Origin of the sequence: Kitasatospora gansuensis, assembly GCF_014203705.1 — a bacterium.
GTDB classification, from domain to species: Bacteria; Actinomycetota; Actinomycetes; order Streptomycetales; family Streptomycetaceae; genus Kitasatospora; species Kitasatospora gansuensis.
The window spans coordinates 6,731,396-6,957,609 of the sequence record NZ_JACHJR010000001.1; the positions used below are offsets into that span (position 1 = coordinate 6,731,396).

At 71.0% G+C, this 226,214-nt stretch carries 210 protein-coding genes, 1 tRNA gene, 3 rRNA genes, 2 pseudogenes and 1 riboswitch (1 of these 217 cut by a window edge); of the genes and pseudogenes, 125 read left to right on the forward strand and 91 right to left on the reverse strand.

Going from position 1 to position 226,214, the window contains the following annotated elements; genetic code table 11:
* Positions 1 to 31 carry the end of a phenylacetate--CoA ligase family protein gene (locus tag F4556_RS30280; RefSeq protein ID WP_184921697.1) on the forward strand. 1,079 nt of this gene lie to the left of the window's left edge, so 31 of the gene's 1,110 nt are visible here — the last part of the coding sequence; its start codon lies off the left edge, out of view; the stop codon is at positions 29 to 31.
* A gap of 43 nt (positions 32 to 74) precedes the next feature.
* Positions 75 to 302: a hypothetical protein gene (locus tag F4556_RS30285; RefSeq protein ID WP_184921699.1), complete on the forward strand. Its 228-nt coding sequence runs from the start codon at positions 75 to 77 to the stop codon at positions 300 to 302.
* A gap of 119 nt (positions 303 to 421) precedes the next feature.
* Here F4556_RS30285 and F4556_RS30290 read toward each other — a convergent pair whose 3' ends face one another.
* The 3 genes from F4556_RS30290 to F4556_RS30300 form a co-directional block, all read right to left on the reverse strand.
* The gene (locus tag F4556_RS30290; RefSeq protein ID WP_184921701.1) at positions 422 to 1,360 is read right to left on the reverse strand and encodes a MerR family transcriptional regulator; all 939 of its coding nucleotides are present in this window, start codon (positions 1,358 to 1,360) and stop codon (positions 422 to 424) included.
* A gap of 100 nt (positions 1,361 to 1,460) precedes the next feature.
* Positions 1,461 to 2,207: a GAF and ANTAR domain-containing protein gene (locus F4556_RS30295; protein ID WP_184921703.1), complete on the reverse strand. Its 747-nt coding sequence runs from the start codon at positions 2,205 to 2,207 to the stop codon at positions 1,461 to 1,463.
* 118 nt (positions 2,208 to 2,325) lie between these two features.
* Entirely contained in the window at positions 2,326 to 2,745 is a 420-nt protein-coding gene (locus tag F4556_RS30300) for an STAS domain-containing protein (RefSeq protein WP_184921705.1), read from the reverse strand.
* A 338-nt stretch (positions 2,746 to 3,083) separates the two neighbouring features.
* On the opposite strand from F4556_RS30300, the gene F4556_RS30305 reads away from it, so the two are divergent.
* Positions 3,084 to 3,440 (forward strand): PRC-barrel domain-containing protein, encoded by a 357-nt coding sequence (locus F4556_RS30305; RefSeq protein WP_184921707.1) that lies wholly within the window; start codon positions 3,084 to 3,086, stop codon positions 3,438 to 3,440.
* 41 nt (positions 3,441 to 3,481) lie between these two features.
* Here F4556_RS30305 and F4556_RS30310 read toward each other — a convergent pair whose 3' ends face one another.
* On the reverse strand, positions 3,482 to 4,378 hold the full coding sequence (locus F4556_RS30310) for a SigB/SigF/SigG family RNA polymerase sigma factor (RefSeq protein ID WP_184921709.1): 897 nt from the start codon (positions 4,376 to 4,378) through the stop codon (positions 3,482 to 3,484).
* 188 nt (positions 4,379 to 4,566) lie between these two features.
* Between F4556_RS30310 and F4556_RS30315 the strand changes: the two genes are divergently transcribed.
* Positions 4,567 to 5,013: an ATP-binding protein gene (locus F4556_RS30315; RefSeq protein ID WP_184921711.1), complete on the forward strand. Its 447-nt coding sequence runs from the start codon at positions 4,567 to 4,569 to the stop codon at positions 5,011 to 5,013.
* Between the two features lie 39 nt (positions 5,014 to 5,052).
* Here the strand turns inward: F4556_RS30315 and F4556_RS30320 are convergent, their stop codons facing one another.
* The 4 genes from F4556_RS30320 to F4556_RS30335 form a co-directional block, all read right to left on the reverse strand.
* Entirely contained in the window at positions 5,053 to 5,802 is a 750-nt protein-coding gene (locus F4556_RS30320; RefSeq protein WP_184921714.1) for a GAF and ANTAR domain-containing protein, read from the reverse strand.
* A 5-nt stretch (positions 5,803 to 5,807) separates the two neighbouring features.
* Positions 5,808 to 6,527 (reverse strand): ANTAR domain-containing protein, encoded by a 720-nt coding sequence (locus F4556_RS39570; protein ID WP_184921716.1) that lies wholly within the window; start codon positions 6,525 to 6,527, stop codon positions 5,808 to 5,810.
* A 97-nt stretch (positions 6,528 to 6,624) separates the two neighbouring features.
* Positions 6,625 to 7,071: an STAS domain-containing protein gene (locus tag F4556_RS30330; protein WP_184921718.1), complete on the reverse strand. Its 447-nt coding sequence runs from the start codon at positions 7,069 to 7,071 to the stop codon at positions 6,625 to 6,627.
* Positions 7,072 to 7,392: 321 nt separating this feature from the next.
* Positions 7,393 to 7,737 (reverse strand): hypothetical protein, encoded by a 345-nt coding sequence (locus tag F4556_RS30335; RefSeq protein ID WP_184921720.1) that lies wholly within the window; start codon positions 7,735 to 7,737, stop codon positions 7,393 to 7,395.
* Positions 7,738 to 8,115: 378 nt separating this feature from the next.
* On the opposite strand from F4556_RS30335, the gene F4556_RS30340 reads away from it, so the two are divergent.
* Together F4556_RS30340 and F4556_RS30345 are read left to right on the forward strand one after the other, a co-directional pair.
* A complete protein-coding gene (locus tag F4556_RS30340) occupies positions 8,116 to 8,466 on the forward strand; it encodes a PRC-barrel domain containing protein (protein WP_246511124.1) in 351 nt (116 codons plus the stop codon).
* A 142-nt stretch (positions 8,467 to 8,608) separates the two neighbouring features.
* Positions 8,609 to 8,953, forward strand: coding sequence for a hypothetical protein (locus tag F4556_RS30345; protein ID WP_184921724.1), 345 nt, complete (start codon positions 8,609 to 8,611; stop codon positions 8,951 to 8,953).
* Positions 8,954 to 8,970: 17 nt separating this feature from the next.
* On the opposite strand, the gene F4556_RS30350 is transcribed toward F4556_RS30345, so the two are convergent.
* Positions 8,971 to 10,191 carry an IS256 family transposase gene (locus F4556_RS30350; protein WP_184910583.1) on the reverse strand — a complete coding sequence of 407 codons (1,221 nt, stop codon included), beginning with the start codon at positions 10,189 to 10,191 and terminating at the stop codon, positions 8,971 to 8,973.
* Positions 10,192 to 10,697: 506 nt separating this feature from the next.
* On the opposite strand from F4556_RS30350, the gene F4556_RS30355 reads away from it, so the two are divergent.
* Positions 10,698 to 11,150, forward strand: coding sequence for a hypothetical protein (locus tag F4556_RS30355; RefSeq protein WP_184921726.1), 453 nt, complete (start codon positions 10,698 to 10,700; stop codon positions 11,148 to 11,150).
* 84 nt (positions 11,151 to 11,234) lie between these two features.
* Positions 11,235 to 11,408: a CsbD family protein gene (locus F4556_RS30360; protein WP_184921728.1), complete on the forward strand. Its 174-nt coding sequence runs from the start codon at positions 11,235 to 11,237 to the stop codon at positions 11,406 to 11,408.
* Between the two features lie 114 nt (positions 11,409 to 11,522).
* Here F4556_RS30360 and F4556_RS30365 read toward each other — a convergent pair whose 3' ends face one another.
* Positions 11,523 to 11,828, reverse strand: a complete 306-nt coding sequence (locus F4556_RS30365) for a hypothetical protein (RefSeq protein WP_184925816.1) — start codon at positions 11,826 to 11,828, stop codon at positions 11,523 to 11,525.
* 68 nt (positions 11,829 to 11,896) lie between these two features.
* Here F4556_RS30365 and F4556_RS30370 point away from each other — a divergent pair, with 68 nt between their 5' ends.
* Positions 11,897 to 12,667, forward strand: coding sequence for an Lrp/AsnC family transcriptional regulator (locus F4556_RS30370; RefSeq protein WP_313068854.1), 771 nt, complete (start codon positions 11,897 to 11,899; stop codon positions 12,665 to 12,667).
* A gap of 118 nt (positions 12,668 to 12,785) precedes the next feature.
* On the opposite strand, the gene F4556_RS30375 is transcribed toward F4556_RS30370, so the two are convergent.
* From F4556_RS30375 to F4556_RS30400, 6 genes are all read right to left on the reverse strand, one after another.
* Positions 12,786 to 13,646: a PaaX family transcriptional regulator gene (locus F4556_RS30375; RefSeq protein ID WP_246511126.1), complete on the reverse strand. Its 861-nt coding sequence runs from the start codon at positions 13,644 to 13,646 to the stop codon at positions 12,786 to 12,788.
* 79 nt (positions 13,647 to 13,725) lie between these two features.
* Positions 13,726 to 16,101 carry a bifunctional salicylyl-CoA 5-hydroxylase/oxidoreductase gene (locus tag F4556_RS30380; protein WP_184921730.1) on the reverse strand — a complete coding sequence of 792 codons (2,376 nt, stop codon included), beginning with the start codon at positions 16,099 to 16,101 and terminating at the stop codon, positions 13,726 to 13,728.
* Complete coding sequence (locus F4556_RS30385) at positions 16,098 to 17,747, reverse strand: AMP-binding protein (protein WP_184921732.1); 1,650 nt, start codon at positions 17,745 to 17,747, stop codon at positions 16,098 to 16,100. Before F4556_RS30385 ends, F4556_RS30380 begins: the two co-directional genes overlap by 4 nt.
* Complete coding sequence (locus tag F4556_RS30390; RefSeq protein ID WP_184921734.1) at positions 17,744 to 18,661, reverse strand: acyl-CoA thioesterase; 918 nt, start codon at positions 18,659 to 18,661, stop codon at positions 17,744 to 17,746. Before F4556_RS30390 ends, F4556_RS30385 begins: the two co-directional genes overlap by 4 nt.
* Positions 18,661 to 19,146, reverse strand: coding sequence for a cupin domain-containing protein (locus F4556_RS30395; protein ID WP_184921736.1), 486 nt, complete (start codon positions 19,144 to 19,146; stop codon positions 18,661 to 18,663). The genes F4556_RS30390 and F4556_RS30395 overlap by 1 nt, the downstream gene beginning before the upstream one ends.
* A gap of 55 nt (positions 19,147 to 19,201) precedes the next feature.
* Positions 19,202 to 20,032 carry a fumarylacetoacetate hydrolase family protein gene (locus F4556_RS30400; RefSeq protein ID WP_184921738.1) on the reverse strand — a complete coding sequence of 277 codons (831 nt, stop codon included), beginning with the start codon at positions 20,030 to 20,032 and terminating at the stop codon, positions 19,202 to 19,204.
* Positions 20,033 to 20,152: 120 nt separating this feature from the next.
* Between F4556_RS30400 and F4556_RS30405 the strand changes: the two genes are divergently transcribed.
* Both F4556_RS30405 and F4556_RS30410 read left to right on the forward strand, forming a co-directional pair.
* On the forward strand, positions 20,153 to 20,587 hold the full coding sequence (locus tag F4556_RS30405; RefSeq protein ID WP_184921740.1) for a RidA family protein: 435 nt from the start codon (positions 20,153 to 20,155) through the stop codon (positions 20,585 to 20,587).
* Between the two features lie 16 nt (positions 20,588 to 20,603).
* Entirely contained in the window at positions 20,604 to 22,298 is a 1,695-nt protein-coding gene (locus tag F4556_RS30410) for an amidohydrolase (protein ID WP_313068858.1), read from the forward strand.
* Between the two features lie 85 nt (positions 22,299 to 22,383).
* On the opposite strand, the gene F4556_RS30415 is transcribed toward F4556_RS30410, so the two are convergent.
* Together F4556_RS30415 and F4556_RS30420 are read right to left on the reverse strand one after the other, a co-directional pair.
* Entirely contained in the window at positions 22,384 to 22,998 is a 615-nt protein-coding gene (locus tag F4556_RS30415) for a hypothetical protein (RefSeq protein ID WP_184921742.1), read from the reverse strand.
* A gap of 332 nt (positions 22,999 to 23,330) precedes the next feature.
* Positions 23,331 to 23,418 (reverse strand) — tRNA-Leu (locus F4556_RS30420).
* 448 nt (positions 23,419 to 23,866) lie between these two features.
* On the opposite strand from F4556_RS30420, the gene F4556_RS30425 reads away from it, so the two are divergent.
* Positions 23,867 to 24,343 (forward strand): ATP-binding protein, encoded by a 477-nt coding sequence (locus F4556_RS30425; RefSeq protein WP_184921744.1) that lies wholly within the window; start codon positions 23,867 to 23,869, stop codon positions 24,341 to 24,343.
* Between the two features lie 14 nt (positions 24,344 to 24,357).
* Here the strand turns inward: F4556_RS30425 and idi are convergent, their stop codons facing one another.
* Positions 24,358 to 24,975, reverse strand: a complete 618-nt coding sequence (idi, locus tag F4556_RS30430; protein ID WP_184921746.1) for an isopentenyl-diphosphate Delta-isomerase — start codon at positions 24,973 to 24,975, stop codon at positions 24,358 to 24,360.
* 615 nt (positions 24,976 to 25,590) lie between these two features.
* Here idi and F4556_RS38620 point away from each other — a divergent pair.
* From F4556_RS38620 to F4556_RS30515, 17 genes are all read left to right on the forward strand, one after another.
* Positions 25,591 to 25,731: a DUF5941 domain-containing protein gene (locus tag F4556_RS38620; protein WP_246511127.1), complete on the forward strand. Its 141-nt coding sequence runs from the start codon at positions 25,591 to 25,593 to the stop codon at positions 25,729 to 25,731.
* Complete coding sequence (locus F4556_RS30440) at positions 25,728 to 26,483, forward strand: phosphocholine cytidylyltransferase family protein (RefSeq protein ID WP_184921748.1); 756 nt, start codon at positions 25,728 to 25,730, stop codon at positions 26,481 to 26,483. The genes F4556_RS38620 and F4556_RS30440 overlap by 4 nt, the downstream gene beginning before the upstream one ends.
* Positions 26,471 to 27,532 (forward strand): iron-containing alcohol dehydrogenase family protein, encoded by a 1,062-nt coding sequence (locus F4556_RS30445; protein ID WP_184921750.1) that lies wholly within the window; start codon positions 26,471 to 26,473, stop codon positions 27,530 to 27,532. The genes F4556_RS30440 and F4556_RS30445 overlap by 13 nt, the downstream gene beginning before the upstream one ends.
* Before the next feature lie 70 nt (positions 27,533 to 27,602).
* Entirely contained in the window at positions 27,603 to 28,340 is a 738-nt protein-coding gene (locus F4556_RS30450) for a CDP-alcohol phosphatidyltransferase family protein (protein ID WP_184925443.1), read from the forward strand.
* Positions 28,337 to 29,221: a glycosyltransferase family 2 protein gene (locus tag F4556_RS30455; protein ID WP_184921752.1), complete on the forward strand. Its 885-nt coding sequence runs from the start codon at positions 28,337 to 28,339 to the stop codon at positions 29,219 to 29,221. The genes F4556_RS30450 and F4556_RS30455 overlap by 4 nt, the downstream gene beginning before the upstream one ends.
* 132 nt (positions 29,222 to 29,353) lie before the next feature.
* A complete protein-coding gene (locus F4556_RS30460) occupies positions 29,354 to 30,271 on the forward strand; it encodes an ABC transporter permease (RefSeq protein ID WP_184921761.1) in 918 nt (305 codons plus the stop codon).
* A 31-nt stretch (positions 30,272 to 30,302) separates the two neighbouring features.
* Positions 30,303 to 31,076 (forward strand): ABC transporter ATP-binding protein, encoded by a 774-nt coding sequence (locus F4556_RS30465; RefSeq protein ID WP_184925446.1) that lies wholly within the window; start codon positions 30,303 to 30,305, stop codon positions 31,074 to 31,076.
* 113 nt (positions 31,077 to 31,189) lie between these two features.
* Complete coding sequence (hpnC, locus tag F4556_RS30470) at positions 31,190 to 32,113, forward strand: squalene synthase HpnC (RefSeq protein ID WP_376775754.1); 924 nt, start codon at positions 31,190 to 31,192, stop codon at positions 32,111 to 32,113.
* A gap of 41 nt (positions 32,114 to 32,154) precedes the next feature.
* The gene (gene hpnD, locus F4556_RS30475) at positions 32,155 to 33,012 is read left to right on the forward strand and encodes a presqualene diphosphate synthase HpnD (protein WP_184925448.1); all 858 of its coding nucleotides are present in this window, start codon (positions 32,155 to 32,157) and stop codon (positions 33,010 to 33,012) included.
* Between the two features lie 106 nt (positions 33,013 to 33,118).
* Positions 33,119 to 34,513 carry a hydroxysqualene dehydroxylase HpnE gene (gene hpnE / locus F4556_RS30480; RefSeq protein WP_184921772.1) on the forward strand — a complete coding sequence of 465 codons (1,395 nt, stop codon included), beginning with the start codon at positions 33,119 to 33,121 and terminating at the stop codon, positions 34,511 to 34,513.
* Positions 34,514 to 34,596: 83 nt separating this feature from the next.
* A complete protein-coding gene (locus F4556_RS30485) occupies positions 34,597 to 35,691 on the forward strand; it encodes a polyprenyl synthetase family protein (RefSeq protein WP_376775755.1) in 1,095 nt (364 codons plus the stop codon).
* Between the two features lie 7 nt (positions 35,692 to 35,698).
* On the forward strand, positions 35,699 to 37,789 hold the full coding sequence (gene shc, locus F4556_RS30490) for a squalene--hopene cyclase (RefSeq protein WP_313068860.1): 2,091 nt from the start codon (positions 35,699 to 35,701) through the stop codon (positions 37,787 to 37,789).
* A 65-nt stretch (positions 37,790 to 37,854) separates the two neighbouring features.
* Complete coding sequence (locus tag F4556_RS30495) at positions 37,855 to 38,577, forward strand: phosphorylase family protein (RefSeq protein WP_184921776.1); 723 nt, start codon at positions 37,855 to 37,857, stop codon at positions 38,575 to 38,577.
* A 2-nt stretch (positions 38,578 to 38,579) separates the two neighbouring features.
* Positions 38,580 to 39,602, forward strand: coding sequence for an adenosyl-hopene transferase HpnH (gene hpnH / locus F4556_RS30500; RefSeq protein ID WP_184921785.1), 1,023 nt, complete (start codon positions 38,580 to 38,582; stop codon positions 39,600 to 39,602).
* Positions 39,603 to 39,710: 108 nt separating this feature from the next.
* Positions 39,711 to 41,621, forward strand: a complete 1,911-nt coding sequence (gene dxs, locus F4556_RS30505; RefSeq protein ID WP_184921787.1) for a 1-deoxy-D-xylulose-5-phosphate synthase — start codon at positions 39,711 to 39,713, stop codon at positions 41,619 to 41,621.
* Positions 41,611 to 42,999 (forward strand): aspartate aminotransferase family protein, encoded by a 1,389-nt coding sequence (locus tag F4556_RS30510; protein WP_184921789.1) that lies wholly within the window; start codon positions 41,611 to 41,613, stop codon positions 42,997 to 42,999. The genes dxs and F4556_RS30510 overlap by 11 nt, the downstream gene beginning before the upstream one ends.
* A gap of 169 nt (positions 43,000 to 43,168) precedes the next feature.
* Complete coding sequence (locus F4556_RS30515) at positions 43,169 to 44,440, forward strand: hypothetical protein (RefSeq protein WP_184921790.1); 1,272 nt, start codon at positions 43,169 to 43,171, stop codon at positions 44,438 to 44,440.
* Here the strand turns inward: F4556_RS30515 and F4556_RS30520 are convergent.
* From F4556_RS30520 to F4556_RS30540, 5 genes are read right to left on the reverse strand one after another with little or no spacing between them, the layout of a single operon-like run.
* On the reverse strand, positions 44,427 to 45,176 hold the full coding sequence (locus F4556_RS30520) for an NAD-dependent epimerase/dehydratase family protein (RefSeq protein ID WP_184921792.1): 750 nt from the start codon (positions 45,174 to 45,176) through the stop codon (positions 44,427 to 44,429). The two genes, F4556_RS30515 and F4556_RS30520, sit on opposite strands and share 14 nt — an antisense overlap.
* Before the next feature lie 2 nt (positions 45,177 to 45,178).
* Positions 45,179 to 46,339, reverse strand: coding sequence for an enolase C-terminal domain-like protein (locus F4556_RS30525; RefSeq protein ID WP_184921794.1), 1,161 nt, complete (start codon positions 46,337 to 46,339; stop codon positions 45,179 to 45,181).
* Positions 46,336 to 47,637: an ABC transporter substrate-binding protein gene (locus F4556_RS30530; RefSeq protein WP_184921796.1), complete on the reverse strand. Its 1,302-nt coding sequence runs from the start codon at positions 47,635 to 47,637 to the stop codon at positions 46,336 to 46,338. The genes F4556_RS30525 and F4556_RS30530 overlap by 4 nt, the downstream gene beginning before the upstream one ends.
* A 38-nt stretch (positions 47,638 to 47,675) precedes the next feature.
* Positions 47,676 to 48,479 carry a carbohydrate ABC transporter permease gene (locus F4556_RS30535; RefSeq protein ID WP_313068873.1) on the reverse strand — a complete coding sequence of 268 codons (804 nt, stop codon included), beginning with the start codon at positions 48,477 to 48,479 and terminating at the stop codon, positions 47,676 to 47,678.
* Positions 48,476 to 49,384, reverse strand: a complete 909-nt coding sequence (locus tag F4556_RS30540; protein WP_184921797.1) for a carbohydrate ABC transporter permease — start codon at positions 49,382 to 49,384, stop codon at positions 48,476 to 48,478. The genes F4556_RS30535 and F4556_RS30540 overlap by 4 nt, the downstream gene beginning before the upstream one ends.
* Before the next feature lie 216 nt (positions 49,385 to 49,600).
* Here F4556_RS30540 and F4556_RS30545 point away from each other — a divergent pair, with 216 nt between their 5' ends.
* Positions 49,601 to 50,518, forward strand: coding sequence for a 5-dehydro-4-deoxyglucarate dehydratase (locus F4556_RS30545; RefSeq protein WP_184921799.1), 918 nt, complete (start codon positions 49,601 to 49,603; stop codon positions 50,516 to 50,518).
* A gap of 59 nt (positions 50,519 to 50,577) precedes the next feature.
* A complete protein-coding gene (locus F4556_RS30550; protein ID WP_313068878.1) occupies positions 50,578 to 51,726 on the forward strand; it encodes a hypothetical protein in 1,149 nt (382 codons plus the stop codon).
* 12 nt (positions 51,727 to 51,738) lie between these two features.
* Here F4556_RS30550 and F4556_RS30555 read toward each other — a convergent pair whose 3' ends face one another.
* The 3 genes from F4556_RS30555 to F4556_RS30565 all read right to left on the reverse strand — a co-directional run bounded on the left by F4556_RS30555 (position 51,739) and on the right by F4556_RS30565 (position 55,209).
* Complete coding sequence (locus F4556_RS30555; protein ID WP_184921801.1) at positions 51,739 to 52,842, reverse strand: pectinesterase family protein; 1,104 nt, start codon at positions 52,840 to 52,842, stop codon at positions 51,739 to 51,741.
* A 66-nt stretch (positions 52,843 to 52,908) separates the two neighbouring features.
* Positions 52,909 to 54,219, reverse strand: coding sequence for a pectate lyase family protein (locus tag F4556_RS30560; protein ID WP_184921803.1), 1,311 nt, complete (start codon positions 54,217 to 54,219; stop codon positions 52,909 to 52,911).
* 207 nt (positions 54,220 to 54,426) lie between these two features.
* Positions 54,427 to 55,209, reverse strand: a complete 783-nt coding sequence (locus F4556_RS30565) for an IclR family transcriptional regulator (protein WP_184921805.1) — start codon at positions 55,207 to 55,209, stop codon at positions 54,427 to 54,429.
* A 163-nt stretch (positions 55,210 to 55,372) separates the two neighbouring features.
* Between F4556_RS30565 and F4556_RS30570 the strand changes: the two genes are divergently transcribed.
* Positions 55,373 to 56,869 carry an aldehyde dehydrogenase (NADP(+)) gene (locus F4556_RS30570; RefSeq protein ID WP_184925455.1) on the forward strand — a complete coding sequence of 499 codons (1,497 nt, stop codon included), beginning with the start codon at positions 55,373 to 55,375 and terminating at the stop codon, positions 56,867 to 56,869.
* Here the strand turns inward: F4556_RS30570 and F4556_RS30575 are convergent.
* Entirely contained in the window at positions 56,866 to 57,141 is a 276-nt protein-coding gene (locus F4556_RS30575) for a DUF6343 family protein (protein WP_184921807.1), read from the reverse strand. The genes F4556_RS30570 and F4556_RS30575 overlap by 4 nt on opposite strands.
* A 63-nt stretch (positions 57,142 to 57,204) precedes the next feature.
* Between F4556_RS30575 and F4556_RS30580 the strand changes: the two genes are divergently transcribed.
* On the forward strand, positions 57,205 to 57,384 hold the full coding sequence (locus tag F4556_RS30580) for an I78 family peptidase inhibitor (protein ID WP_184921809.1): 180 nt from the start codon (positions 57,205 to 57,207) through the stop codon (positions 57,382 to 57,384).
* Here F4556_RS30580 and F4556_RS30585 read toward each other — a convergent pair.
* From F4556_RS30585 to fabG, 4 genes are all read right to left on the reverse strand, one after another.
* Entirely contained in the window at positions 57,347 to 58,057 is a 711-nt protein-coding gene (locus F4556_RS30585; RefSeq protein WP_376775756.1) for a phosphatase PAP2 family protein, read from the reverse strand. The genes F4556_RS30580 and F4556_RS30585 overlap by 38 nt on opposite strands.
* A 136-nt stretch (positions 58,058 to 58,193) precedes the next feature.
* Positions 58,194 to 60,920 carry an NPCBM/NEW2 domain-containing protein gene (locus F4556_RS30590; RefSeq protein WP_184921811.1) on the reverse strand — a complete coding sequence of 909 codons (2,727 nt, stop codon included), beginning with the start codon at positions 60,918 to 60,920 and terminating at the stop codon, positions 58,194 to 58,196.
* A gap of 150 nt (positions 60,921 to 61,070) precedes the next feature.
* Entirely contained in the window at positions 61,071 to 61,262 is a 192-nt protein-coding gene (locus F4556_RS30595; protein ID WP_184921814.1) for a hypothetical protein, read from the reverse strand.
* A gap of 91 nt (positions 61,263 to 61,353) precedes the next feature.
* The gene (fabG, locus tag F4556_RS30600) at positions 61,354 to 62,121 is read right to left on the reverse strand and encodes a 3-oxoacyl-ACP reductase FabG (RefSeq protein ID WP_184921816.1); all 768 of its coding nucleotides are present in this window, start codon (positions 62,119 to 62,121) and stop codon (positions 61,354 to 61,356) included.
* A 395-nt stretch (positions 62,122 to 62,516) separates the two neighbouring features.
* Between fabG and F4556_RS38625 the strand changes: the two genes are divergently transcribed.
* Positions 62,517 to 63,413: a MarR family winged helix-turn-helix transcriptional regulator gene (locus F4556_RS38625; RefSeq protein ID WP_246511128.1), complete on the forward strand. Its 897-nt coding sequence runs from the start codon at positions 62,517 to 62,519 to the stop codon at positions 63,411 to 63,413.
* A gap of 118 nt (positions 63,414 to 63,531) precedes the next feature.
* Here the strand turns inward: F4556_RS38625 and F4556_RS30615 are convergent, their stop codons facing one another.
* The gene (locus tag F4556_RS30615; RefSeq protein ID WP_184921818.1) at positions 63,532 to 64,386 is read right to left on the reverse strand and encodes an aldo/keto reductase; all 855 of its coding nucleotides are present in this window, start codon (positions 64,384 to 64,386) and stop codon (positions 63,532 to 63,534) included.
* A gap of 297 nt (positions 64,387 to 64,683) precedes the next feature.
* On the opposite strand from F4556_RS30615, the gene F4556_RS30620 reads away from it, so the two are divergent.
* Together F4556_RS30620 and F4556_RS30625 are read left to right on the forward strand one after the other, a co-directional pair.
* On the forward strand, positions 64,684 to 66,462 hold the full coding sequence (locus tag F4556_RS30620) for an ABC transporter transmembrane domain-containing protein (RefSeq protein WP_184921820.1): 1,779 nt from the start codon (positions 64,684 to 64,686) through the stop codon (positions 66,460 to 66,462).
* Positions 66,459 to 68,231: an ABC transporter ATP-binding protein gene (locus F4556_RS30625; protein WP_184921822.1), complete on the forward strand. Its 1,773-nt coding sequence runs from the start codon at positions 66,459 to 66,461 to the stop codon at positions 68,229 to 68,231. Before F4556_RS30620 ends, F4556_RS30625 begins: the two co-directional genes overlap by 4 nt.
* Positions 68,232 to 68,258: 27 nt before the next feature.
* On the opposite strand, the gene F4556_RS30630 is transcribed toward F4556_RS30625, so the two are convergent.
* Positions 68,259 to 70,499: a coiled-coil domain-containing protein gene (locus F4556_RS30630; protein ID WP_184921824.1), complete on the reverse strand. Its 2,241-nt coding sequence runs from the start codon at positions 70,497 to 70,499 to the stop codon at positions 68,259 to 68,261.
* 309 nt (positions 70,500 to 70,808) lie between these two features.
* Here F4556_RS30630 and F4556_RS30635 point away from each other — a divergent pair, with 309 nt between their 5' ends.
* From F4556_RS30635 to F4556_RS30685, 11 genes are all read left to right on the forward strand, one after another.
* Entirely contained in the window at positions 70,809 to 71,012 is a 204-nt protein-coding gene (locus tag F4556_RS30635; protein WP_184921826.1) for a hypothetical protein, read from the forward strand.
* 90 nt (positions 71,013 to 71,102) lie between these two features.
* The gene (locus tag F4556_RS30640; protein WP_184921828.1) at positions 71,103 to 71,360 is read left to right on the forward strand and encodes a LapA family protein; all 258 of its coding nucleotides are present in this window, start codon (positions 71,103 to 71,105) and stop codon (positions 71,358 to 71,360) included.
* 2 nt (positions 71,361 to 71,362) lie between these two features.
* Positions 71,363 to 72,112 (forward strand): amino acid ABC transporter ATP-binding protein, encoded by a 750-nt coding sequence (locus F4556_RS30645; RefSeq protein ID WP_313068887.1) that lies wholly within the window; start codon positions 71,363 to 71,365, stop codon positions 72,110 to 72,112.
* 9 nt (positions 72,113 to 72,121) lie between these two features.
* Positions 72,122 to 73,009: a glutamate ABC transporter substrate-binding protein gene (locus F4556_RS30650; protein ID WP_184921830.1), complete on the forward strand. Its 888-nt coding sequence runs from the start codon at positions 72,122 to 72,124 to the stop codon at positions 73,007 to 73,009.
* 13 nt (positions 73,010 to 73,022) lie between these two features.
* The gene (locus F4556_RS30655) at positions 73,023 to 73,667 is read left to right on the forward strand and encodes an amino acid ABC transporter permease (RefSeq protein ID WP_184921832.1); all 645 of its coding nucleotides are present in this window, start codon (positions 73,023 to 73,025) and stop codon (positions 73,665 to 73,667) included.
* A complete protein-coding gene (locus tag F4556_RS30660; RefSeq protein WP_184921834.1) occupies positions 73,664 to 74,524 on the forward strand; it encodes an amino acid ABC transporter permease in 861 nt (286 codons plus the stop codon). Before F4556_RS30655 ends, F4556_RS30660 begins: the two co-directional genes overlap by 4 nt.
* Positions 74,525 to 74,603: 79 nt before the next feature.
* Entirely contained in the window at positions 74,604 to 75,509 is a 906-nt protein-coding gene (locus tag F4556_RS30665) for a LysR family transcriptional regulator (protein WP_184921836.1), read from the forward strand.
* 86 nt (positions 75,510 to 75,595) lie between these two features.
* On the forward strand, positions 75,596 to 76,156 hold the full coding sequence (locus tag F4556_RS30670) for a cysteine dioxygenase family protein (RefSeq protein ID WP_184921838.1): 561 nt from the start codon (positions 75,596 to 75,598) through the stop codon (positions 76,154 to 76,156).
* A gap of 9 nt (positions 76,157 to 76,165) precedes the next feature.
* A complete protein-coding gene (locus F4556_RS30675; protein WP_313069278.1) occupies positions 76,166 to 77,194 on the forward strand; it encodes a YeiH family protein in 1,029 nt (342 codons plus the stop codon).
* Positions 77,195 to 77,287: 93 nt separating this feature from the next.
* Entirely contained in the window at positions 77,288 to 78,376 is a 1,089-nt protein-coding gene (locus F4556_RS30680) for a hypothetical protein (protein WP_184921842.1), read from the forward strand.
* Between the two features lie 45 nt (positions 78,377 to 78,421).
* Positions 78,422 to 79,108, forward strand: a complete 687-nt coding sequence (locus tag F4556_RS30685; RefSeq protein WP_184921844.1) for a spermidine synthase family protein — start codon at positions 78,422 to 78,424, stop codon at positions 79,106 to 79,108.
* 2 nt (positions 79,109 to 79,110) lie between these two features.
* Here the strand turns inward: F4556_RS30685 and F4556_RS30690 are convergent, their stop codons facing one another.
* From F4556_RS30690 to F4556_RS30705, 4 genes are all read right to left on the reverse strand, one after another.
* On the reverse strand, positions 79,111 to 81,360 hold the full coding sequence (locus F4556_RS30690; RefSeq protein ID WP_184921845.1) for a glycoside hydrolase family 18 chitinase: 2,250 nt from the start codon (positions 81,358 to 81,360) through the stop codon (positions 79,111 to 79,113).
* 290 nt (positions 81,361 to 81,650) lie between these two features.
* Positions 81,651 to 83,543, reverse strand: coding sequence for a hypothetical protein (locus F4556_RS30695; RefSeq protein WP_184921847.1), 1,893 nt, complete (start codon positions 83,541 to 83,543; stop codon positions 81,651 to 81,653).
* Between the two features lie 79 nt (positions 83,544 to 83,622).
* Positions 83,623 to 84,387 (reverse strand): TetR/AcrR family transcriptional regulator, encoded by a 765-nt coding sequence (locus F4556_RS30700; RefSeq protein WP_184921849.1) that lies wholly within the window; start codon positions 84,385 to 84,387, stop codon positions 83,623 to 83,625.
* 45 nt (positions 84,388 to 84,432) lie between these two features.
* Positions 84,433 to 84,954, reverse strand: coding sequence for an NUDIX hydrolase (locus F4556_RS30705; RefSeq protein ID WP_184921851.1), 522 nt, complete (start codon positions 84,952 to 84,954; stop codon positions 84,433 to 84,435).
* An 85-nt stretch (positions 84,955 to 85,039) separates the two neighbouring features.
* On the opposite strand from F4556_RS30705, the gene F4556_RS30710 reads away from it, so the two are divergent.
* Positions 85,040 to 86,263 carry a serine hydrolase domain-containing protein gene (locus F4556_RS30710; protein ID WP_313068892.1) on the forward strand — a complete coding sequence of 408 codons (1,224 nt, stop codon included), beginning with the start codon at positions 85,040 to 85,042 and terminating at the stop codon, positions 86,261 to 86,263.
* Positions 86,264 to 86,410: 147 nt separating this feature from the next.
* On the opposite strand, the gene F4556_RS30715 is transcribed toward F4556_RS30710, so the two are convergent.
* The 3 genes from F4556_RS30715 to F4556_RS30725 form a co-directional block, all read right to left on the reverse strand.
* Positions 86,411 to 86,656 (reverse strand): helix-turn-helix domain-containing protein, encoded by a 246-nt coding sequence (locus tag F4556_RS30715; protein WP_184921855.1) that lies wholly within the window; start codon positions 86,654 to 86,656, stop codon positions 86,411 to 86,413.
* Positions 86,657 to 86,747: 91 nt separating this feature from the next.
* Positions 86,748 to 87,767: a LacI family DNA-binding transcriptional regulator gene (locus F4556_RS30720; protein WP_184921857.1), complete on the reverse strand. Its 1,020-nt coding sequence runs from the start codon at positions 87,765 to 87,767 to the stop codon at positions 86,748 to 86,750.
* A 148-nt stretch (positions 87,768 to 87,915) separates the two neighbouring features.
* On the reverse strand, positions 87,916 to 88,239 hold the full coding sequence (locus F4556_RS30725) for a nuclear transport factor 2-like protein (RefSeq protein ID WP_184921859.1): 324 nt from the start codon (positions 88,237 to 88,239) through the stop codon (positions 87,916 to 87,918).
* 165 nt (positions 88,240 to 88,404) lie between these two features.
* On the opposite strand from F4556_RS30725, the gene F4556_RS30730 reads away from it, so the two are divergent.
* The gene (locus F4556_RS30730; protein ID WP_184921861.1) at positions 88,405 to 88,833 is read left to right on the forward strand and encodes a DUF6325 family protein; all 429 of its coding nucleotides are present in this window, start codon (positions 88,405 to 88,407) and stop codon (positions 88,831 to 88,833) included.
* A gap of 11 nt (positions 88,834 to 88,844) precedes the next feature.
* Positions 88,845 to 89,168, forward strand: coding sequence for an SHOCT domain-containing protein (locus tag F4556_RS30735; RefSeq protein ID WP_313068894.1), 324 nt, complete (start codon positions 88,845 to 88,847; stop codon positions 89,166 to 89,168).
* Between the two features lie 15 nt (positions 89,169 to 89,183).
* On the opposite strand, the gene F4556_RS30740 is transcribed toward F4556_RS30735, so the two are convergent.
* On the reverse strand, positions 89,184 to 91,949 hold the full coding sequence (locus F4556_RS30740) for an AfsR/SARP family transcriptional regulator (protein WP_184921863.1): 2,766 nt from the start codon (positions 91,947 to 91,949) through the stop codon (positions 89,184 to 89,186).
* Positions 91,950 to 92,133: 184 nt separating this feature from the next.
* On the opposite strand from F4556_RS30740, the gene F4556_RS30745 reads away from it, so the two are divergent.
* The 6 genes from F4556_RS30745 to F4556_RS30770 are packed head-to-tail and all read left to right on the forward strand — an operon-like array spanning position 92,134 to position 99,421.
* Entirely contained in the window at positions 92,134 to 93,123 is a 990-nt protein-coding gene (locus F4556_RS30745; protein ID WP_184921872.1) for a pyridoxal phosphate-dependent aminotransferase, read from the forward strand.
* Positions 93,120 to 94,121, forward strand: a complete 1,002-nt coding sequence (locus F4556_RS30750) for a class I SAM-dependent methyltransferase (RefSeq protein ID WP_184921874.1) — start codon at positions 93,120 to 93,122, stop codon at positions 94,119 to 94,121. Before F4556_RS30745 ends, F4556_RS30750 begins: the two co-directional genes overlap by 4 nt.
* Positions 94,118 to 95,422: an ATP-grasp domain-containing protein gene (locus F4556_RS30755; RefSeq protein ID WP_184921876.1), complete on the forward strand. Its 1,305-nt coding sequence runs from the start codon at positions 94,118 to 94,120 to the stop codon at positions 95,420 to 95,422. Before F4556_RS30750 ends, F4556_RS30755 begins: the two co-directional genes overlap by 4 nt.
* On the forward strand, positions 95,419 to 96,696 hold the full coding sequence (locus F4556_RS30760; protein WP_184921878.1) for an MFS transporter: 1,278 nt from the start codon (positions 95,419 to 95,421) through the stop codon (positions 96,694 to 96,696). Before F4556_RS30755 ends, F4556_RS30760 begins: the two co-directional genes overlap by 4 nt.
* Positions 96,693 to 98,045, forward strand: coding sequence for an amino acid permease (locus tag F4556_RS30765; protein WP_184921880.1), 1,353 nt, complete (start codon positions 96,693 to 96,695; stop codon positions 98,043 to 98,045). Before F4556_RS30760 ends, F4556_RS30765 begins: the two co-directional genes overlap by 4 nt.
* A 14-nt stretch (positions 98,046 to 98,059) precedes the next feature.
* Positions 98,060 to 99,421, forward strand: coding sequence for a hypothetical protein (locus F4556_RS30770; protein ID WP_184921882.1), 1,362 nt, complete (start codon positions 98,060 to 98,062; stop codon positions 99,419 to 99,421).
* 72 nt (positions 99,422 to 99,493) lie between these two features.
* Here the strand turns inward: F4556_RS30770 and exaC are convergent, their stop codons facing one another.
* A complete protein-coding gene (gene exaC / locus F4556_RS30775; protein ID WP_184921884.1) occupies positions 99,494 to 101,017 on the reverse strand; it encodes an acetaldehyde dehydrogenase ExaC in 1,524 nt (507 codons plus the stop codon).
* A 165-nt stretch (positions 101,018 to 101,182) separates the two neighbouring features.
* Entirely contained in the window at positions 101,183 to 102,133 is a 951-nt protein-coding gene (locus F4556_RS30780; protein ID WP_184921886.1) for a terpene synthase family protein, read from the reverse strand.
* A 282-nt stretch (positions 102,134 to 102,415) separates the two neighbouring features.
* On the opposite strand from F4556_RS30780, the gene F4556_RS30785 reads away from it, so the two are divergent.
* The 3 genes from F4556_RS30785 (at position 102,416) to F4556_RS30795 (ending at position 107,185) form a co-directional block, all read left to right on the forward strand.
* Positions 102,416 to 105,331, forward strand: coding sequence for an ATP-binding protein (locus tag F4556_RS30785; RefSeq protein ID WP_313068898.1), 2,916 nt, complete (start codon positions 102,416 to 102,418; stop codon positions 105,329 to 105,331).
* A 98-nt stretch (positions 105,332 to 105,429) separates the two neighbouring features.
* Complete coding sequence (locus F4556_RS30790) at positions 105,430 to 106,491, forward strand: aldose epimerase family protein (protein WP_184921890.1); 1,062 nt, start codon at positions 105,430 to 105,432, stop codon at positions 106,489 to 106,491.
* Between the two features lie 25 nt (positions 106,492 to 106,516).
* Positions 106,517 to 107,185 carry a helix-turn-helix transcriptional regulator gene (locus F4556_RS30795; protein ID WP_184921893.1) on the forward strand — a complete coding sequence of 223 codons (669 nt, stop codon included), beginning with the start codon at positions 106,517 to 106,519 and terminating at the stop codon, positions 107,183 to 107,185.
* On the opposite strand, the gene F4556_RS30800 is transcribed toward F4556_RS30795, so the two are convergent.
* Positions 107,143 to 108,294, reverse strand: a complete 1,152-nt coding sequence (locus tag F4556_RS30800; protein ID WP_184921895.1) for a globin domain-containing protein — start codon at positions 108,292 to 108,294, stop codon at positions 107,143 to 107,145. The two genes, F4556_RS30795 and F4556_RS30800, sit on opposite strands and share 43 nt — an antisense overlap.
* A gap of 307 nt (positions 108,295 to 108,601) precedes the next feature.
* On the opposite strand from F4556_RS30800, the gene F4556_RS30805 reads away from it, so the two are divergent.
* The 6 genes from F4556_RS30805 to F4556_RS30830 all read left to right on the forward strand — a co-directional run bounded on the left by F4556_RS30805 (position 108,602) and on the right by F4556_RS30830 (position 115,570).
* Positions 108,602 to 109,885: an extracellular solute-binding protein gene (locus tag F4556_RS30805; RefSeq protein ID WP_184921897.1), complete on the forward strand. Its 1,284-nt coding sequence runs from the start codon at positions 108,602 to 108,604 to the stop codon at positions 109,883 to 109,885.
* Positions 109,886 to 109,998: 113 nt separating this feature from the next.
* Positions 109,999 to 110,994 (forward strand): carbohydrate ABC transporter permease, encoded by a 996-nt coding sequence (locus F4556_RS30810; protein WP_184921899.1) that lies wholly within the window; start codon positions 109,999 to 110,001, stop codon positions 110,992 to 110,994.
* On the forward strand, positions 110,991 to 111,899 hold the full coding sequence (locus F4556_RS30815; protein ID WP_184921901.1) for a sugar ABC transporter permease: 909 nt from the start codon (positions 110,991 to 110,993) through the stop codon (positions 111,897 to 111,899). The genes F4556_RS30810 and F4556_RS30815 overlap by 4 nt, the downstream gene beginning before the upstream one ends.
* Before the next feature lie 102 nt (positions 111,900 to 112,001).
* The gene (locus tag F4556_RS30820) at positions 112,002 to 113,696 is read left to right on the forward strand and encodes a glycoside hydrolase family 13 protein (protein ID WP_184921903.1); all 1,695 of its coding nucleotides are present in this window, start codon (positions 112,002 to 112,004) and stop codon (positions 113,694 to 113,696) included.
* 25 nt (positions 113,697 to 113,721) lie between these two features.
* Positions 113,722 to 114,744: a LacI family DNA-binding transcriptional regulator gene (locus F4556_RS30825; protein ID WP_184921905.1), complete on the forward strand. Its 1,023-nt coding sequence runs from the start codon at positions 113,722 to 113,724 to the stop codon at positions 114,742 to 114,744.
* 184 nt (positions 114,745 to 114,928) lie between these two features.
* Complete coding sequence (locus F4556_RS30830) at positions 114,929 to 115,570, forward strand: hypothetical protein (protein WP_246511131.1); 642 nt, start codon at positions 114,929 to 114,931, stop codon at positions 115,568 to 115,570.
* On the opposite strand, the gene F4556_RS30835 is transcribed toward F4556_RS30830, so the two are convergent.
* Together F4556_RS30835 and F4556_RS30840 are read right to left on the reverse strand one after the other, a co-directional pair.
* Positions 115,462 to 115,809, reverse strand: a complete 348-nt coding sequence (locus tag F4556_RS30835) for a hypothetical protein (RefSeq protein WP_184921907.1) — start codon at positions 115,807 to 115,809, stop codon at positions 115,462 to 115,464. The two genes, F4556_RS30830 and F4556_RS30835, sit on opposite strands and share 109 nt — an antisense overlap.
* A gap of 157 nt (positions 115,810 to 115,966) precedes the next feature.
* On the reverse strand, positions 115,967 to 117,109 hold the full coding sequence (locus F4556_RS30840; protein WP_184921909.1) for a transglycosylase family protein: 1,143 nt from the start codon (positions 117,107 to 117,109) through the stop codon (positions 115,967 to 115,969).
* A 5-nt stretch (positions 117,110 to 117,114) separates the two neighbouring features.
* A riboswitch (cyclic di-AMP (ydaO/yuaA leader) is annotated at positions 117,115 to 117,280 on the reverse strand.
* Positions 117,281 to 117,552: 272 nt separating this feature from the next.
* On the opposite strand from F4556_RS30840, the gene F4556_RS30845 reads away from it, so the two are divergent.
* Entirely contained in the window at positions 117,553 to 119,655 is a 2,103-nt protein-coding gene (locus F4556_RS30845) for a hypothetical protein (RefSeq protein WP_184921911.1), read from the forward strand.
* Positions 119,656 to 119,768: 113 nt separating this feature from the next.
* On the opposite strand, the gene F4556_RS30850 is transcribed toward F4556_RS30845, so the two are convergent.
* Positions 119,769 to 120,614 (reverse strand): sirohydrochlorin chelatase, encoded by an 846-nt coding sequence (locus tag F4556_RS30850; protein ID WP_184921913.1) that lies wholly within the window; start codon positions 120,612 to 120,614, stop codon positions 119,769 to 119,771.
* Positions 120,615 to 120,953: 339 nt separating this feature from the next.
* Here F4556_RS30850 and F4556_RS30855 point away from each other — a divergent pair, with 339 nt between their 5' ends.
* Positions 120,954 to 121,190 (forward strand): DUF397 domain-containing protein, encoded by a 237-nt coding sequence (locus F4556_RS30855; RefSeq protein ID WP_184921915.1) that lies wholly within the window; start codon positions 120,954 to 120,956, stop codon positions 121,188 to 121,190.
* A gap of 77 nt (positions 121,191 to 121,267) precedes the next feature.
* On the opposite strand, the gene F4556_RS30860 is transcribed toward F4556_RS30855, so the two are convergent.
* Positions 121,268 to 121,816 (reverse strand): ATP-binding protein, encoded by a 549-nt coding sequence (locus F4556_RS30860; protein WP_246511132.1) that lies wholly within the window; start codon positions 121,814 to 121,816, stop codon positions 121,268 to 121,270.
* Positions 121,817 to 122,231: 415 nt separating this feature from the next.
* Between F4556_RS30860 and F4556_RS30865 the strand changes: the two genes are divergently transcribed.
* A complete protein-coding gene (locus tag F4556_RS30865) occupies positions 122,232 to 123,101 on the forward strand; it encodes a Sco1979 family transcriptional regulator (protein ID WP_246511133.1) in 870 nt (289 codons plus the stop codon).
* A 28-nt stretch (positions 123,102 to 123,129) separates the two neighbouring features.
* On the opposite strand, the gene F4556_RS30870 is transcribed toward F4556_RS30865, so the two are convergent.
* Complete coding sequence (locus F4556_RS30870; RefSeq protein ID WP_246511134.1) at positions 123,130 to 123,747, reverse strand: TetR/AcrR family transcriptional regulator; 618 nt, start codon at positions 123,745 to 123,747, stop codon at positions 123,130 to 123,132.
* Between the two features lie 191 nt (positions 123,748 to 123,938).
* A complete protein-coding gene (locus F4556_RS30875; RefSeq protein ID WP_184921919.1) occupies positions 123,939 to 125,477 on the reverse strand; it encodes an MFS transporter in 1,539 nt (512 codons plus the stop codon).
* A gap of 88 nt (positions 125,478 to 125,565) precedes the next feature.
* Here F4556_RS30875 and F4556_RS30880 point away from each other — a divergent pair, with 88 nt between their 5' ends.
* Positions 125,566 to 125,997 (forward strand): MarR family winged helix-turn-helix transcriptional regulator, encoded by a 432-nt coding sequence (locus F4556_RS30880; RefSeq protein ID WP_313068901.1) that lies wholly within the window; start codon positions 125,566 to 125,568, stop codon positions 125,995 to 125,997.
* Here F4556_RS30880 and F4556_RS30885 read toward each other — a convergent pair.
* The 5 genes from F4556_RS30885 to F4556_RS30905 form a co-directional block, all read right to left on the reverse strand.
* A complete protein-coding gene (locus tag F4556_RS30885) occupies positions 125,989 to 126,939 on the reverse strand; it encodes a M56 family metallopeptidase (protein WP_184921923.1) in 951 nt (316 codons plus the stop codon). The two genes, F4556_RS30880 and F4556_RS30885, sit on opposite strands and share 9 nt — an antisense overlap.
* Positions 126,940 to 127,118: 179 nt before the next feature.
* The gene (locus tag F4556_RS30890) at positions 127,119 to 127,643 is read right to left on the reverse strand and encodes a DUF5134 domain-containing protein (protein ID WP_184921924.1); all 525 of its coding nucleotides are present in this window, start codon (positions 127,641 to 127,643) and stop codon (positions 127,119 to 127,121) included.
* Between the two features lie 105 nt (positions 127,644 to 127,748).
* Positions 127,749 to 128,528, reverse strand: a complete 780-nt coding sequence (locus F4556_RS30895) for an amino acid ABC transporter ATP-binding protein (protein ID WP_221503735.1) — start codon at positions 128,526 to 128,528, stop codon at positions 127,749 to 127,751.
* Entirely contained in the window at positions 128,525 to 129,400 is an 876-nt protein-coding gene (locus F4556_RS30900) for an amino acid ABC transporter permease (RefSeq protein WP_313068902.1), read from the reverse strand. The genes F4556_RS30895 and F4556_RS30900 overlap by 4 nt, the downstream gene beginning before the upstream one ends.
* On the reverse strand, positions 129,397 to 130,275 hold the full coding sequence (locus tag F4556_RS30905) for an ABC transporter substrate-binding protein (RefSeq protein ID WP_376775757.1): 879 nt from the start codon (positions 130,273 to 130,275) through the stop codon (positions 129,397 to 129,399). The genes F4556_RS30900 and F4556_RS30905 overlap by 4 nt, the downstream gene beginning before the upstream one ends.
* A gap of 410 nt (positions 130,276 to 130,685) precedes the next feature.
* On the opposite strand from F4556_RS30905, the gene F4556_RS30910 reads away from it, so the two are divergent.
* From F4556_RS30910 to F4556_RS30925, 4 genes are all read left to right on the forward strand, one after another.
* Positions 130,686 to 132,101 carry a DUF6421 family protein gene (locus F4556_RS30910; protein ID WP_221503736.1) on the forward strand — a complete coding sequence of 472 codons (1,416 nt, stop codon included), beginning with the start codon at positions 130,686 to 130,688 and terminating at the stop codon, positions 132,099 to 132,101.
* Positions 132,098 to 132,847: an SDR family NAD(P)-dependent oxidoreductase gene (locus tag F4556_RS30915; RefSeq protein WP_184921930.1), complete on the forward strand. Its 750-nt coding sequence runs from the start codon at positions 132,098 to 132,100 to the stop codon at positions 132,845 to 132,847. Before F4556_RS30910 ends, F4556_RS30915 begins: the two co-directional genes overlap by 4 nt.
* On the forward strand, positions 132,844 to 133,914 hold the full coding sequence (locus tag F4556_RS30920; protein ID WP_184921932.1) for a threonine aldolase family protein: 1,071 nt from the start codon (positions 132,844 to 132,846) through the stop codon (positions 133,912 to 133,914). Before F4556_RS30915 ends, F4556_RS30920 begins: the two co-directional genes overlap by 4 nt.
* A 176-nt stretch (positions 133,915 to 134,090) precedes the next feature.
* A complete protein-coding gene (locus F4556_RS30925; protein ID WP_184921934.1) occupies positions 134,091 to 134,285 on the forward strand; it encodes a hypothetical protein in 195 nt (64 codons plus the stop codon).
* 41 nt (positions 134,286 to 134,326) lie between these two features.
* Here F4556_RS30925 and F4556_RS30930 read toward each other — a convergent pair whose 3' ends face one another.
* Entirely contained in the window at positions 134,327 to 134,920 is a 594-nt protein-coding gene (locus F4556_RS30930; protein WP_184921936.1) for a DUF4291 domain-containing protein, read from the reverse strand.
* A 616-nt stretch (positions 134,921 to 135,536) separates the two neighbouring features.
* Between F4556_RS30930 and F4556_RS30935 the strand changes: the two genes are divergently transcribed.
* From F4556_RS30935 to rrf, 3 genes are all read left to right on the forward strand, one after another.
* Positions 135,537 to 137,060 (forward strand): 16S ribosomal RNA (locus F4556_RS30935).
* Positions 137,061 to 137,344: 284 nt separating this feature from the next.
* A 23S ribosomal RNA gene (locus F4556_RS30940) occupies positions 137,345 to 140,466 on the forward strand.
* A gap of 88 nt (positions 140,467 to 140,554) precedes the next feature.
* A 5S ribosomal RNA gene (gene rrf / locus F4556_RS30945) occupies positions 140,555 to 140,671 on the forward strand.
* Together the 16S, 23S and 5S rRNA genes form the textbook arrangement of a ribosomal RNA operon.
* A gap of 75 nt (positions 140,672 to 140,746) precedes the next feature.
* Here rrf and F4556_RS30950 read toward each other — a convergent pair.
* The gene (locus tag F4556_RS30950) at positions 140,747 to 141,472 is read right to left on the reverse strand and encodes an SDR family NAD(P)-dependent oxidoreductase (protein ID WP_184921938.1); all 726 of its coding nucleotides are present in this window, start codon (positions 141,470 to 141,472) and stop codon (positions 140,747 to 140,749) included.
* 104 nt (positions 141,473 to 141,576) lie between these two features.
* Here F4556_RS30950 and F4556_RS30955 point away from each other — a divergent pair, with 104 nt between their 5' ends.
* From F4556_RS30955 to F4556_RS30965, 3 genes are all read left to right on the forward strand, one after another.
* Entirely contained in the window at positions 141,577 to 142,416 is an 840-nt protein-coding gene (locus F4556_RS30955; RefSeq protein ID WP_184921940.1) for a LysR family transcriptional regulator, read from the forward strand.
* Positions 142,417 to 142,549: 133 nt separating this feature from the next.
* Positions 142,550 to 143,416: an alpha/beta fold hydrolase gene (locus F4556_RS30960; RefSeq protein WP_184921942.1), complete on the forward strand. Its 867-nt coding sequence runs from the start codon at positions 142,550 to 142,552 to the stop codon at positions 143,414 to 143,416.
* A gap of 99 nt (positions 143,417 to 143,515) precedes the next feature.
* Positions 143,516 to 144,181, forward strand: coding sequence for a hypothetical protein (locus tag F4556_RS30965; protein ID WP_184921944.1), 666 nt, complete (start codon positions 143,516 to 143,518; stop codon positions 144,179 to 144,181).
* A 210-nt stretch (positions 144,182 to 144,391) separates the two neighbouring features.
* Here F4556_RS30965 and F4556_RS30970 read toward each other — a convergent pair whose 3' ends face one another.
* Entirely contained in the window at positions 144,392 to 145,354 is a 963-nt protein-coding gene (locus tag F4556_RS30970) for an alpha/beta fold hydrolase (protein ID WP_184921946.1), read from the reverse strand.
* A gap of 102 nt (positions 145,355 to 145,456) precedes the next feature.
* Positions 145,457 to 146,641 carry a PucR family transcriptional regulator gene (locus tag F4556_RS30975; RefSeq protein ID WP_246511135.1) on the reverse strand — a complete coding sequence of 395 codons (1,185 nt, stop codon included), beginning with the start codon at positions 146,639 to 146,641 and terminating at the stop codon, positions 145,457 to 145,459.
* Between the two features lie 399 nt (positions 146,642 to 147,040).
* Between F4556_RS30975 and F4556_RS30980 the strand changes: the two genes are divergently transcribed.
* From F4556_RS30980 to F4556_RS31050, 15 genes and pseudogenes are all read left to right on the forward strand, one after another.
* A complete protein-coding gene (locus F4556_RS30980; protein WP_184921948.1) occupies positions 147,041 to 147,670 on the forward strand; it encodes a hypothetical protein in 630 nt (209 codons plus the stop codon).
* A gap of 261 nt (positions 147,671 to 147,931) precedes the next feature.
* On the forward strand, positions 147,932 to 148,903 hold the full coding sequence (locus tag F4556_RS30985) for a hypothetical protein (protein ID WP_184921950.1): 972 nt from the start codon (positions 147,932 to 147,934) through the stop codon (positions 148,901 to 148,903).
* A 35-nt stretch (positions 148,904 to 148,938) separates the two neighbouring features.
* Positions 148,939 to 149,817: pseudogene (locus F4556_RS30990) on the forward strand (ABC transporter ATP-binding protein); the annotation flags it as partial.
* 8 nt (positions 149,818 to 149,825) lie between these two features.
* Positions 149,826 to 150,587, forward strand: a complete 762-nt coding sequence (locus F4556_RS30995) for an MlaE family ABC transporter permease (protein WP_184921962.1) — start codon at positions 149,826 to 149,828, stop codon at positions 150,585 to 150,587.
* Between the two features lie 3 nt (positions 150,588 to 150,590).
* Positions 150,591 to 151,448, forward strand: coding sequence for an MlaE family ABC transporter permease (locus tag F4556_RS31000; RefSeq protein ID WP_184921964.1), 858 nt, complete (start codon positions 150,591 to 150,593; stop codon positions 151,446 to 151,448).
* On the forward strand, positions 151,445 to 152,689 hold the full coding sequence (locus F4556_RS31005) for an MCE family protein (RefSeq protein WP_184921966.1): 1,245 nt from the start codon (positions 151,445 to 151,447) through the stop codon (positions 152,687 to 152,689). The genes F4556_RS31000 and F4556_RS31005 overlap by 4 nt, the downstream gene beginning before the upstream one ends.
* Entirely contained in the window at positions 152,686 to 153,720 is a 1,035-nt protein-coding gene (locus F4556_RS31010; protein ID WP_184921968.1) for an MCE family protein, read from the forward strand. Before F4556_RS31005 ends, F4556_RS31010 begins: the two co-directional genes overlap by 4 nt.
* Positions 153,717 to 154,748, forward strand: a complete 1,032-nt coding sequence (locus F4556_RS31015) for an MCE family protein (RefSeq protein WP_184921970.1) — start codon at positions 153,717 to 153,719, stop codon at positions 154,746 to 154,748. The genes F4556_RS31010 and F4556_RS31015 overlap by 4 nt, the downstream gene beginning before the upstream one ends.
* Positions 154,745 to 155,737, forward strand: a complete 993-nt coding sequence (locus tag F4556_RS31020; protein ID WP_184921972.1) for an MCE family protein — start codon at positions 154,745 to 154,747, stop codon at positions 155,735 to 155,737. The genes F4556_RS31015 and F4556_RS31020 overlap by 4 nt, the downstream gene beginning before the upstream one ends.
* Positions 155,734 to 156,834 carry an MCE family protein gene (locus F4556_RS31025; protein ID WP_184921974.1) on the forward strand — a complete coding sequence of 367 codons (1,101 nt, stop codon included), beginning with the start codon at positions 155,734 to 155,736 and terminating at the stop codon, positions 156,832 to 156,834. Before F4556_RS31020 ends, F4556_RS31025 begins: the two co-directional genes overlap by 4 nt.
* Positions 156,834 to 157,985 carry an MlaD family protein gene (locus F4556_RS31030; RefSeq protein ID WP_184921976.1) on the forward strand — a complete coding sequence of 384 codons (1,152 nt, stop codon included), beginning with the start codon at positions 156,834 to 156,836 and terminating at the stop codon, positions 157,983 to 157,985. Before F4556_RS31025 ends, F4556_RS31030 begins: the two co-directional genes overlap by 1 nt.
* 29 nt (positions 157,986 to 158,014) lie before the next feature.
* The gene (locus F4556_RS31035) at positions 158,015 to 158,449 is read left to right on the forward strand and encodes a hypothetical protein (protein WP_184921978.1); all 435 of its coding nucleotides are present in this window, start codon (positions 158,015 to 158,017) and stop codon (positions 158,447 to 158,449) included.
* A complete protein-coding gene (locus tag F4556_RS31040) occupies positions 158,446 to 158,937 on the forward strand; it encodes a hypothetical protein (RefSeq protein WP_184921980.1) in 492 nt (163 codons plus the stop codon). Before F4556_RS31035 ends, F4556_RS31040 begins: the two co-directional genes overlap by 4 nt.
* 11 nt (positions 158,938 to 158,948) lie before the next feature.
* The gene (locus F4556_RS31045) at positions 158,949 to 159,488 is read left to right on the forward strand and encodes an Rv1363c family protein (RefSeq protein WP_184921982.1); all 540 of its coding nucleotides are present in this window, start codon (positions 158,949 to 158,951) and stop codon (positions 159,486 to 159,488) included.
* A 14-nt stretch (positions 159,489 to 159,502) separates the two neighbouring features.
* Complete coding sequence (locus tag F4556_RS31050) at positions 159,503 to 160,117, forward strand: hypothetical protein (RefSeq protein ID WP_184921984.1); 615 nt, start codon at positions 159,503 to 159,505, stop codon at positions 160,115 to 160,117.
* Between the two features lie 7 nt (positions 160,118 to 160,124).
* On the opposite strand, the gene F4556_RS31055 is transcribed toward F4556_RS31050, so the two are convergent.
* Together F4556_RS31055 and F4556_RS31060 are read right to left on the reverse strand one after the other, a co-directional pair.
* Positions 160,125 to 160,892, reverse strand: coding sequence for a lysophospholipid acyltransferase family protein (locus F4556_RS31055; RefSeq protein ID WP_184921986.1), 768 nt, complete (start codon positions 160,890 to 160,892; stop codon positions 160,125 to 160,127).
* A 177-nt stretch (positions 160,893 to 161,069) separates the two neighbouring features.
* The gene (locus F4556_RS31060) at positions 161,070 to 161,498 is read right to left on the reverse strand and encodes a DUF4395 domain-containing protein (RefSeq protein WP_184921988.1); all 429 of its coding nucleotides are present in this window, start codon (positions 161,496 to 161,498) and stop codon (positions 161,070 to 161,072) included.
* A 170-nt stretch (positions 161,499 to 161,668) separates the two neighbouring features.
* Here F4556_RS31060 and F4556_RS31065 point away from each other — a divergent pair, with 170 nt between their 5' ends.
* From F4556_RS31065 to F4556_RS31095, 7 genes are all read left to right on the forward strand, one after another.
* Entirely contained in the window at positions 161,669 to 162,082 is a 414-nt protein-coding gene (locus tag F4556_RS31065; protein WP_184921990.1) for a thioredoxin family protein, read from the forward strand.
* A 411-nt stretch (positions 162,083 to 162,493) separates the two neighbouring features.
* Positions 162,494 to 163,279: an electron transfer flavoprotein subunit beta/FixA family protein gene (locus tag F4556_RS31070; RefSeq protein ID WP_184921992.1), complete on the forward strand. Its 786-nt coding sequence runs from the start codon at positions 162,494 to 162,496 to the stop codon at positions 163,277 to 163,279.
* Between the two features lie 47 nt (positions 163,280 to 163,326).
* Positions 163,327 to 164,292: an electron transfer flavoprotein subunit alpha/FixB family protein gene (locus F4556_RS31075; RefSeq protein ID WP_184921994.1), complete on the forward strand. Its 966-nt coding sequence runs from the start codon at positions 163,327 to 163,329 to the stop codon at positions 164,290 to 164,292.
* A 225-nt stretch (positions 164,293 to 164,517) separates the two neighbouring features.
* Entirely contained in the window at positions 164,518 to 165,717 is a 1,200-nt protein-coding gene (locus F4556_RS31080) for an MFS transporter (RefSeq protein ID WP_184921996.1), read from the forward strand.
* 33 nt (positions 165,718 to 165,750) lie between these two features.
* Positions 165,751 to 167,157, forward strand: coding sequence for an acyl-CoA synthetase (locus F4556_RS31085; RefSeq protein WP_184921998.1), 1,407 nt, complete (start codon positions 165,751 to 165,753; stop codon positions 167,155 to 167,157).
* Between the two features lie 180 nt (positions 167,158 to 167,337).
* On the forward strand, positions 167,338 to 168,396 hold the full coding sequence (locus F4556_RS31090; protein WP_184922000.1) for an NUDIX hydrolase: 1,059 nt from the start codon (positions 167,338 to 167,340) through the stop codon (positions 168,394 to 168,396).
* Positions 168,397 to 168,592: 196 nt separating this feature from the next.
* Positions 168,593 to 169,279, forward strand: coding sequence for a DUF4184 family protein (locus F4556_RS31095; protein WP_184922002.1), 687 nt, complete (start codon positions 168,593 to 168,595; stop codon positions 169,277 to 169,279).
* On the opposite strand, the gene F4556_RS31100 is transcribed toward F4556_RS31095, so the two are convergent.
* A complete protein-coding gene (locus F4556_RS31100; protein WP_184922004.1) occupies positions 169,246 to 170,619 on the reverse strand; it encodes a dipeptidase in 1,374 nt (457 codons plus the stop codon). The genes F4556_RS31095 and F4556_RS31100 overlap by 34 nt on opposite strands.
* A 118-nt stretch (positions 170,620 to 170,737) precedes the next feature.
* Between F4556_RS31100 and F4556_RS31105 the strand changes: the two genes are divergently transcribed.
* The gene (locus tag F4556_RS31105) at positions 170,738 to 172,006 is read left to right on the forward strand and encodes a geranylgeranyl reductase family protein (protein ID WP_184922006.1); all 1,269 of its coding nucleotides are present in this window, start codon (positions 170,738 to 170,740) and stop codon (positions 172,004 to 172,006) included.
* Between the two features lie 55 nt (positions 172,007 to 172,061).
* On the opposite strand, the gene F4556_RS31110 is transcribed toward F4556_RS31105, so the two are convergent.
* Both F4556_RS31110 and F4556_RS31115 read right to left on the reverse strand, forming a co-directional pair.
* The gene (locus tag F4556_RS31110; RefSeq protein WP_184922008.1) at positions 172,062 to 172,289 is read right to left on the reverse strand and encodes a hypothetical protein; all 228 of its coding nucleotides are present in this window, start codon (positions 172,287 to 172,289) and stop codon (positions 172,062 to 172,064) included.
* Positions 172,290 to 172,334: 45 nt separating this feature from the next.
* Positions 172,335 to 172,769 carry a GNAT family N-acetyltransferase gene (locus F4556_RS31115; RefSeq protein WP_184922010.1) on the reverse strand — a complete coding sequence of 145 codons (435 nt, stop codon included), beginning with the start codon at positions 172,767 to 172,769 and terminating at the stop codon, positions 172,335 to 172,337.
* Between the two features lie 63 nt (positions 172,770 to 172,832).
* Between F4556_RS31115 and F4556_RS31120 the strand changes: the two genes are divergently transcribed.
* Positions 172,833 to 173,315 (forward strand): hypothetical protein, encoded by a 483-nt coding sequence (locus F4556_RS31120; protein WP_184922012.1) that lies wholly within the window; start codon positions 172,833 to 172,835, stop codon positions 173,313 to 173,315.
* A gap of 52 nt (positions 173,316 to 173,367) precedes the next feature.
* Here the strand turns inward: F4556_RS31120 and F4556_RS31125 are convergent, their stop codons facing one another.
* Positions 173,368 to 174,357, reverse strand: coding sequence for an ArsR/SmtB family transcription factor (locus tag F4556_RS31125; protein ID WP_184922014.1), 990 nt, complete (start codon positions 174,355 to 174,357; stop codon positions 173,368 to 173,370).
* Positions 174,358 to 174,439: 82 nt separating this feature from the next.
* Here F4556_RS31125 and F4556_RS31130 point away from each other — a divergent pair, with 82 nt between their 5' ends.
* Complete coding sequence (locus tag F4556_RS31130) at positions 174,440 to 175,702, forward strand: MFS transporter (protein WP_184922016.1); 1,263 nt, start codon at positions 174,440 to 174,442, stop codon at positions 175,700 to 175,702.
* Here the strand turns inward: F4556_RS31130 and F4556_RS31135 are convergent.
* Positions 175,692 to 176,486 carry an ATP-grasp domain-containing protein gene (locus tag F4556_RS31135; RefSeq protein ID WP_184922018.1) on the reverse strand — a complete coding sequence of 265 codons (795 nt, stop codon included), beginning with the start codon at positions 176,484 to 176,486 and terminating at the stop codon, positions 175,692 to 175,694. The two genes, F4556_RS31130 and F4556_RS31135, sit on opposite strands and share 11 nt — an antisense overlap.
* A 163-nt stretch (positions 176,487 to 176,649) precedes the next feature.
* On the opposite strand from F4556_RS31135, the gene F4556_RS31140 reads away from it, so the two are divergent.
* The 3 genes from F4556_RS31140 (at position 176,650) to F4556_RS31150 (ending at position 179,034) form a co-directional block, all read left to right on the forward strand.
* Complete coding sequence (locus tag F4556_RS31140) at positions 176,650 to 177,414, forward strand: enoyl-CoA hydratase family protein (RefSeq protein ID WP_184922020.1); 765 nt, start codon at positions 176,650 to 176,652, stop codon at positions 177,412 to 177,414.
* A gap of 13 nt (positions 177,415 to 177,427) precedes the next feature.
* Entirely contained in the window at positions 177,428 to 178,216 is a 789-nt protein-coding gene (locus F4556_RS31145) for a nucleotidyltransferase domain-containing protein (protein WP_184922022.1), read from the forward strand.
* Between the two features lie 62 nt (positions 178,217 to 178,278).
* Positions 178,279 to 179,034, forward strand: a complete 756-nt coding sequence (locus F4556_RS31150) for an acyltransferase (protein WP_184922024.1) — start codon at positions 178,279 to 178,281, stop codon at positions 179,032 to 179,034.
* A gap of 5 nt (positions 179,035 to 179,039) precedes the next feature.
* On the opposite strand, the gene F4556_RS31155 is transcribed toward F4556_RS31150, so the two are convergent.
* From F4556_RS31155 to F4556_RS31170, 4 genes are all read right to left on the reverse strand, one after another.
* Positions 179,040 to 179,801 carry a class I SAM-dependent methyltransferase gene (locus F4556_RS31155; RefSeq protein ID WP_184922026.1) on the reverse strand — a complete coding sequence of 254 codons (762 nt, stop codon included), beginning with the start codon at positions 179,799 to 179,801 and terminating at the stop codon, positions 179,040 to 179,042.
* A gap of 78 nt (positions 179,802 to 179,879) precedes the next feature.
* Positions 179,880 to 180,746, reverse strand: a complete 867-nt coding sequence (locus F4556_RS31160) for a dioxygenase family protein (RefSeq protein WP_184922027.1) — start codon at positions 180,744 to 180,746, stop codon at positions 179,880 to 179,882.
* A 110-nt stretch (positions 180,747 to 180,856) separates the two neighbouring features.
* Entirely contained in the window at positions 180,857 to 181,771 is a 915-nt protein-coding gene (locus F4556_RS31165; RefSeq protein ID WP_184922029.1) for a helix-turn-helix transcriptional regulator, read from the reverse strand.
* A 55-nt stretch (positions 181,772 to 181,826) separates the two neighbouring features.
* Positions 181,827 to 182,396 (reverse strand): HutD/Ves family protein, encoded by a 570-nt coding sequence (locus F4556_RS31170; RefSeq protein WP_184922031.1) that lies wholly within the window; start codon positions 182,394 to 182,396, stop codon positions 181,827 to 181,829.
* 135 nt (positions 182,397 to 182,531) lie between these two features.
* Between F4556_RS31170 and F4556_RS31175 the strand changes: the two genes are divergently transcribed.
* The gene (locus F4556_RS31175; RefSeq protein WP_313068908.1) at positions 182,532 to 183,056 is read left to right on the forward strand and encodes a GNAT family N-acetyltransferase; all 525 of its coding nucleotides are present in this window, start codon (positions 182,532 to 182,534) and stop codon (positions 183,054 to 183,056) included.
* A gap of 12 nt (positions 183,057 to 183,068) precedes the next feature.
* Here the strand turns inward: F4556_RS31175 and F4556_RS31180 are convergent, their stop codons facing one another.
* Entirely contained in the window at positions 183,069 to 184,307 is a 1,239-nt protein-coding gene (locus tag F4556_RS31180) for an MFS transporter (protein WP_184922035.1), read from the reverse strand.
* Between the two features lie 170 nt (positions 184,308 to 184,477).
* Between F4556_RS31180 and F4556_RS31185 the strand changes: the two genes are divergently transcribed.
* The gene (locus F4556_RS31185) at positions 184,478 to 185,725 is read left to right on the forward strand and encodes an ROK family protein (protein WP_184925482.1); all 1,248 of its coding nucleotides are present in this window, start codon (positions 184,478 to 184,480) and stop codon (positions 185,723 to 185,725) included.
* On the opposite strand, the gene F4556_RS31190 is transcribed toward F4556_RS31185, so the two are convergent.
* Together F4556_RS31190 and F4556_RS31195 are read right to left on the reverse strand one after the other, a co-directional pair.
* Positions 185,726 to 186,112 carry a VOC family protein gene (locus tag F4556_RS31190; protein WP_184922044.1) on the reverse strand — a complete coding sequence of 129 codons (387 nt, stop codon included), beginning with the start codon at positions 186,110 to 186,112 and terminating at the stop codon, positions 185,726 to 185,728.
* Positions 186,113 to 186,157: 45 nt separating this feature from the next.
* A complete protein-coding gene (locus tag F4556_RS31195) occupies positions 186,158 to 187,288 on the reverse strand; it encodes an alkene reductase (RefSeq protein ID WP_184922046.1) in 1,131 nt (376 codons plus the stop codon).
* A 66-nt stretch (positions 187,289 to 187,354) separates the two neighbouring features.
* Here F4556_RS31195 and F4556_RS31200 point away from each other — a divergent pair, with 66 nt between their 5' ends.
* A complete protein-coding gene (locus tag F4556_RS31200; protein ID WP_184922048.1) occupies positions 187,355 to 187,726 on the forward strand; it encodes a MerR family transcriptional regulator in 372 nt (123 codons plus the stop codon).
* A gap of 36 nt (positions 187,727 to 187,762) precedes the next feature.
* Here F4556_RS31200 and F4556_RS31205 read toward each other — a convergent pair whose 3' ends face one another.
* Positions 187,763 to 187,966: a hypothetical protein gene (locus F4556_RS31205; RefSeq protein ID WP_184922049.1), complete on the reverse strand. Its 204-nt coding sequence runs from the start codon at positions 187,964 to 187,966 to the stop codon at positions 187,763 to 187,765.
* Positions 187,967 to 188,141: 175 nt separating this feature from the next.
* Between F4556_RS31205 and F4556_RS31210 the strand changes: the two genes are divergently transcribed.
* The gene (locus F4556_RS31210; protein ID WP_184922058.1) at positions 188,142 to 189,002 is read left to right on the forward strand and encodes a PhzF family protein; all 861 of its coding nucleotides are present in this window, start codon (positions 188,142 to 188,144) and stop codon (positions 189,000 to 189,002) included.
* A 142-nt stretch (positions 189,003 to 189,144) separates the two neighbouring features.
* Here F4556_RS31210 and F4556_RS31215 read toward each other — a convergent pair whose 3' ends face one another.
* The 5 genes and pseudogenes from F4556_RS31215 to F4556_RS31230 form a co-directional block, all read right to left on the reverse strand.
* Positions 189,145 to 189,462, reverse strand: coding sequence for a hypothetical protein (locus tag F4556_RS31215; protein WP_184922060.1), 318 nt, complete (start codon positions 189,460 to 189,462; stop codon positions 189,145 to 189,147).
* Positions 189,459 to 190,664 carry a Shedu anti-phage system protein SduA domain-containing protein gene (locus F4556_RS31220; RefSeq protein WP_246511136.1) on the reverse strand — a complete coding sequence of 402 codons (1,206 nt, stop codon included), beginning with the start codon at positions 190,662 to 190,664 and terminating at the stop codon, positions 189,459 to 189,461. The genes F4556_RS31215 and F4556_RS31220 overlap by 4 nt, the downstream gene beginning before the upstream one ends.
* Positions 190,665 to 190,797: 133 nt before the next feature.
* Positions 190,798 to 191,049: pseudogene (locus F4556_RS39800) on the reverse strand (DDE-type integrase/transposase/recombinase); the annotation flags it as partial.
* On the reverse strand, positions 190,971 to 191,255 hold the full coding sequence (locus F4556_RS39575) for an IS3 family transposase (protein WP_313069283.1): 285 nt from the start codon (positions 191,253 to 191,255) through the stop codon (positions 190,971 to 190,973). The pseudogene F4556_RS39800 and the gene F4556_RS39575, both read right to left, overlap by 79 nt.
* A 44-nt stretch (positions 191,256 to 191,299) precedes the next feature.
* Positions 191,300 to 191,569, reverse strand: a complete 270-nt coding sequence (locus tag F4556_RS31230; protein WP_184922072.1) for a transposase — start codon at positions 191,567 to 191,569, stop codon at positions 191,300 to 191,302.
* A gap of 797 nt (positions 191,570 to 192,366) precedes the next feature.
* Here F4556_RS31230 and F4556_RS31235 point away from each other — a divergent pair.
* Both F4556_RS31235 and F4556_RS31240 read left to right on the forward strand, forming a co-directional pair.
* Positions 192,367 to 194,211 (forward strand): Hsp70 family protein, encoded by a 1,845-nt coding sequence (locus F4556_RS31235; protein ID WP_184922073.1) that lies wholly within the window; start codon positions 192,367 to 192,369, stop codon positions 194,209 to 194,211.
* A gap of 11 nt (positions 194,212 to 194,222) precedes the next feature.
* A complete protein-coding gene (locus F4556_RS31240; RefSeq protein ID WP_184922075.1) occupies positions 194,223 to 195,107 on the forward strand; it encodes a hypothetical protein in 885 nt (294 codons plus the stop codon).
* Positions 195,108 to 195,469: 362 nt separating this feature from the next.
* On the opposite strand, the gene F4556_RS31245 is transcribed toward F4556_RS31240, so the two are convergent.
* On the reverse strand, positions 195,470 to 195,961 hold the full coding sequence (locus tag F4556_RS31245; protein WP_184922077.1) for a TrmO family methyltransferase domain-containing protein: 492 nt from the start codon (positions 195,959 to 195,961) through the stop codon (positions 195,470 to 195,472).
* A 13-nt stretch (positions 195,962 to 195,974) separates the two neighbouring features.
* Complete coding sequence (locus F4556_RS31250) at positions 195,975 to 197,357, reverse strand: NsdA family TPR-like regulatory protein (RefSeq protein WP_246511137.1); 1,383 nt, start codon at positions 197,355 to 197,357, stop codon at positions 195,975 to 195,977.
* Positions 197,358 to 197,575: 218 nt separating this feature from the next.
* Between F4556_RS31250 and F4556_RS31255 the strand changes: the two genes are divergently transcribed.
* The 3 genes from F4556_RS31255 to F4556_RS31265 all read left to right on the forward strand — a co-directional run bounded on the left by F4556_RS31255 (position 197,576) and on the right by F4556_RS31265 (position 199,026).
* The gene (locus F4556_RS31255; RefSeq protein ID WP_184922079.1) at positions 197,576 to 197,752 is read left to right on the forward strand and encodes a hypothetical protein; all 177 of its coding nucleotides are present in this window, start codon (positions 197,576 to 197,578) and stop codon (positions 197,750 to 197,752) included.
* Positions 197,749 to 197,952 carry a hypothetical protein gene (locus tag F4556_RS31260; RefSeq protein WP_184922081.1) on the forward strand — a complete coding sequence of 68 codons (204 nt, stop codon included), beginning with the start codon at positions 197,749 to 197,751 and terminating at the stop codon, positions 197,950 to 197,952. The genes F4556_RS31255 and F4556_RS31260 overlap by 4 nt, the downstream gene beginning before the upstream one ends.
* A gap of 66 nt (positions 197,953 to 198,018) precedes the next feature.
* A complete protein-coding gene (locus tag F4556_RS31265) occupies positions 198,019 to 199,026 on the forward strand; it encodes an NAD-dependent epimerase/dehydratase family protein (RefSeq protein ID WP_184922091.1) in 1,008 nt (335 codons plus the stop codon).
* On the opposite strand, the gene F4556_RS31270 is transcribed toward F4556_RS31265, so the two are convergent.
* Positions 199,023 to 199,853, reverse strand: coding sequence for a glycosyltransferase family 2 protein (locus F4556_RS31270; RefSeq protein ID WP_184925486.1), 831 nt, complete (start codon positions 199,851 to 199,853; stop codon positions 199,023 to 199,025). The two genes, F4556_RS31265 and F4556_RS31270, sit on opposite strands and share 4 nt — an antisense overlap.
* A gap of 61 nt (positions 199,854 to 199,914) precedes the next feature.
* Between F4556_RS31270 and F4556_RS31275 the strand changes: the two genes are divergently transcribed.
* Together F4556_RS31275 and F4556_RS31280 are read left to right on the forward strand one after the other, a co-directional pair.
* Positions 199,915 to 200,676 (forward strand): hypothetical protein, encoded by a 762-nt coding sequence (locus F4556_RS31275; protein WP_246511138.1) that lies wholly within the window; start codon positions 199,915 to 199,917, stop codon positions 200,674 to 200,676.
* A 10-nt stretch (positions 200,677 to 200,686) separates the two neighbouring features.
* Positions 200,687 to 202,015 (forward strand): hypothetical protein, encoded by a 1,329-nt coding sequence (locus tag F4556_RS31280; protein WP_184922093.1) that lies wholly within the window; start codon positions 200,687 to 200,689, stop codon positions 202,013 to 202,015.
* A gap of 57 nt (positions 202,016 to 202,072) precedes the next feature.
* Here the strand turns inward: F4556_RS31280 and F4556_RS31285 are convergent, their stop codons facing one another.
* The 3 genes from F4556_RS31285 to F4556_RS31295 form a co-directional block, all read right to left on the reverse strand.
* Positions 202,073 to 203,782: an anti-phage protein gene (locus tag F4556_RS31285; RefSeq protein WP_184922095.1), complete on the reverse strand. Its 1,710-nt coding sequence runs from the start codon at positions 203,780 to 203,782 to the stop codon at positions 202,073 to 202,075.
* Between the two features lie 101 nt (positions 203,783 to 203,883).
* Complete coding sequence (locus F4556_RS31290) at positions 203,884 to 204,528, reverse strand: Cap15 family cyclic dinucleotide receptor domain-containing protein (RefSeq protein ID WP_184922097.1); 645 nt, start codon at positions 204,526 to 204,528, stop codon at positions 203,884 to 203,886.
* A gap of 5 nt (positions 204,529 to 204,533) precedes the next feature.
* Complete coding sequence (locus tag F4556_RS31295) at positions 204,534 to 205,460, reverse strand: nucleotidyltransferase-like protein (RefSeq protein WP_184922099.1); 927 nt, start codon at positions 205,458 to 205,460, stop codon at positions 204,534 to 204,536.
* A gap of 606 nt (positions 205,461 to 206,066) precedes the next feature.
* Between F4556_RS31295 and F4556_RS31300 the strand changes: the two genes are divergently transcribed.
* Positions 206,067 to 206,471 (forward strand): hypothetical protein, encoded by a 405-nt coding sequence (locus F4556_RS31300; RefSeq protein ID WP_184922101.1) that lies wholly within the window; start codon positions 206,067 to 206,069, stop codon positions 206,469 to 206,471.
* Positions 206,472 to 206,559: 88 nt separating this feature from the next.
* Here the strand turns inward: F4556_RS31300 and F4556_RS31305 are convergent, their stop codons facing one another.
* Positions 206,560 to 207,528, reverse strand: coding sequence for an ArsR/SmtB family transcription factor (locus F4556_RS31305; RefSeq protein ID WP_184922103.1), 969 nt, complete (start codon positions 207,526 to 207,528; stop codon positions 206,560 to 206,562).
* Positions 207,529 to 207,767: 239 nt separating this feature from the next.
* On the reverse strand, positions 207,768 to 210,536 hold the full coding sequence (locus F4556_RS31310) for an ATP-binding protein (protein ID WP_184922105.1): 2,769 nt from the start codon (positions 210,534 to 210,536) through the stop codon (positions 207,768 to 207,770).
* A gap of 268 nt (positions 210,537 to 210,804) precedes the next feature.
* Here F4556_RS31310 and F4556_RS31315 point away from each other — a divergent pair, with 268 nt between their 5' ends.
* On the forward strand, positions 210,805 to 212,916 hold the full coding sequence (locus tag F4556_RS31315; protein ID WP_184922107.1) for an MMPL family transporter: 2,112 nt from the start codon (positions 210,805 to 210,807) through the stop codon (positions 212,914 to 212,916).
* Between the two features lie 61 nt (positions 212,917 to 212,977).
* Here F4556_RS31315 and F4556_RS31320 read toward each other — a convergent pair whose 3' ends face one another.
* Both F4556_RS31320 and F4556_RS31325 read right to left on the reverse strand, forming a co-directional pair.
* Positions 212,978 to 213,517 (reverse strand): flavoprotein, encoded by a 540-nt coding sequence (locus tag F4556_RS31320; protein ID WP_184922109.1) that lies wholly within the window; start codon positions 213,515 to 213,517, stop codon positions 212,978 to 212,980.
* 222 nt (positions 213,518 to 213,739) lie between these two features.
* Positions 213,740 to 214,843, reverse strand: a complete 1,104-nt coding sequence (locus F4556_RS31325; RefSeq protein WP_246511140.1) for an IS1380 family transposase — start codon at positions 214,841 to 214,843, stop codon at positions 213,740 to 213,742.
* Positions 214,844 to 214,874: 31 nt separating this feature from the next.
* Between F4556_RS31325 and F4556_RS38635 the strand changes: the two genes are divergently transcribed.
* The 5 genes from F4556_RS38635 (at position 214,875) to F4556_RS31345 (ending at position 224,238) form a co-directional block, all read left to right on the forward strand.
* Positions 214,875 to 215,201, forward strand: a complete 327-nt coding sequence (locus F4556_RS38635) for a hypothetical protein (protein ID WP_246511141.1) — start codon at positions 214,875 to 214,877, stop codon at positions 215,199 to 215,201.
* 357 nt (positions 215,202 to 215,558) lie between these two features.
* Positions 215,559 to 217,850, forward strand: a complete 2,292-nt coding sequence (locus F4556_RS31330; protein WP_184922111.1) for an RICIN domain-containing protein — start codon at positions 215,559 to 215,561, stop codon at positions 217,848 to 217,850.
* A 523-nt stretch (positions 217,851 to 218,373) separates the two neighbouring features.
* The gene (locus tag F4556_RS39235) at positions 218,374 to 222,849 is read left to right on the forward strand and encodes a polymorphic toxin-type HINT domain-containing protein (RefSeq protein ID WP_184922112.1); all 4,476 of its coding nucleotides are present in this window, start codon (positions 218,374 to 218,376) and stop codon (positions 222,847 to 222,849) included.
* Between the two features lie 15 nt (positions 222,850 to 222,864).
* Positions 222,865 to 223,272: a hypothetical protein gene (locus F4556_RS31340; RefSeq protein ID WP_184911059.1), complete on the forward strand. Its 408-nt coding sequence runs from the start codon at positions 222,865 to 222,867 to the stop codon at positions 223,270 to 223,272.
* Positions 223,273 to 223,596: 324 nt separating this feature from the next.
* Complete coding sequence (locus tag F4556_RS31345; protein ID WP_184922114.1) at positions 223,597 to 224,238, forward strand: hypothetical protein; 642 nt, start codon at positions 223,597 to 223,599, stop codon at positions 224,236 to 224,238.
* A 91-nt stretch (positions 224,239 to 224,329) separates the two neighbouring features.
* Here F4556_RS31345 and F4556_RS31350 read toward each other — a convergent pair whose 3' ends face one another.
* The gene (locus F4556_RS31350) at positions 224,330 to 226,084 is read right to left on the reverse strand and encodes an FG-GAP repeat domain-containing protein (protein ID WP_184922116.1); all 1,755 of its coding nucleotides are present in this window, start codon (positions 226,082 to 226,084) and stop codon (positions 224,330 to 224,332) included.
* Positions 226,085 to 226,214: the final 130 nt, after the last annotated feature.

Sequence of the window (226,214 nt, forward strand, 5' to 3'; positions counted from 1 at the left end):
CGGTCGGCTCGGAAAGGTCCGCAACATCTGATGCCGGCACAGTGCCGGCGACACGAGAAACGGAGCACCCAAAGATGAAGCACAACACGCCGATCACCGTCCGCCGGATCGCGGCAACCGGAGCAGCCCTTGGAGCCGCATCCCTGATCGGCCTGGCAACAGCCCCCACCGCCAACGCGGTTCCCGCACCGACCGGCACCGCTGTCCAGGCCGGCCACGGCTGCGGAACCGTCATCGGCGAGCAGGCGGCACCGTCCGCCGAAGCCTTCGCCGAACTGGTGACCTTCGCCGTCTGCCTGTAGGGCCGAACCTGAGGTCGCTGGAAAACAAAACTGCCGGTCGAGAGTGATCTCGACCGGCAGTTCCATGAGCCCCGTGGTGCCCGGGCCCGCTGACGGGGCGTCAACGGCGGGATGCGGGGCTACTGCCTGATGCCGGCTCGCAGGGCCGCCGTGAACCACGCGAACACCGGAGCCAGGCTTGCTGGAACGGGCCATCCGTTGATGGCGGCCAGGAGGTGCCAGTAGCGTTCCGCGCGGGGGTCGCCGGCGATCTCCAGGCGGGTCAGCAGCCAGTGGCGCAGGTCGGCGTCGTCGGCGCGGCCGAAGGTCTGGGCGTAGCGGATGGTCAGGGCGTCAAGGATGTGTGCGGCCTCGGCAGAGGTCGGGGCGATGCCGGCATCGAGCGCGCGGCCGATCTGGTCACGTACGGTCTCGGTGAGTTCGTGGTGCAGTCCGGTGGAGTCGCCCCGGGCGCGCTCGGCCGCCTGGTACTCCGCCATGCGGCGGACGGCGGCGCGGAAGTCCGGGTCCTGGACGAGCTCGGCCAGTTCCACCCAGGCGGCCACCTGATCGGGCTCGGGGTCGTCCGGCAGCTCGGGCATGGCCGAGCGCATCATGTCCACGAAGTCGGCGTTGGCGTCCAGGTCGCCGAAGGTGTCGTCGATGAAGTCGCTGATGAGGCGCCGACGTTCGACATCGGAGAGCTTTGCGAGCTTGTGCATGAGATCCATTTCCTCGGTGGTGGAGCCCCGCTTGGCCACCGCGCGCAAGACGGCCCGCCGAAGCCGGAGAGTGCGGATCTGCACCTCCAGAGCATCGGCGTGCGCGGCCGCGATCTCGGGAACCGAGACCTCGTGGTCCAGCACCTGCCGGATGACGGCAAGGTCGAGTCCCAGGTCGCGAAGGGTGCGTACCAGATCCAGCCGCGCGAGTGCGCTGACGTCGTAGAGCCGGTAGCCGGCCGGGCTGCGGTCCGTCGGCGGCACGATCCCCACGTCGGAATAGAACCGAATGGTCTTGACCGTCAGCCCGGTCCGCCGAGCCAGGTCACCGATCGAGAAGAGCGTGTCGCCGTCCATGTCCCCACCTTCGCGTCTCCCCTTGCTGGAGACTCAAGCCCCGTCGTTTGCAGTGTGACGAACCAGAGGAGGTACAACGCCGACCGGGTCGTGGAGCTGGTCAGTGGTGCGGTGGGGCGGCCGGGCGGGGGATCAAGTCGGTGTCGAAGTCGCCGTCGGCGATCTGGTGTGCCAGACGGCCGAGTTGGTGGTGGTGGGAGCGTGCGTAGATGCGGAAGGCGGCGAACGCCTCGTCGACGCTCAGGTGCCAGCGTTCCGCGAGGAGGCCCTTGACCTGTTCCAGCACGATGCGGCTGTTCAGGGCGAACTGGAGCTGGCCTCGTTCCAGTTGGCTGTGGGCCAGAGTGCGCTGTTGCAGGACGGCGATGGTTGCCAGGTCTGCCAGGGCCTGGGCGAGAGTGACGTTTTCGGCGCTGAGGGGGGTGGGGTCGGTCTGGAACAGGCCGAGTACTCCGATGACGCGCCCGCGCAGCCGCATCGGGATCGCGTTGGTGGACACGAAGCCGGTCTCCCTGGCCGCGTCGGCGAACCGCGGCCAGGCTGCGATGGTCCGCGGGTCGTGGAGGTTGATGTCGGTGCGGGGGATGCCGCTGCGGTAGGAGTCCACACAGGGGCCCTGGTCGTGCTGCAGGGCGAACAGTTCCAGGACCCGGGTGTGTTCGTCGGAGGCCGCCAGGACCTGTAGGTGATCGTGCTGGTCGGCCAGCAGGATGCCAACAGCGGCCACGTCCAGGAGGTCCATGCAGCGTTCGGAGAGCTGCTGGAGGAAGTCGATGAGGTCGAAGTCGTCGATCAGGGAGTCGGCGACCTTCACGAAGACTTCGGTGAGCTGCTGTTCGCGGGTCATGGCGATCAGTCCTTGTCTGTGACGGGCGTTGTCGGGCTCTCGCCGTTGCCGAGGCGGCCCAGGCGAAGGCGCCGGCCCAGCACGTCCTTGGAGGTGTCGATGACGGAGCGGCCGCTGGTCAGGCAGCGGGGAGGTGAGCGCGGGGCAGGCCGTGGATGCTCTTGTCGGTCACGATGCTCACCAGGTGGTGGGTTCCGGTCAGGGTGAGCAGACGTGTCAGCACCGGGGGCGGGCTCTCCAGGCGCAGGCGCCCTCCGGCGGCAACGGTGAGCCAGGTCGCGTCGATGAAGGCGTACAGGCCCCGGAGGTCGCAGAAGCCGAGCGGCGCCAGGTCCAGGTCGATGCTGCGCACGCTCGCGTGCAGGCAATCCCGGACCACCCGCTCCAGTCGCGGCGCGGTGGCGAAGTCGATCCCACCGCTCAGGGTGAGCGTTGTGCCGAGGCTGCGGTCGCGCCGGTGGATACTCAAGCCCTGATCGGCGGGCCAGGGGATCGGCGCCGTTACCAGGGCGGCTGCGGTCTGCTGCGTGGGGATCACGTGGACTCCTTGGCCGTCTCGTGCGTGACGCGGCCGGGGTCCGGGGCAGCTGGAGCAACACCCGCCGAAGCGGGCTCCGTCATCTGATGCGCTGGGAGCAGGAACGCCCTGGCACCTGGTCAAGTCCCAGGCACTGCATGGCGATTGAGCCCAGAGAACGAAAGGGGTCCTCTGTCCTACGTACAGTAGCGCGGTGGACGCCGCCGTGGTGACGATCGCCGGATGTCCCGCCGGGAGGGAACGTGCGGTCAGCACTGGTGCCGGGGTTCCGACGGGGGCAGGCTGGAAGTGCACAGGACGCAGGCCCTGTGGGGCCGTGTGGCGCGAAGGGAGTCCCGGTGATCCAGGTCGGGGACATCCGCGAGTGGCGCACCCACGACGTCGTCGACGCCGGCGGGCACAAGATCGGCATGCTGGAAGCGATCTATGTGGACACCAGCACGGACGAGCCGGCCATGGCCACCGTCCAGGTCGGCCTGCCCACCCGCCACCGCCTGGTCTTCGTCCCGCTGGACGGGGCCAGCGTCGGACCGGGTTACGTCAGAGTGGTCTACGACAAGGCGCTGGTGAAGGACTGCCCGCCGATCGGAACGGACGACGTCCTGCCGGCCGAAGACGAGGAAGCGATCTTCCGGCACTACGGCCTCAGCTACCAGCAAGGCGCAGGCGGTGAGCGGCAGCTCGCCCGCCGCTGAACGCCCTGCCCGAGGAGGCATCCGTTCATGGCTGGATCGGTTCAGTCCTGGGTGAGCAGCTGGGTGCGCAGCAGCGCGACGGTTCGCGAAAGCAGTCGGGAGACGTGCATCTGGGACAGGCCCAGCCGGGTGCCGATCTCGGATTGGGTGAGTTCGTCGCTGAAACGCATCGAGAGGATCTGCCGGTCGCGTCGGGGCAGTGCGGCGATCAACGGGTTGAGGGCGTGGAGGTTCTCGACACGATCGAAGCCTCGCTCGATGAATCCGGTGTGGGTGGCGAACGAGCCGTCGCCTGCGTCCAGTTCGGTCTGGGCGTCCATGGACGAGGTGCTGTAGCCGTTGGCGGCCAGCATGCCCTCGATGATCTCCTCGGCGGGCAGGTCGAGGTAGGCGGCGAGCTCGCCGGGGGTCGGAGCGCGGTCGAGCTTGATGGCGAGGACATCGCCGGCCCTGGCCAACTCCAGGCGCAGGTCCTTCAGTCGGCGCGGGACGTGGACCGCCCAGGTGGTGTCGCGGAAGAAGCGCTTGATCTCACCCCTGATGGTCGGCAACGCGAAGGTGCTGAACACCAGGCCACGCTCGAGGTCGAAACGGTCGATGGCTTTGATCAGGCCGATGGTGCCGACCTGGATGATGTCTTCCATCGGTTCGGAGTTGCCGCGGAACCGGGCGGCCGCGAACCTCACCAGGGTCATGTTCAGTTCGACGAGGGTGTTACGGACGTAGGCGCGCTCGTGGGTGCCCTCCTCGAGCTCCGCCAACCGCCGCAGGAGCACCGTGGACATTGCTCGGGCGTCGGCCGTGCTGACGCGGTCCGTGGTCCGGGCTTCCGGCAGGCCCGCGGGTCGCCGGAGGGGCGCGGTCCGCACCGCCGTGGTGGTGCCGACCGGGGCCGGAGAATCTGCGACGGTCTGCTCGACTGTGATGTGGGCAGCCATGGATGGTCCCTTCCACTGTTGTCGGTAGGCTCTCGACGACCCAGCCGTCAGGTGTTCGGCCGCGCCGTCGTGGGTAGACGCGCCCAGGAGCGGCAGGGGTGCCGGCACCAGGTGCTCGGCCGCGACGGCTCGCGTGCGGTTCGGCAGGCGCGCGGGTGTGGCCGTGCGGTTTCTCGGGATGAGGCCAGATGAGCACCAGTCAGTCGGGGCTGCCCCAGGGCGGTCAGTTCCGCCGTCTCGCCCTCTTCGGGGGCAGCGGTGTGGTCGGCCGATGTCGGGACTTCACCCGGATCGCCCTGCTGGACTGGGGCTGGCTCCCCGCCGCTGATGAAGAAGGACAGGCTGTCGCCGACGACGTACTGCTGCTGGTCTGCGAACTGGTGACGAACGCCTGCCTCCACACAGCCGGTCCTGAACGGCTCCTCCTGCACTGCACCGAGAGTGCCCTGCGCGTCGAGGTGGCCGACGCCGGCCCCGACCGTCCTCGGCCACGCCTCCCTCACCAGCCCGGGCGCCCCGGCGGGCACGGCCTGCACATCGTCGCGCGGCTGTCGACGCGCTGGGGCGTCACCGTACGGGAGGATCTGGCCGGCAAGTCCGTCTGGCTGGAGATCGCCGCACCGTCGGCCCCCTGACAGCTGCCTCGGAGCCCGAGGCTCGCTCACGTTCGGTGGTCAGGGCTGGGACGTGGTGTCGGTGGGGTGGGGGATCAGGTCGGTGTCGAAGGCGCCGTCGGCGATCTCGCGAGCCAGCTGGGCGAGTTGGCGGTGGTGGGTGCGGGCGTAGGCGCGGAAGGCGGTGAACGCGTCGTCGACGGAGGTCTGCCAGCGTTCCGCGAGGATGCCCTTGACCTGTTCCAGGACGATTCGGCTGGTGAGCGCGGACTGGAGCTGGCCGCGCTCGACCTCGCTGTGGTCCAGGGTGCGCTGCTGCTGGATGGCGATGGTCGCGATGTCGGCCAGCGCCTGGGCGAGTGTGATGTCCGCGGCGCCGAGCGGGGCAGAGTCGGTCTGGAACAGGCCGAGCGTGCCGATCACCCGGCGGCGCAGGCGCAGCGGGATGGCGTTGGTGACGACGAAGCCGGTCTGGCGTGCGCGGGTGGCGAACTGCGGCCACTCCTGGGTGATGTGAGGGTCTGTCAGATCGATGTTGAGGCGGGGGCTGCCGGTGCGGTAGCACTCGACGCAGGGGCCCTGGTCGTGCTGCAGTGCGAAGAGCTCCAGCAGGCGGGTGTGCTCGTCGGAGGCCGCGATGGTCTGCAGTTCGTCGTGCTGGTCGGCGAGCAGGATGCCGGCAGCCGCGACGTCGAGGAGTTCCACGCACCGTTCGGAGAGTCGCTGGAGGAAGTCGATGACGTCGAAGTCGTCGATGAGGGAGTCGGCGACCTCCACGAAGACCTCGGTGAGTCGTTGCTCGCGGGTCATGTCGATCAGTCCTTCTCTGCGTGGGGCGGGGACGTCCCGTTGTCGTCGGGCTCCAGGCGCAGCCGGCGCTCCACGACGTCCTGGCAGACGTCGGTGATGGAGCGCCCGCTGCTGTAGGCGTGGGCACGCAGCCGCAGGAGGGCCTGCGGCAGGGAAAGGGCGAGCTGGACGCTGAGCATGCCGGTCGCCTGGTGGACGACCGCACGCTGCAGGGTGTGGGGCGGGTCGAGGGGGACGGCGGCGGCCTGGGGTTCGCCGTTGCCCAGGAGGCGGGCGGTGAGGGCAGCGGCAAGTACCAGCGCGTCGCCCACCTGGGACGCGGTGAGCGCGCCGGGGGTGCGGCGCACGGCGGTCAGCACACCGACGTTGATGGCGCCGATCCCCATCGGGAAGCAGAACACCGCCCGCACCGGCGCGGCCTCCTCGGCCAAGGCGGCCCAGCGGCCGGACCGGACCTGGGCCAGGTCCGGCACCAGCACCATCGCACCGCTGCGCAGCGTGTCGGGTCCGGGGCCCTCGCCGAGGGTGAACTGCAGGTCCTCGAAGCGCCGGGAGGTTTCGTGGGAACACCAGAGCGGTTCGGTCACGTCCCCGGTCAGCAGGGAGACCGCCAGGGCGTCCACTCCCAGCGCGGCGGCGCCCGCCGCGGTGACGTCGGCGACTCGGGGGGTGCCGTCCCGGCTGTCGAGCCCACGCAGGACCTCGGCCATGCGATCGCTGATCACCAGGCACCCCCGGGTGAGGCTGGTAGCGAGAGTGAGCGGACCCGCACGGTGTCACGACCTCTTCGCGCGCGGTGGCCACGGATGACTACCGCCCACCCTAGTTCCATCGGGCAGCCTCGGCGGCCGCCAGGTGCCCCGGCTCCCCGGCACCACGCCAGAGGCGGAAGAAGGGCGCCCGGTACGGGGGAGGGGGAGGCGCGGCGACTGGAGGGCCCGGGAGGCCCGGGAGGTCTCGGAGGAGGAAGCCGGCGCCGCTGAGATCCAGCAGCCGGGCCAGGGCCCGCCGGGGGTGGTGCAGGCGCAGCGAACCGCCGGCCGCCGCAGCGGCCCTCGCGGCCGCGAGGAAGACGTTGAGGCCGCTTACGTCACAGAACGTGAGCGCGCTGACGTCGACGTCGATGGTGTGGATCCCCTCGCGTGCACAGCTCTCCAGTGCCGCGCGCACGAGTGGGACGGTAGCCAGGTCGAGCTCACCGGCGAGCATGACCGACGCCCGGATCCCTCGGTCGTGCCGGTAGACGTTCAGGCTCTGCAGAACGGGCATGATGCCTCGCTTCACGCGACCAACCGGCGCAGCGGCCCAGCGGCGGAGCCCGGTGTGAGGCTCCGGCCCGGAACGCTCTCCATGCGGTCAGGCCTTCGACAGGGCACGGAGCCCTCGGAAGACGCACACAGGCGGTCGGATGGTTCATCCGTCCCCCGCGGGCACCTGTGTTACGGCCAGCACTTGCCACGTCGGGGTCTGGGACGCTCCGCGCAGCATAGCCCGCAACCCGCACTCGGCGTAACCACGTCCACCCGCCGGTCGGCGAACGCGACGCCCTCCTCGGCCGCGCGCGGCATCCGCGCGGCGCTGCGTACCGGCCTACCGGCGAGGCCGCGCCGACGACCCGTCGTCGTCGACCGGGAGGTCGTCCGGACGGACCGAGGCCACCCCCCAGGGCTTCCCGATCCCGGCCAGGGAGGTTTCCGCCAGCGTGAGCGTCTCTCCGAGTACGCCCGCGATCCGGCCCGCCTCGCCGAGCTGGTCGCGGGTGTCCCGGGCTATCCGGACCAGATCCATCTCCGAGATGTCGGAGGAGACGGAAGTCAGCCGCCCGGACGCCTGCTCGCTGCTCAGGACGGTGCCGAGGCGATCGAGCAGCTCGGGGAGATGGGACGCCAGTGCCTGCAGCGCATGGACCGCCTCACTCACCTGGCCGGTGTCCAACAGTGCCGAGTATTCGGAAAGTTGAGCGACTTGCCTCGCCACCCGGATCAACTCGGCTGCCTCGGAGGCGAGTTCTCCGATCGGACGGTGCGCTGGCGTTGGACGGCTCACTGGGATACCTCTCGTCGCGTCAGTGGGATCCTGCCTCTCCCCGCGCGGTCCGCGCGGCAGAGACCCGGACGGGCGACGGACCGCCCTGTCCAGGAGCCTGCCCCCGGCATCGGGGTCGAACCTGAATCCGCTCACCCCCCGAGCACATGCATGGGAGGCCGAAAGGCGGGCAGCCGACCTTTCGACAGCCTCCCGCACTCATGGCCTGATGTGACGTCAGGTCTGCGGAACCCGGGAGGAAGCAGCTCGACAAGGAGGACCGCGTTGATGAAGAACCTGTGGACCCATGGCACCGAGAGCGGCTACCCGACCGGCACGGACCTGACGGGCTACCGGGTAGAGGCGATCGACGGCCACATCGGCAAGATCGACAAGCACACGGCCGAGGCGGGCACGTCGTTCGTCGTCGTCGACACGGGCGTGTGGATCTTCGGAAAGGAGATCCTGCTGCCGGCCGGGACGATCTCCAGCGTCGACATCCCGAACGAGACGGTCTTTCTGAACCGGACCAAGGACGACGTCAAGGGTGCCCCCGAGTTCCACCGGGAGACGCACCTCGACGACCCCGACTACCGGGAGGCCGTGGGCGCTTACTACACCGGCTTCGTGATCCGGTAACGGACGTCGACCAGCAACGCGGAGGGGAGGCCCGGTGAACCACAAGGGCTCGGTACAGAAAGCCGCGACGAAGGCCCGTGAAGCAGTGGTCAGAGAAATCGCCGTCGCGGAGCGGTCGGCCGCGCGGACCGGAGAGCAGGTCATGAGTCGGCTCCTGCCCCATATCCACTCGGTGGCCTCGGAGTTGGAGAGTGCCGCCGGTCGGACGCGCCGCGGCTACGACCGGTACCTGGTACCGCGGCCGGTAGCGCTGCCCCCGTACGGCGGGCCCACGGCGACGCAGATCTCCCGGGCCCACAGACGCCGTGCGGCAGGGATCGTCTCGCTCGGCCTGCTCGGGCTGGCCGGGGCGCTGGCACTGCGGCGGTGGCGCAGGCGCAGCGACGCGCTGGAGCGGTTCACCCTGCCGGACCACGACCTGCCGGACCACGACCTGCCGGAGCACGACGACGAGCGACCGCGGGTCGTGTCCCGTGGAGTGGTGTAGTGGTCGTGCGCCAACGGTCATGCGGTGGGCGGTAGTTCGTCGCGGGCGTGTTCGGCGGGGTAGATCTGGTCCATGCTGCCCTCGGGTAGGTAGCGGCGGGGGAAGGCGATCCATTCGTCGTGCATCTCGAACAGCACGGCGGTGACCAGCCGCAGGAGCGCGTCGTCGTTCGGGAAGACCTGGACGACGTCGGTGCGGCGTTTGATTTCGCGGTTGATCCGCTCCAGCGGGTTGGTGGACTGGATCTTCTTCCAATGTCGCTCCGGGAAGCCGGCGAAGGCGGTGAGGTCGTCCTTGGCCTCCAGCAGCATCGCTTTGACCTTGGGGAACTGCTTGCCGAGCATGTCGGCGACGGTGTCCAGCTGAGCTCGGACCGCGGCTTGGGTGGGTTGGGCGAAGATCGTGCGGATGGTCGCGGCGACCATCTCGGCCGCGTCCTTGGGGATGATCGCGAAGGTGTTGCGCAGGAAGTGGACGCGACATCTCTGGTAGGCGGCTCCGAGCATGACCTTGCGGATCGCCTTGACCAGGCCGCTGTGGTGGTCGCCGATGACGAGGCGGACCCCGGTCAGGCCGCGTTCGCGCAAGTGACGCAGGAACTCGGCCCAGAACACCTCGGTCTCGCTGTCGCCGACCATCACCCCGAGCACCTCGCGGCCGCCGTCCTCGGTGATGCCGGTGGCGACGACCACGGCCCGGGAGACGATCTGGTGGTTCACCCGCGCCTTGCAGTAGGTCGCGTCCAGGTAGATGTAGGGGAAACGGGTGTGGCCGAGCGGCCGGGTGCGGAAGGCGGTGAGCTGTTCGTCCAGGTCAGCGCAGATCCGGGAGACCTCGCTCTTGGAGATGCCGGTGTCCGCTCCGAGGGCTTTGACCAGGTCGTCGACCGAGCGGGTGGACACGCCCAGGACGTAGGCCTCCATGATGACCGCGTAAAGGGCCTGGTCGATGCGGCGCCGGCGCTCCAGCAGGCTGGGGAAGAAACTGCCCGTGCGGACCTTGGGGATGGCCAGCTCCAGATCGCCGGCCTGCGTGGTCAGGGTCTTGTCCCGGTGGCCGTTGCGCCAGGTCGTACGGGCCTCGGTTCGCTCGCCGGGCTCGGCGCCGATCCGGGCGGTGGCCTCGGCCTCGATCAGCTCCTGCAGGATCCGCTGGGCGAGGGTCCTGATCAACTCGATTCCGTCGGCCGAACGCAGTGACTCCATGAGGCGGAGTAGGTCAGACTGGGATAAGGCCATCGCGTACCTCCCTGGGTGAACTCGCCGTTCTACACAGAGAGTTGCGCGATGGCTGCCCCATGACCAGGGGTCACTCCAAGATCCCTGCTACACCACTCCACGGGACGCCATCCGACCGCGTCCGTCCGAAGCGGTGACCGCCGTGTCGGACCGTGGTGTCGCGGCAGCGGAAGCCGTCGATGACGGCACTCCGATGACGGGGTCGGGCCCTGAGCCAAGACCACACATCCTGCATCCACGCGGTGCCGTCCTCAAGAGCGGGAGGCCCGGGCTCCGGCCCTGACCGGCGCCGTCGCCCCTGCTGAGCGGGGTCGACCAAGGACGGGGCCGGCGGGTGGGGCGCGTGAACGAGGTGGTGCGTGCGTCATCCGTCGGCTCGGTCGCGGTCGATCATCCGGCACACCGACCGGCACCTTCCCGGGCGACCTTGCCGTACCTGTTCGTGCTCACCTCACTGGACCACACGGTTCCACCGCGGGTCCGCATCGCAAACTTCGGAGCACGCCATGATCATTATCGTCATCGGGCTCGTCATCCTGGTCGCCGCGGTAGTCGTGGGCGCGGCAGGTGTCCTCTCCGACACCGGCAGCACGGACGGGCTCACAGACTGGTTCGAGGTGTTCGGCTACCACGTCACCGGCTCCAGCGGCACCCTGTTCCTCCACGGCACCATCGTCGGGGCGGTGGCCCTGTTCGGGCTGAGTCTGCTCCTGGCCGGTGCGTGGCGTACCTCTCGCCGCAGCCACGTCGCGCGCCACGGACTCAAGCAGTCCCGCCGCGAGATGGCCGCCGCCGACAAGGAGCGCGACGGCCTGATCGACCAACGCGACACCGCTCGCGCGGAGACGGCGAGTGCGCGAGGGAACGACAGCCCATCTCACGACGACCTCGTCCCCGACCCGGACGAAGGTCACCGGAAGGGGCTGAACCTGTTCGGTCACCGAGCCGCCCGCCGATAGAGCGTCACCACACGCGAATCGCCGGCCGTCCCGAGGGCCTCGCCGACGCGCCATCAGCAGATGACTCACGAAGGGCAGCCACCCATGGGTATCGCCAAGAAGATCGCGCACAAGGCGGAAACGCTTAAAGGCGGCGTCAAGAAGGCCGTCGGCCGTGTCACCGGCAACCGGCGCCTACGGGCCGAAGGCCGGGGTGACCAGGCCAAGGGAAACACCAAGCAGGCGGGAGCGAAGATCAAGGACGCTTTCAGGCACTGACCACTCCGCCCCTGCCCCGACCCTGGACAACCTGCAGCACGTCGCCCCGGCGCGGTGCGCGACTGGTCAGGCCGATTCGGTCCGTGCCGCCGTCGCCTCCCGTCTCCCGCCACGTCAGTCGCGTCCCGCCCGCCGGGCCACCGCCGTCACAGCCGCCGCGCCGAAGGCGAGGACCGCGCACAGCAGCCAGACCGTCACGCCAGGGTCCGCGGCCAGGAACGTGGCGTCGGGCGACTGGCTGCCGAAGTACACCACGCCGAAGACGACGGCGCACAGGAAGAACGGGGCGACCCGGCGATCGGCCAGCGCCCGGACGTCCACCAGCGGTTCCGCCGTGCGCAGTTCGACCGTCAGCCATGCTCCACCGAGGAGCACCGCGAGGAGCAGTCGGCCGAGCACCGGCCGGGACCTGCTCGTCACCGCCGTCTTCACCCGACCAGGCCCAACTCGCCCGCTACGTCGGCTTCCGACTGGGCTCCCTCGACGGGGTGACCTCCTCCCGCACCCAGGTCTCCACCGCCGCCCACACCGAAGGCAGCCGATGGCGTCTCGACCGGCTCACCGAGGACCAGCGCCGGCGGCTCGCGCCCGCGGCGACCGCCGGGGGCCGGCCGCAGGACGGCCGACTGCTCCAGGGCAGCGACCTGGAACTCGTACAAGCGCTCAGCGAGGACCCCCGGCAGCCCGCTGCCCGGCTCGCCGCCCGCACCGGCCTCAGCCCCACCACGGTCCGCCGGCGCCTCGACCGGCTCGACGCCGAACACGCCCTCGTCTACCGCTGCGAGGTCGCCCGAGCCCTCTCCGGCCGGCCGGCCGGTCTCGGTGTCGCTGTGGGGGCCGTGCCGCAGAGCCGGGCCCCGCACCTCGCCGAACGGATCAGCGCCCTGCGCGAGATCCGCCTCTGCGCCTCCCTCTCCGGCCCGCACAACCTGCTGCTCGCCGCCTGGCTGCGCTCGGTCGACGACATCGCCCCCTTCGAGTCGCGGCTCACCGAACGCTTCCCCGAACTCGCCGTCGCGGACCGGACGCTGACGCTCTGGTCGATGAAACTGGGCGGCCACCTCCTCGACCCGCAGGGCCGCCACCTGCGCGCCGTCCCGCTCGGCCGCTGGCACGACCCGCGCTCCGAAGCAGCCGAAGCGGCGTTCCTCGACCGCCTGCGCACCCCGCCCGGGCCGGCCGGGCATCGGAGGCTGGACCGGCGGGCTCTCCACCGTCCGACCGGCGCCACCCCGGACGAGCGGTCACCGTCGCACTGAGCTGACCACCGTCGCACAGAACTGGCGGCTCCGGGTGATGGGCGGCGCCCCGGCCGATCCGTCCAACCAGACCACCTTCGGCCCCACACGATCCGGTGACGAAAGATGCGAGATCACGTCACAGACCCGCTCTCTGCGCGGTCCAGTAGTGGGCGGCGTGGGCGAGTGCCGGGCCGTCCAGCTCCGCGACCAACCGCTCGAAGAGGCGGACGGCGGCGGGGCCGCTCCAGTCCTCGGTCAGTACCTCGGGCGGGAGCCCGGGGTCGCGGAACGGCAGCTTGCGCCAGTGGTCGATCACCGAGAGGTAGGTGACGAAGGCGTGCTTGCCGTCGGTGAAGGAGTCGGCCGCGAGGCGGTCGCGCTCTCCCTGGTAGTCCTCGATGAACTCGCGGTAGCGCCGGTCGATCTCGGCGAGGTCCCAGCCGTTGCGGACCATGGTCGTGAGCTGTTGCCCCCCGAGGTAGTCGCCGACGAAGACGGCGCACTGCTCGGTGAGATCCAGTTCGGCTATGGCCCGTTGGGCGGCCGGGAGCATCCGCGCGGGGGCTATCCACACCGCCGAGCCGATGTTGCCGAAGCCGAGCGAGGTCAGATGTGCCGTCAGCTGGTGGCGCTTCGCGCGGGCGGACTCCGGTACGGAGAAGTTCACCAGGCACCAGCCGTCGCCGAGATCGGCCGGCTGTCGCGCGTGCCAGATCACCTCGTCACCGGCCGCGAGTGCCTCCAGTGCGGCGGGTGTCAGGGCGTAGCCGCGCAGGCCGGAGCGGGTCTGCGACTCCAGCCATCCGCGCTTCTTGAGCCGGAAGACCGCCGTCCGGACGCTGGAGGCGTCGAGGCCCGACTGGGCCAGGAGTTCCACCGTGCCCGCGATCGGCATCCAGTTGCCCATGGGACGGACGACCGCGCCGAGGAAGCTCACCAGCAGGGTCCGGGAACGGCGGGCGGCTGCCGGGGGCCGGGCGCTCTTCGTCTCGCTCATCCCGTCCAGTATCGCCGAGGCGGTCATTCATGATCGCACCGGCCCGCGCAGTGCGGCGGACCCTGGACGCCAGGGCCGGTCACCCGGACACCGGGTCCGGCCCCGGCGTCCACCGCAGGTGCACCTGGCCGGCCGCTCCCTCGCGCAGCAGCTCCAGTCGCGGCGGGATCCGGTCGGTGCGGGAGGTCGGCGGTCTGCGGCGGCCCGCCTCCCACTGGACCGGCCACCGGGCGCCCGCGCCGCGGTACTCCTGTTCGGCGGCGGCCTGCAGGGTCCACTGCGGGTTGTAGAGGTGGGTGCGGCCGAGGGCGCACAGGTCGGCCCGTCCGGCGAGCAGGATGGAGTTCACGTCGTCGTACGACGAGATGGCACCGACCGCGATCACCTTGACGCCTGCGGGCCCGGCCACCCGGTGGCGGATCTTGTCGGCGAACGGGGTCTGGTAGGAGCGGCCGTAGGCCGGTTTCTCGTCCTTGGTGACCTGCCCCGAGGAGACGTCGATCGCGGCGGCGCCGTGCTCGATGAACGCGCGGGCGATCTCCACGGCGTCGTCCTCGGTGTTGCCGTCCGGTACCCAGTCGGTCGCCGAGATGCGGACGGTCACCGGAACCCCGGACGGGACGGCCCGGCGCACGGCGTCGAAGACCTCCAGCGGGAACCGCAGCCGGTTCGCCAGGGACCCGCCGTACTCGTCGGTGCGCCGGTTCGCGACGGGGGAGAGGAAGGACGACAGGAGGTAGCCGTGGGCGGCGTGCACCTCGATGAGGTCGAAGCCCGCCCGCACGCCGCGCTCGGCGGCCGCGGCGAAGTCGGCGACCACCTTGTCCAGGTCCTCCCGGCCGGCCTCCCGAGGGACGTGGCAGTCGGTGCCGTAGGGGATCGCGGACGGGCCGATCACCTCCCAGTTGCCGTCGTCGAGCGGCTGGTCGATGCCCTCCCACATGAGTCTGGTCGAACCCTTGCGACCGGAGTGGCCGAGTTGCAGGCCGATCCGGCCGGTCGTGTTCTCGTGCACGAAGTCGGTGACCCGGCGCCAGGCGTCGCGCTGCTCGTCGGTCCACAGTCCGGGGCAGCCGGGGGTGATCCGGCCCTCGGGCGAGACGCAGACCATCTCGCTCATCACCAGGCCCGCTCCGCCGAGCGCCTTGGAGCCGAGGTGCACCAGGTGGAAGTCACCGGGGACCCCGTCCACCGAGGAGTACATGTCCATCGGGGAGACGATGACGCGGTTCTTCAGCTCGAGCGGACCGATCCGCACCGGCTGGAACATCGCCGGGGCCACCTCGGCGGCCTGCTCGTGCCGGGCGAACTCACTCTCCATCAGGGCGGCGAACTCGGCGTCCCGCTCCCTGAGGTTGTCGAAGGTGATGCGGCGGGACCGGGTCAGCAGGTTGAACGCGAACTGGGCCGGGGCCTGGCCCGCGTACATGCCGATGTTCTCGAACCACTCCAGCGAGGCCTGCGCGGCCCGCTGGGTCGACTCGACGACCGGCTTGCGCTCGGTCTGGTACGCCTCCAACGCCTGGGCCACCGCGGGGTGTTCGTGCAGACACGCCGCCAGCGCGAGCGCGTCCTCCATGGCGAGCTTGGTGCCCGAGCCGATCGAGAAGTGGGCGGTGTGCGCCGCGTCGCCGAGCAGCACCACGTTGCCGTCGTGCCACCGCTCGTTGCGGACCGTCGTGAAGTTGAGCCACTTCGAGTTGTTGGTGAGGACCTGATGGCCCTTCAACTCGTCGGCGAACAGCTCCCGGATCCTCGCGACGGCGTACTCGTCCGAGACGCCCGGCGGGAGATCCCGAGCCTCGGTCCGGTCGAAGCCGGCCCGCCGCCAGACGTCCTCGTGCATCTCGACGATGAAGGTCGAGCCGGTGCCGGAGAAGGGGTAGCCATGGATCTGCATGGTGCCCCACTCCGTCTGCTTGACGAAGAACTGGAACGCCTCGAAGACCAGGTCGGTGCCGAGCCAGATGTACTTGTTGCACCGCCGGTCCAGCGACGGCCCGAAGACGTCGGCGTACTTCGTCCGGATCGTGGAGTTGAGTCCGTCGGCGGCGAGCACCAGGTCGTGGGAGACCCGCAGCTCGTCCACGTCGGGCACCTGCGTCCGGTAGTGGACGGTGACGCCGAGATCGGCGGCCCGCTGCTGCAGGATCCGGAGCAGGTCCTGGCGGCTCATCGCCGCGAAGCCCTGACCGCCCACGGTGAACCGGTGGCCGTCGAACTCGATGTCGATGTCGGTCCAGCGGGCGAACCGGTTCTCCATCGCGGCGTGCACGACCTCGTCGGCGTTGTCGATTCCGCTCAGGGTCTCGTCGGAGAAGACGACGCCGAAACCGAAGGTGTCGTCCGGCGCGTTGCGCTCCCAGACGGTGACCTCGTGCGCCGGGTCCAGCTGCTTCATCAGGGCGGCGAAGTACAGGCCGCCCGGGCCACCGCCGGCGATGGCGATCCTCATGCCTGGTCCTCCGCTGACTGCTCCCGCACGATCCGGCGGAGCTTGAAGTGCTGGAGCTTGCCGCTCGGGTTGCGCGGCAGCGCGTCGATGAAGCGCACGTCGCGCGGGTACTTGTAGGGCGCGATCAGCTGCTTGACGTGGTCCTGGATCTCCCTGGCCTTCGCCGGGTCGCCGACCACCCCGTCCCGGAGCACCACGAACGCGCAGACCACCGAGCCCCGTTCGGGATCGGGAGCGGCGACCACCGCCGTCTCGGCCACGTCCGGGTGGGTGACCACCGCGGCCTCGACCTCGGGGCCGGCGATGTTGTAGCCGGAGGAAACGATCATGTCGTCGCTGCGTGCCTGGTACCAGAAGTAGCCGTCCTCGTCGCGCACGAAGGTGTCGCCGGTGACGTTCCACCCGTTCACGACGTAGTTCGCCTGCCGCTCGTCGTCGAGGTAGCGGCAGCCGACCGGGCCGATCACGCCGAGCCGTCCCGCGACACCGGGAGCGGCCTCCTCGCCGTCGGGGCCCAGGACGGTGGCGCGGTAGCCGGGCACCGGCCGGCCGGTCGCGCCCGGGCGGATGTCCTCCCCGGTGGCCGAGATGAAGATGTGCAGCAGCTCGGTGGCGCCGATCCCGTCGATGACCTTGATGCCGAGCTCGTCGCGGAGCGTCTCCCACAGACCCAGGGGGATGTGCTCACCCGCGCTGACCGCCGACCGGAGACCCGAAAGGCGTTGCACCTCACCGGACTTGACGATCTGCTGGTACGCGGTCGGTGCGGTGGCCAGCACCGTCACGCCGTGGTCGGCGACCAGCCGGGCGAGCTGGACCGGCGTGGCGGCCTCGGTGAGGAAGGCGCAGGCGCCCGCCCGGAGCGTGAAGACCACCAGCATGCCCAGGCCGAAGGTGAAGGCGAACGGCGCGGTGCACGCGACCAGGTCGTCCGGGCGAAGCCGCAACGTGCTCTGCCCGAAGGTGTTGTCGATCGACAGCAGGTCACGGTGGAAGTGCACGGTGATCTTCGGGACGCCGGTGGTGCCCGAGGTCGGTCCGAACAGCGCGACGTCGTCCGCGGCGGTGTCCACCGCGCGGAACGGGCCCGACTTCCGCTCGGCCCGGTGGCTCAGGTCCTCGTCCGCGTCACCGCCGTGGGCCACCACGGCCAGGTCCGGCGCGACCGTGTCCCGTACGGTGAACACCTCGTCGAGGTACCGGTGGTCGACCAGCGCCACGGACGGCCGGGTCTTCGCCACGATCGGCGCCAGCTCGCGCGCCCGCAGCGCGGCCATGCTGCCGACCACGATGCCGCCGGCCTTCAGCACGCCCAGCCAGGCGGCGACGGCCCAGGGGTTGTTGGGGGACCGCAGCAGCACCCGGTTGCCGGGCACCAGGCCCAGGTCCTCGGTGAGCACCCGGGCGATCTGGTCGGCCCGCCGCTGGAGTTCGCCGTAGGTCCAGACGTCACCGTCCGGGGTGCGCAGCGCGGGCCGGTCCGGGCCGAATGCCGCCACCGGACGGTCGATCAACTCGGCTGCGGCGTTGAGGCGTTCGGGGTACTGAAGCAGCTCGGTGGTGAACTCGAGCACCGGCCACTGCCCGGCGGGGGGCAGGTGGTCGCGGGCGAAGGTGTCGGTGTGTGCCGAGGTCGGCGCCGTCATGGCCGGCCTGCCCCGGGCACCCGGATCATCCCTTCCTGGACCACGGAGGCCAGGTGGGTGCCGTCGGGGGTGAAGAACCGGCCCGAGCCGAGACCGCGCCCCGAGCCGGCCGCGTCGGCCTGCTGGGCGTAGAGCAGCCAGCCGTCCAGCGCGCCCGGCGGCGGCGTCCGGTGGAACCACATCGCGTGGTCGAGACTGGCGGTGACCAGCCCCTCCTGCGCCCAGTGCAGACCCAGGACCCGCAGCACCGGCTCCAGGACCGTGTAGTCGCAGACGTAGGCGAGGGCTGCCGTGTCCCGCTGCGGATCGGTGAGCCCCTCGACCGGCCGCAGGGCGTCGAACGGCCTGACCCAGACCGCCTGGTGGGGCACCCGCGCACCCTCGACGCCCAGGTAGACCGGGCCCGGCACGTGGCGCATGTCGAAGCTCCGCCCGGTGGACCAGTACTCCTTCGAGGCCGGCGTCATCGTCCCGCCGGTCCGGTCCGCGAGGTAGTCGGCGGAGCCGGGCAGGTCCTCGGGGCCGGGCAGGTCCGGCCGCTCCGACTGGTGGCTCGGGCCGGGCTCGCCGGCCGCGAAGTTGGCCAGGCAGACGTACAGCGGCTTGCCGTGCTGGTAGCCGCGCACCTGCCGGGTCGCGTACCCGCGGCCGTCGCGCAGCAGCTCCACCTCGTAGCGCACCTCGCCGCCGATCTCGGCGGGGCGCATGAAGTAGGAGTGCATCGAGTGCAGCGTCTTGCCGTCGTCGACGGACCGCATGGCGGCCGCCGCGGCCTGCGCGACGAGGTCGCCGCCGTAGGCCTTCGGCCACGGACAGGGCTGGGTGAGGGCGGTGAACGCGAGGTCGTAGTGCTCCGCCTTCGCCGGGCTCAGGGTGACCGCGGCGGTGAAGGTCTCCGAGGTGGTGTCGGTCATCAGGGCCGCTCCAGCCAGTCGCGCAGGTCCGCGTCCGGGACCTGGGGGAGGTTGACCACGATGTTCTCGGGGGTGCGGGTCGTCATCCAGGTCAGCGGCTTGTCGCGGTCGAGGTTGCACTCGACGTGCGGCATGAACGGCGGGACGAAGACCCAGTCGCCCTCCGCCAGGTCGAGGTAGTCCTCGAACTTCCGGCCGAAGTAGATCCGGCCCCGGCCGGAGAGCACGTAGCCGCCGGTCTCGGCCTCACCGTGGTGGTGCGGCACCGAGCGGTAGCCGCCCTCGTTGTGGACCTTGCCGAACCAGATCCTGGTGGCCGGGGTGTGCTGGATGCTGACCCCCGAGATCCGGGTGGCGCCGTCGGACTGGCCGGTGTCCCCGGGTTCCGTACCGGCCCGGGTCACGACCGGCACCACCAGGCCGCTCGCCGTGGCGTACATCGAGTTGTCGCCCTCAAGGACGTGGTCACGTGGCTGGGGGTCCATCGAAGCTCCTTGCCAGTGGGGAAGTGGGTGAGGAGAGGCGCCAGTTGGTGCAGTGTCAGCTCGTGCAGTTCCCATCCATGAACCGCACGGTGTTGCGCAGCCGGCCGATGCCGGGGATCTCGGTCTCGACGACGTCGCCGTCGGCGAGGAAGCGCTGGGGCTCCCGGGCCACCCCGACGCCGCCGGGCGTGCCGGTCAGCACGAGGTCGCCGGGGCGCAGCACGGTGAAGGTCGAGATGTACGCGAGCAGGTCGGCCGGGTCGAACACCAGCGTCCGGGTGTTGTCGCGCTGGACCTGCTCGCCGTTGACCCGGCAGATCACCTCCAGGCCCTCGGCGGGGTCGATCTCGTCCGGTGTCACGACCACGGGACCGACCGGGGTGGAGGCGTCCCAGGCCTTCCCCTGGAACCACTCCAACGTGCGGTACTGCCAGTCGCGCACCGAGATGTCGTTCGCCACGGTGTAACCGGCGATCCCGGCGAGAGCGGTCGACCGGTCGGCGCGGCGCAGGGTCGTGCCCACCACGACCGCCAGCTCGGCCTCCCAGTCGACCTGCAGGCCCGGCGGCAGGACGAGGTCGGCGTCGGGACCGGTGAGGCTGTCGGCGTACTTGGTGAAGAGCGTGGGGTGGGACGGCAGTTCGCGTCCGGTCTCCCGGATGTGATCGGCGTAGTTCAGACCGCAGCAGATCACCTTGCGGGGCGCGGGCAGTGGCAGCACCGGCACGGCGCCTTCGATCCCCTCACCGGCCAGGGCGGTCAGCGACACCTGTGAGTTGGCCGCCAGGAGCTCCGACAGGTCGGTGGCCGGCAGCGCTCGCCAGGTGTCCCCGTCGAGCACCGCGGCGCTCGTACCGGCCGCATGGGCGACGGTCGCGAGGCGCATGACCGTTCCTCTCCTTCGTACTGCCCGGCATCTTGTATTTCATTATTTCTACGACCGTCACGAGACTGTCAATAGATGTTACGGTGACGCCACCCAGTTCCCGTCCCGCAGGAGCCCTCCATGGCGACCGACCTGACACCGGTTCCGGTCAATCCCGCGTCCCTGCCCAAGCCCAGCGGCTACTCGCACGGGACGCTCAGCGGCAACACGCTCCACCTGGGCGGTCAGACGGCCCTCGACCAGCACATGAAGATCGTTCCGGGCGGCATCGTCGAGCAGTTCCGGCAGGCATTCGGCAACGTCCTCGCGACCCTGGCCGAGGCGGGCGGCATCCCGCAGGACCTGGTGAGCGTGACGCTCTTCCTGACCGACATCGCCGACTACCAGGCGCACGGCAAGGAGATCGGGCAGGTGTGGCGCGAGCTGGCCGGCCCGGTCTACCCCGCGCTGGCCGGCATCGGCACCACCGGGCTGTGGCAGCCCGAGGCCATGATCGAGATCCTCGGCGTCGCGGTCATCCCGGACGAGCGCCTGGTCCGGCCCGCGAGCGCCTGAAAAACCATCTGCCACCGTGTCCGGGTCGAAGCCGCTGGAGGCCGCCGTGCCGTCGTCCACCCCGCCGTTCGCGGACCTGCTGCTGCGCGCGGGCCGCATCCACACCCTCGTCCCCGGCCAGGAGCCGCAGCAGGCGCTCGCGGTGCGCGGCGAGCGGGTGTTCGCGGTGTCGGAGGCGGCGGACGGGCTCGACGGCCTCGTCGGTCCGGCCACGACGCTGCTGGACCTGCCCGGCTCGACCGTGCTGCCGGCCTTCGACGACACGCACACGCATCTGATCGCGGCCGCCGACAGCGCCCATGACGTGGCCGTGGACGGTGCCCGTTCCATCCGGGAGTTCCTCGAGCTGATCCGCGCCCGGGCCGACCGGACGCCACCGGGTGAGTGGATCCGCACCGCCGGGCACTGGCAGGAGCTCAACCTCGCCGAACGCCGCTTCCCCACGGCGGCCGAGCTCGACCGGGCGACCGACCGGCATCCGGTGCTCGTGCTGCGCGGGGTGCACAACCAGGTCCTCAACGGCTACGCGCTGCGCCTGTGCGGGATCAACGCTGACACCCCCGACCCGGTGGGCGGCAGCATCAGCCACACGGCCGACGGCCGGCCCGACGGCCACCTGCGCGGCGGCCTGGCCCTGATCCGGCCGCAGCTGCCCGCGCCCGATCCGGCGGCCAAGCTGGACGGCCTGCGCCTGGCCTCGCACGCCTACGCGGCGACCGGCATCGGCACCGTCCGCGACACCAACTCCTCCCTGGCCGACCTGGCCGCGCTCCAGCAGCTCCGCGAGAGCGGTGAACTCGGCTGCCGGGTCCGGGTACTGCTCTCCACCATCGGCTTCACCACCGTGCGGCAGGTCGAGGAACTCCTCGACGGCATGGAGGCATGGCGGCACACCGCCGATCCCTGGTTGCGCGTATGGGGAGTGAAGTTCTGGCTGGACGGCGGGATCGAATCCGGCGCCCTGGAGGCCCCGTACTGCCCGGCGCACTGCCCCACTCCCGGATACACCGGTCAACTCGCCTGGGATCAAGAGGAGTTGGAGGCTGCTGTGGAGCGGGTGGTGCGGCGCGGCTGGCGGGTCGGCATCCACGCGTACGGGGACCGCGGCGTGCGTGCGCTCCTCGATCTGTTCGAGCGCGTGCAGAACCGCATCCCCGGCCTGCCCTACGGCACGCTGGTCATGGAGCACGGCGGACTCGCGGACCATGAACAGCGGCGCCGGGCGGTGCAGTTGGGCATTCCGGTGACCATTCAGCAGCCGCTGCTCCACGATGTCGCCGCCATCCAGGCCGAGTACTGGGGCAAGGAGCGGGTGGCCGCGCTGTTCCCCGCACGCGAGTGGCTGGACGCGGGCGCGGACGTCTCGGCCGGATCCGACTACCCCGTCGGCGCCTACGGCGCCGCACACTCGCTCCACGGGCTGACGACCCGGTCAACGGTCGACGGAGTCCTCGGCCCGGAGCACGCCATCTCCCGGCCGGAGGCGATCAAGCTGCACACCACCGCCGCCGCCCGTCTGACCGGCGAGACCCACCTGCGCGGGCAGCTCACCCCAGGCCGCCTCGCCGACCTCACGATCTGGCCCGACGACCCCACAACCGCCCCCGAGAACACCCTCGACAGCCTCCGGCCCAGCCACACCCTGCTCGGCGGCTCCCTCGTCCACGGCCTCGAAGCAGCCCGCCCCGCCGCCGGGCCCGACCGCCACTGAAATACCCAGAAAGGCAAAAACCCCAGATCAACTGGGGTCTTAAGTGAGATCGGGCCTGTGCCCGATGGCTCGTCCGCCAGGCTGGTCAGTTCCGGGGCAGCCGCTCGAACTGCATGCCGAAGTACACGGTGCCAGGGCAGTTCTTCTCCGCTTCGGAGATGCTCGCGACGCCGAAATTCCCGCCGTCGGCGTTGCTGCCCGAGTATTTGCCAGCGATCGGGCAGGTTCGGCGGTACTCGCCGGTGGGGTAGGCCAGCCAGAAATGGCGGGCCTTCGTAGTGGACTCGATGCCCGTGCGCACCGTACCCGGCGTCACAAAATTGAAGGCCGTGGTCTTCCACTTGAACGCGGGGCCCACGAGAGTGCAGAGATCGCCCCCCATCAGGCCCTCGTGGTTGGGCCTTCCGGCGCAGAGGGGGACGGACGGCCCGAGCAGTGGGTCGGACATGGTGCTCAGGTGCTGCGTTGCAGGGTCGTAGGTCCAGCGTTGCGCGATGTCGGCCGGGTCGCACGCGCCGACCGAGGTCTTGCCCTTCGCGGCCCGGGAGTTGGCCACGCACACGACGGCGCCGCTGCCCAGGCTGGGCTTGATCAAAAACTCCCCGGCGGGGAACGGCTCCGGGACCAGCTCCGCCTCCTCGGCAGTTCGGACCTGGGCGGGGGCGGCAGCAGGAGCGGCCTGAGCGGCCACCCCGGTCATGAGCAGGGCACCACCCGTGAGCCCGACAGCCAAGACAGAGGGCAAGCGCATGCGGAACCTCCAAGGTCACGGACGGGACCGCGCCCGTCCTGAGACCAGCTTGAAGTCTCTTTCCGCATACCTCAGCCGGATTGACCCGCTCGAGGCTTGGGGGTGGCGAATGGCCCAGCATGATCACGCTGACGGAGCATTGCACCGGCGAGCCCCCGGCGCCACAGCAAGGTGACCAACGATCTCGAAGCCGGGCGGACCTGTGGGTCACGCGGTGGGTCACACAACCGCTGCACGGAGCCCGCAAAACAAGAAAACCCCACGTGAAGTGGGGTCTTGCTTGGTGTCCGAGGGGGGACTTGAACCCCCACGCCCGATAAAGGGCACTAGCACCTCAAGCTAGCGCGTCTGCCATTCCGCCACCCGGACAGGGTGTGTGCCTTGGGGTGTTTCGTGCTGTTCCCCTTGGCGACAGAGAGAACACTACCAGGCCCCGGGAGTGCTTCTCACCTGCGTTTCTTCCGGGTCCGGGGTGGCTGTGGGGGTGCGGGGCAGGGGAGGGGGACGGATCGGTGCAGAACGGACGGGAGGCAGGGGGAGATGGAGGTGCTGGCTCGCGTGGGTGTGGAGAAGCCGTCGGGGGCGTGAATGTTCCGTCGGCGGGTGGCCTGAAAGTGCAGGGGATCGGTCAGGATCGGTCGTGGAACGGTCGGGACACGCCACGGCGCGTCAAGTTGCAGTCGCTGAGCCGCTGCTGACTTTCGCTCTCCTAGCCTCGGTGGTCCAGTGCGAAGGGCGGCTTGACGTGGAGCAGACCAGAGGACCGGCCGAGCCAGTGACGAGACGGCTGACGGCGGTGCCGACCAGGGGGCCGAGTATGGGGCCCGTGCAGGGGATCTGGCGGTTCTCGGCGGTGGCGCACGAGGCCTCCGTCCCGCAGACCCGGCACGCGGTGCGGGACCGGCTGCTGGCGCAGGGGATGGCGGGGCAGGACTACCAGGAGCTGATCGACGACCTGTTGCTGATCGTCTCCGAGCTGGTCAGCAACGCGGTCACGCACGCCGCGGTGCTGTCCCCGCAGCTGACCACCGAGCTGGTGATCGACGACGGGTGGGTCCGGGTCTCGGTGGAGGACGGGCACCCGTACCGGCCGAAGGCGCTGGAGAGCGATCTCGGGCAGCTCGGCGGGCGGGGGCTGCTGCTGGTGAAGAGCGTGACGCTGCAGGCCGGCGGGGTGTGCGACGTGGAGCGGACCGGCGAGGGCGGCAAGGTGATCTGGGCCTCGCTCCCGCTGCCGGTGCCCCGGCAGCGCCGGGAGGGGAGCGCCGGGGGCGACTGGCACCCCCGGCGTTAGCGAGCGGAAACGCGCTACCAGTCCCGTCCGGCGATCTCGCGGATGCCGGGGAGGGCGGCCTCGAAGACCGTCCGGAACCAGACCGAGGTGGGCTTCTCCGCCTCCAGGGCCTTGAGCTCCTCCGCGGTCACGAAGAGGGTGTCGTCGACCTCGTCCGGGTCGGGCGCCAGGTCGGCGGTGACCAGGCCGACGAAGAGGTGGTTCCACTCGCGCTCGATCAGGCCGCTCGCCTCGTCGGGCAGGTCGTAGCGGACCGTACCGGCTTCGCAGAGCAGCGCGGGCGCGACTCCCAGCTCTTCGGCGGTACGCCGGGCGGCGGCGACGAAGGGCTGCTCGTCGGGGTACGGGTGGCCGCAGCAGGTGTTCGACCAGACGCCGGGGGAGTGGTACTTGGTCAGGGCGCGGCGCTGGAGCAGCATCCGGCCCTGCCGGTCGAACAGGAACACCGAGAACGCCCGGTGCAGCCGGCCCGGCTGCTGATGGGCCGACAGCTTCTCGGCGGTGCCGATGGTCACGCCCTCGTCGTCGACGAGCTCCAGCAGGATCTCCCCGGGGGTCGAACCAGGAGTCGAGGCGACGACGCCGCCGTCCTCGGCGAGCAGGGTCTGACCGGTCGGTCGGGTCTCGGGCATGGGGCCTCTTTCGGAAACGGGGACCAGGGGAAGGCGAGGGCTGGGCCGGCCCAACCGGAGCGCCGCGCGGGCGCCCGGGAGCCAGTCTGCCGTATGGCTTGCTACCCGAATGGGCGCGACGCACACGAGGGCGTGGAAGGGCCGGATGACCAGACAGCCTGTTCGATACATGATCGATCGAGGTCCGGTCCCGCCGTTTTCTGAGCATCGCCGCACCGAGGCCGACGGGCCGGGGGCGGGAGTCGGGCACCGGAGTGATGATCAGCGCGGCCGCGCCGGGTGCCCCGTGTGAGCTGCGGCTGAGCGCGGGCCGGCACTGATTCGGTGGCACCCGGACGGTCCGGTAGCCTCGATCGGCGTGACTGGTTTGGACCGGTCCACGCTGTTCCGTGCAGTTTTCGCATCGCCAGGTACCAGTTGTCCCACCGCACTCCGTTGTGGGCGGACCGCGCCGCCGCAAGGGAGTGAGCTCCGCTGTCCACGCCGCGCACCGCGATCGTCACCGGCCCGGCCGTTGCCGAGGAGGACCGGATCGCGGCGCTCGTCCCCTGGCTGGACACCGGGGCGCTGCCCGCTGCTTTCGGCCTGGTCGCCGCGGTCGCCTACCATCAGCAATTGCCGGGGGCCGCTGCCGTCCAGGGAGTGCTGGTGGCCCTGGCGGTCGTGCTCGCGCTGGTGGTGGTCGCCGAGAGCGTCCACTGCCGGGTCTTCGGCGACGCCACAGCAGAACACGACGAGTCAGGAGACACCGCATGATCGGCCTCGTTCTGGCAGCCGGCGCCGGCCGCCGGCTGCGCCCGTACACCGACACCCTGCCGAAGGCTCTGGTGCCGGTGGACGGGGAGCGGACCGTCCTGGACCTCACCCTCGGCAACTTCGCCGAGGTCGGCCTGCGGGAGGCCGCCATCGTGGTGGGCTACCGCAAGGAAGCGGTGTACGACCGCAAGGACGCCCTGGAGCGCAAGTACGGCGTCAAGCTCACCCTGGTCGAGAACGACAAGGCCGAGGAGTGGAACAACGCCTACTCGCTCTGGTGCGCCCGGGACCTGTTCGGCGAGGGTCTGCTGCTCGCCAACGGCGACACCGTGCACCCGGCCTCGGTGCAGCGCACCATGCTGGACGGCAACGACCGGCTGATCGCCGAGGGCCGCGCGCCCGGCATCCTGCTCGCCCTCGACACGGTGAAGAAGCTCGCCGACGAGGAGATGAAGGTGATCGTCGACCCGGTGACCGGGATGCGCCGGATCACCAAGCTGATGGAGCCCGAGGAGGCCACCGGCGAGTACATCGGCGTCACGGTGATCAACCCCTCGGCCGCCGAGGACCTGAGCGACGCGCTGCGGGCCACCTTCGAGCGCGACCCGCAGCTGTACTACGAGGACGGCTACCAGGAGATGGTGAACCGGGGGCTGCGGATCGACGTGCAGCCGATCGGCGAGGTCACCTGGGTCGAGGTCGACAACCACGCCGACCTGGCCAGGGCGCGGGAGATCGCGTGCCAGTACTGACCCGGCTGGTGCCCTCGCCGGTCTTCGTCGAGATCCGCTCGGGCGCGCTGGACGCGCTGGCCGGCATCCTGGCCGACCAGCGGCTGTCGGCCGCCGGGCGGATCGCGGTGGCGATCAGCAACGGCTCCGGGGCCCGGCTGCGCGCGCGGCTGGAACCCGCGCTGCCCAGCGCGGACTGGTACGAGGTGACCGACGGCAGCCTGGACAGCGCGGTGCTGCTGGCCGAGCAGATGCGGGCCGGGCACTACGACGCGATGGTGGCGCTCGGTGGTGGCAAGATCATCGACGTCGGCAAGTACGCCGCCGCCCGGGTCGGGCTGCCGCTGGTCGCGGTGGCCACCAACCTGGCCCACGACGGCATCTGCTCGCCGGTCTCGATCCTCGACAACGACGCCGGGCGGGGCTCCTACGGGGTGCCCAGCCCGATCGGCATCGTGGTCGACCTGGACGTGATCAGACAGGCGCCGCCGCGCTTCGTGGCGGCCGGGATCGGCGACGTGGTCTCCAACCTCTCGGCCTGCGCGGACTGGGAACTCTCACACTCCGTCACCGGTGAGCCGGTGGACGGGCTGGCCGTGGCGATGGCCAGGTCGGCGGGGGAGAACCTGCTCCGGCACCCCGGTTCGCTGACGGACCGGGACCTCCTCACCACGCTCGCCGAGGCCCTGGTACTGTCCGGCATCGCGATGAACATCGCTGGCAGCACCCGTCCTTCCTCGGGCGCCTGTCACGAGATCTCGCACGCCCTGGACGTGCTCTTCCCCAAGCGATCGGCCCAGCATGGCGAACAGGTCGGCCTCGGCGCGGCCTTCGCCAGTTTCCTGCGGGGCGAGCGCGAGCTCACCGGCCTGATCGTGGACCGACTCCGGTTCCACGGACTGCCGGTGACCGCGGATCAGATCGGCTTCACCGAGGAGGAGTTCACCAAGGCGGTGCACTACGCTCCGAACACCCGTCCGGGACGGTTCACCATCCTGGAACACCTGGATCTCTCCCCCTCTGACATCAGGGACTCGTACGCCGACTATGTCCAAGCCGTCAACAGCTGACCGCCCCCAGGTCGATCTGACCCGCCGCCCCTCGATCGAGGAGCTGCGCGCCGTCATCCACCCCGAGGGCATGCTCCAGCGCCGTAGCGCGGAGCACTGGGCCGGGCGCCTCTACATGCGGAAGATCTCGCTGCGGATCACCCGGGTGCTCTCCACCGTCACGGCGATCACGCCCAACGGCCTGACCTACCTGATGATGTTCACCGGCATCCTGGCCGGTGCCGCGCTGGTGATCCCCGGCCTCGCCGGTGCGGTCCTCGGCGCGGTCCTGATCCAGGTCTACCTGCTGCTCGACTGTGTCGACGGCGAGGTGGCCCGCTGGCGCCGGCAGACCTCGCTGACCGGGGTCTACCTGGACCGGGTCGGCCACTACATGTCCGAGGCGGCGCTGCTCACCGGCCTCGGCCTGCGGGCCACCGATCTGTTCCACCGGCAGGGCACCGCCTCGCACTGGGAGTGGGCCTTCCTCGGCACGCTGGCCGCGCTCGGCGCGATCCTGATCAAGTCGGAGACCGACCTGGTGGACGTGGCCCGGGCCCGCAGCGGCCTGACCGCCGTGGAGGACGCCGCCGCCGTGCCGCGTTCCGCCGGGGTGGCCAAGGCCCGCAAGGCCGCCGCCTTCCTGAAGTTCCACCGGCTGGTGGGCGCGGTCGAGGCCTCGCTGCTGATCCTGGCCGCCGGGATCGCCGACGCGGTCGCCGGGGACCTGTTCTTCACCCGGCTCGCGGTGGTCGTGCTGGCCGCGATCGCGATGCTCCAGACCGTGCTGCACCTGCTCAGCATCGTGCTCTCCAGCAGGCTGCGATGACCGACGGCTTCCGGCTCGGCGCCGTCATCATCACGATGGGCAACCGCCCGGACGAGCTGAACGCCCTGATCGAGTCGGTCCGCAACCAGCGCGGCCCGGCCGTCGAACTGGCCGTGGTCGGCAACGGCGCCCCGCTGCCGGCCCTGCCGGCCGACGTCAGGTCGGTCGAGCTGCCGGAGAACCTCGGCATCCCGGGCGGGCGCAACGTCGGCATCGAGCTGTTCGGCAAGGACGGCCGCGACGTCGACGCGGTGCTCTTCCTGGACGACGACGGCCTGCTGCCGAACACCGACTCGGCCGAGCTGCTCCGCCGCGCGTTCGAGGAGGACCCGGCACTGGGCATCGTCTCGTTCCGGATCGCCGACCCGGAGACCGGCGTGACGGCCCGCCGGCACGTCCCCAGGCTGCGGGCCAGCGACCCGCTGCGCTCGTCCCGGGTGACCACCTTCCTGGGCGGCGCCAGCGCCGTCCGGAGCAAGGTCTTCGCCGAGGCCGGCCAGCTGCCGGGCGAGTTCTTCTACGCGCACGAGGAGACCGACCTCGCCTGGCGCGCGCTGGACGCCGGCTGGCTGATCGACTACCGCGCGGACGTGGTGCTGTTCCACCCGACCACCTCCCCGGCCCGGCACGCCACGTACTTCCACAACGTGGCCCGGAACCGGGTGTGGCTGGCGCGACGGAACCTTCCGGCCCCTCTCGTGCCTCTCTACCTGGGAGTCTGGTTCCTGCTCACCCTGGCCCGCCGCCCGTCCGGTGCGGCGCTCAAGGCCTGGCTGGGCGGTTTCCGGGCCGGCTGGCGCGAACAGTGTGGTCCGCGCAAGCCGATGCGGTGGCATACGGTATGGCGGTTGACCAGGATGGGCCGACCACCAATCATCTGATCGCAGAGAACTTCCGGCGGCCCCCCGTGCCGCCGGACCGGAACATCCACCCGTGATTTCGGTGGGTCTGCCCGGACCTCCGCCGTTCCCCCTCGGCGGAAGCCTGGTTATCCGAGCCCGTGAAGGACGAATGTGTCGACAGTGAGTGACTCGCTCAGCTTCTCCGCTCCCAGCGGTGCTGACGCGGGTCTGACCCCGAAGCAGCTCGCGGCCAAATACGGCCTTTCGGTGAGCGGCAAGCGGCCCGGTTTCTCCCAGTACGTACGGGAATTGTGGGCCCGGCGCCATTTCATCGTCGCGTTCGCCACCGCGCGCCTGGTCGCGCAGTACACCACGGCCAAGCTCGGCCAGGTGTGGCAGGTGCTGACTCCGCTGCTCAACTGTGCGGTGTTCTACCTGGTGTTCGGCGTGATGATGAACGGCAGCAACGGCATCCCGGACTACATCGCCTGGCTCTGCATCGGTGTCTTCGTCTTCCAGTTCAGCCAGAGCGCGGTGCTCTCCGGCACCCGGGCGATCTCCGACAACCTCGGGCTGATCCGGGCGCTGCACTTCCCCCGGGCCGCGCTGCCGATCGCCTTCACCATCATCCAGCTCCAGCAGCTGCTGATCTCGATGGTCGTGCTGGTCGGCATCGTGATGTTCTTCCAGCTGCCCACCATGAGCTGGGCCCTGGTCATCCCGGCCCTGCTGCTGCAGTGCGTCTTCAACACCGGCCTGGCGCTGGCGATGGCCCGGATCGGCGCCAAGACCAGTGACATGGCGCAGCTGATGCCGTTCCTGCTGCGCACCTGGATGTACACCTCCGGCGTGATGTACAGCGTCCAGAGCGCGGTGGACAAGTGGCCCACCGTCTTCCAGGTGCTGTTCCGGATGAACCCGGCCTCGGTCTACATGGACCTGATCCGCTACGCCTTCATGCCGAACGCGTACAACAAGCACGCGCTGCCCGACCACATCTGGCTGATCGCGTTCGGCTGGGCCCTGGTCGCCGGTGTGGCCGGCTTCATCTTCTTCTGGAAGGCAGAGGAGGAGTACGGCCGTGGCTGACACCGCTACCACCGAGACCCGAGAGGCCGCCATGACGGACGTTCAGGACACCCGCGTCCCCACCGTGGTCGTCGACGACGTGCACATCGTCTACAAGGTGCACGGCGCCGGCTCCGGGAAGGGCAGCGCCACCTCGGCGCTGAGCCGGATCATCTCCAAGAAGCGCTCGCCCGCGATCCGCGAGGTGCACGCCGTCCGGGGGATCAGCTTCACCTCGTACCGGGGTGAGGCGGTCGGCCTGATCGGCTCGAACGGCTCCGGCAAGTCGACCATGCTGGCGGCCATCGCCGGTCTGCTGCCGACCGAGCGCGGTGCCATCTACACCAACGGCCAGCCCTCGCTGCTGGGCGTGAACGCCGCGCTGATGAACGACCTGACCGGTGACCGCAACGTCATCCTGGGCTGCCTGGCGATGGGCATGTCCCCGGCCGAGGTGAAGACCCGCTACCAGGACATCGTGGACTTCTCGGGGATCAACGAGAAGGGCGACTTCATCTCGCTCCCGATGCGCACCTACTCCTCGGGCATGGCCGCCCGCCTGCGGTTCTCGATCGCGGCGGCCAAGACCCACGACGTGCTGCTGATCGACGAGGCGCTGGCCACCGGCGACCAGAAGTTCCAGCGCCGCTCCGAGGACCGGATCCGTGAGCTGCGCAAGGAGGCCGGCACGGTCTTCCTGGTCAGCCACAACAACAACTCGATCCGGGACACCTGCGAGCGGACCATCTGGATCGAGAAGGGCGAGCTGGTGATGGACGGCTCGACCGACGACGTCATGAAGGAGTACGAGAAGTTCAACCACTGAGTGGTGGGAGCGGCGGGGGCCGGTGCCGAGGCAGACTCGGAACCGGCCCCTTGGCCGTGTCCGGGTGGGCCGGGTGCCCGAGTGCGGTGTAGAACGGGGGAGTGACGGCAGTGGTGACTTCAAGGCAATCCGACAGTCCGACGGACGGTGGCACGCTCGGCAAGGCGGACCTGGAGAACTTCCCGGTCGCCCCCGGGTTCCTGCCCGCCGCCTGGCGGGCCGACCTGATGGCGATCTACGGGTTCGCCCGGCTGGTGGACGACGCCGGTGACGGCGACCTGGCCGAGCCCGAGCGGGTGGCCGCGCTGCTGGACGTCAAGGGCGCCCCGGCGGACGACGGCTTCCGGCTCGCCCTGCTGGACGGTCTCGAGCTGGACCTGGACCGGGCCTTCTGCGCCGCGCTCGACCCGAAGGCCGAGAGCCCCCGGCACCCGCTGATGCGGGCCCTGGTCCCGCTGATCGACCGTCACCCGGTCACCCCGGAGCCGTTCCGCCGTCTGATCGAGGCCAACCGGGTGGACCAGACCACCACCCGCTACCCGACCTACCAGGACCTGGTCGGCTACTGCACGCTCTCCGCCGACCCGGTCGGCCGCCTGGTGCTGGCCGTGGCCGGTTACGGCACCCCCGAACGGATCGCCTACTCGGACGCGGTCTGCACCGCCCTCCAGGTGGTCGAACACCTCCAGGACGTGGCCGAGGACCTGGGCAGGGGCCGGATCTACCTCCCCGCCGAGGACCTGGACCGGTTCGGCGTGACCGAGGCCGACCTGGCCGCGCCCAGCGCCGGCCACCAGGTCCGCGAGCTGATCGCCTTCGAGGCGGACCGGGCGCGCACCCTGCTCGACCACGGCGCCCCGCTGGTGGGTACGGTTCGGGGAAGGCTCCGTCTGCTGCTCGCGGGATTCACCGCGGGCGGGTACGCGGCCCTGTCGGCCATCGAGGCCGCCGGGTACGACGTGCTCGCCGTACAGGCGAAGCCGGACAAGCGCCGCCTCGCGGTGAAGGCGGCGGCAATCTTCGCGAAGGGAAGGTGAACGCCCGCGTGGCGGCATCACCACTGGCCTCGGCCCCGGTCATGGCGGCCTACCGGTACTGCGAGGCGGTCACCGCCCTGCAGGCCCGGAACTTCAGCTACGGCATCCGGCTGCTGCCCGAGCCCAAGCGGCTCGGCATGTCCGCGCTCTACGCCCTGGCCCGCCGGGTGGACGACATCGGCGACGGCGAGCTGTCGGCCGAGCGGAAGACCGAGCTGCTCCGGCAGACCCGCGAGCTGCTGGACGAGGTCCGGCTCGGCACGGTCAGTGAGGAGGACACCGACCCGATCAAGGTCGCACTGGGCGACACCGCCCGGCGTTTCCCGATCGATCTGGGCGGGTTCGACGAGCTGATCGACGGCGTCGAGATGGACCTCAAGGGCGTCGAGTACCAGACCTTCGAGGACCTCAAGGTCTACTGCCGCTGCGTGGCCGGATCGATCGGCCGGCTCTCGATCGGGGTGTACGGCTGCGAGGACCCGAAGCTCGGCGCCGAGTACGCGGACACCCTCGGTCTGGCCCTGCAGCTCACCAACATCCTGCGCGACCTGCGCGAGGACGCGCTGAACGGCCGGGTCTACCTCCCGACCGAGGACCTGGCTCGATTCGGCTGCGAACAGGGGTTCGCCCTGGACCGGCCGCCGGTCGGCGCGGACTTCACCGGGCTGATCGCCTTCCAGGCCGAGCGGGCCCAGGAGGCCTTCGCGGACGGCCTGCGGCTGCTGCCACTGCTGGACCGCCGCAGCCGGGCCTGCACGGCCGCGATGGCCGGGATCTACCACCGGCTGCTCGGCCGGATCGCGGCCGATCCGGAGTCCGTGCTGCAGCGCCGGGTCTCGCTGCCGGGCTGGGAGAAGGCATACGTGGCTCTCTCCGGGCTCGCCGGAGGGCGTTCTTGATTCTCTCGGCGATTATGTCACGCTGTGTCAGCACGCATTCACCCGGAACCGGTCCGGCGCCCGCCTCCGGTGACCGCCGGGACGATCACATCAGGGGGAGGGGCAGATGACGGCACGGCACGACTCCAAGCGCCCCACCGCCGTGGTGGTCGGCGGCGGCCTGGCCGGGATCACGGCCGCCCTGCGGCTGGCCGAGGCGGACCATCGAGTCACCCTGGTGGAGTCCCGGCCGCGGCTCGGCGGCCTGGCCTTCTCGTTCCGGCGCGGGGAGCTGACGGTCGACAACGGCCAGCACGTCTTCCTGCGCTGCTGCACCGCCTACCGGGGTCTGATCGACCGGCTGGGTGCGGGCCGTCTGGTGGATCTTCAGCCCCGGCTCGACGTCCCGGTGCTGGGCGTCTCGCCCGACGGCCGGCGCACCCTGGGCCGGCTGCGCCGGGCCGGGCTGCCCGTCCCGCTGCACCTGGCCGGCAGCCTGGCGACCTACCCGCACCTGTCCGCCGCCGACCGGCTGCGGGTGGTGCGGGCCGCGCTCGCGCTCAAGCTGCTCGACCTGGACGACCCGGCGCTGGACGAGATCTCGTTCGGCGACTGGCTGCGCCGCCAGGGCCAGAACGCGGCCACCCTGGCCGCGATGTGGGACCTGGTCGGGGTGGCCACCCTGAACGCCACCGCCGATCAGACCTCGCTGGCGCTGGCCGCGATGGTCTTCAAGACCGGCCTGCTCTCCGACCCGGGCGCCTCCGACATCGGGATGGCGAACGTCCCGCTCGGCGCGATCCACCACGACGCGGCCCGCGCCGAGCTGGAGCGGGCCGGGGTGCGGGTGCTGCTGCGGGCCCGCGCGGTGGAGCTGAAGAGCGCCGAGCAGCACGCCGTCCGCCTCGACGGCGACGAGCTGCTGACCGCCGACACCGTGGTGCTGGCGGGGGCTCAGGAGTCCGCCGCCGCGCTGCTCCCGGCCGGCGCGATCGACCGGCAGGAGCGGCTGGCCGAACTCGGCCACGCGCCGATCCTGAACGTGCACGTGGTCTACGACCGCAAGCTGCTGCGCCGACCGTTCTTCGCCGCGCTCGGCTCGCCGGTGCAGTGGGTCTTCGACCGTACGCCTCACTCGGGTCTGGCGGTGCAGGGCGCGCAGTACCTGGCGCTTTCGCAGTCCGCCGTGCAGGACGAGATCGAGCTGCCGGTGGCCGAGCTGAGGGCGCGTTACCTGCCCGAGCTGGAGCGGCTGCTGCCCGCCGCCAAGGGCGCCGAGGTGCTGGACTTCTTCGTCACCCGGGAGCGGACCGCGACCTTCGCGCCCGCGCCGGGCACCGCGCCGCTCCGCCCGGCCGCCCGGACCAACGTGCCAGGACTGCTGCTGGCCGGTTCGTGGACCGCCACCGGCTGGCCCGCGACCATGGAGAGCGCCGTGCGCAGCGGCCACGCGGCCGCCGACGCCGCCCTCGCCGTCGGCCGCCGCCCGGTGGACCGGGGCGACGGAAGGTGGCCCCGATGACCTCGGCCCCCGTCCGATCAGTGACCGCATCAGACGGGCCGCTCGCCGCGGCCTCATCACCCCAGCAGGGAGAGGGAACGTACGTGGAGCATCGCACCGGAACCGCCGCCTCCGTCCAGGAGGCACCTGTGCCGGACGCGCTCTCGGTGCCGGAGCTGCTGGCCCGCGGCCGGAAGCTCTGCACCCCGCCGCTGCGTTCGGCGGTGGCCCGGCTGGCCGCGCCGATGGACACGGTGGCCGCGTACCACTTCGGCTGGATCGACCGGGACGGCACGCCGATGGCGGGGGACGGCGGCAAGGCCGTGCGTCCGGCGCTGGCGCTGCTGTCGGCCGAGGCGGTCGGCGCGCCCGCCGTGGCGGGGGTGCCCGGCGGGGTCTCGGTTGAACTGGTGCACAACTTCTCGCTGTTGCACGATGACCTGATGGACGGTGACGAGACGCGGCGGCACCGGGCCACGGCCTGGACGGTCTTCGGCCCGGCCCAGGCGATCCTGGTCGGCGACGCGCTGGCCACCCTGGGCACCGAGGTGCTGCTGGACGCCGCCGTGACCGGGGGCGCCTCCGCCACCGACGCGGCCCGGGCCGTCCGGCTGATCACCACCGCGACCCGCAAGCTGATCGACGGTCAGGCCCAGGACCTCTCGTTCGAGCACCGCGACCTGGTGACGGTCGAGGAGTGCCTGGAGATGGAGGGCAACAAGACCGGTGCCCTGCTGGCCGCCGCCTCGGCGATCGGCGCGGTGCTGGCCGGGGCCGACGACCGGACCGCCGACGCGCTGGAGCGGTACGGCCACCATCTCGGCCTGGCCTTCCAGGCGGTGGACGACCTGCTCGGCATCTGGGGCGCCACCGAGGTGACCGGCAAGCCGCACTGGGGCGACCTGCGCCAGCGCAAGAAGTCGCTGCCGGTGGCCGCTGCGCTGGCCGAGGGTGGCGAAGCCTCCCGTCGGCTGGCCGCCGAGCTGGCCGACCCGGCCGGCCGGGGCGAGGAGAGCGAGCAGCAGCTCGCCGCCCGCGCCGCGCTGATCGAGCAGGCCGGCGGCCGGTCCTGGACCCAGGAAGAGGCCCGCCGCCAGCACAAGACCGCCCTCGCCGCTCTGGACGAGGTGCCGATGGCCGACGAGGTGCGCCAGCGCTTCGTCGCACTCGCCGAATTCGTGGTGGTACGAGAGAGGTGACGTTGAGGTGACAGCAACCGCGGACGGCCGGCTCGACCCTGAGTACGATCCCGAGCCGGCCGCGGTGGGCGAACGCCCGCCGGTCCCCGAACGGCTGAACGGCCGTCAGGTGACGGTGGCCCAGGCGGCAGCGGTGCCGCTCGGGTCGAGACGGTGGGAACCCGACGGACCGACGGCGGTAGTACCGTCCGACGATCCCACTCCGGCCGAGGCGCTGGCCCGCGCCACCGCCGAGCTGTTGTCACGCCAGAGCCCCGAGGGCTGGTGGAAGGGCGACCTGGAGACCAACGTCACCATGGACGCCGAGGACCTGTTACTGCGTCAGTTCCTCGGGATCAGGACGGCCGAGCACACCGAGGCCACCGCCGCCTGGATCCGCTCCCAGCAGCGCGAGGACGGCACCTGGTCGACCTTCTACGGCGGCCCCGCCGAGCTCTCCACCACGGTCGAGGCGTACGTCGCGCTCAAACTCGCGGGCGACGACCCGAACGCCCCGCACATGCTGGCGGCGGCCCGGCACGTCCGGGCGGCCGGCGGCATCGCGGCCAGCCGGGTGTTCACCCGGATCTGGCTGGCGCTGTTCGGCTGGTGGCCCTGGGAACGGCTGCCGGAGATGCCGCCGGAGATCATCTTCCTGCCGCGCTGGGTGCCGCTGAACATCTACGCGTTCGGCTGCTGGGCTCGGCAGACCATCGTCCCGCTGACCGTGGTCTCGGCCCACCGCCCGGTCTGCCCCGCGCCGTTCGACCTGGACGAGCTGCACACCGACCCGGCGAACCCGTACCCGCTCCGGCCGCTGCCCCCGCTGAACGGCTGGGACGGCGTCTTCGAGCGGCTCGACCTGGCCCTGCACGCCTACCACCGGCACGCCGTCAAACCACTCCGTCGGGTGGCGCTCGCCCAGGCCGGCCGGTGGATCGTCGAACGCCAGGAGGCGGACGGCTGCTGGGGCGGCATCCAGCCCCCCGCGGTCTACTCGCTGATCGCCCTGCACCTGCTCGGCTACGAGCTCGATCACCCGGTGATGAAGGCCGGGCTGGCCGCCTTCGAACGCTTCACCGTGCACACCGAGGACGGCGCGCGCTGGCTGGAGGCCTGTCAGTCCCCGGTCTGGGACACCTGCCTGGCCACCATCGCGCTGCGCGACGCGGGCCTGCCCGCCGACCACCCTGCGCTGGTCTCGGCGGTGGACTGGATGCTCGCCGAGGAGATCACCAGGCCGGGCGACTGGGCCGTTCAGCGGCCCCGGCTGGCGCCCGGCGGCTGGGCGTTCGAGTTCGAGAACGACAACTATCCCGACATCGACGACACCGCCGAGGTGGTGCTCGCGCTCCAGCGGGTCGACCACCCCGACCGGGAGAAGCTCACCGGCGCGGTCGAACGCGGCGTCGAGTGGAACCTCGGCATGCAGTCCAAGAACGGCGCCTGGGGCGCCTTCGACGTCGACAACACCAGCACCCTGCCGAACAAGCTGCCGTTCTGCGACTTCGGCGAGGTGGTCGACCCGCCCTCCGCCGACGTCACCGCGCACGTGGTGGAGATGCTCGCCGAGACCGGCCGGGCCGACGACCGGCGGACCAGGCGCGGCATCGACTGGCTGCTGAAGAACCAGGAGGCGGACGGCTCCTGGTTCGGCCGCTGGGGCACCAACTACATCTACGGCACCGGCTCGGTACTGCCCGCCCTGGTCGCGGCCGGGCTGCCGACCGGGCACCCGGCGATCCGACGCGCCGTCAGCTGGCTGGAGGACCGGCAGAACCCGGACGGCGGCTGGGGCGAGGACATGCGCTCGTACGAGGACCCGGAGCAGTGGTCCGGGCGCGGCGACTCCACCGCCTCGCAGACCGCCTGGGCCCTGATGGCCCTGCTGGCGGCCGGCGAGGGCCCGGACGGCGCGCGCGGCGAGTCGGTCGAGCGCGGCGTGCAGTGGCTCTGCCACACCCAGCTGCCCACCGGCAGCTGGGACGAGCCGCAGTTCACCGGGACGGGCTTCCCGTGGGACTTCTCGATCAACTACCACCTGTACCGGCTGGTCTTCCCGGTCACCGCCCTCGGCCGCTACCTGCACGGCAGCCCGCTGACGGGGGGTCGGAAGTGAACGCCGACCGCCCGGGGCGGGCCGCAGGCGAAGGAGCTGTCGGTTCGGCGCAGCCTGCCGCAGGCATGGCTGCCGTCGGCCTCCCGAAGCGCGCCGCAGGCGAAAAGCTCCTCGGCCCGCCGCAGCCCGCCGCAGGCGCCGCCGCTCCCCTGCTGGTGGTCTGCGCGCTAGGCCCCGAGGTCTGGGCGCTGCGCGGCGGCGACTGGGCCGTGCCGCCGGTGCTGGTCCGGACCGGGGTCGGGCGGGTCAGGGCGCGGCGCTGCGTCGGCAACCTGCTCGCGCTGGACGGCTACGGGGCGCTGGTGGTGGCCGGTTTCGGCGCGGCGGTGGGGCCTGGCGTCGAGCCCGGCGACATCATCGTGGCGGACGCCGTCCGCAACGGCGAGGGCGAGGAGTGGCCGTTGGAGTCCGCCAAGGCGATGGCCGCCGAACTCACCGCCCGCGGCCTGACCGCGCACATCGGCCCGCACCACACCGCCGACCGCGTGGTGCGGGGTGCGGAGCGCCGCGCCCTGTACGCCACCGGTGCCCGGGCGGTGGACATGGAGGCGGCCGCCGTGCTGGCGGCCCGGGCCGAGCTGCGGCCCGCCCTGCCCACCGCCGTCCTGCGGGTGGTGGTCGACACCCCCACCCGCGAACTGCTCCGCCCCGGCACCCTGCCGGCCGGGCTGCGCGCCTGGCGCACCCTGCGGGTCGCCGTCCCGGCGCTCACCGCCTGGTACCGACAGGCCGTCACCGACCCGATCCATGCACCACAGTCCTCGACGCTCCCTCAGGAGGCGAGCTAGTCATGGCAATGCCGCTGCGCCAGACCATGCGGGTCAGCACCTACCTCATGCAGCAGAAGTTGATCAAGCGGCGGGACAAGTTCCCGCTGATCGTGGAGCTGGAGCCGCTGTTCGCCTGCAACCTCGCCTGTGAGGGCTGCGGGAAGATCCAGCACCCGGCCGGGGTGCTCAAGCAGCGGATGCCGGTCGCCCAGGCGGTCGGCGCGGTCCTGGAGTCCGGCGCCCCGATGGTGTCGATCGCGGGCGGCGAACCGCTGATGCACCCGCAGATCGACGAGATCGTCCGCCAACTGGTGGCCCGCCGCAAGTACGTCTTCCTCTGCACCAACGCGCTGCTGCTGCGCAAGAAGCTGGAGAAGTTCACCCCCTCGCCGTACCTGACCTTCACCGTGCACATCGACGGGCTGCGCGAGCGGCACGACGCCTCGGTGGCCAAGGAGGGCACCTTCGACGAGGCGGTGGAGGCGATCAAGGAGGCCAAGCGGCAGGGCTTCCGGGTCACCACCAACTCGACCTTCTTCAACACCGACACCCCGCAGACCATCATCGAGGTGCTCGACTACCTGAACGACGAGCTGCACGTCGACGAGATGATGATCTCCCCGGCGTTCGCCTACGAGAAGGCCCCCGACCAGGAGCACTTCCTCGGCGTCGAGCAGACCAGGGAGCTGTTCCGGAAGACCTTCGCGGGCGGCAACCGGCGCCGCTGGCGCCTCAACCACAGCCCGCTCTTCCTGGACTTCCTGGAGGGCAAGGTGGACTTCGAGTGCACCGCCTGGGGCATCCCGAACTACTCGCTGTTCGGCTGGCAGCGCCCTTGCTACCTGATGTCGGACGGCTATGTGCCGACCTACCAGGAGCTGATCGAGAAGACCGACTGGGCCAAGTACGGCCGCGGCAAGGACCCGCGCTGCGAGAACTGCATGGCGCACTGCGGGTACGAACCAACCGCCGTACTGGCCACCATGGGCTCGCTCAAGGAGTCCATCCGGGCCGTCAAGGAGACCCTGACCAGCAAGGCCTGAGCCCCGTGGGGCCCGCTCCGGCGGGCCCCACAACAGGCGAGCCACCGGTGATGACCGCAGGCTGAGTACAGACCGTCATCAGCCAGACCCGAGCCGCGAGGTGAAGCCATGTCACTTCTGTCCACCGTCCAGGGGCCCGCCGATCTCCGCCGCCTCTCGCCGGCCGAACTCGGGCAGCTGGCCGACGAGATCCGCGACTTCCTGGTGGACGCGGTGACCAGGACCGGCGGCCACCTCGGCCCCAACCTGGGCGTGGTCGAGCTGACCATCGCGCTGCACCGGGTGTTCGACTCCCCGTACGACCGCATCCTCTGGGACACCGGGCACCAGGCGTACGTGCACAAGCTGCTCACGGGCCGTCAGGACTTCTCCCGGCTGCGGATGCAGGGCGGTCTCTCCGGCTACCCGTCCCGCGCCGAGTCCGAGCACGACCTGATCGAGAACTCGCACGCCTCCACCGCCCTCGGCTACGCCGACGGCCTGGCCAAGGCGCACCAGCTGCTCGGCACCCCGGGCCGGCACACCGTCGCGGTGATCGGCGACGGCGCGCTCACCGGCGGGATGGCCTGGGAGGCGCTGAACAACATCGCCGAGGCGACCGACCGCCCGCTGGTGATCGTGGTCAACGACAACGAGCGCTCGTACGCGAGGACCATCGGCGGGCTGGCCCACCACCTCGCCACGCTGCGCACCACGCAGGGCTACGAACGCTTCCTGGCGCTCGGCAAGGAGGCGCTGCAGCGCACCCCGCTGGTCGGCCAGCCGCTGTTCGGCGCGCTGCACGGGGCGAAGAAGGGCTTCAAGGACGCGTTCACCCCGCAGGGAATGTTCGAGGACCTCGGTCTCAAGTACCTCGGTCCGATCGACGGCCACGACCTCGGCGCGGTGGAGCAGGCGCTCCGGCAGGCCAGGGGCTTCGGCGGCCCGGTGATCGTGCACTGCCTGACCGTCAAGGGCCGCGGCTACCGGCCCGCCGAGCAGGACGAGGCGGACCGGTTCCACGCGGTCGGCGCGATGGACCCGTACACCTGCCTGCCGGTCTCGCCCTCCGCCGGGGTCTCCTGGACCTCGGTGTTCGGCAGCGAGCTGCTCGCGCTCGGCGCCGAGCGTCCCGACGTGGTGGCGATCACCGCCGCGATGCTGCAGCCGGTCGGGCTGGCCAAGTTCGCCGCCGAGTACCCGGAGCGGACCTTCGACGTCGGCATCGCCGAGCAGCACGCGGTGGCCAGTGCGGCGGGCCTGGCCACCGGCGGGCTGCACCCGGTGGTCGCGGTCTACGCGACCTTCCTGAACCGGGCCTTCGACCAGGTCCTGATGGACGTCGCGCTGCACAAGCTGGGCGTCACCTTCGTGCTCGACCGCGCGGGCGTCACCGGCAACGACGGCGCCTCGCACAACGGGATGTGGGACATGTCGCTCCTGCAGGTGGTCCCGGGCCTGCGGCTGGCCGCCCCGCGCGACGCCGACCAGCTGCGGGCCCAGCTCCGGGAGGCGGTGGACGTGCCGGACGCGCCCACCGTGGTCCGCTTCCCCAAGGGAGACCTCGGCCCCGCCGTCCCCGCGCTGGAGCGGATCGGCGGCGTGGACGTTCTGCAGCGCACCGGCCCCACCCCGGAGATCCTGCTGGTGGCCGTCGGCGCGATGGCCCCCGCCTGCCTGGACGCCGCCGCGCTGCTGCTCGCCGAGGGCTTCACCTGCACCGTGGTCGACCCGCGCTGGGTCAAGCCGGTCGACCCCGCGCTGACCGAACTGGCCGCCGCCCACCGCCTGGTGGTCACCGTCGAGGACAACGGCCGGGCCGGCGGCGTCGGTTCGGCGATCGCCCAGGCGATGCGGGACGCCGATGTGGACGTGCCGCTGCGCGATCTCGGCATCCCGCAGGAGTTCCTGGCGCACGCCGGGCGGGGAGAGCTGATGGAGGAGATCGGCCTCACCGGCACCGGCGTGGCCGCCCAGACCGCCGTCTTCGCCAAGTACCTACTGACCGACCGAGGAGCGAACCAGCGCCATGCCGGCTGACCGTCTCGACCTCTCCGCACTGCTCGCCGAACGCGGCGCCGAACGCTACGAGTTGCAGGCCAAGTACCTCAACCCGCAGCTGGCCCGGATGCTGCACACGATCGGCTTCGACAAGTTCTACGAGCGTGCGGAGGGGGCCTACTTCTACGACGCCGAAGGCAACGACTACCTGGACATGCTGGCCGGGTTCGGCATCTTCGCGCTCGGGCGGCACCACCCGGTGGTCCGGTCCGCCGTGCAGCAGGTGATGGACCTCGAGCTGCCCGACCTCACCCGCTTCGACTGCTCGCCGCTGCAGGGGCTGCTGGCCGAGCAACTGCTGTCGTACACCCCGGGATTGGACCGGGTGTTCTTCGGCAACAGCGGTACGGAGGCGGTCGAGACCGCGTTGAAGTTCGCCCGGTACGCCACCGGTCGGAAGCGGATCCTCTACTGCGACCACGCCTTCCACGGCCTGACGGCAGGCTCGCTCTCGGTCAACGGCGAGAACGGCTTCCGCAAGGGCTTCGACCCGCTGCTGCCGGACACCGCCGTCCCGCTCGGTGATCTCGGCGCGCTGGCCCGGGAGTTGCGCAAGGGCGACGTGGCGGCGCTGATCGTGGAGCCGATCCAGGGCAAGGGCGTGCTCGCCCCGCCGCCCGGCTGGCTGCTCGCGGCCCAGCAACTGCTGCACGAGCACAAGGCGTTGCTGATCTGCGACGAGGTGCAGACCGGCATCGGCCGGACCGGCTCGTTCTTCGCCTACCAGCAGGAGGAGGGCGTCCTCCCCGACCTGGTCTGCGCGGCCAAGGCACTGTCGGGCGGGTACGTCCCGGTCGGGGCCACGCTGGGGAAGGGCTGGATCTTCGAGAAGGTCTACTCCTCGATGGACCGGGTGCTGGTGCACTCCGCCAGCTTCGGCTCCAACGCCCAGGCGATGGCGGCCGGGCTGGCCACGCTCCATGTGATGCGCGAGGAGAAGGTGGTCGAGAACGCCCACCGGGTGGGCGAGCTCTTCCGCTCCCGGCTCGCCGAACTGGTGGACAAGTACGAGCTGCTGGCCGAGGTGCGCGGCCGGGGCCTGATGATCGGCATTGAGTTCGGCCGGCCCAAGTCGCTGAAGCTGCGCACCGGTTGGACAGCCCTCCAGGCGGCCCGGAAGGGCCTGTTCGCGCAGATGGTGGTGGTGCCGCTGCTCCAGCGCCACCGCATCCTCACCCAGGTCTCGGGTGACCACCTGGAGGTGATCAAGCTGATCCCGCCGCTGATCATCACCGAACGCGAGGTCGACCGCTTCGTCACCGCCTTCACCGAGGTGATGGACGACGCCCACCGCGGCAGCGGCCTGATGTGGGACTTCGGCCGCACCTTGGTCAAGCAGGCGGTCGGCGGCCGGTAGGGGGCGTCGGCTGGAGTGGATCACTCGAAGAGGTGAAGGGCGGCAGATGGGGGCGCACGCGGGCCGACGTGCGCTGTAGACCGGGTGGGTGACATACAGTCAGCTTGATCATCATGCGGCGTTTCGGCCCGCCTCCGCCACCGCTCTGTTACGCCACCGTGGCTTCGAGGTGTGCGCGGACGTCCTGCACTATCCGGGGTCGGCGACCGAGGCGCTCGCGGAGCTCGCATCGTGCCGCACCACCACCGAACTGCTGGAGTCGGCGCACCGGATGTGGTGCGGTCCGGCCTGCGGCCGCACGGTGGCGTGCACGTTCCTGCACTATCCGAGGGCCGCTCCGGCCCCAGTGATCCGCCGCGCCGGGCGCGAGCGCTACAACCGGGACACCGCGGGCCTGTTCCAGCTGATGGGCGGCGACGGATACGCCGAGGACACCCCGCAGACCCACGGGACGAACCTCTGGCCGCTGCTGCTCGGGATCACGGCGAGGGCGGACGCCGGGGAGGGGGAGCGGATCGATTACTCGGACTGGGCGCGGAAGGGTGACGCGACGGCCGCCGAGGTGGTGGCCTACGCCTGCCGGGACGTCCTGCAGTGGGTGGCCAGTTGGTCCGGCGAGCACTTCTCGCAGGACCCGACCTATCTGCGCTACGTCGCCGCGAGCACCATCGTCGACGACCTGTGCATCCCGCCGCTGGACCTGGTGGGCGGACGGTTCCGGCTCTACGGGCACGGGGTGGACGACCTGGTCGCGGCCATGGACGAGGAGGGCTGGGGGCATGACGCGGTGCACGCCCTGCTCTCGCTGGTCCGGCAGTGGGTGTACCAGTACGCCGAGAAGTTGGACCATGGGCAGGGCGGTCTGCACGCGCGGCTCAACGACTCCACCGGCATCTGGGACGCCTGCGTCTTCCGGATGCACTCCGCCAACAACTACGGGTGCGGCATCGCGGTGGCCCGCGCCGGTGACACCGGTCCGGTCTCCTTCGACTGGCTGATGGGCAGTGGGATGGCTGACGCCATCTCGATGGACCTGGCCAAGTCGGCGCTGGACGTGTACCGGCTGGACGCCCACCAGCCCACCGCCAACGGGGAGTTCGACGCGGTCCGGCAGCAGGCGTACCACTCGGTCTACCTCGACCTGATCGACGACCTGGTGGAGAGCGGGGCGCCCGAGGAGCTGGTGCACTACGGCCGGGCGGGCCTGCAGTACGTCCAGATGATGGAGCGTTACCACGAGCGCCGCCTCGGGCGCCGACTGCTGCTCCGGCCGGCCGTGAGCGCTCGGCTGCGCGGGCTGTTCGGGGCCGAGGCCGTGGAGCCGTGGGTCGAGGGGCGGTACCGGGCGCAGCGGGCCCGCAGCGCGGCCGGCCCGGCCGGGTGGGTGCCGGGCGGGCCGACGGGGCTGGGGACTTCGGGGGCGTACGTCAGAGGGTGGTGAAGAACCCGCCGAGCAGGGTGGCGTCGGGGCTGTCGGGGTCGAGCTCGCCGAGCTCGGCGGCGTAGATCTCGGCGTCGTCCTGCGGGTGGTAGCCGAGGGCGCGGGCGGTCGAGAGGTCCCACCAGGCGCGGGTGTTGGCGCTGATGCCGTTGACGACGGTGTGGCCGACGTCGGGGGCGGTGAGGGCGGCGTGGACCAGGCGGGCGCAGTCGGTGGGGCTGAGCCAGGTGGAGAGCATCCGGGGGGAGCGGGGCTTGGCGAAGCAGGAGCCGATCCGGATGGAGACCGTCTCGATGCCGTGCTTGTCGGCATAGAGGGAGGCCAGGCCCTCGCCGAAGACCTTGGAGAGGCCGTAGTAGGTGTCGGGGCGGGCGGGGGTGTCGCTGCCGATCAGTTCGCCGGTGAGGGGGGTGTAGCCGACGGCGTGGTTGCTGCTGGCGAAGACGATCCGTTTGACGCCCTCGAGGCGGGCGGCTTCGTAGAGTTCGTACGTGCCCTGGATGTTGGCGCCGAGGATGTTGGCGAAGCTGTCCTCCAGCGAGATGCCGCCGAGGTGGACCACGGCGTCCACGCCCCGGACGGCTTCGCGGACGGCATCGGTGTCGCGCAGGTCGAAGGTCAGGCCGCCCTCGACCGGGCGGAGGTCGGCGAGGCGGAGGGTGTGGCCGTGCGGCGGCAGCAGCTCGCGCAGCAGCGTGCCGACGCCGCCCGCCGCACCGGTGAGCAGGACGTGCATGGTCAACTCCTCTGTACGGTGTGTGCCTTGATGTAGTCCAGGTCGAAGTCGTCACCGAGGCCGGGGCGGTCGGGGAACCGGACCACGCCCTGATGGTCGATCGCGTCCACGATCGAGTGCAGGTGCGGTGGCACCTCGTCGAAGTCGAAGTGCGGGTGCAGCAGGCCGCGTTCGTACCAGCGGCCGTTGGTGGTGGCGCCGAGCAGGGCGAGGTTGCCGGAGCCGTTGCCGTGCACCTCGCAGTCCAGGTTGAACGCCTCGGCCAGGTGCAGGGTGCGGACGGCGGGGGTGATGCCGCCGACGTCGGTGGTGCCGGTGCGCAGGATGTCGCAGGCGCCGGAGGTGATCCACTCGGCCCGGGTGAAGTTCTTGCCCCAGGAGGTCTCGGGGCCGATGACGGGGATGTCGAGCTGGTCGGCGAGCCAGCGGTAGGAGGAGACCGACGCCTCCTCCATCGGCTCCTCGAACCAGTAGTAGCCCAACTCCTGGAGTGCGCGGCCGAGTCTGAGCGCCTCGGTGCGGGAGTACCAGTGGTTGGCGTCCAGCATCAGCTCGACGTCCGGGCCGACGGCCTCCCGGACGGCGGTGCAGGCGGCGATGTCCAGCTCCACCGAGGGGGCGCCCGCGACCGGGGGCATCCAGGTGTGCAACTTGACGGCCCGGTAGCCCTGTTCGACCAGGTGGACCGCGAAGGCGGCGAAGTCGGCCGGGGTGGCCAGGCCACCGGGGATCTGGTCGCCGCACATGGTGGAGGCGTACGCCGGGATCTCCCGGCGGGCGCCGCCGAGCAGCTTCCAGACCGGCAGCCCGAGCCGCTGCCCGGCCAGGTCCCAGAGCGCCAGGTCGACGAAGCCGAGCGCGCGATCGGTCAGGCCGCCGTGGGCGCCGCGCTGTTGCCGGGCGAGCGAGGTCCAGAGCCGTTCGCGCTCCAGCGGGTCCTGGCCGAGCAGCGAGGGGCGGACGTACTTGTCCAGTACGTGCGGCCGCAGGTGGTCCGGTTGGACCAGTACCCGGCCTGACACTCCGTCGGTGTCGGTGACGGTGAGCATCGCCTCCCGGACCTCGTGCGCTGCGGCGGGGTGGCGGTGGCCGTGCGAGTCGACGGCGGTCCTGGCGACGGTGGTGAAGACCGAGACCTCGACGCGCTCGATGACGGCGGTCACCGGTTCTTCGCCTGGTAGTCGGCCTGGGCCTTGGTGAAGGCGTCGGCGACGGACTTGGCGAACTCGGCGGCGGAGGTCTTGCCGAGCAGGACCTTCTGGAAGTTGGGCTCGGCGTCGGTCTTGGTGATCTTCGAGTACTGCGGCAGGTAGACCGGCGGCTGGACCAGCTTGGTGGCGGCCGAGTTGAGCGAGTCACCGGCCTGCTTGGTGATGCCGGAGCCGGTGTACCACTCGTCGGCGTACGCCTCGGTGTTGGCGGGGATCTGGCCGACGTTCTGGTTCCAGTAGCTGTTGGACTCGTGCGAGTCCAGGAACTCCATGAACTTCCAGGCGGCGTCCTTGTGCTTGCTGTTCTTGAAGAGGCCGAACCCGTCGACGGGGTTGGCGAGCACCGAGGTGCCGTCCGGCCCGGCCGGGAGCAGGAAGCCGGCCACCTTGTCGCCCAGCGCGGTCTTCACGTCCCGGGTCGAGCCCAGGTTGTGATGGACCATCATCACCTGGTTGGCCTGGAACTGGGCGAGCATCTGCGGGTAGGCGTTGGAGACGTCGGCCTCCGGGGTGGTGGCCTTGTACTGGGCGGCGATCTTCTCGATCAGCGCGATGTTCTTCGGGTCGTCGACGGTGGATCTGCCGCCGGCGTCGAACATCGTGGTCAGCCCGGAGTAGGCGTACGCCTCGGAGAGCACCTGGAAGCCGGAGCCGGCGCCGCCCCGGATGGTGAAGCCGTACTGGTTCTTCCCCTTGTCGGTCAACTTGGCTGCCGCTGCGAAGAGTTCGTCCCAGGTCCGGGGCGCGGTGAGGCCGGCCTCCTTGAACTTGTCGGCGCGGTACCAGATCACGTCCTGGTTGCCGGAGGACGGCAGCTGGTAGAGGCCCTTGCCGCCGCTCGCGCTCTTGGATATCTCGAGAAAGTTCGCCGAGACCTTCCCGTTCAGCGCGCTCTTGGCGTACCGCTCCTCCAGCGGGTCGAGCGCCTTCTGGGCGGTGAGCGAGGCGAGCAGCGCGGTGGTCACGCCGCCGACGTCCGGGGTGGAGTTGGAGGCGATCGCGGTGTTGTACTTCTCCGCCACCTCGGAGCTGGTGACACCGACGTACTTGACCGTGATGGTCGGGTTGACCTTCTCGAAGTCGGCGATCAGCTTCTGGTAGAGCGGGGTTCTCGCGGGTCCGGCGTTGTTGTCCCAGAACGTGACGGTGGTCTTTCCACCCGCGTCGGAGGAACTGCCGGAGGAGCCGCAGGCGGTGAGCAGGCCGAGCGCGGCGAGCGCAGCGGCGGTGGTGCGCAGGGGGCGGGACATGGCTGGGGTCCTGTTCTTCTCGGATGGGATGGGGGAGTTCAGCCCTTGACGGCGCCGGCGCTCATGCCCTGCACCAGGTACTTCTGGACGAAGGCGAAGACCAGCACCACGGGTACGGCGGCCACCACGCCACCGGCGGCGAGCGCGCCGAAGTCGACGGTGTTCTCGCCGATGGTGGTCTGCAGCCCGACCGGCACCGTCTGCAGTTCGGGGTCATTGAGGAACATCAGTGCGAAGAGGAAGTTGTTCCAGCTGCCGATGAAGGCGAACGAGCCGACGGCCACGATGCCGGGCCGCAGCAGCGGCAGTACGACGGCCAGGAAGGCGCGGACGCGGCCGCAGCCGTCCACCATCGCGGACTCCTCCAGTTCCACCGGGACGTTCTTCACGAAGCCGCTCATCAGGATCATGGCGAGCGGGAGTTGGAAGGTGGTCTCGGCGATGATCAGGCTCCAGCGGGAGTTGATCAGGTCGAAGGTCTGGAAGATGTTGAAGAGCGGGATCAGCATCATCGCGCCCGGCACGAACTGGGTGCAGAGCAGCGCGAGCAGGAAGGCCCGCTGCCCCCGGAACCTGAACCGGGCCAGCGCGTAACCGCCCATCAGGGCGAAGAAGGTGACGAACACCAGGGTGAGCAGGGCGATCCAGACGCTGTTCTGGAAGTAGACCCGGAAGCCCATGCCGTTCCAGACCGTGTCGAAGTGATCGAAGGTCAGCGGCCAGGGCAGCAGTGAGGTGGAGCCGGCCGGGCGGAGCGCGAACAGCAGCATCCAGTAGAACGGCACCACGGTGAAGACCAGGTACAGCGCGAGCGGCAGGAAGAGCCGGAGGATCCGGTTCACTTCTCACGTCCGAACTTGCTGAGCCGCAGGTAGAGGATCGAGCAGAACAGCAGGATCACGAAGGCCGCCGTGGTGAGCGCCGAGCCGTAGCCGAAGTCGTAGGACTTGCGCGCGAGTTGGGCCACGTAGAGCGGAAGGCTGGTGGTCGCACCGGCCGGGCCGCCGTTGGTCAGCGTGTACAGCAGGTCGACGTTGTTGAACTCCCAGACCGAGCGCAGCAGGGTGGCCAGCACGATCGCGTCCCGCAGGTGCGGCAGGGTGACGTGGCAGAAGGTGCGGACCCGGCCGGCGCCGTCCATCGAGGCCGCCTCGTACAGCTCCTTGGGCACCGACTGGAGGTCGGCCAGGATGAGGATGGCGAAGAACGGTACGCCGCGCCAGAGTTCGGCGACCACGGCGGCGCCGAAGACGGTGTCGGGGTTGCCGAGTACCGAGGTGCCCGCGCTGCCGGCGCCGAGTTCGGCGAGGTAGTGGAAGACGCCGGTGGCCGGGTTGTAGAGCAGCATCCAGATGCTGGTGGTCAGCACGCCCGAGACGGCCCAGGGGGAGAAGACCAGGGCCCGGGCCACGGCCCGGCCGACGAAGGTCTCGTTCACGATCAGCGCGAGGGCCAGGCCGAGCAGCAGTTGGAGCAGGACCTCGGCGAAGACCCACTTGGCGGAGAAGGCCAGGCTGCTCCAGAACTGCTCGTCGCCGAACATCTGCCGGAAGTTGGCCAGGCCGACGAAGGCGTCGTCATAGGGCTCGTTCACCACGTGGTGCTGGAGCGCGTAGTAGAGGACGCTGCCGACCGGGAAGAGCAGGAACACGGCCAGCAGGAGCAGCGTCGGGGAGATCAGCGCGTACGGCGCCAGCGCCCGGCGCAGCCGGTGGCCGCGGACAGGGGGTGGGGCGGCGAGAGCCATCGGTGAGCTCGCCTCCTCTCGGAAACGTGGGGGAGCGATGGCGACTCACGGCGACACGCACATGGACGCTGTTCACATTCGTGGACACCCTAGGGAGAGGGTGACGGGTCGTCAACCCTCCGCGTGGCCATACCGTGTTCATGGATGTGGACCACGGTCAGAATGATGTATAACCCTGGAACACCCAGCCCCGCGCCTCGCTAGGAGCGTTCCGCCATGCCTGCTCTCGTCGACCGCCTCGACGGTCTGCTGTTCTTCCCGGTCACCGCCTTCGCCCCCGACGGCGCGTTGGACCTGACCACCTTCCGGGCGCACGTCAGGGCCCGGATCGACGACGGCGCGGCCGCCGTCTTCGCCGCCTGCGGCACCGGCGAGTACCACGCGCTCGGCCTCGACGAGTACGAGGCCGTCATCGCCGCCGCCGTCGAGGAGACCGCCGGAGCCGTACCCGTGGTGGCCGGTATCGGCCACGGCACCGCGTTGGCCCTGGAGTTCGTCCGGCGGGCCGAGCGGGCCGGCGCCGACGGCCTGCTCGCGCTGCCGCCGTATCTGGTCAAGCCCTCGCAGGCCGGACTGCTCCGGCACTACACCGAACTGGCCGAGGCGACCCGGCTGGAGATCATCATCTATGCCCGGGACAACGCCGTCCTGGACCCGGAGACCGTGGTCCGGCTCGCCGAACTGCCCAACGTGGTCGGCTACAAGGACGGCCTCGGCGACGTGGACCGGATGCAACGGATCATCAGCGCCGTCCGCACCGCCCACCCGGACCGGCCGTTCCGCTACTTCAACGGCCTGCCCACCGCCGAACTCACCGGGCTCGCCTACCGGGGCATCGGCGTCACGCTGTACTCCTCCGCCGTGTTCTGCTTCGCGCCCGACCTCGCGCTCGCCTTCCACGCCGCCCTGAACGGCGGCGACGACGAGACCGCCAACCGCCTGCTGGACGGCTTCTTCCGCCCGCTGGTGGAGCTGCGCAACCTGGGCTCCGGCTACGCGGTCTCGCTGGTCAAGGCCGGGGTCCGGCTGGACGGCCTGGACGTCGGCGAGGTCCGGTCCCCGCTCACCGAGCCCGCCGCCGAGCACGTCTCCCAGCTGGCCGACCTGATCAAGCACGGCCGCACCCTGCTCTGACCGTCCCCCGCCGGCGCCCGGCCCACCCGCCGGGCGCCCTCTCACCCTGGAGCACTGCCGTGCGGACCTCCGCCTTCCTCTACCCCTGGGACGTCGTCGGCGACCCGGACGCCGCGCCCCGGCTCGCCGACCTGGGCCTGGACCGGATCACCCTGGCCTCCGCGTACCACTCCACCCGGGCGCTGACGCCGCGTCACCCGAGCCGGCGGATCGTCACCGCCCGGCACTCCGCCGTCTACTACCCGCCCGGCCGCCGGCGCGGGATCGGCCCGTACCCACAGACCTGGATCGACTCCCCGGACCCGTTCGGCGAGGCCGGCGCCGCGCTCCTCGCGGCCGGTCTGGACGTGCACTCCTGGGTGGTGCTCGCCCACAACTCCCGGCTGGGGGAAGAGAATCCGCGCTGTACCGTGCGCAACGCCTACGGCGAGCACTACCCCTGGGCACTCTGCATCGCGCAGCCCGAGGTGGTCGAGTACGGCGCGCTGCTGGCCGCCGAGGCGGCCGTCCGGCCCGGGGCGAGCGGCGTCGAGCTGGAGTCCTGCGGCTGGTACGGGCTGGCGCACCTGCACGCCCACGACAAGATCGGCGGCGTACCGCTGGGCCCGGTCGGGCAGTTGCTGATGTCGCTCTGCTTCTGCCCGTCCTGCTCGGCGGGGTACGCCGACGCCGCGGCGCTGCGGGCGGCCGTGCTGGCCGCCCTGGCCCCGCTCTGGCGCGGCGCGCCCGACCCGGCGGACCTCGCCGACGCGGTGGGCCGCTCGCTCGCGGCCGATGCCCTGGCCCATCGGGCGGCCGCCGCACGGCAGTTCCAGTCCGCGGCGGTCTCCGCGGTCCGTTCGGCGGCGCCCCCCGGATTCCGGATCCTGCTGCACGCCGACCCCACCCCGCACCACTACGGACCCAACCCCGGCGTGGAGTTGGACTGGCTGCTCGGGCAGGTCGACGGCCTGGTCATCCCGGCCGCCCTGTTGCCCACCGCCCTGCCGGAACGCCGCCCCGGCACCGTACTGGCAGCCAACCTCGGCATCATCGGCGGCCTCGGGCCGATCCCCGAGGCCGACGAACTGCGCTTCTACCACGCCGGGTTGGCCTCCGACGCCGACCTGGCCGCAGTCAGGCAGCTGCTCGACCGTCAGAGGTCGCGAGGGTCCGTGTCGGCACCGCACAGCACGACGGTCACCGCCTCGTCCGGGCCCGGCAGGTAGGCGGCGGCGGTATCACCGCCAGGGCTGCCAGTTGTCGGAGCCGGTCAGGTACGTCTCGCGGGTGTGCGCGGCGGCCTGGGCGGCGGTCAGCTGCGGGCGGTTGGCCGGGACGGTGACGACCGCGCCCGGGCCGGTGTTCGCGTACTCGGCGAAGCGCTGGTTCTGCCACGGGTGGGAGGCGGACATGTCGGCGTACGGGGCACCGGCGTTGATGCCCGCGCCGATCGTGCTCTGACGGACCGTCAGCATCGGCCTGGCGGTGGTGTCGCTGCTCGGCACCCACGGGCGGGCCAGGCAGTAGGCGGCGGCGGGGGCGGTGCTGGTGAAGGTGCACCCGGTGGCCAGGAAGCCGCGCGGGTTGGCCCCGGCGGTGCTGGGGGCGAACACGAAGCCCTGCGGGGTGAAGGCCACCGGCCGGGCCAGCGTGCGCAGTTCGCAGCCCTCCAGCACGGCGGTGGCCCGGCCGAAGACGAAGTCGACGTCGCCCTCGACGTAGCACTGCCGGTAGTACTGCCGGGCGAAGACACCGAGGCCGGCGGAGTCCGCGTACAGGGTGTCCTGGTGGCCGAGGAAGCGGCAGCGGTGGAAGGCGGTCCGGTCGCCGACCGCCTTGACCGCGACGGCCTGGGTGCCGGTGAACTCCGGGTGGTCGGCGCGCAGCCAGTCGTTGGCGAAGGTGACGTCCCGGGCGGTGAACCCGTCCGCGAGCAGGGTGACGGTGGCGCTGCCGGACGTGCCGTAGGTGCCGCCGCCGGGCTTGGCGGTGCCGGCGGCGTTGTTGTAGACGATCACCACGTCGGTGGCCCTGGCGGTGCCGCCGAGCAGGGTGAGGTACCGGCGGTCGGCGGTGAGGAGCACGGTCTCCCGGTACGTCCCGGCGGCCAGCACGATGGTCCAGCCGGTGGCGACGGTGGTGCCGGCGGGCGTGGCGGAGACGGCGGCCTGCACGGTGCGGTGGTCGCCGGTGCCGGCCGGATCGACGTACAGGGTACGGGAGTTGAGGCGAGCGGTGGGGCTGCCGTAGCTGCCCCACTTCCCGGCGGCGGAGGCCACGCCGGTGCCGGTGCCGAGCAGCAGGGCGGCCGAGGTGAGCAGGAAGGAACGACGGGTGGGCATGCGGCTCTCCTGGGGGAGGGCCCCGGCGCGGTGGGGGCGCGCGCCGGGGCTGTCGGTGCGGGGAGGTCAGATCCGGCCGACGCCGGCCGAGGCGGTGACGGCGCCCGGCACGGCGGAGGCGGGCTGCACGGTGAGCCGCAGCGAGGGCGTCCAGCCCGCCGAAGTGCCCAGCTTGCTGCTGGAGTTGGCGGCGTTGTAGGCGCCGATCAGGTCGGTCACGGTGCCGTTCACGGAGTTGTTGTCGGCGGTCAGCGCGGAGCCGCTGAGCTTGCGCAGCACCTCGCCCGTCGTGATGCCGGAGGGCAGCTTGAAGTAGTTCTGCTGGGCCACCACCGCCGAGTTCTTGCCCACCCCGATGCTGTACTCGTAGGCGCCCGCGGTCGGCACGAAGTAGTTGTTGTAGACGTCGACCTGGCCGAACCGGACCCGGGGCGCACGCTCCACGGTGTTCTGCCAGAGGTTGTGGTGGAAGGTGACCCGGAGCTTGCCGGTGTCCACGGTGGAGCTGTCGCTGTTGCCGACCAGGATGGTCTTGCCGTGGTCCTTGAAGATGTTCCAGGAGGCGGTGACGTAGTCGGCGCCCTTGACCACGTCGAGCTGGCCGTCGTGCACCTGGTACGGGCGGCCGAAGTACTTCGGCTGCTTGGCGTCGACGTTGGCGCCGTCGGTGAAGGTGTTGTGGTCGACCCAGACGTGGGTGGCGTTGTAGGCGACCAGGCTGTCGTACATCGAGTTCCAGTTGCCGTCGTCGCCGTCGGTCGGGTCCCACTGCGGGAAGCAGTCGGCGGCGTCCTCGAAGGTGAGGTTGCGGACGATCACGTTGTCCACGTTCTTCACCACCAGGCCGCCGCCGAGCAGCCGGCCGCCGTTGATGCCGACCACCGTGGTGTTGGCGCCCACGTTGATCTGGACCTTCTCGGCCTGCAGCTTCTGCGAGGCCACCCGCGCGGTCTCCTGGGTGCCGGACGGCACCTTGGAGGTGCCCCAGACCGCCGGGTCGTACGCGGCCAGGTACTTGGCCAGGGTGTAGCCGCCGGTCACGTAGGCCGAGCAGGCCAGGTGCCGGTTGGCGTCGTCGGTGTTCAGGTCGATGGTGCCGGAGACCTGGATGATCTTCGGGGTGGCGTTCGACCCGTTGCTGGAGTTCTTGCCGCCGAGCGCGGCGACCAGCTGGGCCCGGGTGGTGACCGTGACGGTGTGCGCGGCGTCGGCCTTGCTGCCGCCGGTGGTGCCGGTGGTGGCCGAGCCCCAGCCGTCCTTGGCGGCCAGGACGGTGTGCGCGACATCGGCCGCGGCGGCCGGGGTGACGGTGGCACAGGTGGCGCCGAGCAGGGCGGCGGTGCAGGCGAGCAGAGCGGTGCGGCGGGGTACGCGCATGGCGAAGCTCCTCGGACGTGACGTCGGGTGGGGGGAGGAGAATGCGAGGGCGATACGCTCCGACTGGGTTCAAGGACATGAACCACGGTCGCATCCATGGCCGGGACGATAGGCAGCCCGACCGCCTGCGGTCAAGAGGGCCGACCGGGCCGCAAACGGCAGGGCCCCGCACCGAAGTGCGGGGCCCTGCCGGAAGTTGACGAAGGGTCAGAGGTGCCGGGTGGCCAGCGTCAGCCGGTCCCTGGCGTCGAACAGGGCCTCCCGGATCTGCTCCTCCCGGCCCGGTGTCAGCCGGGCCACCGGCACCGACACGCTCACCGCGTCCCGGGCTGGGGTCCGGTACGGAACGGCGACACCGAAGCAGCGCAGTCCGAGGGTGTTCTCCTCGCGGTCCACCGCGTAGCCGCGCTCGCGGATCTCCCGCAGCTCGGCGATCAGCTGCTCCCGGTCGGTGTGGGTGTGCTCGGTCACCGGCTCCAGCTCGGCGGGCAGCAGCTGCCTGATCCGCTCGTCGGAGTGGGTGGCCAGCAGTGCCTTGCCGTGCGAGGTGCAGTACGCGGGCAGCCGCCGCCCGATCCGGGTGAACGGCCGCAGGCTGTGCTGGGACTGACGGGTCGCCAGGTAGACCACGCTGGCGCCGTCCAGCCGGGCCAGGTGGATGGTCTCGCCGGTGTCCTCGGCCAGCCGGTCCAGGGCCGGCCTGGCCAGCGCCACCACCTCGTCGCCGTCGATGTACGAGCTGCCCACCAGCAGCGCCCGCACCCCGATCCCGTACCGGGTGCCGGTGCCGTCGGTCTCCACCCAGCCGAGCTCGACCAGCGTCCGCAGCAGCATGTACAGGCTGCTCTTCGGGTAGCCGGTCTGCTCCTGCACCTCGGCCAGGCTGTGCATGCCGGGCCGGCCGGCGAAGTACTCCAGCAGTTCGACCGTGCGAACCGCCGACTTGACCTGCGCGCCGCCGCCGGGGCCGGAGTTGGCCGTCGAGTCCATGCGTGCTTGACCCCTTCTGTCGCGCGGCGTAGCGTTCCGCGAGGTTCAACCATTCGTACGGCGTTCAGCATACTGAACAGATCCGGGCTGTGGGAGGCCGGGCACCGCACTCTCCGGCGGCCGCCGCCCGACCGGTGGCCCGGCCGAGGAGGCCCGCGCAGTGCTGTCAGATCCCCGTCGCCCCGTCCACACCGCCGACCCCAGGACCGGCGAGCCCGGCGTGCAGGTGGCCGTCGAGTCCGGACCCGAGCAGGTCGACCAGATGGTACGCGCCGCCGCGGCCACCGCGCCCGCGCTGGCCGACCGCACCGTCCGGGCCGCGCTGCTGCGCGCGGCGGCCGACCGGCTGGCGGGTGCGGCCGCCGAGGTGATCGCGGCCGCCGACGCCGAGACCGCGCTCGGGGTGCCCCGGCTGACCGGTGAACTCGCCCGCACCACCTACCAGTTGCGCGCCTTCGCGGAGCAGGTCGAGCACGGCGGCTTCCTGGACGTGGCGATCGACCACGCCGATCCGGCGCTCGGCCGCCCCGACCTGCGCCGGATGAAGGTCCCGCTGGGCGTGGTCGCGGTGTTCGCCGCGAGCAACTTCCCGCTCGCCTTCAGTGTCCCCGGCGGGGACACCGCGAGCGCGCTCGCGGCGGGCTGCCCGGTGGTGGTCAAGGCCCACCCGGACCACCCGGCCACCAGCGAGCTCTGCGCCCGGCTGATCCGCGAGGCGGCGGTGGGCCTCGGCCTGCCCGCCGAACTCCTGGGCCTGCTGCACGGGTTCGAGGCCGGGCCCGAGCTGGTCCGGCACCCGCTGGTCGCGGCGGTCGGCTTCACCGGCTCGGTCCGCGGCGGCCGGGCGCTGCACGACGTGGCGGCCGCCCGGCCCCGGCCGATCCCGTTCCACGGTGAACTCGGCTCGCTCAACCCGGTGGTGGTGACCGAGCGGGCCGCCGCCACCCGGGCCGCCGAGATCGGCGGCGGCCTGGCGGCCTCGTTCACCCTGGGTACCGGGCAGTTCTGCGTGAAGCCCGGGCTGGTGCTGATCCCGGCCGGGGCGGCGGAGTTGGAACAGGAGCTGGTGGCGGCCGCCGCCAAGACGGACGGCGGGCCGCTGCTCGACCCCCGGATGCGGGAGGCGTTCCTGACGGGCGTTCAGCACCGGGCCGCCCAGCCGGGCGTACAGACCCTGCTGGCCGCGGGCCAGGCCGACGCGGCCCCGCTCGCGGTTGCACCCGGCGTGCTGGCGGTAGCGGCGGCGGACCTGACCGAGGAGCTGCTCGAGGAGTGCTTCGGCCCGGTCACCGTCCTGGTCCGCTACGCCGACGCGGCCGAACTCGAAGCCGTACTGGGCCGGTTGAGCGGAAACCTGACCGCGACCGTGCAGCTGGCCGCGGACGAACGCGGCCCCGAGGCGGCCGCCCTGCTGGACCGGCTGCGCCCGCTGGCCGGCCGCCTGGTGGTGGACAACTGGCCGACCGGCGTCGCGGTCGCCCCCGCCATGCACCACGGCGGCCCGTACCCGGCCAGCACCTCCACCTCGACCTCGGTCGGCGCCACGGCGGTCGAACGCTGGCTCCGTCCGGTCAGCTACCAGAACACCCCGCAGGAACTGCTGCCGCCCGAGCTGCGTGACGCCAACCCGCTCGGCGTCCCGCAGCGCGTCAACGCCTAGAGCTCGGTCCGGCGCCGGCGCAGCACCACCAGCAGGTCCACCAGCGCGAACAGCGTCAGCACGCCGCAGGCGACGGCGAAGGCGGTCAGGGTGGCCGGGCTCGGCGAAGCGCCGGGGTCGGCCACCGCGGCCCAGAGCGCGAAGCCGGCCGTGGTCAGCGCGAACAGCGGAGTGAAGAGCACGGAGAGCAGGAAGCGGAGCTTGAGGTCACTGCGCGCCGTCATCGGCTCGGTGCCGCTCTGCCAGGTACGAGGTGTCTTGGTGGGACGCATCGCCGGTTCACCTCCAACCTCTACCCTCCACGGTATGCCCGTACGACGAAGGGGGTAACAGGGATGGACGAGCAGGAGTACGTCGGCCTGGGGCAGGACCAGGCCGAGCGGCTGGCCGCCGAGCAGGGGTGGCGGGTGGTGCGGGTGCTGGCGCCGGAGGCGATGATCACCATGGAGTACCGCGAGGACCGGCTGAACCTCACGGTCAGGGACGGTCGGGTGGAGCGCTGCTGGCAGGGCTGACCGGCCGCCAGAGTGCGGTGATCCGCTGATCGGCGGCGGTCACCAGCGGCTCGGCCAGCGGGAGGGCGAGCAGCACCAGCGCACCGGCCGCCCAGCCCGCGAACACGTCCGAGATCCAGTGCGTGCCCAGGTAGACCGTGGTCAGCCCGATCGATATCGCGGTGAGCGCGGTGAGCAGCACACCGGTGCGCTGCCAGCGGACCGCCAGGTAGGCCAGCACGCCCCAGGTCACCACGGCGTTCGCGGTGTGCCCGGACGGGAAGATGGTGCCGCCGAGGAAGAGCTCGGGCGAGCCCAGGTAGTGGGCGTAGTGCGGTCCGAGCCGGCCGGTGACGATCTTCACGCCGCCCACCGTGATGTTCAGCAGCAGCAGCGCGGTGCCCATCACCAGCAGCGGCCGCGTCGTCCGCGTCCGGTAGCAGCGCCAGCCGAGCCAGGCGCAGGCGGCGATCGCCGACGGGCCGCGCTGACCCACCACGATCCAGACGTCGAGCAGGGGCTGCACGTCCGGCCAGCGCTTGTACGGGCGGAGCAGTCTGAGCGTCCAGTCCAGCTGCACCAGCGGGCTGTCGAGCAGCACCGCGAGGACCACCAGCAGGTACACCAGCCCGACCACGCCGACCAGCAGCGCATGCCCACGGGTCATCACCGGGGGTCGGATCTGTGCACACACGGACCCGATTTTACCCGCCCAAACGGAGCCAACCGGACATCCGGAACGGCAGGACGGCCGCTTCCGCAGGGTGGGGGTCCTGCGGAAACGGCCGTCTGACTGCGTCTGACCAGGTGTCAGCTAACCTGTACAGACATCAGCTGCAGAGGAACTTAGCAGCCCCCCAGTCCCCGTGGTCACCGGTTTTGGTGCCGATCGTGTTCACCTTCAGGTGCACCCGGGCGGCGGTGCCGAGCGGCACCGTGACCGGGAGCGGTGCCGAGCTGCTGGTCAGCGTGGGTGAGGTCCAGAGCGTGGTGCCGTCGGCGACCACCGAGAAGGTCACGTCCCCGTAGCCGCTGATCTCGTCGTCGATCCCGACCGTGGCGCTGAACGAGGAGCACTTCCCTCCGGTCACGAACTCCAGGTCCGAGTCGGCGTGCGCGCCGATGCCCTTGGCGAAGGTGGTCCCGTTCAGGGTCAGGGTGCGGCCGTCCGCCGCGCCCTGCTCGCCGTTGCTGCGGTCCCGCTCGGCGGGGCCCCAGCCGTTGGTCTGCGAGGCGAAGGGCAGGTCGCTGGCCCAGGCCCAGCTCGGTCCGGTGGCGGTGGCACCGAGGGCGGTGATGCCGTCCAGAGTGAGCTGGAAGGCGGCGGCGGTGCTCAACGAGGCGGTCTTGACCTGCGCCACCCCGCCCCGGTCGGCGGCGTCGAAGAACCAGCCCTCGGCCGCCGCGTCGAACGCGGCCTTGTCGGTGAAGCGGGGCAGCGCCCGCCCGCCGAGCGCGACCGCGGTCGGCGCGCTCACGCTGTGCACGCTGAACCGGTACGGCCGGGTGGTCTGCTTGCCGGTGAAGTCACCGACGCTCGCCGACACGTCCACGGTGGCCCGGCCGACCCCGGTCGCGGGGGCGGTGACCGTGGCGGTCTGGGTCGCCGACCGGCCCTGGCGGTGCTCCTTGGTCACCCCGTCGTCCTCGTACAGCGAGAAGGAGTTGACCCCCTGCGGGTAGACGTCCCAGGCCAGCGGGGAGGAGGCGGTGCGGTCCTGGTAGGAGCTGACACCGGGCCACATCGGCACCACCGCACCGGCCCTGACGAACAGTGGCAGGGTGTCCAGCGGCGCGCTGTAGCCGTTCACCGTGGTCGGGCCCTGGTAGGTCCGCCCGGTCCAGTAGTCCACCCAGGTGCCCTGCGGCAGGTAGATGCCGTCCCGCACCGAGGTGTCCGAGTAGACCGGCGCGACCAGGAAGTCCCGGCCGCTGAGGAACTCGTACTTGGCCGCGTCGGTCGCGGTCACCGGGTCCTGCGGGTACTCCAGCGCCAGCGGCCGCACCGCGCCGACCCCGGTCCGGGTCGCCTCGGCCGAGTAGCTGTACATGTAAGGGAGCAGCGACTCCTTGAGCTTGAGGTACTTCCGGTTGATCGAGGTGTACGGCTCGCCGTACCGGTAGGGCTGCTTGTCGCTCGGCGCCCAGCCGTCCATCGACATGATGGCGGGCAGGAAGGACTTCCACTGCAGGTCCCGGACGTAGGTCTGGGCGCTGCCGCCGAAGATCCCGTCCACGTCACCGGAGGTGTAGGCGAGACCGGACATGGTGGCGCCCGCGTAGGTCGGGATCTGCCACCTGATGTAGTCCCAGCTGCCGGACTGGTCGCCGCTCCACTGCACGCCGCAGCGCTGCGCGCCGGACCAGCTCTCCGGTGCCCAGGTGAAGCCGCGGGCGGTGCTGTTGTCCTCGATGCCCTGGTAGGCGGCCTTGCAGCCGTCGAGGGCGAACTTGTAGCCGGAGCCGACCCAGGCCACGTCCAGCTTGGCCACCCGCTGGCCGGCCTTCACCTGGTCGGCCAGCTTGGTCAGGCCGTCCTCGGTCCACAGGCCGAGCTGCATCTTGCGCTGCTGGAGGCCCTGGGCGGTCTGCGCCAGGTTCTCGTAGCCGCAGCCGTAACCGTCGTTGACCAGCATCCAGCCGTTCGGCATGTCGTTGGCGACGTAGTCGTCGGCGATCTTCAGAGCGTCCAGGGTGTGCCGCTCACCCCGGTTGGCGTTGTGCAGGTAGCAGTCCGAGTCGCCCATTTCGAGCCCGTAGACGGGCGGCAGGAACGGCTTGCCGGTCAACGCGGTGTACTGGCCGATGACGTCCTTGGCGGACGGCCCGGCGAAGTAGTAGGCGTCGAACCGGGTCTCCTGCTCGGTGGCGGTCACCGGGTCATTGAAGGTGTAGGTACCGGGGGCGTAGGTGTTGCGGTACACGCCGTACCCGGCCGAGGAGAGGTAGAAGGGGACCGAGTTCGGGTGGCCGCCCTCGTTCCAGTTGTAGTCGACGCCGACCTCGACGGTCTTCCCGCGGTGCGAGAACGAGCCGTTCTGCTCGCCCATGCCGAAGTACTGCTCGGTGGCGCCCCGGCCGAGCGTCTGGGTGGTGGCGGTGTTGGTCCAGGAGAGCGGCTTGGTCTCCTCCCAGAGCTTGCTGCCGTCGGCCCGGTAGAGGCCGAAGCGCAGCGCCGACTTGTACGCCCGCAGGGTGACGGCGGCGGTGGACAGTTCGTACCGGTCACCCGCGTCCCGCCAGCTGGTGGCCGGCGGGGTGCCCTGCGGCAGCACGATGTCGCTGCCGGTCGGGTCGGCGAAGGTGCCGGTCGGCGCCAGCTCGATCCGGAACACCTGGTCGCTGACGAAGCTGACCCGGGCCTTGGCGGCGCCCGCCGAGATGGCGTAGCTGCCGGCCGCGCCGGGGGTGAAGGCGGTGATCGCCCCGGCCGAGCCGTTGGCGGCGACCGCGGTCTGGGCCAGCCCCGGAGCGATCGTCACCCCGCCCAGCGAGAGCACCGCCGCGAGTCCGAGTGAGGCCGACCGGCCTCGCCAGTGTTGCAAAGTTCTGCGCATAAGAACCCCTCCGCATGCAGAAACGAGCACTGCTGAGCAGGTATAGCGCACTGGGGCCCGCTTGACCACACCCCCTGTCGTGACCAGGACAGCAGTCAGGCCCCGTACGGTGTCGTACGGGGCCTGACTCCTCGGTACTTCTCCGCAGGCTCAGGGGAGCAGTCGCTCCACCGCCGCCGCGCCCTCCAGTTCGAGCTGTCTACGCGCCTTGTCCAGCAACTTCGGGGTGGGGTCCTGGCCCGAGGCCATCACCAGGTCCTCGGGGTCCACCGGGTGCTCTCCGCCGGTGTGCAACAACTTGTCCGGCGTCGGATGCGAGTCCGGGTCGTCCGCTTGGGTCATCTCATTCCTCCCGTGTCCTCGGGTGCGCACCGGGCACCCGCACCCCGAGTCTGCGCCTGCCCGCCGGAGCACGCGAGCGGACCGCGGCCGGTCAGTCGAGCGGCCCGCCCGCGACGTAGATGACCTGGCCGGACACGAAACCGGCGCCCTCGCCCGCGAGGAAGGAGATGGTGTTGGCGATGTCCTCCGGGGTGCCCACCCGGTTGACCGGGATCTGGGTGGCGGCGGCGGCCTTGAAGGCCTCGAACTCCATCCCGATCCGGGCCGCGGTGGCGGCGGTCATCTCGGTGGCGATGAAGCCGGGGGCGACCGCGTTGGCGGTGATGCCGAACTTGCCGAGCTCGATCGCCAGGGTCTTGGTGAAGCCCTGCAGACCGGCCTTGGCGGCGGAGTAGTTGGCCTGGCCGCGGTTGCCCTGGGCGGAGGAGGAGGAGAGGTTGACGATCCGGCCGAACCCGGCGTCCACCATGTGCTTCTGGCACGCCTTGGACATCAGGAAAGCGCCCTTGAGGTGCACGTTCATCACGGTGTCCCAGTCCGACTCGGACATCTTGAACAGCAGGTTGTCGCGCAGCACCCCGGCGTTGTTGACCAGCACCACCGGGGCGCCGAGCTCGGCGGCGATCCGGTCCACCGCGGCCTGCACCTGGCCGGCGTCCGAGACGTCCGCGCCGACCGCCAGGGCCCGGCCGCCGGCGGCGGCGATCCGCTCGACGGTCTCCTTGCCGGCCTCCTCGGTCAGGTCCACCACCGCGACCGCGTAGCCGTCGGCGGCCAGCCGCAGCGCGGTGGCCGCGCCGATCCCGCGAGCCGCGCCGGTGACCACCGCGACGCGAGGGGAACTGCTCTGCTCGGTCATGTTCGTACTCGTCTCTCTCAGGGGGGTGACAGGAAATCGTGACCTTGGCCGCGAGGGGCCCAGGAGGACGCTGCGGCGGCCAGATTACCGACCGGTAGGAATGCTGACCAGAGGACAGAGCCGCAGGTGACGGAGGGTGAGGGCGACCGCGCGGACGAGTTGTGCCGATCAAGTGGACGTGAGCGCGACATCCGGCGGAAATATGCCAACTTCGCCGAACAAACATCTACTATTGGCCCCCGCCTGCCGGTACGGGCCGACCGTTTGTATAGTGTGCGCCAGCAGCCACCGGCTGCACGGCTGGCGCGCCTACCCTCACAGCGGGACGCTCACTCGCCGTTACTGCCCCGCCCGGGTGTCCCACACACACCGGGTGTGACATCGGGACGGATTTCATGGTGCTGGGGGAGATCCCGACGACCCGCGTGACCGGTCGGCTGCAGCAGTCGCCCGGACACCTCATCCGCGTGGCCCAGCAGGTGCACACCCGCCTCTGGTCCGAGCATGTCGGCAACGAGTTGACGGCGCCTCAGTTCGCCGTCCTGCTCGCGCTGGCGCTCGAACCAGGAGCGGATCAGCGCACCGTCGGCGAACGGGCCTCGCTCGACAAGGCCACGATGGCCGAAATGGTCGCCCGGCTGGTCCGGCGCGGCCTGGTGCTACGCCGCCGCGACCCCGCTGACGGTCGCCGCAAGCTGCTCGCCCTGTCGCAGAACGGCGCTCAGGCCGTCCGTGAGGCGACCGGCGGAGTGGTCAGGGTGCAGCGGACGCTCTTCGAGCCGCTCAGCCCGGACGAGCAGCTCGAACTGGTCCGGGTGATGGCCAAGATCGCCCGGCTGGAGCCCGCGGCCGTCGCCGCACTGACCGACGCCCGGCCGCTGCTGGACGCCCAGCGCGCGGTCGGCTATCTGATCCGGGTCAGCCAGCAGGTCCACACCAAGCTCTGGTCCGACCAGGTCGGTTCCGACCTGACGGCGCCGCAGTACGCGGTGCTGGACGCACTGGAGGCCGAGCCGGGCGCCGACCAGCGCACGGTCGGTGAGCTGGCCTCGCTGGACAAGGCCACGATGGCGGAGATGGTGAGCCGGCTGGTCCGGCGCGGCCTGGTGCTCCGCCGCCGGGACCCGCTGGACGGGCGGCGCAACCTGCTCTCGCTCTCGCCCGCCGGGCAGGAGCTGCTGCACCGGTCCTCCGCCGGGGTGCGCGCTGTACAGGAACTGCTGCTGGCTCCGCTGGAGCCGCACGAGCACGCCGCCGCGATGGCGCTGCTCGCGAAGGCGGCCCGGCTGTAACGATTCATCAGGTGCCATGGACCTGGCAGGAACGATTTGCCAGCGCCGGACGCATGCGCGCAGCCCGACGGCCGCCACCCCATCCGCAGGGGGTGGCGGCCGTCGGCACACCGGAAGATCAGTTCCAGTCGAAGCCCTGCGGGTCCGGGCCGAGGCGCTTGCCGGTCTCCAGGGCCGCGATCGCGGTCAGGTCGTCCGTGTCCAGCTCGAAGCCGGTCACGTCCAGGTTCTCCACGATCCGGGAGGGGGTGACCGACTTCGGGATCGCGATGATGCCGCTCTGCAGGTGCCAGCGCAGGACCACCTGGGCCACCGTGCGGCCGTGCTTCTCGGCGATCTTCACCAGCGCGGGCTCGGTGAGCAGGTCCTTGCCCTGGCCCAGCGGGCTCCAGGCCTCCGTCGCGATGCCGTGCTCGGCGTGGTACGCGCGCAGCTCGGTCTGCGGGAAGTGCGGGTGCAGCTCGACCTGGTTCAGCACCGGGACGAGACCGCTCTGCTCACGCAGCGCGTCCAGCTGGACCTGGCCGAAGTTGGAGACGCCGACCGACTTGGCGCGGCCGTCGGCGGCCAGCTCCTCGAAGGCCTTCCAGACGTTGCCGAAGGTGCCGTGCATCGGGCGCGGCCAGTGGATCAGGTAGAGGTCGACGTACTCCAGGCCGAGCTTGCCGAGCGAGTCGTCGAAGGCCCGCAGCACCGCGTCCCGGCCCTGCTGCCCGGACCAGTCGGCGGTGCCGGAGTTCCACAGCTTGGTGGTGACGTACAGCTCCTCGCGGGGCACCCCGGCCGCCGCGATCGCCTTGCCGGTGCCGGTCTCGTTCTCGTAGATCGCGGCGGTGTCGATGCTGCGGTAGCCGGCCTTGATCGCCGTCTCGACCGCCGTCGTCGCCTCGTCGTCCGCGACCTGCCAGACGCCGAAGCCGAGCTGCGGGATGGCCTGGCCGTTGTTCAGGGTGATGCTCGGGATGGTGCTCACGGGGAAGGGGTGCCCTCCGGTTGTCCAATGCTGCCGACAATGGACCAACTGGTGGCCTGGACCACTTGTTCCCGGATGACGGGAATTCACCGGAATTGACGATTCCGCGATCGGTCCGCCCACGGTGACCTGGCCGGTCCCGGAAAACCTGTTGCGATCGTGGTGTGACCCCCGGCACGCTCGATGCCCATGACGTCGTGACGGACAGTACCCCCTCAACTCCCCTCCGCCGCCCGCCCCCACGACCTGGGGTCGGGCCGTGCGCCCCTGCCCGAACCACCCCCGCATCGGAGCGTCATGCCGCTCACCACCCTGCCGATGGCCGACCCAGGCCGTCCCGATCTCGACTCCCCGCTCGCCTTCCTGCGCTGGCTCCAGCGCAGCCAGCGCCGAGGCCAGTGGCTGGCCACCCTCTGGGGGACGGTGGAGATGGGCGCGATGGCCGCCCTCCCGGTCGCCCTCGGCCTCGGCATCCAGGCCGCCGTCGACCACGACACCGGCGGCGTCTGGCGGGCCGGCGCGCTGGCCCTGCTGCTCACCGCCGTCCAGGCCACCGGCAGCGTCCTGTTGCACCGTCAGGCGGTGTGGAACTGGATCACCGCCGCCGCGCAGACCCGCCAGCTGGTGGCCCGGCAGGCCAGCGCCCTCGGGGCCGGTCTGTCCCGCCGGATCGCCACCGGCGAGATCGTCGCGGTCAGCAGCGGCGACGTGGAGAAGATCGGCTGGTACGTCGAGCTGGTGGCCCGGGTCCGGGCCGCCGTGCTGGTCTGGCTGGCCGTCAGCCTGGTCGTGCTGGTCCAGCAGCCGCTGCTGGGTGCCGCCGTCCTGCTCGGCGTGCCGGTGCTGGCGGTCTCCGTACTGCCGTTGCTCGGCCCGTTCGAGCGCCGTTACAGCGAGCAGCGCGCGCTCGGCGGCAAGGCCACCGAGCTGGCCGCCGACACCGTCGCCGGGCTGCGCGTGCTGCGCGGCATCGGCGGCGAGGAACTCTTCCTGGAGCGCTACCGGCAGGCCTCGCAGCAGGTGCGCGGCGCCGCCGTCCGCACCGCCAGGGTCTGGTCGCTGATGCAGGCCCAGCAGGTCCTGCTGCCCGGCCTGTTCGTGGTCGGGGTGACCTGGTACGGCGTCGAGCTGGCCGCCGACGGCCGGATCGGTGTCGGCGAGCTGGTCGCCGTGTACGGCGCGACCGCCTTCCTGGCCGCCCCGCTGCGGATCCTCGGCGAGGCCGCGCACGCCTGGAGCGTCGCCCGGGTCTCCGCCGGGCGGGCCACCCGGGTGCTCTCGCTGCGGCGCACCGCCGACGCGGGCGAGCTGACCGCCGAGCTGGCCGCCCCCGGGCGGTCCGACCTGCACGACCCGGTCACCGGGCTGACCGTCCGGGCCGGCCGGCTGACCGCCGTGGTGTGCGCCGACCCCGAGGTGGCCGACCGGCTGGCGGACCGGCTGGGCGGCCACGTGCCGCTGGCCGAGGGCGAACTCCCGGACCCGTCCGCCCGGTTGGGCGGCATCGAACTGGACGCCGTACCGCTGGCCGAGGCCAGGGCGGCCGTGCTGGTGCACGACAAGGAGCCGGTGCTGCTTTCCGGCACGCTCGCCGAGCTGTTCGAGATCCCGTCCTCCGGCCGGGTCGGCCCGGCCGAGGCGATCGCCGCCGCCCAGGCCGAGGACGTCCTGGACGCCCTGGTCGACGGCTCGCCCGAGGCCGGCGGCGACCCGATGCGGGCCCGGATCACCGAGCGCGGCCGCTCGCTCTCCGGCGGCCAGCGGCAGCGCCTGGCGCTGGCCCGGGTGCTGGCGGCCGACCCGCCGGTCCTGGTGCTGGACGAGCCCACCAGCGCGGTCGACGCGCACACCGAGTCCCGGATCGCGGCTTCGCTGCGCGCCATCCGGGCGGAGCGCACCACGGTGGTGCTCGCCACCAGCCCGCTGCTGCTCGACCAGGCCGACACCGTGGTGCTGATCGACGGCGGCCGGGTCACCGCCACCGGCACCCACCGCGAACTCCTGCACACCGCCCCGCACTACCGGGCCGTGGTCACCCGTGAGGACGACCAGCTGGTTCTTGAGGAGAAGGTATGAAGCCCCCGTTGATTCAGGAGCGCGGCCCGGCGACCATGCTGCCGGTCGGCTCGCCGGCCACTGTGCGGTCGTACGTCAGGTTGCTGGCGCGCCGTCACTTCCGGGGCTTCGGCGCGGTGGTGGGGCTGCACACGGTGGCCACGCTGGCCGGGCTGGTCGGTCCTTGGGTGCTCGGGTCGCTGGTCGAGGACCTGAGCGCGGGCACCGCCAAGGGCAGGGTGCTGTCGGCGGTTGGCTGGTACCTGGGCGCGCTGCTGGTGCAGTCGGCGTTCATGGGCTGGTCCCGGCTGCGCGGCGGGGTGCTCGGCGAGGAGGTGCTGGCCGACCTGCGGGAGGACTTCCTGGTCCGCTCGGTGGCGTTGCCGCCGGGCGTGCTGGAGCGGGCCGGTACCGGCGACCTGGTCTCGCGCGGCACCACCGACATCGACCGGCTGTCCAAGTCGATCCGCGAGGCGGTGCCCGAGCTGGCCGTCGCGCTGGTCTCGCTGGTGCTGGTGCTCGGCGCGCTGGTGGTGACCTCACCACTGCTGGCGATCACCGTGGTGGTCGCGCTGCCGCTGATCCTGTCCACCTCGCGCTGGTACTTCCGCCGGGCCCCGCAGTCCTACCGGGCCGAGTCGGCCGGGTACGCGGCGGTCAACACCGTGCTGGCCGAGACGGTGGACGCGGGCCGCACGGTCGAGTCGCTCCGGCTCGGCACCGACCGGGTGGAACTGACGGACCGGAAGATCGGCGAATGGCAGGCCTGGGAGCGGTACACGCTCTGGCTGCGCTCGGTCTGGTTCCCGACGGTGGAGGCGACGTACGCGATCGTCATCGTCGGCACGCTGGTGCTGGGCGGGCTGTTCACCGTGCGGGGCTGGCTGACGGTGGGTGAGCTGACCGCCGGCGTGCTGTACGCGCAGGCGCTCACCCACCCGGTCGACCTGATCCTGCGCTGGTACGACGAGCTCCAGGTCGGCCAGGCCTCGCTGGCCCGGCTGGTCGGCGTCCGGGAGGTCGAGGACCCGGAGACGGACGAGCTCGCCGTACCGGACGGCCGCCGGGTGGAGGCGACCGACGTCCGGTTCGGCTACCGCGAGGGCGCCGACGTGCTGCACGGCATCAGCCTGGACGTGGCGCCGGGCAGCCGGGTCGCGCTGGTCGGTCCGTCCGGCGCGGGCAAGTCCACCCTCGGGCGGCTGCTGGCCGGGATCTACGCCCCGGGTCGGGGCACCGTCACGCTGGGCGGCACGGCGCTCGCCAGGATGCCCGCCGAGCGGGTCAGGGCCCAGGTGGCGCTGGTCAACCAGGAGCACCACGTCTTCGTCGGCACCCTGCGGGACAACCTGCGGTTGGCCCGGCCCGAGGCGGACGACACCGAGCTGCGGGCCGCGCTCGACGCGGTGGACGCGGGGGAGTGGGCCGAGGCGCTGGCCGACGGGCTCGACACCGAGGTCGGCTCCGGCGGGGTCGCGCTGACGCCGCCTCAGGCCCAGCAGCTCGCGCTCGCCCGGCTGGTGCTGGCGGATCCGCACACGCTGGTGCTGGACGAGGCGACCTCACTGCTCGATCCGCGGGCGGCCCGGCACCTGGAGCGTTCGCTGTCGCGGGTGCTGGAGGGCCGGACGGTGATCGCGATCGCGCACCGGCTGCACACCGCGCACGACGCGGACGTGATCGCGGTGGTCGAACGCGGGCGGATCAGCGAGTACGGCGCCCACCACGAGCTGGTCGCGGCGGGCGGGCCGTACGCGGCGCTCTGGCGGTCGTGGCGGGACGAGCACTGACCACCCGTCACCTGCCCCGCCCGGCGCTCACCCGCCGAGCGGGGCCGGTGACGGGGTGAGGGCTCGCAACCGGGCCTCGGCCCGCTCGCGGAGTGCGGTCTCCTGATCCAGTTGGACGTGGGCCGCGGCGAGCAGTTCGCGGGTGGTCTCGAGGTCCTGGAGCAGGCGGGCGTTCTGGGCCTGCAGGTCGGGCCTGTCCGGTTCGGCGGTGCGCTTGGCGCGGGCGTGCCTGGCCGGTCCGCGAGTGACGGACCGTTGGCGGGCCGGTGCCGGGACGGTCACGGGGACGGGCTCCGGTGCGGGCCGGTGGGCGACGCCGATCCTGGCTTCCTCCGCCTCGACGGCCCGCCGGAGTTCGCTCACGGCCGCCGGTCCCTGGTCCTTCTCGGCAGCCAGCAACAGGGCGTCCGCCAGACGCACGTGCGCATGCTTCCGCAACTCGGCCACCAACCTGGCGACCGACGGCACGGACCGCTCGGCTGCGCCCGCGAGTACGGCCGGGGCGGCCTCGGAAAGATCGGGCAGGGCGGAGAGGATGCTGCAGACGTCCGCGGTCGAGCGCCGCTGGACCGCTTCGACCAGCAGCGCGGTGCACATACCGGGCAGCCCGCCCCAGCGCAGGTGACGGGTGATCAGGATGTACTCCAGCACCGGCCGGCTCCGGGCCGCCCGGGCGAGCAGGACCGGCAGGTACTCGTCCCCCGGGCCGATCAGGGCCGCGAAAGTCGGCAGCTCCGCCGGCTTACGGCCCAGCACGAACCGGACCGCCAGTTCGGCGGCGTGCGCCTTCAGGTTCCCGCTGTCGAACTCCCGTACCAGATCGGCCACCTCGGCCACCGGCCGAGCGGCGACGGCGTACTGCAGGGTCTCCTCGATCCGGGCCTCGGCACTGCCGCGGTCCAGTGCGGTGAGCACCCCGACCAGGCGGGCCGGTGCCTCCGAGCGGACCAGTTCGCCGAACATCTCGTTCGCCAGTCCGCCGTACCGGCCACGCTGCAACCCGGAGAGCAGGTCGGCGGTCCGTGCGGCCGATCGCACCCGGAGCACATGACCGGTCAACCGCCGGGCGTCGTCGGACCGGCCGAGCTCGGTGAGGTGTTCGGCCAGTACGAGCAGGTCCGCGACGGCGCGCTCCCGGGCCGCAGTCTCCATGCAGTGGTCCGCGGTGCGGTGGAGCCCGTGGGCCATAGTCAGTTCGACCAGCAGCGCGGCGACCTCCTGGGGCGGCCGGAACACCGCCGCCGCGGCGGCAACCGTGTCCCCGGTCACGGGCGCCGGGCCGCGCACGTGCAGATCCGCCACCAGCCGGGCGAGGTCGGGCAAGGCGTGGTGTTCCACGGCGGTGCGCACCACCGTGGCCGCGTACCCGTCCAGTCCGTGCTCGGTGAACGCGCGGATCAGGTCGGACACGTCGGGAACGGTCCGCCCGAGGACGGCGGCCGGCAGGGCGGCCTCGGCCTGTTGGGGCTTCCCGGCCTCGTGCAGGGCGACGAACAGGGCCACGGCGTCCGCGACCGGCCGGTTCCGTCCTGCCGAGCGGAGCAACTCCGTGACCACGGGCAGGTGCTGGTCGTCGACCTGGGCGGCGAACCCGACCAGCTCGCCGACGGGCGCGCGGTCCATGCTGGACATCAGGCTGCCGAACGAGCCCTCCCGGGGCCCCTGCTCAGCAGCCAGGCGCAGTTGCCAGAGCAGCAGCCGGCACTGCTCCTCGATGCGAAGCGCCCAGGCCCGCTCCCGCAGCAGGTCCTCGCGCAGCTCCTCGACCTGCTCCCGCAACAGGTCCCGGTCCCGCTCCACCTGTAGGTACTCGGCCATCCAGACGGCCAGTTGCTCGCCGTGGGTGTGCGCGTCCCGGTCGCGCGCGGACCGGAGGGCGCGCAGGTGGTCCTCGAGTTGTCCGAGGGCGTCCTCACGTTCCCTCAACCGTTCGGTCAGGCTCAGCTGGTCGAGGCGGCAGTCGGCCAGCTGGGACTGGGTCTCCTCCAGCTGGGCCTGGAGCTGCTGCACCGCGCCACCGCTGGGCAGCGCCTGCTCGCGCAGTCGGAGCAGCTCCGCCTGGTCGGCCTCGTCCACCGGGTGACCGGCATCGGCCAGGTCCTGGAACAGGTCGACCACCGTGCGCGCGTTCGGGATGCGTTCGCCGTTGAGGTAGCGCGTGATCACGGACGCGCTGAGGTGGCGCCGCTGCCCGTACGCTCGGTAGCTGACGCCCAGCTCCTGGAAGAGCGGCCGAAGGCGGGCGGCGAAGGTTTCCCCTTCACTCACCGGTGCCGTGGCACGCAAGGCCGGCAGGTTCTCGGGACGTTCTTCGTGGGACACCGCACCGTCCTTGCTGGGTACTGACGACTGATCACCCCGCCTACGACGACGGGCAGATGGCCCGTCCGCGCGGCGTCTCCCGATTCTCCTCCCGGTGACCGGGCCGGACGGGCTGTTGCCAGGGATCGTCAACACCGGCCTGTGTTGCACGGTGGATCGTCAACGCGTTCCCGCTGCCGCAACACCCGGCGGCCGGGCCAGGGTGGGCGGAGCGGGTCGGCACGGTGTTGGCCCCGGAAGTCGTGGAGGACCCCCGTGAACCGTACGGCTGTAGTTCTGCTCGCCACCGCTGTCGTGGTGCTGTTCGCCCTGCTGGTCGCCGCCGGGGCGGGGATGCTGGCCCGGCTGGACGGCGCGGGTTACCCGGCGGCGGTCGTGCTGGCCGGGGCGGCGTTCGCCGGGACGCTGACGCTCGCGGCGGTGCTGACGGCCTGTCTGGTCGCGCTGCTCCGCGGGTGAGTGCCGGGGCGGTGGGCCTGCTCGGCCGTACGGGTGGTGTCCGGCGTGGCCAGCGGGGGTGGGGCGGCGTTGGGAGCGCAGACTCACGGGGTGACCAAGACTTCTGGTGGTTCGTCGGCGCCCTCCGGGGGCGGCAAGCGGAGTGAGATCGCGGGGATCCCGACGCGGGTGATCGCGATCGGTGTGCTCGTGGTGCTCGCGGTCTGGTTCCTGCTGGCGAATCTGGACAAGGTGAAGATCCAGTTCTGGGTGTTCACCGTGACCGCGCCGCTGTGGATCGCGTTGCTGGCCACGCTGCTGGCGGGCGGGGCGCTGGGGTGGCTGCTGAAGGGCCGTCGGAGCAAGTGACCGTGGCGGCCGGTTTCACCCCGTTGATCGAACTCAGCGGGGTCAACAAGCACTTCGGTGAACTGCACGTGCTCCGGGACATCGATCTGACGGTCGGCCGGGGCGAGGTGGTGGTGGTGATCGGCCCGTCCGGGTCGGGAAAGTCCACGCTGTGCCGGGCGATCAACCGGCTGGAGCAGATCGAGACCGGCCGGATCACCATCGACGGTGTGCCGCTGCCCGAGGAGGGCAAGGGGCTGGCCCAGTTGCGGGCCGAGGTCGGGATGGTGTTCCAGTCGTTCAACCTGTTCGCGCACAAGACGGTGCTGCAGAACCTGATGCTGGCTCAGCTGAAGGTGCGTAAGCGGGGGAAGGCCGCGGCGGAGGCCAAGTCGCACCAGCTGCTCGAGCGGGTCGGCCTGGAGGCGCACGCGGCCAAGTACCCGGCCCAGCTCTCCGGCGGGCAGCAGCAGCGGGTGGCGATCGCCCGGGCGCTGGCGATGGACCCGAAGGCGCTGCTGTTCGACGAGCCGACCTCGGCGCTCGACCCGGAGATGATCAACGAGGTGCTGGACGTGATGCGCGGGCTCGCCCAGGAGGGGATGACCATGGTGGTGGTCACCCACGAGATGGGCTTCGCCCGCTCCGCCGCCAACCGGGTGGTGTTCATGGCGGACGGTCAGATCCTGGAGGACCGGGTGCCGGAGGACTTCTTCGGGCACCCGGAGACCGACCGGGCCAAGGACTTCCTGTCGAAGATCCTGAAGCACTGAGGTGGCGTCATGAAGCGTCCGGTCGTCACCGTCGTGCTGCTGCTCGCGCTGGCCGCCTGCGGCAAGCCGGGCACGCCGCCGCCGAAGGGCCCGCAGCCCGGCGCCCTGCCCAGCTACCAGGTCCGCAGCGGCGACGCCGTCCAGGGCTCGCCGACCCTGTCGGCGGCCCGCGGCCGGGGGCACCTGGTGGTCGGGGCCAAGGAGGATCAGCCGTACCTGGGGCAGAAGAACCCGGCGGACGGCACGTACTCGGGCTTCGACATCGAGATCGCCAAGATGGTCGGCGCCGACCTCGGCTTCGCGCCCGGGCAGATCCAGTTCCGCACCATCGCCTCGGCCAACCGCGAGACCGCCCTGCAGAACGGGCAGGTGGACTACTACGTCGGCACCTACACCATCAACGACAACCGCAAGAAGCTGGTCGGCTTCGCCGGTCCGTACTACATCGCGGGGCAGAGCCTGCTGATCCGGGTCCAGGAGAAGGACATCAACGGGCCGCAGGACCTGGCAGGAAAGACGGTCTGCTCGGCCGCCGGCTCCACCCCGTACCAGCGGATCCAGCGCGAGTACCCGAAGGCCGACCTGGTCGGCTACGACACCTACTCGGCCTGCGTGGACAACCTGATCACGGCCCAGGTGGACGCGGTGACCACCGACGACACGATCCTGATGGGCTACGCGGCCAAGGCGCCGGACGAGCTGAAGCTCACCGGGCAGCCGTTCTCCAAGGAGCCGTACGGGATCGGGACGCCGCGCAGCGACACGGTGCTGCGCAACGCGATCAACGACGCGCTGCTGCACCACGAGCAGAACGGTGACTGGAAGGCCGCCTACGACGCCACCCTCGGCCTGTCCGGGGTGCCCGCGCCGGCCCCGCCGCCGATCGACCGGTACTGAGAGAGGAGGCCGCGTGAAGGTCCTGACCGACAACTTCTCCACCTTCTGGGACGGATTCCTCGGCACGCTGGAGCTGACCGCGGTGAGCGCCGTGCTCGCGCTGCTGCTCGGGGTGCTGATGGCGGGCTTCCGGGTCTCCCCGGTGAAGCCGCTGCGCACGGTGGGCACGGCCTGGGTGACGGTGCTCCGGAACACCCCGCTGACCCTGCTGTTCTTCGCGGTGCTGCTCGGGCTGCCGAGGTTCGGCATCTCGCTGCCGTTCTTCACCTTCGCGGTGATCGCGCTCGGCTGCTACACCTCGGCCTTCGTCTGCGAGGTGCTCCGCTCGGGCATCAACACGGTGCCGGTGGGGCAGGGCGAGGCGGCCCGGAGCCTGGGCATGACGTTCGGTCAGACGCTGAACCTGGTGGTGCTGCCGCAGGCGTTCCGTTCGGTGGTGGCGCCGATGGGCAGTGTGATGATCGCGCTGGCGAAGAACACCGCGATCGCGGGTTCGTTCAGCGTGGTGGAACTGCTCGGCACCTACCGGACGCTGAACGAGCTGGGCTACAGCATCCTGTGGACCTTCGTCTGGATCGCGGTCGGCTACCTGGTGATCACGCTGGCCATCAGCGCGGTCTTCAACCTGATGGAACGACGACTGGCGGTGTCCCGGTGAGCAGCTCCGCGCTGTACGACGTCCCGGGGCCGAAGGCGGCCGCCCGGCACCTGCTGTACGGGATCCTCAGCACGGTGGCGCTGCTGGCGGTGGTCGGCTGGGTGGTCTGGAAGCTGTTCGACACCGACCAGTTCACCTACCAGAAGTGGATGCCGTTCGAGTACCAGGGCGTCCAGGAGCTGCTGCTGCGCGGCCTCGGCAACACGCTGAAGGCGTTCGCACTGACCGCGCTGCTCGCGCTGCCGTTCGGGGCGCTGTTCGCGGCCGGGCGGCTCTCCGACCACCGGGTGGTGCGCTGGTTCGCCACCCTGGTGGTGGAGTTCTTCCGGGCCATGCCGCTACTGGTGATGATCTTCTTCATCTTCGTCGCGATGCAGGTGCAGCCGTTCTGGGCACTGGTCGCCGGGCTGACGCTGTACAACGGCTCGGTGCTGGCCGAGGTGTTCCGGGCGGGCGTGCTGGCGGTGCCCAAGGGGCAGCGCGAGGCGGCCTTCGCGCTCGGCCTGCGGAAGACCCAGGTGATGGCGTACGTGCTGGTGCCGCAGGCCAACCGGGCGATGCTGCCGAGCATCATCAGCCAGCTGGTGGTGGCGCTCAAGGACACCTCGCTGGGCTTCCTGATCACCTACGAGGAGTTCCTGCACGCGGGCAAGCTGATCGCCACCAACCTCGACTACGACCTGCCGTTCATCCCGGTGGTGATGGTGATCGCGCCGGTCTACATCGGGATGTGTCTGCTGCTCTCCTGGCTGGCCCGCTGGGTCGAGCAGCGCGGCCGGCGCAGCCCGAAGGTCAAGGGCGGGGCGCCGATCGCCAAGGCCGGGGTGTCGATGGGGTTGCCGCCCGAGGCGCAGTAGCACTCCCGGGTCCGCTGGTGATCCATTCGGTTCGGCGAACTCCCGGACCCGGACCCCAAGTTCTGCTTATCATTCGGGGGTGTTTGACTCCCGGCACATCAGAACCTTCCACGAGGTGGTCAGCACCGGCTCGTACTCGGCGGCGGCCCGGGCGCTCGGCTACACCCAGCCCGCGATCACCCAGCAGATGAAGGCGCTCGAACGCGTCGTCGGCGTACCGCTGTTCACCCGGGCCGGCCGCGGGCTGCGGCTGACCGAGGCGGGCGAGGCGCTGGCCCGGCACGCCGAGGTGATCCTCGGCGACCTGCGGGCCGCTCAGCAGCAGCTCGGCGCGCTGGCCCGGCTGCGGGCCGGCCGGGTCCGGGTGTGCGCCTTCCCGAGCGCCAACGCGACGCTGATCCCGGCGGCGATGGCCCGGCTGCTGGCCGAGCACCCCGGCGTCCGGGTGGAGCTGCTGGAGGCCGAACCGCCCGAGTCCGTCCAGCGGTTGCTGCGGGGCGAGTGCGACATCGCGCTGGCCTTCCACTACCCGGGCGCACCGGCCGAGGTGCCGCCCGAGCTGGTCGAGACGCCGCTGATGGAGGATCAGCTGACCGTGCTGCTGCCGGTCGGCCACCCGATGGCCCGGCGGCACGCCGTCCGGCTGACCGACCTGACCGAGGAGCGCTGGATCGCCGGCTGCCCGCGCTGCCGGGCCAACCTGCTCCAGGTCTGCGCTGCCCAGGGCTTCGCCCCCGATGTGGTGTTCACCACCGACGACAACCTGGCCGTGCAGAGCCTGGTCGCCGCCGGGGTCGGGATCGCCCTGATGCCCGCCCTGGTGCTCTCCTTCATGTGCCACCGCAAGGTCACCGGGCGGCTGGCCGAACCGCACGTTCGCCGCAAGGTCTCCGCGTACGTGCTGCGCGAGCACCTGCGGATACCGGCCACCACGCTGGTGCTGAACGAGCTCAAGGCGGCGGCGGCCGCGCGGGTGGGCTGCTGACCCTGCATCACCTATAAGCGGGAGCCGACGGAGGGCCAAGGAACTGTCGTTGGACGGTGCTCCGTGGACGGCCGGACGATCCTGGCATGACAACCTCCGCCGCGTTACCCAGGGTTGACCGTACCGAGCGGGCGGACGCGCTGGTCGCCGAGCTGCGCCTGGCCGTCGGCCGGGGCCTGCCGCCCGACCTCACCGCCCACCTGGCCGCCGAGTGCCTGCTGCCGCACCTCGGGGCGCCGGACCTGCTCACCGGGGCGCAGCTGACCGGTGACGCCGCGCAGTACCGCCAGCACCTGCTGCACGCCGAGCCGGACGGCAGCTTCTCGCTGGTCGCGCTGGTCTGGCTGCCCGGCCAGCACACCAGCGTGCACGACCACCTGTCCTGGTGCGCCACCGGCGTCCACCTGGGCGAGGAGACCGAACGCCGCTACCGGCTGGTCCCGGACGGCCCGACCGCCCGGCTGGTGGCCACCGGCGACGTGGTCAACCCGAGCGGTACGGTCTGCGGCTTCGCCCCGCCCGGGGACATCCACCGGGTCCGGAACAGTGGCACCGGCACCGCCGTCTCGCTGCACGTCTACGGCGCCGACCTGGCCCGGCTCGGCAGCAGCATCCGCCGGGTCTACCAACTGCCCACCGAGGGCTGACCGGTGGCGATCCCGCTGCGGGCCGTGCCGCACCCGGTCCCGCCGGCCGGGCTGCGCCGGAACGGGCCCGGGCTGGCCCTCGCGGCGACCGGGGTGGCCACCGCCTGGTGCCTGCACCGGCTGCTGCCGGCCGTGCCGATGCTGACCCTGGCCGTGCTGCTCGGGGTGACGGCGGGTCAGCTGCCCGGACTGAGGGTCTTGGTGACCGGCCCGGCGAAGGCCGGACTGGCCCTGGCCGCACGGCGGTTGATGCGGGCCGGGATCGTGCTGCTCGGGCTCAGGCTCGGCCTGCGGGACGTGCTCGGGCTCGGCTGGGCGACCGTGCTGATGGTGCTGGCGGTGGTGGCCGCGACCTTCTTCGGCACCTGCTGGCTGGGCCGCCGGCTCGGACTGCCCGGCGACCAGCCGCTGCTGATCGCCACCGGGTACTCGATCTGCGGCGCCTCGGCGATCGGCGCGGTCGGCCAGGCCACCGGCAGCGACGAGGAGGACATCGCCACCTCGTGCGCGCTGGTCACCCTCTGCGGCACCCTCGCGATCGCCGTACTCCCGCTGCTGCAGGGCCCGTTGGGCCTGGACGCGGGCGAGTTCGGCCGCTGGGTGGGGGCCGGGGTGCACGACGTCGGGCAGGTGGTGGCCACCGCGCAGACCGCAGGGCCGGTGGCGCTGCGGGAAGCGGTGCTGGTCAAGCTGCTCCGGGTGGCCATGCTGGCACCGCTGGTGGCGGGTGTCGCGGTGGCGGTGGCCCGGCGCCCCGGGCGAGCGGCCGGGACGGCGCGGCCGCCGCTGCTGCCGCTGTTCGTGCTGGGCTTCCTGGCGATGGTGGTGCTGAACAGCACCGGGGCCGTGCCGTCCGTGGTCCTCGGCTGGGCCGGCCACGCGCAGGAACTGCTGCTGGCGGCCGCCCTGTTCGCGCTCGGCAGCGCGGTCAGGCTCGGCGCGCTGGCCCGGACCGGCGGCCGGGTGGCGCTGCTCGGGCTGGCGTCCTGGGTACTGATCGCCGGGGCGGCGTACGGGGGAGTGCTGCTGACCGGCTGACCCCGGCGCGTCAGGGTTGCGTAACACTCCGGTCAGCACTCGTAGTTGGGGACCTGCGGCGGGCATCCTCGGTGCTGACGGAGGGGGACGGGGATGGAGTTCAGCAAGCGGGGGCGGCTCTACCGAAGAGTGGCCAAACTGGTCGCGGTGCTGCTGGTGGGCGGCTCGGGGCTGGCGTACTGGCTGTACCGGAGCGGACCGACCGAGGGCGGGCAGATCGCCCTGGGCCTGCCCCTGCTCGGCGGCCTGGTCTGGGCGGTGGCCGAATTCCGGGAAGCCGGGCGGCCGTTCCGGCTGCGGATCGACGAACTGGGCATCACGTTGCACGACCGGGTACTGCCCTGGCAGCAGATCGCCGCGATCGGCCTGGAGTATCCGGAGGAGATCCGCGACAGCGACACCGGCGCGGAGACCTACCCCCACCCGCTGCTGATCTGCTGGCCGGTGAAGGCGGCCGGGGCGGGGCTCAAGGAGGCTCACGACCGCGACGGGATGCCCGGCTACGAGCTGCTGCGCTGCGCCGACATGACCGAGGGCATACCGGAGTTGAGCGCGGCCCTGGTCCGCTACGCGGGCGCCAGGTTCATCACCGCACCGGGCTCGGTCGGACCGGTCGTGCCGCAGGACCGCCCGGCCGGTCCGGAGCACTGGTACGAGTACCTGGCCACCGACGACTCGGCCGCCCGGCTGCTGGGCGCCCTGCTGCTCGCCGCCGGCTGCGGGGCGTTCGGCACCGCGGTGGTCCTAGGGATGCTCGACGTGGATCCGTTCCCCGACCTGGTGCGGACGGTCCCGGTCCCTCTCATGCTGCTGGTCTTCCCGACCCCGTACGTGGCACTGATCGCGCTCGGTCGGGCCCGCAGGCACCTGCGGAACTGGCGTCGCCCGCTCCGGGTCCGGGTCGGTACGCCGGGGCTGACCTACCGTCGGCGAGGTGCTCCCGAACACCGGCTGGACTGGGCCGAGATCTCGGTGGTCCGGCTCGGCCCCCGCCCCGACCTGCCGGACGGCGCCCCCTGGCTGATCGTCTGGGCGGTCCCCGGCACCCGGCTGGGCAGCTCCGGCGACTTCCGCGAGGACGGCCTCTGGGGCCGCGCCCTGACCCCGGCCGCCGCCCTCCCGGACGGCCCGGTCCCACTGGCGGAGGCGCTCCGGCAGTACAGCGGCGGGCGCTTCCGCTGAGCTAGAGTCAGGTCGCGTACGACCACCGACCAGAAGGACCCTGCGATGACCGTGCTCCCCGACCGGGACGGATTCGACGCCCCCGTCACACTCGACCGGCGCGAGGGCCCGTACGGTGAGGTGGCGTTGCGGCGGCGCGGCGAGCACTACGAGATCATCGCGAACGGCTGCTTCCTGATGGACACCGCCGACGGCCGGTCCGAACGGCTGCTGATCCAGGCGGCGTTGGACGAGCTGACGGTGCGGCGGCCCGCGGTGCTGATCGGCGGCCTCGGGGTCGGTTTCTCGCTCGCGTACGCGGCGGCGGAGCCGCGCTGGGGGCGGATCGCGGTGGCCGAGCGGGAGGACGCGATCATCGACTGGCACCGGACCGGACCGTTGGCCGCGTTCTCCGAACGGGCCCTGGACGACCCCCGGGTGACGGTGCTGCACGGTGACCTGGTGGCCTATCTGGCCGCCGAGGGCGAGCGGTTCGACGCGCTCTGCCTCGACATCGACAACGGCCCGGACTGGACGGTCACCGCGGAGAACTCCGGCCTGTACGGTCCGGCGGGGCTGGCCGCCGCGCAGCGTCGGCTCAACCCCGGTGGGGTGCTGGCGGTGTGGAGCGCGCAGCCGTCCGCAGGCTTCGAGGAAGCGCTGCGGACGGCCGGGTTCGTGGACGTGCGCACCGAGGAGATCCCGGTGCTGCGCGGCGTGCCCGATGTGGTGCACCTGGCACGCCGCGCCTGACGTTATCTCAGGCCGCTGTCCACGGCGGTCATCAGTTCGCCGTTGGCGGTGTCACCGTCGAAGGACCAGAGCATCGCGCCCGCCAGGCCCTGGGCCTTGATCCAGGCGGTCTTGCGGAGGATCTCGGTCGGGTCGTCGTAGGTGTAGAGGACCGAGCCGTTGTAGATGTAGGCGTGGCCCGCCACCGGGTCGCGGTAGATGGTGTAACCACCGCTCGCGGCCATGGTCTTGAGCTTGTGGTAGTCCTCGTACCCGTTCTCGTAGGTGCCCGGGGCCGGGCCGGTCGAGGTCTGGTAGAGACCGTTGGTGGTGCCGCGCGGCACCCCGGTCCAGCCGCGGCCGTAGAACGGGATGCCGAGGGTCAGCTTGCTCTTCGGCGCGCCCTTGGTCAGGTAGGCGTTGATCGCGATCTCGGAGCTGAACTGCCGGTCCGGGGTGCTCGGGTCGGCCGCCGCCAGCTTGATCGAGGACTGCTGGTTGGTCTGGGTCTCCCAGGCGCCGTGGTAGTCGTAGCCCTGGATGGTGGCGAAGTCGAAGGCGCCGAACAGGCCGGGCACGTCGATGCCGAGGTCGATCTTGGCCGGGTCGGCCGGCAGGAAGGCGCTCAGGGTGTACTTCTTGCCGGTGGTGGCGGTCAGCGCGTCCAGCTGGCGGCGGAACTCCTGGGCCAGCAGCGTGTAGTTGGCCTTGTCGGCGGGCCGGATGACGTTACCGAGGTGACCCTCGGAGTTCGGCCACTCCCAGTCGAGGTCGATGCCCTCGAAGATGCCCGCCGCCGAGCCCGCGCCACCGCGGCCGTCGATCACCGGCAGGTTGCCCTTGATGTACATGTCGATGCAGGAGCTGACCAGCGCCTTGCGCGAGGCGTCGGTGAGCGAGGCGTCCGAGAACCACTTGCTGTAGGACCAACCGCCCAGCGAGATCTGCATCTTGAGGTTCGGGTACTTGGCCTTGAGCTGCTTCAGCTGGTTGAAGTTGCCGGCCAGCTTCTGGTCCCAGGTGTCGGTGGTGCCGGCCACCGAGTTGCCCGCGTCCCAGCCCTTGCCGAAGTCCGCCCAGGCGTCACCGGCACCGTCGCCGGCGTTCGGGTCGGAGTCGTTCCCGGCCGCCTTGTTGGTGATGAAGCACTGCTTGCTGCTCGGGTTGATGTTGGCGAAGGCGTAGTTGAGGTGGGTCAGCTTCGCCGCCGTGCCCGAGGTGTCCAGCTGCTTCACGCTGTAGCCGCGTGCGTAGATGCTCCACTGGGTGAAGTAGCCGATCTTCAGCGTGTTCGGGTTGACCACCTCCTTGGTGGTCCTGGTGCTCACCGGGCTGGAGGCGACCGAGCTGTTGCCCGCCGCGTCGCGCGCCTTCACGGTGAAGGTGTAGTCGGTCTCCGGGGTCAGGCCCGAGACCACCGCGCTGGTGCCCGTGGTCACCGTGGTGGCCAGCGTCGCGCCGTTGTAGACGTCGTACGCGGTCACCTTGACGTTGTCGGTGCTGGCAGCCCAACTGAGCGCCACCGAACGGGAGTCGGGGGTGGCCACCGGGGTGCCCGGCTTGGTCGGCGGCTGGGTGTCCGGCTGCGGCGGGGGCACCACGACCTGGACCGGCCCGGCCGGCGCCGAGCGGTTGCCCGCGGCGTCGAACGCCACCACGGTGATGTTGTACGTGCCCGCCGCCAGACCGGAGATGGTGCTGCCAGTGCCGGACACGGTGGCCAGCTTGGTGCTGCCGTTGAACACGTCGTAGCCGGTGACCGCGACGTTGTCCGTGCTGGCGGTCCAGGAGGCGGTGATCGAGCCGTCGCCCGGCACGGCCTGCAGGTTGCCCGGGACGGTCGGGGCGACCTGGTCGCCGCCGCCCGCACACGGGTTGCCGTTCAACTTGCAGTTGAGCAGCGGCGCGTAGGCGCCCGAGTAGGCGATGTTGAAGCCGACGTTGTACGAGGCGCCCGGTGCCAGCGAGCCGGACCAGCTCGGGTTCTTCACCGTCACGTGCGCGGCGGCGGTGGTGTAGGTGGCGTTCCAGAGCGAGGCCACCGTGTTGTTCGCGGGCAGGTCGAACTCGAGTGTCCAGCCGTTCATCGCGGTGGTCTCGTTGTTCTTGATGGTGTAGCTGCCCTCGTAACCGGAGCCCCAGTCACTGCCCTTGGCGAAGGTGGCGGTGGAGGCGGCGGCCTGGGCGATGCCGCCCGGGAGGGCGACCGCGATCAGCGGGGCGATCAGCGCTCCCGCGGCGAGCAGGGGCAGGCTGAACCGACGTCTGCGCATGGATGAGCTCCTGTCCAGGGAGCGTCCGGCCGTCCGGCCGGCGTGCTCCCTACCTGTGGGGAGGTGGCGGTGCCAGGTGCAAAGGTGCTGCGCGCTCCGGCTGTTGACGTGCTGGGGGCAGCGCGGAGCGGGGCCGCCGGGCCGTCGGGTTGCCGCGGAGATCCTGTGACAGGAGCGTAGGGACGTCGGTGGGTACTGGCAATAGGTCTGGACCAGCAGGGCCGTGGACCTGACACTGATGCGTCAGATCCACGGCCCTTGGTACGCCGGTGCGTCGGGCTGACCCGCCGTCAGCCGAACGGGTTGTACGCCGGCGCCTCGGGCTCGGCCGGCGGTGCCGGAGCGGCGGCGACGGGAGCCGGGGCGAGCGAGGCGAACGGGTTGAAGTCCGGCGGCGGGATGTTGACCTTCACGCCCTTGCGGGGCGCCGGGGCGTCCTCCTCCTCGGCGGCGGCCGCCGGGGCGGGGGGAGCGAAGGGGTTGAAGTCCGGCGGCGGGATGTTCACCTTCACGCCCTTGCCGGGCGCCGGGGCGTCCGCTGCGGGCGGTGCGGCCGGCGGCGGGGTCGGTGCGACGACCCGGGCGGGGGCGGCGGGCTGAGCCGACGTCACGGTGCCGAACGGGTCGGCTGCCTGCTGGGTGGTCACGGTGCCGAACGGGTCGGCGGCGGCCGGGGCCTGGGCGACCGGCTGCGGGGCCGCGGTGGCCGGGCGGGCGGGCGGCGGGGCCGGTGCGGCGAAGGGGTTGAAGTCCGGCGGCGGCACGTTCACCTTGACGCCCTTGCGGGGGGTGCCCTCGGCAGCCGGCGCCTCGGCCTGGGCCGGGACCTCGGCGGGCCGCGGCGGGGCGAACGGGTTGAAGTCGGCCGGGGGCACCCGGACCGGCGTACCCTTCGGGCGCTCCTGCGCCGCCGGGGCGGCGACGGCCGGGGCAGGGGCAGCGACGGCCGGGGCCTGGGCGGGCACGGTCGGCGGCATGGCCGGGACCGGGGGAACGGCGACGGGCGGCACCGGCGCGGCCTGCTGGACCGCCTGCTGGACCGGCGGCTGCGGGGCCAACGGGGCCTGAGCGACCGGCTGTTGGGCGACCGGCTGCTGGGCCGGGAGCTGCGGCAGGGCCGCCCGGGTGCCGTCCCAGCCGAGCTGGATGCTCGCCAGGATCTCGGCGAAGGTGGCCGCGTACAGGTCCCAGTCGTCCGCCTGGGCGGTGCCGAGCTGGACGGTCAGCACCGAGACGCCGTCCGGCAGCGGCAGGAAAGCCTGCAGCACCGAGACCACGGTGTTGTCCGCGGCGTCGGGCTCGGTGACCGACTGGCCGACCGGCAGCAGCAGCGGCGGCACCGGGGCGATCCGGCTCTCCACCAGCACGGCGGTCGGTCCGGCCGGGACCAGCACCGTCCAGACCTCGGCCTGCGGGCGGGCGTCGGCGAGCTCGGCGGACAGTTCGGAGATCTGCCGCGGGTGCGGGGCCAGCGAGACCACCAGGGAGGCCCGGCTCGGCCGGCCGTCCACCCGGAGGGCGGCGATCCCGGCGAAGACCACGCCGGCGGCGGCCGCCGGCTGCGCCAGCAGACCGGTCAGCACCGACCAGTCCTGCCGCTGCGACCCGCGCGCACCGGAGTACAACTCCTCGGCCACCTCGGCGAGATGACCCGCCCGGGCCTGCCGGTCACCGCGGACGGTGAGCGGGTGGAAGAGCGACGGCACCACCAGGCGGACCTCGACGCCCGCCCCGGTGGCCAGCTCCTCCGGCACGGCGACCGGCCGTTCGGCGGCGAACCGGGCCACGGCGGCGGGGAACTCCGGCCGCATCCAGCCCTCCGCCGCCTCCGGCCGGACCGGCACGGCGACCTGCTCCGGGGAGACGGCCTCGGCCGGCAGGCCGTAGACGTCCCTGCCCCCGTAGCGGGCGAACAGCTCGGCCGTCGGCGCCTCGGCGTCGGCGGCGGTCCGCGCGGTGCTCGCCTCGACCACCGTGCCGAGCCCACGGACCGTCAGCAGGCCCGGCCCGGCAGGGCTGAGCCGGAGCCCGAACAGGGCGTCGGCGGAGGGGTGGGCGGCGCGGTCGAAGGCCGTCAGCGAGGCGGCCGGGTAGTGCGTGGCGTCGGCCCCCAACAGGGCGTCAGCCAGTACGTCGATCGTGGCGCCGATCCGTTCCGCGCCCGCGAAACCGTCCTGTGTCATGCCGCTGAGCCCCCCTCGTTCTCAGGTGGATAATTCCGTCCACTTTCTATCAGAACCCGGCGTCGGAGTGAGGGTCAGGTCACCCCTCGGCCAGCACCGCCACCGCGTCGGCCAGGCCGGGAACGCCGAGCAGGCCCGCGAGTTGCCGGATCAGCCGGCCGGTCGGTCCGTCGGCGCTCTCGGCGGTCAGGAAACCGGCCAACTCGAGGGCCAGCGCGGGCTCGCGGGCCGCGCACACGGCCAGCGCGGCGACGAACTCCTGGACCAGCTGGAGCTGGAGCTCCTCCAGCGGGACCTCCGGCGTGGCCAGCCAGTCCAGCGAGGTGATCTCGGCGTTGGCGATCCAGGCCCGGACCGTCCGGCGCAGCCCCGGGCTGGGCTCGGCCACCGCCAGGTGCCGGAGGATCTGCTCGGCGGCGGCCCGCCGCACCTCGTCGATCACCGCGTTGCCGGCCGGCCCGGCCGTCACCGAACCGCCGCGCAGCAGCGCCGCGAAGCCGGGGCCGTGACTGCGGACGAAGTCCAGGTAACGCCCCATCACCCGGAGCAGCCGCTCCGAGAGCGGACCCTCGTGCGGTTCCTCGAACCGCCCTGCCAGCTCCTGGCCGGCCCGGCGCAGCGCCTCCTCGTAGATGGCCTGCTTGCCGGGGAAGTAGTGGTAGACGAGCGGTCGGGAGGCCCCGGCGGCAGCGGCGATGTCGTCGATCGACACGTCCTCCGGCGCGGCCCGGCTGAACAGGTCGAGCGCCACGGCGATCAGCTGCTCCCGGCGCTCGTCCACGCTGAGCCTACGCCGGGGCGCACGCTCGGGGCGGTCCGCCACCGGCGGTGTACGGGAAACCATGAGCGCCACCCTAATTGCTCGGGCCGGGCCGTGGGGAAGGGACGGTCAGCCGACCGAGCCGCCGGCCCGGTGCGTCAGGTAGTGGCGGTACGCCTGGAGGCCGTCGGGGACGAACTGCCACTCCGTCAGCCGCCGGGTCAGCTCCTCCTCGGTGAGCCAGCCGTGCCAGTCGACCTCCTCGACCTGGGGACTGACCGGGCCGTCCCAGCGGGCCTCGTAGGTGTCGCACCACCAGGACAGCCCGTTCTCCTCGAAGAGGAACTTGAACAGCCGGACCGGCACGATCCCGCTGACCCCCATCTCCTCCTCGGCCTCGCGGACCGCCGCCTCGGCGTACGTCTCCCCGGCGCCGACCACGCCACCGACGAAGCAGTCGTAGGTGCCCGGCGCGTAGAGCTTCTCGGCCGACCGGCGGTGGGTGAAGATCCGGCCCTCGGCGTCCCGCACCAGGATGAAGACGCACCGGTGGGTCAGCCCCCGCCGGTAGACCTCGCCGCGCGGGGCGGTGCCGATCACCCGGTCCTGCGCGTCCACCACGTCCAGCACTTCGTCAGCAGGGTTCGTCATGGGCCCACGCTACCGAGTCGGCGTCCGCCGGATGATCGGACTATCTTTCAGAAGCGGGGAGCGGACGAGCAGAAGGCGGCACGCGGTGGTGGAGATCTGGGGCGAGGCGGCGGAGGGCTTCGAGCCGGTACGGGAAGCCTTCGCGCGCAACTTCCGCGACCACGGCGAGCTCGGCGCGGCGTTCGCGCTCTACCTGGACGGCCGCAAGGTGGTCGACATCTGGGCCGGCGACGCCCGGCCCGAGGTGGGCGGCCGCCCCGACCCGGCGGTCCCCTGGACGGCCGACACCGCACAGGTGCTCCGCTCGGTCACCAAGGGCCTGACCGCCGCCACCGCACTGCACCTGGCCGGGCAGGGACGGCTCGACCTGGACGCACCGGTGGCCTCGTACTGGCCCGAGTTCAAGGCCGCGGGCAAGGAGCGGATCCCGGTCCGCTGGCTGCTCTCGCACCAGGCCGGGCTGCCCGCGCTGGACGTGCCGCTGCGGGTCGAGGACGTGATCTCCTGGGAACCCGCGGTGGCGGCGGTGGCCGCGCAGACGCCGTTCTGGGAACCGGGCCGGGCGCACGGGTACCACCCGTACACCTTCGGCTGGCTGGTCGGCGAGGTGGTCCGGCGGGCCGCCGGGCGCAGCGTCGGCCACTACTTCGCCGAGGAGATCGCCCAGCCGCTCGGGCTCGACCTCTGGATCGGCCTGCCCACCGGAGCCGCCCCCAGGGTCGGCCGGCTGGTCGACCTGCCCGCCCCCGAGGCAGCCCTGAACGGCCCGAACGGCCTACGGCTGCGCCCCCGCCAGTCGGTGGTGGACGCCTACCAGAACCCCGCCTCGCTGACGGCCCGTTCGTTCGCCGCGGTGCGGCCGAAGGTCGACCTGAACGACCCGGCCGTGCAGGCCGCCGAGATCCCCGGCGCGGGCGGGATCGGCACCGCCCGTTCGGTGGCCCGCTTCTACGCGGCCCTGATCGGCGCGGCCGACCGGCACGGCGGGGCGCCCGGTGAACTGCTCCCGGCGGTGTTCGGCCCCGGCCTGCTCGCCGAGGCGATGGGCCCGGCGGTCAGCGGCCCCGACCGGGTGCTGATCATCAACACCGCCTTCGGCCTCGGCTTCTTCCGCCACGGCCCCAGCTCCCCGATGGCCTCCCCGGCCTCCTTCGGCCACCCCGGCCGAGGCGGCTCCCTCGGCTTCGCCGACCCCGAGCTGGGGATCGGCTTCGGCTACGTCACCAACGGGATGCAGCCCGGTGTGACCGGGGACATTCGGTCGCGTACGTTGATCGCCGCCGTCAAGCAGTGCCTCAGCAAGGGCTGACCCAGGGGCTCGGGGAACTGCGACGCCGACCTCGGAAAAGGTGATCCTGCGTAGATGGTCAGGCACTTTGTATTTTGACCCGCACGCCAGACCTCCTCGCAGTTCCCCGAGCCCCTGGACCGTAGCCCCTGAGCACCTGCCAAAGCCTCAGATCAGGCCGCGGCGGGCGGCCCAGACCGCGGCCTGGAGCGGCGTGCGGACCCCGATCCGGTCGCAGAGGGCGCGGATGCGGCGGCGCAGGGTCCGGCTGGAGGTGCCCAGGCGGCGGGCGATCGAGTCCAGGGGGAGGCCGTCCGCGAGGAGGAGCAGCAGCTCGTGCTCGGACGGGGCGAGCAGGCCGGCGGGGTGGCGGTGCGGTATCGGCTGCGGGGGAGTGGTGAGGGTGGGGTGCATGGCGGGTTTGCCTCCAGACGGCGGCCCCTGGGTGGGCACGGGCATGGCGAAGCAGGGCGGGGTGCTCGGCGATGCGCGCGAACGGTGGGGATCAGCGGGGACCGGGACCGCTGCTCTCCCGGATCGTCAGGGCCGGGGTGAGCAGGGTGAGTTCCTCGGCCGGGTGGCCGGCCGCGAGGGCCATCACCAGCTCGACCGCGCGTTGGCCCATCTCCTTGGCGGGGACCGAGACGGAGGTCAGCCGGGGGGCGGAGTGCAGGGCGACGTCGTCGGGGCAGATCGCCACCACCGAGACGTCCTCGGGCACCGCCCGGCCGGACTGCCGGAGCTGGCCGAGCAGATGGGGCAGGGCGGCCTCGTTCTGCACCACCAGGCCGGTGATCCCGGGGCGTTCCTCGAAGATCCGGGACAGCGTGCCGCTGGCCGCCTCGTGGCCGTCGCCGCACGGGCGGTGCAGGAAGCGCAGCCCGCGCTCCCCGGCCTGCTGCCGGAAGCCGGCCAGGGTGCGTTCGGCGAAGCCGGTGTGGCGCCGGTAGACCGACTCGGCCGGGCCGATCAGTGCCACCTCGCGGTGCCCGAGGTCGGCCAGGTGGTCGGCGGCGAGGCGTCCGGTGGCCTCGAAGTCCAGGTCCACGCAGGTGAGTCCGGCCGGGTCGGCGGGCAGGCCGATCAGCGCGGCGGCGGTGCCGGTCTGCCGGAGCAGCGGGATGCGCTCGTCCTCCAGCTCGACGTCCATCAGGATCATCGCGTCGGCCAGCCCGCTGTTGGCGATCCGCTTGATCGCCGAGGGCCCCTCCTCGCTGGTCAGCAGCAGCACGTCGTGCGCGTACCGGCGGGCGGTGGTGGTGACCGCGATGGCGATCTCCATCATCACCGGGACGAACATGTCGGTGCGCAGCGGCACCACCAGGGCGATCACGTGCGAACGGTTGCTGGCCAGCGCGCGGGCCCCGGCGTGCGGGTGGTAGCCGAGTTCGGCGATGCTGCGCTCGACCCGCAGCCGGGTGTCCTGCGAGATCGAGCGCTTGCCGCTGATCACGTAGCTGACCGTGCTCGGTGACACCCCGGCGTGCCGGGCGACCTGGGCGAGCGTGACCATGCGGTGCTCCATCTCGCGGCATTGGCGAGCACCGGGTGGTGAAGCGCTTCGACACTGCCGTCTGTCCGTCTCGATGCTGTCCTGCGGGGAGAGCTTAGAGAGGCACTTGGCGCGTGTCCAGACTTGTTGTCGAAGCGCTTCACCAAACCTTTCGATTCCGTCAGGCCTGGCCGGTCTCGATACGGCTGACCCGGCCGTCCTGGACGTCGAACCGCCAGGCGGTGCGCATCTCGCCCCAGGTGTCGTTGCGGTAGTTGGCGATCACCGTGCGGCCGTCGTCCTTCTCGGTCTGCACCTCGATGTGACCGCGCGAGGAGAAGATCTCCCGTTCGGTCCAGTCGGTGAGGTTCCGCTCCGACCCGTCGTCGGACAGGGTGGCGTCCGCGGTGAGTGCGGCCTGGAAGGCGGCGCGGTCATTGGCGTTGAGGGCGGCGAGCAGGGCGCGCACGGCCGGGTCGGAGAGCTTGTCGAGCGGGATGGTCATCGGTCCTTCTCCTGGGGAGGGGGTTGGTGGACTCAGCGAACACTCCGCCCGGGGCGCTCCCGCTGACCTTGGGCCGTCCGTGGCGTGCCGTTGCTTGCGGCATTTTTATCGGTTGGTGTGCTTTGATCCCGTTATGGGGGATTCGCTCACCGAAGGGAGCCCTGGATGGGGCCGGCCGAACTGCTCGTCCTGACGTTCCCGCAGGAGACCATCACCGTCGAGGCAGTCAAGGCCCTGGCCCGGCTGCGCGCCGCGGGCAACGTCCGGGTGATCGACTCACTGGTCGTCACCCGGCACGCCGACGGCGAGGCCACCTACGGCGAACTCGCGGACTTCGAGCACCTCCAGGGCGTGCTGCCGGACGACCTCGAGGAGCTGGCGCTGATCGGCCCCGAGGACGCCCAGGAGGCCGCGGAGCTGCTGGAGCCTGGCAACGTCGCCCTGCTGGTGCTGATCGAGCACCTGTGGGCCGAGGCCGCCGCCGAGGCGCTGCGCGAGATCGGCGGCCGGATCGCCACCGGCGTACGGATCCCGCCGGAGCACATCGAAGAGGCCGTGCGGGCCGCCGAGGCCCGCGTCGCGGCCGGACAGTAGAGGAGGACCTCGTGTTCCGACCCATGCGCCCGATCAGGCCGATGCGCGTCGTCCGTCCGGTGGGAGCCCCGCTGGTGCGGGGCCTGGTGGTCGGCGGCGCCGCGTACGCCGCCGGGCGGAGCGCCGCCCGCTCGGCCCAGAACGAGCAGGACCAGAACGCCGCCATCGCCGACCTGCAGGCCCAGCAAGCGCCACCGCCCGCCTACCAGCCGCCCCCGGCGGCCGCGCAGCCCGATCTGACCTCCAGGCTCACCGAGTTGGGGCAGATGGTCCAGCAGGGCCTGCTCACTCCCGAGGAGTTCGCCACCGCGAAGGCCCGGCTGCTGGCGGGATGACCATCGCTCAGAGGATCAGCCGAGACCGCCGAGCTTGAGGTCGAGCTGATCCACGGCGGCGGTGTCGCCGAGCTCGACGAAGATGTCGCGGGCGTTCTCCCAGGCCTCCCCGGCCGTGCCGGGTTCGCCCGCGGCGTGAGCGGTGTCGCCGAGGTGGGTGAGCAGGGAGGCCTCGTTGAACCGGTCGCCGAACTCGCGGTAGATGTCGCGGGCCTGTTCGTAGCAGCTGATGGCCTCTCGGTGCCGGCCCACGTTGTGGTGCACGAAGCCCAGGGTGTCCAGGGTGGCGCTCTCCCCGCTGCGGTCGCCGATCTCCCGCTGGCGGGCGAGGGCGCGCCCGCAGCAGCTCACCGCTTCGGCGTACCGGCCGAGTTGGGTGTGGCACCAGCCCATGTTGTTGAGTGCCCTGGCCTCACCGACCTGGTGGCCCGCGGCCTGATACTTCGTCAGCGCCAAGGTCGCCTGCTCCAGCGCCCGGTGGAAGTCGAGCTGCCGCTCGAACACCAGGGTCAGGTTGTTGTGGCAGTGCGCCTGGCCGAGCGGGTCGTCGAGTCCCTCGAAGAGCGCCACCGCCCGGTGCAGCAGGCGGTCGGCCTCCTCGTAGCGGCCCATCCTGGCGTTGGCGCGGCCGAGTTCGCGGTGCGCCGCCGCACTGCCCGGCCGGTCGCCGAGCCGGTCCGCGGCGTCCAGGGCGGCCCGCTGGGTGGTCGCCCAGTCGTGCCAGTGGCCGCGCTGCTCGAGGTAGGTGGACATGCTCCGGGCCAGCAGCCCCACGTAGGCGTCGTGGGCCGAGTCGACCGCCGCCAGCAGGGTCTGGTGCTCGGAGGCGAACCAAGCCAGCGCGCTGTCGCGGTCGGTGAAGGCCAGCGGCGGCACCCCGGGCGTCGGCGCGGGGAGTTCGAACGGGTCGCGGTGGTCGAGCATCGCGCCGGCGGCGTGCGCGGTGTGCAGGTAGTAGTCGACCAGCCGTTGCCGGGCGAAGACCTGCTCCACGGGCGTGACGTCGTCGTGGGCGAGCTCGGTGGCGTAGGCCCGGAGCAGGTCGTGCATGCCGTACCGGTCGGGCCCGATCGGGTGCACCAGGTGGGCGCGGGTGAGCATGGTCAGGGCCGCGCGGGTGTCAGCCGGGCTGCGGCCGGCCAGGGCGGCCGACGCGCTCAGCGAGATGTGCGGGCCGAGCTGGAGGCCGAGCAGCCGGAAGACCCGGGCGGCGGTGGCGGGCAGGTGCTGGTAGGACCAGGAGAAGACCGCGCTGATCGGGTTGCCGACCGAGTCCAGCATGCTCAACCGCCTGCGCCGGTCGGCGAGTTCGGAGACCAGGTACGGGAGCGGGGTGGTGCGCAGGGTGGCGGCGAGTTCGGCGGCCACCCGGAGGGCCAGGGGTAACCCCACGCACTGGGCGGCCAGTTCCGCGCTGACCGCCGGTTCGCTGTCGACGCGATCGCCGATCAGCCGGCGCAGCAGGTCCAGCGAGTCGCTCATCGGGAGCAGGTCGAGGCCGAGCCGCCGGGCCCCGTGCCGGGCGACCAGCTCGCCCAGGCTGTCGCGGCTGGTCACCAGGACGGCGCAGGAGCCGGTGCCGGGCAGCAGCGGCCGGACCTGGTCCACCGAGGACGCGTTGTCCAGCAGGATGAGGATCCGGCGCCCGCTGACCTCGGTCCGGTACCGGGTCACCCGGTCGGCCGGTTCGACCGGGATCTCCTGGGCGGGCAGCCCCAGCGCGGACAGCAGCCGGGACAGCGCGTCGTCGCCGGACAGCGGCTGCTGCGGGTCGTAGCCGCGTAAGTCGACGTAGAGCTGACCGTCCGGGAAGCGGGCCCGGGCCAGGTGCGACCAGTGCAGCGCCAGGGCCGTCTTGCCGACCCCGGCCGTCCCGGTGACCACCGCGATCGGCACCGCGTTGCCGCCGGTTTCCCCCAACACCAGGTCGAGGTCGGCGAGTTCGCGCTGCCGGCCGACGAAGGCGGTCACGTCGCCGGGCAGCGTCGCGGGGACCAGCCGGCGGGCCGCCGCCGGGGCGCGGCGGCCGGTGTCCTCCGCCAGCAGCGCCTGGTACGCGGCGACCAGCTCCGGTCCCGGGCTGATGCCCAGTTCGTCGCCGAGCCGGCGGCGGACCTCGTGGTAGGTGCTGACGGCCGCCGCCCGGCGGCCCGCGGCCCGGTAGCCGCGGATCAGCCGGGCCAGCACGGCTTCGTCCAACGGGCGGGCGTGCGCGGCCTGTTCGAAGAGGACGACCGCCTCGTCGGCCGCTCCGGCGGCGAGCAGGGTCTCGCCCTTGGCGGCCAGCGCCGCGTACCGCTCCTCGACCAGCGCGAGCGCCGCCGGATGGCCGGCCAGCGCCGGGACGTCGGACAGCGGGGTGGCCGCCCGCCACAGCGCCAGCGCGGTGTCGAACAGTGCGAGCGCCCGCGGGTGGTCCCCCGACTGCCGGGCCGCCGTGGCCTGGTCGACCCCCGCCCGGAAGGACTGGACGTCGATGTCGCAGTCCTGGGTGTGGAGACCGTAGCCGTCGCCGACCGAGGGCAGCAGCAGGCTCGGGGTGCGGGCGGGCCGGTCGGGTTCGAGCAGCTTCCGCAGGTGCTTGACGTGGGTCTGGATGACGTTGACCGCGCTGTGCGGTGGGTCGTGCTGCCAGAGGGCGTCGATCAGCTCCGCTCTGGACACCGGTCGGCCGGACGCCAGTCCGAGCAGGCCGAGTACGGCCCGCCGGCCCGCGGTCGGTATGTCGATCTGGGCCCCGCCCCGTAACACCCGCACCGGGCCGAGCAGCTGGATCTGCACGCGTGGCTCCTTTGCCGTTTCGCGCCGACTCGTCCGACTGGACGGCTGCTGACGTTCCGTCCAGTCGCCGTCCAGTGACGGTTCGTAGGTTATCGAAGGTCCAATCGAAGGGGGAACGTTATATGGGCGGCGTTGACGCCTGTCCGGAGCCGAGGGCCCGGACGCGGCCGGTGGGTGCCTCGTGATGCTGCGCCTGCACGCCAACGAACACCCGCAGGGTCCGTCCGCGGCCGTCGCCGACGCCCTGCACGCGCTGGTCCCGGAGCTGCACCGCTACCCGACACCCTCGAGCGCGGTGGAGACCGCGATCGCGGAGCTGCACGACGTCCCGCTGAACCGGGTCCTGGTCGGCGCGGGCAGCGCCGAGATCATCGGCCTGGCCTGGCGGGCCTTCACCGGCCCCGACCGGGCGGCCTGCTTCCACGAGCCCGAGTTCGAGCTCTACCCGCTGCTCGGCACCCAGTGCGGCACCCCGACGCTGGTCCGGCCGTGGCCGCCGGACCAGGACCTGGCGGGGCAGCTGGCGGACGCGGCGGTCGGGCTGGTGGCGCTGTCCAACCCGCACAATCCGACCGGCAGTTGCCGACCCCGGCAGGAGATCGCGGACCTGGCGGGCGGCCTGCCCGAGACGACCGTGCTGCTCAACGACGAGGCGTACCACGACTACGCCGACGTGGACGAGCTCTCGGTCGCCGCACTGTCCGAACTCCCCAACGTGCTGACCACCAGGACGTTCTCGAAGATCCACGGGCTGGCCGGCCTGCGGATCGGCTACGCGGTGGGCAACGCCCGGCTGATCGGCGCGCTCAGGGCGCTGCAGATGCCGTTCAGCGTGAGCGCCGCCGCCGCGGCCGCCGCGCTGGCCGCACTGGCCGACCCGGCGGTGCCGGGGCAGCGGCGCGAGCGCAACCGCCGGCACCGGGAGGCGCTGGCGGCCGCCCTGGTCCGCCGGGACTTCGAGGTGACGCCGAGTCAGGCCAACTTCCTGTACGTCCGGCCGCCGGCCGGCCGGTCCTGCTGGGCCACCGATCTGCTCGACCGCGGTGTCCGGGTCCAACCGGCCGGCTCCGGCCTACGGGTGACCGTGGGCACCGGTGCCGAGATCGCCGCTCTCATCACGGCAGTTGACGACGTTCTGGCCGAGGGCCAGGCGCGACCCATGGGGGAACAATGACCAGCCTCGTCATCGACGACATCTACAACAACACGCTCACGGCGTACGCGATCTCGGCCGCCTGGGAGCTCGGCCTGCTGGAGCGGCTGGAGAGCTCGGAGCAGCCGGTGGACCTGGCCGGCTTCGCCCTGGAGCAGGACCTGGACGCGCCCTCGGTGGAGGCGATCGCCCGTGGGCTGGCGATCGCCGGCATCGCGGTGCTCAGCCCGGGCCACCAATTCGCCACCCCTGGCCCGCTGTTCGCCGACACCTGGGCGAAGAAGGGCTTCTTCTACTGGCTCACCAGGGGCTGCGGCGACCTGTTCCGGAGCATGCCGGAGCTGGTCCGGAACCCGAACCGGACCGGGGACTACGTGGTCCGCGACTACAAGGCGATCGGCCTGGCCGCCCGGGACGCGGGCTTCTCCTACGTGGACCCGGCGTTCTACAAGATCATCGCGGATCGCGGCCTCCGCCACGGCGCCGACCTCGGCTGCGGCAGCGGCGAGCGGCTGATCAAACTCGCCGGGCGCGACCCGGAGTTCCGCGGCATCGGGGTGGACTTCGCGCCGGGCGCGGTGGCACTGGCCACCGACTCGGTCGCCAGCGCCGGGCTCGGCGACCGGATCTCGGTGGTCCGCGGCGACGCGACCCGGATGGCGTACCAGCCCGAGTTCGGCCAGGTCGACTTCGTCTGCTGCTTCATGATGGGTCACGACCTGTGGCCGCGCGAGGAGTGCCTGGCCAGCCTGAAGCTGATCGGCGAGGCGTTCCCGGCGGCGACCGACCTGATCATCTGCGACACCTACCGCTCGGACCTGCCGACCACCGAGCAGCACCCGGTCTTCACGCTGGGCTTCGAGACCGCCCACGCCGTGATGGGCCAGATGATCCCCTCGCTGGACGAGTGGAACGAGGTGCTGGCCGAGGCTGGTTGGCAGCGCGCGGACGTCATCGACTTCGACCTGCCGCCGTACACCGCGCTGATGCACCTCACCCGCGAGCGGCCGGGCGCATGAAGGACCGGACCACCCAGGGCAGGCACATCCTCGTACTGAACCGCTTCAACGAGGAAGTGGGCTGCCGCTACACCGACTACATCGACCACACCGTCGACCGGGTCGCCTACCTCACCTCGGCGGTGGGGCGCGGCGGCGTGGAGACCGACCTGGCCGAGACCGTGGCCGTGGTGGCCGACCTGGCCGACTGGGCCGCGGTCTCGGAGCTGGCCCTCGAGATCGTCCGGCGGTACGGCCCGCTGGACCACGTGGTCGCGCTGTTCGAGCGTGACCTCGAGGTCGCGGCCGCCCTGCGCGAGCTGCTGGGGGTGGCGGGCCCTGGACCGGCCGAGATCGAGAAGGTCCGGGACAAGGTGACGATGAAACAGCTGGTCGCCGCCGCCGGGCTGCGGGTGCCGCGGTTCGTCGACGCCGACTCGGCCGAGCAGGTCCGCCGGTTCGCCGGGCGGACCGGGTTCCCGGTCGTGCTCAAGCCCCGGGACGGTTCGGGCAGCCAGGGCATCTACCTGATCAACTCCCTTGCCTCGCTGGAGGAGACGCTCGCCTCGCCGCTGGAGAACTACGTCTGCGAGGAGTTCGTCAGCGGGACGATGTACCAGGTCGACGGCGTCGTGCAGGACGGCACCGTACGGGTGCTCCGGGCCTTCCGGCTGCTGAACACCTGTCTGGACTACGCCCTGGGCGACCCGTTCGGCTCGGTGGCCGGGGACGACCCGGTGCTGGAGCAGCGGCTGGTCGGGTACGCGGAGCTGCTGCTGGCCGCCCTCGGGGTGCGCAGCAGCGTGTTCCACCTGGAGGTGTTCGCCGTCGACCCGGCTGGTCCCGGCGAGTACGACGGGCTGGTGTTCCTGGAGGTGGCCGCCCGGGCGGGCGGGGCCGAACTGCCGCACCTCTGGCGGGAGGTCTACGGACTCGACCTGCTGGAGGTCGCCACCCGGCTGTCGCTGGGGGAGTCCCCGACCCTGCCCGAGCTCGACCCGGCGGGCCCGGCCGGTGGCTACCTCTTGATGCCGGAGCCGCCGGTCAGGCCGTGCCGGGTGCTGTCCACCACCCCGCTGATCGACCGGGTGCCGGCGATGTACGCGGAGGTGCTGCCCGAGCCCGGCACGGTGCTGAACGGCACCGGCGGGGCCAAGGAGACCGGCGGGCGCTACCGGTTCCGGGCGGGCAGCGGGGCCGAGATCGAGCGCGCGATCCGGCAGGTGCTGGACGAGTACGAGCTGACCTGGGAGCCCGTCGCCCAGCCCGCGGCGGGGGTCTTCCGGGTGAAGGGACGCGCCCAGTCCCTGGCCCGCCCGTGAGCGGGCCGGCCGCGGCGCCGCGGTTCGGCGAGGTCTTCGCCATCGGCGAGTTCCGGATGCTGTGGCTGGCGCAGCTGACCGCGGTCGGCGGCAACCAACTGGCCCGGGTGGCACTGGCGTTGCTGGTGTTCGCGCGGAGCGAGTCGGCGGGTCTGGCCGCGCTGACCTACGCCCTGACCCTGCTGCCCGAGCTGGTGGGCGGACCGCTGCTGTCCTGGCTGGCGGACCGCTACCCGCGGCGCGGGCTGATGGTGGTGTGCGACCTGGCCCGGGCCGGCCTGGTCGCCGCGATGGCGGTGCCGGGCACCTCGATCTGGCTGCTGTGCGGGCTGCTGATCCTCGTTCAGCTGGTGCAGTCGCCGCACCTGGCGGCCCGCTCGGCGCTGCTGCCGACCGTGGCGCCGGGCGACCGGTACCTGGCGGCCGCCGCGGTGGTCAACGTGACGGCCCAGCTCGGCCAGCTCGCCGGGTTCGCGGCGGGCGGCGTGGCGGTCGCGGCGCTCGGCACCTCGCAGGCCCTGCTGATCAACGCGGGCACCTTCGTGCTGTCGGCGGCGCTCACCCGGTTCGGGCTGGCCCGGCGGCCGAGGCCGACCGCGCCCGCGCCCGGCACCGCCAGGCGGAGCGCGATCACCGGCGGGGCCGCCCTGGTCCGGGCCGACCCGAGGCTGCGCCTGCTGGTGGCCTTCGGGTGCCTCTCCGGGTTCTACGCCTGCAAGGAGGGGCTGGCCGCGCCGTACGCCGAGGCCCTGGGGCACGGCCCGACCGGCGTCGGCCTGCTGCTCGCGGCCGGACCGGCCGGGGCGGTGCTCGGCGTGTTCGTGCTCACCCGCCTGGTGAGCCCGGACCGCGGCCTGCGGCTGCTCGGTCCGCTGGCGGTCGCCGCCAGCGGGGTGCTGGTGTTCACCGCGCTCTCCCCGGGCCTCGCCGTCACCTGCGTGCTGTGGGGCGTGTCCGGGGTGTTCTCGGCCTTCCAGGTCCCGGCGAACGCCGCGTACAGCAGCTCGGTCCCCGACGCCCTGCGCGGCCAGGCGTTCGGGCTGGCCTCCACCGCGGTCCGGGTGGCCCAGGGGGTCGGCATCTCGCTGGCCGGGTTCGCCGCGGACCTGGTCCCGGCGCCGGTCGTGATCGCGGCGTTCGGTGTGGCCGGCGCGGCGGTCTCCGCCGTGGTCGCGCTCCGCTGGTCCAGGCTCCCGCACCACCTCGACCGGGCACCGCAGGAGCCGTTGCCCGTCGGCAAGTCCCTCACCGTCTCGCCCAAGGAAGTCGAATGACCACCACACCCCTCCTGAGCCCCACCGAGCCGCCGAGACCGCAGCTGCACGGCACCCTGCGCCCGCGCCACCTCACCATGCTGGCCATGGGCGGGGTGATCGGGTCCGGTCTGTTCGTCGGCTCCGGCGCGGGCATCGCCATGGCCGGTCCCGGGATCGTCCTGTCGTTCGTGGCCGCCGGTGTGCTCACCATGCTGGTGATGCGGATGATGGCCGAGATGGCCGCCGCGTTCCCGGCCAGCGGCTCGTTCTCCGAACACGCCGAGCGGGCCTTCGGCCCGTGGGCCGGGTTCACCATCGGCTGGCTGTACTGGGTGACCATCGTCGTGGTGCTCGCGGTCGAGTCCACCGCGGCCGCGGTGATCGTGCACGGGTGGCTGCCCGCGGTGCCGCAGTGGTTGCTGATGCTGGTCTTCATGACGGTCTTCACCGCCGTGAACCTCAGCGCGGTCGGCAACTTCGGCGAGTTCGAGTTCTGGTTCGCCCTGATCAAGGTCGCGGCGATCGTCGGCTTCCTGGTGCTGGGCGTGCTGGCGATCCTGGGCGTGCTGCCCGGCAGGAATCCCGGGGCGCTGGGCGGCGATCTGCTGCCGCAGGGTTGGGGCGGCGTGGTCGCCGGTTTCGTGGCCGCCGTGCCCGCGTTCGGCGGTCTGGAGGTGGTCACCATCGCGGCCGCCGAGTCCGACGACCCGGTGCAGGCCGCCGGCCGGGCGGTCCGGAGCGCGGTGTGGCGGATCTCGGTCTTCTACATCGGCTCGATGATCGTCCTGGTGAGCCTGCTGCCCTGGAACGACTCCCGGCTGGGCACCAGCCCCTTCGTGGCGGTGCTGGACGAGATCGGCGTCCCCGGCGCAGCGCAGATCATGAACGTGGTGGTGGTGCTCGCGCTGCTCTCCGCCCTGAACGCCGGCACCTACGCCGCCGCCCGGATGGCCTTCTCGCTGGCCCGGCGCGGCCAGGCCCCGGCGGCCCTGACCAGGATCAGCCGGAGCGGCGTCCCGTACCTGGCCGTGCTCGCCTCCACCGCCTTCGGTTTCGGCGGCGTGGTGCTGAACCTGCTCTGGCCGGAGACCATCTTCCTGCACCTGCTGAACGCGGTCGGCACCGTGATGCTGCTGGTCTGGCTCTTGGTGGCCTGCTCCCAACTCCGCCTGCGCGGGCGGCTGCCCGAGGGGACGCCGGTCCGGATGTGGGGGCACCCGTACCTGGGCTGGCTCACCCTGGCCGTCATCGTCGCGCTGCTGGGGCACATGTTCTTCGACCACGACACCCGGATCCAGCTGGTCAGTTCGGCCGTGCTGGCCCTGGTCGTGCTGTCCGCCGCGCTGATCCGTCACCGCAGGGCCTGAGGAGGGAGCGTCAGATGGACCGTACGTCGTTGACCGCGGAGTACCTGGCCCGGGTGGTCGAAAGTGGCGCCAAGGCAGCCGAGTTGACGGGCAGTCAGCAGGACTCGGTCCTGCTGGACACCTTCTACGCGGGCCGGTACCTGTCCCGTCCGCTCTTCCTCGGCCGGGAGGAGCGGGACCGGCTGCACACCGACCTGGAGAACCTGCGGACGGCGCTGGCCGGTCTCCCCGACCTGCTGTTCGGTGGCGACTTCGCGGCGTTCGCCCGCGCGGTCGGGCTGACCGAGGTTCAGGTCTCCGCCGTGCTGCGGGGCCGGGGCCCGGCGGTCTCCCGGCAGACCAGGGCCGACCTGTACGTCGACGAGAGCGGGTTCAAGCTGCTCGAGCTCAACATCGGCAGCGCGGTCGGCGGCATGGACAACGCCGACATGTGCCGCGAGCTGCTCCGGCATCCCGTCCTCGCCGACTTCGCCGGGAGCCACGGGCTCGGCTTCGTGGACTCGCTGCGCGAGCAGGTGAACAACGTCCTCGCGGAGAGCGGCTTCGGGCCGGGCGACCGGCCGGTGGTGGCGCTGACCGACTCGCCGGACGGCTACCGGAAGATGCTGCCGTACATGGAGGAACTCTGCGACCGCTGGCGGGAGTTCGGCCTGGACGCGTACCCCTGCCACCTCGGGCAGCTGGCGCCGCGGGACGGCCGGGTCTGGCTCGGTGAGCGGCCGGTGGACGTGATCTTCCGGGTGTTCCTGATCGGGGACCTGGTGAAGTACCCCGAGGTGCCGGCCCTGATGGATCCGGTGCTCGATGCCGCCGAGCGCGGCGAGGTCAGGATCTTCACGCCGCTGGACTCCGCCGCGTACGCCAGCAAGGGCGCCCTGGCGCTGCTCTCGGACGAGCGCAACCGCGGCCTGTTCGACGCCGAGGTGCTGGCCAGCCTGGACCGGATCCTCCCGTGGACCCGGATGGTCCGCCCGGGATCGGTCACGCTGGAGAGCGGCGAGCGGGTCGACCTGGTCGAGTACGCCCTGCGCCACCAGCGGGAGCTGGTGCTCAAGCCGACCTCGCTGGCCGGCGGCGACGGCGTGCTGCTCGGCTGGGCGGACGGCCTCGGCCCGGAGCAGTGGCGCGAGCAGCTGCTCGCCGCGCTGGACGGCCCGTTCATCCTCCAGCGCAGGGTCACCCCGACCCCGGAGCTGTACCCCGACGAGAACGGCGAGCTGCAGCCGTGGACCGCCCTCTGGGGAGTGTTCACCGGCGCCGCCGGCCACGGCGGCGCCTACATCCGGGCCACCCCGGCCTCCGCCGCCGGCCAGGTGGTGAACGTGGCGACCGGGGCGCACGGGGGTGCCGTACTGCAGGAGACGGACGGTCGGTGAGGAGCCGGGGTGCCCGAAGGCACCCCGGCCCACCCACCGGGTTCACCCGGGATGAGTGCGGCTGCCCGGGGTCTAGAAGAAGCCGAGCGCCTGCGGGGAGTAGCTGACCAGCAGGTTCTTGGTCTGCTGGTAGTGCTCCAGCAGCATCTTGTGGGTCTCCCGCCCGATGCCCGAGTTCTTGTAGCCGCCGAAGGCGGCGTGGGCGGGGTAGAGGTGGAAGCAGTTGGTCCAGACCCGCCCCGCCTGGATCTCCCGGCCGGCCCGGTAGGCGGTGGAGCCGTCCCGGCTCCAGACGCCCGCGCCGAGCCCGTACGCGGTGTCGTTGGCGAGCGCGATCCCGTCGGCGAAGTCCTCGAAGCGGGTGACGGCGAGGACCGGGCCGAAGATCTCCTCCTGGAAGATCCGCATCCGGTTGTCGCCCTCGAAGACGGTCGGCGTGACGTAGTAACCGTCCGTCAGGTCGCCGCCCAGGTCGGCCCGTTCGCCGCCGGTGAGCAGCTTGGCGCCCTCGGCCTGGCCGATCTCGAGGTAGGAGAGGATCTTGGTGAGCTGGTCGGCGCTGGCCTGGGCGCCGATCTGGGTCTCGGTATCGAGCGGGTCGCCCTGCCGCATGGCGTGCACCCGGGCCAGGCCGTCGCCCAGGAAGCGGTCGTAGATGCTGCTCTGGATCAGCGCGCGGCTGGGGCAGGTGCAGACCTCGCCCTGGTTCAGCGCGAACAGCGCGAAACCCTCCAACGCCTTGTCGTAGAAGGCGTCCTGATCGGCCGCCACATCGGCGAAGAACAGGTTCGGGCTCTTGCCGCCGAGCTCCAGCGAGACCGGGATCAGGTTGGCGGAGGCGTACTGCATGATCAGGCGCCCGGTCGAGGTCTCGCCGGTGAAGGCGATCTTGCGGACCCGGGCGGAGGAGGCCAGCGGTTTGCCCGCCTCCTCGCCGAAGCCGGTGACCACGTTGACCACCCCGGCGGGCAGCAGGTCGGCGATCAGCTCCATCAGCAGCAGCACCGAGACCGGCGTCTGCTCGGCGGGCTTGAGCACCACCGCGTTGCCGGCGGCCAGCGCGGGCGCCAGCTTCCAGACCGCCATCAGCAGCGGGAAGTTCCACGGGATGATCTGCCCGACCACGCCGAGCGGCTCGTGGAAGTGGTAGGCGACGGTGTCCTCGTCGAGCTGGGAGAGCCCGCCCTCCTGGGCGCGCAACGCCCCGGCGAAGTACCGGAGATGGTCGATCGCGAGTGGCAGGTCGGCGGCCAGCGTCTCGCGGACGGGCTTGCCGTTGTCCCAGCTCTCGGCCACCGCGAGGGGTTCGAGGTTGGCCTCGATCCGGTCGGCGACCCGGAGCAGGACCAGCGCCCGGTCGGCGGGTGAGGTGCGGCCCCAGGCCGGGGCGGCGGCGTGCGCGGCGTCCAGTGCCGCCTCGATGTCCTCGGCGGTGCCCCGGGCGACCTCGCAGAAGCTCCGGCCGGTGACGGGGGTGGGGTTGTCGAAGTACTGGCCGCGGAGCGGGGGAGCCCACTGCCCGCCGATCCAGTGCTCGTAACGGGGGTGCAGATCGACGATGCTGCCGGGCTGGCCGGGAGGCTGGTAGACCGTCATGAACGGTGGTACTCCTCGCTGCTGGAAGGCGTACCCCGGGCCGAGGTGGCGGCCCGTGGGCGGGAACCGGCACGTACGGGGTCACCGCTCGAACACTCGGAGTAGTGACCCGTGCGGCACCCTAACCCGGTGGCGGCCCGGCCGCCACGGTGCCTGCCGACGGGCTCAACCGGCCACGTAGCGCCCGGTCCTGGCCTCCCAGCGGAGGTAGCCTGCGGTCCAGGCGGCCAATCCGTCGGCGTATCTGTGCGCGGAGTGGCGTTCTGCCGCCGTCAGACCCAGTAGGCTGTAGACCTCGGGGAGTTGGTCCATCAGCTCGGCGAATCGGTGCACCATGAGCTGGGCCTCGGCCATCACCACCGAGGCGGCTTCGTCGGCGGGGCAGCCGCGCTCACGCTGGACGATCATCACCAGGTTGGCGACGTCGCCCCGGGCGAGTTCCTGGGCGTAGGAGCGGACATCGTTGGAGAGCGAGGGTATGTCGGCGGCCAGTTGGCGCAGTTGACGGAGCACCGGGTGGTGCAGCACCGCCTGCGGGACCTCGAACCGGCCCAGCCGTTCGACCATGTCGAAGATGGTCTCCATGGCAGCCGTCCCCCGGCGGAGCATCAGATAGCCCTCGCGGTCCGGGAGACGGCTGGATATCCGGCCGGCCGCCTCGGCGGGATGGCAGGCGAAGTACCATTCCCAGTTGTACGCCGCCCGGGCCCGCCAGCGGGCCGACATGCCTTGCAGGCTGCGTCGCCAGAGGTCGGCGAAGGCGCGTTCGGTGGGGGTGCTGCCGAGCGGCCGGGTGCTGTGGATGATGGCGGTGAGACGTTCGCAGATCACCGCGACCCGTTCCGGCTCGCGACCGAGCGCGTCGTCGAACTGGTCGTCGAACAGGAAGTAGAAGCCCATCAGGTCGGCCGCCAGGTCGAGGTCCTCGGCGGAACTTTCCGGGTAGGTGAGCGCGGCCAGTTCGGGCACTTCCCAGCGGGCATATGCCAACTCGCCGGTGGAGGCGGCGAGTTCGCGGTGGCGGTGCAGCCACTCCTGATGGTGCTGGGTCGCGTGGGACTGGTGCGGGTTTCGTCGGTGGGGGAACGGAAGCTCGAGTGAGCTGTCGTCGGACATGGGACTCCCGGCGCTCGGTTCTGTGCGTGCTCTTGGCGCTCTCCACGGCTCTGGTTGAAGCCTTTGCGCCGTATACGTGCTGAAGATCATGCGACGCCCCGTTCGGGGCGAAGAGTATCTGATCTGATCATCAGACGTTAGGGGTACCAAGGGATTTGCCCCCGGCATCGGTACCGAACCCTGAACTGGTACTCCAGCCTGCGTGAACGCGCGCCACGGGGGCGGCCACGGTACTAGTCTCGCAACAGGTCCATGGGACGGGTGCGAAGCGGAGGCTGGGCAGTGGTCGATCATCAGGGTGGGGCCAGGGGCGGTCACCTGCGCGAGCGGGACGAGGAGCTGCGGACCGCGGAGCAGGCGCTGGACCGGCTCTGCCAGGACTTCGAGGCCGGTGGCACCGAGATCGGCGAACTCCTCGTCTACGCCTCGCCCGCCGGCCTCGGCAAGACGGCGGTGATGGACCACGTCCGACGCCTGGCCAAGCTCCGCAAGTGCTGCACGGTGCTCTCCGGCCGAGGCGGCGAGCGGCAGATCAAGGAGCCGTTCCACGTCCTCAAGCAGCTGCTGCTGCCGGTGCTCGGCGGCCTCACCGAGGCCGAGCGCAGCGAGGTCTTCGGCGGCTGGTACGGCATCGTCGGCCCGGCGATCGGCCTGGTCCCGCCGTCCGGCGAGGTCGAGCAGCTCGACCCGCAGGGCGTCCGGGACGGCCTGGACTACGTGCTCACCCAACTGGCGCCGCGCCGCGCGCCGTTGGTGATGATGGTGGACGACCTGCACTGGGCCGACCAGGAGTCGCTGACCTGGCTGGCCTCGTTCGCGGTCCGGGCCAGGCACCTGCCGGTGCTGCTGGTCTTCGCGCACCGCAACGAGTTCGAGGAGGAGGGCCGCAGCCTCCAGCAGCAGATCGAGAGCCAGGCCACCCGCCGGCACGTGCTCCGGCCGCTGAACCCCGCCTCGGTCACCGAGCTGGTCAGGACCGAACTCGGCGCGGAGGCCGAGGACCTGTTCTGCCGTCAGGTCTGGGCGGTCACCCGGGGCAACCCGTACGACGTGGCCGTGCTGCTGCGCGAGGTCCGGGAACAGCAGCTGGAGCCGTTCGAGGAGAACGTCCAGCAGCTGCACGACCTGGCGGCCGCCGCCAAGGGCATGACGATGGACTACTGGCTGGAGAAGCTGGGCGCCCGGGTGATCCGGTTCGCCTGGGCCTGCGCCCTGCTCGGTACCGACATCAAGCAGAACCTGGCGGCCGCGATCTGCGCGCAGAGCCCGGCCGAGGCGGAGGAGTCGGTCCGTCAGCTGCGCCGCCACCACGTGCTCACCACCGGGCCGAACGGACGGCTCGACTTCGTCCACCCGGTGATCGGCACCTCGATCTACCAGACCATGCCGCCCAGCACCCGGACGGGCATGCACGGCATCGCGGCCACCGCGATCGAGAACTCCGGCGGCTCGCTGCTGGACGCCTCCCGCCACCTGCTGGAGACCCACCCCGAGGGCGACGACCTGATGGTGGCCAAGCTCCGCCAGGCCGCCACCGAGCACCTGGCGATCGGCGCACCGGAGGCGGCGCTGCGCTGTCTGCAGCGCGCGCTGTACGAGCCGCCGGACGAGGACGTCCGGGCCGATGTTCTGTACGAGGCGGGCAGCGCCGCGCTGCTCACCGACCCGCTGGCCACCGTGCACCAGCTCAAGCAGGCCCTCGCGCTGGAGCCGGGCCTCAGCCCGGAGAAGCGGGTGGACGCCACCTTCCGGCTGTCCGAGGTGCTGGCGCACTCCGGCGAGCTGATCGAGGCGGCGGAGGTCTGCCGGATCGAGGCCGAGCGGACGGCGCCCGGCATCGACCGGCTGCGGCTGGAGGCGCTGCACTTCATGTGGATCGCCTGGCAGCGCGACGAGGCGGACGGCCCGGACCGGTCCCGCCGGCTGGCTGACCTGGGCGGCCGGATCAGCGGCCAGCAGACACCCGAGCGGGCCGTCTACACCCTGCGGGCCTGGGACCTGACGCTCCGTGGGGAGCCGGCGGGCCGGGCGCTCGGCTTCGTCGAGCAGGCCACCGACGCGGGCCGGCTGCCGGAGGGCCTGGGCTGGCGGAACACCACCTGGGGCTTCGAGCTGCCCGCCATCATCGGCCTGACGTACACCTACACCGACCAGCTGAACAGCGCGGAGAAGCTGTTCGCCGAGGCGATCACCGAGTTCGAGGTGGCCGGCTGGAGCGGCGCGCACCGGGGCTTCTCGTACTTCCTGATGGGCCTGGTCCGGTTCCGGCGCGGGCTGCTCGCCGAGGCCGAGGACTTCCTCCGCCGGGGCCTGCGGCTGTCCGAGCGGATCGCCCCCGACCTGCCACTGCAGTGGGACGTGGTCGGCGTGCTGGCCGACACCCTGCTGGCCCGGGGCAAGGTCGACGAGGCGTGGGAGCTGGCGCGGAAGTACCGCTTCGCGCCGCCCTACCACCCGACCGCGATGGTGCTGCCGGACGCGCCCACGCTCTACGGCAAGCTGCTGCTGGCCAAGGGCGACCGGGCCGGCGCGATCGAGGTGTTCCGTTCGGTCGGCGCCCAGCTGGACAAGCGCGGCTGGTTCAACCCGGTCTGGGCGCCGTGGGTCGGTCAGCTGGCCCTCGCGCTGGCATCGGACCGTCCCGAGGAGGCGCGCGAGACGGCGGCCCGGGCGGAGAAGTTCGGCACCGCCTCGGCGCGCGGTACGGCGCTGCGGATCCAGGCGGCCGTCTCGGACGGCCAGGTCGCGGTGGCCCTGCTGGAGGAGTCGGTCAACCTGCTCACCCAGTCCCCGGTCAGCCACGAACTCGCCTGCTCGCTGGTCGACTTGGGCAGCGCACTGGCCCGCACCGGGCGGCTGACCGAGGCGGCCGAGTACTTCTACCAGGGCATCGAGCTGGCCCAGAACTGCGGCGCCGACAGCCTGGTCGCCCAGGCCAGGCGTGAGCTGGCCAGGACGGGGCTGCGGCCGAACCGGCTGCGCACGCTCAGCAAGGAGTCGCTCAGTCAGCACGAGCGCAAGGTGGCCGAGTTGGCCGCCAAAGGGGTCCCGCCGCAGCGGATCGCCGATCAGCTCAACGTCCAGCTGAGCCTGGTGCACCGGCGGCTGGCCGCCGTCCACCGCAAGATCGGCACCGGCCCCGAGGGCCTGGCCGAGGCCCTCGGCCTGCCCCGGCCGGAGCCGGAGGCCACCGACTGACCGGACTTGGCCGAGTGCGGCGCCGGTCCGCCCCGGCGCCGCCCCCAACCCCTAGGCTGAGCGCAGTCGACAGGATCTCGCACCAGGAGGAACGGTTCATGGCGGCCCAGCAGACCGAGGTACGGCGGGAGCCCTTCGACGCGTCCGGCGCGGGCGCGGCGATCGAACGCTGGACGCTGCGCAGCGACCGGGTCGAGGCCACCGTGCTGACCCTGGGGGCCACCCTGCACGGTCTGACCGCGCCGGACCGGGACGGCCATCCGGCGCAGATCCTGCTCTGCACCGAGGAGCTGACGGGCGTTCTGGGCCCGGCCAGGCACTACGGCGCCACCGTCGGCCGGTACGCCAACCGGATCGCCGACGGCCGGATCACCATCGACGGCGAGGAGTACCCGCTCGCCCAGACCGGCAACGGCGTCACCCTGCACGGCGGCCCGGACGGCTTCGCGCACCGGATCTGGAGCGCCGCCGAGATCCCCGGCGGGGTCCGGCTCCAGCTGCACAGCCCGGACGGCGACCAGGGCTTCCCCGGCGCGCTCGACGTCACCGTCGACTACGTCCTGGACGGCGCCACCCTGACCATCGCCTACCGGGCCGTCACCAGCCGCCCCACGGTGGTCAACCTGACCAACCACGCCTACTTCAACCTCGCGGGCGAGGGCAGCGGCGACGTGCTCGGCCACCTGCTCACGCTGGACGCCGACGCGTACACGCCGGTGGACGCCCGGCAGATCCCGCTCGGCCCGTACGAGCCGGTGGCGGGCACCCCGTTCGACTTCAGCACCGCCCGGCCGGTCGGCAAGGCGATCGAGGACGACCACCCGCAGCTGGCCGCGGCCGGCGGCTACGACCACAACTGGGTGCTCCACGAGCGCCGCCCGGACGGCACGCCGACTCGGGCCGCCTTCCTGGAGGACCCGGTCAGCGGCCGCACCCTCGAAGTGCTCACCACCGAGCCCGGTCTGCAGGTCTACACGGCCAACGGCTTCCACGGCGCGGTGCGCGGCCCGAGCGGCGTCGCGTACGGCAAGTTCGCCGGGATCGCGCTGGAGACCCAGCACCACCCCGACTCGCCGCACCAGCCCGGATACCCCAGCACCGTGCTGCGGCCCGGCGAGGAGTTCCGGTCCGCCACCGTGCTGCGGCTCGGGATCGGTTGACCCGGTATCGCCGTATATTGACCGCATGAACGGCGTCGGGGCAGCAGCAGCGGGGGACGCCGGTGTGCACCGCGCGCTGGCCGCCCCGGCCCGGCGGGCGCTGCTGGCCGAGCTGACCTCGGCCGCCGAGCCGCTGGAGGCCCAGCAGCTGGCCGAGGCGCTGGGCCTGCACCCGACCACCATCCGGCACCACCTGACCGCCCTGGTGCAGGCCGGTCTGGTCGCGGTCTCCCGGCAGCCCGCCACCGGCCGGGGGCGGCCCAAGCTGCGCTACACCGCCGCCCCCGCGCACGAACAGCTGGACGCCTACCGGGAGTTGGTCGAGGTGCTGGCGCTCGGCTACGGCCGGCTCGGCGCCGTCCAGGCCGGCCGGGCCTGGGGCGCCGAGCTGCCGCCGGACCAGGACGACGCCCCGCTGGCCGAGCGGGTCCGGGCCGCCGCCGAGCGCTGGGGCTTCCGGCCCGAGCCGGGCCCGGACGGTGGCTGGCTGCTCCGGGAGTGCCCGTTCCTGCGGACCGCCGAGCGGCATCCCGAGGTGATCTGCGCCGTCCACCAGGGTCTGCTGGACGCGCTGGCGGGTGGTCAGGACATCGTCCGGCTGCACCCGTTCAGCGCGCCCGGGGTGTGCGCGATCACGATCGCGCCCGACGCTCAGCTGCCCGCGAGCCAGAGGTCGGGGCCGAACACCTCGTAGTGGATGGCGGTGGCCGGGACGCCCCGCTCGAGCAGCTGGGCCCGGGCGGCCCGCATGAAGGGGAGCGGGCCGCAGAGGTAGGCCCGGACGTCCGCGGGGAGCTCGACGGCCGTGAGGTCGACCAGGCCGTCGCGGTCCTCGTACCAGCGGTGCAGGGCGGCGCCCGGCAGTTCGCCGGTCAGCGTGGTCAGCTCCGCGGCGTGCGCGTGGTCGGCCGCCGAGCGGTCGCCGTGCACCGCGACCACTCGGCGCTCCGAGCCGGTGCGCACCAGGTGGTCGAGCATGCCGATCATCGGGGTGCAGCCGATCCCGGCGGAGGCGAGCAGCAGCGGCGCCTCGCTCTCGTCCAGCACCAGGTCGCCGAAGGGGTGCGAGACCTCGATCCGGTCGCCCTCGCCCACCGTGCCGTGCAGCTGGGCGGAGACCTCGCCGTCGCGCTTCACGGTGATCCGCCACTCGTCCCGGTCGGGGGCGGTGGAGAGGCTGTACTGACGGATCTGCCGGGCCCCGTCGGGGAGCAGGACCGCGACGCTGACGTACTGGCCGGGGCGGAAGGCACCGACCGGCTCGCCGTCGGTGCGGCGCAGGGTGAAGGAGACCGCGTCGGCGGTCTCCTGGCGACGGCCGGTGACGGTCATCGACTGCCAGACGTCGCCCGGCTCCAGACCGGCCTCCTGGTACAACTTGGCTTCCAGGGCGATGAGTTCATTGGCCATCAGCCAGTAGACCTCGTCCCAGGCGGCGGCCACCTCGGGCGTCACGGCGGCGCCGAGCACCTCCACGATCGCGGCGAACAGGTGGGTGTGCACCACCTGGTACTGGGCCTCGGTGACGCCGAGCGAGGCGTGCTTGTGGGCGATCCGGGCCAGCATCGCGCCGGGACGCACCTCGGGGTGCTCGACCAGCATGGTCGCGTAGGCGGCGATCGAGCCCGCCAGCGCCCGGGGCTGGTCGCCGGCCGCCTGGTTGCCCCGGTTGAAGAGGTCGCGCTCCAGCTCGGGGTGGGCGGCGAACAGCTTGGCGTAGAACAGCGGGGTGATCTCCCCGATGGCCCCGCCGACGGCGGGCAGGGTGGCGCGGACGGTCTCGGTCGACTGCGGGGAGAGCACAGGTTCCTCCTGGGACGCTGACGGCTGCGCTCTCAATATAAATGATGATCATCCTTTAAAAAGGGGGTCAAAGGTCACCCCTTCGAGGCTCCGCCCGCCGACTACCTTGCGGCAACGCCCAGGACACGTGGACGTAACGATCCCCGGTTCTTGCAGAAACTTGCTGCAAGGACTTTCGACAGCGGTTGCATCGCTGTTACGTTCCTCCCCAAGCCCGACGGCCGCTACGGCGCAGTCGGCGTGGGACAGCCATTATGCGCCGTCCACCTCCATCCCGGGCACCCCCACCTTTTCCCTAGGAGTTCTCATGCGGCGTGGCATCGCGGCCTCTGCCCTCGTTGCGGCCCTCGCGGTCACCATGGCAGCCTGTGGCAGCAGCGGCTCCGGATCCGATGACAAGGCTGCTGACGGCCCGGTCACCATCACCTACTGGGACACCTCCAACGCCACCAACGAGGCGCCGAACTACGAGGCCCTGGTCAAGAAGTTCGAGGCCGCCAACCCGAACATCAAGGTCAAGTTCGAGAACGTCCCGTTCGACCAGGCGCAGAACAAGCTGCAGACCGCGATGGGTGCCACCGGCGCCCCGGACGCCTTCCGCTCCGAGGTCGGCTGGACCTCCGCCTTCGCCAAGGCCGGCTACCTGGAGCCGCTGGACGGCACCCCGGCGATGACCGACAAGGCCGCCTTCCAGCCCAGCCTGATTCAGCAGGCGACGTACGAGGGCAAGGTCTACGGCGCCCCGATCGTCACCGACACCCTGGGCCTGCTCTACAACAAGGAGCTGTTCGCCAAGGCGGGCATCACCAAGGCCCCCGCGACCTGGGACGAGCTGAAGACCGCCGCCGCCCAGCTCAAGGAGAAGGCCGGCGTGGACGGCTTCTTCATGCGCGCCGGTGACGGCTACTTCGCGATGCCGTACCTCTACGGCGAGGGCACCAACATGGTGGACGCCAAGGGCAAGAAGATCACCGTCAACTCGCCCGAGGCCGTCAAGGCGATCGAGACCTACAAGTCGATGTTCACCGCGCCCGGCACCGTCAAGGCCGACGTGACCACCGACAGCTACGCGCACATGATGGACGCCTTCAACAGCGGCAAGGTCGCGGCCGTCATCAACGGCCCGTGGGAGATCACCAACATCTACAAGGGCTCCGCCTTCGCCGACAAGAAGAACCTCGGCATCGCGGCCGTCCCGGCCGGTTCCACCGGCAAGGCCGGTGCCCCGACCGGTGGCCACAACGTCTCGGTCTACGCCGGTGCGGACAAGGCCCACAAGGCCGCCGCCGAGAAGCTGGCCGGGTTCCTCACCTCCGCCGAGAGCCAGACCTTCCTGGCGACGAAGAACTCCACCCTGCCGACCCGCACCGACGCGTACACCGCCGACGTCAAGGCCGACCCGGGCATCGCCGGCTTCCAGGCGATCCTGGCCGCCGCCCAGCCGCGCCCCGAACTGCCCGAGTACAGCTCGCTGTTCGGCTCGATCGGGACCAACCTCGGCAAGATCGTGCAGGACCAGAGCAGCACCCAGGCCGGCCTGGACGCCACCGCCGTGGACTACCTGAAGCTGCTCCCCGGCTTCTCGAAGTAACCGACCGGACCGCCCGGGCCACCCACCTGACGGAGGTGGCCCGGGCGGCCTTCCCGTACCCACAGCAGTCACCGTTGCGAGCCGCGGCGGACCTCCCGAAAAGGTGTCAACTCATGGCAGTCGCCGTGCAAGGCGCTCCCACCAAGGGCAGCCAGGACCCGCGTCCCGGCCTGGTGGCGCGCGTCAAGCTCTCGTACAGCAAGCACTGGTACGCCTACGCGATGGTCGCCCCGGTCGTCATCGTGCTCGGTGTGCTGGTCGGCTACCCGCTGATCAACGGTTTCTACCTGACCCTGACGGACGCCAACAGCCTCAACTCGGCCCGCACCATCGGGGTCAAGGAGATCCCGGCCACCTACCAGTTCATCGGCCTGCACAACTACGCCGACATCCTGTGGGGACCGGGGTCCTACGACCGGTTCTGGTCGCACTTCGTCTGGACCATCGCATGGACGGTCATCTGTGTGACCCTCACCTACTCGACCGGTCTGGCGCTGGCCATGCTGATGAACCAGCGGCTCCGCGGCCGCAGCCTCTACCGGCTGATGCTGATCCTGCCGTGGGCGGTGCCGACCTTCGTCACGATCTTCTCCTGGCGGCTGATGCTGGCCGACGGCGGCGTGGTGAACGGGCTGCTCGGCTCGCTCGGCCTGCCCGAACCCGCCTGGCTCTCCGACCCGTTGGCGCAGAAGGCGGCGGCCATCCTGGTCAACACCTGGGTCGGCGTGCCGTTCATGATGGTCTCGCTGCTCGGCGGGCTGCAGTCGATCCCCGGTGAGCTGTACGAGGCCGCCGAGATGGACGGCGCCACCGCCTGGCAGCAGTTCCGCCACATCACCCTGCCCGGCCTGCGCACGGTCTCCTCAACGGTGGTGCTGCTCGGCGTGATCTGGACCTTCAACCAGTTCGCCGTCATCTTCCTGCTGTTCGGCAACGGCGCCCCGGACGCGCAGATCCTGGTCACCTGGGCCTACCGCCTGGGCTTCGGCCAACAGCCGCGCGACTACGCCCAGTCGGCCACCTACGGCGTCCTGCTGCTCTCCATCCTGATCGTCTTCACCAGCTTCTACCGTCGCTGGCTGGCCCGGAACGAAGAGGCTTCCCGATGACCGCCACCATCGAAGAGACCGTCAAGACCCCCGCCCCGGCCCCGCGTCCGGCCCGTCCGGCCAAGGCCCGCCGGCGCGGCGAGAGCACCCCGCTGGTCCGCGCGCTCTCGCACGGCGCCCTGGTGATCGCCAGCCTGGTGGCGCTCTTCCCGGTGCTGTACATCGGCTTCATCTCGCTCGGCCCGGACAAGATGGACTACCTGCACCCCGGGCAGATCTTCGACAAGATGACCTTCTCGAACTACTCCAAGGTGCTGTTCGAGACCGACTTCGCGAGCTGGTTCCTCAACTCGGTGATCGTGGCCGGCGGCACCACCGTGTTCGGTGTGATGGTCGCCGCCACCACCGGCTACGCGGTCTCCCGGATGCGCTTCCCCGGACACCGCCAGCTGATGTGGACCCTGCTGGTCACCCAGATGTTCCCGATCGCGGTGCTGATCGTGCCGATGTACACGATCCTCGCCTCGCTCAAGCTGCTGGACGGCTACACCGGCCTGATCATCGTCTACTCGGCCACCACCGTGCCGTACTGCGCCTGGCTGCTGAAGGGCTACTTCGACACCATCCCGGTGGAGATCGACGAGGCCGGCCGGGTGGACGGGCTCAGCCCGTTCGGCACCTTCTGGCGCCTGATCATCCCGCTGGCCCGCCCGGGCCTGGCCGTGGCGGCCTTCTACTCCTTCCTCACCGCCTGGGCCGAGGTGGCCTTCGCCTCCACCTTCCTGCTCAGCTCCGGCAAGTACACCCTGGCGGTCGGCCTGCAGACCTTCGTCAGCCAGTACGAGAGCCAGTGGAACCTGATGGCGGCCACCTCGGTGCTGATCGCGCTGCCCGCGGCCCTGGTCTTCTACCTGGTGCAGCGTCACCTCGTCACCGGACTGACCGCGGGTGCGGCCAAGTCCTGACGTACCGTCAATCCTGATTCCTCACCTGCCTGTTGCCGCGTACCGGCCCGCCCGCACCCCGGGCGGGCGGGACGACACCTAGTCCCCAAGGGATGACTGTCCATGACCCAGAACCTGGCCGACACCTCCCGGCCCGCCGCCGAGCCCATCGCTGCGAACGGTGCTGCCTCCAGAGGCTGGTGGCGGGACGCGGTCATCTACCAGGTGTACCCGCGCAGTTTCGCCGACTCGAACGGTGACGGCATGGGTGACCTGCCGGGTGTCCGGAGCCGGCTGCCGTACCTGAAGGCTTTGGGTGTGGACGCGGTCTGGCTGTCGCCGTTCTACGCCTCGCCGCAGGCCGACGCCGGGTACGACGTGGCCGACTACCGCGCGGTGGACCCGATGTTCGGCAACCTGCTGGACGCGGACGGGATGATCCGGGACGCGCACGAGCTGGGCCTGCGGGTCATCGTGGACCTGGTGCCGAACCACTCCTCGGACCAGCACGAGTGGTTCCAGCGCGCGCTGCGCGAGGGTCCGTCCTCCCCGCTGCGCGAGCGCTACCACTTCCTCCCCGGCAAGGGCGCGAACGGTGAACTGCCGCCCAACGACTGGGAGTCCATCTTCGGTGGCCCGGCCTGGACCAGGACCACCAACCCGGACGGCACCGACGGCGACTGGTACCTGCACCTGTTCGCTCCCGAGCAGCCCGACTTCAACTGGGAGAACCAGGCGGTCGCCGACGAGTTCCGCTCGATCCTCCGGTTCTGGCTGGACATGGGCGTGGACGGCTTCCGGATCGACGTCGCGCACGGCATGGTGAAGGCCCCCGGCCTGCCCGACCTCGGCGGCTCCGACCAGCTCAAGCTGCTCGGCAACGACGTGATGCCGTTCTTCGACCAGGACGGCGTGCACGACATCTACCGCGCCTGGCGCAAGATCCTGGACGAGTACCCGGGCGAGCGGATCGGCGTCGCCGAGGCGTGGACCCCGACCGTCCAGCGGACCGCCAACTACGTCCGCCCGGACGAGCTGCACCAGGCCTTCAACTTCCAGTACCTGGGCACCTCCTGGGACGCCACCGAGCTGCGCGAGGTGATCGACACCTCGCTGGACGCGATGCGCCCGGTGGACGCCCCCGCCACCTGGGTGCTGTCCAACCACGACGTCACCCGGCACGCCACCCGGTTCGCCAACCCGCCGGGCCTGGGCACCCAGATCCGCACCCCCGGCGACCGCGAACTCGGCCTGCGCCGGGCCCGGGCCGCCACCCTGCTGATGTTCGCGCTGCCCGGCTCCGCCTACGTCTACCAGGGCGAGGAGCTCGGCCTGCCGGACGTCACCGACCTGCCCGACGAGGTCCGCCAGGACCCGTCGTTCTTCCGGCAGGCCGGCCAGGACGGCTTCCGGGACGGCTGCCGGGTGCCGATCCCGTGGTCGGGCACCGAGGCGCCGTACGGCTTCGGCCCGGTCGCCGGCGGCCCGAGCTGGCTGCCGCAGCCCGCCGAGTGGGCCGGGCTGAGCGTCGAGGCGCAGACCGGGGACCCGACCTCGACGCTGGAGCTCTACCGCAGCGCCCTGACCATCCGTCGGGAGCACGCGGACCTCGGCGCGGGTACCTCGGTGGAGTGGCTGGAGACGCCGGCCGACGTGCTGGCCTTCCGCCGCGGCTCCTTCGTCTGCACCGTGAACGCCGGTGCCGAACCGGTCCGGATCGCGGCCCCCGGCCGTATCCTGCTCTCCTCCACCGAAGCTGTCGCGGTGGACGGTGACACTGTTCTGCCGGCGGACAGCACCATCTGGTGGGCGGTCTGACGTGGTTGCAATAGGCTCTGGGATCGTGACTACGGCGCGACTTTCGGACATCGCGGCGCAGGCGGGGGTCAGCGAAGCGACCGTCAGCCGCGTCCTCAACGGCAAAGCAGGGGTTTCGGCCACGACCAGGCAGACAGTGCTGGCCGCCCTGGACGTGCTCGGTTACGAGCGCCCGACCCGGCTGCGCCAGCGCAGCGCCGGTCTGATCGGCCTGATCACCCCCGAGCTCAGCAACCCGATCTTCCCGGCGCTGGCCCAGGTGATCGAGCAGGTGCTGAGCCGGCACGGCTACACCCCGGTGCTCTGCACCCAGACCCCGGGCGGCTCCACCGAGGACGAACTGGTGGAGATGCTGGTCGAGCGGGGCGTGGCCGGCATCGTCTTCGTCTCCGGCCTGCACGCCGACTCGACCGCCGACCACGACCGGTACGCCAAGCTGACCGGCCGTCAGGTGCCGTTCGTGCTGATCAACGGCTACAGCGAGAAGATCGCCGCGCCGTTCATCTCGCCGGACGACCGGGCCGCGATGTGGATGGCCGTCCAGCACCTGGTCGAGCTCGGCCACGAGCGGATCGGCCTCGCGGTCGGCCAGCGCCGGTACGTGCCGGTGCTGCGCAAGATCGAGGGCTTCACGGCGGCGATAAGGGAGCTGCTGGGCGTCAGCGAGGCCGACGCCGAAGGGCTGGTGCACCACACCCTGTTCAGCGTCGAGGGCGGCCACGCGGCGGCCAACGCGCTGCTCGACAAGGGCTGCACCGCGATCGTCTGCGGCAGCGACATGATGGCGCTCGGCGCGATCCGGGCGGTCCGCCAGCGCGGGCTCTCGGTCCCGCAGGACGTCTCGGTGGTCGGCTTCGACGACTCCCCGCTGATCGCCTTCACCGAGCCGCCGCTCACCACCATCCGCCAGCCGGTCGAGGCGATGGCCACCGCCGCCGTCGACGCCCTGCTGGAGGAGGTCGGCGGAAACCCGGGGCAGCGCGCCGAGTTCATGTTCCAGCCCGAGCTGGTGATGCGCGGCTCGACCGGGGCCAACCCGAAGAACTGACCGTCCGTCCGTGTGGGGCCCGGGGGTTGACCCCCGGGCCCCACACGGCTTTCTCGTCCGCCGGAGCGACGGTGATCCCCCGCCGGGGGGAGACGGTCCGCCCCGGAGGCCGAGGCGGCCGGGGCGGCTCCGGCGGCAGGATCGGTCCGTGCCCATCCGTGGGCCGGAACCGAGGAGCCGTCACATGATCAAGCCCGCACCCCGCTGGGCCGTCGTCGCCGCCCACGCCGTCCCGCTGGTCGCCCTGCCGTCCGGCCTGTGGCGGATCGGCCTGGTGACGGGATTCCCCGACTGGTACGGCGAGCACGTGTGGACCGCCTGGGAGCGGCCGTACGTGCTGCTGCTCAGCCTGGTCTCGGAGGGCCTCGCGCTGCTCACGCTCGGACTGGTCCGGCCCTGGGGCGAGGTGGTGCCCGGCTGGGTCCCGCTGCTCGGCGGCCGGCGGATCCCGGTGGCGGCCGCGGTCGTTCCGGCGGCGGTCGGCGCCTTCCTGGTCTTCACGCTGCTCGGCTATGCGGCCCTCAACCAGCTCCTGCACCTGGTCGAACCGCTGAACGACACCGGCGAGGCCCTGCCGAACAGCGGCCCGGGCTTCTGGCTGCTGCTGGCCTGCTACCTTCCTCTGTTCGCCTGGGGGCCGCTGCTGGCGGCGGTCACGGTCGCCTACTACCGCCGCAGGCGCGGGGCGGGCCCCAACTCGGCCGTGTCCCGCGGGTTTCAGTCGGTCGGCGGCTCGGCGGACGGCTCGCGCAGCCCGGCGAGTTCGGCCTCCAGCTCGGTGACCCGGGAGGTCAGCCGCTGGACGTCCTGGACCGCCTCGAGGTAGTTCGCCTTGTGGCGCTTGGCGACCTCGCTGAGGGTGTCCACCCGGTCGGCGAAGGCGTCGCGCTCGGTGGCGAGCGGCTGGACGGTGGTGTGGAAGACCGCCTCGGCGATCCAGTCCGCCCACGCGTTGATGTGCTGGGTGCCGGCGGCGCCGCCGAGGTCGGCGTTCTGCAGACCCTGGAGCATCGCGGGCCGGATGGTCTCGGCGATCCGCTGGGTCGCGGTGGGCTGCTCGGTCATGACTGGTCCTCGCGGTCGAACGTGCCGTTGGGTAACTCCGCGACATGACCAACGGAGCGAAGGCGCACATCACCCGTAAGGATAATCGCCGCGCGCAGGCCGCTGCCCCCGGAGCCGACCAGGTCTCCGGGGGCAGCGGCCTACCAGCCGGGGCCTGTCAGACGCGACCGGCGAAGTCCGGCGCCCAGTTGGCGACGGACTCGGTCTTCACGCCCGCGCGCGGGTTGGCGGCCTCGACGTACTTGCCGCCACCGATGTAGATGGCGACGTGGTAGACGCCGGAGTTGCTGCCGTTGTTCGACCAGAAGAGCAGGTCGCCGGCCTGGAGGTTGTCCAGCGAGACCCGGGTGCTGGCGTCCGCCTGGTCGTTGGCGATCCGCGGCAGGGAGATCCCGGCCTGGCGGAAGGCCGCCTGGGTCAGACCCGAGCAGTCCCAGCCGCCGTTGCTGCTGCCGCCGTAGACGTACGCCTGGCCGAGCTTGGACATCGCGAAGTTGATCGCGGCGGCCTTGCTGCCGGTCGCCGCCACCGCGGTGGTGGCGGTGGAGCCGGACGCGGCCTTGCTGCTCTTGGTGGTCTTGGTGCCGGCACCGGCCGAGGACGAAGTCGGCGCCGGGGCGGTCGACTTCGGCGCGCTGGTGACGACGGTGGTGGTGCCGCCGAGCGCCAGCTGCTGACCCGGGTAGATCATGTCCGGGCCCTCGGTCAGGACCGACTTGTTGAGCTCGTAGAGCTTCTCCCAGCCGCCCTCGACGTTCTGGCTCTGCGCGATGGTGGAGAGCCAGTCACCGGCGACCACGGTGTAGCTCTTGGCCGCGGTGGTCGTGGTGGTGGTCTGCTGCTGCTCGGCCGCCTTGGGCGCCGGGGTGGCGGCCTTGGGGGTGGTGGCCTTCGCAGCGGTGTCGTTCGAGGAGGTGTCGACCTGGGCGGCGCCGCCGCCCTTGGTCAGACCGGCCTTGACGGAGCAGACCGGCCAGGCGCCGGGGCCCTGGGAGGCGAGCACCTTCTCGGCGATCGCTATCTGCTGGCCCTTGCTGGCCTGGTTGGCCTGGGCGGCGTACTGCTTGCCACCGAACTCGGCCCAGGTGCTGGAGGTGAACTGGAGACCGCCGTAGAAGCCGTTGCCGGTGTTGATGCTCCAGTCGCCGGTGGACTCGCACTGGGCGACCTTGTCCCAGGTGGAGACGGTGGCGGCGGAGGCGGAGCCGGCCGTGAGGCACGGGACCGAGAGGCCGATGCCGACCACACCGGTCGCGGCGATCAGACGGCGGGTGCGCTTGGACGCGCTGCTGGACAGCATGAAGATGCGTTCCTCTCCCACGCCTGCGAGGTGAGCTGTCGGATTCGGGCTGGAGTTGCCCGGCCGTGCGTGAGCACGGCTTCACCCCAAGCCTGAAATCGGTCAAATCGGACCAATTGCAGGCGACTTACCTGTGGTTCCCCCGCCCCTGCCATGGTGCGTTGCTTCGCTGCCTGTTCATCCGATGGCAGGACTCGGCGTTCCGGATGAACTGGGTCCGTGTGGCCACGAACAGGGGAGCACGTTAGGCAGACTCAAGTTCAAACCGCAAACCTCTGTGATGTGGATCATGGTTATTTTATGGAACCTTCATGATGCGGAACTGTCCGTTCCGTTGATGGATTTCGATCGAATCTGATCAAATCCCTTGCCGTCCAAGGGACTTGCCTATGCTTCAGGCGAGGCGGCCGCGGGCGCGGCCCGGGGGAGAGGTGCGCGGCACCATGCGGCACGCGAAGGGGCCCGGATCGGCCCCGGAAGGTAACGACTCGGCAAAGGCCGGGCGCAGGAAGGTACTCGGCTGGATCGCGGCCGGCACCGTGGTCGCCGCGATCGGCGTCGAGGAGCTGGTCCGGCGCACCGGCGACGCCCCTGACGTCGCCTCGGCTCCGCCGCCGCCCACCCCCGGGGCGTCCCACTCGCACGGCGAGCCGCCGCCGTCCGCCTCCCCGGAGCCCTCGCCGTCGCCCTCCCCGGAGCCGGCCAAGCCGGCCAGGCCGTGGTCGGATCCGGCGGGCTGGGGCGGCACGCTGCCGAGCCCCGCCGCCGCCGTCCGGATCGCCGACCACGTGGTGCTGGACGCCGATGCGGCCGTTGGCTCGTTGGTGGTCGAAGCAACCGGCTCGCTGACCTTCGCGGCCGACCGCTCGGTGGTGCTCAGCTCGGCGGGCAACGTCGAGGTGAAGGGCAGCCTGACGCTGGCTCCGGCCGACACCGCCCTGCTGCACACCCTGCGGTTCCCCGCCGTCGACGAACGGCGCTTCCAGGGCGGCGGCATGACCCTGGTGCCCAGCGACACCGGCCTCTGGGTCACCGGCGCGGGCTACCTCCGACTGGACGGCGCCGCCAGGACGGCCTGGGTGCGCGCCGCGGCGGCGCTCAAGCCCGGCGACACCACCATCGCCCTGGCCGCCGCGCCGACCGGCTGGCGCCCCGGCGACGAGCTCGCGATCACCCCGACCGGGGCACCGGACACCGACGGCTTCTCCGAGCGGTACGACCTGCGGACCATCGCCGCGATCAGCGGCAGCACGGTCACCCTGGACGGCCCGCTCAAGTACCCGCACCCCCGGGTGACGACCGGAGGGGGCGTCACCGTCGGGGCAGAAGTACTGAATTTGACCCGTAATGTCCGAATCGAGGGCACCGAGAAGGGCCGCGCCCACGTCCACCTGACCAGCTCACGCAAGTCCGACGTCCGGCACGCCGCCCTGCGCTGGCTCGGGCCGCGCGCCCCCGGCAAGGACCAGTGGAACGGCAAAGCGGTCACCGAGCCGGTGCTCGGCCGGTACGGGCTGCACTTCCACATGCTCGGCGACACCACCCGGGGCACCGTGGTCGAAGGCGTGGTGGTCCGGGACACCGGCAGCCACGCGTTCGTCCCGCACGCCAGCCACGGCATCACCTTCCGCAGCTGCATCAGCCACCAGACCTGGGAGGACGCCTACTGGTGGGACGGGCCGCTGGACACCCGCACCCCGCAGGGCCCGTCCGACGACATCACCTACGACTCCTGCGTCGCCTCCCGGACGCTCTTCGACCCCAACCCGCGCGGCTACCGGCTGACCGGCTTCAGCCTCGGCGCGGGCACCGGCGGAGTGGCCAGGGACTGTGTGGCGGTCGGCGTGCAGGGCGCGAACGGCGCCTCCGGCTACCACTGGCCGGAGACCAGTGAGGGTGTCTGGACCTTCGAACGCTGCCTGGCGCACAACAACCTGGAGAACGGCATCTTCGTCTGGCTGAACGCCCAACACCACCACGTGGTCGGCCAGTTCGTCGCCTACCACAACGGCGGCTGGGGCATCGAGCACGGCGCCTACCTGAACGACTTCGACTACACCGGCAGTGTCCTCTACGGCAACGCCGCCGGGGGAGTGGCCCTGCACGCCCTCGGCCGGGAGAAGGGCACGGTGCTGGACGGCCTGCTGATCGACGGGGCCGGCCAGTCCGACTTCGCGATCTCCACCAAGCACCACCAACTGCCCGGGGAGACCGTCCTGGTGACCCGCAGTCGGCTGACGGGCTATCGGAAGGCGGGCGTCGCGTTCGCCGCCGTGGACGGCGGGGCACCGGAGGACATCGCGATCCTGGACTGCGAGTTCGGCGGCCCCGAGCTCTGGTTCGACCCCGCCCTCCCCGAGCCCAAACGCATCGTCCTCCGCAAGGCCGGCCAGCCCCAGGCCGTCGAGGTCCGCCGCGACAACACCCGCACCCCCACCACCGCCACCCCGGCCCCCCGCCCGGTCACCACCCCGCACATCACCTTGCACGACTCCTCAGCCGCCTACGGCGCAGGGGCTCGGGGAACTGCGACGCCGACCTCGTAGAAGGTCACTCCCGCGTGCATGGCCAGGCACTTTCGCCTGTGACCCGCACGCCAGATCTCGTCGCAGTTCCCCGAGCCCCTGGATAGTGCAACCGAGCGCCCTGCGAAAAAGGGCTACGCCTCGTCAGGAAGCGCGATCTGCAGCGCCGACAGGTAAGCCGAAGCGACCAGCTGCCCGAGCGCCGCGTAGGCGCCGAGCGGAGCCGCCCCGGGGCACCCCGTCTCCTCGGCCGCCGTCGCCAGCAGCTCCGGATCGGCCTCCGGCCCGATCACCAGCGGTGCGAGCGCCGGCCGCACCGACCCGGTCGCCCGGAGGTGCTCGACGGCGGCCAGCACCGAACCGGGCACGTCCAGCGCCGCCGCAACCACCGGCACCGCCAGCCGTGCGGCCAGCAGCACCCCGGTGATCCCGGCGGCCGCGGCCGCCTCCTCGCCGCCGGCGGTGGTGAGGACGACACCGTCCGCGGCCGTGGCGATCGCGAACAGCCGGGCCCGGTCGGCCCGGGCCAGCCCGGCCTCGGAGAGCCGGACGTGCACGGCCTCGGCAAGCAGCGGGTGCGGGCCGAGTACGTCGGTGACGGTGGCGCCGGTCTCGGCGGCCAGGCGGTGCAGCTCCGTCAGGAAGCCGTGCGGGCCGGGCAGCAGGGGCACCAGGACAGGTGCCGGGAGACCGGCCTCGGCGGCCTGCGCGAGCAGTCCGGCGATGGTGGGGTACTCCGGGTCGGTGCTCTCCAGGTACGCGGCGGCCGCCTCGATGCCGGGCTGCTCACCCCGGACGATCGAGAGGAGTTCCTCGACCACGGGGCGGGACTCCGGACCGGCGGCGGCCGGGACGGCCAGCACCAGACTCGGCGAGCCCGCCGGAATCTCCGGCCGCTCGGGACGGCGGTGGCGCCCCCGCGCACGGGAGCCTGGAGTGCGGACGGGCAGTGGCGCGCCCGGGATGGCTGCTGTGCTCATGGCGGAGATCGTAGGACATTCGGCGGACCGGACCACAGTCGGCCCGCCCTCCGGACGGTGATCGGCGTCACAATCCGGCCCGGGTGACGGACCGTGAGGCGCTCCGGAGTGCCCGGCAAGATCGACAACCCGCTGGAGTTCGAGTACGCGCAGTTATCGGTATGTTCACGAATTGCTCGGCTTTGTCCACATAAGTGGCGTCAACTTGCCTGCCTGGCAAGGTCCGTGGAGAGATGATGCCCATCCCGTGCACGCGCAAACACCCGTGCTGATGCACGTGCACTGGAGCTATCATCACGTCAAGTGAGGTAAACGCCAGGCTCGTCGGGGAGAATTCGAATGCAGAACACGTACAACGGCATGGCGGCTGCGGACCTCGAAGACGTGGTCTGGCAGAAGAGCCGACACAGCAACTCACAGGGGAACTGCGTGGAGTTCGCGGCGCTGCCCGGCGGCGACGTCGCGATGCGCAACTCCCGGTTCCCGGACGGACCGGCGCTCATCTACACCCGGGCGGAGATCACCGCCCTGCTGCTCGGCGCGAAGGATGGGGAGTTCGACCACCTGGCCGGCTGATCCGGCATCACCTGGTGGTGCGTCAAAGGCCGTCGTGGAAGTCACCGCGACGGCCTTCGTCATTTCTTGCGGCCCGCTCAGGCCGAGCGCCGGTGCCGGCCCGCCATCTCGACCTCGGCGTTCTCCGCCTCGAAGACCGCCCAGACCACCTTCCCCGCGCCGGCCAGCGGGTGCCAGCCCCAGGCCCGGCTGAACGAGTCCACCAGGTGCAGCCCCCGCCCGGACTCCGCGACGAAGTCGGGCTCCCGGGCCACCGGACCCCGGCTGCTCGGGTCGCTGACCGCGCAGACCACCTGCGGCGAGCGGTGCACCAGACTGATCCTGATCGGCAGCTGGGCGTCGGCCGCCTGCGCCGGACCGGGCTGCGCCGGCAGCCGGACCGACTCGGTGAGGATGCGGACCGACTCGGCCGACGGGGCGTCGGGCCGGTGCTCCAGCGCATGCCGAAGGGCGTTGGTCACCAACTCGGAGGCGACCAGCGCGACATCGTCGAAGAGAGCGCCCAGGCCCCAGCCGTGCAGCGTCGACCGGGCGAACTCCCGGGCGGTTCTGACGGCTTCGAAGCGGGGAGCGAGAGTGCAGGTGACCACGTGGGGGTCGACCGCGATGGCCGTACCGGTGCTCATGAAGAGCTCCTCCCATAAGGGGGCGGACACGGCTGGACCCGCCGGGGTCATGCCGGTCACCTCCGACTCGCTCGGCCTGACGGCCACCACCTCGACCGGCCACACGCGCACACGGACAACCGGCCACGCGGGGGCGCGGCCGGATGTGTGTGCGGAAACGCGTATGGGATCGACGCGGTACCCGCAGGGGTGCCAGGGGCGTGCAGGTGCACGTGCACCATGGTCCCGTGCGCACACTGCGGATGCAAGAGTCGATTCACGTGCAGTCGCACTATTGGCATATGCAAGCGCCGGATGCACGTGCATCATGGAGCCCGGAGCGCGGAACTGGAAGATCGTTCAGTCGGTACCGGCACCCAGAGCGCTCAACTGATGGCAGACTGTGCGCTGTTTGCCCACGGCGGAGGTTTACGGCATGACCACCACAGCTCAGCCCGGCGGCGGTTCGATGGTGCGCCGTATCCTGCTCGGTTCGCAGCTCCGTCGCCTCCGCGAGTCCCGCGGCATCACCCGGGAGGACGCCGGGTACCAGATCCGTGCCTCGGAGTCGAAGATCAGCCGGATGGAGCTCGGCCGGGTCTCCTTCAAGGAGCGGGACGTCGCCGACCTGCTCAGCCTGTACGGCGTGGACGACGGCGGTGAGCGGGAGGCCCTGCTCGGCCTGGTCCGGGAGGCCAACAAGTCCGGCTGGTGGCACAGCTTCAACGACGTGCTGCCCGGCTGGTTCCAGACCTACGTGGGTCTGGAGGAGGCCGCCGCCCAGATCCGCACCTACGAGGTGCAGTTCATCCCCGGCCTGCTGCAGTGCGAGGAGTACGCCCGCGCGGTCTTCGGGCAGACCCGCCCGGTGATCTCCGAGGAGGAGCTGGAGCGGCGGCTCAGCCTGCGGCTGCGGCGGCAGAAGCTGCTCACCGACGGGCAGAGCCCGCGGCTGTGGGCGGTCATCGACGAGGCGGCGCTGCGCCGCCCGGTCGGCGGGCCGAAGGTGATGCGGGCTCAGGTGCAGTACCTGCTCGACGTCTCGGAGCAGGCCAACGTGGTGATCCAGGTGATGCCGTTCCGGTTCGGGGCGCACGCCGGCGAGAGCGGCGCGTTCTCGATCCTGCGCTTCCCCGAGCAGGACCTCGCGGACGTGGTCTACCTCGAGCAGCTCACCAGCGCGCTCTACCTCGACAAGCGCGACGACGTCGACGCCTACGTCCAGGTGATGGAGCGGCTCTGCGTCGACAGCCTCACCCCGGACCAGACCAAGGACCTGCTCACCCGGATCCTGGCCGGCAACTGATCCCGCGTCAGTCGCCGCCGACCGGGCCTCAGTTGGGCCCGCAGGTCCGGACCGGCGGCTGCCAGCGCGGCGGCGCGACCGGCTGCGGCGGCACGCCCAGCTCCCAGGCCAGGCCGTAGCGGAAGAACAGGTCGGCCCGGATCGGCGGCAGCGAGAGCGCCGCGCCGGGCAGCAGCAGTCCGATGCAACCGCCCATCAGCGCACTGCGCAGCACCGCGTGCTCGGCGACCGGATCGGCCGCGCCCCAGGCCAGCAGCAGGTCCTGCAGGATCGCCCCGAGCTGCCGCTGCTCCGGGTCCTTGACGAACGCGCCGGCGTCCGGGTCGAGGATCAGCGCCAGGTGCGAGCGCATCACCCGGGGGTGGTCGAGCGCCAGCCCGAGCACTGCGTCGATCGCCCTGGCCAGCCGGGCGTCCGGGTCGCTCCCGGCCGGCAGTCCGGCCAGCGCCTCGGCCAGTGACAGGTGCATCATCCGGTGGGTGGCGGCCTGCATCAGGAGTCGTTTGCTGTCGAAGTAGTACGACAGCAGTCCGCGGGCGAGCCCGGCGTGCTCGGCTATGTCGCCCAGCGTGGTCCTGCCGTATCCGTGCCGGTCGACCAGTTCGACCGTGGCGCGCATGATGCGGAGCCGGGAACGTTGGCGCATTTCCTCGTTGACCGATTCCCCGCGAGGTGCCATCGTGTCTGCTCCGTACGTTGATTGGCTCCTGGCCAATATACTGGCAGGGCCGGTACGGGCTCCCTCAGGGGTACCCGGGTACGGAGACGAAGGCCGGCTCCACCAACACGGGGGTTTGGTGGAGCCGGCCTTCGTGCTGACCTCGTGCTGACCCAGGGTCAGCGCTGCGACAGTACCTCGGAGTTGGCGCCGACGGCGGCCGCCGGGTAGTCGTAGTCGGGCACCGCCACCGGCTGCTTCCGGTTGCGCTCCACGGCCACGCCCACGGCGGTGACCAGGAAGCCGACCAGCGAGATCCCGGTGATCACCAGCAGTGCCGGGCGGTAGCCGTCCAGCTGGGCCGCCGGGCTCTGCCCGCCGTTGCTGCCCGCGGTGATCACGGCCGTCGCGGCGGCCAGCACCAGGGCGCTGCCGACCTGGAAGGCGGTGTTCACCAGCCCGGAGGCCAGCCCCTGCTCGTCGTCCGCGACGCCGTTGGTGGCGGCGATGTTGACGGAGGGGAAGCCCAGCGCGAAGCCGATGCCGAGCAGGACCATGCTCGGCAGCACCAGGCCGAGGAAGCTGCTGTGCTCGTCCAGCCGGAGGAAGAGCGCGTAGCCGAGGGTCAGCGAGAGCACGCCGCCCAGCATCAGCCGGCCGGTGCCGAACCGGTCCACGATGGCGCCCATCTTGGTGGCCGACAGGGCGACCAGCGCACCGGCGGGCAGGAAGGCCAGCGCCATCTCCAGTGCGGACCAGCCGAGCAGTCGCTGCAGGTAGAGGGTGGCGACGAACTGGAATCCGGCGTAACTGCCGAACAGCGCGAGCGCGGTCAGGTTGGCCCGGGCCACCCCGCCGTTGCGGAAGATGCCGAGCCGGACCAGCGGGTGCGCGGTGCGCTGCTCGATCACCAGGAAGGCGGCGGCCAGCGCGATCACCAGGAGCAGCGACAGGATGGTCCGGGCGCTCGCCCAGCCGGCGCTCTGCGCCTCGGTGACGGTGAAGACCAGCAGCAGGAGCGAGCCGGTGCCGGTGATCGCACCGGCGATGTCGTACCCGCCGGTGCCGCGCTCGGGGCGGGGCTGACGGGGCAGCAGGCGGAACGCGAAGACCAGCGCGATCAGTGCGACCGGGACGGGCATCAGGAAGGTGAAGCGCCAGCCGGCCGAGGTGAGCAGGCCGCTGAGCACCAGGCCGAGCGAGAAGCCGCTGGCGCCGGTGACGGTGTAGATGCTCAGCGCGCGGTTGCGGGCCGGGCCCTCGGCGAAGGTGGTGGTGATGATGGAGAGGCCGGCCGGAGCGGTGAAGGCGGCGGCCACCCCCTTGATGAAGCGGGCCGCGATCAGCAGGCCGCCGTTGTCGACCAGGCCGCCGAGCAGGGAGGCGGCGGCGAAGACGGCGAGCGCGATCAGGAAGACCTCGCGGCGTCCGAGCAGGTCGGCCGCCCGGCCGCCGAGCAGCAGCAGACCGCCGTAGCCGAGCACGTAGCCACTGACCACCCACTGCAGGGTGGAGGTGGAGAGGTGCAGGTCGTCACCGATCGAGGGGAGGGCGACGCCGACCATCGAGACGTCGAGGGCATCGAGGAACAGAGCGGCGCAGAGGACGATCAGGGTGCCCCAGAGGCGTGGGCTCCACTTGTCGTCGCCGTGGACGGACGGGGCGTCAGAAGGGTTGGCAGGAGCGCTGGTTGCCGAAGGCTCTCGGGCTGTGGTCATGGGGAAGACAGTACATGCATGTGCAATCAATGCAAGTCGATTTAATGCGCCCGCAGTAAATGCCGAGGCATGTGCTAGCGTGGGGCGCGTGTCAGAACTCGATGTCGCCGCCGACGAGGCGGCTTTGGTCGCCGGCTGGCGGGAGTTGTTGGCCCGCCACGCGGCCACCGCGTGCGCGCTCGACCGTGAGCTCGGTGAGCTGAACGGCCTGGGCATGAGTGAGTTCGAGGTGCTGGAGCGCCTGTTCGAGGACGAGCGTGGGTCCGATCGGGAGAAGCTCCGGGTGCAGGACCTCGCGCATCAGGTGCACCTGAGCCAGAGCGCGCTGTCCCGGCTGATCGGCCGGCTGGAGAAGGCCGGGCTGGTCGAGCGGGCGATGTGCGCGGCCGACCGTCGCGGCATCTACGTGATGCTCACCGAGGCCGGGCGGCAGCGGTACCGGGAGGCGCGGCCGGTGCACCGCGAGGTGCTCGCGCGGACGCTGACCGGGACGGCCTGCGTCGGCGGCGGGTCAGAGTAGAGCGTTCACTCCAGGCGCCACCGCCAGCAGCACGGCTGCCGCCGGAGCGGCGAGCGCCGCCACGGTGAGCCGCAGCCGGTGGTGGACGGGCAGTCGGGGCGCGCCCAGCAGCAGCCGGTCCACCCGGTGCGGGGACTGCGCCAGCTGCTGCGGCGGGCAGGAGCCGAAGACCGCGCGGCCGCTGTTGATCTCGACCAGCGCCAGCGCCGTGGTCACCCGACCGTGCCGCCGGGCGGCCCGGTCGTCGGCGGCCAGTTCCACCAACTCGCCCACCTGGTCCCGGAACGCGCTGAACACGCCCACTCCGGGAAACCCGCTGGCCAGCGCCTGCGCGGACTGCGCCAGCCAGTGGTGCCTGGCCCGGACGTGCCCGCGCTCGTGGCTGAGCACCGCCGCCAGCTCACGGTCGGTCAACTGCTGCAGCGCACCCGTGGTGACCACCAGCCGGGCGCCGGGGCCGGGCAGCGACCAGGCTTCGGGGCGGACGTTCTCCAGCACCACCAGCTGCTCCCCGGTCCGCCGGGGGAGTGCCAGCCCGCCCGGCAACTCCGGTGCTCGGTGCGCCAGTTCAGCGAAGCGGCGGTCACGCAGCGCGCGGGCCGCCAGCACCTCCCGGCCGAGCGACCAGGCCGTCCAGACCCCGCCGGCCGCGAGCAGCGCGGCGGCCAGCCGGCCCCAGCCCTCGGCGCCCGCCAGGCCGTACGCCGCCTCGACGCCGTGCGGGGCGCCGGTGAAGAGCAGGTCGCGCAGGGCGGGGAGGGCGGCCGAGGAGGCCAGCAGCAGGCTGAGCAGACAGCAGAGCAGGACGGCGATCACCAGACACTGCCAGGCGCAGAGCGCCAGCACGGGTTCGCGTTCGGTCCAGGGGGCCCGGGCCAGCAGCCGGGGCGCCACGGTGGATAGCAGGACGCCGAGCAGCAGCAGACCGATCAGAGCCGTCATGGCAGGTGCTCCCCCAGGCGGGCACGCGGGCGCGACCGTGCGCCTGGTTCCCAACCTACGCGCTCGGCGCGCCTCTTAGGAACGCCTGGCGCCGTGCCAGTGACCAAGCTCGCACGCCCGGGGGCGGTCTCCCGATTCCCGCCGGGCTCGCGGCGCGAATCGGGAGACCGCCCCCAGGCTCACATGGTCAGCAGCATCGCGAACATCCCGACGCCCATCGCCGTCCGGCAGGCCCGCGAGACGTCGGCCGGGCCGGCCACGGTCAGCTGCCCGCCGGGGGCCGAGAGCAGCCGGCTGCCCGTCCAGAGGGCGTACCCGCCGAAGTAGACGAGCAGGGCGCCGGTCACGGCCGGCAACCCCATCGAGCCGTGGTGGCCGCCGGCCGGGGCCAGCCCCATGTACGCCATCGCCAGCGCACCGACCCCGTGGTGCAGCCGGTGGGCCCGGGGCACGCCCGGAGCCAGGGTGCCGATCAGCAGGGCCAGCGCGAGCAGTGCGAACAGCCACCCCCAGACGATGCCGGGCCTGAGCACCATCCCGGCCATCCCGATCCCCATCAGCGCCTCGGCGGCGTCCGAGTCCCGGCTCTCCGGACCGCAGCCGCCCCGGCCGTCCCGCCCGGCGCGCAGCCGGTACAGCCCGAACCCGGCCGAGGCGGCGGCGAGGGCCGCGAGCAGCCAGCTGACCAGGACCGGACCGTGCACGGCGCCCCCTCCAGACCGGTGTGCCGGGACTCAAGGTCCACGATCACCGATCCGGAGCGGGCTCAGCAGGGCGCGAACGGGGGCGCACGGAGGTGTGACGGGTGGTCAACTGCCGGGCGCGAGCCGTCCGGAGGCGACGATCCGCTTCAGGAACTGCCTGGTCCGCTCCTCGGTCGGATCGCCGAAGACCTGCTCCGGCGGCCCCTGTTCGAGCACCACGCCGCCGTCCAGGAAGCAGACCTGGTCGGCCACCTCGCGGGCGAAGCCCATCTCGTGGGTGGAGAGCACCATGGTCATCCCCTGGTCCTTCAAGTCCCGGACCACGGAGAGTACTTCGCCGACCAGCTCGGGGTCGAGCGCGGCGGTGATCTCGTCCAGCAGGAGCAGCCGGGGCCCGGTGGCCAGTGCCCGGACGATGGCCACCCGCTGCTGCTGCCCGCCGGAGAGCCGGTCCGGGTACTCGCCGGCCTTGGCCGCCAGGCCGAGCCGGTCCAGCAGTTCCAGCGCGTGCGCCTCCGCCTCGGCCCTGGCCCGGCGGTGCACCCGGCGCGGCGCGAGCGTGACGTTCTGCAGCACGGTCAGGTGCGGGAAGAGGTTGTACGCCTGGAAGACCACGCCGATCCGGCGCCGGACGGCGTCCTGGTCGGCCCGGGGTTCGGTGATCTCCTCGCCGTCCAGGAAGATCGCGCCGTCGTCGATCTCCTCCAGCAGGTTGGCGCAGCGCAGCAGGGTGGACTTGCCCGACCCGGAGGCCCCGATCAGCGCGGTGACCGAGTGGGCCGGCACCGTCAGGTCGACGTCCCGCAGCACCGGGTGGCCGCCGAACGACTTCCGGACCGCCTCCAGCCGCAGCACGGGCTCGGTGCCCGGCAGTTCACCGGTCATACGGCGCCTCCTTGGAGCTGACGGCGGTTCATCCGGTTGGTGACCCAGTCGGTGAATCGGGTCATCGGGATGGTGAGCACGATGAAGACCAGCGCGGCTACCAGGTAGGGCGTGTAGTTGAAGGTCCGGGAGGTGATGATCTTCGCGGCGAACACCGCGTCGATCACGCCGCCGATCGAGACCAGCCCGGTGTCCTTCTGCAGGCTGACCAGGTTGTTCAGCAGCGGCGGCACCACCCGCCGCACCGCCTGCGGCAGCACCACGTACCGCATCGACTGGGCATGGCTCAGCCCGAGCGAACGGGCCGCCGCCCGCTGACTGGGGTGCACCGACTGGATGCCGGCCCGGAACACCTCGGAGACGTACGCCGAGTAGGTCAGCACCAGCGCGGCACCGCCCAGCACCAGCGGGTCGGTGGTCACGCCGGTCAGCCGGAGCGCCGGTACACCCGTGATCATGATGAGCAGGCAGATGATCATCGGCAGGCCGAGGAAGAAGTCCACGTACGCCGTGGCCAGCAGCCGGACCGGCAGGAACACCGGGCCGCGCAGGGTCCGGAGCACCGCCAGCAGCAGGCCGAAGACCACGATCAGCGCCCCGCAGACCACCATCAGGGTCAGGTTGACCCACAGGCCCTTCAGCACCTCCGGCAGCGCGAGCCGGGCGTAGTGGAGGTTGAAGAAGGTCTCCCTGGTGCGCTCCCAGCCGGGGGAGTTGACCACCACCAGGTAGAGCACCAGCGCGGTGACCGCGGTGCTCGCGCCGGCCACCAGCACCGAGCGGCGGGCCCGGCGGCGCCGGAACGCCTCCCGGGCCAGCCGCCGTTCGGACGGCCGGTACTCCTTCGTCAGCTCCTTGGTCCCGGTGGTCACTTGAGCACCGGTGCGGAGACGGCGTCGGACAGCCACTGCTGCTCCAGCTTGGCCAGCGTGCCGTCGGCGCGCAGCGCGTCCACGGCCTGGGCGACGCAGCCGGTGAGCGCGCTGCCCTTGTCCAGCACCAGGCCGAACTGCTCAGCGGCGGCGCCGGTGCCGGTGCCGGCGAGCTGGCCGAGCACCTTGGCGTCGGTCACCTCGGCGCCGGTGATGTAGAAGGCGGTGGGCAGGTCGACCACCAGGGCGTCGATCTGACCGTTCTTCAGCGCGGCCTTGGCCAGGTCGTTGTCGTCGAAGACCGCGGGCTGGGCGGTCGGCTTGATCTGGTCGGTGACCGCCGCGAGGCTGGTGGTGCCGACCTGGGCACCCAGCTTGACGCCCTTCAGGTCGGCCAGGCTCTTGGCCCCGGCCGCCTTGGAGTCCTTCAGCGCCACCACGGCCTGCCGGACGTCGTAGTAGCCCGAGGAGAAGTCGACCGACTGCTTGCGCTCGGCGTTGATCGACACCTGGTTGATGTCGAAGTCGAAGTCCTTGGCGCCCGGGGCGAAGGCCTTGTTGAACGGGCTGACCACCCAGCTCACCTTCGACTTGTCGTAGCCCAGCCGCTCGGCCACCGCGAAGGCCACGGCCGACTCGAAGCCCTTGCCGTTCTCGGGCTTGTCCTCGGAGAACCAGGGGTCGTACGCGGGCTTGTCGGTGCCCACGGTCAGCGTGCCGGCCTTCTTGGTGGCCAGCGCGCCCTTCGCGCAACCACCCGCCGCGGCGGCGGAGGTCTTGCCCTCCTCCTGCGGCGCGCAGGCGGTCAGCAGCGCGGCCGCCGTCAGCAGGGCGGCGATCGGGGCGAGGCGGGTCGTACGCGGAAGAGTGGTCACGGATGGCTCCAAGGGCAGAGGGAGGTGAGGGCTTTGCCGGGAGAGAACTGCCCAGCGGGCGCGCGGACACTCCGGTGGCGGGGCGTCGGGGCAGCGGGCATGGTCGGCGTACGGCACCGTCTCCGCGGTGCCCCGACGAGGTGTCAGCGGCGGTGGCGACAACAGTCCGCGCGACAACAGGAGGGCACCCGGAGCAGGTCGAGGTGGCGGACCGCCACGGAGATCACCGCCGGGAGCATGGCGGGAGGTTCGCACCCCATCGGCGGAACTGTCCAGAACGTCCATCCAAGTGTCCGAATGGCGGACACGACACTGTTCACCCCAGTGTCGTCACGACCCCCCTTGAACAGGAGAACCTTTCGAATCTATGGTGGTCCTGTCGAAATAACTCCTGTCTAAGTGGGTCTCTGATGCAGAATCTTTCGCCCGGGCTGACTGTGGCGGCCGAACTCTCCGGAGTCACCCCGGCCGACCACGCGGCGCACCCCGCCTGGCTGCGGCTCAAGGAGGCCGTCGAGGCCCTGCGCCCGCTGCAGTCCAAGGACGGCTCCATCGACCTCTCCACCGTCCAGCGGTCCACCGTGGACCCGCTGGTGGAGACCGTGCTCGGCGCGGTCGAGGAGCTCACCCCGCTCTTCCCGCACTCCACCGACTACCTCACGGCCGTCCTCGCCGACCTGCGCAAGTGGGCCGACACCGGCTACCGCGAGCCGGACTTCCTGGACTCGCTGCTCGCCTTCCAGCCCGCCGAGCAGCGCGAGGACGGCCTGGAGCACCTGGTGGTCTTCCCGATGTACACCCAGAACGGCAACCCGGACCGCAACCTCGAAGCCGTCCTGCTCAAGGTGGTCTGGCCGGACTGGCTGGCGGAGCTGGAGCGCACCCGCTTCGACAACCCGATGTTCGTGCCGATCACCTTCACCGACTTCACCGCCGGGTACGACACCAACTCCGCCGTGCTCTTCCCGGAGACCATCGCGGTCCGCCAGGCTCCCGAGCGCTTCACCTGGGGCGGCATCTTCTGCGACCGCGAGGCCGCCCGCTTCCGCGCCGTCACCACCAGCGCCGTCAAGCAGCTCGGCCTGGAGATCCCGGCCGACGCGGCCGAGCTGCTCGCCGACCAGCAGCGCTCGCAGCAGACCTTCGTGCTCTGGGACCTGGTCCACGACCGCACCCACAGCCACGGCGACCTGCCGTTCGACCCGTTCATGATCAAGCAGCGCAGCCCGTTCTGGATGTACGGCCTGGAGGAGCTGCGCTGCGACCTGACCGCCTTCAAGGAGGCCGTCCGCCTGGAGGCCGAGGGCTACGAGCAGGGCCGCGACGTCCAGTACGCGATCCTGTTCGACCGGATGTTCCGCTTCCCGGTCAGCGGTGACCGGGTCCGCAACTACGACGGCATGGGCGGCCAGCTGCTCTTCGCGTACCTGCACAAGCACGACGCGCTGCGCTGGCGCGACAACCGGCTCTCGATCGACTGGGACCGGGTCGCCGAGGTCACCAACGCCCTCTGCGGCGAGATCGAGACCCTCTACCGGGACGGCATCGACCGGCCCAAGACCGCGCACTGGATCGCTGCCTACCAGCTGGTCTCCAAGTACCTCACCCCGCACCCGGCCTCCACCTGGGCCAAGGGCCCGGAGGCGCTGCCGCTCGGCACCGCCGACGGCAAGGCCCTCAACAAGGCCCTGTGCGACGCCGTGCTGCCGGACGAGTTCCCGCTCAGCATGTTCTTCGAGGCCTTGGCCAAGAAGCTCAGCGGCGTGATCGCCGCCACCACCGGCATCACCGGCGCCTCCGCCGACCGCCAGGGGGCCGCCGCGTGAGCACCCGTCCGCTCGAAGGCAAGGTCGTCGCGGTGGCCGGCGCCACCGGCGCGGCCGGCCGCGCCGTGCTCCGCCGACTGGCCGCCGACGGCGCCACCGTGATCGCGGCGGGCAGCGACGCCCGCCGCCTGGACGAGGTCATGGACGCCACCCGCGCCCACGTCCCCGGCTCCCGGGTAAGCGGCCAGGTCATCGACCTGCTCGACCCGCAGGAGGTGCACGACTGGGCCGACCACCTGGAGGCCGAGCACGGGCACGTCGACGGCGTCTTCCACCTGGTCGGCGGCTGGCGCGGCAGCAAGACCTTCTTCGACAGCCGGATCGACGACTGGGACTGGCTGCACGACCGGGTGGTCCGCACCCTCCAGCACACCTCGCTGGCTTTCCAGCCCGCCCTGGTGCGCAGCGCCGCCGGCCGGTACGCGATGATCTCCGCCACCGCCGCGCACAAGCCGACCGCGGGCGGCGCCGCGTACGCCGCGGCGAAGGCGGCCAGCGAGGCGTGGACGCTCTCGATGGCCGACTCCTTCAAGAAGGAGACCACCTCGCCCGACGGCCTCCCCACCGCGGCGGCCGCCATCCTGGTGATCAAGGCCCTGGTCACCCCCGAGATGCGCACCGAGAAGCCCGAGGCCAAGTTCCCCGGCTTCACCGACACCGCCGACCTGGCCGACACCCTGGCGGGCCTCTGGGACCGCCCCGCAGCAGAACTGAACGGACAGCACCTGTGGTTGACAGCCCGATGAACGTTGGTACCGACGCGGTCCGCCGCCATGACCCCGCCGTCCGGGGCTTCGCCAGCGACAACTACGCCGGCGTCCACCCCGAGATCCTGGCCGCCCTCGCGGTCGCCAACGGCGGGCACCAGGTCGCGTACGGCGAGGACCAGTACACCGAGCACCTCCAGGAGGTGTTCCGCAAGCACTTCGGCGAGCGCGCCGAGGCGTACCCCGTCTTCAACGGCACCGGCGCCAACGTGGTTGCCCTGCAGGCCCTGCTGCCGCGCTGGGGCGCGGTGATCGCCGCCGAGTCCGCCCACATCAACGTGGACGAGTGCGGCGCCCCCGAGAAGATCGCCGGGCTCAAGCTGCTCACCGTCCCCACCCCGGACGGCAAGCTCACCCCCGAACTGATCGACCTGCAGGCCTGGGGCTGGGGCGACGAGCACCGCGCCCAGCCGCTCGCCGTCTCGATCACCCAGAACACCGAACTGGGCACGGTCTACACGGCCGAGGAGATCAAGGCGATCTGCGACCACGCCCACCAGCACGGCATGCTGGTCCACCTGGACGGCTCCCGGATCGCCAACGCCGCCGCCGCCCTCGGGCTGCCGCTGCGCGCCTTCACCACGGACGCCGGAGTCGACGTGCTCTCGTTCGGCGGCACCAAGAACGGGCTGCTGCTCGGCGAGGCCGTGGTGGTGCTCAACCCGGAGAAGGTCAGGAACCTCAAGTTCCTGCGCAAGATGTCGATGCAGCTCGCCTCGAAGATGCGCTTCGTATCGGTGCAGTTCGAGGCCCTGCTGAGCGGCGACCTCTGGCTGCGCAACGCCTCGCACTCCAACGCGATGGCGCAGCGGCTGGCGACGGCGGTCGAGGGCATCGACGGCGTCGAGCTGGTCCGGCCGGTGCAGGCCAACGCGGTGTTCGCGCTGCTCCCGCGCGAGGTCAGCGAGCGCCTGCAGAAGCGTTACCGCTTCTACTTCTGGAACGAGCAGACCGGCGAGGTGCGCTGGATGACCGCCTTCGACACCACCGAGGCCGACATCGACGCCTTCGCGGCAGCCATCGCCGAGGAGCTCGGCCGGGGCTGACGACGGCTCACTGAACTCGCGGAACTCCCTGAATGCCTCCTGCCGTGGAAACGGTGGGAGGCATTTCCGTGTCGGCAGCCCAAGTACCGCTCGGGACCGCACCGTTGAGGGGACGGCCGGTCCTATGCTCGGGACGGGGCCTGAAAATCTCAGGCATCCCGCCACGGGGGCCAGACATGAATCGCGCTGTCAGAGCAGTACTGAACGCCATCCACCGCATCGACCGGATCGGCGGCGAACGAGCCCGCTACCACGACTCCGAGCAGCACCGGCGGCCGCCGGACCGGATCGCCGTCGCGGCCAGGCACTACCGGTCGCCCGGCATCCAGGGCGCCTGGTTCGGTGGCAGAGGCTACGGGGGCAGCTGCTGAGCCACGGCCGGGCGGGGGCGAGGGCGGCGGGAGCGTCAGGCTCAGGCGAGGAGGTGGGCGAGTGCGCCCTCGCCCGCGGAGTACGGCTGCTCGTACGGGAGCAGCTCGGCGACTGCGGCCAGATCCCCGCTGCGTACCAAGGCGTGCACCTGGTGAGCGAGCGGTGTCACGTCGGTGACGGACACCGTCCACTCGTCCGCGTACCGGGCCGTCGCCTCCCCGCTGAGCCCGAGCTGCAGTGAACGGTAGGGGAGCGGCTGGAGGTGCAGATCCCGCTCGGGGTCCCACTGGACCCGGGCGGGAGCCCGCTTGAGCTCGCGCTTCCAGGCGGCCTGGTCCGCGTGCAGTCCACGCTCGTAGTGGGAGAGACAGGCATGTCGTAGCGCCCACTCGAAGCCGGCCCGGGAGATCTCGACCGCGAGCACGGTCTCCTGCCCCTCCTTCCGGCCCCAGCCGGAGCGGTACATCATCCAGAGGAACGACGGCTTGATCCAGGTCATCCGGTCCCGCTGCCACGCGTCGGGGAACCGGCCGTCGCGCGCCGCCGGAAGGCCGATCTCCGGCCGGTACGCCTGATAGACGGTGATGGTGCTGTCGGTGTGCCGGGCACGGATCCGGTACTTCGGTTCATCCATGGGCAGGAGCATGTGGGCCGCCGCGCACACCGGGCCACTCGTTTTCCGGACGGTGTACCGGGTGGTTTGCCCGTGGCCCGAGATGGGGGGTAGTGTTCCCTAGTCGCTCGGCAGGGAGCACCGGACACGCATCGGCGCGGACGGTCCCGGGGTGGCCAATCCTCTGAACACATCTTCTGATCGAACTGTTCTGCGCTTCTGCGTGGGGTGGGTTTATTTGTCGTGTGCGTTTATATGGGTTGCGGCTGGATTCGCTTTTCGGAGCGGGGATCGGCTAGAGTTTGAAACGTCGGAAGGGGCCGCGAGGCCAGGGAAGACAAGAGCTAGTCGGAAAAGCCGAAAAGCGGATCTGATAAGCTCGGAACACGAAAGAACGAACGAAGCGCCCGGAGGGTCCGCCTGATAAGCGGCTCGAAGGAAGTGTCCGTTCCTTGAGAACTCAACAGCGTGCCAAAAGTCAACGCCAGATATGTTGACATCCCCGGCCTCACCGTTTGGTGGGGTTGGAGATTCCTTTATGAAGTAAAACACTAGCGAGGACGCAGTGCGCGGGGCCGCCTATTCCGGTGGTTGCCGTGCCGCTCTTCCGAAGTGGTTACCCGATTACGGGTAGACATTCACGGAGAGTTTGATCCTGGCTCAGGACGAACGCTGGCGGCGTGCTTAACACATGCAAGTCGAACGATGAAGCTCTTCGGAGTGGATTAGTGGCGAACGGGTGAGTAACACGTGGGAAATCTGCCCTGCACTCTGGGACAAGCCTTGGAAACGAGGTCTAATACCGGATATGACCTTCCTCTGCATGGGGGTTGGTGGAAAGCTCCGGCGGTGCAGGATGATCCCGCGGCCTATCAGCTTGTTGGTGGGGTAATGGCCTACCAAGGCGACGACGGGTAGCCGGCCTGAGAGGGCGACCGGCCACACTGGGACTGAGACACGGCCCAGACTCCTACGGGAGGCAGCAGTGGGGAATATTGCACAATGGGCGAAAGCCTGATGCAGCGACGCCGCGTGAGGGATGACGGCCTTCGGGTTGTAAACCTCTTTCAGCAGGGAAGAAGCGCAAGTGACGGTACCTGCAGAAGAAGCACCGGCTAACTACGTGCCAGCAGCCGCGGTAATACGTAGGGTGCGAGCGTTGTCCGGAATTATTGGGCGTAAAGAGCTCGTAGGCGGCTTGTCGCGTCGGTTGTGAAAGCCCGGGGCTTAACCCCGGGTCTGCATTCGATACGGGCAGGCTTGAGTGTGGTAGGGGAGATCGGAATTCCTGGTGTAGCGGTGAAATGCGCAGATATCAGGAGGAACACCGGTGGCGAAGGCGGATCTCTGGGCCATTACTGACGCTGAGGAGCGAAAGCGTGGGGAGCGAACAGGATTAGATACCCTGGTAGTCCACGCCGTAAACGTTGGGAACTAGGTGTTGGCGACATTCCACGTCGTCGGTGCCGCAGCTAACGCATTAAGTTCCCCGCCTGGGGAGTACGGCCGCAAGGCTAAAACTCAAAGGAATTGACGGGGGCCCGCACAAGCAGCGGAGCATGTGGCTTAATTCGACGCAACGCGAAGAACCTTACCAAGGCTTGACATATACCGGAAACGGCTAGAGATAGTCGCCCCCTTGTGGTCGGTATACAGGTGGTGCATGGTTGTCGTCAGCTCGTGTCGTGAGATGTTGGGTTAAGTCCCGCAACGAGCGCAACCCTTGTTCTGTGTTGCCAGCATGCCTTTCGGGGTGATGGGGACTCACAGGAGACTGCCGGGGTCAACTCGGAGGAAGGTGGGGACGACGTCAAATCATCATGCCCCTTATGTCTTGGGCTGCACACGTGCTACAATGGTCGGTACAAAGGGCTGCGATGCCGCGAGGCGGAGCGAATCCCAAAAAGCCGGCCTCAGTTCGGATTGGGGTCTGCAACTCGACCCCATGAAGTTGGAGTTGCTAGTAATCGCAGATCAGCATGCTGCGGTGAATACGTTCCCGGGCCTTGTACACACCGCCCGTCACGTCACGAAAGTCGGTAACACCCGAAGCCGGTGGCCTAACCCGTAAGGGGAGGAGCCGTCGAAGGTGGGACCAGCGATTGGGACGAAGTCGTAACAAGGTAGCCGTACCGGAAGGTGCGGCTGGATCACCTCCTTTCTAAGGAGCACATAGCCGGATGTGAGCGAATGTCTCACACGGTTGCTCATGGGTGGAACGTTGACTATTCGGCACACACGGTCTGTTGGCCTCACAAGTACTGCTTCGGCGTGGAAAGTGAGACCAAGCGAGGTCGGGTGTGTCGGGCACGTTGTTGGGTCCTGAGGGAACGGCCGTCATGGTCGTTGCTTCAGTGCCGGTCCTACTTGATGACATCTTCATGGTGTCTGAGGGTGGGTGTCTGGTCGTTGTTTGAGAACTGCACAGTGGACGCGAGCATCTGTGGCCAAGTTTTTAAGGGCGCACGGTGGATGCCTTGGCACTAGGAACCGATGAAGGACGTGGGAGGCCACGATAGTCCCCGGGGAGCCGTCAACCAGGCTTTGATCCGGGGGTTTCCGAATGGGGAAACCCGGCAGTCGTCATGGGCTGTCACCCGCACCTGAACACATAGGGTGTGTGGAGGGAACGAGGGGAAGTGAAACATCTCAGTACCCTCAGGAAGAGAAAACAACCGTGATTCCGGGAGTAGTGGCGAGCGAAACCGGATGAGGCTAAACCGTTTTGGTGTGAGACCCGGCAGGGGTTGCCAGAGCGGGGTCGTGGGAAAGTTCTTGATTGGTCTGCCGGCCGGTCGGTGAGTCAGAAACCGTATGGATAGTCGAAGGACATGCGAAAGGTCCGGCGTAGAGGGTAAGACCCCCGTAGACGAAATCTGTGCGGCTCACTTGAGCTTCTCCCAAGTAGCACGGAGCCCGAGAAATTCCGTGTGAATCTGGCGGGACCACCCGCTAAGCCTAAATATTCCCTAGTGACCGATAGCGGATAGTACCGTGAGGGAATGGTGAAAAGTACCGCGGGAGCGGAGTGAAATAGTACCTGAAACCGTGTGCCTACAAGCCGTGGGAGCGTCGGATGTGAGGCTTGCCTTACATCTCGTGACTGCGTGCCTTTTGAAGAATGAGCCTGCGAGTTTGCGGTGTGTAGCGAGGTTAACCCGTGTGGGGTAGCCGTAGCGAAAGCGAGTCCGAATAGGGCGATTCAGTTGCATGCCCAAGACCCGAAGCGGAGTGATCTAGCCATGGGCAGGTTGAAGCGGAGGTAAGACTTCGTGGAGGACCGAACCCACCAGGGTTGAAAACCTGGGGGATGACCTGTGGTTAGGGGTGAAAGGCCAATCAAACTCCGTGATAGCTGGTTCTCCCCGAAATGCATTTAGGTGCAGCGTCACGTGTTTCTTGCCGGAGGTAGAGCACTGGATAGGCGATGGGCCTCACCGGGTTACTGACCTTAGCCAAACTCCGAATGCCGGTAAGTGAGAGCGTGGCAGTGAGACTGTGGGGGATAAGCTCCATGGTCGAGAGGGAAACAGCCCAGAACACCGACTAAGGTCCCTAAGCGTGTGCTAAGTGGGAAAGGATGTGGAGTCGCAGAGACAACCAGGAGGTTGGCTTAGAAGCAGCCACCCTTGAAAGAGTGCGTAATAGCTCACTGGTCAAGTGATTCCGCGCCGACAATGTAGCGGGGCTCAAGTACACCACCGAAGTCGTGTCATTGCAGCTATAGGGCCAACGCCCGCTGTGATGGGTAGGGGAGCGTCGTGTGCCGGGTGAAGCAGCGGAGGAATCCAGTTGTGGACGGTTCACGAGTGAGAATGCAGGCATGAGTAGCGATACAAGAGTGGGAAACTCTTGCGCCGATTGACCAAGGGTTCCTGGGTCAAGCTGATCTGCCCAGGGTAAGTCGGGACCTAAGGCGAGGCCGACAGGCGTAGTCGATGGACAACGGGTTGATATTCCCGTACCCGCTTTGAAGCGCCAACGTCGAACCAGGTGATGCTAAGGCCGCGAAGCCGGCCCGGAGTCTTCGGACAATGGGACGTGGTGGAGCCGCTGAACCAAGTCTGTAGTAGGTGAGCGATGGGGTGACGCAGGAAGGTAGTCCAGCCCGGGCGGTGGTTGTCCCGGGGTAAGGGTGTAGGCCGAGTGATAGGCAAATCCGTCACTCATTAAGGCTGAGACCTGATGCCGAGCCGATTGTGGTGAAGTGGATGATCCTATGCTGTCGAGAAAAGCCTCTAGCGAGTTTCATGGCGGCCCGTACCCCAAACCGACTCAGGTGGTCAGGTAGAGAATACCGAGGCGTTCGGGTGAACTATGGTTAAGGAACTCGGCAAAATGCCCCCGTAACTTCGGGAGAAGGGGGGCCGGAACTGGTGATGAGTCTTGCACTCTGAGCTGGGGCCGGCCGCAGAGACCAGCGAGAAGCGACTGTTTACTAAAAACACAGGTCCGTGCGAAGCCGTAAGGCGATGTATACGGACTGACGCCTGCCCGGTGCTGGAACGTTAAGGGGACCGGTTAGTCAATCTTCGGGTTGGCGAAGCTGAGAACTTAAGCGCCAGTAAACGGCGGTGGTAACTATAACCATCCTAAGGTAGCGAAATTCCTTGTCGGGTAAGTTCCGACCTGCACGAATGGCGTAACGACTTCTCGACTGTCTCAACCATAGGCCCGGTGAAATTGCATTACGAGTAAAGATGCTCGTTTCGCGCAGCAGGACGGAAAGACCCCGGGACCTTTACTATAGCTTGATATTGGTGTTCGGTTCGGCTTGTGTAGGATAGGTGGGAGACTTTGAAGCAGCAACGCCAGTTGTTGTGGAGTCGTCGTTGAAATACCACTCTGGTCGTGCTGGATGTCTAACCTGGGTCCGTGATCCGGATCAGGGACAGTGTCTGGTGGGTAGTTTAACTGGGGCGGTTGCCTCCTAAAGAGTAACGGAGGCGCCCAAAGGTTCCCTCAGCCTGGTTGGCAATCAGGTGTTGAGTGTAAGTGCACAAGGGAGCTTGACTGTGAGACCGACGGGTCGAGCAGGGACGAAAGTCGGGACTAGTGATCCGGCGGTGGCTTGTGGAAGCGCCGTCGCTCAACGGATAAAAGGTACCCCGGGGATAACAGGCTGATCTTCCCCAAGAGTCCATATCGACGGGATGGTTTGGCACCTCGATGTCGGCTCGTCGCATCCTGGGGCTGGAGTAGGTCCCAAGGGTTGGGCTGTTCGCCCATTAAAGCGGTACGCGAGCTGGGTTTAGAACGTCGTGAGACAGTTCGGTCCCTATCCGCTGTGCGCGTAGGAATATTGAGAAGGGCTGTCCCTAGTACGAGAGGACCGGGACGGACGAACCTCTGGTGTGCCAGTTGTTCTGCCAAGGGCATGGCTGGTTGGCTACGTTCGGGAGGGATAACCGCTGAAAGCATCTAAGCGGGAAGCCTGCTTCGAGATGAATATTCCCACCTCCTTGAGAGGGTAAGGCTCCCAGTAGACGACTGGGTTGATAGGCCGGATGTGGAAGCCCTGTAAGGGGTGGAGCTGACCGGTACTAATAGGCCGAGGGCTTGTCCTCAGTTGCTCGCGTCCACTGTGTTGTTCTGAAACAACGACCCCACACCGTTTGGTCACGGGTGTGGTGCGGTCATACAGTTTCATAGTGTTTCGGTGGTCATAGCGTGAGGGAAACGCCCGGTTACATTCCGAACCCGGAAGCTAAGCCTCATAGCGCCGATGGTACTGCAGGGGGGACCCTGTGGGAGAGTAGGACGCCGCCGAACAATCATTCACAGAAAGCCCCTCCGGGTCTCCCGGAGGGGCTTTCTGCATTTCCGGACCAGGGGCCGGCGAACCTGTCACCAGGGCACTGTTCCACCGTCGTTGAAGAACCCGCCGGTCGGTCCGCTGTCGGGCAGGGTCGCGAGGTGAATCGCGATCGCCGCGCCCTGGTGGGGAGTGCGGATGCCCTGGAAGCCGTTGAGGTCGGTGGCGGTGAAGCCGGGGCAGCCGGAGTTGATCAGGATGTTGGTGTCGCTCAGTTCCTTGGCGTATTGGACGGTGACGGCGTTGAGAAAGGTCTTGGACGCCAGGTACGCAGCGGGAATCGGGCCCATGTCGATGCCCGGCGTGGTCTGCAGGGCGAGCGAGCCGACGCTGCTGGACATGTTCACGATCCGCGGCGATGCCGAGCCGCGCAGCATGGGCAGCATCGCGTTGGTGACGCGGATGACGCCGATCACGTTGGTTTCCACCACGGCTCGTACGGTCGCGGGATCGACCGTGGTGGGCGTCTGCGGCGTACCGCCGGTGATCGCGGCGTTGTTGACCAGGACGTCGAGCCCGCCGGCGCGGTCGGCGATCAGTTCGGCCGCGGCGGCCACACTTGCGTCGTCTGCCACGTCGAGCGGAACGCCGAACGCGTCGGTGCCGACTGCGCGAAGCTTCTCCACCGCGGCGTCGCGGCGCTGTTGATCCCGCGCGCCCACGCCGATTCGCCAGCCGAGGGTGCCCAGGCCCGCCGCGATCTCGTAGCCGATTCCTTTGTTCGCACCGGTCACCAGCGCGATCGTCTGTTCACTCATGTCAGCAAGCGTGGCGCGGACTCGGGCGGGACGTCCAAGACCGATTGGGTGGGCGGCGATACCGAACGGATATCGGGCGTGGTGAGCGCCGGTACGATGACGCGGTGGAGACACGGGAGTTGCGATACTTCGTCGCCGTCGCGGAAGAGTTGCACTTCGGGCGGGCGGCGCAGCGGCTCGCCATGGCACAACCTCCGCTGTCGCGGGCGATCCAGCAGCTCGAGCGGCGGCTCGGAGTGGTTCTGCTGCACCGCACTGCTCGCGCAGTCTCCTTGACCGAGGCCGGGTCGGTGCTTCTGCGGGAGGCCCGGGTCGCACTGGACGCGGTCGAAGCCGCCGAGCGCCGCACCCGCCGCGCAGCTGCCGAACTGCCCGGTGTGGTGCTGGCCACGAAGGCCGGAGCGTCCAGCGAACTGTTGTCGAAGCTGCTGGACGCCTACGCCGCCGAGCCCGGCGCGGTCGCCGTCGAGGTGATGCTGTGCGGGCCCGGCGAGCAGGAAAGGCTGCTGCGCGACGGGCGTGCCGACGTTGCTCTGCTCCAGCGGCCCTTCGACACGACGGCCGGCCTCGACACCGAGGACCTGCACACCGAACAGCAGGTCGTGGTCCTGCCCGCAGGGCACCCCTTGGCCAACCGACCCCACATGTCGATAGCCGAGGTCACCACCCTGACGGACCTGCCCCTGCCACGGTGGCCTCGACGGGGCGGGGGCTATTCGGACGGACCTGGCCCGCAGGTGCGCGACCACACCCAGCTGTTCCAGCTGATCGCGCTGGGACGGGCCTGCGCGGTTGTGCCCGAGTCCCTCCGAGCCCACCTGCGCGACGATCATGCGACGGTGCCGGTGCCGGACGCACCGGCTGTCACGACTGTGATCGCCTGGCCGCCACACAGCAGATCCCAAGCCGTCGCCGACCTCGTCCGCACCGCGACACGCCTCTAGGGCCTCATCACGCGCTGCGGAGTCTGGTGGCCCGCCCGTGCCCCAACCTGGGAGAACTCGTTTCCAGACTATGAAGAAGACCCTTGCCACCCGAGACCCCGCTGGGCGTGAGCCCGCTCGGCCTGGGGGCGGCGTGAGCATCGCAGAAGGCACGAACAGCACAGCGGTGCTACCCGGGCCAAGGACGCGGGAGCAGCTGCACCACCTGAAGGTGGCGGGGTACGACTTCACCTGCCGGGTCCGCACCGTTTCGCGGGCTTCGGTGGGCAGGCCCATCGTCCTGCTCGGCGGGGCTCTGATGGACATGTACGACTGGCGCTTGATCGAGGCACGCCTGCCTGCCGACGCCACGATCATCACGTTCGACCTGCCCGGTTTCGGCGGTGCCTCGGCGCTGGGGGACGAGACCGTGGCCGGCTATGAGCTTCAGGCCGAGGCCGTGGTCGTCGCCCTGGACCACCTGGGCGTGAACCAGGTCAACCTGCTCGGGTACTGCTACGGCGCGGTGGTGGCCTGCCGCTTGCTCGCACACCGTGCGGACCGGGTCGCGCGGGTGGTGCTGGCCAACGTGTCGGAGGTGGTGACCCCGGAGTCACGGAAGCTGCTGACGCACGCGGCGGAGCTGGCGGAACAGGACCGGATCGAGGAGTTGTGCGATGTGCTCTGTGAGCACACCTTGGGCCCGCGCGACCGCGAGGCGCTCTCCAAGGCGACGAGGTTCGGTTTCAAGGACGTCCGGCAGCTGCCGCACGCCGCAGCAGCTCTGCGCCGGGCCCGGGACGCTCACGGCGATGCGATGCGGCAGGCGCGGGAGATCACCGTTCCGTTGCTGGTCATCTGCGGCGAACACGACGCGTTCACGCCCGCGTGGTCGGGGCTGCGGCTGGCCGAAGGGTGTGAGGGCGCGAGCAGCGTTGTGCTCGACACCGGCCACACGCCGCTGCTCGAAGCTCCCGACGTTTTCGTCGGCCACGTCATGAGCCACTTCACCGCACCCTGACGCGGCTCACTGATCCGGCGCCCTTCCCAACTCCGACTCCAGAGAGCCACGTTGATGCAGACGACAGAACCACTTGCCTCCCCGCCCGGCACGGACCGGGTGTACACGAGCCCCATCGCACAGCCCTGCCACGATCGCGAGGAGATCGCCGACACCCTGACTGCGGCCTTCACCGACGACCCGGTCTACCACTGGGCCATCCCCCTCGACCTGCCGGAGCGCGGCCGTTACCTGCACGCCTGCATGCGGGCCGAGGTCGACTTCGCGCTCGACCACGGCGGCGGCGCCGCGGTGTCCCAAGACCGCACCGGTGTCACCTTGTGGCACTCGCCGGACACCGCTCCGGGCCTGGAGGCGTACGAGGAGTTCTACGAGCGGATCGCCGCGACGGCCGGCCCGGCCGCAGAGCGTTGCCTGCAGCTGGCCGAGATCGAGTCGGGTCACCCCGCCGGCTTGCCGCGCCATGTCTACAGCGGTTTCACCGGCGTCGTCCCCGGGGCCCAGGGCAGGGGGACCAGCCTCGGCCTCGCGATGGCCGTGATCGCTGAGTGCCGTGATCGCAACGCGGCGATGTTCGCCCTGGCGACCTGTGCCCGCAACGCGGCCCTGTGGGCCCGGTACGGCGCCTACCAGTGCGGCGAGACGATGCTGCTGCCCGACGGCCGCTCCGGCCTCATCCCGATCCTCATCGACTCCCACAGGATCGAGGAGGCTCTCGGCCAGCTGCACGAACTCGCCGTGCAACGGGCCGTCGTACCGAGCTGAGGGACGATGCGATCCACGGTCCGAGGAGCAGCGGGCGCGGGATGGGCGCTACTGCGATGCCGTGGTGGCCCCGAGGATCAGGGTCGTGCCGAGGAAGGCGACCAGCAGGGTGGCGAGAACGGTCGAGAAGAGCACGTGGCCGTAGGCGGCCAGTCGGGGTACTGGCCAAGCCCGAGGCGGCCGTCAGCTGCCTCGGGCCGGACCGGGAGGTTAGTCGGCGAGCCCGTCCAGGAAGCCGAGCAGGGCCTGGTTGACCTCCTTGGGCTTCTCCTGCTGGGTCCAGTGGCCGCAGTCGGGGAGCCAGAGGGGTTCGGCGAGGTTGGGGGCGAGTTCGTTGAGGGCGGCGAGGCCGGCGCGGGCGCCGTCGTTGGCGACGACCAGGTCGTGTTCGCCGAGGATCAGGAGGGCGGGGGGCAGGATCTGGGCGTTGTGCCAGGGGGCGGTGAGGTACCAGTTGCGGTCGAGGTTGCGGTACCAGTTGAGCGGGCGGGTGAAGCCGTTGGCGGTGAACTCGGTGGCGAAGTGGGCGAGATCGTCCTCGGTGAGCCAGTCGGGGAGGTCGGTGGGCAGGGTGAACATGTCCAGGAAGCCGTTGCCCTCGGGGACCAGCGGGATGCCGTCGGGGCTGAGCCGCGGGCGGCCAGCCAGCACGGTGCGGAAGGTGGTGTACGGGTCCCGCGCGAGTTCGGCGTCGGCGACTCCGGGCTGCTGGAAGTGGACCATGTAGTAGTCGTCGCCGAGCAGTTGGCGGAACAGCTGGAGCAGCGGCATCGGCCCGCGCGGGAACGGCGGGACCGAGAGGCCGACCACGCCGCGGACCAGGTCGGGGCGGAGCAGCGCGCTGGTCCAGGCGACCGGGGCGCCCCAGTCGTGGCCGACCACCACCGCGCGGTCGGCGCCGAGGGCGGGGAGCAGGCCGAGCACGTCGCCGGACAGGTGCAGCAGGGAGTACTGGTCGACCTCGTCCGGTCCGCCCGTCCCGCCGTAGCCGCGCTGGTCGGGGGCGACCGCGTGGTAGCCGGCCTCGGCCAGGGCGACGAGCTGATGGCGCCAGGAGTACCAGCTCTCGGGGAAGCCGTGCAGCAGCAGGACCAGGGGGCCGCTGCCCGCTTCGGCGATGTGCATCGAGAGTCCGCTGGTGGACTCGATCTGACGGTGCGTGATCGTGGTCATGAGGACGGCCCTTCGCTGGCTGACGCTGGCGGAGTTGACATGGCCATCCTGCCTGCCGTCGCCGGGAGTTGGGAAGAACGGCTGACGTGGCGTCGGGAGGGTTCAGCGGCTCGGGCGGGCCACCGCCGCGGCCCGGAGCGCGACCTCGGTGGCGAACCGTACCTCGGGGTCGGCGAGCCGGTCGCCGAAGGCCCGTTCCAGCACCCGGAGCCGGTAGCGGACGGTCTGCGGGTGGACGCCGAGGTGTTCGGCGAGTTCGGCGGCGGTGGCCCGGGTGGTGAGCCAGGCGCTCAGGGTCTCCAGCAGCCGGGTCCGGCGGGTGGGGGTGAGGTCGGCGAGCGGGGCCAGGTAGCGGCGGGCGATCTGCTGGACCAGGGCCGGGTCGCCGAGCAGGAAGAGCTGGACCAGGTGGTCCTGGCAGTAGGCCAGCGGGGGTTCGGCGAAGGCGAGTAACTGCCGTGCCCAGCGCAGCGATTCGGTTGCCTCGGCGAGCGGGACGGTGAGGCCGACGGCGGCCCGGCAGCCGGCCAGTGCGGCGGCCAGGGCCGGGCGACGGACCTCGTCGACCGGTCCTGGCAGCAGCAGGTGGGGTTCGCGGTCGGCGAGGTCGATCAGGATGTCGCGGTCGAGGGCGGCCCGGTTGGGGCGGGAGCCGGGGGCCAGGGCGACCAGGGTGACTTGGTCGGGGAGTGGCCAGGCGGCGTGCTCGGCCAGTTCGGCGAGGGCGCCGCGGGCGACGGCGGTGCCGCCGAGGATGCGGCGGAGCAGTCGGCGGCGCCGGTTGTCGGGCTCCTCGCCGAGCTCGGCCATCGCCTGTAAGTAGCCCTCGCGGGAGAGTTCGGCGATCTCGCCCATGTACGCGAAGAGCGCGTCGGCGAAGGCCATCAGGACGGCGGCCGACAGGTTGTGCCGGCGGCCGACGGTGCGGACCCGGCGCAGCGCGACCTGGCAGCCGATCCGGTAGGCGTCCTGGAGCATGTCGAGGCTGCGGCCCTCGAAGGCCTCGTGCCGGCCGAAGCGTCGGCAGATCTCGTCGCGCAGCGAGGTGGTGGCGGTCGGGGCGGCGACCTGGTCGACGAAGGTGGCGATGTTCTGCTCGATGCCGACCCGGATCACCTTGGCGTTCGGCCCCTCCAGGAGTTCCCGGTACTCGGGGATGACGCCGACGATCTCGGCGGCCATCTCCTTGAGCAGACCGGGGAGTTCGGGGCGCATCACGGCCGCCAGTTCGCGCGGTATCCGGTCGATCGACGCGGTGAAGCCCGGCGCCTTGCGCGGTGTGGCCATGGGTCCCCCTGACGTCCGGCCGTTGGGCCGCACGCATACGACATGTGATGGTTCGCCGAAGATAGAGCACGAGCGGTCGACAGCGCAGTACCCAGGACACAGAACACTGCTGACGGGCAAGGGAGTTGAGTGACCGTGGCGCGCGCTGCGCTCACTTCCGGACAAAGTCGGGAAGTGGTTCTGATACGCCGGGAACAAGAAAATACCCGCTGGTAGCCGGGTTTTCCGGATCCGTGCGAGTGCCGTTGCGTGGCTTGATTACCCGCGCGTAATGTCCCGGCTCAGCGAGGGCAGCCCCACCCACCGCCCCGCTTCCGACGACGCCATGCGATCGAATCCACGCTGCCCGCAGCGGAGTTCGGCCTGCCCGGCGCCGTTACCCCACAGAAAGGACCACCCGTGCGCAAGCATGTCAAGGGCGCCCTGGTCGCCGCTGCCGGACTCACCGCGGCCGTCGGCCTGACCTTTGCCCCGAGCGCCGCCACCGCCGGTACGACCGCCACCTGGACCGCCAGCCCCGGCGGGGCCTGGACGGCCAAGGCCACCTCGCCGAAGCTCACCGACACCAAGACCGGCACCAAGCTGACCTGCAGCTCGTCCGCCGCGGCGGGCACCCTGGCGCCCAGCAGCAACGGTCTGCCGATCTCCAGCATCACCTCGGTGAGCTGGACCAGCTGTTCCGGTCCGCTCGGCATCACCTTCGCCGTCACCCCGCTGAACCTGCCCTGGTCGCTCAACGCGCTGAGCTACAACGCGACCACCGGCGTCACCACCGGCACCCTCACCGGCGTCAAGGCCCACATCAGCGGCGCCGGCTGCACCGCCGACTTCGCGGGTCCGACCAGCACCACGCCCGCCACCCTCACGGGCAGCTACAACAACTCCACCAACACCCTCACCATCAGCGGCGGCGACCTGCACGCGTACGCCGTCTCGGGCAGCTGCCTCGGCCTGCTGAACAACAACGACGCGGCCGTCTACAACGCCGCGTACGTCCTGGCCGCTCCGCAGGTCATCACCTCGCCGTGAGCTGACCCGGCGCCTTGGCGGGCCCCGACCCGGCCGATCCCGGGTCGGGGTTCCCCGTGCGCGCGGAATGTGTGCCGCGTGACCAAGCGGCGCGGCGGAATTGTCATCCGGTGACAGAAAAACCCGGCTCGGACCCCCGCCGCGAACTGTCCGCGTGCGATCACTTGTGACGTCTTGTTACCCGGCCGTAGTGTCCTGCGTCCCGAGCCCCGGTGCGCCGGCCGTGCCGGTAACCCCGCCCCCGTTCCGAGGAGTTCAGCCATGAGGGACGCAGTGCGCCGTCGCCGTGCCGTACGGCCCGCCGCCGTACTGGCGGCCGTGCTGCTGGCCGGCGCGGTGGCCGGTGCGCCGTCGGAGGCGGCGCCCGGCACGGTGACCGGCGGACCGGTGGCGGCCAAGGTGCCGCACTCGGGGGTGAACACCTGCCCGGACCCGCCGATCGGTGAGCTGGACCAGGCCAGGCTGCCGCCGGTGCCGCCCGGCGCGATGGTGCTGCCGTTCCCCGACATGGACCCGTTCCCGCCGACTCCCGCCTGTGCCTTCGCGGTTGGGTTCGCCAACGTGCACAAGCTCGGGCAGGCGTCGGTGGTCAACGACCCGGACCGGAAGCCGGTGCTGGCCGGGCTGAACCTGACCCGACGGTTCGTCACGCTCTGGGATCCGGAGCCGGGCCAGCAGCCCTACTTCGAGGCGGACTCGCTCGGCTACCTGAAACTGCCGCCCTCCGACACCACCTTCCTGACCTACGGCTTCATGCCGACCACGGCCAAGATGGAGCTGATCCCGCAGGGGCTGCTGACCATCGTGGCCACCGGCAACTCGGACTGGGAGCAGCCCGCCGAGTTCACCATCGGCGGCTACCAGTCGCTCCGGATCTACGACGTGAAGATCAACGGGACCCCGCTGGACGTCGGCCCGAACTGCCGGACCGTCAAGCCGGTGAACCTGGAGCTGAAGGGCCGTCAGGACGACTACCTGCCGGGCGGCGGCGACGGCAAGCCCGACTACACCCTGCAGGGCGGCGGCCCGCTGGCCCAACGCGACCTGACCATCCCGCCGTTCACCGGTTGCGGGACCGGCGGGGAGAACCTGGACCGGCTGTTCACCGCAGCCGTCTCCGGGCCGGGGAACACGCTGAACCTGATCCAGGGCGCGATCTGCACGCCGACCAGCGACCAGCCCAACGGGTGCGAGCCGGAGATCGAACTGTCGGCGCTGCCGCACCGCCGCTGACCGATGCCCACCAGTCGAGAGAACCGGGAGGTGCCATGGGAATCGAGGTGACCGTGGAGGGGCTGACCAAGTCCTTCGGGCGGCAGACCGTCTGGGAGGACGTCACGCTGACGCTGCCGCCCGGCGAGGTGACGGTGCTGCTCGGGCCGTCCGGCACCGGCAAGACGGTCTTCCTGAAGTCGGTGATCGGGCTGCTCAAGCCGGAGCGCGGCCGGGTGCTGGTGGACGGCGTCGACATGGTGAACAGCCCCGAGCGGGAGATCTACCGGGCCCGCCGGCTGTTCGGCCTGATGTTCCAGGACGGCGCGCTGTTCGGCTCGTTGAACCTCTTCGACAACATCGCCTTCCCGCTCCGGGAGCACACCCGGAAGAAGGAGGACGAGATCCGCCGGATCGTGATGGAGCGGATGGAGATGGTCGGCCTGGTCGGCTCGGAGGCCAAACTGCCGGGCGAGATCTCCGGCGGGATGCGCAAACGGGCCGGGCTGGCCCGGGCGTTGGTGCTGGACCCGCAGATCGTGCTCTGCGACGAGCCGGACTCCGGGCTCGACCCGGTCCGCACCTCCTACCTCTCCCAGCTGCTGATCGACCTGAATGCGCAGATCGACGCCACCATGCTGATCGTCACCCACAACCTGGACATCGCCGCCACCGTGCCGGACAACATCGGCATGCTGTTCCGCCGCGAGCTGGTCGCCTTCGGTCCGCGGGAGGATCTGCTGCGCAGTGAGCAGCCGGTGGTGCGGCAGTTCCTCAGCGGGCGGCGGGCCGGTCCGATCGGCATGTCGGAGGAGAAGGACCAGGAGCTGCAGGACCAGGAGACCGTACCGGTCGAGGAAGTGCGGCCGCTGCCGGCGCAGTTGCAGCCCTCGCCCGGGCTGCCGCCGCGCCGGGCGCTGCAGCGCAGGCTCGAGGTGGCCCGGTGACCGGCGCGCTGCGGCACACCGGGCAGCTGCTCTCGCTGTCCGCCGGTACCGTCCGGGACGTCTTCCGGCGGCCGTTCCAACTCCGGGAGCTGATCGAGCAGTTCTGGTTCCTGGCCAGTGTGACGATCCTGCCCGCCGCCCTGGTGTCGATCCCGTTCGGTGCGGTGATCGCGCTCCAGGTCGGTTCGCTCGCCCAGCAGTTGGGCGCCCAGTCGTTCACCGGCGGGGCCAGTGTGCTGGCGGTGATCCAGCAGGCCAGTCCGCTGATCGTGGCCCTGCTGATCGCCGGGGCCGGCGGGTCGGCGATCTGCGCGGACCTCGGTTCGCGGAAGATCCGCGAGGAGCTGGACGCGATGGAGGTGATGGGCGTCTCGCCCGTCCAGCGGCTGGTGGTGCCCAGGGTGCTGGCCGCGATGGCGGTGGCGGTGCTGCTGAACGGCCTGGTCTCGGTGGTCGGCACGCTCGGCGGCTACTTCTTCAACGTGGTGCTCCAGCACGGCACTCCGGGCGCGTACCTGGCCAGCTTCTCTGCGCTGGCCCAGCTGCCCGACCTGTACATCAGCGAACTGAAGGCGCTGATCTTCGGCTTCATCGCGGGCATCGTCGCCGCCTACCGGGGCCTCAACCCGCGCGGCGGCCCCAAGGGTGTCGGCGACGCGGTCAACCAGGCCGTGGTGATCACCTTCCTGCTGCTGTTCGTGGTCAACGTCGTGCTCACCGCGGTCTACCTGCGGATCATCCCGCAGAAGGGAGCCTGAGCCATGGCCCTGCTGGACCGCGCCACCCCGCCGGGCGGCCCGCCCGAGCCGCCCCGCCGCTCCCGGCTGGCCTGGCTGGAACGGACCGGCGACCACCTGCTGTTCCACCTGGCCGCGCTGCTCTGGATCCCCCGCGCGCTGTACCGCTACTTCCGCGAGGTGCAGCGGCTGTTGGCCGAAGTCGCGTTCGGCAGCGGTGGGTTGGGGGTGATCGGCGGCACGGTCGGGGTGATGATCGGGATGACCGCCGCGACCGGGACGGTGGTCGGCCTGCAGGGCCACGCGGCGATGAACCAGCTCGGCACCGCCGCCTTCACCGGCTTCGTCTCCGCCTACTTCAACACCCGCGAGATCGCCCCGCTGGTGGCCGGGCTCGCGCTGTCCGCCACGGTCGGCGCGGGCTTCACCGCCCAGCTCGGCGCGATGCGGATCAACGAGGAGGTGGACGCGCTGGAGGGGATGGGTGTCCGCAGCCTGCCGTACCTGGTGACCACCCGGATCATCGCCGGGGTGGTCGCGGTGCTGCCGCTCTACGGCATCGGCCTGCTCTCCTCGTACGCCGCCTCGCGCGCGGTGACCGTGCTGGTCAACGGGCAGTCACCCGGCACCTACGACCACTACTTCGACCTCTTCCTGGCGCCGGCGGACGTGCTGCTGTCCGGCTTCAAGGTGCTGGTCTTCAGCGTGATCGTGATCCTGGCGCACTGCTACTACGGCTTCCACGCCAAGGGCGGTCCGGCCGGGGTCGGGATCGCGGTCGGCCGCTCGGTGCGGAACGCCATCGTGATCATCAGCATCACCGACTTCTTCCTCTCGCTCGCCATCTGGGGAGCCACCACCACCGTGCGGGTGGCCGGATGAGCCCCCGTCGATCCGGTCGGCTGGCGGCCGGAGTGGTCTTCCTGCTGGTGCCCGCGCTGCTCGCCGGCGTCTGTGTCGCGGTCTACGACCGGACCTTCGCCGACGAGACCACCGTCACCCTGGAGACCACCGCCGCCGGTAACGAGCTTCACGTCAACGCCGACGTGAAGCTGCGCGGCGTGGTGGTCGGCCGGGTCCGTGAGGTCGGCGCGGACGGCGACCGGGCCAGGCTCACGCTGGCGCTCGACCCGGCGCAACTGACCGGCATCCCGGCCGGGGTGACGGCCCAGCTGCTGCCCACCACCCTGTTCGGCGAACGCTTCGTGGCGCTGGTGCCCCCGGCCGCCGCCTCCGGCGACGCGCTGCGGGCGGGCGCCGTGATCGCCCAGGACCGGTCCGCCGAGGCCGTCGAGCTCGAACAGGTCCTGGACCACCTGCTGCCGCTGCTCTCCGCCGTCCAGCCCGAGAAGCTCTCCGCCACCCTGCACGCCGTCTCCACCGCGCTGCGCGGACGGGGTGCCCAGCTCGGGACCACGTTGGTCGAACTCGACTCCTACCTGGCCGGTCTCAACCCCGAACTCCCGGCCCTCACCCGGGACATCGGGCAACTGGTGACGGTCAGTCGGACGTACGGCGACGCCGCCCCCGAGCTCCTCCAGGCGCTCACCGACCTGACCACCACCAGCGGCACGCTGGACCGGCAGCAGGCCGGCCTGCGCGCGCTGTACGCGGCGGGCAGCGCGAGCGCGCGGGACCTGACCGACTTCCTGCAGCGCAACCGGTCCACCCTGATCCGGCTCTCCGCCGACAGCCGGGCCACCCTGGAACTGCTCGCCGAGTACGCCCCCGCCTTCCCCTGCACGCTGCGCACGCTGGCCGACTTCGTGCCGGTGATGGACAAGGCGCTCGGCAAGGGCACCGACCAACCCGGCCTGCACGTCACCGTCTCCACCCTGCCCTCGCGGGGCAGGTACCAGCCCGGCAAGGACGCTCCCGCGTACACCGCCACCGGCGGGCCCAAGTGCTACGACACCCCCTACACCGGCCGCGGCAGCACGCCGCCCGCCGCCACGGCGGGGGAGGGCTTCCCGATGCCCGCCGCGCTCGGCCTCGGCCTGCCCAACTCACCGCAGGAGAACGCGCTGGTGAACGAACTCCTGGCCCCTGGACGGGACTTGCCGGACTGGAGCAGCGTGCTGGCCGGGCCGCTGCTGCGCGGAGCCGAGGTGGAGCTGCGATGAGACGCCGCAGTCTGGCCGCGCCGATCGCCAAGTCGCTGGTCTTCATCCTGGTCACCGCCCTCGCCACCACCGCACTGGCGCTCGGCATCGCCGACACCGGCCTGGGCGACGCCACCTCCGGCTACCGGGCCCGGTTCACCGACGTGACCGGCCTGACCGTCGGCGACAGCGTGCGGATCGCCGGGGTGCGGGTCGGCGAGGTCGACGGGGTCACCGTGGTGGACCGCCGGTACGCCCAGGTGAGCTTCTCGGTCCGCCGGGGCACCCAGCTGCCCGGCTCGGTCACCGCCTCGGTCAAGTACCTCAATCTGGTCGGGCAGCGCTACCTCGAACTCGAGCGCGGCACCGGACCGTTGGCCGAGCGGCTGGCGCCGGGCGCCACCATCCCGCTGGAGCGCACCCGGCCCGCGCTCGACCTGACCCAGCTGTTCAGCGGTTTCCAGCCGCTCTTCCAGGGCCTGTCGCCGACCGAGGTGAACCGGCTCGCCGAGGAGATCGTCCAGGTGCTCCAGGGTCAGGGCGGCACGGTGGACAGCCTGTTGCGCAGCATCGGTTCGCTGACCGGCACGCTGGCCGCCAAGGACGAGGTGATCGGCCGGGTGATCGACAACCTGAACACGGTGGTCGCCACCGTCAACACCCACGAGCAGGGCTTCACCGAACTGGTCTCCACGCTCCAGCAGTTGGTGGCCGGCTTCGCCCGCGACCGGCAGCCGATCGGCGAGGCCGTACAGGCCCTGGGCGCCCTCACCACCAGTACCGCCGGTCTGCTCCGGGACAGCCGCCCGCCGCTCAAGGACACCATCGGCCAGCTCGGCAGGCTCTCCACCGGCCTGGCCGAGCACAGCACCCAGCTGGAGGGCTTCCTCCAGCGCAGCCCCGAGAAGCTGCGCACGCTGGGCCGGCTGGCCAGTTACGGGTCCTGGTTCAACCTCTACCTCTGCCAGGCCAGGGTCTCCGGCGTCGGCACCACCGACGGCAGCGCCCCGCCCACCGGCATCGGCGTCACCGAACCGAGGTGTCAGGGATGAACCGTCCGCTGCTGAAGCCGCTGCGCGAGCGTAACCAGGCCCTGGTCGGAGCCGTCGGGCTGCTGCTGATCCTGCTGCTGTCCGCCGTCGCGTACCAGGCCGACCGGCTGCCGCTGCTCGGCCAAGGGACCGGGTACACCGCCGAGTTCACCGAGGCGGGCGGCCTGCGGCCGGGCAACGAGGTCCGGGTCGCCGGGGCCAAGGTCGGCAAGGTGACCGAGGTCGGCCTGGCCGGTGCCAAGGTCAGAGTGGCGTTCCGGGTCAAGGACACCTGGCTCGGCGACGCCTCCACCGCCGCGATCGGCATCCGCACCCTGCTGGGGGAGAAGTACCTCGCCCTCGACCCGCTGGGTGCGGCCGAGCAGGACCCGGACCGGACCATCCCGGCCACCCGGACCACCTCGCCGTACGACGTCACCCAGGCGCTGGACGGGCTCGGCAAGACGCTCGGCGCGATCGACACCGCCAAGTTGGCCGAGAGCTTCCGCACCGTCGCCGACACCTTCAAGGACACCCCCGCCTCGGTGCGCAGCGCCGCCGACGGGCTCTCCGCCCTCTCCCGCACCGTCGCCGACCGGGACGCCCAGCTGGCCCGGCTGCTCAGCGGCAGCGCCCGGCTGAGCAAGACCGTGAGCGACCAGAATGGCCGGTTCGCCGCGCTGCTCAGCGACGGCGACCAACTGCTCGCCGAGATCCAGCGGCGCCGCGCGGCCGTCCACCAACTGCTCACTGGCACAAGCGAACTGGGCGCCCAGCTGACCGGTCTGGTCCGGGACCAGGAGCGGCAGCTCGCACCGACGCTGGCCGCGCTGGACCGGGTCACCGGGGTGCTGCGGGCCAACCAGCAGAGCCTGGACCAGACCCTCGCCCTGGTCGGCCCGTACTACCGGCTGATGGGCAACACGCTCGGCAACGGCCGTTGGTTCGACACCTACCTGTGCGGGGTGGTGCCCCGGTCCTACCTGCCTGACGGGACGTCACCCGCCACCGGCTGCCTGCCGAACCGCCCGGAAGGAGGCCGGGGATGAAGCGGCCGGGTACCAGGACCTCCGTCGTCATCGCCACCGGTGCGGCGCTCGCCGCGCTGGTGGCCGCCCTGATCGCCGTCCCCGGCCCGGAGGGAAGCCGGGTGACGGTGTACTTCGACCACGCCGTGGGCGTCTACGCGGGCTCCGACCTGCGGGTACTCGGCGTCAAGGTCGGCACCGTGGACGCCGTCCGCCCCGAGGGCGAGCGGGTCCGGGTGCAGCTCACCCTCGACCACGGGGTGAAGGTCCCGGCCGACGCCTCGGCCGTGGTGGTCGCCCCGAGCGTGGTCGCCGACCGGTACGTCCAGCTCACCCCGGCCTGGACCGGCGGCCCGCTGCTGGCCGACCGGGCGGTGATCCCGGCCGACCGCACCGCCGAGCCGGTGGAGATCGACCAGCTCTACCGGAGCCTGACCGACCTCAGCACCGCGCTCGGGCCCGACGGCGCCAACGCCGGCGGGGCGCTGTCCCGGCTGCTCGACGCCGGGGCCCGCAACCTGGACGGCAACGGCCGGGCGATCGGCGACAGCATCGAACAGCTCGGCCGGGCGGCCAAGACGCTCTCCGGCCGCAGCGACGACCTGTTCGGCACGCTCACCCAGCTGCAGTCCTTCACCACCATGCTGCGGGAGAACGACAGCCAGGTCCGCTCCGCCACCGACCGGCTGGCCGACGTCAGCGGCTTCCTGGCCCAGGACAAGGAGGAGCTCGGGCTCGCGCTGCGGAACCTCGCGGTGGCGCTCGGCGAGGTGAAGACCTTCGTCGAGCAGAACCGGACCCGACTGGCGCACAGCGTCGACCAGTTGGTCCCGATCACGCAGAGCCTGGTGGACCAGCGGGCCTCGCTGGCCGAACTGCTCGACACCGCCCCGCTGGCGGCCGGCAACCTGCTGCGCGCCTACGATCCGGCGGCCGGGACTCTGGCCGGCCGGGCCAACCTGACCGAGATCGCCGCCCTGCCGCTACCACTGCCCGGAGTGGCCCGATGAGACGTCAACTCCTTTTGCTCCCCTTGGTGTTGCTGACCGGCTGCGCGGGCTTCGGCGGCGTGCAGGACCTGCCGCTGCCGGGCGGCGCCGACCTCGGCGACCACCCGTACCAGGTGTCCGCGCGATTCGCCGACGTGCTGAGCCTGGTCCCGCAGTCGGCCGTCAAGGTCAACGGCGTCGCGGTCGGCCGGGTGACCGGGATCGAGTTCTCGCCGGACGACTGGACCGCCGTGGTCACCCTCCGGCTGAACGGCAACGTCCGGCTGCCCGCCAACAGTTACGCCCAGCTCGCGCAGTCCGGCCTGCTCGGCGAGAAGTACGTCCGGCTGAGCGCGCCGCCCGCCACCGAGCCGGCCCAGGGCGCGCTGGCCGACGGCGCGGTCATCCCCGACAGCAGGACCGGCCGGTCCACCGAGGTCGAGGAGGTGTTCGGCGCGCTGTCCATGCTGCTGAACGGTGGCGGGATCGACCAACTGCGCAGCATCAACACCGAGCTCGGCAAGGCACTGACCGGCAACGAGGCCCAGATCCGCTCGGTGCTCGACCGGCTGAACACCTTCACCGGCGAACTCGACGCGCACCGCGCCGAGTTGACCGCCGCGCTGGACGGCATCGACCGGCTCGCCGGCACCCTGGCCACCCGGGACCAGCAGATCGGCACCGTCCTGACCGGGCTCAGCCCGGGCCTGACCGTACTGGAGCAGCAGCGCGGCGACCTGCTCACCCTGCTGCGCTCACTGGACACCCTCTCGGGTGTCGCCGTCGACACCGTCAACCGCAGCCGGGACGACCTGGTGGCCGACCTCAAGGCGATCGCCCCCACCCTGCAACGGCTGGCCGACGCGGGCAAGGCACTGCCGGACTCGCTCCAGGTGCTGCTCACCTACCCGTTCACCGACGAGGTGCTGCGCGGCGTCAAGGGCGACTACCTGAACGTGTACCTGGACCTGGCCGCCGCACCGGGCACCCGGATCATCCCCGAGCTGGACCCCAACGACACGGCCGACCCGCCGCCCCGGCCGGACCCGGAACCCCCAGCCCGGCGGCTGCCGCTGCCGCTGCCCTCCGTCACCGGACCGTCCGGAAAGGCGCGCTGATGCCCACCCTCGCCGTCCGGCTGAAGAACCTCGGCTTCCTGCTGATCGCCGTCCTGGTGCTCGGCTACATCGCGGTCCGGCACGCCGATCTCGGCCGGTACGTCGGGCTGCGCGGCTACTACCAGGTGGACGTCCGACTGGAGCGCACCGGCGGCCTGTTCGAGCACGCCGACGTCACCTACCGGGGTGTCTCGGTCGGCCGGGTCGGCCCGATCCGGCTCACCCCGGACGGCGTCCGGGCCGAGCTGCGGATCTCCCGGGACGCGCCGCCGATCCCGGACCGGCTGAAGGCCGTGGTCGCCAACCTGTCCGCCGTCGGCGAGCAGTACATCGACCTGCGCCCCAGCACCGACCAGCCGCCGTACCTGCGGGACGGGTCCGAGATCGCCCGCGCCGACACCGGAGTCCCGGCACCTGTCACCGACATGCTCGGCCGGGTGGACGCGTTGGTCGGTTCCGTCCCGCTGAGCTCGCTGCGCACCGTGGTGGACGAGTTCGGCACCGCCTTCAACGGCCAGGCGGACAACCTGCAGGCGCTGCTGGACGGCAGCCGGGGCTTCCTGACCGCGGCGAGCGGCGCGCTGCCCGCCACCACCCGGCTGATCGTGGACGGCGAGGCGGTGCTGCGGACCCAGGCCGAGGAGTCCTCGGCGATCCGCTCCTTCGCCACCGGTGCCGCCGAGCTGGCGGACCGGCTCGCCCGTTCCGACGGCGACCTGCGACGGTTGATCGCCACCGGCCCGGGGGCGGCCGACCAGGTGAGCGCCTTGGTGAAGGACCTGGACCCCGGCCTGAGCGTCCTGCTGGCCAACCTGCTGACCACCGCCGAACTCGGCGTCACCCGGCAGCACGGCATCGAGGAACTGCTGGTCCGGCTCCCGGCCGCGGCCGCCGCCGGAGCGACCGCGGTCACCGCCGACGGCGCCCGGCTGGGCATGGCCGTCACCTTCTTCTCGCCGCTGCCCTGCACGGACGGCTACCAGGGCACCGTCTACCGCAACGGCCTGGACACCTCGCCCGGGACCTTCAACGCCGACGCCCGCTGCAACGCACCTGCGGGCAGCGGGACTTCGGTCCGCGGCTCGGGCAACGCGCCCAAGGGCGGCGTCCCGACACCGGTCGCGCCGGCGACGCCGGGAGCCGGCCGGTGAGGGCGAGGTGGGCGAGGTGGGCCTGGGCCGTGGCGCTGTCCGTGCTGGCGTTCGGCGGGCTGAGCCACTGGCAGGCGCGCAGCGAGACGGCCGGTGAGCGGGCCCGCTCCGGCGCGCTGGCCGCGGGCCGGACCGCGGTGGCCGTACTGACCAGCGCGGACGCCGCCGACCCGGCGGCCACCCGGGCCCGCTGGCTGTCCGTCACCCACGCACCGCTGCGCGACCGGCTGGCGGCTGCCCCGGCCGCGGACCTGACGGTGCGCGCCACCGTCGCCGGAGCGGCCCTCACCGCGCTCGACCCGGCGGCCGGCACGGCCCGGCTGATCGCCGTGGTCCGGCTCGAACTGGTCGCCACCACCGGCGCGTTGAGCACCGACCGGCGCCGGGTGACGGTCGCGCTGACCCGGACCGGGGACGGCTGGAAGGCCGCCGACCTGGCGACCGTACCGGTGGAGGCGGTGTGAGACGACACCTGCACCGGGCGGCACTGCTCCTGGTCCTGCTCGCCGGGCTCGCGCTGTTGGTCACCGGGCAGCTGATCCGCAGCGGCGCCGACACCGCCGACCACGCGCTCACCGACCGGGCGGCCACCGACCGGGTCGCCGAGCAGGTCGGGGCTGCGCTCGGGCGGGCCTTCTCCTACTCGGCCACCGACAGCGAGAGCACCAGGACGGCGGCCCGGGCGGCGTTCGCCGGAGCGGCGGGGGAGCAGTACAAGGCCCTCACCGAGCAACTCGGCGGCTGGGTCGGCGAACAGCAACTCACCCTCACCAGCCGGGTGGTGAGCACCGGAGTGGTCCGGCTCACCGCCGACCGGGCCGAGCTGCTGGTGCTGCTCGACCAGAGCGCCCGACGCGCGGAGGGTCCGCCCACCCGCACCGCCGCCCAACTGCTGGTCAGCGCCCGGCTGGACGGCGGCCGATGGCTGGTCACCGAACTCAAGTCCCTGTAACGGAGGAGCAGATGACAGTGCGTGCGATTCGCGACCGGCTGCCGGTGCTCGCGGTCTGCCTGCTGCTGGCGGCGATGGTCGCGGCGGGCTGGGGCGGCTGGTCCTGGTACGCCGCCGCGCACGACGGCTCCGCCGACCTGGCCCGGGCCAGGGACCAGGCGCTCGCGGCGGGCGAGCAGGCCGTACAGAACCTGAACACCCTCGACCACGCCGCGCTGGCGCCCGGACTCGACCTGTGGGAACAGTCCACCACCGGCGAGCTGCACAGCCAACTGGTGCAGGGGCGCGGCGAGTTCGAGAAGCAGGTCAAGCAGGCCGGGAGCGTCACCACCGCCCACGTACTGGACGGCGCGGTCACCGAGCTGGACGAACGGTCCGGCCAGGCGGCCGTCCTGATCGCGGTCCGGATCACGGTCCGGACCGGGCAGGAGCAGCCGGTCACCAAGGACAGCCGGATGCTCGGCCGGCTCACCAGAACGGGCGAGGGCTGGAAGCTCAGCGCCCTCGGCCAGGCCCCGATGGGCACCACCGCGTCGCCCGCCGGGCAGTGAGGAGCACCACCGCCATGTCGAGCACCACCACCCGCCACCTGATCAACCGTCAGCGCCGCCTGGCCGCCGCCCGTCCGCCCGCCGCCCCACTCCCGGTGGTGCGTCCGCCGCGCCGTCGCCGGCTCCCCGCCGTGCTGCTCGCATTGACCGTCCTGCTCGGCGGCTTCGCCACCTGGTCGGCCCTGGCCGCCGCCGACCTGCGGGCCGACGCCGGACAGCACAACACGGCCCTCACCGACCCGGCTGCCACCAGCGAGGTCAAGGGCCGGATCACCGAGGCGGTGAACGCCTTGTTCTCCTTCACCCACGCCGACCCGGCCCGCACCGACCAGGCGGCCCAGCGGCTGCTCACCGGCCGGGCGGTGGAGCAGCACGCCACGCTGCTGGCCCAGGTCCGCGCCCAGGCGGCGGCGAAGAAACTGCTGCTCACCACCACCGTCACGGACGCGGCGGTGGCCGCTCTGGACGGCGACCGGGCCCGGCTGCTGATCTTCGCCGACCAGCGCAACACCAGCACCGCCGACGGAGCCAAGGACGCCGCGAGCTACTCCGCCGCGATGTTCGCCGTCGACGCGGTCCGTACCGACGGGAGCTGGCGGATCGAGAACATCGACACCTACGGCCGCTGAGGCGTCGTCAGCGCTGCGCGCGCTTCTCGGCGCGGGCCTCGGCCTCCGCCTCGTCCTCGGCTTCGGCGACCTCCAGGGTGGGGGCGGTGCCGCCGAGGTGGGCGGGGAGCCACCAGGTGTCGTCGGGGCCGGTGGGCTTGCCGGGGTACTCGCGCTGGGCCTGCTCGAGCATCTCGGTCATCGCGGCCCGCAGGCGGCGGGTGACCATGACGGGCTTGTCGCCGGGCTCCAGCTCGATCGGCTTGCCGATCATGATGGTGACCGGGACGTGGCGCTTGGTCAGGGTCTTCGGACGGCCCTTGGTCCAGAGCTGCTGGGTGCCCCAGAGGATCACCGGGAGCAGCGGGGCGCCGGAGTCGGCGGCCATCCGGGCGGCGCCGGTCTTGAACTTCTTCAGCGTGAAGGAGCGGCTGATGGTGGCCTCGGGGAAGACACCGACCACCTCGCCGGCCCGGAGCGCCTTGACGGCGGCGTCGTACGCGGGCTGCCCGTCGGTGCGGTCCACCGGGATGTGCTTCATGCCGCGCATCAGGGGGCCGGAGACGCCGTGCTTGAAGACGTCGTCCTTGGCCATGAAGCGGGTCTTGCGCTTGCCGCCCTTGAAGGCGCCGAGCCCGGCGAAGAGGAAGTCCAGGTAGCTGATGTGGTTGCTCACCAGCACGGCGCCGCCCTGGGCGGGGATGTTCTCCGCACCGACGATCTTGATCTGGCAGTCCAGCGCCCGGAACACGGCGAGCGCCGTGCGGATCACCGGCGGGTAGACGAACTCTGCCACGGGTCAGCCCTACTTCCCACGGGCTTGGGGCCCGGTCAGGTGGTCCCGGGGCGCGGGCGAGCCGGACCGGAGGCACGGCAGGCCGCGGTGGCCCCGGGTGATACACCCGAATGATCCCCCGAAGGATGGTCGGATGTCACGCCTGTCCGACCGGCGGCCGGGCGGACAGGTGACGAGTCACCGGCCGACGGTGCCCAGCCGGGCCCGCCCGCGCCGCAGCAGCAGGTACATCTCGCAGCCCAGGCAGTAGCCGAACGCCGCGTTCAGGAAGGCCGCGCCGAGCGCGAAGGCGGTGGCCAGCAGGCCGAGCCAGGTCAGGCCGGTGAGGTAGCCGACGGTGCCGACGACGGCGAAGCCGAGGCCGACCGCCTGCGCGAACCGGGGCGGCCTGGCATCCTCCAGCTCGGTCGGCGGTGTCAGTCGGGGCCGGACCAGGACGCGGTAGAGCCAGCCGTACGGCGAGTACTGCAGCCCGATCAGGGCGCCGACCGCGAAGACGGCGGCCTGGGCGGCGAGCAGCCACCCGTTGCCGGTGATCAGGACGGCGGCGAGCACGAGGGAGGTGAGCACGGCGGCGAAGCGCGGCCCGCGCGGGTCGATCTGCATGGGGACTCCAGGAAAAGGGGGACGAGCGGGCTGACGGCGGGTCAGCGACAGCTGCTCGTGGTCGCCCGGCACAGGTCGACCACCCGACGGCGGGTCAGCCTCGTGGAGTCCATGGCCGCGATGGTACGCCCCCTGGCCGGGACGGTGGTGAGATGCCGCACACTGGAGCGATGACCGGGTTGCTGGTGTGTGCCGTGGTGCTCGTGCTGGCGAGCGGGTTCGGCCTGCTCCGGGCCCGGCGGGACGGGAGGCTGCGGGTGCGGGCGAAGGACGGGGCGGTGGTGCTGACCACCGGGGACCTCGGGGCGGAGTTGGGGGAGCGGGCCACGCTGGTGCAGTTCTCCAGCGCGTTCTGCCAGCCGTGCCGGGCGACCCGGCGGGTGCTGGCCGAGGTGGTGGGTCTGGTGCCGGGGGTGGCGCACGTCGAGGTGGACGCCGAGGAGCAGCTCGATCTGGTCCGCCGGCTGGACATCCTCCGGACGCCGACCGTGCTGGTGCTGGACGCGGGCGGCCGGGAGGTCCGCCGGGCCTCGGGTCAGCCGCGCCGGGCGGATGTGATCGCCGCGCTGGGCGAGGCGATCTGACGCAGTCTCCGCCGGCCGCTGCAGCGCGAAGTGGGCAGGGCGGCCAGGGCATCTGAGGGGTCGTCCGACCCCGTCCGGCCAGGTGAATCTGTCAAGACCGTTCAATCTCACAGTCGATCTGCCGCCCGGTCGGGGGGCAGGCGGCCCGGCCTGGGGCAGGATGGGGCGCAGACGGCAGTGCGGCCGTTCCGGGCCCTCCGTGGCCAGGGGCGACGCGGGGTGCGGAGCACTCGACCGGGCTTCGGCAGAGCTAAGCTACTGGCCAGTAGTGACGGCTAAGCTACTCGCGAGTATGCTGCCAGCAAGTTCCGGACGGGCACAGGAATCCGCTGCCCGGAGCGGGTGCGTGACGAGTTCGCGCCCGCTTGCACAGCCGCAGCCGCCGGACGAGACCAGTACAGGAGACAGGCCGTGAGCTTGAGGATCGTTGTCTGTGTGAAGTACGTGCCCGACGCGACCGGTGACCGTCGCTTCGCGGACGACACCACCACCGACCGGGACGCCGTGGACGGCCTCCTGTCGGAGCTGGACGAGTACGGCGTGGAGCAGGCCCTGCGCATCGCCGAAACCCACGGCGACGCCGAGGTCACCGTCCTGACGGTGGGCCCCGACGACGCCAAGGACGCCCTGCGCAAGGCCCTGTCCATGGGCGCCGACAAGGCCGTCCACGTCAACGACGACGACATCCACGGCACCGACGTGATCGGCACCTCCGCCATCATCGCCAAGGCCCTGGAGACCACCGGCTACGACCTCGTCGTGTGCGGCATGGCCTCCACCGACGGCACCATGGGCGTCCTGCCCGCCCTGCTCGCCGAACGCCTCGGCGTCCCCCAGGCCACCCTGCTCTCCGAGGTCACCCTCGACGGGACCACGGTGACCGGCCGCCGCGACGGCGACGCCGCCACCGAGCAGATCTCCGCCCCGCTGCCCGCCGTCATCTCCGTCACCGACCAGTCCGGCGAAGCCCGCTACCCCTCCTTCAAGGGCATCATGGCCGCCAAGAAGAAGCCGGTCACCTCCCTCGACCTCGACGACCTCGGCATCGACGCCGACACCGTCGGCCTCACCGGTGCCTGGACCGCCGTCGAGACGATCACCGCCCGCCCCGCCCGCACCGCCGGCACCATCGTCAAGGACGAGGGCGAGGGCGGCAAGGCCCTGGCCGCCTACCTCGTCGAGCAGAAGTTCATCTAACCCCACACGCGTTAGCGCATCCAACGATCGATCAGGAGCAAGAAATCATGGCTGAGATCCTGGTTCTCGTGGACCACGCCGACGGTGTGGTCCGCAAGCCGGCCCTCGAACTGCTCACCCTGGCCCGCCGCATCGGCGAGCCCTCGGCGGTCGTCCTGGGCGCCGGTGCCGCCGCCACCGACATCGCCGCCAAGGCCGCCGAATACGGCGCCGCCAAGGTGTACACCGCCGACGGCGCCGAGTTCACCGACCAGCTCGTCGTCCCCAAGGTCGACGCGCTGACCCAGATCGCCACCGCGGCCAACGCCGGCGCGGTGCTCGTCACCTCCTCCGGCGAGGGCAAGGAGATCGCCGCCCGCGTCGCCCTGCGCCTGGGCTCCGGCATCATCACCGACGCCGTCGACCTCGAAGCCGGCACCGACGGCAGCCCCGTCGCCACCCAGTCGGTGTTCGCCGCCTCCTTCCAGGTCAAGTCCAAGGTCTCGCACGGCACCCCGGTCATCACCGTCAAGCCCAACTCCACCACCCCGGAGGCCGCCCCGGCCGCCGGCACCGTCGAGACCGCGAGCGTGGAGTTCACCGGCAACGCCGCCACCGTCACCGCCCGCACCCCCCGCGTCTCCTCGGGGCGCCCCGAGCTCACCGAAGCCGCCATCGTCGTCTCGGGTGGCCGCGGCGTCGGCGCAGCCGAAGGCTTCGCCGTCGTCGAGGACCTCGCGGACGCGCTCGGCGCGGCCGTCGGCGCCTCCCGCGCCGCCGTCGACGCCGGCTGGTACCCGCACACCAACCAGGTCGGCCAGACCGGCAAGCAGGTCTCCCCCCAGCTGTACGTCGCGGCCGGCATCTCCGGCGCCATCCAGCACCGCGCCGGCATGCAGACCTCCAAGACCATCGTCGCCATCAACAAGGACCCCGAAGCCCCCATCTTCGAACTCGTCGACTACGGCGTCGTCGGAGACCTCTTCACCGTCCTCCCCCAGCTCACCACCGAGGTCAAGACCCGCAAGGGCTGAGACCGACCGGTACCAGCGGAGCCCCGTCGGAAATTCTCCGGCGGGGCTCCGCCGTGTCCGGCTATGCTTCCCCCGTGTACCTCTCCGATCCGCACTGACGGGCCGTCAGCCGCCCACACCGCGCACCCTGCTGAGCAGGGGCGGCCGGTGGGGCAGGCCACGCCCCCGTCGTGCCCACACGCGCCCGGCTGAGCTTCGGCGCGCCTGTTCATCGGAGATCACCCCATGTCACGCCCCTCCCGGGGCAGCGCTTCCTATCGCGCTGTCCTCACGCTTCCGCACGCCCCGAAGCTCTTCACCGCCGCGATGCTCGCCCGGCTCAGCTACGGCGTCATCGGCCTGCCGCTGCTGCTCGCGCTGTACGAGGGCACCGGCTCGTACGCCGTGGCGGGCACCGTCGCCGGTCTGTTCGGACTGGTCACCGCCCTGCTCGGGCCCGCCCGGGCCCGGCTGGTGGAGCGCCGGCCAGGCGCGCTGACCTGGCTGTCCGTCAGTTACACCCTCCTGCTCGCTGCGCTGGCCACGGCCTGCGCCGTCCACGTGCCCAGCCCGCTGCTCGCCGCCCTCGCGGTGCTGACCGGCGCCTTCCCGCCGCCCGTCGGCCCGTTGATGCGCACGCTCTGGGGCAGGCTGGCGGCCGACGAGGCGCAGCGGCAGTCCGCGCTGAGCCTGGACACGGCGGCGGAGTCCACCGTCTTCGCGCTCGGCCCGCTGCTCGGCGGCTTCCTGGTCGCGGCGCTCGGGGCCCCCGCCGCCGTCGGGGCCTGCACGCTGCTGGTGCTGGTCGGTTTCGGCCTGCTGGCGTCGGCCCTGCGGGGTGCCTCGATGAGCGTGCGCCCCGCGGCGAAGCGCTCCGGAAGTCCCTTGCGGGCGAAGGGATTCGGGCCGCTGCTGCTGCCCGTGCTCGGGACGGCCGCGGCGTTCACCGTGTTCGAGATCGCGATCGTGGCGGCCCGGGGCACCGTGACGGCGGGCGTGCTGACCACGCTGTTCGCGGTCGGCGGCGTCCTCGGCGGGCTGGTCTACGGCGGGTACCGGTGGCGCGGTGCGCTGCGGCACCGGCCGGTGCTGCTCGTCGCGGCGGCCGCCTGCTGCTACGCCGTACCCGCCCTCGACGTGCTGCCCGCCACGGCGGCGGCGGCGCTGTTCGCGGGTGCCTGCGCGGACGTGCTGCTGATCACCGCCTACCAACTCGTCGAGGAGCTCGTCCCCGAGGGGTCCAGGACCGAGGCGGGCGCGTGGGTGAACACCGCCTACAACCTGGGGTCCGCGTTCGGCGCGGCGGCCGGGGGTGTGCTGGTCGACCGGGCCGGGCCGACCACGGCGTTCGGCGGGACGGCCGGGGCGCTCGCGTGCTGCGCGGTGGTCGGGGCGGTGCTGGCGCTGGGCACGGTCCGGCGCCGTACGGCCCCGGCGGCTGCCTGACCGGCGGCCCGGCCCGGCGGTAGAGTCCCGGCCATGGGACTGCTGACGGCACTTGAGGGCGGCCACGGCGACGCCGCCGACGCGCTGCGGATCGACGGACGGCCGCTCTCCTGGGAGCAACTGCTGGGCGCGGCAACGGCGGTGGCCGACCGGGTGGCGGGGGCACCGGCCCTCGCGGTGCTGGCCGGGCCGACCGCCGAGACCGTGGTGGCCACCGTCGGCGGGCTGCTGGCGGGCGTCCCCGTGGTGCCGCTGCCACCGGACTCCGGGCCCAAGGAGCGCGCGCACATCCTGCGCGACTCGGGCGCCACCCTGTTGGCGCTGCCGGTCGGGGCGTCGGCGCCGGACGGGATCGAGCCGCTGCCGGTGGAGCTGACGGCCCGTTCGAGCAGCACGTACGCCGAGCCGGGGGTGGAGGGCACGGCCTTCGTGCTCTACACCTCCGGCACCACCGGGGCGCCGAAGGGCGCGGTGATCCGGCGCGGTGCGGTCGCCGCCGACCTGGACGCGCTGGCCGCCGCCTGGCAGTGGACCGCCGAGGACACCCTGGTGCACGGGCTGCCGCTGTTCCACGTGCACGGGCTGGTGCTGGGGGTGCTGGGCGCGCTGCGCACCGGCAGTCGGCTGGTGCACACCGGCCGGCCCACGCCGGGGGCGTACGCGAAGGCGGGCGGCAGCCTGTACTTCGGGGTGCCGACCGTCTGGTCCCGGATCGCCGCCGACGAACCGTCGGCACGGGCGCTGGCCACCGCCCGCCTGCTGGTCTCCGGCAGTGCCCCGCTGCCGACGCCGGTCTTCGACCGGATCGCCGCGCTCACCGGGCAGGCGCCGATCGAGCGGTACGGCATGACCGAGTCGCTGATCACCGTCTCCACCCGCGCGGACGGCGAGCGCCGCCCCGGCAGCGTCGGGCTGCCGCTGGACGGTGTCCGGACCCGGCTGGTGGCCGAGGACGGCGGCCCGGTGCCACCGGACGGCGAGACGGTCGGCGAACTCCAGGTCGCCGGGCCGACGTTGTTCAGCGGCTACCTCAACCGGCCGGACGCCGACGCCGAGTCGTGGACCGCCGACGGCTGGTTCCGCACCGGGGACGTGGCCACCATCGGCCCGGACGGCTTCCACCGGATCGTCGGCCGGGCCTCGGTGGACCTGATCAAGAGCGGCGGCTACCGGATCGGCGCGGGCGAGGTGGAGGCCGCGCTGCGGGACCACCCGGCGGTGGCCGACGCGGCGGTGATCGGCGCGCCGGACCAGGACCTGGGCCAGGCCGTGGTGGCGTTCGTGATCGCCGACGGGGCGGTGACGGGGGATCAGCTGTCCGCCTTCGTGGCCGAGCGGCTCTCGGTGCACAAGCGGCCCCGCCGGGTGGTGCTGGTGGACGAGCTGCCCAGGAACGCGATGGGCAAGGTGCTCAAGAAGCAGCTGCTGGAGCTGAGCTGACGCTTCGTCAGCAATATGACCTGTGCAGGTCAGAAGATCCGGGTGTGCGGCTGACACATGCCGCACGGCCGGGAACCGACACCCGTACGGGCGGACAGGCATGGGCCGGGCCGTGGCGGGGGACCACCTCGATGGCGCGGACTGGGCTGGGCCGGCAGGGCGGCAGAAGGCGGGGACACTGTGATCGTCTGGGTCAACGGCACGTTCGGAGCGGGCAAGACGAGTGCCTGCCGGGAGTTGGTCGAGCTGCTGCCGGGCAGCGTGCTCTACGACCCCGAGTTGGTCGGCTACGGCCTGCGGCACATCCTGCCCGCGGACCGGATGGCCACCGTCTCCGACTTCCAGGACCTGGCCTCCTGGCGGCGGCTGGTGCCCGAGGTGGCGGCCGCCCTGCTGGCCGAGGTGCCGGGGCCGCTGGTGGTGCCGATGACCCTGCTCCGGGAGGACTACCGGGACGAGATCTTCGGCGGGCTGGCGGCCCGGGGGCTGGCGGTGCACCACTTCGTCCTGGACCCTGCGGAAACGATCCTGCAGGAGCGGATCGAGAACCGGGACGACTGCCCCGGCGACCCGCCGGCCAGCGCCCGGGTCCGCGCCTGGTGCCGGGAGCACCTGCCCCAGTACCGGCTGGCCCGCCGCTGGCTCAGCAGAGACGCCCAACTGGTCGACACCGAGGGCCTGACCCCGCGTCAGACCGCCGAACACCTCGCCGCCCTGGTCAAGGACGGCGTCGCGGTCTGCCCGATCGTGCAGAGCGCCGACACCACCGGCGACACCGTGGCCGCCGCCGTCCTGCTCTTCGACGACCAGGACCGGGTGCTGCTGGTGGACCCCGTCTACAAGCCCGGCTGGGAGTTCCCCGGCGGCGTGGTCGAACGCGGCGAGGCACCCACCGACGCGGCCCTCCGGGAGACCACCGAGGAACTCGGCCTCCGGCTGGAGCCCACCGCCCTGCGCCTGCTCGCGGTGGACTGGGAGCCGCGCACCGGCCCGCGCCGGGGCGGTTTGCGTCTGATGTACGACGGCGGACACCTGGACGCACACGCCCGGAGCGCGCTCCGGCTCCCGGCCGAGGAACTGCGCGGCTGGCGCTTCGTCACCCTGGACGAGGCCGCCACCCTGCTCCCGCCGACCCGCCTGCGCCGGCTGGCCGCCGCCCTGGACGCCCGGGTCAGCGGTGAGCTGCGCTACCTGGAGGCGGGGCTCCGGGCAGCGGTTGGCGCTCCCACGCCGAGGTAGCTGCGCGGCGAGAACCCTCGGCGGCATCTGGCCCCGCTACGGATGGGAACCGGCCGAACTGGTCGGCCGCCCGGTCTGGTGGTATCCCCGGACACACTGGACCGACCCCGCCCCGGAACACCGGCTCGGTGAACGCCACGACGGGCTCCGGCGCGTGCTCGGCGAGGAGCTGGACCTGCTCTGACAGGATGGCCGGGTGCCCTTCACGCTCAGCCACCCGGCCGCCGTGCTCCCGCTGTTGGACGGCACCCGGGCGCGCGGCCCGCTGATCGCGGCCGGGCTGGTGGCCGGGTCGATGGCACCGGACGTACCGTTCTTCGCCGACTCGCTGCTGCGCGGCTGCTACGGCTTCGGCGCCGTCACCCACCGCTGGTGGGCCGTCCCGACGGTGGACGTGCTGATCGCGGGCGGGCTGACCTGGTGGTGGTACGGGCTGGTCCGCCCAGGGCAGTACGACCGCGGGGGATACGGCTGGTTCGCCGTCTCCGCCGCGATCGGCGCTGCCACCCACGTCGGCTGGGACTCCTTCACCCACGAAGGCCGGGCCGGGGTCCGCGCCTTCCCCTTCCTGAACACCGAGTTGGCGGGGCTCCCGCTCTACACCGCGCTCCAGTACGGCAGTTCGGCGCTCGGCCTGGCCCTGCTCGCCCGCCACCGACCGGCCGCGCCCGCGCTGCCCCGGACCGCCGTCGCGGGTCTGGCGCTGGCCACGGCCGCGGGGGTGCTGCACCGGCTGGCCCGCCGGGAGCGCGGCCTGATCGCCGAGCTCTGCTTCGGCGCGGGCGCGGGCCTGGCCGCCGGGCTCACCGTGCACGCGCTCGGCGTGCGGGCGGCCCGGCGGGCCAGGGGTCAGGAGGGCGAACCGGCCTTCAGCGCCGCGTAGTTGCGGAGGAAGAGGGCCTCGGTCAGGGCCATCCGCTCGAGCTCCGAGGGGTCGACGCTCTCGTTGACGGCGTGGATCTGGGTGGTGGGGTCCTCGACGCCGATCAGGATGATCTCGGCGGTGGGGTAGAGGGTGTGCAGGGTGTTGCAGAGCGGGATCGAGCCGCCCTCGCCGGAGGCGACCATCGGGGTGCCGAAGGCGTCCTGCATGGCGGCGCCCATCGCCTCGTAGGCCGGGCCTGTGGTGTCGGCGCTGAACGGGCTGCCGCCGCCGAGGCGTTCGACCTCGGCGTGGGCGCCGAGCGGGACGGCGGCCAGCAGGTGGGCCTCCAGGGCCTCCTGGGCGGTCCCCAGCTCCATGCCCGGCGGGATGCGCAGGCTGACCCGGGCCCGGGCGGTGGAGTGGACGGAGGAGGTGGCGCCGATCACGGGCGGGGCGTCGATGCCGAGGACGGTGACGGCCGGGCGGGCCCAGAGCCGGTCGGCGACCGTACCGGTGCCGGTCAGGGCGGTGCCCTCGAGCACCTTGGCGTCGGCCCTGAACTGCTCCTCCGGGTACGCGACTCCGGGCCAGACCTGGTCGGACCGCAGGCCGTCCACGGCGACGTCGCCGTGCTCGTCGTGCAGCGAGGCGAGCACCTTGATCAGCGACTGCAGGGCGTCGGGGGCGGCGCCGCCGAAGGCCCCGGAGTGCAGGTTGCCCGCCAGGGTGGTGACGGTGACCGCGGCCTCGGTGATGCCGCGCAGGGTGGCGGTGACGGTCGGCAGGCCGGGGGCGAAGTTGCCGGTGTCGCCGATCACCACGACGTCGGCGGTGAGCAGTTCGGGGTGGGCGTGGGCGTACTGCTCCAGGCCGCCGGTGCCCTGCTCCTCCGAACCCTCCACGATCACCTTGAGCCCGACCGGGAAGCCGCCGTCCACCTGGCGCAGCGCTCGGAGGGCCGTCAGGTGCATCAGGATGTTGCCCTTGCAGTCGGCCGCGCCGCGCCCGTACCAGCGGCCGTCCCGCTCGGTCAGCTCGAAGGCGGGGGAGTGCCAGCCGGCTTCGTCCAGCGGCGGCTGCACGTCGTAGTGCGAGTACAGCAGCACCGTCGGCGCGCCCGCCGGGCCCGGCAGTTCGGCGTAGACCGACTGCGTGCCGTCCGGGGTGTCCAGCAGCCGAATCCCCGTCAGGCCCTCGGCGGCGAAGGCGTCGGCGACCCAGCGGGCCGCCTTCTCGCACTCCTCGACCGGGAACTGCCGGGGGTCGGCGACGGACTGGAAGGAGACCAGTTCGGCGAGCTCGGCCTTGGCCCGCGGCATCAGGGATCGGACGGCCGCGGCCAGGGACTGCTGAGTCATCGGTTCGCTCCGGTGGTGTGCGGATGAAATGGTGCTGTTCGGGATGGATCGATCATAGGCCCGCCTCTTTGCCCCGGGCTGGCTCCGCACCTGCTCATCGGCACTAGGATTGCTGTCCGTGACTGACTCCGGTAGCTCCCTCGGCCAGGACCGTATCGACCCGCCCGCCGCGCCCGGGCCGGACGCTGACGAAGTGTCGGACGGGCCAGACCCGTTGGCGGGTGTCTGGGACGTCGTGGTGGTCGGCGCCGGTCCGGCCGGGGCCTCCGCCGCGTACGGCGCGGCCCGGCAGGGGCGTCGGGTGCTGCTGCTCGACAAGGCCGAGCACCCCCGCTACAAGACCTGCGGCGGCGGCATCATCGGCCCGTCCCGGGACAGCCTGCCGGAGGACTTCAAGCTCCCGCTACAGGACCGGGTGTACGCCGTCACCTTCGCGCTCGGCGGCCGCTTCACCCGCACCCGGCGCTCCAAGCGGATGCTGTTCGGGTTGGTGAACCGGGACGAGTTCGACCTGCGCCTGGTGCAGTCGGCCGAGCAGGTCGGCGCGGTGCTGGTCACCGGCGTCACGGTGGCCGGGGTCGAGCAGCCGGCCGGCGCCGGCCGCACCGTCACCGTGACCACCTCGGACGGCCGCCGGATCGAGGCCCGCGCGGTGGTCGGCGCGGACGGCAGCGCCAGCCGGATCGGACGGCACGTCGGGGTGACCTTCGATCAGATCGACCTCGGGCTGGAGGCCGAGATCCCGGTCCCCGAGTCGGTGCTGCGCTACTGGCAGGGCCGGATCCACCTGGACTGGGGCCCGCTGCCCGGCTCCTACGGCTGGGTCTTCCCGAAGACCGAGTCCGGTTCGCTCACCGTCGGGGTGATCTCCGCGCGCGGAGACGGCGAGGCCACCAAGGGCTACCTCGCGGACTACATCCGGCAGTTGGGCCTGTCCGGCTTCACCCCGAGCATCGAGTCGGGCCACCTGACCCGGTGCCGGGCCGAGGACTCCCCGCTCTCCCGGGGCCGGGTGCTGGTCGCGGGCGACGCGGCCGGGCTGCTGGAGCCGTGGACCAGGGAGGGCATCTCGTACGCGCTGCGCTCCGGCCGGCTGGCGGGCGAGTGGGCGGTGAAGATCGCCGAGGCGGACGGTTCGGCGGACGTCCGGCGGCAGGCGCTGAACTACGCTTTCGCGATCAAGGCGGGCCTGGGCGTCGAGATGCGCGCGGGCAAGGTCATGCTGGGCGCCTTCGAGCGCCGGCCGCACCTGTTCCACGCCGCCGTCTGCCTGGTCGGACCGGCCTGGCGGGCGTTCGCCCGCACCACCCAGGGGCACACCACCTTCGCCCAGATCATGCGCGACTACCGTGCGGCCCGCCGGCTGGCCTCGATCGCGTCCCGCTGACGACGGTGGCCTCCTCCCGTCCGGGAGGAGGCCACCGTGCTCATGCTGGTGCGGCTCAGTAGCCGACCGCCTCGTACCGGCCGGTCTCGCGGTCGCGGAACACCCGGCCCGCCTTGCGCAGCTGTTCGAGGTCGCGGCGGACCGTGCGCGGGTCCGGGTGCTCGTAGTACGTCTCGCGCGCGCGGGTCCAGTCCCAGGTGCCGCCGCCCTTGCGCATGGCCTGGAACAGCTGCTCCCTGCGTTCGTTCGCGGACTTCGGTGCTTCGTTGTGCTCGTCGGTCATGAGGTCATTCTCTCGTGCCGGAGGGGATGCGTGCGCCCGCCGGGGTCAGGGCAGCCGGAGATCGACGTACGGCACCGTGTCCCCGGGCAGCAGATACCGCTCCTTCTCGACGAACCCCTGCGCCTCGGCGAACCGCAACCCGTCCCCGTTGGACTCCAGCACCACCGTCTCGATCACCCCCGCACCGAGCGACCGCGCGTACGCCAGGGTGTGCGCGAACAGCCGCGCGCCGATCCCCTGCCGCCGGTACGCCGGCAGCACCCGGGCGATCACGGTGGCGGTCCCGTCTGCGGGCGGCCGCACGGTCGAGCAGCCGACCAGGCTGTCCCCGAGGTACGCGACCTCGAGCCGGTTGCGCCCGGCCCGCTCGCGGATCTCGTCGAGCGACAGCGGGTCGGTCGGAATGATCAGATTGTGCACGTACTGCCAGTCCCGGAGACCGACATCACCACGCACCGGCTCGAAGCGAAGGTCGTCCATCGCAGCAGGAAACCCCGCCCACCCCGACCCGTCAACCACCTTTCGCCCCCGGAGCCGCCACCCATGAACGCCCCGCTCCCCGACGAGCACGCCCGCTACGCGGCCTACCTGGCGGCCTTCGCGGCCGTCCGACCCGAGGACGAGTTCGCCCTGGTGGCCACCGTGCTGCGCGACCCAGACCAGTCGATGGCGGAGTCCGCGGTGATCGAGCACATCGGGCACCGGGCGGCAGCCCTGCACGCCGGACCGGCCTTCGGCGCCTGGGCCGAGCAGATGGCCGCCGCGGTCGACCGGTACCCCTTCGCGCACCGGCGGATCCAGGAGTGGTCGCTCTGGTCGGCGGTGGCGCTCGACACCCCGTGGGACGCCGCCACCCTCGCCGAGGCGTCGAACTGGCTGCAGCTCCGGGTCGCCGAAACCGTCGCCTCCCGCGAGGCCCTGGCCGTGCTCGCCGAATCTGGACGGACCCGCCGGATCCGCAACATCGCCACCTCCCGCAGCCGGGCCCGCACCCTCACCGCCGTCGACAGCCACCGGGGCCGCTGACCGTCCGGCTGGCGGTCCGTCAGCGGGTGAGCTGCTGCGTACCGGCCCCGGGTCAGGTGCGGAGTTGGTCGCCGAGGGGGCTGCGGGCGTAGAGGACGAGGCGGCCGCTGCGGGTGCGGGTGACCAGGCGGGTGGCGTGCAGGACGGTGAGGTGTTGGCTGACGGCGCCGGGGGTGACGCCGAGGCGGGCGGCGAGTTCGGTGGTGGAGGTGGGTTCGTCGAGGAGGGCGAGCAGGCGGGCTTTGGGGGCGCCGAGGAGGAGTTCGAGGGCTTCGGGGGCGGGTGGGGGCTGGGGGGAGGGGGCCATGGTGGCCTGGCCGCGGGTGGGGTAGACGATCGAGGGCGGGTACTCGTCGCTGATCGAGGTGACGGCGCCGCGGACGAAGCAGCTGGGGGAGAAGACCAGGCCGCGCCGGGCCACCACCACCTCGGCGTCGCCGGAGGCCCAGTCCCGGTGGATGGTCAGCACGCCGTCGGCCCAGTCCAGCCGGCCGTCCAGGTCGGCGAACAGCGCGGCCGCGCCGCGTTCGGCGAGCATCCGGGAGCGGTGCAGGATGTCGGCCTGCAGGGCCGAGCGGGCCCGCGGCCACCAGGCGGGGGCGAGGCAGCGGTCCCAGTACGCGGCGAGGGCGTCGGCGATCTCGGCGAGCAGCCCGGCCGGGTCGGCCGCCAGGCCGGCCGCGAGCGGTGGGGGCAGCCGCCGGTCGTGCGGCAGGTGGGAGCGGGCCAGCTCGGTCGCCAGCCGTTCCGGCGGCAGGGCCCGGACCAGCGCGAGTTCGCTGCGGAAGTCCGGGAACGGGGTGGCCGGACGGGGCGTCAGGAAGTCCGGGACGTACCGGTTGGAGGCCACCAGGGAGCGGAGCAGCGGGGCCTGCGGGAGCCGTTCGAACTCCGGCCGGATCAGCTCGAACCAGGCGGTCTGGGCCGGGTGGTAGGTGCCGGGGTGGGTCCAGATCCGCAGGCTGAGCACGGCCTCCTGGAGCGGGGAGCAGGCGAAGGCGGCCGAGGCCAGGTCGTCCAGTTCGAGCTGGAAGCGGTGCATTCGTCCTCCCCGGGGCCTGAGCACTCGTCAGGCATAGCCTAAATGAGTACCGGCCCCGGGCCGTCGGCGGTGGGATCAGCTCATGACCGCCACCTCCGAGGCCACCGCGCCCGCCCCTGCCCGAAACCGGCTGCTGCACCCCGACCCGACGGTGCGCCGCCTGGCCCTGATCACCCTGCTGAACTGCCTGGGCAACGGGCTGACCATGACCCTCGGAGTGCTGTTCTTCACCCGGGTGCTCGGCTTCGGCGCCGTCCAGGTCGGCACCGCGCTGACCGCCGCCGGTCTGTGCGGGGTGCTGGCGGGGGTGCCCGCCGGGCGGGCCGCCGACCGCTGGGGCAGCAAGCGGGTGCTGGTGGTGTTGGTGGCCGGGGAGGCGCTCGGTGTCGCCGCGTACACGCTGGTGCACTCCTTCGCGCTGTTCGTCCCGCTGGCCTGCCTGGTGGCCGCGCTCGACCGGGGCTCGGCCGCCGTCCGCAGCGCGCTGTACGCCGAGGTGCTGCCCGCCGACAAGCGGGTGGCCGGCCGGGCCTACCTGCGGGTGGTCACCAACGTCGGGATCGGCGCGGGTACGGCCGTCGCCGCCCTCGCCCTGCACGTGGACACCCGGGGCGCGTACGTGACGGCGCTGCTGGCGGACGCGGTCAGCTACGTCCTGGTCGCGCTGATGTACGTCGCGCTCACGGTGCCGCCGAGGGTCAAGGCTCCGTCCGTGCCGGGCGAGCGGAAGGGCAACCCCGCACTGCGCAACCGGCCGTTCCTGGCGGTGACCGTGCTGAACGGGCTGCTCGGCCTGCAGTTCTCGATGCTGGAGGTGGGCGTGCCGCTCTGGGTGGTGGAGCACACCGACGCGCCCCGGGTGCTGGTCGCCGTCTCACTGATCGTCAACACCGTGCTGGTGGTGCTGCTCCAGGTCCGCGCCACCCGGGGCACCGAGGAGCCGACCGCCGCCGCCCGGATCTTCCGCCGGGGCGGCCTGCTGATCGCCGCCTCCTGCCTGCTGATCGGCCTGGCCCACGGCCTGCCCGGCTGGCTGGCCGCCGTGCTGCTGATCGCCGGGGTGGCCTGCCAGACGTTCAGCGAGATCTTCTGCCAGGCGGCCGGCTGGGCGCTCAGCTACGACCTGGCGGGCGACGGCAACCACGGCTCGTACCAGGGGGTCTTCAACTCAGGGCTGGCCGCCGCCCTGATGCTCGGCCCGGTGCTGGTCACCACGGTGGTGATCACCAACGGCCTGTTCGGCTGGATCCTGCTCGGCGCCCTGATGCTGGCCGCCGCCGTCGCGATGCCGCCCACCGTCCGCTGGGCCCAGCGCACCAGGCCGCCGGCCCCGGTCACCCCGTGACGACGGGCAGCTCCCGGCAGTACGGCCGGTCCGCCGCGCGGAGCTCGGTCAGCGGACCGGCCGCCCGGAGCACCACGTCGAGCACCTCGCCCGGATCGCAGGCGTAACCCCCGCTGGCCCAGGCCGGGTTGGCCTCCACCACGGCCCAGCCACCGCCTGCCAGCAGGCCGACGTCGACCACCACCGCACTGGGCAGCCCGGCCGCACCCGCCGCCAGCAGGTCGGCGGCGAACGCGGCCACCTCCCGGTGCAACGGGTCCTCGGCCAACGGCGCCACGTCCAGCTCACCGTCGACCGCGTACCGGCTGCCGGTCCGCACCACGCCGTCCAGCACGAACAGCCGGTACTCCCGACGGAACGTCACCACCTCGCTGACCAGCACCGGCTGGTCGTCCGGCAGGGCGTCGGGCCCCGGCAGGCCGGAGCCGTCCTGGTAGACCCGGGCCGCGAACAGCTTGTCGGACGGCGGCTTGCAGAACGCCCGCCGGCGCAGCGCCCTGGCCTCGGCGAGGGGCAGCAGCTCGACCGAACGGCGGGTCAGTTCCCGGGGCAACTCGGCCAGCCAGCCCGGCAGTTCCTCCAGCGCGGCCACCCCCAGCTCCCGCCCGACCGCATCGGCGTACAGCGGGCCGCCGTACAGGTGCACCAGCGGCGGTACATCCTGCGGCGCCCGCCAGCCGGTCGCGGTGCGGGCGGGCAGGCCGCGGGCGTGGGCGGCGGTGAGCAGTTGCAGGCCGGTCTCGTTGATCCGGGGCGCGAGCAGCAGCAGTCGGTCGGTGAACATGGGCCCGATGCTGCCGCAGCCGCCCCGGCCGGACCAGCGGGTTTCTCCCGATCGACCTGGTGGGGCCTCTGGCCCGGAGGCGGGTGGGCATGTCAGAGTCCTGTCCGGGCGGGCCCACCGGTCCGTTCCGCGCCACCCTCAGCCGGAAAGCAGGAGTTTCGCGATGACCCGCGAGGTACCTTTCGTCCGCGTCAGCACCGCCGATGCCGTGACCACCCTGGAGCTGGACTCCCCGCACAACCGCAACGCCCTGTCGAGCAGGCTGATGGCCGAGCTGACGCAGGGCCTGGCCGAGGCGGCGGCCGATCCCGCCGTACGGGCGGTGGTGCTCGGGCACACCGGGAAGGTGTTCTGCGCCGGGGCGGACCTGACCGAGGCGACCGGGGCGGACCCGACGGTGGGGCCGCGCGGACTGGTGGACCTGCAGCGGGCGATCGTGGACTGCCCCAAGCCAGTGGTCGCGCTGGTGAACGGGCACGTCCGGGCCGGCGGGCTCGGGCTGCTGGGCGCCGCTGACCTGGTGGTGGCCGGGCCGCTGGCCACCTTCGCGTTCACCGAGGTCCGGCTCGGCCTGGCGCCCGCCGTGATCTCGCTGCCGCTGCGCCCCAAGCTGGACCCGCGCGCCGCCTCCCGCTACTACCTCACCGGCGAGACCTTCGACGCCGCCGAGGCGGCCCGGATCGGTCTGATCACCGAGGCGGCCGACGACCCGTCAGCCGCCGCGAAGGTGCTGCTGGACGCGATCCGGCTGGGCTCGCCGCAGGGCCTGGCCGAGAGCAAGCGCCTGGCCAACGCCGAGGTGGTGGCCTCGTTCGAACGGGACGCGGACGAGCGGGTGGCCCAGTCCGCCCGGCTGTTCGGCTCGGCCGAGGCGCAGCAGGGCATGCGGGCGTTCCTGGAGCGCCGACCCGCTCCGTGGGCGGAGTAGTACCGTACCGAGCATGATCGACAAGGGGCTGGACGACCAGGGTTTCATCGCGCGCGAGGGTTCGCTCGACCGCGTGCAACCGGCGTTCAGCCCCTTGGCCGAGGCAGCGCGGCAGGGGATCGCCGACACCTTCGGCCCGGACCGGCTGCACAGCGGCTACCTGTACGGCAGCATCCCGCGCGGCACCGCCCGCCCCGGCCGCTCCGACCTGGACCTGCTACTCGCCCTGCACCGGCCGCCAACGGAGGCGGACCGCGCCGACGCGGACGCCCTCGAAGCCGCGCTGGACGCCGGGCACGGCATGATCGACGGCGTCGGCATCCTGCTCTTCGACACCTCGACTCTGCTCAGCGAGCTCGAACGGCACGACCTCGGCTGGTTCCTGGCCTGCCTGTGCACCCCGCTGCTCGGCCCCGACCTGGCCACCGAGCTGCCCCGCTACCGGCCGACCTCGCTGCTGGCCCGGGAGACCAACGGCGATCTGGCGCTCGCGCTGCCCCGCTGGCGCGAGAGCAGCGCCGATCCGCGTGCCCTGAACCGGGCCGTGGCCCGACGGCTCGTCAGGACCGCGTTCACCTTGGTGATGCCCCGGTGGGCCGGGTGGACCAGTGATCTCACCCGCTCCGCCGAGATCGCCGGCGGCTACTACCCGGAGCGGGCCGGGCAGCTGCGCACCGCCGCCGAGGTCGCGCTCGCGCCGACCGGGGACCGGGAGGTGCTGCGGATGTTCACCGAGGACCTCGGCCCGTGGCTGGCGGCCGAGTACGCCGCCGTGCACGGGGTGAAGGCGGCCCGGCCCTGACCTGGTGTGAGCTTGCTCCCTCCCGGTGTTACCGACCGGTCAGGACCGATAGCGTGGGGGACATGCCGAACGCCAGTTCCCTCCTCACCGCAGTCCGTGCTCGAGGCCGCCGGGCCGCCGGGCGGCTGGTGCACCGGGGCTGGACCTGGGTGCAGGGGGTCGGCGCGGTCTCCAACCAGAGCCCGGGGCCCTACCGGTTCCGCGAGCTGGGGGACGGCACCAAGCTGGCCTTCCCGCTCGGAACGGTGTTCAACGAGCAGTGGATCACCATCGGCCCGTTCTCGATCATCGGCGAACGCGTCACCATCTCGGCCGGCTTCGTGCCCGGGCTCGATCTGGGGGACGAGCCGATCGTGCGGATCGGCGGCGGCTGTGTGATCGGCCGGGGCAGCCATCTGGTCGGCCATCAGTCGATCACCCTCGGGGACGACGTCTGGACCGGCCCGTTCGTCTACATCACCGACACCGCGCACTCGTACCACGACACCGAGCTGCCGATCGGCAAGCAGTGGCCGCGCAACGAGCCGGTGGAGATCGGCTCGGGCAGCTGGATCGGCACCGGCGCGGTGATCCTGCCCGGCGCGAAGCTGGGGCGGAACGTGGTGGTGGCGGCCAATTCGGTGGTGCGCGGCGAGGTGCCCGACTTCGCGGTGGTGGCGGGCGCCCCGGCGAAGGTGGTGCGCAGCTGGTCCGAGGCCGAGGGCTGGCAGCCGCCGTTCCGGCACGAGCCGCCGACCGCCCTGCCGGGGGACCTGACCGCCGATCAGCTCCGCGAACTGATCGGCTGGGACCTGCGGCTGCCGGGCGAAGAAGCCTGACGTTTTCAGGCAGGCCGACGCGCCTCGATCAGGAAGCGGGCCGAGTGCGCCACGAACGGCCCCTCGGCCCCGATCCGCTCGTGCAGTTCGCGCAGCCGGTCCCGGTACCGCTCGACGGTGAAGCCGGGGACCATCCAGATCACCTTGCGCAGGAAGTAGACCACCGCGCCGACGTCGAGGAACTCGGTCCGCAGCCGCTCGGACCGAAGCTCGACGACCTCCAGACCGGCCGCCTCCGCCCGGGCGCGCTCGTCCTCGGGGTGCCGGGCCCGGTGCTGCTCGGCGGTGAGCGGCCCGAGGAAGTACTCCACCAGCTCGAACACGCTGGCCGGGCCGACGTGTTGGGCCAGGTACGTGCCGCCGGGCCGGAGCACCCGGTGGATCTCCGACCAGTAGGGCTGCACCGGGTGACGGCTGGTCACCAGGTCGAAGGCGCCGTCCGCGAACGGGAGCGGTGGCTCGTCCGGGGCGGCCACCACCACCGCGCCGAGCGGGTGCAGCAGCGCGGTGGCCTTCGCCACGTTCGGCGGCCAGGACTCGGTGGCGGCCATCACCGGCGGGAACTTCCCCGCCCCGGCCAGGACTTCGCCGCCACCGGTCTGGATGTCCAGCGCGGCGGAGACCCCGGCCAGCCGGGCCCCGACGGTGCGCTGGTAGCCCCAGGACGGCCGCTGCTCGGTGGCCCGGCCGTCCAGCCAGGAGAAGTCCCAGCCGTCGACCGGGACGGATTCGGCCTCGGCGACGAGGTCCTCGAAGGTACGCGACATAACGGCATCATCGCGGCATTCCGGGTGCCGGGCAAACAGTTTCCCGGGCGCGCCCCGCCGGGACCGGGAGGGCCGCCGCTACAGGCGGCGCCAGAGCGCGGGCACGTTCGGCGGCTCCCAGCCGACCATCGCGGTGTGGGCCTGCAGGCACTGGTACGAAGCACCGCCGTAGGTGACGCGGTCGCCGGCCCGGTAGTTGGTGCCGGGGGTCCAGCTGCCACCGCCCGGGGTCGGGCTCGGGCTCGGGCTGGTGGTGCCGGTGGGGGACGGGCTGGGGTTCGGGGTCTGCGGGACGTTCAGGACGAAGTCGAAGGTGCCCTCCTTGCCGGAGCCGATCTGGCGGACGTTCATCAGCAGCCGGGCGTCGAAGATGGTGTCGGTGCTGTTGCGGGGCTCGCCGGGGAAGTACAGCTGGGTGGTGAGCACCGGCCGGTTGGGGGCCTGCACCTTGACGTGGATGTGCCGGGTACGGCCCGGGTAGAGGCCGGGCACGATGGTGCTCAGGCTGAACGCGCCCTGGGCGTTGGTGAACTGGTGGCCCCGGAAGGCGAAGCCGGTGTTGTCGTAGGCGCCGTTGGTGTCGGCCTGCCAGAAGTCCAGCAGCACGTTGGCGATCGGCAGGCAGGCGGAGCCGAAGACGTACCCGCTGACGGTGAGCCGGGTGCCCGGCGTGCTCGCCGTCACCAGCGAGGTGCGCAGCGGGGAGTTGGGCTTGAAGTACGGGCCCTCGGTCTGCGGGACGGTCGGGTGGTCACCGTCGTCGCAGTCGGGGGTGAGTTCGGGGGCGAGGCCGGTGCCCCGCCGGTCGCGGGCGAGTGCGGTGCCCGCGCCGAGCAGCAGCGGAGCGGCGCCGGCCGCGGCGACCGCCTTCAGCAGTGTCTTCCGGCTCAACAGGCGCTCGTGCGGCCGGGGTTCGGGGGTCTGGAGTTCGTCCTGCTCGGACATGCGGGTGCCTCCTGGGGGACGGGCGAGGTCATGGCTGCTGTGGGGGCGCGGCCATGATGGGCTCATGACAGCCGACGGTGCCGGGATCGGTACGGCGGCCAGCAGTGAACCTACGGGCCCTCGGGCAGTGCGGCGATGGACTCCAGCCGGGGATCGTGGTGATTTCCTCCGGCGCCGCCACGGAACTCCCCGGGCGTCATCCCGGTCTCCCGCCGGAAGAACCGGCAGAAGTACGCCGGGTCGCCGAACCCGCACTCCTTCGCGATCTGCCGCACCGTCAGATCGGTTCTGGCCAACAGAAGTTTGGCGGTCAGGGTCTGCTGCTGGCGGATCAGCCGGCCCGGTGTGCGGCCGGTGGCCTGCTTGACCAGGGCGTGCAGATGACCGGTGGAGACTCCCAGCCGCCGGGCGCAGTCCGCCACCGAGCGGCCGCCCGGCTCGGCGATCAACTGGCGGAAGGTCGCGACCAGTTCGTCCGTACGGCCCGGAGTGCGGCCCGGTGCGCGCCCCGGTGTCACCGGCTCCGCTCCAGGCGCCGAGGCGCGTAGCGCCCGGACGATCAGGATGTGCAGGTACGAGCGCAGGACCCCGGCGTAGCCGTCCGCCAGTGCCCGGTACTCACGGTCCAACTCCTGCATCAGGGCGGGAAGTTCGTGATCGGCCCCGGTCAGCCGTAGCCAGGGCCGGCCGGCCAGGGTGCGGAGTGCGGCGACGTCCTCGGGGTGGGAGAGCAGGAAGTCCTCGTTGAAGATCAGCACCTGCCCGGTGAGGCCGTCCACCTCGTCCCAGTAGTGCACCTGCCCCGGCGCGATCACGCACAGGTGCGGCGGGTCGAGCGGCCAGTGCGCCAGGTCGACCACGTGGGTGCCGCGCCCGCCCGTGACGTGCACGATCTCGTAGAAGGTGTGCCGGTGCGGAAAACCGGCCCGGGACAGCTCCCCGATGGTGTCGAACGAGCCGATGGCGAACGGCAGTACCTGCGGCTCGGGCACCATCAGCCCGTGGACGGGGAAGTCGATGCTCATCGCAGCAGTCTGCGGCCGCCACCGCAACAGGTCCAGACCACGTCTGCCAGGAGGCTCAGGCGCCCCGACGGATCGTCACCACCGCCGTCCGGCCGTCCACCCGGAGCAGCTCCTCGCCGGGAGTCTCCAGCAGCACGGCGTCGAAGCAGCCCAACCGGACGTCGGAGCCGTCGAGTTCGGCGGTGCCTGCCAGGCAGACCAGCAGGACCACCGCGTCCGGCGGGACGGTGACGGCGCGCTGCCCGTCCGCCACCTCGACCTCGGCGGTGGCCCGCCCCCGACGGGTCATCACATTGAAGTCCACCACCGGGCCGCCGAGCAGTTCGCAACCGGTCTCGGCGTCACCGGGGAAGGCGAACGGCCGGAACGGCTCGGCGAGCCGGTGCTCGGTGCCCGCCACGGTGAGGGCCATCCCCGCACCCTCCACCACGGTGATCACCCGGTCGACGTCCTCGAAGCGGGAGAACGGGCCGCCCTGCCCGACGTCCGCCAGGCTGACCCGCCAGTGGAAGTCGGCCAGCCCGGCCCCGGCCGGGTACCCCGCCACCTCGCGGGTGATGCCGCCGCCGTTCAGCCACGGGGTGGCCGGGCGCCGGTCGGCGCGGAGTACCTGAACCGTCGTCATCTGCTTGCCTCGCTGGTCGGGGCCCGTACGGGCGGCCTGGGGTCGGTGGTCCCAGGGTAAGCGCTGGAATTGCCCCGCACGGGGGAGGCGGGATCCGGCAGCATGACGGCCAGTTGCCCAGGACTGGAGGACACCGTGTTCGAGACCGACCGGCTGAGCGTGCGGCTGTGGGACGAGGCCGACCAGGAGCGTGCGTTCGACATCTACTCCCGCTGGGAGGTGGCCAAGTGGCTGGGCAGCACGCCCCGGGCGCTGGAGACGCCGGACGAGGCGGCGGCGCTGGTGGAGCGCTGCCGGGCCCGGTCGGCCGACCCCCGGTACGGGGTGTGGGCGGTGCAGCGGCGGGACACCGGGACGGTGGTGGGGTCCGTCCTGCTGATGCCGCTGCCGGACGGGGACGGTGAGGTGGAGGTCGGCTGGCACCTGCACCCCGACAGCTGGGGCCACGGCTTCGCCACCGAGGCGGCCCGGGGCGCGCTGGCCAAGGGGTTCGGGGACGGCCTGGCGGAGATCCACGCGATGGTCCGCCCGGGCAACGCACCGTCGGCGGCGGTGTGCCGGAGGCTGGGGATGACCGCCACCGGCCGCACCGACCGCTGGTACGGCGTCGAGATGGAGTCGTTCCGGATCGGGCGGGACGCGGGACGACTGAGGAGCTGACGTCCGGTCAGGTCATCGGGCGGTGGGCTTCGGGCGGACCAGCAGCGAGAGGGCGGCGGCCAGCGCGGCCGTGGCGGCGACGGTGGTGAGGGCGAGCGGGAGGGTGGTGGCGTCGGCGAGGAAGCCGATCGCCGGCGGGCCGACCAGCATGCCCGCGTAGCCGAGGGTGGAGGCGGTGGCGACGCCGCGCGGTCCGCCCGCCACGCCGGCCGCGGCGATCGCGAGCGGGAAGATGTTGGCCAGGCCGAGGCCGACCAGGACGAAACCGGCCAGCACCAGCGGGACGGCGGGGGCGAGCGCGGCGACCAGCATGCCGGTCGCGGCGGTCAGCCCGCCGAACAGCATCACCCGGGTCTGCCCGGCCCGGACGGAGAGCCAGGTGCCACCGAGCCGCCCGGCGGTCATCGCGAAGGCGAAGGCCGCGTAGCCGGTGGCGGCCAGCCCGGTGCTCGCGTGCACGTCGTCGGTCAGGTGCAGGGTGGCCCAGTCGGCGAGCGCGCCCTCGCCGTACGCGTCGCAGAGCGCCACCAGGCCGAGCAGGATCACCAACAGGCGGGCGTTCCGGGCGGGTTGGCGGCTGGGAGCAGCGGTTCCCCGGGGTGTGGCGGCCGTGACGGCGGCGGGCGTGACGGCGGCGGTCCGGAGCAGGGCGGTGCCGGCGATCACGGTGACCAGCAGGCCGAGGGCCCCGCTGAGGGCGAGCGCCCAGGCGGTGCTGAGGGTGCCTGCGAGCAGTCCGCCGACGGCCGCGCCGAGCAGTCCGCCGAGGCTGTACCCCGCGTGGAAGCTGGGCATGACGGGGCGTCGGAGCTCGACCACCAGGTCGACGGCGGCGCTGTTCATGCTGACGTTGGCGCCGCCGTAGGCCGCGCCGAACAGCAGCAGGGCGGCGCCCAGGGTGAGCACCGAGCCGGTGTGCGCGGGCAGCAGGACAGCGAGGCTGAGGGCGGCCAGCGAGGCGACGGTGACCGGGCGGCTGCCGAACCTGACGCAGAGTCGGCCGATCAGTGGCATGGTGGCCACGGCACCGGCCGACAGGCAGAGCAGGGCCAGGCCGAGCGCGCTGTGCGAGGCGTGGACCTGGGCGCGGACGTCGGGGATCCGGACCACCCAGGCGGCGAACAGGAAGCCGTCGACGGCGAAGAAGGCGGTCAGGGCGATCCGGGCGGTGGTCCAGACGGGGGCCGGCGCTGGGCCGACCGGGTGGTTGTGGGCTGCTGAACGGACGCGGGTTTTGTTTAGTAGCGGCACAAAAGCAGAATAGGGGAGTGCCGCACACACCTTCAAGTCCGTATCGGTCCGGTGAGGACCGTCGCAGCCCGGAATCCGGCGGGCCGTCACCTCGCGCCCAGGGCCGGACCGGCGAGGAACGCGCCGGGGCGCGGACGGCCGGCTCCGCGCTCTCGGCCGCACTTCCGCGCCTGACCGCCGCCGAAGGCACCGGCGCCCACGCCCGGCGGGCGGCACCCGACCGGGGGCGCACCCTGCTCGGCCCCGCGCTCGCGCTGGTGCACACCGGCCAGGCCCCGACCCGTTCCGCGCTGACCAGCGCGCTCGAGGTGACCAGAGCCACCGCCGGGGCGGTCAGCGCCGAACTGGAGGCCCTCGGCCTGATCACCGTCGACTCCAGCCCGGCCGGTGGCGGCCGCGGCCGCCCCTCGCACCGACTGGCCGTCAACCCCGCCGGTCCGGTGGTGATCGCGGCCCAGATCCACACGGACGGACTGAGCCTCGCGCTGGTCGGCCTCGGCGGTCAGCTCGAACCGGCCGTCCACCTGCCGCTGCCCACGGCCACCGGCCCGGTCCGGATGCTGCGCGCCGTCGCCGAGGCCGGGGCCGAACTGGCCCGGGCCAGCAGCCGGCGCTGCCTGGGTACTGCCCTCGCCCTGCCCAACCCGGTCACCGAGCCGGACGGCACCGCACTGGTGGCCCTGCACTTCGCCTGGCCGAGCGGCACGCCGGTGGCCGACCTGTTCGCCGAGGAGGTGCGGAAGGCCGACCAGGGCCCGCGCGCGCAGTACCCCTTCCCGAGCGCCGTCGCCAACGACGCCAACCTGGCCGCGCTGGCCGAACACCGGCACGGCGCCGGACGCGGTGCCCGGCAGCTGCTGCTGGTGACCTCCGGCCACCGCGGCGTCGGCGGGGCGCTGGTGATCGACGGCCGGCTGCACACCGGCAGCGCCGGACTCGCCCTGGAGGTCGGCCATCTGACGGTCGATCCGCAGGGCCGGCCCTGCCTGTGCGGCAACCGGGGCTGCCTCAACTCGGAGACCGACCCCGACGCCCTGTTCGCCGCCGCGGGCCGTACCCCCGACCCGGACCGGCCGCTGCTCGCCCAGGCCCGCGCACTGGCCAGGTCCGCCGACGGCGACCCGGTCGCCCGGGCCGCCGTCGACCACGTGGTGGACCGCCTCGGCCTCGGCCTGGCCGGGCTGGTCAACATCCTCAACCCCGACCGCATCGTGCTCAGCGGCCTGCACCTCGACCTGCTCGCCGCGGCCCCGGACCGGCTGGCCTCCGTGGTCGCCGAGCGCTGTCTCTGGGGCCGCAGCGGCCGGGTGCCGATAGTGTCCGCCGAGGTCACCCACGCGGGGCTGGTCGGCGCGGGCGAGCTCGCCTGGGCGCCGTACCTGAACGACCCTCAGTCGGTGCTGCCTCTGCCGGGGTGATCAGGCGTTGACATCCTGCGGGTACCAACGCAGCTCGACCACGTTGCCGTCCGGGTCCTGGACGTAGACCGACTGGGCGCTGCCCCGGGCGCCGTAGCGGTCGACCGGGCCCTCGATCACGGTGAGGGCGCCGGAGTCGATCACCTCCTGCCAGTCCAGCGGATCGACCACCAGGCAGAAGTGGTCGACGTTGGACCCGCCGCGCTCACGGGCGACCAGGTCGATGATGGTGCCCGGGCCGACCCGGACCGAGGGGAACGGCACCTTGCCGGCCCGCCACTCCTCGACCCGGACCGGGGCCAGGCCGAGCGGTCCGCAGTAGAACTCCAGGGCCTTCTCGACGTCCTGGACGTTCAGTACCAGGTGATCGAAGTCCTTGACGCGCATGACGTGCCCTCTCCCCGCTGTTGACGATCTTCGGTCAACGGGAGCCTAACGCGACGTCAGGGCGGCGGGAACGCGGGTCTCGGCCAGCGTCGGATAGTCGGTGTACCCGGCCTCACCGCCCACGTACATCAGGCCGCGGTCCCGGACGGCGTTCAGCGGGGCGTCGGTGCGCAGCCGTTCCACCAGGTCGGGGTTGGCCAGAAAGGCCCGGCCGAGCGCGATCAGATCGGCTCCGGCGGCCAGCAGTTGCTCGCCCTTGAGCTTCCCGCCGTCGGCGGGCAGCGGGCCGCCCCACCCGAGCACCGGGTTGGCGACCAGGGTGTTCGGCCAGAGCTCGCGGAGCTGCCGGAACAGCGGCTGCGCCGGGTCGGCGAACACGACGTGCAGGTAGGCCGGGCCGAGTTCGGCCAGTGCGGCGACCAGCGCCGGGTAGATCTGCTCGGTGTCGCCCTCCTCGATGCCGTTGACGGTGACTCCGGGGGCGATCCGCACTCCCACCCGCTCGGGGCCGACCGCCGCCACGACGGCCCGGACCACCTCGACCACGAACCGGATCCGGTGGGCGACCGGGCCGCCGTACGCGTCGGTGCGGTGGTTGGTGCCCTGGGCCAGGAACTGGTGCAGCAGGTAGCCGTTGGCGGCGTGCACCTCCACTCCGGCGAAGCCCGCGTCCACCGCGTTGCGGGCGGCGGCCGCGAAGTCGGCAACGGTGGCCCGGATCTCCTCGACCGTCAACTCCCTTGGCACCACGGCATCCTGATGGCCGCTGGGCGTGAAGACCGTCTCCGGCAGCGGGACCGGCGAGGGCGCGACCGGCATCAGCCCGCTGGTGTCGGGGTGACCGACCCGGCCACCGTGCTGGAGCTGCAGGAACATCCGGCCGCCTGCGGCGCGTACCGTCTCGGTGACCTGCCGCCAGCCGGCCACCTGGTCGCGGGTGTGGATCGCGGTGATGTTGGGGTACGTCTGCCCCACGGCGTTCGGAGTGGACGCCTCGGCGATGATCAGCCCGGCGGAGGCGCGCTGCGCGTAGTAGGTCGCCATCATCGGCAGCGGGACGCCGTCGGCCGACGCGCGGTTACGGGTCATCGGCGCCATCACCAGCCGGTTGGGCAGGTCCAAGGTGCCGAGGCGGGCAGATTCGAAGAGGCGGGACTCCACCGGTGCGTTCGTCATGCCGGTACCGTAGGAGCTGACACCAGTGTCAGGTTCAAGTCCGGTGGACGGTAGGTGGGGTGGGGCATGCGGATCGGTGAACTGGCGCGCGACACCGGCGTGAGCGAGCGGTCGCTCCGCTACTACGAGACCCAGGGCCTGCTGCGCTCCGAACGCACCCCCGGCGGTCAACGCACCTACGGCGACTGGGCGGTGGACCGGGTGATCCGGATCCAGGCACTCTACGCGGCCGGGCTGAACAGCCGGAAGATCGCCCAACTGCTGCCCTGCATGCGGGACACGGACGGTGCCCCGAACGAGCGGGCCACCCCGCAACTGGTCGACGAACTCAGCGTCGAACGCGACCGGATCGACCGCATGATCGCCGATCTGATCCGCTCCCGCGAGGTCCTGGACGAGGTCATCGAGAGCGCCTCGGGGCTGCTCGACGTGGCGTGATGTTCCGGCCTCGGTTCAACCGGTCAGGCGGTCGGGTCAGGCGTCGGCGGGTCGGCGGACGGTGAGGCGGACGGTCAGGCGCGGGCGGAGCCGGGGCCGGGGCTGACGGTGTTCGTGCCGGGGGAGGGTGGCCAGGCGGTCGGCCTCGTGGCCGGAGACACGCTGCGGGGCGCCGGAGCCGTCGTCGGTCTCGGCGTAGAGACTGGCGAGGGTGCTGGCAAGGAAAGCGAAGTCGCTCACGGGGTTTTCCCTTCGTTGTGGTGTGCGTCCAGCCTGACTGACCGTCATGACGGGGGATTTGCCGCCGGGTCTCCAGCGTGTGCCAACCGATGGCTGTTGGGTTAAACCTCGGTGTCCGCGGCGGCCCCGGTGTTACCGGGGAATCGAACGGTCCTGGCCCGCGTTGCCGACGATCATGACCGACAACGCCCCAGAGGTACTCCGCTACGCCGCCTTCACCGCCGACCCGGCGGGCGGCAACCCCGCCGGCGTGGTGCTCGACGCCACCGGGCTCGACACCGCCGCCCAGCTCGCGATCGCGGCCGAGCTCGGCTACTCCGAGACCGCCTTCCTCACCCCGGGGTCGTCCGAACGCAGCTTCGCGGTCCGCTACTTCAGCCCGCTGGCGGAGGTCCCGTTCTGCGGGCACGCCACCGTGGCCACCGCCGTCGCGCTGGCCGAACGGATCGGCCCCGGCGAGCTGCTGTTCGAGACCAGCGTCGGCCCGGTCCCGATCTCGGTCACGGCCGGCCCGGACGCCCTGGAGGCGACCCTGACCAGCGTCGAGCCGCACGTCCTGGAGATTCCGGCAGCCGACGTGACCGAGGCGCTGTCCCTGCTGAACTGGTCCGCCACCGACCTCGACCCCGCGCTGCCGCCCCGGATCGGGTACGCCGGTGCCCGCCACCTGGTCCTCGCCGTCGCCACCCGGGAGCGGCTCGCCGACCTCGCGTACGACTTCGACGGCCTGGCCCGCTTCATGACGGACCGTGAGCTGACGACCCTCCAGCTGGTCTGGCGCGAGTCCGACACCGTCTTCCACGTCCGCAACCCCTTCCCGGTCGGCGGCGTCGTCGAGGACCCCGCCACCGGCGCAGCCGCCGCCGCCTTCGGCGCCTACCTCCGCGACCTCGGTGCCACCACCCCCGCCGCCGTCCTGACCCTTCACCAGGGCCACGACCTCGGCCGCCCGGGCCGCCTCCGCGTCGAACTCCGCGCCGGCGACCCGCGCATCCGCGTCACCGGCGCGGGGGTCCGCATCCCCGCCGCCGAGTAGCGGCGGGGGAGCACGCTTGGAAAGCGTGTTGGGATAAAACCCTCACGAGTTCGAATCTCGTATCCTCCGCCGGCCGAAGGCCCGGACCGCATCAGCGGTCCGGGCCTTCGTCGTTACCGGACTGTCCCCGCTGGCATCATGACTACCGCTGGCGCAGGTGGCGAGAGGCCGCCAAGCAGGAAGACAGCCAGGTTGCCTCTGGTTGGTTGATGATCAGGCCGCTGACAGTGATCATCCCGTCCATGACCTCGCCGACCCGGATCGAGTGGTCGCCGACGCGGAACAGCTGCCAATCGGCATCGCTGTGCCAGAGGCGCGCCGTCTTCTCCCCTCGACGCTGGGCGAAGACGAGTTCCTCGCCGTACTCGTTCAGGAAGTAGCCCACGTAGTCCTTCGCGGTGATCGAGCCACCGCACAGGCGAGCCAGAACCCGCTCGATCGAGGGCTGGGCGTCAGTCATGAGTCGGGCTCCTCAGTCGCTTCCGAGTCCTGTTGCTCGGATGACAATGCAAGCATCCGACTGGCCGAATCGAGCAGGGTCTCGTAGGTGATCACTTCTATCCGGGTGGCGTGCGTGTTGTAGGTGCGCAAGGTCTCCGCAACTTCCGTCGGCGCGATACCCCCTCCCACATAGCGCGAGTGGCCGATCACAATGGTGGCGGAGGCCCTGCGGCTGTCGACTCCGTAGTCAGCCAGGATGGTCCGCCGGTTCTCGTCCAGTGTCCGCAGGTAGTTCTGCGCCTGGGAGACCGCTTGGTGGGGTGGCGCACCCAGCATCAGATGGCCGCTACGGCGAATGACCAAGCCCTCGATGTTGGCGCGCTTGAGCTCGACGACATGTAGGGAACCATCGGCACGCAGGAGCGGAATGTCCAGGATGGTATCCGGGGTGTACTGGCGGCGCGCCAGCTCACCCACATAGGCCCCGCCGAAGATCCATGCCTGATTCTTCAGGCAGACGTGAAGCGCGCTCTCGGAACTGGCCGGATCGTCCACCGCAGCCCGCAGGGCCGCGAGGCCGGCCTGCCTGGCCTTTAGCTCAAGGAACTGGGCCAACAGCCCCGCGTCGGCATCCGCCAGGACATTACCCAGCAGCCGGGCAGACTCCGCAGAGGCTGGACGCGGCAGACTTCGCAGGACCAGCTCAAGATGGCCGTACTGCTGGAGTCGCCTCACCTCCCGGGTGGACAGCCGAATCCTTCCCTCGCCAGCCTCGACGCCCAGGTAGTCGGCGGACTGGGCAATGCCACGGAAGAGGTCACGGGCATCCGCAGCAGTCGCGTCCGGATTGTCACGGCAGAGCACGTCAAGCACGGCAACCGCCCGGTCGGCGCCAAGAGCGGCCATCCTCCGATGGAACTCCTCACCACGCTGCTGAGCGTCCTCGTCGTAGTACCCCTCCACGACTTCGAGGAACAGTTCTCCGTTGGCGTAGCCAGCGAACCGTTGGAAGCGCTGAGCAAAACCGAAGTCCCCACAGAGGATGGCTCCTTGGGCCACATCGTTCAGGGCGTCCACCAACGGTCGGCCCTTGCCGTACGCGCGGTCCGTTCCCATGATGCGCAGCACCGTGTCGATTCGCTGCTGGACGACCGCGTGCTCGGTGAGCCCCTTTGCTACCTCGACCATGCGCTGGAGCGAGAAGCTGGATCTGAATCCCATCGAGGTAGCCTAAGGCCAGGTACTGACAGCACAGCCTTGCCAGTTGGTTGGTCAGGGGTTGCCTACCAGGACACTGCCGGGCGCCGCTGAACCACGGGCGTCTCGGTGACAACTGGATTTGATTATTGGTGGCGGCCGACCAGCCCACGATCCGGCGGGAGAACGTGTCGACGACGAAAGCGACGTAGACGGTGCCCGACCAGGACTGCACATAGGTGAAGTCCGCGACCCAGACCCGGTTCGGGGCGGAGGCGACGAACTGCCGCTTCAGCCGGTGGGGGCCCGCTGGACGTGCTTGTCCTCGGCCTAGCCGGTGGTGGTGACCTTCTTGCCACGCACGGCGCCGGACAAGCCGACGGCCTTCATCAGCCGCTCGACGGTGCAGCGGGCCACGTCGGTGTGGCCGGCCCGCTTGAGTGCGGCCCACATCTTGCGGACCCCGTAAGCGTTGTAGTTCTCGCGGTGGATCTGCTTGATGACTTCGGTCAGCTCCGCGTCGCGCGCTGCCTGCGCGGAGGGCAGCCCCTTCTTGTGGGCGTAGTAGGTGGACGGGTGGATGCTGCAGCCGTGCTCGGTGAGGGTCCTGCAGATTGGCTCGACTCCGCCGAAGCGGTCCCGGTGCTCGTCGACGAACGCTACGAGCGTGTGTGCGGCCGGTCGAGCTCGGCCGCGAAGAAACTCGCTGCGGCCTTGAGGATCTCGTTGGCCCGCTTGAGCTCGGCGTTCTCCCGCTTCAGGGCCTTCATCGCGGCGGACTCCCCTGTCGTGGTGCCCGACCGCAGGCCGCCATCGACCTCGGCCTGGCGGACCCACTTGCGCAGCGTCTCCGCGCCCACGTCCAGCTTGGCTCCGATCGAACGGATCGCCTCGAACTCGGTCTTGTACTGATCACGCGTCTCCAGCACCAGGCGCGTGGCCCGGTCCCGGAACGTCCTTCGGGTATGGCTTTCGCATAACGGACTCGACCCTTCCAAATGATCAAGTCTCGGTCGAATCCGGACCGGTTCAGTTCGAAATCCCGCCGCACCGCACCAGCAGGTAGGTCCCTACCGGAGACCTTCGGTAAGAACCTATCTCTGTCGGCCGAGTGGCGACCTGAACCGGGATCACGCCTCGGCATTCCCGTTCACGGCCTGCGGCGTTCGCATTGCGAGGATGCTACGCACCGTAGTCCGTGAATGGCCTACGGATCGGGCGATCTGCGCCTCGCTCATTCCCGCAGCCTGGGCCCGATGGATCAGTGAATCCCGCCCCGCCAACGCCGCCCTGTATGCCTCCAGTTCGCCATAAATATCGGCGCCAGCTATCTCATCCCTGTCTGGCTTGCCTCTCGCACCGCAGGCAGGGCAACTGGCTCCGCCATCTGCAGGCGCGCCAGCCGGGGGCAGCTCACATGTGTTCGGGGAGCCCGGAGCGGCCAAGACCTGTTGATGGTCGCGGTCTGCGTCACGCATGAGCACACCGTAATGCATGCACTCAGCAGCCCTGTGCAGATTTGTACAGGAGGTCCACGGTCTGATAATCGGCCAACTAGGCCCTTTGGGTGGTTGATTCGGCTGTGGCGCGCGATCTGGTTGTCCATATCGAGTCGATGACGCGAAGCTCAGCGCTGGCCGATCTTCAACTGAGCACTCCGCGGATGATGCATAGACGCATCTGATTCGCCGTCCCCTCTGCCCACCTGCCACCTTCTGGAGAATGAGTGTTTGAGCCACGAGTCGTTGCCGCTCTCGACTTCGGCACACACGGAACAGGGTTCGCCTGGGCCGTCGTCGAGCCCGGAAATGCCGACCCGCACAGTCGGCGGATTCACTTCTGCAACCGCTGGGAGGCCCAGCCCGTCGCCTGCGCCAAGAACCTCTCTGCGTTGCTCCTCTCTCCAGAGGGTGACGTACTGGCCTGGGGGTTCGACGCGCGTCGCCGTTTTCTTACCCAGGGCAGGAAGAGCACACCTGGAGCCCTCAGTTACCACGCTGGCTTCAAGATGGCCCTGCTCACCAAACCGGTCGATGCGGAAGACACAGAGGAAGCCGAGGGCGAGGACGAGCAAACAGGCGATCGCCGCCGCACCGACAGCACGGACGAGGTAGCCGATGCTGACGACGACAGTGACATCGAGGAGGACGAGGAGGACAGCCTGCCAGGAGACAGCGCCACTCCGGCGCTGATCACCGCGTACCTGCGCAAGGTCTACGCGCGGGCGTTGGAGCAAATCACCGCTAGTGGCTACAGCGAAGACGAGATCCGCTGGTGTCTTACCATCCCCGCAATCTGGTCTGACTACCAGAAGCAGGTGATGCGCGACGTCGCGAAGAACGCCGGCTTCCCTACGGAGGATGGTCGTCTGATCCTGGCCCTCGAACCCGAAGCCGCCGCGCACTACGCCCGTGTCTGCGGGGTGAGTATTGCCTCGGGCGATGGCAGCCCCGCTGACCTGATGACCGCGGGCGCTCGGTTCATGGTTGCTGACTGCGGCGGTGGGACCGTCGACATCACCGCGTACGAGAACGACTCCGCCGGGCGCATGGTGGAGATCGGCCGCGTCAACGGAGGACGCCTCGGCTCCGACTACCTCAACCGTGCCTTTGAGGACCAGTTCCTGGTTTCCCGCTTTGGTGGCGCAGCGGTCCTTCAGGAACTGCGCGAGGAGTACCCCGAGGCCCTGCTAGACCTCACCGATGCGTGGGAGCGGGCCAAGCTTCACATCGGTGTAGACCAACAGGAGCCTATCTACCTCAACATCCCTTCCGCCATCGACCGCCATCTCGGTGCTGCCGGGCGTCGTCGGCTGCGCCGCCTACAAGACAACGTCTGCGACGCCATCGTCATCACTGCAGCCGAGGTCCGCTCCTTGTTCGACAACGTCGTCCCCGACATTCTGGAGCTCATCGATGACCAGCTGGACGAGATGCGGCAATCCCGCACGGAAACGTCCCAGTCGGACGTAGTCCTGCTCGTCGGAGGTTTCAGCACTTCCCCCTACCTCCAGCAGTCCGTCAAGGATCATCTTGGCGACCGCGCCGCCGTCCTCATCCCGCCGGACCCCAACGTCGCTGTGCTATTCGGCGCTGTCCACTTCTGCTATGAGCCTCACACCCGGGCTCGACGTAGCCGCTTCACCTACGGCGTCGCCAGCAACATGGAGTTCGAGGAGGGCATCGACCCGGAGGAGCTGAGGAGGGTTTCCAAGAGCACCGGCAACATCTTGTGCCGGGAACGCTTCTCCATGTTCGTCTCGGCCGGCCAGACTGTCGACGTCGATCAGGAGGTCATCCACGTCTATACGCCTGTGGAAGCAACTCAAACAAAGGTTCAATTCGACCTGCACGCCACAGTCAACTCCGATCCCCGCTACGTCACCGAGCCAGGCTGCGACAAGATCGGGACCATCGTGGCTGACGTCCAGAGCGTGATGCGCTTCGCCCTCGAGGACAGGGCCGTCAGGATCCACATGCGTTTCGGGGAGACCGAGTTCAAGGTCCGTGCCGTCGTTGTCCAGACAGACGAAGAGGTCCAGGTCACCGCTCGCTTCCACTCTAACTACTGAGACTCGGTGACATGACCATCAGCTACTACGCCGGCGACGATGAGTACGAATACGAGTACCGGCATCAGCGCGGCCAGCACGCCCGCTTCGAGGAACCGGTGATCGACCTCAGCCACCCACCTGCCTACGCCACCGCGCCAACCATCGACTCCTGGGGCATCAAGTCAGCGGACCTCGTTGAAGCCGTCATCAGCCACCTCACCCGACATCCCTTCCGGCTGCTGCCTACCGAAGTCGCCAGAAAGATGGATGAATTCAATGTTCGAGTCCTGCGGCTCGAAAACGCCCACAAGCGCCTGCAAGAGGCCAATGACGAACTCACCGAGCGGAACCGCCGACTTGAGGACCGTGTTGCATCCCTCATCGCCACACGCACTCAAGGCCGCAGTGACGTCGCCACCGCCGAGCACAGCGCCCACCAGACAATCGCTGCGGATTACCGAGCCCTCGTGGAACAACGCCTCCACGCCTTCGCACGCGCCCACCACAAGGCGAGCAGCCGCACCGGGCACTATGCGGATCGGCAGAGAGTTCCCCGCTTCCTAGCCGAGCTCACAAGGGCACTCTTCGCGGATCTGTCCCGTCCCCTCCCAGCAGGCGAAGGCGCCTGGAACGCCCTGGGTATCGCTCGCACAACCTGGACCGAAAGCGACCCACTTGCGCTCCTGCGTGCCGACTGCGACAACCTCCGGCAGCGTGCGAACAAGGCTGGCCTACAAGCACGCTGGGATTTCATGATCCTCAAGGACCGGCCCCTGAACCCCGAGCGCCAGGAACCCTGGTCGTCATGCGACCCGAACGATCCTGTCCGCTTCGTCGTTGCCCCTGGGTACATGGTCGACGACCAGGTCTACACACTCCAATACGTCTATACCTCCCCTGACCCGATCAGCTGACACGCCAAGCCCATGCCTAGCGACCGAGCAGGCCTGGTCTCAGTTCTGATCTCATTCACCCCCGTCCGGGCAGGTTCAGTCACCGCCCCACCCTACGCTCCGCCGCAGGTCAGGACGGGTGTGAACCCCGGCGGACGGCGTTCGGGAGAACTGGAAAGCGTGTTGGGATAAAACCCTCACGAGTTCGAATATCGAATCCTCCGCCTCGCCCGCCAGGGCAAACGAGGGCCCCGACCGCTCAGCGGTCGGGGCCCTCCGCGGTCCCGTCTCAGTCAGCCCTTTCCGACGTCCAGCTGACGGTTCGACGAGCTGGCCCCAGAGCAGACCACCGATCCTCACGATCGGACAGTCACGGTCCGCCGTCAGTCGTTGGCCGTGGGCGCGAAGTAGTCGCGGAGCATGACAGTCGTCCATTCGGCCTGGTGTTGCTCTCCGCGAGGCCCCATTTCGCCGAACCACGGCTTCACGTCCAGGACCGGAGTGCCGTCGACAGCGTCGAGGTCTTCGACGTGGAGGTCCAGCCCGTCGACCTTGAGCAGGCGGCAGCGTGAGACTCCGAGCCAGTTCAGGCGTCGCATGTTGCGGTGGCCGAAGATCCCGACCTCCGGCCAGTCCGGGTTGTCCCGGGGCCGGCGGGCGCCGAGGTTCAGGTCCGTCGGATCGGTGAGGTGGAACCGGAAGACGACCTCCAGGTGCGAGAAGTCCTCAAGCCCCTTGGTCGCATCGGTCGGGAAGAGGGATCCGTCCAGCCGGATGATCGCCTGGGTGCCACCCCAGAAGTCGTCTGTCGGTTCGATCCGGCCGCCGACCACGTGGCCGAGGGCCTCGACCTCGAACGTCTCACGGTCCGCCATTAGTGACTCCTCATCAGGCTGTTTCAGACAGGTACGCCGCAGCGCGCGCGTCGATCTCGCTGATCGCCGCGGTACCGCGCCGCCGGTAGGGGGAGAGCAGGGTGCGCATGTCAGCGGCGGCCTGGCGGGTGCGGCCGGACCGAACGCCGTCCATGGCATCGAGCGCCTGTGACCACGTGGCACAGGCTCTGTCGATGTTGTTCATCTGCGCGTACACGGAGCCGAGGTATCCCAGCGTCACCGCATGGGTGCGGGTGAACTTCGTCGCCTTGCGAGTGCGGACGCTGTGGTGGAACTCGCGCACCGAGCCGTCGAGGTCTCCTATGTCGCGCAGGGCGCAGGCGGTCTCGTGGGCCAGGCTCGCCTCGCCGAAGAAGAACACCCGGTCCGGCTCAGCGATGTCGTCGCTCGCGGCGGACAGGTCGTCCTCGGCCCGCAGCAGCGCCTTGGCGGCGGCGTTCTTGCGGCCAGCGGAGGCCAGGCTTCGAGCGTGGACGACGCCAAGGAGGGCCCGCTCCCGTGGGGAGGCGAGCGCGTACCGGTTGCCGTCGACGGATGCGGCGGCGAGGTTGAGAGCCTGCTGGTGGTGTCCGAGGTCGATGGCCTGGTGCGCCATCGCCCGCAGCACGTGAGCGGCCATCGGCGGATCGCCGGCCTCGGCCGCGAGCTTCACCGCCTCGGCGAAGTACCGCTGCGCTGTTGCGTGCTGGCCTCCGTCGAACGCCATCCACCCCGCCAGGTAGGCGAGTTCGCTGGCTGCGGAGAAGAGATCACCGCGAACACGCTCGTCGGTGAATTTGCCCCGCAGGTAGGCGATGACGTCGGTCGTCAGGTACTGCACCACGGACGTCCAGGCGTGGGCACCGCCTCGGCGTTGGTCCACTTGGGAGAACAGGGTGGTCATGTCGCGGACGGCTGCCAAGTCGCCGGGGCCGACCCGCCGGGTTGCGGCAGAGCTGCGCGCGCTGCCCCGCTCGGCCATGCGCTGCCACCAGTCTTCGTTGGGCAGAGAGAGTGCGGCCACCGAGTAGACCGCCACCCCCAAGGCCCGCCTGCGTTCCACGTCCACGTCGGCTCTCCCGAGTTCGGCCAGCGCGCTCAGCGTATCCGCGTCCCAGTCGGGTTTTTGGGGTGCGGGCGCGATCAGGCCGATCTCGTCCAGCGTCACGACCCGTCCGCCGAGAGCGCGGCCCAACGCCTCGGCCAGGAAGGCACCGACGTTCCCGGCTGGCTGACCGCCGTTCTTCCACTGCGTGATGCTCGACTTATTGGTCTCCAGGAGCTCGTCATGCTCGGCCGCCACCCTCCTGACCAGGCGCGCGATCGCATCACCGGAGAGTTTCGTCTCGTCGATGGCCTTCCGCAGCCGCTCGTTCGGTTCCCTCGTCGGAGCCAAAACGCACCTCCCTGACGGGCCGTTAAACCCCTTAAACCGCATAGCGTGCCCAATACCGTACTCCCAGTAGCCATTGGGCGGTTCACTAGCTGCATGCCGCTCCGCAGGGTGGAGCCGATTCGGGTCCTGGACCCCTGTGGAGCAGCGGCCTGCGGCGGCTCCAGCCATGCCCTCGGCATCGAGAGCCGCCCCGCCAACTCGCGACCCCGGAGACGCTGATGACGACTGCCGACCGCACCCGCCGCGTGAACAGCGCCGAGATCCACATTCAGGCCGGTGACCGGACCCTCATCTTCGTCCCGAACCGGGAACGCGCCCGCCGACGCGCTCTGATCCTGTGTCAGCTCGCTGCCGGTCGTCGCCGCCGCAAGCGGCACCGGGAGTCGGCGGCGTGAGCACCGAGAACTCCGCGGACTTCAAGCTCCCCGAGGAGCGCCACCAGAGCCTGTACATCCGCACGTTCAAGATTGCGAAGGATGGCACTCGGTACGCCGACTCCGGCGTTATCACCGTGGAATCGGGACCCGACGCCTACGCCTACCACCCCTCGGCCACCTGGCCCGCCTGCCGCTGTCCACAGCACCGCGCCAGCTGACGAATCGCCAAACGGGCTGCCGCGGTTCTGCGGCCCCACCAGTCCCGTGCGTGAGAGGAAAACCTCTTGTCCCTCGAACAGCTCTCAGGAAAGACCGTGCTGGTCACCGGAGCCGGTGGCCTCATCGGCAGCCGCATCACGTCCCAGCTCCGCCAACTCGGCGCCCGCCCCATCTCGGTGTGCAAGCTCGACGCCTACCCGCACGAGGTGTACCGCGAGCGGTTCGGCATTGACGCCTCCGACCCGGACTTCATCGTCGGCGACATCGCCGAGCCGGACCTGATGCGCAAGGTGATCTCCAGCTGCGACTACGTGATCCACGCCGCCGCCCTGGCCGACGTGGCGGCCTGCACGCGCCGGCCGTTGGATGCCATCGACACCAACATCACCGGCACCCAGCGCGTCCTGGACTCCGTCGCCGCCTCGGACCGGGTGCGCAGGATGGTGTTCGTCTCCTCCGCCAGCGTCTACGGCAACGGCAGCCCGCAGTTCGTGGAGAACGCGGCGGTCCAGCCGATGTCGGTGTACGGCAACAGCAAGGCATGGGGCGAGTACCAGACCGCCGCCGTACTCGGCTGCACCGGCATCTCGTACGTCGTCGTGCGGTACTTCTCGGTCTACGGCGAACCGCAGGTCGTCAAGGAGCGGAGCCACTCCTGGGTGGTCGCCTGGTTCGCCATGCGGGCCGCGCTCGGCCTGCCGCTGCACCTCAACGGCGGCGGCCACCAGATCCGCGACCTGGTCCACGTGGACGACATCGCCACCGGCACGCTGCGCACGCTTATCGCGTCCCGCGCACACAACGAGACCATCAACATCGGTACCGGAAACGGAACTTCGATCCGGCAAGTCGCCGAACTCGTCCGCAGCCACTACCCGGGCGCCCCGCTGGTCGATACGCCCATGCCGCCCGGCGACCCCGAGGGCGGTTACGCCTCCGTCCAGCGGATGGAGGATCTGCTGGGCTGGAGGCCGAGCATCACGATGGCGGAAGGCGTCGCCCGCTACGTCGCCTGGCTCAAGGCCACCCCCGCCGCCATCCCCGACTGGATGCGCCAGGCTGAAGCGGCCTAGATGATCGGCGGCCTGCCCAGCCGGGTCATGGTCCACACCGTGCGCCAGCGCATCGGCTTGCGTCGGCCGCACGGTGTGCGCCAGCCCTCGGCGAAGCCCGCGAACCACGCCTTCAGCCCGACCGCGTCCCGGGTCCGGGCGACGGTGAGCGCCACCCACACGCCGAGGTAGGCCGGCACCAGCAGGATCGGGAGGTGACGGCGCGCCAGATACACGCGGTTGCGGGCGTTCACCCGGTAGAAGAAAGAGTGCCGGGTCGGGCTGGTTCGGGGGTGCTGGAGCAGCAGCTCGGGGACGTACAACACGCGCCACCCGGCATCCAGCGCCCGCCAGGCCATGTCGGTCTCCTCGTGCGCGAAGAAGAAGGCATCCGGCCAGTCCCCGACCTGCTCCAGCATCTTGGAGGACAACGCGTGGCCACCGCCGAGGAAGCCGGTCACCTCACCGCCACGCATCGGGTCACCGGCCCGCAGCCGGGGGACGTGGCGCCGCTGAGTGACGCCGGTCTCGTCTGCGATCCGGAAGCTCACGATGCCCAGCCCGGGATCGGCCTCGTACAGGGCCGTGATCCGGGTGAGGACGTCGTCGGCAACCAGCAGGCCGTCGTCGTCCAGGTCGATCACCACGTCCACGTCCCGCAGGTGCTCCAGCGCGACGTTCCGGCCTCCGGTCACTCCGAGGTTGTCCGCCAGCTCCACGCCCTCGACCCACGACGGCAGTTCCGGCAGCGCGCACCCGTTGCCGACCACCACGACCTTCGCGGCCTGGACCGTCTGCATCTCCACCGAGGCCAGCAGCTCGGCCAGCTCCTTCGGCCGCGTGCCCATGGTCAGGATCGCCACACCCAGCTTGACGCCCACCGAACCTCTTCCCTTCGAGGAACCAGAGATGACCTCACGAACGTCGGATCACCGCACCGCGTCGCTCAGAGAACTCGCCGAGAACCGGAGCCTTCCAGCCCATCAGGTCATGGACCAGGACACACTCGCCTGGATCGCCGGAAACCGGCCCGAGGCCTCAGCAGCGCCGCCCACCCTGCCACATCCGCCTCTGATGCTGGTACCGGACGTCACCTGGTTCGCGCAGCCACAGCTCGTCGACTCCATCCACGGCATCCGCCACAACGCCCGAGTTTCCCTGCTCGCCGGTCTGCTCGCCCAGGAGCACGGACTCGACCGCGATCACACCGCTGCCCTCTGCGCCGCCGCAGCAGTCCACGACTGCCAGCGGCGCGACGACCGTGACGATCCCGGGCACGGCCGTCGGGCAGCAGGTTGGTTCACCCGCAACCAGCACGCCGTGGCTACCGTGCTCGGCCGCGAACTCCCGCCTGACCTCTCCCAGCAGGCAGCCACAGCGATCGGCCTGCACGACGTCCCGTACACGGCCTTCACCTCGCAGCAGAACCTCGCGTACCAGCGGGCGCCCCACCTGATCGACCTTCTCAAGGCGGCCGACTGCCTTGACCGCTACCGGCTTCCCCTCAGCCGGTGGTGGCCCGATCCCTCCCAGCTGCGCATCGTCATCCCCGTATGGCTCCACCCCGTCGCCTTCGACCTGGTCATCCGAAGCGAACAGGCCCGACTCAACGGCGCAACCAACCGCGGGGCCCTCATCTATGCCAGCCAGCTCCTCAACCCCCATCAGTAGGAGGTCGTCCATGCACAGCGAGTGGGACAACGCCCACACCAGCAGCACAACCCGACCCGGCCCATCCGGACTCGCCGAGACCGAAGCCGACTGGCGCCACCACCTTGCACACGAGACGCCCAACGGCTGGCTGCTGAGCGGCAACGCCATGACCACGACGCTGACCTCGGGACGCCCCATCCACCTGATGCACACCACTGTGGCCCTGGACGCGATCCGCGCCAGCGGACACCTCTATGCCTCTACCGGCTGCCTGGTCGCGGCCCTCTACTGCGCGCCCCTCACCCCCGAGCCCGCCGGCCTCCGCCCCCACAACCTGGGCACCTACCTGCTGGAGACCAAGAAGCACACCCTCACCCTCGTCTTCGAGATCACTCCCGACGCTCCCGTACCGCCCAAGGGCATCGACTACCTCCGGCTAGGCGCCATCCACCTGCGCACGTACCTCACCCACCGCAGCTTCCTAACCGAGCCCGAGGGCGCCCAACTCCGCCGCACCATCCTGCAGAGAGTCCAGGCTGCTGCCCCGTTCCTCGACGCCCTCCTCGCCAACGCCACCGGAACGCCAACACCCGACACCGACTTCATCGAACAGCTCGCCGCCACCGTCCCGGCCTTCCCTTTTCTTGGCTACCTCTACTTCGAGGTGCTATCGGAGTACCTGATGCTCCACTCCACCAGCCATCAGACCAAGGCGTACGCACAGCTCGGCGAGATGAACAACCGCCTCTACAAGAGACTCGCCTTCTCGGCCGTACAAGGCATGGACAAGCTCTTCGACCTGTCCCGCTTCAACCCGGGATACAAGCGGCTCCTTGAGCTCGTCGGCCAGATAGAGACCGGCCTGCCCGGCGGAGTCACCCGGTACGTAATGCGCCGTCTGTCGCACCTCTTCGCAACGGTGACGCTCGCCCCTGACCAGGACGCGGCGGCCTTCACCTTCCGTAGCTCGGACTTCGATGTGCTCGCCGTAGCCGCACCTGGCCTGCTGGGGCAGCTCGTTTTCCGAGAGATGCGGATCGTCGATCGCTATCCGGAGCTGTACCTCGCCTTCGAGCAGGCCAAGGCCTTGGAAGCGTGGGCGTACTGGAACACCGAGGGCATCCCCACCCCATTCAATGGGACGATCCCCAAGGGAGAGATCGGGATCAACCCTGCCTACCCGAGGTCTCGTTGCACGGTCTGGACCACCGAAACCTGCGAGCGCAACCTCCTGCACCCTGTGGAGCAGCTCGAAGTGGCCTTCCTTCCCCGCCTCGCCGAGCTGTCCATGACCGCGATGCGGCGAGACGAGGCAGGCAAGGCGGCTGGACATAGTCGGCATGCCGCATCAGGCTAACGGGCTTTCGGGCCGCAACGCCCCGCGTTTCGGCATGCACCAAATATGCCTGCAGCATCAAATCCAATAGCTATCGTTCATGCGCGGATCTGGATGCACGTCCCCTCTAACAATCCTAATAGAGAGATGCTTTTCTTCCCATGCATCGACGGCAGCACGTGCCCGATTGAGCGCCTCGCATTGAATGGCAGACAGGTAGAAGCGGAGAGAGCTAACCAAGTCCCAGGCCTGACCGGCTGCAGCCGTATCCACCGGATTGGTTGCCGAGGCAGCGAGATACCGATTTACCGCGCTATCCACGACAGTCCTATCAATGCGGGAGTTAAGTCTAGGGAGAATATCGACTCCGCCATCCGCACTATAGGCGATCACAATCGTCGCAGGCGGATCCGTATCAAGATATCTGACGGCATTATTAAATCTACTTCCGCGAGCTGGATCACCTATCCCATGCGCTACGCCATCGAGAATCACACCAACGGCGTGACATCGACCGTGCGGATCAATCAGAACCGCCCCATCCATGTCTGTAAGCTGATTCAGCAGTTGAGGCGAGAGTTCGACTGGTTCAATAGCCCAGGCTTGAGGGGACAGGCGCTCAGACTCGCCGGCCGCATCTCCCGAGATGATTAGCATGGCGCCGTGCCGGTGCTCTCCAGCAGCTCTAGCGAGGTTCGACAGGATCGTCACGTCAGCATCCGAAAATAGTCGATCGACCAGATCGCGAAAATATTCCAAATCCAGCACGCTCGTCGGCAAATGCGGGATCCCATCTCGGACGGTCAGGAGCACTTCTCCCCCGTGAGACAGTTCCCAGACGCCCCGGTTGGTCACACTTACCACGAATACAGTCTCACTGGCGACAGCATACTCATGCGCTATTTTGCCGAGCCCATAGACAGACTCTCCGTCAGTTAGCAAATCCGCTTCAGGGCCGCTCGCCTCCAAGAGCTTTCTCACCGCTGGCACGTTGCGCATCTTCACTGGCCGCCGAAAATTGAGCAGGACCTCAATAGCAGGATGACTTCTCTCTGCAATAATAAGGCGGCCAGATCCAGAACGCCCCTCGTAGGGTAGGGCTGAAATGCTGCTCATCAGCAGATGGTTTTCACTGCCAAACCAGAATCCCGCACAATTCATAGCCGATCGAAGCAGAGCTTCAGTCGCACTACGGACAATCTCATCGGTACTGGCTCCCGTTACCAGCAATCCTGAACCGGCATCTGGGAGATGTAGCGAGCGTGTGGCACGTCTGATCACTTCATTGATGACCGCATGCACCAAGGACCGTTGAATTGCGAACCTGTCACGCTCTTCCGTGAAAATCTTCGGTACCCGATCAAGGGTGCCCCCGTCGACACTGACGACAATGTGCACATCGTAGTCTCCGACCCGGATCGATCCACCGGAAAAGATACTCCTTCCGCCCTCAGTCGGAATTGTCGAAAACGCCTCTTCAAGCGCTTTGGCTCGCATCCTGTCGCGCAGCTCCTGGTGACGCAGATTATGAGATCGCGCATCGCTGTAATGCATACGTCGATCTGAGTGGCCCGCATAGAGCTCTGCCTCTCGTTCGCGTACACCTTCTAAGTCAGCCGGAGAGTACAGGCCATCTTCGGGCTCGATGCAGATGCTGAACTCATGCTCGCCGGAAACCTGAAAGCCAACCAAGATGACCTTGGGGTCGCCAGCAAAACCGATAGCCTCCAGCGCTGACTGCATCGCGACTTCGGTCGAGATTCGAAAATGCGACTGATAGCCCCACATGAACTGCCTGATAAAGTGCCCGCTCACCAGTATTCACCAACTCGTATTAGAAGGTCTGCGTATGCTCTGCTGCACAATAATCAAGGAAAGCGGTCGTCCTGTCAGCCGGACTCTGCGGAGCCTTGGTCCGCAGTCTGAGCTTCAGCAAAGGTTCCATAGTTCGTCGAGCGGTCGATCAAGCTTAGGTCCATGTCGCCAGCGGTGTAGCGGCTGGTGAAGTAGCTGCCAGTGATACTGCGCGGCGCGCGCCCGGTCACGGAGAGCTGACATGCCCCCTCATGTCGGGGGCTGCGCCTCAGATGTTCGGTGCGGGGCGTGTTCTCGTACAGAAAGCGCACTTCGGCAATCCCCGAGCCGTCCGTCTTGACGATGGTCGCGTTGGTCGAGCGGGACCTGCTCTCTGCGGTGCGCAGCGTTGCGTGCAGTGTCCAGTAGGTCTGCTCAATGGTCAGGTAGCTGGTGATGGGGCCGCGATTCCCACTGGCGGGGATGCGGCTCTCGGAGGCCGTGGTGAGCATCGCGCGCCAGGTGCCGCCGATCCACGGGTGCCCGGTGATGCGATGAATGAGCGGCCAACGCCAGGCCCACTTGTCGAAGACGAGGACGCCATAGCTGAGCAGCGACGGCAGATAGGCGAATAAATGCTTCAGATTCTCGGCGGGAGTGATACCGAGGAGCGGAAGCGCGATGGTGTAGACGGTCGTCAGCGCTGTTGCCGTCGTTCGGACTGTGGTGGCAGGGCTCATCGGATTCACCCGTAGTTGAGGTAGGTCCAGGCGCCCTTCGCAAGGGTCTGGGCATCGTCGACCGTCCACTTCTGGCCCGGTCCGAAGAGTTTCTTGATCCCGTTCGGCTCGACCATGCCCCGCCCGCAGTCTCCGAACCACCAGCCGAGCTGGCGGTCGAGGTGGACGAGCGATTCCCGGATGGCGTCGTCGAAGGTGCCATGGGTGAGGATGTCGTCCGGGACGTTATAAATCAGGCACTCGGAGAAGTAGGACGGCAGCGGCTTAATGACCTTCTGCGCGGCCAGCTCGTTCTCCACTGCCTTGAGCACACGAACCGCGAACTTGTAGCGCCGGCCGGTGCGAGTGTTCTTTTCTCGGCCGTTCTCCAGCTGCTGATCCGGCCAGTTCACGATCTCCTTGCCGTCCTTGGCGTAGACGACAGTGCCTTCGTGGACCTGTTCGCAGTTGAAGTCGGTGTAGAGCAGGTAACGGAAACATGGAACGACGTCCATGCTGGGGCGGCTTCCGGCAACCGCAGGGACGTTGAACGCGATGTTATGGTCCGCGTCAATGGGCCCGCTGAAGTATTCCTCCAGGGCATTGAAGACCTCCAGACGCAGCTTGCCAGCCCGCCATGGCCCGCCGTAGGCCTTGCCCAGGATCTCCTGACGCCGGGCCCAGTTGACGAGCGTCGGGAAGTCCGCGTGAACCGGCCGGTTGAGCTGGACTTTGATGTCCACGTCGGCGTCGGCTCGGGCATTCGTGTTGTTGCGGTAGGAGCCCTTCGCCGCCACGGTAATGTCCAGCTCCGCGAAGGCCCCATGGGTAGCGATGGCGGCCTTCACCATGCGCTCGGCCCGTTCCTGCCGAGCGGCTTCGGCCTCGGTAGCGGGCGCTATCCACTTGACGAGCAGCTCCCGCCGCTGCTTCTCGGTCAGACGTTTGTCCAACAGGTCCCCCTACTCATGCGGAAGGTGCAAGCACCCTACGCCCAGGTGCGGACACGTGGGGACGCGTCGGACCCGCTGCCCGCGCCAAGCTCTATTTGCATCCTGGGTCAGCGCCTGGGCGTCAGCCATGCGGGCTCTGCCCAGGCAGAGCGTCGCTAGCTCTGGGTGCAGTCTTGTTTGCATTCACCCCCGTTCGGCAACGTCCACAGTCTGGCGAGCGAATCGTTCCGCCACAGGTCAGGACGGCCACGGGCGCCCCCGAACGCCCAGACGAACAGGTGGAAAGCGTGTTGGGAAACCCTCACGAGTTCGAATCTCGTATCCTCCGCCTTCACGAAGGCCCCGACCGCCTAGCGGTCGGGGCCTTCGTCGTTGTGTGGTCTCAGTTCCGTTCGGCTACACCGAGCAGGAGCGGGACGGCCGGCCCTGGACCTGGTGTCCTTGGTCTCCCGGCAGATGGGGACCTTCCGGAGGACAGGAGCCGGGGCCGACTATTCGCCCCGGGGGCGAATAGCTGGCCGTGACCGACGCGTCGGCGGTGAACTGCTCCTGGGCGCCGACGGGCGCCCGGCACCCGTAGCCGTCTCCGTCCTTGGAAGGACCACCATGCTTTCTGCTCGTGCCACCCGTCTGCTCGCAGCGGCCACGCTCACCCTCGGTGCCACGCTCACCCTCAGCCCCAGCCAGGCGTTCGCCGCGGCCGAGGGCAACTACTCGATCGGCTCGGGGTCTTGCCAGGCCGTCGAGAAGATCGAACTCCACTGGGTCAACGGCGCCTACCACGACGAGATGGCGAACAACCCGACCCAGAACTCGGCGAGCGACCCCTACTGGTGCCGCTTCACGATGTACGACAACGGCAACCTGATCTGGAGCTCGGCCCCCGCCACCGGCACCGGGGCCCAGTCGCCGTGGTTCTACGACGGTCCGGGCCACTACATGAAGGCCTGCGTCCAGCGTTACTACAACGGCACGCCCCAGGGCAGCGCCAGCTGCGGCCCGCTCAACTGATCCTCGGCCCCTCACCGGTTGCCCCCCGGCCGCGTCGCGTGGCCGGGGGAAACCGGTGAGGGCCGCCGACCAGGCGGATCGCGGTGGCTCAACTGACCGTTGACAGCAGGGCATGCCCGAGGGGCGCCACGAGGTGCCGGACCTGACGCCCTTGGCGTTGTGTCGTGATCGCCCCGGTCATCCGCAGGGCAGCGGCGTGGGCGCTGGCGGTGGACAGACCGATCCCGAGGCGTGCCGCGAGTTCGGTGGTGCTGCAGGGCTCCTGCCCGACGGCTCGGAGGGCGCGGGCGCGAGCCGAACCGATGAGACCGCTCAGCGGGTCCGTCGTGAGCTCCTCGCGGTCGGCCGACGGACCGGTGGTCGGGTGGAGCAGCACCGCCGGCCGGCGCGGTACGAGTACGGCACCGACACCGTCCTGGACGAAGAAGTTCGGGTACAGCTCCAGGCCCCGGCCGTTCAGATCGATGACCCGGTCGGGTCCACCCACCGCGCAGCGGAGCACTCCGTCCTCCCGCCAGCTGGCACGGTGGTGGAGTCCGCCCAGCATGGCACCGATCCCGGCCTCACCGGCGATGTGGGCGCGTTGGGCGATGTCGGTCCGCAGGTGGCGCTGGATGTCGGACCAGTCCTCGGCGAGGCAGGTCTGGAACAGGGCCCGGGCGCTGTCGGCGAGCCGCCGCAGCTGGCGGGTGTCGCCGTCGCGGAGCTCGATGACGACACGAGGCACGGCCCGCCCGGTGCCGTACCCGGTGAGTGCCTGCCGCAACTCGGCCGGGGTGGTGGCCAGGAGGGCGTCGAGTTCGTCGGCGAGCTGTCGGCGGGTGCCCGGCACATGGGCCACCAGGAAGTCCGGGATGCCGGTGCGGCATGCGCTGACCACGTCCAGCAGCGGCGCGACGGTGTGCGGTACCCGGCCGCGCATCCGGATCCACCAGCGGGCGCGCCGGGCGCCCGCCCAGGGGTGGGATCCGGTCAGGGCGGTCAGGACGTGGCCCATCGGTGAGACGACGAACCGGGTGCGGGCGAGATCCGGGACGCCGAAGTTGACGGTCAGCACAGTTCCCCCAAGAGCCCGGTCGCGCCGGCCCGCGCTTCGCGGCGCGACGGCTGTCCCCGGGCGGGTTCGGCAACAGAGGTCGACGCCGCCCGACCGGCGGTGATTCCCGGTCAGGTGGTGCGGCGTCAGGAGCCATCCTGTGCGCAGGCCGTGGCTCCCCCCATGGCGAGAACCTGGCGTTTGCTTGGCGTTACGGCAGGCAGCTGCTTCGCTGCACGGACGCGGACGGCCACCGGGGCTCAGCCGTGAAGGTCGCCGCTCTCCAGGACGGCCAGCCGCGCCGCCGCCGGCTCGGCCTCGGCCACACCCAGACCGCGGTAGAGGTCCACGGCCTGGCGGAGTTCCGCCGTCGCGGCGTCGCGGTCGCCGGCGAGTTCGGCGCAGCGGGCGACGCCTTCGAGGGCCTTGGCCTCGATCAGCCGGCTGTTGCCCTCCCGGGCGAGCTGTCGGGCCTCCTGGTACAGGGCGCGCCCTGCCTGCGGTCCGTGGGTGTCGACGGCGAGGGAGGCCGCGCTGAGGACCACCTCGGCTTCGCCGGCCTGGTCGCCGTACTCGCGCTGGAACGCCCTGGACTGCTCGAACAGGGCAGCGGCGGCCGTGGTCTCGCCGCTTGCCTGCCGGGCGCGGCCCAGGTCGTGCAGCATGTTGAGTTCGCCGTAGCGCAGGTCGTGTGCACGGAAGACGGTCAGGGCCCGTTCCAGCAGGTCGGTCGCTCCGGCGACGTCCCCGGTCGCGAGGTGGAGGCGACCCAGATCCTTCAGGCAGTAAGCCTCGCCGTCAGGCTTGCCGAGGTCGACGTAGATCGCGAGGGCCTGCTCGAAGGCGTCGGCGGCAGCTGTGTGGTCGCCGACGACGGCCCGTAGTTGGCCGAGGCTCCACAGGACATTGGCCACGCCGTGCCGGTTGCCGAGCTCCTGCATGATGGTCAGGGCTTCTTCCAGCAGGTCGACCGAGCCGGCGTGGTCGCCGGTCGCCCGTCTCACCCGGCTGAGGTCCCAGCGCGCGTTGGCTTCGCCGAGTCGCTTTCCCACGGACGTGAAGGCCGCCACCGCCCGTTCCAGGGCGTCGGCGGCGGTCTCGTACTCACCGGTTGCGTTCCGGGCGCGGCCCAGGCCCCACAGCGCGTGGGCCTCGCCGTGCCGGTCGCCCAGCTCCTGATAGATCGCCAGCGCCCGCTCGTGCAGACCGTGCGCGGTCCGGAACTCGCCGAGCATGTAGCGGATCCGGGCCACGTCCTCCAGCGCGCAGGCCTCGCCGTGCCGGTCGCCCAACTCCTGGTAGACCGCCAGCGCTTGCTCGTGCAGCTCGCCCGCGTCCTTGAACTCCGCGAGCGCGTGCCGGACCCGTCCGAGGTCACCCAGCGCCCCGGCCTCGCCGTGCCGGTCGCCCGTCTCCCGTGCGGCGGCGGCTGCAGCGCGGTGCAGGTCGGCGGCTTGCCGCCACGGCCCGTCCTGGAGCAGGAACGGTGCCACCGACGCGCTGAGGGCGATCACCCGGGTGGGCGACATGCCGGTGGCCGCGGCCAGCAGGTTGCCGTGTTCGGCCCGCAGCCAGGCGAGCGCCTGGGCCCGGTCGGACAGGCGGGGGGCGACCGCGGGCACCGGAGTGGTCGGTGCCGGGGTGGGGCGGCTGTACTGCCCCACGTACTGGTCCGTGCCGGCCGCGCTGTGCTGGTAGAAGTCGAGCAGCCGTGCCAGGGCTGCCTCGCGCTCGCGGTCGTCTCCGGCGGAGCCGCCTCGTGCCCGGGCGTAGAGGCCGACGAGGTCATGGAAGCGGTAACGGCCCGGGGTGTGCTCCATGACCAGGTGGTGGTCGAGCAAGGATTCCAACAGGCGCTCCGCCGTGCGCAGGTCACTCCCCGTCAGGTTGGCGGCCGCGTACGCGTCGAAGTCCGGTCCGGGGACCAGAGCGAGCCGGCTGAAGAGCTGCTGCTCGGGCTCCGGCAGGGCGGTGAAGGAGGTTTCGAAGACCGCGGCCAGGTCACGGTCCTCGTCGCTGAGCCGGTCGAGGCGGTCACGTTCGTCGCGCAACTCCTCGACCAGGTCCTCGATCCGCAGGGCGCGGCGGTGGCGCAGCCGGGCGGCGGCAATCCGAAGCGCCAGTGGCAGGTGGCCGCAGAGCGCGACCAGTTCGCCGGTCGCCGGGTGGTCGGCCGGGATACGGCCCGCGCCGGCCACCTTGTGCAGCAGCGCGGCCGCCTCGCCCGGCCCGAGGGTGTCGAGCGCCAGGGAGTGGGCATCGTCCAGGCCGGTGAGCCGTCGGCGGCTGGTCACGAGGACCAGGCAGCCAGGCGTACCCGGCAACAGCGGCCGCACCTGCGCGGTGCTGACCGCGTTGTCGAGGACGATCAGGGTACGGGTGTCGGCGAGCCGCGCGCGGAAGAACCCGGCGCGGGCGCCGAGGTCCTGCGGCACCGACTGCGGCGGGACGCCGAGCGAGAGCAGCAGCCGCTCCAGCGCGTCCTCGGCGGAGACGGGTGCGAGGCCGGCGGTGTGGCCGTGCAGGTCGATGAACAGCTGCCCGTCGGGGAAGCTCGCGCGCATCCGGTGGGCGGCGTGGACGGCGAGCGCTGATTTGCCGACACCGCCCATCCCGTCGATCGCCGAGATCACCACCATCCCGGCATCGCTGCCGCCGGGGGCCGCCTCGGTCAGTGCGAGCAGCCGGTCCAGCTCCTCCTTGCGCCCCGTGAACAGCCGTGTGTCGGACGGGAGCTGACAGAGGGTTACGCCGGCGGCCGCCGTACTCCCGGCCCGGTCCTGGACGGACCGCACCGGGGCGGAAGGTCGCTCGGCGGTGGCGGCCTCGATCAGCTGCTCCCGGGCGGTGGCGTCGAGCCCGAGCGCGGTGGCCAGCCAAGCCACGGAGGACAGGCGCGGCCGCCGCCGTCCGGACTCGAGCACACTGATCGCGTGCGGCGAGATTCCGGACCGCTCCGCCAACTCCTCCTGGGTCCAACCGGCACGCACCCGGTACTCACGCAACAGCACCCCGAACCCCGCAGCCACGCTCATCCCCCGATAGCGGTCCAGCCCCATGACGAAATTCGGTGCCGAGTTGCCATGGCACCAACAAATCACCCCCAACTGATCGTATCCGAGAAGCCGTTGTCGTAGTACGTCTCGGCCGGTGTCCCGCACTCCCTGGAACGCACCGGAGCACCGACCTCACACTTCGGTGCGGTGTTTCGTCGAAGTGCCGAGAGCGGAAGCGGACGAGTGGCGCCCGCGGATCCCGACCGGCTCTCGCACGTCGACTGAGCACTGAGGAATCAACGTGATACGAAGAATGGCGTCCTTGCCCGGTGGACGAGTGGGGAAGTGGGTCGTCCTCGCGCTCTGGGCGGTGCTCCTGGTGCCGGCCCTGATGCTGGCCGGCCAGCTCGGTGACGTCGAGAAGAACGACAACTCGGCCTGGCTGCCCGGTAATGCGGAGTCCACCAAGGTGGTCGAGCGGGCCGAGAGGTTCCAGCTCGGCGACACGCTGCCCGCGATCGTGATCTACGACCGGGCCGAGGGCGTCACCCCTGCCGACCTGGCCGAGGCCCAGGCCGACGTCGAAGCGTTCAAGGGCATCGACAACGTGGTGGGTCAGCCGCACGGGCCGTTGAAGGCCCAGGACGGCAAGGCCATCCAGACCGTGGTCCAGCTCCACAAGGACCAGACGGGCTGGGAGGGGATCGGCAAGACCGTCGCCGCGATGAACAAGGTCGGCGAGGAGAACGCCAACGGTCTCGGCTTCCACATCACCGGACCGGCCGGCTACGCGGCCGACTCGATCAAGGCGTTCAGCGGCGGAGGCGCCCTGACGACGATCACCGCGCTCGTGGTGGTCGTCATCCTGCTGCTCACCTACCGCAGCCCGGTGCTGCCGCTGCTGCCGCTGCTGACCGTGGGCGTCGCGCTGGTCACCTCGGAAGCGGTGATCTACCTGTTGGCGAAGAACGTCGGACTCGTCGTCAACAAGCAGACCAGTTTCATCCTGACCGTGTTGGTGTTCGGTGCCGCCACCGACTACGCGCTCCTGCTCATCTCCCGGTACCGGGAGGAGTTGCTGCGGCACGAGGACCGGCACGAGGCGATGGCGGAGGCCCTGTACCGCTCCGGGCCCGCGATCGTCGCCAGCGCCGCGACCGTCGCGGTCAGCCTGATGCTGCTGATGCTGGCCACGCTCAACTCCACCCAGGGGCTCGGGCCGGCCTGCGCGGTCGGTGTCCTGATCGGGCTGCTCGCCATGGTCACCCTGATGCCGGCCCTGCTGGTCGTCTGCGGCCGCTGGATCTTCTGGCCGGTGAAGCCGTCGTACGGATCGGCCGAGGCGGTCAAGGACGGCATCTGGACCAAGGTCGGCACCGCCGTCTCCGGCCGGCCGCGGATCGTCTGGATCGGCACCGCGCTCGTTCTCGCCGTCATGGCGATCGGGGTGTTCGGGCTCAAGGCCGACGGGCTCTCCAACAAGGACCAGTTCACCAACGCAACGCAGATGGTGGTCGGCGAGGAGATCCGGTCCGGGCACTTCCCGGCCGGGTCGGGCGACCCCGTCCTCGTGGTGGCCAAGGCCGCCTCGGCGGAGCAGGTGCGGACCGTGTTGTCCGGCGTCCCCGGAGTCGGCGAGGTCTCGGCGCCGATGGTCAAGGACGGCGAGGCCATCCTGCTCGGCGAACTCAAGGACGACCCCAGCAGCACGACCGCGATGCGCACCGTCGAGCAGGCCAGGATCGCGGTCCACCGGATCGAGGGTGCGGACGCCCGGGTCGGCGGCAGTACAGCGGTCATGCTCGACACGCAGGAAGCGGCCGCCCGCGACTCCAAGGTGATCATCCCCATCGTGCTGGTGGTGGTGCTCCTCATCCTCGCGCTGCTGCTGCGGGCGATCGTCGCGCCGCTGCTGCTGATGGCGACGGTGGTGCTGTCGTTCGGAGCGGCCCTCGGCGTGAGCAGTCTGATGTTCCATCAGGTGTTCCACTTCGCCGGTGCGGAAGCCTCCTTCCCGCTCCTGACCTTCGTGTTCCTGGTCGCGCTGGGCATCGACTACAACATCTTCCTGGTCACCCGGGTGCGCGAGGTGGCACTGCTGCACGGCACCCGGCGCGGCGCGCTGACGGGTCTGTCCACCACCGGGGGTGTGATCACCTCGGCGGGTCTGGTGCTGGCCGGTACCTTCGCGGCAATGGCCTCGCTGCCGCTGGTGTTCGCGGCCGAACTCGGCTTCGCGGTGGCGTTCGGCGTACTGCTGGACACCATGATCGTCCGGTCGGTGCTGGTCACCGCGCTGACCCTGGACGTGGGCCGGTGGATGTGGTGGCCGAGCAAGCTGTTCAGGCGTCACGACGCCATCGAGCCTCTGGCGGGCAAGCCCGACCTCGAGCCCGTCCTCGGGGGCGTGTGACGACCTTCCGCTGCGGGCCTCCCGGCGCCGGCCGGGAGGCCCGGTAAGGACGAAACGCGGATTACTCCCGCTCGGCGATCGACTGCGCCACCGGGCGAAGCAGGTCGAGGACATGCGTCCAGCGGTACGTGTCGGCCGTGGGTGTGCGGGGCACGTAGTCGCCGATCAGGACACCCATCGCCCGGAGCCGGGCCAGGCTCTCGTCGTACGCCGGGTGGGCCGCCTGGGCGGAGTTGACGTACGGCTGGACGGCGGTCGGGATGCCGAGTCCGTACGCCTCGCAGAGGATGCCGAGGGCGAGCGTGTCGGAGATGCCGGCGGCCCACTTGTTGATCGTGTTGAACGTCGCGGGCGCGACCGCGATGGCGTCGGCCGGGGGGAGGGGGCGTGGGGCGCCGGGTGTGCGCCAGGCCGAACGGATCGGATAGCCGGTCTGGGCCTCGATGGCTTCCTGGCCGATGAAGCCGAGCCCCTGGGGAGTGGCGATCACGCCGACCTTCCAACCCTCGGCCTGGGCCGCCGTGATCAGCTCGCCCACTCCGCCTGCGATACCTGATGCGCAGACGACGACGTACAGGAACGGCTCGCGGTGTTCGGTCAAACCTGGACTCCCAACTCCTGGCAGAAACAGTGTAGTTCGGGACCTAGATGTCCTAACCTCGATCCGTCTGCGGTGATCACCCGATGTCTGGTCGCTTCGCTTCGCCCGTTTTGTCCTCTGAGGTGAGGTGGCGGACCTTCGCGTAACGCTGCGGCTGCGCCGGGTTCCACTGGCCCGGTTACCTTCCCCTCCCTGGTCTTCGTCGGAACGGCTGGTGGTCTGTCAGCTCAGGGCCGGCAGGGCGGAGAGCCGCTGCCAGCAGGTCAGGAAGGCTTCGCGCCAAGGCCAGCTGTTGCTGAGGGTGAGCCAGCGGCGGCGGGCGTGGCGGGTGTGCTTGGCCGGCAGCTGGTAGAGCCGGTAGCGCATGGTGTCGGGTTCGGCGTGGGAGAGGCCGGGCTGGTCGTGCAGGCCGAGGAGCCGGGTCCAGGCGTCCAGGTCGGCGGCGAGGTTCGCGGCCAGTACCCAGCCTCGGTTGACCTCCCAGGACTGGGAGGGGAGGTTGTGCAGGCCCAGGGCCTTGTTCGCGCGCACGCGGTCTTCGACGGTGGTGTGGGAGCGGTGCAGGACGTCGAGGAACTGGGGCTGGTGGGAGCCGGCGATGCCCCAAAGGTGGCGGATGTTGCTGGCCGCGATCGAGTAGCGCCAACCCGTCTTCTTCTCGAACGCGGTCAGGTTGGCCAGCTGGCGGCGTGAGGGACGGGAACGTCGGACCGTCAGCCGCATCCGATCGGGCCAGCCTGTCCGGGTGTTGAGCCCGGTGAGCTCGGCGACATGTGCGTCACCGTTCACGGTGCCGTCCTGGTTCAGTGTGTCCTCCCAGACTGACTCGGGCAGCAGTGCGATGGCCTGCTCATCGGCGGCGGTCATTTTCCAGCCGACCGTGTAGCGCACCGTGCGGCGTGCTGTGTTGAGGGCTTCGAGGTGCTCCAGCAGTTCGTGGGTGGCTCCGGCGCCGTCGACCCGGACGAGGATCTTCGCCCGGGAGGCGTCGGGGATCTGCGCCAGCGCCGCGCTCAGCACGGTGAGGTGGTCGGCCACCGTGTTCGCCCCCGCGTTCCCGGGCCGCAGCAGCATTGCCAGGCATTCCTGGGTGTTAGCGCACCACGCCGCCAGCGGATGGAAGCCGAACGTCTTCTTGAACGTCGCCGCCGCTCCCGCATTCTTGGACGCGGAGGTGATGATCGTGGCGTCCAGGTCCACGACGACCCACCCGGTCAGCCGCTTCCCCGCGACGGTGAGCCACGGGAAGCCCGCGGGCCGCAGCGCGAGCAGGCCCCACACCTGGCGGCGGACCCTCGCCCGCGCCCTGGCGACTCTGCCCAGCAAGGGCTCGTCCAGGGCGTTCAGGGTCCGGCGTGTGGTGGAGTCCGAGGTCGCCGAACAATTCGGCCTGATGAGCCTGCAGTTGTTCCGCCTCGGCCAGGTTGGTCGCGCCCAGCACTATCGCGACGGCCAGACCGACGACGACCAAGCCCCGATCCAGCCAGCCCGCACCGAGACCACGCGGCAGCACCCGGCTCAGCGCGTCAGTCAGCCCGACCCGGTCGGCGCACTTGCGCAGCAACACCGCGCCGGCATGCCCAACCAGCCCCTTGCCGTCGGCCTTCACCGACAACCGCTCATCCCACCCGATATGCTTCGCCACCAAGAAGGTGCCCCTGATTCACTGCTGGATATGACCTAGACACTCACATCCCTGCAGCTCGACGGCACCTTCTGTCGTTCAGTCAGCTCACACGGGCTTAATTGCTGAATACCCGTCGGCCAACCCTGACAAATCAGCACAACCGCAGGCCAGGAGCATGATGACTGGTCAGTTCCACCCGCCCCCGGCGTTACCTCAACCAGCAGCAGCGGATAGTGTCCGCATGTCTTTTCTTCTGATCTGAGGGGGTCCGGATGCCTCTCGGTCATCTCTTTTTCTGGAGTACTTGTGCGTACGGTTCGAAGACTGGCGTGGCCGCTTGCCGCAGTGCTGGCAGTACCTGTGATAGCCGGGTCGGTGCCGGCTGCGGCTGCGGCGGCCACACCGCCGTCGGCTGTGGAGGATTTCGCGTACCCGGGGGCCGCTCAGATCCTTGCGGAGAACCACGTCACCCTGAAGTCCGGGGACGGGAACATCCGCCTCGCGGACTGCTTGTCGACCAACAACCTGATCGAGGTGTTCAGCCGGACCTTTGATGCCGGATCCGTCAAGGTCTGCTTCCGGGTCACGGGGCCGTCCGGCTTCCTGGCCCTGGAACTGCCGAAGGTCTACAGCATCAAGGGCGACGACCACGCCGTCAAAGCCTCGCTGAAGACGGGTAGTTCAAGCAGCAGCGTCGACATCAAGAAGAACCTTTACACACCCGTCGGCGAAGGCACCTCCGCCGACGGGACCACGCTGCTCGAGCTCAACGCTACCGACGGACCGGCTGCGGCGGCCGACACGGCCAGCCCCTACCCGGCGATCGGTGCCGTCATGGTCGGGCAGCCCGGCCGCGAGGGTTCCCGAGCCTGCAGCGGCACGCTCGTCGCCCCGCAGTGGGTGCTCACCGCGGCCAGTTGCTTTGCCGCGAACGGCCAGCCCGCCGCGGCGGGCAAGCCGGCCGTGAAGACCACCGTGGCGCTGGGCCGCAGCGACCTGACCAAGTCGGGCGGGAGTGTGGTGGAGGCAGTGGAACTGGTTCCGCATGCAGACCGTGATCTGATGATGGTCAAGCTCGCCTGGCCCATCGTCGGGGTCGATCCGGTCAAGGTCTCCTCCGCCGCCCCGGTCGCCGGTGAGCAGCTCACCTCCGTCGGGTTCGGGCGGACCAAGACGGAATGGCTGCCCAGCAAGCTGCACTCCGCGACGTTCACCGTCGGCTCCATCGACGCGACGTCGATGGGCTTGAACGGGTCCGCGGACGCGGTGGCCTGCCAGGGTGACGCGGGCGGGCCGGCCCTGCGGATGAAGGGCTTCCTCGTGGAGCTGGCCGCAGTCAACTCCCGTTCGTGGCGGGGTGGCTGCCTGGGCACGGATCCGGCCGAGACCCGTACCGACGCGGTCGACGTCCGCACCGACGGCCTCGGCCCGTGGATCGGTCAGATCCGCCAGAGTTCGCCCGAGGTCCGCCTCCAATCTCTGGTCCCCAACGTCACCAGTGTGATGACGACGGGCGACTTCAACCGCGACGGCCGCACCGACATCGCCTCCGTCACCACGGACGGCAACCTCCACACCTTTGCCGGACGGCCCGACGGCACCTTCGAGTACGGCCGCCCGCTGTGGAAGACCGACGGCAGCTGGAACACCGCCGCGAAGATCATCGGCGGTGACTTCAACGGCGACGGCTACACCGACATCGCCACTGTCTGGAACGACGGCAAACTGCGCCTGTACGCGGGACGGTCGGACGGCAGCCTGGCTGACGGCAAGCAGATGTGGGTGGATGACAACTTCGACTGGAAGGGCATGCTGCAGCTGTCGCGGTTCAAGGGCGACGGCTCCGGCCGTGACGGGCTCCTGGCGACCTGGAGTGCGGGCAACAGGGGTGACCTGTACGCCTACACCACCGGCCCGGACGGGGTGCTGAACGGGAGCCGCCAGATGTGGCCGGACAGCTCTTGGCAGACCATGCAGAAGGTCGCCACCGGTGACTTCAACAACGACGGCCGGGACGACGTCGTCGCCATCGCCGGCAACGGCCAGCTCACCCGCTTCAGCGGCAGCACCACCGGCGGCCTCGAGGGTGGCGTCGCAATGTGGGCGGACACCGGCTGGAACGGCATGCCGATCGTGCTCGCGGGTGACTTCAACGGCGACGGCAACAGTGACCTCGGCGGACTGTGGAGCAACCAGCAGCGCTTCAACCTCTACCGCGGTGACGGCAAGGGCGCCCTCGCCAAGGACACCAACGCCTGGCCCTCCCCCGTCCCGGTGCCCGCCGGCGGCCTGATCCACAACGCCAACAGCGGCAAGTGCCTGGAGATCGACGGCTCCAGCAAGGCCAACGGCGCCCGCGCCCAGCAGTGGACCTGCGCCGGACAGGCCGGCGCGAACTGGGAGTTCCGCCCCACCGCCACCGAAGGCGTCTACGAGATCGTCAACGCCAACAGCGGCATGTGCCTGGAAATCGACAACTCCAGCAAGGACAACGGCGGCCGAGCCCAGCAGTGGACCTGCGGCAACATCCCCACCCAGAAGTGGACCGTCCAGCCCGCCGGCGACACTGTCACCCTGAACATCACCAACGTCAACAGTGGCAAGACCCTGGAGATCGGCAACTCCAGCAAGGACAACGGCGCTCCCGCACAGCAGTGGGCCCACAGCACCGACCCCTCCTTCGCGCCCCAGAGCTGGTACCTGTAACCAGACCCGCCGCCGAGTTCAACGGTGACAGGCACGCTGACCACGTCCTTGGCGGTGCCACCGACAGCAGCGCGACCGTGTACGCCTGGGACGGCGGCGACAACGACAACGGGTGAACCGGGCTCGGCAAGGTCACCGGCGGTGCCCGACGAATGACCCCGGCTGAGAGTCCGGTCGGTCCAACCCATTCCCGGGGGCGATCGGCCGGGCCTGCGCTGAGTGTGAGTCGAGGCACCGGCGGGGTTCCCGGGTGCAGCCCCGCGCCGTGAGGCGACTGCGCGACGACCGATGAAGGGTGGCCTGCTGCTTCACCACTGGCGAAGCAGCAGGCCTTTCTGGTGAGACGGGGCTCCGCTCCCCGGGCACTGTTACGGGCTATTCCAGAGCCGCTAGGCAGATGGCAATGACATGACGGCACGTCAGTGTGACCGTCAGCGATGAGGTTTGAGAGTCGATGAGGGTAAAAGTGATACCAACAAGGATCCGGTCGCGGGTCGCCGCCGGAATCGTGGCCGGCAGCCTGGTGACAGGGCTGCTGGCAGTACCGGCGGCCGCCGACACCGCGCCGCCGGTGGGCCCGGTCGCCGACCGGGTGAAGGCGGTGGCGGCCTGGCAGGCCGGCGGGCCGGCCGTACGCCGGGCCGCGGAGATCGCGCTCGCGGGCTCGGACACGGATGTGACGGCGTTCGTGAACTCCGGGCGGCAGGCCGCGGCCGACCAGGACCTGCGGACCAAGGTCGAGGAACTGGTAGCCGTTTCGGGCCCGGGTGTCCGGGAGGCGGCGACCGCCGCCCTCACGGCGGGGACCCCGGCCGCGTGGCAGAACTTCGTCGACAAGGGCTACAAGAGTCCTTTCGAGCATGACCAGCGGGTGCTGCTCTCGCAGATCCAGTACGCCGGCGGCCCCGGTGTGCAGGAAGCCGCCAACAAGGCGATGGCCGGCACGCTGGCGGACGTCTCCGCCTTCCTCAACGTCGGCCAGTACACGCCGCGGGAGCACGACGACCGGGTCAAGCTGACCCAGTTGATGTCCTCGGGCGGCCCGGAGGTCAAGAAGGCCGCCAACGTCGCGATGGCCGGCACGGTCGAGGACGTCCGCGACTTCCTCCGGTACGGCTACCAGACGGCGGCCGCGCACGACCAGGAAACCCTGACGGTCGCTCAGCTCGCCGACCTGACCCGCAACGCCTCCGCGCAGGCCGGTGAGCAGGCCACCGTCGCCAGGGACGCGGCCGCCAAGGCGATCGAGGCGACCGCGCTGGCCAAGCAGGCCTCCGAGCGTGCCGCCAACGAGACCAAGCTCGCCCAGGGCGAGGCCTCGAAGGCCTCCAACGCGGCCGGGCGTGCGGCGGATGCCGCAGGACGGGCGGCCAAGGCCGCGCAGACCGCCTCCAACGCGGCCGCCACCGCCAACGAGGCGGCCCGGCAGGCCGCGAACGCCGCCGCCGACGCCGCAGCCGCCGCCACCCTCGCGGGTGAGGCGGCGGGCAAGGCACGCAAGGCCGCCACCGACGCGGCGGGTGATGCGACCAAGGCGGACCAGGCCCGCGCCGCCGCCGTGACCGCCCGCAACGCGGCAGCCGATGCCCGGACTGCGGGCGAGGCAGCTCAGTGGGCGGGCCGGGCCGCGACCCAGGCCGGCTACGCCGCGCAGGCGGCGAAGTCCGCCGGTGACAACGCCGACGCCGCCGCCACCGCCGCCCTCGAGGCCGCCAACCAGTCCGGTGTGGCCGGCGACGCCGCCGACCGCGCCCGGGTGGAAGCCGCCCGCGCCAGGTCCGCCGCAGCCGAGGCCCGCCGCGCGGCCGCCGCCACGGTGAAGATCGCCAACGACGCGGCCGCAGCCGCGGCCGAGGCCCAGCGCGCCGCCAACGCGGCCGCCGCCCACGCCGAAGCCGCCGCCGCAGCCGCCGACACCGCCGCCCAGTACGCCGGCCAGGCCGCGACCGCCGCCGGCATCGCCCAGGCCGCCGCAACGGAGTCGGCCGCTGCGGCCGACTCGGCGGCGAACTCCGCCACCCAGGCCCACAAGATCACCGAGATCGCCCGGGCCTCCGACCAGGAGCGCCTGGACGCCCAGCTCGCCGCCGAGTTCGCGGCGGCCCAGCAGGCCGCCCGCGACGAGGACCGCAAGGCGAAGAAGGCCGGGTGGGAGGCGGGCAAGGCCACCACGCTGGCGGCCGACACCGAGCGCCTGCTCACCGAGGCCACCGCCGCCGGGGTCGACCAGAAGACCGCCGCCACCAAGGGCCGCCAGGCCGCAGCCCGACTGCTCGACGCGGGCGGCCCCTGGGCCAAGGCCGCGGCCCAGAGCGCGCTGGAAGGTACCGAGGCCGACGTCCTCACCTTCCTCAACACGGCACTTGCAGTGGCTCGGGAGCGCGATGACCGCGCCACCGTGACCGCGATCGCCCAGGGCTCGACCAAGCTCGAGCAGCGTCTGGCCGCCGAGACCGCCTCGGTCGGCACCGTCGCGCAGGTCCGTGAGTTCCTGGTCAACGGCGCCTACCCCGGCCAGGAGCACGACGACCGGGTGCTGCTCTCGCAGATCCAGTCCGCCGGCGGCCCCGGCGTCCAGGAAGCCGCGAACAAGGCGATGGGCGGCACCCACGCCGACGTCCGCGCCTTCCTGACGACCGGTCAGTACACCGCCCGCGTCCACGACAACCTGGTGCTGGTGAACCAGGCTCTCGCGGCCGGTGGTCCCGAGGTCCAGGCCGCCGCCCAGGCAGCCCTCGCCGGACCCACCTCAGGCCTGGTGCCGTTCCTGCAGACCGGCCTGCCCAAGGCCCAGCAGCGCGACGCGTTCACCACTGCCCACAAGGCGACGATCGACTCCTACCTGGCCACCATCGACGGCAACGTGGCCCAGGCCCGCAAGTACGCCGCCGAGGCCGCCAAGTCCTACGCCACCGCCCGCGGCGCCGCCAACGAGGCCGCCGGCTACGCCAACCAGGCTCAGGCCTCGGCTGTCCAGGCCGCCGACTGGGCTGCCAAGGCGGCCGAGTCGGCCCGCCAGGCGCAGGCCTCCGCCGATCAGGCGGCCGCCTATGCCAAGCAGGCGCGGACGGCTGCGGCCTCCGCCGACGCCGCAGCCAACCGCGCCGACCTGTCGGTCACCGCAGCCGCCGGGTACGCGCTCCAGGCCAAGCAGTACGCCGCCGACGCGAAGACCGCGTCCGACGAGGCGTACGCCTCGAAGATCGCCGCGGGCAAGAGCCGGGACGAAGCCGCCAAGGCCGCCGAGGAGGCCAAGGCGGAGGTCGCCAAGAAGCAGCAGACCGATGCCGCTGCGGGCAAGCTGCAGGGCGAGACCGCCGTGGTCGACGACAACGGCCGGGTCTCCTACATCGAGGCCGTGCCCCGTGGCGAACTGAAGCAGGAGGTCGTCAAGACCAACGAAACGCGCTGCGGTGCGGGCCGGACCGGAACACTGGTCGACCTGTGGACCGACGACAACTTCCACAAGAACGCCGCCGGGGTGAGCGTCTGCGACGTCACCTACACCGTCCGGGTCAGCGGAATCGTCGACTACGTCCTGAAGACCTGCCCCGAGGCGGGGCTGTCCATCGCGGCCTGCCAGGGCAAGTACGGCACCTGGGACACCCTGGTCATCAACAGCCAGGAACTCAAGCAGGCGGAGTTCACGACCACGGTCGAGATGACCGAAGAGGTCTTCTCGAAGATCAACGTCACCTGCACCCGGGGTGTCTGCGGTTCCCGTACGGTCAACGTCTTCACCCTGCTGGCCGGCGACTTCATCAAGTGCTTCAAGGACCCGGGGTTCAACTCGTCCTGCGCTTGGGCCGCTTCCAACTTCATCCCCTACGGCACCCTCTTCAAGGGCGTCAAGAACGTCACCGCACTGCGCTTCGCGATGGAGACCGGTGTCGGCATCGACGCGGCCAAACTGGCCGTCCAGGCCACCCTCGACGGCTACAGCAGCGCGATCATCGCGAAGCTCACCTCCACCGCCGACGCCGTCACCTCCTTCCGCCTCACCCTCAGGAACGGCGCCGGCACCGATGCGGCGCTGGCCGCCCTGCACAACAATTCCGCTCTCGACCCCTCCCTGGTACGGCAGTTGGAGAACGAGGCGCGGATCGCCGGGGAGGCCCGTACGGCGTGCTTCACCAGCAACAGCTTCCCGGCCGGCACCCCCGTCCTGATGGGCGACGGCAGCGCGCGGCCGATCGAGGCGGTCCGGGCCGGTGACTCGGTGCTCGCCACCGACCCGGTGACCGGGGCCACCGGTCCCCAGCGGGTAGAAGCCACCATCCTCACTCCGGACGACCGTGACTTCACCGATCTGACCGTCACGGCCCCGGACGGTTCCACCGCCACGGTCACCGCCACCGATCACCACCCGTTCTGGGTGGCGAGCGCCCGGTCCTGGCGGGACGCGGCCGAGCTGACGGTCGGTGACACCCTGCGCGTCGCGGACGGTCGCACCGCCGCGGTCACCGGGACCCGCCACCGGACGGCGCTGCAGGCCGCGTACAACCTGACGGTCAACAGCGTCCACACGTACTACGTGCTGGCCGGTGCCACCTCCCTGCTGGTCCACAACGCCAACCCGCTCTGCCCGCTGCAGATCGCCTACGACAGCGACGAGTTGAGCACCGCGGCGTTCGACCTCCGGTACGCCTCGGGCTTCTGGGACGCCGAGCGCAACGTGGCCGTCGCCCGGGTGCGGGCCGCTGACGGCAGCACCCGGCTGGTCCGCGCGTCGAGCGGTGACGCGGGCCACGCCGAGCAGCGGGTCATGGACCAGCTGGCCGCGGACGACAAGGTCCTCGCCCTCTTCACCGACCGGGCCCCCTGCCCGGACATGTGCGGCCCGATGCTGGCGACGGACGCGCGGGCCAAGGGAGCCACCATCACGTACGTGATCCCTTACGCCTCTCCGCTCACCAAGGAGGGCAAGCTGCTGAACAAGGTGTGGGCAGAGGAGTTCGCTAGGATGGTCGCCGCCGCGAAGCAGCGTCGTGGGCTCTGACATGGAGGGAAGCTCATGACTGTTCCCGAGCGAGTGGGCCAGGACGAGGAGCAGGTACTCGTCGAACGGACCGAGGCGGTCGAGGCCGACCTCCGGTTCGTCGGCCTTCCCGTCGTCCGGGGCGGCGACAGCCGGGCCGGCAAGACGATCGGTTCGTCGACGTTCGTCGTCTACTACGACGCCAGCGCCGACAGCTCCGGCGGAGTGTTCGTCACCTGGGAGCCGAGCCGGGAGCTCAAGGACCTGATCGTCGCCTCCCCGCAGCTGGCTCTCCAGCGAGCCATCCCGCTCGGCAGCACGGCCCTGGAGGCCATGACCGTCGCCGTCGAGCAGGTGCTCACCGCCGCAGGCTGGGCAACCGAGCAGACCGACGTCGGCGTCCATGAGAGCTCGGTCAAGATCCTCGGCCCGGTGCCCCGGTAGGGACTGACCGGTTCTGACAGGTGGCCGCGCTCGTGCAGACGAGCGCGGCCACAGCCATTCCCCAGCGCTTCGGCCTGCTGCGCTGACGGTCCGGCAGAATTGGCTGTCACCCCCGCTGACCCGCAGGGTACGGTCCTGCCATGACCATGATCCGTTCAACCCAGCCGGTGACGCCGGACGATCTCGACCTGGCCGTTCGGCTCGCTGTCGACACCGGTTGGCGCAGCCATTCTGGCGGCCGCGGCGCTGAGCCCGTTGGCCCAGTGAACGCGACCCTGCGCCGCGGCCTACTCCCTCTTGACGGCCCGGGGCTAACGTTGGGTCATGAGCAGGGTGCGGGTTGACCGTTCGAGTCCCGACGTGGTCGACGTGGTGCTTCGCGAGGGGGTCGGGCCGCTCGTGTTCGCCGCCAAGCGCTGGCCCGGGGAGGTGCTCGGGTCGCTCATGGTCGGCGCCGTCTGCGGTGTCCCGGTCTATCTGGTCATGGCGCTGATCCTCAGTCTCGAACCCGGCCGGATCTGGGCTCTGGTCGGGATCGCCGCCGTGCTGGGACTCGTCGTCAACACGTTCGTGATCCTCTACGGGGCCTTCCGGGACGTGAACCGCTTGCGGTTCTCGCCCGCCGCCTCCCCCGACACCATGACCGTCGTCCGGGGCTCCCGCACGGACCGGCCGAGGCCGCTCACCGACGTCCGGCAGATCTGGATCGACCACACCATCACGGAGTCGCACGAGGAGGACCGGAAGCCCGTCAACGCCAAGATCACCCTGTACGTGCTGCTGAAGAACGGGCACCTGATCCGGCCCACGTCACTGCCCAAGTGGACGACCGACACCACGGCCCTGTGCCAGGAGCTGCGACAGATACTCGCCCCCTCCGACGTCCAGGTGGACCTGGTCGTCCGACGCCGGGTGCAGTACCCGTCGATGGGCGGTCACGGCGGCTCCACCGGCGGAGGCTCCTGAGATCCGTACTCCGACCGACGCGGCCCTCGAGATCGTCCGATGCGCTCTCCGGTCGGAGCAGCGGATCGGGCCGAGGGCCGCGTGGACAGGATCAGAGCATGTTCGTGTAGATGTTCCAGCCCCTGCCGAACTCCACCCGGGCGGCGAAGGTCGCGGTGCCGGCGTTGCCCGTCGAGGAGTACCGGTACAGGACGCCGTCCTTGGCGCGGGCGAGCACATCGCCCTTGCTGTCCCCGTCGATGTCACCCGGCGCGACCAGCATGTCGTAGACGTCCCAGCCGGTGGCGATCTGTTCCCGGGCGGCGAACGGCGCGGTGGACGTCCCCGTGCCCTTGAAGAGGAACAGCCGGCCGGAGGTGTCCCGGGCGAGCAGGTCGGGCCGTCCGTCGCCGGAGTAGTCGCCCGCGCCGACCAGCGCGTTGTAGGCGTTCCAGCCGCTGCTGACCTTGATGGGTGTGCCGAGCTTGGTGTCCACCGCCCCGTCGCCGGGGTGCAGCCACAGGACTCCCGCCGAGTCGCGGCTGAGCAGGTCGCCCTTGCCGTCGCCGGTGAGGTCGCCGGGGCCGACCATCGCGTTGTAGTTCCAGGTCGAGCTGACCTTCTTGCTGCGGATGTACAGGTCGCTGCCGATGTTCTGCACGTAGCTGGCGTGGTTGTGGCTGTTGAGCGCGGTGGCGTACGTGTTGCGGGACCCCGGCGTCTCCTTGCCGACCCCGGTCGGCGGCGTCAGGTAGGTGCCGTTGGCGAGGGCGTAGTACTTGACCAGGGTGCCGTCGGTCTGGGTCATGAGGTTCTGGGCCTTGCCGTAGAGCTGCGTGGTGCCCGCCCCGACGATGAACGTGTTGTTCTCGTAGCCACTGCCGAAGTACGCCGGTGCGGCGAAGTGCCCGCCGCCGGTCGACTTGAACCAGTACTCCACGCCGTCGCGGTCGCGGGCGAGCAGGTCGCTCAGGCCGTCGCCGTCGCCGTCGTCCGAGCCGGTGATCACGTTGTACGCGTTCCAGCCGGTGCCGACCTTGACCCGGGCCTTGAGCGGGGCGGTGGCGCTGCCGGCCCCCTTGTGGAACCACAGCTCGCCGGTCAGGGTGCGGGTGAGAACATCGCCGAGGCCGTCGCCGTCGACGTCACTGGCACCGACGATCTGGTCGTAGATCCCCCAGCCGGAGCCGACCTTGACCCGCGTGTTGAAGGGCTTGGTGACGGTGCCCGTCCCCGTGTAGAGCCACAGGTCACCGGCGAAGTCGCGGGCCAGCAGGTCGGGGTGGCGGTCTCCGGTGACGTCCCCGGTGGCGATGAGGCGGTTGTACTTCTGCCAGCCGCCGCCCGACCACAGGGGCGCCGACGTGGCGTTCAAGCCGGCCTCGTAGAGCGTCAGGACGCCGTCGAAGGAGAGGGAGAGCAGTTCGGGCTTGGTCGTGCCGCCGACATCGCCCACCGGCAGCAGGTCCTTGAACGAGGCGGCGGGGTCGGTCTTGGCGATGGTGTAGTCGCTCCAGGCCTGGATCGACGACAGGTAGACGGCCGTGGACTGGTCGTACTGCATGACGATCATGTCACTGCGGCCGTCGCCGTCGACGTCGTGCCGCGGCTTGGCGGCGGCAGTCGCCTGCTCGGACGGCCCGGACAGAGCGGGCAGGACGACGGTCGGGTACTCGCCGACGCCGCGCGGTGCGGTGTCGGGGTCCGACACCGGTGCGGAGTCGGTCACGGACTGCGCGACGACGGAGTCGGGCGCGTGGTGCCGCGCGGCGGCCGTGCTCGGGGTGGTGGCGAGAGTGCCGACAGCCAAGGCGAGGACGCCCCCGGCGGCCAGGGTCCTCAGGCGTCCGCGGTACGGTGCGGTCAAGATCCCCCCTCGGGATCGAACGTGTGGACCCACCCGGGCGCCTCGTGCCCCGCGACCGGGACACGCGTCGGCGCGTGAACGGTCCCCACTTCCTTCCCGCAGCGTAGGGATCGATCCTGTGGATTCCTTG

Coding starts and splice junctions, on each gene's coding strand:
- F4556_RS30285 (WP_184921699.1), top strand. CDS start 75: ATGAAGCACAACACGCCGATCACCGTCCGCCGGATCGCGGCAACCGGA.
- F4556_RS30290 (WP_184921701.1), bottom strand. CDS start 1,360: ATGGACGGCGACACGCTCTTCTCGATCGGTGACCTGGCTCGGCGGACC.
- F4556_RS30295 (WP_184921703.1), bottom strand. CDS start 2,207: ATGACCCGCGAACAGCAGCTCACCGAAGTCTTCGTGAAGGTCGCCGAC.
- F4556_RS30310 (WP_184921709.1), bottom strand. CDS start 4,378: ATGGCTGCCCACATCACAGTCGAGCAGACCGTCGCAGATTCTCCGGCC.
- F4556_RS30315 (WP_184921711.1), top strand. CDS start 4,567: ATGAGCACCAGTCAGTCGGGGCTGCCCCAGGGCGGTCAGTTCCGCCGT.
- F4556_RS30320 (WP_184921714.1), bottom strand. CDS start 5,802: ATGACCCGCGAGCAACGACTCACCGAGGTCTTCGTGGAGGTCGCCGAC.
- F4556_RS30330 (WP_184921718.1), bottom strand. CDS start 7,071: ATGCCCGTTCTGCAGAGCCTGAACGTCTACCGGCACGACCGAGGGATC.
- F4556_RS30340 (WP_246511124.1), top strand. CDS start 8,116: ATGAAGAACCTGTGGACCCATGGCACCGAGAGCGGCTACCCGACCGGC.
- F4556_RS30345 (WP_184921724.1), top strand. CDS start 8,609: ATGAGTCGGCTCCTGCCCCATATCCACTCGGTGGCCTCGGAGTTGGAG.
- F4556_RS30350 (WP_184910583.1), bottom strand. CDS start 10,191: ATGGCCTTATCCCAGTCTGACCTACTCCGCCTCATGGAGTCACTGCGT.
- F4556_RS30355 (WP_184921726.1), top strand. CDS start 10,698: ATGATCATTATCGTCATCGGGCTCGTCATCCTGGTCGCCGCGGTAGTC.
- F4556_RS30360 (WP_184921728.1), top strand. CDS start 11,235: ATGGGTATCGCCAAGAAGATCGCGCACAAGGCGGAAACGCTTAAAGGC.
- F4556_RS30375 (WP_246511126.1), bottom strand. CDS start 13,646: ATGAGCGAGACGAAGAGCGCCCGGCCCCCGGCAGCCGCCCGCCGTTCC.
- F4556_RS30380 (WP_184921730.1), bottom strand. CDS start 16,101: ATGAGGATCGCCATCGCCGGCGGTGGCCCGGGCGGCCTGTACTTCGCC.
- F4556_RS30385 (WP_184921732.1), bottom strand. CDS start 17,747: ATGACGGCGCCGACCTCGGCACACACCGACACCTTCGCCCGCGACCAC.
- F4556_RS30390 (WP_184921734.1), bottom strand. CDS start 18,661: ATGACCGACACCACCTCGGAGACCTTCACCGCCGCGGTCACCCTGAGC.
- F4556_RS30395 (WP_184921736.1), bottom strand. CDS start 19,146: ATGGACCCCCAGCCACGTGACCACGTCCTTGAGGGCGACAACTCGATG.
- F4556_RS30400 (WP_184921738.1), bottom strand. CDS start 20,032: ATGCGCCTCGCGACCGTCGCCCATGCGGCCGGTACGAGCGCCGCGGTG.
- F4556_RS30405 (WP_184921740.1), top strand. CDS start 20,153: ATGGCGACCGACCTGACACCGGTTCCGGTCAATCCCGCGTCCCTGCCC.
- F4556_RS30415 (WP_184921742.1), bottom strand. CDS start 22,998: ATGACCGGGGTGGCCGCTCAGGCCGCTCCTGCTGCCGCCCCCGCCCAG.
- F4556_RS30425 (WP_184921744.1), top strand. CDS start 23,867: ATGGGGCCCGTGCAGGGGATCTGGCGGTTCTCGGCGGTGGCGCACGAG.
- idi (WP_184921746.1), bottom strand. CDS start 24,975: ATGCCCGAGACCCGACCGACCGGTCAGACCCTGCTCGCCGAGGACGGC.
- F4556_RS30440 (WP_184921748.1), top strand. CDS start 25,728: ATGATCGGCCTCGTTCTGGCAGCCGGCGCCGGCCGCCGGCTGCGCCCG.
- F4556_RS30450 (WP_184925443.1), top strand. CDS start 27,603: ATGCTCCAGCGCCGTAGCGCGGAGCACTGGGCCGGGCGCCTCTACATG.
- F4556_RS30455 (WP_184921752.1), top strand. CDS start 28,337: ATGACCGACGGCTTCCGGCTCGGCGCCGTCATCATCACGATGGGCAAC.
- F4556_RS30465 (WP_184925446.1), top strand. CDS start 30,303: ATGACGGACGTTCAGGACACCCGCGTCCCCACCGTGGTCGTCGACGAC.
- hpnD (WP_184925448.1), top strand. CDS start 32,155: ATGGCGGCCTACCGGTACTGCGAGGCGGTCACCGCCCTGCAGGCCCGG.
- hpnE (WP_184921772.1), top strand. CDS start 33,119: ATGACGGCACGGCACGACTCCAAGCGCCCCACCGCCGTGGTGGTCGGC.
- F4556_RS30495 (WP_184921776.1), top strand. CDS start 37,855: ATGGCTGCCGTCGGCCTCCCGAAGCGCGCCGCAGGCGAAAAGCTCCTC.
- hpnH (WP_184921785.1), top strand. CDS start 38,580: ATGGCAATGCCGCTGCGCCAGACCATGCGGGTCAGCACCTACCTCATG.
- dxs (WP_184921787.1), top strand. CDS start 39,711: ATGTCACTTCTGTCCACCGTCCAGGGGCCCGCCGATCTCCGCCGCCTC.
- F4556_RS30510 (WP_184921789.1), top strand. CDS start 41,611: ATGCCGGCTGACCGTCTCGACCTCTCCGCACTGCTCGCCGAACGCGGC.
- F4556_RS30520 (WP_184921792.1), bottom strand. CDS start 45,176: ATGCACGTCCTGCTCACCGGTGCGGCGGGCGGCGTCGGCACGCTGCTG.
- F4556_RS30530 (WP_184921796.1), bottom strand. CDS start 47,637: ATGTCCCGCCCCCTGCGCACCACCGCCGCTGCGCTCGCCGCGCTCGGC.
- F4556_RS30540 (WP_184921797.1), bottom strand. CDS start 49,384: ATGGCTCTCGCCGCCCCACCCCCTGTCCGCGGCCACCGGCTGCGCCGG.
- F4556_RS30545 (WP_184921799.1), top strand. CDS start 49,601: ATGCCTGCTCTCGTCGACCGCCTCGACGGTCTGCTGTTCTTCCCGGTC.
- F4556_RS30555 (WP_184921801.1), bottom strand. CDS start 52,842: ATGCCCACCCGTCGTTCCTTCCTGCTCACCTCGGCCGCCCTGCTGCTC.
- F4556_RS30560 (WP_184921803.1), bottom strand. CDS start 54,219: ATGCGCGTACCCCGCCGCACCGCTCTGCTCGCCTGCACCGCCGCCCTG.
- F4556_RS30565 (WP_184921805.1), bottom strand. CDS start 55,209: ATGGACTCGACGGCCAACTCCGGCCCCGGCGGCGGCGCGCAGGTCAAG.
- F4556_RS30575 (WP_184921807.1), bottom strand. CDS start 57,141: ATGCGTCCCACCAAGACACCTCGTACCTGGCAGAGCGGCACCGAGCCG.
- F4556_RS30580 (WP_184921809.1), top strand. CDS start 57,205: ATGGACGAGCAGGAGTACGTCGGCCTGGGGCAGGACCAGGCCGAGCGG.
- F4556_RS30590 (WP_184921811.1), bottom strand. CDS start 60,920: ATGCGCAGAACTTTGCAACACTGGCGAGGCCGGTCGGCCTCACTCGGA.
- F4556_RS30595 (WP_184921814.1), bottom strand. CDS start 61,262: ATGACCCAAGCGGACGACCCGGACTCGCATCCGACGCCGGACAAGTTG.
- fabG (WP_184921816.1), bottom strand. CDS start 62,121: ATGACCGAGCAGAGCAGTTCCCCTCGCGTCGCGGTGGTCACCGGCGCG.
- F4556_RS38625 (WP_246511128.1), top strand. CDS start 62,517: ATGGTGCTGGGGGAGATCCCGACGACCCGCGTGACCGGTCGGCTGCAG.
- F4556_RS30620 (WP_184921820.1), top strand. CDS start 64,684: ATGCCGCTCACCACCCTGCCGATGGCCGACCCAGGCCGTCCCGATCTC.
- F4556_RS30625 (WP_184921822.1), top strand. CDS start 66,459: ATGAAGCCCCCGTTGATTCAGGAGCGCGGCCCGGCGACCATGCTGCCG.
- F4556_RS30650 (WP_184921830.1), top strand. CDS start 72,122: ATGAAGCGTCCGGTCGTCACCGTCGTGCTGCTGCTCGCGCTGGCCGCC.
- F4556_RS30670 (WP_184921838.1), top strand. CDS start 75,596: ATGACAACCTCCGCCGCGTTACCCAGGGTTGACCGTACCGAGCGGGCG.
- F4556_RS30680 (WP_184921842.1), top strand. CDS start 77,288: ATGGAGTTCAGCAAGCGGGGGCGGCTCTACCGAAGAGTGGCCAAACTG.
- F4556_RS30685 (WP_184921844.1), top strand. CDS start 78,422: ATGACCGTGCTCCCCGACCGGGACGGATTCGACGCCCCCGTCACACTC.
- F4556_RS30690 (WP_184921845.1), bottom strand. CDS start 81,360: ATGCGCAGACGTCGGTTCAGCCTGCCCCTGCTCGCCGCGGGAGCGCTG.
- F4556_RS30695 (WP_184921847.1), bottom strand. CDS start 83,543: ATGACACAGGACGGTTTCGCGGGCGCGGAACGGATCGGCGCCACGATC.
- F4556_RS30700 (WP_184921849.1), bottom strand. CDS start 84,387: ATGGTTTCCCGTACACCGCCGGTGGCGGACCGCCCCGAGCGTGCGCCC.
- F4556_RS30705 (WP_184921851.1), bottom strand. CDS start 84,954: ATGACGAACCCTGCTGACGAAGTGCTGGACGTGGTGGACGCGCAGGAC.
- F4556_RS30715 (WP_184921855.1), bottom strand. CDS start 86,656: ATGCACCCCACCCTCACCACTCCCCCGCAGCCGATACCGCACCGCCAC.
- F4556_RS30720 (WP_184921857.1), bottom strand. CDS start 87,767: ATGGAGCACCGCATGGTCACGCTCGCCCAGGTCGCCCGGCACGCCGGG.
- F4556_RS30725 (WP_184921859.1), bottom strand. CDS start 88,239: ATGACCATCCCGCTCGACAAGCTCTCCGACCCGGCCGTGCGCGCCCTG.
- F4556_RS30730 (WP_184921861.1), top strand. CDS start 88,405: ATGGGGCCGGCCGAACTGCTCGTCCTGACGTTCCCGCAGGAGACCATC.
- F4556_RS30745 (WP_184921872.1), top strand. CDS start 92,134: ATGCTGCGCCTGCACGCCAACGAACACCCGCAGGGTCCGTCCGCGGCC.
- F4556_RS30750 (WP_184921874.1), top strand. CDS start 93,120: ATGACCAGCCTCGTCATCGACGACATCTACAACAACACGCTCACGGCG.
- F4556_RS30755 (WP_184921876.1), top strand. CDS start 94,118: ATGAAGGACCGGACCACCCAGGGCAGGCACATCCTCGTACTGAACCGC.
- F4556_RS30765 (WP_184921880.1), top strand. CDS start 96,693: ATGACCACCACACCCCTCCTGAGCCCCACCGAGCCGCCGAGACCGCAG.
- F4556_RS30770 (WP_184921882.1), top strand. CDS start 98,060: ATGGACCGTACGTCGTTGACCGCGGAGTACCTGGCCCGGGTGGTCGAA.
- exaC (WP_184921884.1), bottom strand. CDS start 101,017: ATGACGGTCTACCAGCCTCCCGGCCAGCCCGGCAGCATCGTCGATCTG.
- F4556_RS30780 (WP_184921886.1), bottom strand. CDS start 102,133: ATGTCCGACGACAGCTCACTCGAGCTTCCGTTCCCCCACCGACGAAAC.
- F4556_RS30790 (WP_184921890.1), top strand. CDS start 105,430: ATGGCGGCCCAGCAGACCGAGGTACGGCGGGAGCCCTTCGACGCGTCC.
- F4556_RS30795 (WP_184921893.1), top strand. CDS start 106,517: ATGAACGGCGTCGGGGCAGCAGCAGCGGGGGACGCCGGTGTGCACCGC.
- F4556_RS30805 (WP_184921897.1), top strand. CDS start 108,602: ATGCGGCGTGGCATCGCGGCCTCTGCCCTCGTTGCGGCCCTCGCGGTC.
- F4556_RS30810 (WP_184921899.1), top strand. CDS start 109,999: ATGGCAGTCGCCGTGCAAGGCGCTCCCACCAAGGGCAGCCAGGACCCG.
- F4556_RS30815 (WP_184921901.1), top strand. CDS start 110,991: ATGACCGCCACCATCGAAGAGACCGTCAAGACCCCCGCCCCGGCCCCG.
- F4556_RS30820 (WP_184921903.1), top strand. CDS start 112,002: ATGACCCAGAACCTGGCCGACACCTCCCGGCCCGCCGCCGAGCCCATC.
- F4556_RS30830 (WP_246511131.1), top strand. CDS start 114,929: ATGATCAAGCCCGCACCCCGCTGGGCCGTCGTCGCCGCCCACGCCGTC.
- F4556_RS30835 (WP_184921907.1), bottom strand. CDS start 115,809: ATGACCGAGCAGCCCACCGCGACCCAGCGGATCGCCGAGACCATCCGG.
- F4556_RS30840 (WP_184921909.1), bottom strand. CDS start 117,109: ATGCTGTCCAGCAGCGCGTCCAAGCGCACCCGCCGTCTGATCGCCGCG.
- F4556_RS30845 (WP_184921911.1), top strand. CDS start 117,553: ATGCGGCACGCGAAGGGGCCCGGATCGGCCCCGGAAGGTAACGACTCG.
- F4556_RS30850 (WP_184921913.1), bottom strand. CDS start 120,614: ATGAGCACAGCAGCCATCCCGGGCGCGCCACTGCCCGTCCGCACTCCA.
- F4556_RS30855 (WP_184921915.1), top strand. CDS start 120,954: ATGCAGAACACGTACAACGGCATGGCGGCTGCGGACCTCGAAGACGTG.
- F4556_RS30860 (WP_246511132.1), bottom strand. CDS start 121,816: ATGAGCACCGGTACGGCCATCGCGGTCGACCCCCACGTGGTCACCTGC.
- F4556_RS30865 (WP_246511133.1), top strand. CDS start 122,232: ATGACCACCACAGCTCAGCCCGGCGGCGGTTCGATGGTGCGCCGTATC.
- F4556_RS30870 (WP_246511134.1), bottom strand. CDS start 123,747: ATGCGCCAACGTTCCCGGCTCCGCATCATGCGCGCCACGGTCGAACTG.
- F4556_RS30875 (WP_184921919.1), bottom strand. CDS start 125,477: ATGACCACAGCCCGAGAGCCTTCGGCAACCAGCGCTCCTGCCAACCCT.
- F4556_RS30885 (WP_184921923.1), bottom strand. CDS start 126,939: ATGACGGCTCTGATCGGTCTGCTGCTGCTCGGCGTCCTGCTATCCACC.
- F4556_RS30895 (WP_221503735.1), bottom strand. CDS start 128,528: ATGACCGGTGAACTGCCGGGCACCGAGCCCGTGCTGCGGCTGGAGGCG.
- F4556_RS30910 (WP_221503736.1), top strand. CDS start 130,686: ATGCAGAATCTTTCGCCCGGGCTGACTGTGGCGGCCGAACTCTCCGGA.
- F4556_RS30920 (WP_184921932.1), top strand. CDS start 132,844: ATGAACGTTGGTACCGACGCGGTCCGCCGCCATGACCCCGCCGTCCGG.
- F4556_RS30925 (WP_184921934.1), top strand. CDS start 134,091: ATGAATCGCGCTGTCAGAGCAGTACTGAACGCCATCCACCGCATCGAC.
- F4556_RS30930 (WP_184921936.1), bottom strand. CDS start 134,920: ATGGATGAACCGAAGTACCGGATCCGTGCCCGGCACACCGACAGCACC.
- F4556_RS30950 (WP_184921938.1), bottom strand. CDS start 141,472: ATGAGTGAACAGACGATCGCGCTGGTGACCGGTGCGAACAAAGGAATC.
- F4556_RS30970 (WP_184921946.1), bottom strand. CDS start 145,354: ATGACCACGATCACGCACCGTCAGATCGAGTCCACCAGCGGACTCTCG.
- F4556_RS30975 (WP_246511135.1), bottom strand. CDS start 146,641: ATGGCCACACCGCGCAAGGCGCCGGGCTTCACCGCGTCGATCGACCGG.
- F4556_RS30985 (WP_184921950.1), top strand. CDS start 147,932: ATGAGGGACGCAGTGCGCCGTCGCCGTGCCGTACGGCCCGCCGCCGTA.
- F4556_RS31000 (WP_184921964.1), top strand. CDS start 150,591: ATGGCCCTGCTGGACCGCGCCACCCCGCCGGGCGGCCCGCCCGAGCCG.
- F4556_RS31005 (WP_184921966.1), top strand. CDS start 151,445: ATGAGCCCCCGTCGATCCGGTCGGCTGGCGGCCGGAGTGGTCTTCCTG.
- F4556_RS31010 (WP_184921968.1), top strand. CDS start 152,686: ATGAGACGCCGCAGTCTGGCCGCGCCGATCGCCAAGTCGCTGGTCTTC.
- F4556_RS31015 (WP_184921970.1), top strand. CDS start 153,717: ATGAACCGTCCGCTGCTGAAGCCGCTGCGCGAGCGTAACCAGGCCCTG.
- F4556_RS31020 (WP_184921972.1), top strand. CDS start 154,745: ATGAAGCGGCCGGGTACCAGGACCTCCGTCGTCATCGCCACCGGTGCG.
- F4556_RS31025 (WP_184921974.1), top strand. CDS start 155,734: ATGAGACGTCAACTCCTTTTGCTCCCCTTGGTGTTGCTGACCGGCTGC.
- F4556_RS31030 (WP_184921976.1), top strand. CDS start 156,834: ATGCCCACCCTCGCCGTCCGGCTGAAGAACCTCGGCTTCCTGCTGATC.
- F4556_RS31045 (WP_184921982.1), top strand. CDS start 158,949: ATGACAGTGCGTGCGATTCGCGACCGGCTGCCGGTGCTCGCGGTCTGC.
- F4556_RS31050 (WP_184921984.1), top strand. CDS start 159,503: ATGTCGAGCACCACCACCCGCCACCTGATCAACCGTCAGCGCCGCCTG.
- F4556_RS31060 (WP_184921988.1), bottom strand. CDS start 161,498: ATGCAGATCGACCCGCGCGGGCCGCGCTTCGCCGCCGTGCTCACCTCC.
- F4556_RS31065 (WP_184921990.1), top strand. CDS start 161,669: ATGACCGGGTTGCTGGTGTGTGCCGTGGTGCTCGTGCTGGCGAGCGGG.
- F4556_RS31075 (WP_184921994.1), top strand. CDS start 163,327: ATGGCTGAGATCCTGGTTCTCGTGGACCACGCCGACGGTGTGGTCCGC.
- F4556_RS31080 (WP_184921996.1), top strand. CDS start 164,518: ATGTCACGCCCCTCCCGGGGCAGCGCTTCCTATCGCGCTGTCCTCACG.
- F4556_RS31085 (WP_184921998.1), top strand. CDS start 165,751: ATGGGACTGCTGACGGCACTTGAGGGCGGCCACGGCGACGCCGCCGAC.
- F4556_RS31100 (WP_184922004.1), bottom strand. CDS start 170,619: ATGACTCAGCAGTCCCTGGCCGCGGCCGTCCGATCCCTGATGCCGCGG.
- F4556_RS31110 (WP_184922008.1), bottom strand. CDS start 172,289: ATGACCGACGAGCACAACGAAGCACCGAAGTCCGCGAACGAACGCAGG.
- F4556_RS31115 (WP_184922010.1), bottom strand. CDS start 172,769: ATGGACGACCTTCGCTTCGAGCCGGTGCGTGGTGATGTCGGTCTCCGG.
- F4556_RS31120 (WP_184922012.1), top strand. CDS start 172,833: ATGAACGCCCCGCTCCCCGACGAGCACGCCCGCTACGCGGCCTACCTG.
- F4556_RS31125 (WP_184922014.1), bottom strand. CDS start 174,357: ATGCACCGCTTCCAGCTCGAACTGGACGACCTGGCCTCGGCCGCCTTC.
- F4556_RS31130 (WP_184922016.1), top strand. CDS start 174,440: ATGACCGCCACCTCCGAGGCCACCGCGCCCGCCCCTGCCCGAAACCGG.
- F4556_RS31135 (WP_184922018.1), bottom strand. CDS start 176,486: ATGTTCACCGACCGACTGCTGCTGCTCGCGCCCCGGATCAACGAGACC.
- F4556_RS31140 (WP_184922020.1), top strand. CDS start 176,650: ATGACCCGCGAGGTACCTTTCGTCCGCGTCAGCACCGCCGATGCCGTG.
- F4556_RS31145 (WP_184922022.1), top strand. CDS start 177,428: ATGATCGACAAGGGGCTGGACGACCAGGGTTTCATCGCGCGCGAGGGT.
- F4556_RS31150 (WP_184922024.1), top strand. CDS start 178,279: ATGCCGAACGCCAGTTCCCTCCTCACCGCAGTCCGTGCTCGAGGCCGC.
- F4556_RS31155 (WP_184922026.1), bottom strand. CDS start 179,801: ATGTCGCGTACCTTCGAGGACCTCGTCGCCGAGGCCGAATCCGTCCCG.
- F4556_RS31160 (WP_184922027.1), bottom strand. CDS start 180,746: ATGTCCGAGCAGGACGAACTCCAGACCCCCGAACCCCGGCCGCACGAG.
- F4556_RS31165 (WP_184922029.1), bottom strand. CDS start 181,771: ATGAGCATCGACTTCCCCGTCCACGGGCTGATGGTGCCCGAGCCGCAG.
- F4556_RS31170 (WP_184922031.1), bottom strand. CDS start 182,396: ATGACGACGGTTCAGGTACTCCGCGCCGACCGGCGCCCGGCCACCCCG.
- F4556_RS31190 (WP_184922044.1), bottom strand. CDS start 186,112: ATGCGCGTCAAGGACTTCGATCACCTGGTACTGAACGTCCAGGACGTC.
- F4556_RS31195 (WP_184922046.1), bottom strand. CDS start 187,288: ATGACGAACGCACCGGTGGAGTCCCGCCTCTTCGAATCTGCCCGCCTC.
- F4556_RS31200 (WP_184922048.1), top strand. CDS start 187,355: ATGCGGATCGGTGAACTGGCGCGCGACACCGGCGTGAGCGAGCGGTCG.
- F4556_RS31210 (WP_184922058.1), top strand. CDS start 188,142: ATGACCGACAACGCCCCAGAGGTACTCCGCTACGCCGCCTTCACCGCC.
- F4556_RS31215 (WP_184922060.1), bottom strand. CDS start 189,462: ATGACTGACGCCCAGCCCTCGATCGAGCGGGTTCTGGCTCGCCTGTGC.
- F4556_RS31220 (WP_246511136.1), bottom strand. CDS start 190,664: ATGGGATTCAGATCCAGCTTCTCGCTCCAGCGCATGGTCGAGGTAGCA.
- F4556_RS31240 (WP_184922075.1), top strand. CDS start 194,223: ATGACCATCAGCTACTACGCCGGCGACGATGAGTACGAATACGAGTAC.
- F4556_RS31245 (WP_184922077.1), bottom strand. CDS start 195,961: ATGGCGGACCGTGAGACGTTCGAGGTCGAGGCCCTCGGCCACGTGGTC.
- F4556_RS31255 (WP_184922079.1), top strand. CDS start 197,576: ATGACGACTGCCGACCGCACCCGCCGCGTGAACAGCGCCGAGATCCAC.
- F4556_RS31270 (WP_184925486.1), bottom strand. CDS start 199,853: ATGGGCACGCGGCCGAAGGAGCTGGCCGAGCTGCTGGCCTCGGTGGAG.
- F4556_RS31275 (WP_246511138.1), top strand. CDS start 199,915: ATGACCTCACGAACGTCGGATCACCGCACCGCGTCGCTCAGAGAACTC.
- F4556_RS31280 (WP_184922093.1), top strand. CDS start 200,687: ATGCACAGCGAGTGGGACAACGCCCACACCAGCAGCACAACCCGACCC.
- F4556_RS31285 (WP_184922095.1), bottom strand. CDS start 203,782: ATGTGGGGCTATCAGTCGCATTTTCGAATCTCGACCGAAGTCGCGATG.
- F4556_RS31290 (WP_184922097.1), bottom strand. CDS start 204,528: ATGAGCCCTGCCACCACAGTCCGAACGACGGCAACAGCGCTGACGACC.
- F4556_RS31300 (WP_184922101.1), top strand. CDS start 206,067: ATGCTTTCTGCTCGTGCCACCCGTCTGCTCGCAGCGGCCACGCTCACC.
- F4556_RS31340 (WP_184911059.1), top strand. CDS start 222,865: ATGACTGTTCCCGAGCGAGTGGGCCAGGACGAGGAGCAGGTACTCGTC.
- F4556_RS31345 (WP_184922114.1), top strand. CDS start 223,597: ATGAGCAGGGTGCGGGTTGACCGTTCGAGTCCCGACGTGGTCGACGTG.